Genomic DNA, 230,686 nt, shown 5'->3' with positions numbered 1-230,686 from the left:
GTTAGTTAGTGTACTTGGAATGGCGGATCTAATTAAGATAATTTTACAACCCGTTTTAATAGATAATTTCTCCAGATCACTATACATATTTTTATTAGCTGAATGAGTATGAGAAGTTTCTTTTAGGTCTAAGATCACATAATCTTGACTTTGTACTACTGTGTCTAACTCTTTTAGTATCAAATCAAAATACTCACTATAAATTCTAAATGTTTGATGATTATACTCAGATCTTAATATATTTGATTGCTTTATTAGGCTATTATGGATGTACGAATCATTAGGACTATACGATACTACAGGAATTATTTTATCTTTTTTAGCAATTAGACGGTGGTCTTTAAAGAGATCTATTCTAATATCAGGGTTTACCATTATTGGCGTTAGAAAAGAGAGAACACCAGGGTTAGTATTGTTTTGTAACTTAATATACATTGGGAAATCTAACATAATTTTTGTATTAATCACATCAATATCTTCTGATAATTGATCTATACAATCTTTTTTGCTGTTACTTCTAAGTTTATTCGAAATCACTTCTATTAAAGGAATTATTTTATTGGTAATAGGGGTCGATAATAACACTTTTCTTTCTTGAGCCCTATACCTAAATGCTGGAATATACTTCATTTCTATCATTATACTTCTTTCCCCCTCTATCTAAAGATACCCTTACTAGAATATTATTCCATAATAAATATTTTTTACAAGCATGTTAGACAAATTTCAAGAAATGATTATGGTTATAAAGGGTAAGTATAAATGAAAAATAACGATAAAATACTTTTAGCCAACGAAGATGTGTTACTCACAAAAATAACTTTATCAATAGAAGAGAGATTAAACACTAAATGGTTTAAGTCTTTCAGATGCAGCAAAATATATTGGCGTTCCCTACAACACCTTCATCAAAATTTCGAACTTGGATTAAAAGTTAGTGGAATAGAAGGTATCAAACGCTTTTCAAAAAAGAAATCGACCGCTTCCTAGAAGAACATAGCTACTAATACAATATCTCTGAGAGGATTTCCCCGCAGTATAATTATATATTATAACTGTGAGTCTCAATCCTCTCTTTTATATCTTGCCCCCGCAACTTTAATAGGAGGATCACTATGGCTAAAAACAATTCTACACCTATTAAAAATTATCAAAATAAAGATGGTAATTAAATATGTTTCGCGTATTTATAGGGACAGACGAACTTACTGGTAAAGCTAAAAATACAACGCGACGAGGGTTTAAAACAAAAAAAGAGACTGAGCTTGCTTTAGCACGTATTAAACTTCAAGTCTCTGAAGGAACTTACAAACAAAAAAGCGCGGAAACCTACCAGGAAGTGTTCGATCTCAGGATTACTCAACATGAATAGTTTTAGAAGAAAGTACGTTTGTTAAAACAGCTGGCTACTTCAAAAATCATATCTCACCTGCCATGGGCAATTATCGTATCGAAAAAATCACAATTGCTATTTGCCAAAAACACTACAATAAATGGGCTGCAAATGTTCAAAAGGCTCGTCCAATTAAATCCTACGCAAAAAATTTTTAGACTTCGCTATAGTGCATGGCTTTATTCAAACGAACCCTTTTACTCATGTTGAGACCAAAGTAAAGAAAGCCTTTACAGAAATTGTAGAAGAAGGCAGCGTAAACTTTTATATAAAAGAAGAGCTAATTACATTTCTCGCTAAGGCCAAAGAGCATCTTAATTTCAAAGCATTTGCTCTATTACGTTTAATTGCATTTACAGGAATGCGAAAAAGTGAAGCGTAGCTTTAACTTGGAATGATGTGAACCTTGTTGAAAGTGAACTTGCGATTAATAAAGCAATCGTGCGTGGCAAACATACAAAGCTTTATTTGAAAACAACTAAAACTGGCAAGCTATGTACACCAAAAGCAGCAATATATTCAACTAGGTATTAACACACTGAAGAAAAGTCAGTTGATGTTAGTAATACAAATATTGAATTTATCCAGCCAGTACAAGTTCAAAAGTGGATGTATAGCTTGCAAAATAAATATAAGTTAAAGCATATATCGCCACATGGCCTACGCCATACGCACTGCTCACTTCTATTCGAAGCTGGTGTAAGTATTAAAGAAGTTCAAGATCGACTTGGCCATACTGATGTAAAGACTACTTAGACATTTATACACATATCACGAAGAAAGTGAAAGAAGGCGCTATACAGAAGCTCGTGGATTATTTAGAAGGTTGAGTCATTGACTATTTTTAAATGACATTCAATGAAATCCATTGAAACTAAAAAAGTGTCAAAACCCTTAGTATCAAAGGATTTTGACACTCATTGAAATCATTTTATTTCTAAAAAATGGTTTCAGCTTAATTTTTTCAGAGATAACGATTAAATTTTAATCAAATTCAGCTGGTGGATTTAAATACAAATCAATAAGCTCTCTATGCTGATTATATAGATTAATATTATTTTGTTTAATATCTAGTACTTTAGAATCTAGTAATTCACTATTACCAACGATCTCTTTCATTTCCTCAACACCTAATTTCGCAATCTTTCTTGAAGAGTAATCACCATAACTCTGTACCCAACCATACTTTTTAAAAGTTGTTAAAAAACAAACAAATAGTTCATCTTCTTTAATTAACTTCTCTAGTGATTCATCCATCTCTTGCTGATTAATTCCAAATTGTCTATAGAGATATAACAATCTAGGGACCTCATATTCTAGTAATATGGATAAATTTTTAACTTTATCTAATATTAATTCACTATATCTTGACCTTAAAGTTGCTATTTGATCAGTTGTTATTAAATTTTCAAATTTCTGGTCTTTTGAGATCGTTTCAATAAACGAAACTACACCTAAAATCGTTTTACATTCATTTAGAGCTTTGATAAGTAGTTCACGAATTTGAGTATCATTAGTTTTTATTAAGTTAATAATAATCCTTTTTAATCCCCATTCAGCCCCAACATCAACCATACCGTTACTTGATAACGATGGCTTTCCTATTAAATTAAATAAAGATAATAATATATGCTCAAGGCTTACATGAGGGAATTTTTCTGTCTTACTATAAGGCTCCAATAACGAGATCAATGATTTTAATTTGTTCTTTTTATTGTATTCTTCAAAAAGTAACGATAAATCTTCACCCGATTTTATGGTCTCAAAAACATCCTCTAATTCATATTGGCTAATTTCAGAACTAGACCCCTTTGGTATATAAACAAAATAACTATCAAAATGAAGTGCTGTACATATTCTTAATTGTGAATTCCATTCAGCTATCCAATCAAATCCATAATGATTATTTTTTAAAACTCCCTTTATTGGAGGAAATAATTCAATGAGAAGCTCAATAACAGATTCTTTCTCATTATTCTCTATCAAGTCAAATGCACTTTCTAAATTTGATTTTCTTACAATATCGTTCTGTCTATTGTAAGAGCTAGATATTTGGGTAAATAATTCTTTATTTTCACTTATATATTTATAAAGTTTTGGTTCAAACAATCTAAAGGATTCAATAGCAATAAAATCTATAACGTTAATTTCCATAACTCCATTATTGTTGAGTTGAGAAATATTAAATTCTAAACTATTTAGAAATCTTTTTACATTTCTAATATCCTTAAAGAAAATTTTGATTCCAGAATTAAATATATTAGACCAATAGGATTGGAAATCAGTAAAATGCTGCTTCGATTGCTCAGGTAACTTATCTATCATTGAATTTAATCCGTCAAATAAATATTTATAAAAGTCCAAATTATTTGCTCTTGGAACATCAAATCTTACCTGAATAATTTTCTCTAAATACTCCTTACCATTTACATTTAAAGTATCTTCTAAAGCTGCAGAGACAACGTCTTGATCGAAGGATAAAAGATAAATAGTATTTTTAAAATCTGCGTTAATTTTTACTAATTTAAAGATATCATTAATTTCCCTTGACGTTAACCTATCAATATCATCGATCACAACTACTAGTTTAGTATTTCTTGCTCTTAAACTTTCGTTAATCTGCTCCTTTAAATAACGAGCAGTAACTTGTTCATTAGGTTTTATTCCCTTATATTTCGAATAAAATGATGTCCATAGTTGACTAAGTAAGAGTAAAAGACCACCTCCAAAAAGTAACCATTGAATATAAAATTTATACCCTTCTAATAAGTCTGTTATATCACTTAATGATATACCAATAAACCCAAGAATTATTAGAAAATAATTCATATTTTCTTTCAGTTCCTCTTTAGGAGGTATTAAATTTAACACTTCAATATATCTATTTAATTTATCAATAAGATTTATATCCTCTTCATATTGATTAGCTGCCTTTAAATTTGTTATTAACTCATTAAAAAATTCTTCTGTTAAATCATTCAAATTTGAATATATCCACGGATTGTATTGAACAACTAATGGTTTATTATCTTTGTGTTCTAATTGTTGTATTGCCATGTTAATAATTGATGATTTTCCCGAACCCCATTTACCAGTTAATGCAACTACTAAGCTTTCCTTTTGATGCCAATCCACCAAAGCATTTCCTAAATGTATGGCAAACTTTTTTCTATCTAAAACATCATCTTCAATGGTTTCAATCGGATTATCTGGCTTGAACAAATTAAACACCCCTCACATTTCTTAAACTACAAAAAACAATCTCCAGTACCTTTTGTGTAATTGAAAATTCCGAATACTTTTCGTCAAGCGAAATATATAAGTATGTAAAATAAATAGCGAATCTAGTACCTACTATTTCCCTTTAGAAACTAGCGCTAATAAAACAACCGCTGGATCTACATTATTTTCAGCTGAACAAATTCCTATATCAACCACAAAAAGTGGCTGTGCTTCATCAAATGGATTGTTATATTTTTTAATAATTGATTTCATCAGACCAGAGATAATTCTTTTTAGCTGGTGTAAACTTCTTATATTCTCTTATTATATTCTCTGTAGTCATAACACTTCCAGAAAGAACTATAAGTGCATTTATTACATTTATATTCATTGTTTTCACCTTATTTGTAGCTTTGCCATAGTAAGTATATCCATAGTTCCCATAAAAGTATTCTTTTAAATATTTTATCCTCTTAGCCCTTACTCCCTTTTCAGAGATATTTTCTATAACCTTCAATTTTTTTATTAAATTAATATCATTTAACGCTTAGTTACATCCAAATAAGAAATCTCTGCTGCATCGTTTTTATTGCTCTGGTATATAAAAAATAATCTTCATATGTTAGATTTTCTTTTAAATTAAACAAAGCTTTAATAATACGTCTTCATTTATAGTAATCCATTCATTAGTTGCAAACTCTATGTTACTTTCAAATAACAATTCATTTTTGTGTTTATTGCATAAAACTACACCCGAAAAATAATGAGATAAGCGCCAAAATGGAATGTTTTCTTCTAAGTCTCTTTATGTCCAATGAACTTTAAAAGAATTTATCACCTTGCCCTCTACCATAATAGACCGAGAGATTTTTGCTTCAGTCCAACCAGTTTGACGTTTTGGCATTTAATACATCACCTCTCAAAATGATTTATAATTTAAATATGGCGCAATGCGTTGAACAAATTCCCTCACAACACTTTCATTTTCCGGGAAAGTACTTTGCATGAATCTTAAAATTGAGGAAGTGAGTAAGCTTCTAGTAGCTACAAAGTTATATTCATCTTTATTTGAATTAAAAGACTTTCGAACTGAATTGATAGATAAACCTCCATCTTTTTCGAAAATAGAATTTAATGCCATATAACTATGGGCGTCTGTTGATAAAAAACTATATAAGTTCGCAACTAACTCTCGATCCGTTTCATCTTCCTCAACCAAAAATTTTGCCAAGCTATTAATACTTGTCGGCCCGTCATTAAGGGCATACCATTTTGGTATAAATCCTCGCCGATCTCGACTTTGTAGTTCATCATATGCTACTAAAACTTTTTGTAAATCGTCTTTTTCTATCTCACTAGTATGATGTTGAATTGCTAATTCAAAGTACTGCTTTTCACCATCATTTGAAGCTCTTTCTAAAGAATACTTACTAGCAGCAATCTGTTGTCTATGATATCCAACTTTATATGCTTTCGCTCTATCTTCTAACAAAGTTTCATCTTGAAGAATATACCTAAAAGCTAAATATGCCTCGATAAGTCCACGATAATTTAATAATGCTGGACCAGATAATCCGTTCGCACCCGAAACTCTAACGCCTTCACTCAATTCAATGATTTTTCGATATAAGGCTGTAATCACTATAGTTGGTATACTATCCAAGCTTTTTGTTGCTTTAAAATCTTCTAATTGCTTAGAAGCAAATTTAATTGATTCATTTAAAATTTCATAAGGTCTTATAAATACGTCAACTTCCTCCCTAAAACAGAAACATCCGTTCGCTTATTATAATTATAAGCGAACGGATATAAACTATCAAAATATTTTAAACATCTATAATATTTTTAAAAAAACTTTATTATTCAAACATATTCGAACCTGCGCGAATGTTCCTAAATACTTCTATCCTAACGCATATAATTATTATTATGTGCGGTTTAAGTTTTTTAGCCCGATCCCTGTGGTATCCCCAAATTTTTTCTATTTACATGCAGATGTTCCTTTTTAAATTCTCTAAACTCAATCGGCTCCATTATTTTAGATAATTTTATTTTCTTTAGCTTCTTTTCACCGTGTTTAGTCTTTAAAAACTGGTCAATCTCAGTCTTATTGACGTATGTAAATTTCGTTAAGATTCTAAATACCTTGTACCAATCATCTGATAAGCTATCTACATTCAATACACGCTTTATATTGTTTTTTAATGTTTTATGCGAAATATTATCAAAGAAGCTAGTGAAATCCATTGAAATAATTACAGCATGTTCTTGCTTAAATAAATGTTCAAATACTTCATGCGCAAAGTTCACACTATTCTTACCTTCTTTATTATTTCTATAAGCTACTGCTATTTCATCGATATTATTGTCTTTAGCAAATGTGTTATAAGAATTGTTCAATAAATCACCGTAATTTTATAGATATAGCTATCTTTATGTGCTGAATAGAAAATTTTTCTTACTTTCTTTTTCTTCTCTTTCCTTTTGCTCTTCTTCACATGATCATATAATTCTGGAATTGTTACGTACTTTTTAATAATTATTTCAAAGTGAATAGACGGTAAAAAAGCATATGAAGCTACCCTCTCACTATCTTGAAGTCTAGACTTCATATGCTCTATTTTAATACGTTGATCGAAATGTAAATAATTCTTTTGTTTATACTTTGACCAGTTGATATTAGAAGAGCTAGGAAGGTAATGTAATCGTCGTGGTCCCTTACTCCCTTTCATAACAGAACAACCTCCTAGCCTAATGTTGTGTCATTTATTCATAAGAATAAATGCTCTACTGATCACTATATTTCACTTTGTTATAAGCGAAAATCTTTAAAACACTCAATTATAATTACATTAAGGAGCTAATTACAACTGTGATAAGTTTGACTGACTTGCCAGACCTGCAATTACCGTTACTGTATCTAGAAATCATATGGCTGCTTGGTGAGGTTCTTAACGTTAAGAAACTTGCCAAGCCATGAAACCTATCTCTCTCATAACTATTTTTATAAGACTATTAAACTATACAATATTTAGTTATTCTAGTAAATTATATCCAAATAGTTTCGTTATATTAATTACACTTTTACAGAATCAAAGGTATAATGTTCAATATAAAAAATCTTTAGCATTTGCAGTAATGATTACTCAAATAACAATTCAATGAATTAATGATAAAAGGCGGTACTAATATGATTATTTACGAATCGACCACAACTGGTTTTTTAGCAGATGTTGAAAATGAAAAGATTGTCGATCGATTATACGATGTTTATCAAAAGAAAATAGGTAGAACCTCGCGCAGTGAGATTCGTTCTTGGGATCATTCTCTCCAACGCATGTCAAATGTTCTCCGAGACAGAGAGATTCCCCGTGATGCTACAGTAGCTATCGAGTTTAAAATACCGAATACCGGAAAACGCGTTGATTTTATAATTGCTGGGAACGATGGTAATAATGATCATGCAGTTATAGTGGAGCTTAAACAGTGGGAAACAGTTCAAAAAAATGAACGATTGGATGCTGTTGTTGTCGAAACTTTTGTAGGTGGTGGTACACGTCAGACCACCCATCCCTCCTACCAAGCGTGGAGCTATGCTTCCCTAATTGAAGATTTCAATCAAGACGTTCGAGAAATACCCATAAACCTAAAACCCTGTGCTTACTTACATAACTATTTAATACAGGAAAATGATCCACTTACCGACAACCATTATGCTGAGCATATAGAAAAAGCTCCTGTATTTCGTAAAGGTGAGATGGCCAAGCTCCGTTCCTATATCAAAAAGTATATTAAATATGGAGATAAGAATAATATCATTTTTAAAATTGATAATGGACGAATCAAGCCTTCTAAATCTCTTCAGGATAGTATGGCAAACATGCTCCAAGGCAATGAAGAGTTTGTAATGATTGACGATCAAAAGGTCGTATATGAGCAAATTTTGTATCATGCAAAGAGTTGTATTTCGGCAAATGAAAAGGGCGTATACATTGTGAAAGGTGGCCCTGGTACTGGAAAATCAGTCCTAGCGATCAACCTGCTAGTACAAATGATACAAGATGATTACTTTGCTATGTATGTAACCAAAAATAGCGCCCCCCGGGATGTATATGCAGCTAAGCTTAAAGGGACTATGAAGAAGAAAAGCATTGATAATTTATTTAAAGGATCTGGCAGCTTCCATGCATCAGATAAAAATGAATTTGATGTGTTAATTGTTGACGAGGCTCATCGTCTCAACGAAAAATCCGGTCTGTTTAGCAATCTTGGGGAGAATCAGGTCAAGGAGCTAATGAATAGCTCCAAATTTAGTGTCTTTTTTATAGATGAAGCACAAAAGGTGACGATGAAGGATATAGGTAGTATGGAGTTAATTAAGCAATTTGCAGATGAATTAGGAGTAAAGGTATTTGAAGGAGAGCTAGCCTCTCAATTTCGATGTGATGGTTCCGACGGGTATATTGCTTGGCTAGACGATGTCCTTGAAATTCGCGAAACAGCTAATGAAAATGATTTGGGTATGGATTACGACTTTCAAATCCTAGACTCTCCGAATAAATTGTTAGATTTAATAGTCGAAAAGAATAAAGTAAATAATAAAGCCCGCATAGTTGCTGGCTACTGCTGGGATTGGATCTCAGACGGTAAGAACAGTCAAGACGTCCACGATATTATAATTCCAAATAATAACTTCTCTATTAGTTGGAACCTTGGAAATGATATATGGGCCCTCAGTGATACTTCTGTTTATGAGGCAGGCTGTATTCATACATGCCAAGGTTTAGAATTTGACTATGTAGGAGTCATTATCGGCGACGATCTTCGCTATGAAAATGGACGAGTTATAACTGATTACACAAAACGAGCAAGAACTGACCAATCCATTAAAGGGATTAAGAAAAAAATGAAGGAACAACCAGAAATCGCTACTAAACAAGTTGACCAGATTATACGCAACACCTATCGTACTTTAATGACTAGAGGGCAAAAAGGTTGTTATGTGTATTGTACAGATGAGGGACTTACTGAATATTTAAGAGAACGTGTTCAACGGATATATAAGGAGCAAATGGCAGTTAGGCAGATGCTTGTGGCTGAAGACACAGAGGCTTACAAGTAATATTTATAAATAGAGTTAATTGTTGTATATGTGCGCTATCCTTTAGTAATATATCAACGTAAAAAGCATTTTAGTAGTCATTTTATTCCATTTTATAACATATTCCCCGTTATTATTTAATAAACCATATAAATAAATCTCCCTAAAACATTGAAATTATGTAATAATAGTCTTGTATAACTTTCTTCTCAGATAAGGGAGGGTCTATTTGCTTAATTTAAAGGAAATATTACAACGAGCAGATGAAATAACAATTCAAGAAATTTTAGGGACACAAACGGTAAAAATAATTAATCTAATGAGCAATGAGGGTTTTTATATTAGAGAGATTAAGAAAATAATTCTTGACCTCAATTCCGAGGAAGAGATGCTTTCAGATAGTAATTTTAGAAGTAAAATCTTCGATTTACTCAGGCCTGAAGAGGCAAAATCATTAGCAAGAGTATTGGGAGTTTTTACCCCTCTAGACAGTACCCCAATGATTTATAAAAAAATACAACAGATAAACTTCCGAAAAAACTCTGACATTACAAATACACTGTATTCAGCGTTTAATGTTCAGAAGAACTTCACCATTCTTTCTGATCAAGAACCAACACAGAAATTAATAAATACACAATATGGCCTATTTAATCATCAGCGTGTAGCAGCTACAAAAGTAAGAAATATTTTAAGTTCAGGAAGTGATCGTGTTTTATTACATATGCCAACAGGATCGGGCAAAACTAGAACTTCTATGAACATTATTGCCGATTACTTAAGAGTAAATGAAAACACAGTAGTTATTTGGTTAGCAAATACTGAGGAACTTTGTGAGCAAGCTGCACAAGAGTTTGAAAAGGCCTGGTCTTCATTAGGTAATAGAGATCTTACCGTATCTCGGTTATGGAGAAATCATGAAATCGATATAAATAATTTAGAAGAAGGATTATTAGTAACAGGTTTGCAAAAGTTAATTAATCAATCTAAAGGGGCAGATGGACGAAAGTTTATGGCTACGTTAGCTAATAAAGTCTCATTTTTAGTATTCGACGAAGCCCATCAAGCCGTAGCTCCAATCTATAATGATATGTTGAACATATTATTAAATGTTGGTCCTCCGAAGAAATTTTTAGGACTAAGTGCCACTCCAGGACGTAGCTTCGGTAATATTGAGGAAGACATGATACTAGCAAACTTCTTTCATCGTAAAAAAGTAAAGTTAGAAGTAAAAGGTTATGATAACCCAATTGATTATTTAACCGAAGCAGGTTATTTAGCAAAAGTGAATTTTATTTCGCTTAGCTATGAAAACAAAAGCCTATTAAATTTCAAAACTTCTTTAGATGATTTAAAATACAGAAAAGAATACCCCAAAGAAATTCTAAACAAACTGGCAGAGGATGAGCGACGGAATTTATTGTTAATTAATGAAGCAATTCGACTAACAAACCATCATAAAAGAATAATATTATTTGCACCCTCTGTAGAGTGTTCTAACGTTATTTCTTTTATTTTACAATCAAAAGGAATCCATTCACGATCTTTGACTAGCAAGACTGATAATACATTTAGGAAAAACATCATTAGTGACTTCAAGAATGATGATGAAATTCCAAAGATTCTTTGTAATTATGGAGTTCTAACAACCGGATTCGATGCACCAAAAACAAGTGCTGCAATTATTGGGCGACCAACAACATCATTAATACTTTATAGTCAGATGGTCGGGCGAGCAATTCGAGGGATAAACGCTGGAGGTAACCTCGAAGCAGAAATTATCACTGTAATTGATGAAGATTTACCTGGATTTAGATCTGTAGCAGAAGCTTTTATAAATTGGGAGGATGTATGGGAATGAAAAGTTCAATCACTGATAATCAATCATATGTACCTGCACACTTAGCTATTGAGGCTATGCGTGACAATGGTTATAAAAACACAGCATATGCCGTAGCAGAATTAATTGATAATTCTATTCAAGCAAATGCAAATTATGTACAAATTATTTGTAAAGAAAAAGAAGTTGCTGGTACTAACCGTACTTTATTGAAACTTAATCAATTAGCGGTATTGGATAATGGTGAAGGTATGTCATCAGATGTATTGCAGCTATGTTTACAATTTGGGAATGGTACCCGTTTAGAGCGTAATAAACGTACTGGTATCGGTCGTTTCGGAATGGGCCTACCGGCTTCATCTATTTCTCAATGTAAAAGAGTTGATGTATGGAGCTGGCAAGATGGTTTTGAGAATGCACTACACACTTATTTAGATATTGAAGAAGTAAAAAACAGACAAATCCAAGAAATGCCTGTACCTACAAAAAAAGAAATTCCTGCAATTTGGTTAGGACAAGGGGCATGTTTTGAAAAGACCGGAACCTTGGTTGTTTGGTCTGAACTTGATCGTTTCATGTGGTCAAAAGGTCAAACCTTAATCACGCATTCAGAATTAATCATCGGAAGAATGTATCGAAAATTTTTAAATAACAACAGTCTAAAAATTGACTTTACAACTATTAATTCAAATCGTTTATATGATGGTGCAACTCATCATTTTGCATTACCTAACGACCCTCTTTATTTAATGGAAGAGACAAGTTGTCCAGAGCCGTATAACAACAAAGCTATGTTTGAGCCTGCTTTTGGAATAGAAAATTACGAAAAAGAATTTAATATTTCATACAACGGTGAAACTCATCCAATTTATGTAAGATTTTCTCATGCGACTGACGAAGCGAGAAATGGAATAAATACAGGGGCTAAACCTCATGGGAAACACGCTAACTCAAATTTAGGTATATCAATTATTCGAGCTGGACGTGAACTTGATATGGATACAACATTAGTGAACAGCTATGATCCAGTTGAGCGTTGGTGGGGTATTGAAGTAGAGTTTCCGCCTGCACTAGATGAACTAATGGGTGTATCCAATAACAAACAATCCGCACGCAATTTTTCCGACGTATTAGCAATGATGGACAATTTAAAAAAGGAGCAAGAGAAAGGTACAACACTTCTTGAAATTATCGAACAATATAAAGAAGAAGGTGACCCACGAACTCCATTAATTGAGATTTGTGATTTTATTAATCGACAATTAGTTCTGATTAGAAAAATTATTAAGAATCAAAATCAAGGTAGTAGATCAACTGTTACGTCTGTAAAAAATGAAAAAGTTGAAAGACAAGCTACCGAAATCACCAATCAACGTAAAGAATTGGGCTATATAGGCAGCAGTGATGCCGATGAAATAAAGCCTGCCGAACAACGTAAAGAAGAAATTACAGAAACACTTATTGCAAGTGGTGTTGATAATACAAATGCTCAAATTGTTGCTGAACATTCAGTAACACATAATTCTAAATATAATTTTATTGAGAATGCTTTTGAAGGAAACGCCTTCTTTACAGTACGAACTAAGGGTGGTGCAATAAATGTTATTTTAAATAAAGACCATCCTGCATTCGAAAATTTATTGGAAGTATTAGATGAAGATTGTACTGATACCAGTGCATCCAGACTAAGAGAGCGCTTAGAAAAAGCCTCTTTAGGGATCAAGCTCCTATTGGCTGCTTGGGCAAGGTATGAAGATGAGACTCCAGATGGTATACGACGTGATCAAGTACAAGCCGTTCGTGAAGATTGGGGTAAATATGCTAAACATTTCTTAAGAGTTGAGTAATGACACAGAAAATCTTACATTCAAAAGAAATAATGCCTTTCCTCAAGGATGAACTTGGAAGAATCTCAAATCAACTTATTATTGTATCAGCGTATGTGAAAATTGAAGCTTTAAAAGAATTAGATAAATATTTAACGAATATCGAGAAAATTTTACTTGTTCGTTTCAGAAAAGGAGATATTCTCTCTAATAGTACAGATATAGAACTCTATGACTATTGCGTTAGCAATGGGTGGAAGATGTACTTCAATTTCGATATGCATTCAAAAATATACGTATTTGATAGACAAACATTTTTTATCGGAAGTGCAAATGCTACTTTATCTGGGTTAGGAATTAAAGAACATTCAAATATTGAAAGTGGAGTTACAGGTACTTGTGATGAATTAACCTATACGAAGATACTTGAGGTTTTTAATAATGCAATACAGATGACTCCCTCCCTCATGATCGAATTTCAAAATCAAATTATCGAACAACCTAGAAATAATACCTTCCAAGAATGGTTCTTAAATGATTTGAATCTAGCTAAGAGTAATTCAATAAAAAACTTATGGGTCTGTGATTTCATATCAAGTACAAACACGTTCGACATTAAAAGCAAAGATTTAAAATTGCTGGGCTTAACACGTGAAGAAAGTTATGATACTAAAAGGCTTAGAGATAACTTCAAAGCATTAAAATGTTATAATTGGCTAATTAATATAATTGAAGAGGAAATCTATTTCGGGGAATTATCGGCAACGTTGCATAATGCATTAATTGATGACCCCACCCCATATAGAAAAGAAGTTAAGGATTTATTGGCTATATTACTAATTTGGATACAAGAACTTGACATCGAAGAAATTATAATTGATCGACCAAAATATTCACAGCGAATAAAAAAAAATATTAAACTTTTTTAATACTAGTTACTTAATATTAATAAATTTAAAATAGAAAGGAGTCCGCTTTATTTATGTCTATAGATTCTATTAATAAAGCTAAAACTAAAAAGACAGGCAGTGGCTCTAATGCATTAAGTATTTTAAATGCAGGTATACTTGAAAACAACCATGAGCGTAAACCTGTACATGTAGCAATGTTTAGCGGGGGGGCCTCCTCTGCTTATGTTGCTTATCATATTGTTCAAAAATATGGGAAGGAAAACTGTGTGTTGTTCTTTACCGATACCCTTTGGGAAGATATTGATAACTATCGATTTATGGAGGAAGTTGCAGAATATATCGGCATGGAAATCACGTACCGTACAGATGGTCGTACTCCTGAAGAGGTATTTCATGATGTACGTTTTTTAGGCAATTCACGTATGGCAAAATGTTCCGAGGAATTAAAAGTACGTCAAACATTGATCTTTTTAGAAGAGCTGCGAGACGAACATAACTTAGAACCTATTCTTTATTTTGGTATTGGTCCACACGAGTCTCATCGTGCTATCAACCTACAAAATTTCTATGAGCATAACCCTATTGAACCGATTGCAACACGTTTTCCCATGATCGAAACGTTTACAGAAGACCTTGACACGAAAAAGATCATTCGTGATGAATGGAAAATAACATTGCCGCGGATGTATGGTTTAGGTTTTTCACACGCTAACTGTGCTGGTCGTTGCGTCCGTGGTGGTTTAGGTCACTACGCTCTTCTTTTTAAAGTATGGCCTGAACAATATACTGAACAGGAAGAAATGGAAGAACGGTTCCGTGAAAAATTTGATAAAGATGTTTCAATTCTTAAAAGAAATAGTAAAGCTTTTACATTACGTGAATACCGGGAAATGATGGAACGTGATGGTATAGAGAAATATTTAAGTGAAAAAGATGATACAATTCCTTGTGTTTGTTCTTTTTCATAAAATTTTCATCAGTATTGGTAATATTTGTGGATCTAGGTTAATGTCTAGAATTTGTTAGGAATTTGATTTTAATTGAAAAATAATCATGGTACTACTGTTACCTCTATTTTTATAAACCGCTCGTACTTTTCTTCTCCAACTTGACGATAAATTATACGACAATATCTTTCCTTAGGGATTACTTAAATGACTCTAAGAATTACTTAATAATCGCATCCAAAATAAATCAAATATAACCATTTTTTGTAAATGAAAAACCTAGAGAACTAATTAACTTGATTCTCTAGGTTTTTTTATTTTTATATTTCTTGCAAGATTTTATATAATATATACTTTACTTCCTCAGGATTCATCGTACGGCCACCTGCACTAACAATACGCTGCAACTGGTTATAAATTGTCTTCCCCTTCACCGATAACTCTATTTCTTGAATGGTTGTAACCACTTGGTTTCCATTAACTAATCGAATTTCTTCTGTAGTTGGAACAGTTAAATATTGATTGAGTGATGTGAAATAGGAGTCGTATGTTACATCTGACCAATCCTCTAGTCTGATGCCAACTACTTTAGAAATTACTGCGTTAATATCGTTCGTTGATTCGTATATAGAAATGATATCTAACAGCTGAGGTGAGTTCTGAATTATCTTTCTATGTTGCTCTCGAATTTTACCAATGTCCTCTACATCAAACGACAACAATGTCTCTTTATGAATTTGCAGTTTAAACTGACTAGAAAAGTTTTCTAATTCGGCTTTTATGGTTTCAAAATCGTCCTCTGGTAACTGCATAGCCACTACCTTTTTAATCGCTGTTAAAGGATCAGTTTCACTTGCACGAATGATTTTTTTAAACATAAGAATTTTATCACTTTGTTTATTTGTAATTTGTGTAAATCGTGGCAAACTTAATAGCCAACCGTTTAGCTTTTTAAATAACATGTTAGGATGAATTACGTTTTCATCATTAAAGAAAATCATGTTTATCGTTTTTAACACTTGTTTTTCTTCATCGGCAAGCAAATAAATTTCGTACTCATAAAACTCCGCTTGCTGTTCGATAATTTCATAAAGCATTTCTGCTGTTAACGATGTAAGACTAAAATCATTTGAATAGAACGCCATTTGACTCCATTTGTCTCTTATTAAAGCAATGACTAACAATGGGACAAGTGGTTCACGGATACCAAAAGGTTCCTCTAATGCAATTGAAAACAAGCTATATAAAGTACTTCTACTATTAGAATTTAAAAATTCTACTAATCGGATACGTAATTCATTTAGCTCAACGGTCGATTGCTCATCCAAATTTTCAAAGTTGAAATTCAAATTTTTAAATGTCGTTGCATAGATTAAATAATCAGGACCAAAACCTGAAACTTTAAAATCCCCTACAAATGTAGGATCCATAATTTGATTTAACAATTCAATTGCTGATTTGCGTTGAATTTTCATTACATTTCGTTTGTTGAAACTTTCGTTACGTACTTCTGGTGTTAATGGATATCGATTAAACATCCACTCATCTAGATACGATTCAAATTTATTAGTGTTTGAAATTATAACAACTTCATTGTTCATATAAAACGTAATATAATCTTGATTAAACATCTTTAAAGGTTGTAATTGTTTTTGGATATGATATGATGCTGCATCAAGTCGAATTAATATTTCTTTCTTTAAGTTGGCATCCTCATTTAAAAACTCTGGCATATCCAATATTTTATTTAGCAATACATATTGATTTACATGTTCTAGTAGCTTTTCCATTTGTAAGTCTACAATCCCAAATAAAATATCTCCAGAATTAAAGTTACTGATTAACTGTTTAACATGTTCTCTCTCTTGCTCACTTTTTGTAAAAATGTACAATAACGTGCCATCTGCTGATGTATCAACCCTCATATCTTGAGAAGCAAAAGCAAATTGGGTTTCAATATAACGAGTCATACTTTTCGCCGTATTATAACCTAACGGCAAATAATATTTTTCTCCAAAAATTTCTTGGATTGCCTCAACACGTAATTCATTGTTAATGACAACTTTACTTTCTACATTTTTATACAGTTCCTCAAATACAACTAATGAACCTTCATACAATTCATAAGCTTTTATATACGGATTAAAACGCAACAATTTAACACTTAAAAGTTCTTGCATGATGTTGTCTACTTCAATTGCATCAATTCCTAATGCAAACTGAATAAAGTCTTTTGATAATGTAAAACGATTGTTTATAAGGTTTAATAACGTCCCTAGCTTCACAAGTCGTAAGGCATTTTCTGATACCTTATAATTAATCGCTAAACGATAGTATTTCATTGAATTAAGAGTAAAAATTAATGAATCATCTGGATAAAAATAATCAAATAGCTGATCTGCGTAATACCAAGTACCTTCGTAATCTTTCCTTTTAAACTGATTTAAAAACAAATATAATGTACGGTCATTTTGTCCAAGTAAGTTAGACATACTTGGTAAGATTTGAATCGCCAATGGATGGATTGGCTGGCATCCTTCTAATATAAATCCAACTATTTCTTTCGTCGTCATTTCCGGAAACATACTATACTTTATAATGCTATATTTCAAATCTTCAAAATCTGTAGCTAAAAACATATCAGATTGTAAGGTCTGATTTAAAACTTTGTGTGCGGAACGGTAAAAAATAGCCGAGTCACTTTCTAAACGATGCTCAAAGAAACGCTTTTCAACACGTTCTAACTCATTTTTCGTTAACATAGTATTTTCGTTTGCATACTGTTGTAAGCCAGTATGAGTAATCATTAGTGCAAATGCATTCTTTTGTCTATTTACTAGCTCAGCTAAATCTTGAATTTGCTGCATTGTTTCGTAAATTTTAGCATTTGGAATAGTCTGTAAAAATCGACCGAACTCATCAAATACAATAAATATTCCAATTTTCTTTTTTGCTAACTCATCAAATAAAAATACAAGTTGCTCAACAAATTCAATTGTATTTGGATTATGATATGGCATCCCAAATGCCACCTCTGTATAAATATTCTTAAACATTAAAATAGTTTGTTCATTATTCTCTTTAATTTGTTTTACAAACTCATCCAGTATAAAATCGTGTCTATGTAATATTTGCTCTAGGTTACGAATTACTTCAGGATGCTCTGTTTTCCATAGTTGGATTAATTCATTGATGTAATATGCATCATTTTTCAATGTATAAGGTATATTTAATTCCTCTATTTTTTTTTTGATGCTATTTATAATTACTGATTCAAAACTACCGCTTTTTCCTGTAATTGTCACTGGAATCCACTTTAATTTGTTATCTATAAGCGCATTACGCATACTTAAATCTAATTCATGACTAACTTTATTTACACTTTCAAAAAAATATTTGTAAACTTTTTTATTAGTTTTTGGTTGAACAACTAATGTAGTCACCATAGCCCCTACAAGAGATTTGCCGGCACCATATGGTCCGACAATTAAATGGGCATGTTGTTCAGTTTGAACTACGTTTGTTAAAATCGTATTCATAATATTTAATTGATTAATATTTGGTACGTAATCCTCAAAGAGCTGTGCCTTTCCTACGTCATATGAAATATTAATACTTGGTTGGAAACTCATCATAATAAAACCTCATTTTCGTATACCGCTCTCACTTCATCAAGCCACTCGAATTTTTTTTCTATTCGAATTACATCTAAACGACTTGTTCGAGTAAATTTGACTGGATACTTCTCTTGAATTTCATCTATATAAGTTAAAATTGTATCCCTATTTAAATTATAAACACGTCCCCATAATTCTTCGCCATTTACTAGTTCACTCAAACTTATTTCATTTACATTATGCTTTTTAAAGTATTTAATTAACGTTATAAATAGGATTGAAGTACTTGGTTTATAAGTTGGTTGAGATTTCATATAGTTTTGACCCGTAGTCATTTGGATAAGTCCTAATGATTCAAACGGACTTCTAATAACGTCTTCAGGCGTATGATTATTATAATCTTTAGCTGAGTATAACTGAACTAAGCAATCAATATCCTTTTTTAGTGTGGATATGGAAACTTGCTTTTGAAATGATTCAGCTACCCACTTTGTTAATTGCTCTATAAGCATAACTTTAGTAAATACGCGTTCATTAAAAATATTAAAAAACCAGTACCATGTAGTCGCCTCATTACGTTCGGTTACTAGTAAATAGTGTAATAAACTCAATGAAAATTGATGCTTAATATATGGGTCATACATCGTTATAACTTCAGCTAAATCTGTCGGAACTACTTCTACTTGTGTAGTTCGAACTTCTTTTGTTAATTTCGTTGCACTCAACCAGTAGCGAATTGATTTCGCCATGTTTTTACCTACTCCTAGAACTTCAAAATGGTTATCCTCGTAGAAAAATCTTGGTTTATCTTTAATTTCTTTTAATCCTTTATTCAACCATTGCTGTCGTAAATAAAAAGTTTGATGTTGCCCAAAAGCCATCAGTTCCTGCCACCTTTATATAATAGTAAAAATGTACTTGATTATATTTTACCTCAAAATCGTTAACATTAGGGGATTATTATCTAAAGAAACTACTTTAATTATGTTATTTTTAAATATTTCCGAACTATAAAAAATAGTTACTCTTACGATTTTTGCTATGTGATATGCATGTTTTCAATCAGAGCATGGTGTCATAATATTTTCAGATTCCTAATAATTATTTATACTCTATCTATTTTATTAATTTTCTAAGTTCCATTTTATTTAGCCAAGGTCTTCTTCTATGAAGCATTTTATGACAGTTAGAACAAACTAACGCAATATCTTCTACTCTTGTACTTTGTCCCTCTTCAAGTTCTGATACTGGAATTATATGATGCCCCTCTATGAAGTCTTCTCCTAATTCTCCATACTTTTCAAAGAAATCAAAGTCGCACACCTCACAAAAGAGCCTTCCATATTGTTCTTTGAAACGTTCTTTTGCCAACTTGATAATTTTAGGATTTCTTTCTCTAACAAGATGTGTTCTTAATTTTCTTTTTCCCTCTTCAAAACTCACATCATCTTCGATTAAACTAACATTATTTTTTTTAGGAGTAAAATCTCTTAAGCCCCAATAACCTTTTCCTTTTCCTTCTATTGAAAAGAACAAGTCACTTGCGTCTCCAGAATTACCTCTAAAAATTTCACAATCACTTGAATGTAAATATATCTGTTTTCTTATTTGTGATTTCCAGTCTACATAGGCTAATAAATCAATATGATTTCTTTCTTTAATCGTTAAATATATATCTTCAAGTATCCCACTACCACCGAGTTCTTTTAATGATTCAGTAATTTCATATAACCATATATTATCTTTAATAGACATTACCTTTACTTCTGAAAACACTTCATTAATTAAATTTACTTCATTCTTTAATATATTTATCGTATACTCTTTCCGAGTCTTCCCATCTAAACGTTGGTCAATGTATTTTCTTAGAGAAGGGTTATCAGTTGGTCTAAACCATTTCTTAAGATGATTTACAGTGGCTCTGCCGTCTGTCCAGGCAATTGCATTTTTATCAATATACATATAACCTTTCATACCTTGATAACCAATAAATTTACTTGGCGCTAGTAATTGCTCATCATGTATATAATACCATTGTTGGAAACTAGAAATTTGCTTGTATAGGCTATCAAATTGTTCAATATCACCTTCAAACTGCTTCATGTTTACTTTTACATCGTTTAATGAAGTTACTAAAGAAAAACGTGTATTAATATTGTCTGGGTCTACAGGCACTCTGTTATACCATAACTGTCTCAAATAATCAGCGTGCTCTTCTGCTACTAGATAATTAGTATTTTGCTTCAAGTGAAGAATCTTTAGATTCGCTAAATTTTCATTCCCTTTTAACTCTAAACGATTAATTCCATTTAATACATCTACTTCAAGAACTTTAAGTTCGACAGCTAAGTAAGCATTATTACTTACATCTTCATACCAATATCGAGCAGACTCATCATCATTAATATAATCCTGTGGTAGAGTAACAACCTTTGTTCTTGCAATAATTCCCCCACTACCTTTCCTATCACCATCCGAACGCCAAATAAAGACTTCATCATCTATTTTAATATGTTTTGCTAAATGTTCCTGTCGTATTGACCACAAAATAGTTTCATTTTCTAATATATATTCATCAATATTGAACCTTGTTGGATTCCCTTGAAATATCCATGTACTCATATAAACCCTCTTCTCTATACAAAGTTAAAATAATCACTTTCAATTGTTTTAATTATACCTTTAACTATTTCATATATTAACTTTTTTAACAGTCCCTTTAAAAAAATCAATTACTTGAACATCACTAATTATACTAATATATGGAGACTCTCGTTCTTATCCTCTTTGCCGATAACAACATTAGGAGTAAACTTAATTAAACAATGTCTTCACTACTATCTTCTAAATGCTTTAATTCACTGGTATTTAATAATCTGGGTGATGAGAAACTTTAGAAATTTTAGTATTGTTCACTTGCAATGCTGTCATAAACAAATAATAGTGGCTTGTAGCGATAAAAAAGTAATGAAATATTTTTCATACTTTCCATAGATATTTAAATTTTTTTTTATCTTAAATCGTGTAATCATTAAAACAAAATTTTCCTTGCTTCATAACGGTATAATCATCTTTAGCCTTATGTTTCATTCCCATAGCGTGACCAAACTCATGTAATGCTAATTTATTATAAATTAAATGACCACTAATCTATTGAAATGCATAGTGGTCTCTTTTGGGTCAATCTGCATTTGTTTAAATACAACTTCCATTCCATAGCTTATTGGCTCCAACTTTTTTTATGTCTAATATTGGACATAAAAAAACCTCCTAATCCAAATTGGAATCAGAAGGTTTATAATCAAAGTTCGTATGTAATTTACCCTAGTAGCAAAATAGGGATATTCAATAAGAGTTCAACTCCTATCAAACATCCCTAAGATTGTTTAAACATTGATTTAACAGCGTTTCTACTGCTAAAACTAAATATGGAGACGGCGGGAGTCGAACCAACTTCACCTAAAAATGCTATAACACCAATGTTAATAATAGTTTATAGCAACGATTGAAAATGTTTGACTACGTATTTGACTACGTTTCATAAAAAAATATACTGCGAGGGCAAGGTATTTTATTTTTTTGTTACAATTCAATCATTTGTATTAAAGTATCTAAATTAGATATGGCTACCTTGTCATTTTTCCTGCATCATTCATATTTGCAATCACAATTCCATTTACAAAGTTTCCTTTATTATCTACCGAAGGATTTAATATTGGTCTAAGATTGCGACTATACAAATCCTTCATGAAATTATCAAAATCTAAATCTGTATATAAAATATTTATTTCAAAGTCTTCTAATTCAATTCCTGCATCTTTCCAATTAGCTATTAGATATTTTAAATCAAAAGGATTGCTTATCAATATTGGCATACCATGTATTTTAAAAATACTTTCATCTTCTAACATTGTGATAAAACACAAAGGTGCATAAAAGTTTTTGAAATCGTTATGCTGTTTCCCGATCTGGTCATTATATCTAACCATTTCCGCACTTAAACATTCTACAATTTCCTCGTCAATTCTTTTCATTTTAATAACATCATCATAGACACCATATATATTACTTTTAGTTGTATAGCACCAAGTCTTCTTTTGAAAACCTTCATTAAAAGTTTTAACTAACTTTTTAGCTTCACTCTTGTTTAAGCGGTCTACTTTACCTCTAATTTTAGTATACCTAAAATCACCATTTTTTAAATTCATTTTCACACAATAATTAAATGAATTATTAGGGTAATTATAAGGGTTCCACATAGCTACAAAATTTCTTGCATGATTTATTTGATTTATCCCACCAATAAATGCTTGTGATTCCTGTAATTCTAATAGCCATCCTTCATAATCAAAGTTAACAAGGAAGTCATATTCTTCGAAAAGTTCAGCTTCTATAATCCCTAGAATCCTATCAATAGGTCTTCTACATTCATCATGTATAAATCCAATAATAGGTTCATCATCTAAATCATCTATTTCTACTATATAGGAATGATTCTGCGAAACACCCCGACTACAATGTAAGCATTTTAATGACCTATTACTTTTTGCTAGATGGATACATTTCGTTCTATAAGCTTTGACATAATCATCTTGTTCAATAAATTCCGTTTCATTGGCTTCTATAATAACCATCTCTTTTTGTAATAGATCTGGATTCTCTTCTAAAAAACGGTTCATACCCACAACAGTAGAAGTCCTACAAATAACTTTTAGTTCCCAATCTGCGCCTAGAACTAATCTATCCTCATTAATATAATTCAGTTTTTTATTACCATTATCATCAAATCTATGCAACTCGATTATAAAAATGGTGTTTTCATAGTCCGTTCTTTCATTCTCCGATTTATCAGTATTAATTATTATACTTGGAATAGAATTTAAAGATTGAGCTAGAATTACGTCCCTTCCCATAGGAAACTGTCCTTTAGTTTCAAATTGCAGATATTCTTCCAGGATTGATTTCTCACTATCGGCTCCCTCTTTATTTTCTATCATAAACGGCTCCCAGATTTTTTGAATTGAGTCTTTTGTAACACTCATTCTTTGGGAAGCTAAACTTAAACAAGATTTTATTGCAAGTGCCCAAAATTCTTCTGGTGCTTTATGGTTGATTTTATTAAGTATAGTCAGTAAAATTGCTCTTTCAAACTGCATCCCATCTTCAATATCTAATACTTGAATATATATCTTTGTTATTAAACTTTGATATTCTGAATCACTTATTGATTTTCCTCTTACATTTAGAAAAATCTCTTCAATGAGATTTTTAAATTTAGTATATGATTCTAATTCCGATTTTGTTAAGGGATTTTCTATAAATGTAGTAGGATTTAGTCTTACACTATCTAAAATCTTTCTCAAAGATTCTTTGACGGGTTTACTTGTATGCGAACTTGTAACTAAAACGTATTTGCAATCTTCTGCACCATTTATTGCAAAATCTTTAACAAATTGAAATATAGCTTTATAAAAATCCGTATCTTTACCATTAGTTAGCGAGACTGTTCTTTTCATTTGAAAATAAATTTTTTCATTATTAGTTGTAGTAACAACTAAATCATCTATTATATCTTCACTTTCAAATTCTACTTTCTTTATGTATGTTTCACATCCTAATTTAAAAGATATATTCAAGTCCATTTCAATTAACATATTGATTGTAACCCATGCAGAAACGCGTTGTTGAAAATCTATTCCTACGTTAGTCGGTTGAGTTGCCATTTAAATCCCCCTATATTTCCCATATTATTATAGTATATCATACCCACCCAGTGCCTAGGCAATTTCATACATTAGCAAAGTTTTATGTAGACCTCATTATATCCTCACCAAATTTCACTAAAATATAAAGGCGTAAAATTTTTTTTTGAAACGTATGCCCCTTAGGGATGTAGGAAGGAATCCTACATTACTATGTCCCAAACTTTGATATTATAGCTAGGTACCTCCACATTTCAGTCAAATTTCTATACCTTCATTCTCTCACCTTGCCTATAAAATACCTTAGTTGTACGTCAAATAAAGATGACATTTACTGTTTTATAATAATTTGTATCATTGTACAATCCAATGTTAAGAGCCATGTTGTCCTTCTTATAATAAGTATGAACGAGGGTAAAACATTACAATTAGGAAGGATTGGACAAGATGGAAAAGGAATATTTGACTGTACGGACACTAGCAGGGTTACTAGATATGAGCGAACAAACTGTATATAAGCTATTACGGGAAGGAATCATTCCAGGGCGTGTAAAGGTAGGTAAGTCTGTTCGTTTTAACAAAGAAGTTGTCATGGATTGGTTACAGCGTGGAGGGGATACAGATGAATAACCTCTATAGTTTTTCGCAAGCTACTGAGATACTAGGAGTTAGTTCACAAAGGCTTTTCGAACTTATAGCTGCTCCTAGAGTAGAGAAAGTAAACCAAAATAACCGTATCTACCTTACGAAAGAGGGCATACGAAAACTAGTACTGAGAGGTTATGTTTAATGATAACAGTAGAAAGGGTGAGTCGAATTTTAAATCACTTTAACATAGCGTTTACTGAAGGTGCAGTTTTGGGGTACTTACAGCGTGAGGTACTACAGAAAGCCCCACGTATTGATAGTAGCTACCATTCTCGCCATACCAAGTACAACTATAGCGTAGATAGAGAGTCCTTAGTAAAGCTGTTACAAGATAGTGGAGCTGAAGAAAAAGAAGTCAACTCAATTTTACCTGCTTAGAGGTATGTTCACTTACAGTTGTTTAAATATGACCACTCTTTAGTTAATCTTACTTGGGAGTGGTCTTACATAGATAAATTTCATATTAGCTATATCAGTGGATAAAAGAAAACACTTTAAACTCTTCCTGGCTTTTATCGGTCTAGTGCCTGCCGTCAAAAGGTGGAAGTCATCCCCAGATCTAAAACCGTCGCAGTAGCCTTTTGGCTAGGTGGCATGACAGAGTTATGTTGAATATACGTGGTAAAGCTGCACCTGGGCACGTTGAATGTCATGATAGATACCTCAGGATTAGTCCTAATATCTCCCATCCCCTTTATAGGGGGGTGGTATGTTTCCTCGAATTAGCACCTCAAAATCATTAAAATAATCTCATAAACAAACTATAAAAAAGAAATAAAGGGGCGAGGAACGAAGCCCACGAAGTGAGCGAAAGCGAACGGAGAATACAAATATGTTATAAAGTTTTCTACAAGTATTTCCTATTAATTCTCTTATATCAATATTATCCTTCACTCTAACTTATGAACGAAATCTAGTAGAGTTTTGTTATTAAAATATATCGCAACTATCCCCCACCATGTTTCGACAACTAAATCATAAAACATGTATGGGGGTATTTCTAATGGATTTAGAAGTGTTAAACGATTTGCAAAATATGATATCAACTACGATACAAAAAACTATTAATAACTATCAACCAAAGGAATGGATGAGCTTAAAAGAGGGAGCTTCATATGCTGGGGTTAGTTATAACACGTTCATCAAATTTAGAGAAATGGGTTTAGATGTGACTGAAATTTACGGTATAAAGCGGGTTTCAAAATCAGCGATAGATTCGTTTTTCCATCAACATAGTTTCTAAAGGTTTCTAAATACAAATACGGGGCAATAAAAAAGGAAATAAAATAATTTATAATTAAGCTATGACGATGATACTATCATATCATGGCTTAATATTATAAAATAGACTGAATGCTACGTATTATTTACTTAGCATTTTTCCTCATATATCTTGCCCTCACAAGAACCAGGGGGAAAAATAATGGCAAAGAAAAAGGTATCACCTGTTAAAAGCTATGTGCTAAAAAATGGTGAGAAACGATATGAGTTTCCAGTGTATTTAGGTATTGATTCGCTAACTGGTAAACAGAAGCGCACAATGAAACGTGGCTTTAAAACAATCAGAGAAGCTGAATTAGCATTAGCTCGTATTAAGCTGGATGTTGCGAACGGTACGTACCAACAAGAACGTGCTGAGACGTACGTGGAAATTTACGACCTATGGGTAAAGCAATATGAAAAGACTGTGGAAGAAAGCACTTATGTAAAAACAACTGGCGTCTTTAAAAATCATATTTTACCTGCGATGGGTGCTTATAAAATTGAAAAGATACATGTGGATGTATGTCAGAAGCATGTGGATGAATGGGCTTCGAAGTTAAAGAAGTTCCGTATGGTAAAAGCATATGCTGCTAAGGTCCTGGACTTTGCGATTAAACGTGGCTATATACAAACAAATCCGTTTGCACATGTAGATTTGCCCGCTAACATTTCTAAGAAGGCTATAGGAGCAGATGAAGATGAAGCAGAGAATTTCTACACACGAGAGCAACTTATTGAGTTCCTATCATGCTTAGAGCGTGAAAGTAACCACAAAGCGTATGCCCTATTCCGTTTACTCGCTTTCAGTGGAATGCGTAAGGGTGAAGCACTTGCACTTACATGGAATGACCTTAACTTCACAACAAACGAAATTCGCATTAATAAGGCTATTGCGAGAGGTAAAGATAATAAGCTATATGTAAAGTCTACAAAAACAGGTACTATACGTACAATAAAAATGGACGATAAAACGATGGCAGTATTAAAAGATTGGAAGAAGAAGCAGAAGCAAGATTATCTCATGCTAGGCTTTAATACCATGCAACCTAAACAGCTTGTATTTAGCAATGAACAAAATGATTACCTGCAACCTACAAAAACACGTAAGTGGATTTTACATGTTCAAAACAAATATAAATTGGACACAATTACAACACATGGTTTACGTCATACGCATTGTTCTTTGCTATTTGAAGCAGGTGCTAATTTAAAAGAAGTTCAAGTTCGCTTAGGTCATTCTGATGTAAAAACAACAATGGACATTTACACACATGTTACACAGAAAGCAAAAGAAGAAGCAGTTTTAAAGTTCTCTAGCTATTTGAACATGTAATGTTTTTGACTACGTTTTTGACTACGTTCGATTGATACTCAGTGAAACTAGATGATATAGACAAAAAGAAAAAACCCTTGAATACCAAGGGTTTTGACACTGTATGAAATCATATGATTTCGTAATATGGAGACGGCGGGATTTGAACCCGCGTCCAGAAACTCTAACACTTAAGCTTCTACGCGTGTATCTTACCTATTTGAAGTTTCGCGTAGCATTATGCCGATAAGCGGGCGTCCTGTACGCTAACTTGGAAATCTCTTGCTGACAGCTCAAGTGGCACTGCCAACCGTATCCCACTAAGAGTGAGCTCTACCTAGCCACATGGGTGATGGATAGATAAAGCAGATCCGAGCTTACGCTGCGAATGCTAAGTTGTTGTTTGTTTTGCCTGTTATTATAAGGTCCGTTTTTACAGAGCCGAGCCTCTGACGCGCAACTCAAGCTTAGACTATCCCTGTCGAATCCATAACGTCCCCGTTTATGGAATAATGTAAGCTTCGTTACATAGATAACTATACATCAAATTAGGTCAAAATTCAAGTGGTACGTCCTTCCACTATCCGGATAAAGAGGAAGCTTGTTAGCGTTGGGCATCCTTGAATGCTCGCTCGATGTCGCGTTTTGCTTCTTTTTTCTTTAATGTGTCGCGCTTGTCGTAATCCTTTTTCCCTTTACCGATGCCGATTAGGACCTTCGCGTAGCCATTCTTTAAGTACATTTTGAGCGGTACAATCGTGAAGCCCTCACGCTTTGTTTCGCCGATTAGCGAGCTGATTTGCTTCTTGTGCAGCAATAGCTTGCGAGAACGCAGCGGATCGTGGTTGAAGCGGTTACCCTGCTCGTAGGGACTGATGTGCATGTTGGAGATCCATGCCTCGTTGTTACGAATGCGAACAAATGCATCCTTTAGCTGCACCTTCCCGTTACGAATGGATTTGATCTCGGTCCCTTGTAGGACGATACCTGCCTCGATTGTTTCCTCGATAAAATAGTCATGATTGGCCTTCTTGTTTTGTGCTAGTGGCTTGTCGTCATGCTTCTTTGCCATTCTATTCACCCCTGTCTAAAGCTAGGTGGAGCGACCTGGGCCGCTCCCTCTTTATTTTTTCTTTGGTCGCTTGCGTTTTTGAGATTTCTTCGCAACGCCCTCGTAGAATTTCTTTTTCTGATTTGGTCCTTTTTTCGGTCCTGGCTGTGATTTGTCTTTTCTATCCTTGCCAGAGCCTTTTTTCGATGCATGGATGACCTTAGGACTTTCCTTACGCGTGCTGCGGCCAAACGCTTTCTTCATGCCGACAACCTCGAAGTCGATGGCAGCCTCTTCTGGCTTAACACCGGAAACCTTAACCGTCACCTCGTCACCGATACGGAACTGCTTACCAGAGCGCTCCCCGATCATCATCATTTGACGGTCGTCAAAGCGGTAGTAGTCGTCTGTCATGTTTGTCACATGGACAAGACCCTCAATCGTGTTTGGAAGCTCGATGAACATACCGAAGTTCGTAACCGAGCTCACGATACCTTCAAATTCCTCACCAATTTTATCTGCCATATATTGTGCTTTTTTCAGTGCATCCGTGTCACGCTCTGCATCTACTGCACGGCGCTCGCGTTTTGACGTATGCTCTGCGATGTCGTCGATGATCGCACCCCAATGGTTAACCGTTGCGGATGATACATCTCCATTCACTAAATACGTACGGATCAGACGGTGTACGATCAAGTCAGGGTAACGACGGATTGGAGAGGTGAAATGCGTATAGAACTCGGTCGATAAACCAAAGTGACCGAGACATTCTCCGTAATATTTTGCCTGCTGTAAAGAACGAAGCAGCATCGTCGAGATAACTGGCTCCTCTGGCATTCCCTCGATGCTTTCAATGATTTCTTGAAGTGCTTTCGGGTGAATGTCATTGCCTGTTCCTTTTACAACTAAGCCGAAGTTTGTCAGGAATCCGAAGAAGCGTTGAAGCTTTTCAGGCTTAGGGTCTTCATGGATACGGTAAATGAATGGCACATCCATCCATTTAAAGTGCTCTGCTACGGTTTCATTGGCAGCTAGCATGAATTCCTCGATCAGCTTCTCTGCCACCGTACGCTCACGAATAGCGACCTCTGTTGGCCAGCCATCGTCATCTACTAGAATTTTAGCCTCTGGGAAGTCGAAATCGATTGCTCCGCGTTCCTCACGTTTCTTTCTAAGCACTGCCGCAAGCTCTGCCATGTTCTCGAACATTGGCACAAGGTCCTTATAGCGCTCGATTAAATCCTCATCTTTTTCTTCTAAAATTTTATAAACGTCTGAGTACGTCATACGCTCTGTTGTACGGATCACACTTTGGAAAATCTCATGGGATGTTACCATACCAGAGCCGTTGATGATCATTTCACATGATAGTGTTAAACGATCGACCTGTGGGTTCAATGAACAAATACCATTCGATAGACGGTGTGGAATCATCGGAATAACACGGTCTGTTAAATACACACTCGTTCCGCGGTCATATGCCTCACGGTCAAGCGCTGATCCTTCTGTTACATAGTGGCTTACGTCAGCTATATGTACGCCAAGCTTATATGTACCGTCAGGCAGCTTCGTTACAGTAACTGCATCATCCAAGTCCTTTGCATCTGCTCCGTCAATCGTCACGATGACTTCATCACGAAGATCCCTGCGTCCCTCTAAATCACCTTCTGCGATTTGGTCAGGCACAGCCTCTGCTTGGTCGATTACCTCTTTCGGGAAGTCGATCGTGATGCCATGCTTGTAGATGATCGATAGAATATCTACGCCTGGATCATTTTTGTGACCAAGAATTTTCGTAACGATACCTGTTGCAGACTTTCTTTCATTCGGCCAGTCCGTGATTTCTACCACTACCTTGTGACCGTCTACCGCACCTAATGTGTCGCCTTTTGCGACAAATACGTCCATTGGCACTTTTTTGTCGTCTGGTATCACGAAGCCGAAGCCTTTATTGTCCTGGAACGTTCCGACAACTTGGGACATCCCGCGCTGCGTGATTTTGATGATCGTACCTTCTCTGCGGTCTCCGGATGATTCCTTCGATACGCGTACAAGCACCTTATCACCGTTTACTGCTCCGTTAATTTCCGTAGGGGGAATAAAAATATCATCCATTCCACTTTCTTCCGGTGTCACAAATCCAAACCCTTTTGCGTGGCCGATGAAGCTCCCGACGATTAAATTCATGCGAGATGGGACACCATAACGATTAGATCGTGAGCGTACAACTGCTCCAGCGTCCTCCATGGACACTAGTGTTTTGACTAGCTCCTTGAAGTCATCGGCCTCGGTCATATTAAAATGGTCCTCTAGCTCCTTCGTGGTCATTGGTTTATATTCTTCTGAATTCATTAATTCTAATAATTGTTCTTTCATATTTTCCATCTAAACATCCCTCCCTTTTCAGCGTGTGCGGAAATGGCCTATTTTACACATTCCAATCCAGCGATTCTAAAAAGTTTAATATATCTTCATGTAGCGTTTCCTTTTCTGGTCCTAGCGTAATGACGTGGCCAGATTCCTCGTACCAGTTCAGCTTTTTCTCTAGTGATTCTGACTGCTCGTAAATATAGTTCGCAGAGTTTATATCAATCACCGAGTCCTTTTTGCCCTGTGTCACGAGAAGCGGAGCATATATATGATCCACATGATCGCGGACCTCGTAGACGAATTCTCGCAGCTCGCCCAATGTCTGCATCGGGTTTTGGCGAATCTTCTCTACTTCTTCTTCTATTTGCTCGTCGCTTTTACCTTCATATTTCTTGTATTCCTTGGCATATTTTATGACGCCCTCGAACATAACGTCCGTCGTTTTCATTGTCATGGGAGAGCACATCGTTACGATTCCCTTTACAGGCACTGTATACCCCAATTTCAACGAAAATACGCCTCCAAGCGATAATCCGGCTACCGCAATCTCGTCATAGCCAGCTGCCTTTAAGCGGTCGTATGCCTTCATGACATCCTTCCACCAGTCTTTCGGACCTGTTTCGAGCAGCTCCTCTGGTGGCACACCGTGTCCCTTATAGTGCGGCGCAAGTGAGGTGTAGCCATTCTTTTCTAAAAAACGTCCCAGCATCCGCACGTCGGACGAATTGCCAGTAAATCCATGTAGTAACAATACCGCTCGCTTTCCAGCCTCAAAGAAGAACGGTTTTGGTGTTGTGATGCGCATTCCAATAAAACCTCCTGTTTCCATCAACACTGCTATTTTACTAGTATATACCTTTCCCTTATTAATTTTATCTTATGTATGCCCAAATATAAAAGAAAACGCCTAACCATTTGAAAGTATGGTTAGGCGTATACATTCGTTTTTTAAAATTTAGTAACAGCTATCGTTAATACGAAGAATAATACAGCAAGCACGATAGTCGCTCTATGTAAGATCAAATCCATACCACGAGCTTTCTGTTTTCCAAAGAGTTGTTCAGCTCCCCCGGAGATGGCTCCTGATAGCCCAGCACTTTTCCCTGATTGTAATAAAACTACTACGATCAAAGCAAGCGAGACGATGATTAATAATGTCATTAATAATGTATTCATTGTTACACCTCCCGATTAGAACATCACAACAATATAATTTTACCAAATTTAAATAGAACTGACAACAGTCTATCAATTTTAAAGTAGTTATCTAAATAATATCATATATTTTCTCATAATCTAGCGTTAAAATGAAATAAGAAAGATTTAATGGTTTATATTGTCAAATACATAGAGAATGGGAAAGATTAATCGTGAATAAAAAATTATTTGCAATGACAAGCAGCATCCTGTTAGCGTTAATCGCTACCGTGTATTGGTTTACGCTAAAGGAAGAAACGAGACTACCATCGGACAATTGGAGCAGAACCTTTTCCGTGGAAACTCCTTCAAACAATTATTCCAATTTTCAAGTTTTGAACGAGGAAAATGGTTATGTGATCACGCTTCGAAACTTCAAGGAGCAGGCCATTCTCTCCTGTGATTTAGATTTAATGTGTCAGGAAGCTCGCAGCCTCGCATTATCTAGCTCAAGCACGAATGTATGGAGCAACGAGGCGGAATCTTATTTTATTAAAAATTATACGTTAACGCATTTCACAGAGAGCGGCACGACAGAAATCGCGAACGATGTACAGAACTTCGTGAAATCCGGAGACACGCTTGTCTATTGGACAAAGGACCAGCAGCTGACCGTTTTGGATAACGGACAGGAGAAGTCTTACGAAGTGGCCGAGCCTATCTACGATGTAAAAATTATCGGGGATAACATATTGGCCATTACAAAGGAAAGCCAAGGAGATCGGTTCGCCGTCTATCATCTAGCAAACGAGCCGATTCAGCTGTTCCAGCTAATGAGTACAGCCAGTCTAGTATCCTCTATTCAAATGATCGAGCAGTCCCCAGGAGAATTCCTACTGCTCATGGATACAACCATGGTTTCAGGTGGTGCGAAGACAAAGGTCATCCAACAAGCTGCCTTTGACCTGTCGCCAAACCAAGCCATCCAGCTGTCGAAGGTATCGTTCCAGCACGAGGAGGACGGTCGCACACTAGATGATATTACGCACGCCACGCTGTTCCAGCAGGACGGACAAACGCTAATAGCCTTTACCGCAACCCGCGCAGGCAATAAAAACCAAGTATTCCTTGGTGAGCTAACAGGTGGAAAAGTGCTTGCCACCTCCTTAACTAAGGCAGGTACAAGATACGAGCGTCCAGTGATTCTCAATAAAGACGAGGTCGCTTTTCTAGAGATGAACGGCTCTCAAAGGGAATTAGTTTATGCCTCCTCCGAACCTAGTAAAATAGAGGAAAGTAAACAAATCGTGAAAGAGGACTTCAAGCAGGCAGCCTACACCCAGTTCAGCAAATCCTTTAACGGCTTAATGCTCGTTCTATTCGGCTTTGCCTGGATCATCCTAGCCTTTGCGATCTCGTATATAAGCACAGCGGTTTTAAATCGTTTTAGATTTGAAAGCACGTATACGCTTGGATTTATCATTCATGTCGTATCTTTGCTGGTATTACAGATCTTCTTCCTATATCGCTTCACGAAGGTCGAGACAACGATTGCGAACATCCCATTCATCACAGAAAGCTGGCAGTTCGTTGTTTTATTGGTAGCAGGAAGCTTACTATCGACCGTTCCATTACTTCTGGCCCGCTATAAGCCGGAAGAAGATGATTACACGTATATGGTTATATACGCGACCTTTATGAATCTAGCCGTCCTGTTTTTCTTGGTCGGGCCGTATATCTTTTAAATAAGAAAGAGAGCAGGAGTGGGTTCCTGCTCTCTTTTACTGCGGATAGGCTACTATGACCTCTCCATCCTTTGAAAGAGCCTGATAGGAAAAGGAATTCCATGTACCCTTCACGTCTAATAAAACAAATCTCTTTCCTGCGAGTTCAATAAAAGAAATATTCTTATATTCCTTTCCATTAGCCGTTATCACTAAATCATCAATGTGAGGATCTTCTATGGACATGAGAAGAATGTACCCATTTTCATATCCGCTTGCTTGCCAAGGAATGAGGTCATCTGTTTCTGAAAGAATCTCACCCACACTTGCTATAACCCCTCTTTGCCCGGAGTAATTAATCATCTTCCATGTACCCATCCAATTTTGCTTTAGCCTAGCGACGACCGTGATAGAATGCGGAATCCTATAAAACGCTAACCACTCACCATCTTGCTGTATAATACCGTAAACCTCTTCCACGCTCGACGACCAATTTTTCGTGTTCCGCAAGACATCTTCCTCCGTGGGATCCTGGCTCCAATTGTAAATAACATAAACGAGAAAGAAGGCAAATAAGGTACTCGCAATGAGAAGCTTTTTTATAGCTGTCACTCTCCAATTTACAACTCTAATTTGTTAAATAATACTAAATTAGCGTATGGAAGTATAGAAGAGATTTTTATGAGGAAAGTGGGAGAGGGATTCACGCCGTATCGGGACGGAAATTAAGCTTTCCGCAAGGTTCTATGCTCTTTGTGCAAGGTTCTGCTCCGTCTCCGCAAGGTTTCACTTCATCTCTGCAAGGTTCCGCTCCATCTCCGCAAGGTTCTCCAAGTTGCCGATGCATCCTCCCGTTCGCGCAACTCTTTGTCCCTTTACTGCAACACTTCGCTCCATTCGCGCAACACTTCCCCTATTTCCCGCAACTCTTTTATTTCCCGCAATACTTCCTCCCGTTCGCGCAACTCTTTGCCCCATTACTGCAACACTTCGCTCCTTTAGCGCAACACTTCTCCTATTTCCCGCAACACCCACGTTTCTTCCAAGCTTCTCTCACCCCCCTCTCCCAAAAATTCCCCACAAAAAAACTACTTAGCACAAGGTGCTAAGTAGTTTTCTTTCTACTAATCATTATTTTTTCAAGTTATAGAATGTATCTTTTCCTAGGTATTGAGCTGTGTTGTACAGTTGGTCCTCGATACGTAGAAGTTGGTTGTATTTTGCTACGCGGTCGGAGCGGGATGGTGCTCCTGTTTTGATTTGGCCAGCGTTTGTTGCTACTGCTAGGTCTGCGATTGTTACGTCTTCAGACTCTCCTGAACGATGGGAGATTACTGCTGTGTAGCCAGCGCGTTTTGCCATTTCGATTGCGTCGAATGTTTCTGTAAGTGTACCGATTTGGTTTACTTTCACAAGGATGGAGTTGCCTACGCCTTGCTCGATCCCTTGTGCTAGTTTTTTCGTGTTTGTTACGAATAGATCGTCTCCAACTAGCTGAACTTTTTTGCCGATTCTATCTGTTAGAAGCTTGTGGCCAGCCCAGTCGTTTTCGTCTAATCCGTCTTCGATTGAGATGATTGGATATTTATTGCTAAGCTCTTCGTACCAATCTACCATTTCCTCTGAAGTTTTCACTACGCCTTCTCCAGTCAGGTGGTATTTGCCGTCTTCTTTGTTGAATAACTCAGAAGCTGCAACGTCCATTGCAAGAAGGACTTCTTCACCTGGTTTGTAGCCAGCTTTTTCGATGGCAGTCATGATTGTAGAAAGAGCTTCTTCGTTTGATTTTAAGTTTGGTGCGAATCCGCCTTCGTCTCCAACAGCTGTGTTTAAGCCAGCATCTTTTAATACTGATTTTAGGCTGTGGAAGATTTCAGCGCCCATGCGTAGTGCGTGACGGAATGATTCCGCTCCTACTGGCATGATCATGAATTCTTGGATGTCTACGTTGTTGTCAGCATGCTCGCCGCCGTTTACGATATTCATCATCGGAACTGGAAGTTGCTTTGCGTTAAACCCGCCTAGGTATTGATATAAAGGTACATCTAAATAGTCTGCTGCAGCGTGTGCTACTGCGATAGAAACTCCTAGAATAGCGTTAGCTCCTAGGTTACCTTTGTTTTCTGTACCGTCTAGCTCGATCATGGCATGGTCGATTTCTACTTGGTCTAACACTGAGAAATTTTCTTCTAATTCTGCCGCGATTACGTTGTTCACGTTTTCTACCGCTTTTAATACACCTTTTCCAAGGTATCTTGATTTGTCGCCATCGCGAAGTTCTACTGCTTCGTATTCACCAGTAGATGCACCAGATGGTACGATTGCGCGGCCATATGCTCCGCTTTCTGTGAATACTTCTACTTCAACTGTTGGGTTCCCGCGTGAATCTAATACCTCACGAGCTTGAATTTGTGTAATAATTGGCATTTTCAACTCTCCGTTTCGATTAATGTTTTACCTGTCATTTCAGGCGGTGCTTCTATACCTAATAAGTGTAACATGGTTGGAGCCAAATCGGCTAAAATTCCATCTGTTCGAAGTTTTGCTCCTTTTTCGGTCACGATCACTGGAACAGGGTTGGTTGTATGAGCAGTCATCGGATTCCCCTCGAGGGTCGTTACCTCATCGGAATTCCCATGGTCTGCTGTGATGATGGCCTGGCCACCTTTTGCTAAAATAGCATCTACCACTTTGCCAAGGCATGTGTCCACTGCCTCGATTGCTTTTATAGTGGGCTCTAGCATACCGCTATGGCCTACCATATCTGGGTTAGCAAAGTTTAAGATGATTGCGTCGAATTTATCTAATGCAATTTCACCTAATAAAGCATCGGTTAGCTCGTAAGCACTCATTTCAGGCTTCAAATCATAGGTTGCCACTTTAGGAGAATTAATAAGAACTCGCTGTTCTCCAGGGAATGTCTCCTCACGGCCACCACTCATAAAGAAGGTCACATGTGGATACTTCTCCGTTTCGGCAATGCGAAGCTGTGTTTTATCACGAGCTGCCAGTACCTCACCGATCGTGTTCGATAAATCGACTGTTTCAAATACTACATCCGCGACCACGTCATCACTATAATGCGTGAATGTCACGAATTTAAGATTTTTCGGATGCTTCTCACTTAGTGGGAAGCTATCGAACGAAGGCGTGTTTAAGGCCATCGATAATTGGATTGCACGGTCTGGTCGGAAATTAAAGAAGATGACCGCATCATTCGTATCAATTGTCGTAGCCGGCTGTCCATTTTCCTCGATGACAAATGGGACAACAAATTCATCCGCAATATCTTCCTCGTACGAATTAAGAATCCCTTGCGTCGCGCTTTCCGCCGTTTTACCGACTCCATCAACCATTGCCTGATAAGCAAGGATGACACGCTCCCAGCGACGGTCACGGTCCATTGCGTAGTAGCGTCCACTAATAGAAGCAAACTTACCGATTCCGATTTCCTTCATTTGCTTCTCTGTTTCCGCTACATAAGCGACAGATGTACGTGGACCAACGTCACGACCATCTAAAAAGCCATGTACAAATACATCGTCAAGTCCTTGCGCCTTAGCTAGCTTCAACAAAGCAAATAGATGAGAATAATGACTATGAACACCGCCATCTGATAGTAAGCCCATTAAATGCAGCTTGCCACCTGTTTGCTTTACATGCTCAATTGCCGCTAACAGCTTTTGCTCGTTAAAGAATTCTCCATCTCGAATCGATTTATGGATGCGAGTAAGGTTTTGATAGACAATTCTTCCGGCACCGATATTTAAATGACCAACCTCTGAGTTACCCATTTGTCCATCGGGTAGACCAACTGCCTCACCAGAAGCGATCAGGGTTGCATTCGGAAACTGGTTCCAGTAGCGATCGAAGTTTGGTTTTTTTGCATGAAATACGGCATTACCATACGTTTCGGGTCTTAGCCCGAAGCCGTCTAAAATAATGAGTGCAACTGGACTTTTAGGCATTTGCACCAGCCTCCAGTAATTTCACAAACGAATCTACCTGTAGGCTTGCCCCGCCAACTAGTGCACCATCGATATCTTCCTTAGAAAGCAATTCCACGATATTTTCAGGCTTCACGCTGCCACCGTATTGGATACGCACTGCACTTGATACTTCTTCTCCAAAGCCATCTAAAATAGTCTCACGGATTGCACGACATACATCGTTTGCATCGTCAGCCGTAGCTGTCTTACCAGTTCCAATAGCCCAGATTGGCTCGTAGGCGATAATCGTGTTTTTCACTTGTTCCTCTGTTAAGCCTTCTAGAGCTGCGGTTGTTTGAGCGGAAACGATGCTTTCTGTTTCGTTGCTCTCACGCTGCTCCAATGACTCTCCAACACAGATGATTGGCGTTAAGTTATATTCGAAGGCTGCCTTCGCTTTTTTATTGACGGATTCATCGGTTTCATTGAAATATTGACGTCTTTCCGAGTGTCCAATCACGACATAGCTTACGCCGATATCTTGTAATTGGTGGCCGCTCACCTCACCAGTGAACGCGCCTTCTTTTTCCTCATGCATGTTTTGTGCACCGATGGAAATGAAGGACCCCTTCGTCTCGTTCACTAAAGCCTCTAGAAATATAGACGGAGCGCAGATGACGGCTTCTACATTCGTAGTGTCGATCTGTTTTTCTTTTAATTCGTTAGCAAATTGCTTTGCCTCTGAAAGTGTTTTGTACATTTTCCAGTTTCCTGCGATTACTTGTTTACGCATAATAAAATCTCCTCCAATTACTTATCGTTTAGTGCCGATACGCCTGGTAAGTCCTTACCTTCCATAAACTCTAAGGAAGCTCCTCCACCAGTTGAGATATGGTCCATTTTATCTGCTACATCAAATTTTTCTACTGCAGCGGCTGAATCTCCTCCGCCAATGATCGTATAGCCAGCAGTTTCTGCCATTGCAGTCGCAACACCCTTCGTTCCGTTTGCAAAAGCGTCCATTTCAAACACACCCATCGGTCCATTCCATATAATTAGCTTGCTGTCTTTAATGACTTGATCGTACAGCTTTACTGTTTCTGGTCCGATGTCCAAGCCCATCCAGTCAGAAGGAATTTGGTCTACCGGCACGACCTTCGTGTTGGCATCCTTTGAAAACTCATCCGCAACGACTACATCGATCGGCAAATAGAAGTTCACACCTTTTTCCTTCGCCTTTTCAAGGAAGGACTTCGCTAGGTCGATTTTGTCTTCCTCTAAAAGAGAGGTTCCAATTTCATGGCCTTGCGCCTTCGTGAACGTGTAAGACAATCCACCACCGATTAGGATATTGTCTACCTTGTCCAATAAATGATCGATGACACCGATTTTATCCTTTACTTTCGCTCCACCAATGATCGCCGTGAAAGGTCGTTCAGGTGTGGATAAAGCCTTTCCTAGCACATCTAATTCCTTTTGCATCAAGAATCCAGATACTGCAGGTAAAAGCTTCGCAATACCTTCTGTTGTGGCATGCGCACGGTGAGCTGCACCGAATGCGTCATTGACATACACATCTGCTAACGAAGCAAAAGCTTTTGCTAGCTCTGGATCATTTTTCTCTTCTCCAGCGTGGAAGCGTACATTTTCTAATAAAACAATATCTCCCTCATTCATTGCTGAGATCGCTTGTTCTACTTGTTCTCCAATTGATTCATCTAATTTAGTTACAGGCTTATTCAATAGCTTAGCTAAATGCTCGCCAACCTTTGTCAAACGTAGCTCTTCCTTTACTTCCCCTTTTGGGCGACCCATATGGCTTGCAAGAATCACTTTCGCTCCTTGCTCGATTAAATATTGGATCGTAGGTAGTGCTGCACGAATACGAGTATCATCTGTAATGGCACCGTCTTCTACTGGTACATTGAAGTCTACACGACAAAAGACGCGTTTCCCCTTTAACGTTACATCGCTCATTGTTTGTTTTTCCTTCATGAAATAAGCCTCCTTATGTAATTGAATTGCCTACTAAAAAAAGAAGGAGCAAAAGGGGTAACCTTTGCTCCTTTACCCTCTTTTATTATAGAGGTTATTATACTTAAACGCTATCCAAACACTAATGTTTCTCGGTATCTAGCGAGAAATTATAACCCTTTTTCTGCCATTAATAATGCAAGGTCGATACAACGTGCAGAGTATCCTGATTCGTTGTCATACCATGCTAATACTTTAACAAGGTTATCTCCTAATACCATTGTAGATTGACCATCTACTGTAGAAGAAGCAGTGTTACCGTTGTAGTCGATTGATACTAATGGAAGCTCGTTATATTCAAGAATTCCTTTTAGCTCGTTTTCTGAAGCTTTACGAAGCACGCCGTTTAACTCTTCAACTGTTACTTCTTTATCTAGCTCGGCTACTAGGTCAACTAGTGAAACGTTTGGTGTTGGTACACGAACAGCCATGCCATCTAATTTGCCTTTTAGCTCTGGAAGAACCTTCGATACTGCAGCTGCTGCTCCAGTTGTTGTAGGGATCATAGACTCAGATGCTGCACGAGCACGACGGTAGTCGCTATGTGGCAAGTCTAAGATACGTTGGTCATTTGTGAATGAGTGAATTGTTGTCATCATTCCGCGTTTAATACCGAAGTTATCTTGCAATACTTTTGCTACTGGTGCCAAGCAGTTTGTTGTACAAGAAGCATTTGATACAACGTGATCTGTTTCTGGGTTGTATTTTTCTTCGTTTACACCCATAACGAATGTTGGCATATTGTCTTTTGCCGGAGCAGAAAGAATAACCTTTTTAGCTCCTGCTTCGATATGCTTGCCAGCTTTTTCAACTGTGCTGAATACGCCAGTAGATTCGATTACGATGTCTACTCCAAGGTCTTTCCAAGGAAGTACAGAAGGATCCTTTTCTGCAAATACTTGAATGTTTTTCCCGTTTACTACTAGGTATTCACCCTCTGAAGTGATGTCAGCATTTGAGATTCCGTGTACAGAATCATATTTTAATAAATGAGCAAGCATCGCTGCATCTGTTAAGTCATTGATTGCTACTACTTCTAAATCCTTTTGCTCTAATGCCTCTCTGAAAACTTTACGTCCGATACGTCCAAATCCGTTAATAGCTAATTTTACTGTCATAATAAAATTCCTCCTAAATGTTTTTTGGAATTACTTTCATCATTTCATTGGCCGCACCTTCATCTGTTACGAGAACAGTTTGCAATGGTGCCTGCTTGAAATAAGAAATAAGCGCGTTGGCTTTTTTTGCCCCGCCTGCGACTGCAAGCAGATGCTCTATATGCTGAAGCTGATTTAATTGAACACCGATTGTGCGAATATGGTGAACAGCTTCACCGTGATTGTTGAAATAATAGCCAAACGATTCACTGACTGCACCTCTACTTGTTAGAAGCTCAATCTCCTCGTCACTCGAATTTCTTCTCTTGGCCATCTCTAATGCATCGCCTATTCCATGAATAATGATGTTTGTCCTTTCATAAAGGTCCATCATTTCTTGGATAAAAGGCTCCTTCTTCATCGTCATATATGCCTCTTCGCTTAAGCGATCCGGTATATATAACGTCCGGTAGGTTCCATTCATCTTGCTAGCAAACAAAGACGCAATGGTATTTGCTTGTAGCCTGACATCCTTCCCTACCCCTCCTCTTGCTGCAATAAACAACAAATCCTTCCATCTGGACGATTCGGTCATGGCATGGGAGATGGATGCAATCGTTGATCCACCAGTAACTGCAACGATGTATTCATCCAGTAAAATACTCTCTAAATACTTTGCTGCCTCCTGGGATAAAAGCATAGATGTGTTAGTATCAGTATCTACATTTCCAGGAACAATAATCACATCTTTTATATTTAAATATTTCTTTAACATTAGCTCCATTTGTGATCGACCAGACCACATACGGACTACTTCTTTTAAATCTATTAAAACCTCATTGCCCTCTGCTGTAATAGCCGCTCCCTCACGAGAAACCTCTATTAAGCCTTGAGTCCTTAGAGCGTCCAATTCCTTACGAGTTTCACGCTCCGTTAAGTCTAGCTGTTCTCCAAGAACCCGTCGGCCAATACCTCTGGTCAGCTGGATAGTTTGGAGAATACGATACCTCTTCTGAAGCAGCTCACTCATCTCTGGCATTAGCTTTAGCTGTGCACTTAGAAAAGAATCCATTTGTCACATCCCACGCTAGTGGTGACATATTTGTCCCACATGTATTAAAAATGTCCCATCTACTTAAAAAAAATTTAATTTCTATAATCATAATACTTTAATATATTCCAAATAGCAATATATGTGTTTGGAAGCATTATTTTTCTAATGCTTCCAGCAGTGTCACATAGTCGAGATTCCCGTACTGTATGATTTCCCCTTGATATTCCACAACCGGAATCATGAGCATAAATTTTTCGTGCAGCTGATCATCTTCTTCTATATTATGCTCCACTATTTGAAATGGCACGTCCTCCTGCACCAGCTTCAGCGTCATTCTTCCGTCCTCACATAAATGACACCCTGGTCTTGTATAAAAATGGACAATCATTTTCTGTGCCCCCCATCATTTAGCTTCTCTCATTATAAACTTTTAACCTATTAAAAGCGTGCCGAATGTGTTGCATACAAAATATTCCTTAAAAGGTAAAATAGAAGAGGATGTATTTCATTATTAAAATACGAACTAATTAAAGAGAATAATGAAGTGTAAATGATGTTTTATGAGAATGTAGAGTTGATTTCCGCTCTAGGCGAACGCTTTCCGTGGGGTGAGCGATAAGCCATCACCCATCGCTTACGCGCGTGGTTGTTATGTCTTATCTGTCTCACTCATCCCTACTTGTGCCGTCGCCTGCCGCTTCAATCAATATAAAGAGATAAGATCGGTTGTGTTTAATTAGTAATAGGCTATTTTCATGAAAATAACTAAGTTAAAGTTTTATTACCACTAGGATTATATCGGAAAATTCACTTTCTAAAACGATACTTTTCATTTATTCGTTCGTCTATTGCATTAAGGGGGTCAGGAGATGGAAATGGAACAGCTATATAGAGATCACAGCGACCGGGTTTACGGCTATATTTATTTACTTGTCCGTCATAAAGAAAGTGCGGAGGACCTTACACAGGAAACCTTTTACAAAGCATTTAAGGGATATGCTTCTTTTGATAAGCAAGCTTCCACTTCTACGTGGATTCTAAAAATTGCTCGCAATGTTACTTATGATTATTTTAGAAGAAAACGAGTCGTTCAGTTTTTTTCATTTGAAAAGAATCATGATATAGAAACAAAGGAGCTTTCCCCAGAAGGTCACATGGAACGAAAAGAAAAGCTGACACGGATGTATGATTCCTTGCGCTTACTAAAGAAAGATTATCAAGAGGTGATCATCCTGCGAAAAATCCAGGAATGCTCCATCCAGGAAACTGCCTTCATTCTCGGATGGACCGAGGCAAAGGTCAAGATGAAAATGATGCGTGCACTCGAGGCGCTAAAAAAGGAATTTCATCAAAAAGGAGGTTATGTAAATGGAACCGTCAAAGGAATTTGATGAGCTTTTTGAGGAAATGAAGCAAGTCGAACGTTCTAATGAAGCAAGACGAAATACATGGCTAGCGATAAAGGAACGAACGGAACAGAAAAAACGAAGAAGATTTCCCGCCGTCCTTGTATTAGCAGCTATAGCCATCGCCTCCTATTTTCTTATTACAAATGTAATGGTCCCATCAGAAACCGAGCAAACAGCACAGCCCCTTACGAACGAGGAAGTAATTATGGCAGTCATTGAAAAAGAATATAATGGGCCGGATATGGAACTGGAACGGCTACTAAGGGCGTGGTTTGATTTGCAAAGTAAAACCCCTACTAAGAACCAGGAAGAGTACAATAAGCTGCAAGAATCGAAGGAAAGCACAGATTATATTAATTATTATTACAAGAGCTTTGGGGAATATTTCACGAAAGATATGATGGAACAGGCTATTAGCACTGTAAGGGTGTTCAAATATAATTCCCAATTAATAGACAGTAATTTAGACATGAACTTAGAAAAAGTACAAATTAAACAGGATAAGGATCATCCAACTATTTATCGTGCTACCGTGGAGGTGTCCTTGACAAACAACAAAGGGCAGAAAATCTTTCACACGTTAAAAGAAGAATATATCTTTTCTAAAACAGAGCCAGGGAAAATAGGAAGATATAACGGAATGGTATCTCCAGATGGCAAACATCTATATGATATCATCCTCAATTTTGATGCCTATTTTAATAACAGGAAGCCGTCTATCGACGTTTCATTTGATTCCATTTGCTTCAATGGGAGAACTGGCTCCAAACAAATAAACGGCTGTACTGCTGATTCCGATCAAATAAATGAAATAATGGATTCCATTAACGCTTTACCTATTCAAGAGGTTACCGAGGAGGAAAGCAACTGGAGAGCGGAATTACTCCCTCAAGTAGATAGCTTTCAAATCTATTTAACAAACGAGGCAGATCAAGGAAAGACATTATACACGGTGACTCTATACGATGATGGCAAACTAGTATACGCTCCAGGCATGGATATGGGGATTACTGGCGATATCACGATAGGTTCTCACCGGGATGTCTACAAAAAAGTTATACAGATGCTCCATACATTTAAAGAGGTAGAATAGCAGAGAAAAATGATGAATGATTGAAACGAGCTAGGTTATGACTAGCTCGTTTTATCTTTGTTTTTCTTCCTATAAAAATAACGCCACGTATAAAAGATAGCCCAAAATGCCAAAAGAACAAAAAACTGATAGTTTGTATCACTATAATTAATCATAAGGATTAATATAATAAACGTTGGTATAGCTAAATAACACCACATTCTTACTTCCTTGTTTTTAAAACTTAATTCAAACCGTTCACTCATAGACCCCACCCCATTTGCCGCTTACTTTCACCAGCTGGCTAGTTTACCTGAAATTCCTAGCGTTTTAATTTACGACAATCACTCCACGGATTACTACAATCACGGCCTAGTTTACGACAATGCACTCGTAGATTACTACAATCAAATTCCGTGTGCTCTCTCTGATGAATTTTTACGACAATCACTCCATGGATTACTACAATCACTGCTTAGTTTACGACAATACCCTCGTAGATTACTACAATCCAATTCCGTGGACTATCTCTGATTAATTTTTACGACAATCACTTCATGGATTACTACAATCATTGCCTAGTTTACGACAATGCACTCGTAGATTACTACAATCAAATTCCATGGAATCTCTCTGATGAATTTTTACGACAATCACTCCATGGATTACTACAATCCCTGCTTAGTTTACGACAATACCCTCGTAGATTACTACAATCAAATTCCACGAACTCTCTCTGATCAATTTTTACGACAATTACTCTATGGATTACTACAATCACGGCCTAGTTTACGACAATGCACTCGTAGATTACTACAATCAAATTCCGTGGACTCTCTGTGATGAATTTTTACGACAATCACTCCATGGATTACTACAATCACTGCTTAGTTTACGACAATGCCCTCGTAGATACTACAATCAAATTCCATATGCTCTCTCTGATGAATTTTTACGACAATCACTCCATGGATTACTACAATCACTGCTTAGTTTACGACAATGCCCTCGTAGATACTACAATCAAATTCCATATGCTCTCTCTGATGAATTTTTACGACAATCACTCCATGGATTACTACAATCACTGCCTAGTTTACGACAATGCACTCGTAGATTACTACAATCCAATTCCGTGGACTCTCTCTGATGAATTTTTACGACAATCACTCTATGGATTACTACAATCACAGCGTAGTTTACTACAATCCCTCATAACGAAAGACAATAGCCTTTATCTTCACTAAAAAAACAAATGAAGAAAACGATTCGTTTTCTTCATCTGTTTTTTATTTGATTACCTCTTAGGCTCTACATTTTTTTGCTTTGCTGAAGGATTTTTGATTCTCCTGTACGTTCCCATTCCTCTACTGTTTCATATGCTTTTTCAGGAGAATATCCCTTTCCAACAAGAACTCCCATTAAAATAAACTCTTGAAGGATATGTGTCATATTAATTCCTCTTTCAACGTCTTCAATGCCTTCTTTAACCAGAAATTCTGTGTGCTTAACCCACTCATCTGGAGTCTTCCCATAATATTTTGTATTTTCATTTCCATGTTCCATCTCCATTGCATCCGCTTTAGTTTTATGAACTGTACCAAATGGGTGGTTTGGCGGGGCATATATGGAATATAGTTTCAAAGGAACATTTCCGGTATTTGTGAGATTATGCCACGTTCCAGCGGGTATTACAATTGCTGTGTCATCGAATACACTCCATTGCAAATTTAGATTATCTTTACTATTACCCATTTGAACTATTCCTTGACCTTGTTCAACACGTAGGAATTGATCCACCTCAGGATGTATTTCCAAACCGATATCTTCCCCTACATTAAGGCTCATTAATGTGACTTGCAAACGACTTCCTGTCCATAGTGCAGTACGAAACGTCTGATTTACTTTGGTTGCCTCATTAATATTAATAACAAAAGGGTTTGCTCCATAGTCTTTTAACACGTTCTCATAATAAGAATGGTGTGAACCAAATGCCACCTCATTCGGAACTGCCCAATAACCATGCGTGTTTCCGTAGATACACTGTGGAGAATTTGCATAATAAGGATATTGATACATATAAGGTGCATAATACATTTTTATCAATCCCTTCACTTCATTTTATTAATAATCCATCTTATGTGTGGTGTCAGCAGGATATACTAAATGTTGCCATAAGAGAACAATTTGAGATTAAAAACGACGACAATTAATCAACGTTTTTTACTACAAACCCCTACCACTACCCCCAAAAGAGCAGCGAGTTAGTTAAACCAGCATGGCCAAAAACATGAGAAAAGAAAGTCATTCTCGCTGCTGAAATGCTCTTGATTAGAGAACGTCAAAATTTTGTTGAAGCTAGCTCTTCCATAAAGGTAAAAAGTGGAGTTTCGTTGAATATAATAAATTATCTATACAGAGGTTATATCAAGGTTAATTTAACGATTGTTGTTCGGTGGGGAAATATTCTTATGGATAAAAGAACTTTAAATGAATATTCGATGTCACACCCCCTCGCCCAAAGTTGCTAAAACTTTCATCGATATCTTAAAGGGAGGCAATTTTATGTTTCTAGGATGCCGTTTAACGATATCCTGTAAAATTACTTAAGACTGTACTCCTGGTTTAATACATTTTGAAGCTAATATATACCTTGTTTCTTTACTGTGTACAAAATTTCAAGACTAGGTGCAAAGGGGAAAAAAATGAAAACAAAATGGCTTTTGATTAGTAGTGCTGTAGTGATGGGTTTGTTGGGGTTGGCAGGAACCTTTATTCCCGAAGAAATTTCAAATGTATTAGGGATTGACCCTTCGCCCATTACTCTGATTCTTCTGCAAATCATCGGAGGACTATATTTAGGTTTTGCAATGTTGAACTGGTTTACACGTTCTTCCCTAATTGGCGGCATCTATAACAAACCTGTCGTATTGGGAAATCTGATACATTGCGTCGTTGTCTTTTTTGCCTTGCTCCGGCAGTTGATGGAGCAGTTTCATTTTATAATTGTTATTATGACACTAGTTTATCTTGGTTTTGCCATCTGGTTTATATTAGTCATGCGCTCGAATCCATTAAGAAATCAATCAAAAATATCCGTCTAACATATATTAAACGGGAATTTATATAGGGCGTCTCACTTTTTAAGTTCACCATGCGGAACTAGTCTTTTAAGCAATACAAAATATATTAAAACAATAAAAATTCCTACTTTATAAAAGAAGGAATTTTTATTGTTATTCTATTATGAGAACCTAAGTGGAAGATAATTATTAGCAGTGCAATTAGAAGAAGCAAATAAATTTATGTGCTGTTACTGTTTACCAATCGTATTGTTATTTTCTACTGATAATTGCTTAAACATTGATATAACACCAATACAAGTGGAAATTGTATCCCCATTCGCTTCGCTTTTTTACATACTCTCGCCGTGTACAGAGCCAGTTAATCTATTTCTCCCACCTTAATTTCTCTAAACCTTTAATACAAACTCTGCTTCGCCTTCGTTAATGTTACCCGTTTTCTGGAAGCCGAGGCTTTCATAGAGCTTGATGGCTTTTTCGTTGTCTGGCTCTGTGGATAAATAGATGGAATTGCAGCCGTCCAATTGCTTCATTTCATCCAGCACTAGCTCTACTGCTTTTCTGCCATAGCCTTTTCCTTGGCTTTTATGATCGATCATAAAGCGGCATATCCAGTAGTTTGCAGTTTCTTCATCAAACCCGTACATGGCAAAGCCGATGAGCTTGTCCTCTGCCTCGATACCTTTTATAGTCCATCCAGTTTCATAGACTGATTGGGTGATGGATAATGCGTTGGAGGCAACAAATTTTTCTACTACGGTTCCTTTGCCATCCTCGTTAGTTGTGAGAAGGACCGTTTTCAGCCAGTTATCCTTATTTATTTCTACTAGTTTCATTCCATTTCCCCGTTTCTTTTGTTAATCTCTCTGCTTTTTTCTTTTACCATTTACCATTCTAGATAGGAGGAAGATGACTAAAAGGATGATGATTATGGTTGGGATCGAGATACTGTCCTGTAGGCTGTTACTCGTATATGGTTGTGGCTTCGTTAGCCCCTCTGTAATACCGTAATGCTTGGAAACCTCATTGGACAAAGCCTGATAGGTGGAGATTACAGCCTCATCGATTAAACCTTGGTTTAAATAAGGCATCGTATACCGATCGATTATCTGGTCTATTTTGGCATCTGAAAGTGCTTTTTCCAAGTCACGGTCCACTGTAATCTCTACTGCCGGACCTCCCCCGTTAACCGGATCCGTCTCGATTAAAAATAGTAAGCCATTCTTATTTCGTACACTTCCTATTTGGTTCTCTCGTATGATATCCATGTTAAATTCACTTGCCGACTGGTCTCCTACATGCTCGATAATCATCGCAACCAGTTGAGCGGTCGTTCCTTTTTTTAATTTTTCTCCCATTATTTTTACTTCCTGCTTCGTTTCTTCTGTTAAAAAGTTCTCTTCATCTACTAAATAGGTATCCTTTGAAATATCCCCAGTAGCCCCTGTACTTAAAGGAGAGAACAACAAAATAAGGAAGGTTATAACTAGCAGATGTATTGTTTTTTTCAACAGTGCCATTCCCCTTTCAGCCTGCAGTCTCATCATTTTTATTTTATTCTGACAAGTTAATTATATTATACATGAATTATGACTATTAGAAGTCCCTTTTACGAGGTTAATATAGGAAAAGAGTGGTAATGATATAGATTAGACAGTAAATAAAGGAGGTAAACAAATGGACCAAGTACATAACGAGGATTTAACACCAAAAGAAGCCATTGATGCACTGGAGCAGATTCAAGGAAAATTCCCTGGAGCGAGGCGCGCACACGCTAAGGGGGATATGTATGAGGCAACATTTCTTCCAAATGGGAATGCTGTACCCTATACGGTTGCGCCCCATCTTCATAGAGAAGCAATTCCTGCTACTGCTCGTTTTTCCAATAGCCCCCCTAACCCTGCCTCCGTCGATTATCTTGTTCCCGCCAAAGGGCTCGCCGTTCAATTTCAGCTACCCGATGGAAGCTTCACCAATTTAGTGAGTTCTACCGTACTGATGTTCGTCACAAGCAGTCCTAGAGAATTTATCGATATGATTGAAATCTTTACGGATAAAAAAACAGGCATCAAGACAATCGACCGAGCCATCAATATGGTGGAGCTGGTTTCTAAAAAATATCCACATAGCGAGAAGGTTATTCAAATTATTAAGGAGCAGGCAAAGCAGCCGCCTACTAGTTACGCGGAGCTCCACTACTATCCTATCCACGCCTTTTATTTTGTTAATAAAGACGGCGAACGCCAAGCAATCAAATACGAATGGGTCCCTGTCGATGAAACAAAGGATCCTGCTCTAACAAGCAAATCGATTTCAGCCAACTATTTGACGGAAGAGCTCGACGACCGATTAAAACGGGGGCCAATCCAGTTTGATCTATTCATCCGCTTAGCAGAGGAAGGGGATAACCCAAACGATGCGACCGATATGTGGCCAGAGGATAGAAGAAAAGTGAATATAGGTCGTTTGGAAATTAGAAATAAAATACATCCTAAGGAAGACATTGTTTTCGACCCAACGATTGTTCCAAAGGGAATCGAGCTGACAGACGATCCCATACTACACTTTCGAAGTGGAGCATATGCTGAATCATATGAGAGGAGAAGTAAGAATGAATAAGAAAGCCCCAAACACATAGTTAAATGAGCATAAAAAAACACTCGAACGAATTCGAGTGTTTCTAACTGTTATAGACGCCCCTGGAGGGAATCGAACCCCCATCTCAAGAACCGGAATCTTACGTCATATCCATTAAACTACAGGGGCAAGCGACCTTTCTATTATACAAATGGTATAGGAATAATTCAAGTAAACATTTTAAAGCTTAATATTTGACCTTCCTTGACCATTCCATGTATGATAAAGTTACAACTGAGGCAGAATTTCTCAGTACACACTAAAAAAACACTAACAATTACCTTGAAGGAGGCAATCCAGGATGAATTTAATTCCTACAGTTATTGAACAAACAAATCGCGGCGAGCGTGCGTATGACATTTATTCTAGATTATTAAAAGACCGCATCATCATGCTTGGTAGCGCGATTGATGACAACGTATCAAACTCGATCGTTGCACAGCTTTTATTCCTAGAAGCAGAAGATCCAGAAAAAGATATCTCTATCTATATCAATAGCCCAGGCGGAAGTATCACAGCAGGTATGGCTATCTATGATACAATGCAATTCATTAAACCAGACGTACAAACTATTTGTATCGGTATGGCAGCATCAATGGGTGCTTTCTTACTTACAGCTGGAACAAAAGGCAAACGCTATGCACTTCCAAATGCTGAGGTTATGATTCACCAACCACTTGGTGGAGCTCAAGGGCAAGCAACGGAAATCGAGATTGCAGCAAAACGTATCTTATACCTACGCGACAAGTTAAACCAAATTATGGCTGAACGTACTGGTCAACCGATTGAAGTCGTTTCAAAAGACACAGATCGCGATAACTTCATGCCAGCAGAGCGTGCATTAGAATACGGTCTAATCGACCATATCATTTCACGTAGCGACATGAAAAAAGATTTAAAATAATATAAATCCAAGGCAGTGATTCACCGCCTTGGATTTTTTTATAAAATAGATGAAAGGTCGTGTTCAATTTGCTATATACAATAAGTTCTCTGTTAATCATATTGTCCTTAGTCATTTACATCGTAAGTCTACAAAGCAAAATAAAAAAATTAGAATCACAACAGGCCCTTCCGTTTAAAGGAGACAAAGCCCTAGAAAAACAAATCGTAGAGATGAATAATAATGACAGCAGCCAGGTTGAAATGGTCAAGCTTGTTCGAAATGAAACTGGCATGGGACTAGTTCCTGCCAAAAAATATGTAGATAAAGTTCTTAACCATATTTAATGTCATTCTACAAAAAAAAGCTGTTATCTAATCCATGCGGACTAGATAACAGCTCTCTTTATCTTATTCAGCATTAGAAATGAACTTAACTAATGATTCCACAGCTTCCTCTTCATCAGAGCCTTCAGCACTCAAAGTAACAGTAGCGCCCTTGCCAATCGCAAGGCTCATGATTCCCATGATACTTTTAGCGTTTACCTTTTTGTCATCTTTTTCAAGAAACACATCTGCTATAAAACGATTCGCTGCTTGTACAAATAAAGCTGCTTGTCTCGCTTGTAGTCCTGATTGTAATTTTACTTCGACCTGTTGTTCCGCCATAATCCTTAGCCCCATTTCTTTAAATTGATTCGCCTCTTCTTAAAGCATCTGCTATTTCATCCAGCTTACGCAAGCGATGGTTAACACCTGATTTACTTACAGTTCCAGTGGACACCATGTCGCCTAGCTCCTTTAGGGTTACATCCTGATACTCGACACGAAGACGGGCAATTTCTCGAAGCTTCTCAGGCAATTGGTCCAGCCCGATTGCATTATCGATAAAACGGATGTTATCCACTTGTCGGATAGCTGCACTGATGGTTTTGTTCAGATTGGCCGTTTCACAGTTGACCAAGCGATTGACACTGTTCCGCATGTCTCGGATGATCCGCACATCCTCAAATTTTAAGAGGGCACGATGTGCTCCAGCGATGCTTAAAAAGTCAGAAATTTTTTCTGCTTCCTTTAAATATGCCACAAAACCTTTTTTACGTTCAATGGTTTTTGCATTTAATTCATAAAAGTTCATTAAATCGACTAATGCGTCGCTATGTGTTTTATATAAGGAGTAAATTTCTAAGTGATAAGAGGAAGTTTCTGGATTATTGACAGAGCCTCCTGCTAAGAAAGCTCCACGTAGGTAAGCTCTTTTACAGCAGTTCTTTTTGACAAGCTCCTGTGAAATCGAATACTCAAATTCAAAGCCTTCCTTCAAGATCATTAAATCCTCTAGTAGCCTCTTGGATCCTTCTCTTACTCGGCAAATATAGACATTATTCTTTTTAAGACGCATCTTTTTACGAACAAGCACTTCTACGTTCAGCTGATATAACGATTTGATCAACGTGTAAAGCCTTCGGGCAATCGCCGCATTTTCGGTTTGGACATCCAAGCTAAGCATTTTGTTGCTAAAAGAAAGAGATCCATTCATACGGATGAGCGCTGAAAGCTCAGCCTTCGAACAGCAAGGCTCAGCCTCCTCCTGTGTCATCTCTTTTTTTGTTTCAGAAGCAAACGACATATAACGTTTCCCCCTTTCTTGCAGAGCCTCTCTATTGTTTAGATCCTTTTTGGCCTGCATATTCGTATAGCCATTCCGCTACTTTTATCGCATCATGACGGACAGCGCCATTATATACGATGGAAATGTCCTTTTTAACGATTTCTATGTCTAGTGTTTCTAATTTCTCTATATCAATTTTAACGGGAGAAGCCTTCTCCTGCTTATATAAATACTGAACATTTTCAGGAATTTCCTCATTACTTATCAACAAAGAGTCTATAAAGTTCTCGCCTACATGGTCGATCAATGCTTCTACATGATCATACGCAGTATAGTTATTCGTTTCCCCAGCTTGTGTCATCAGATTGCAAATGTACACTTTTTTAGCCTTCGAACGGATGACTGCCTTACGAATATCTTCGACTAAGAGATTAGGCAAAATACTAGTATAAAGGCTACCTGGTCCAATTGCTATAATATCCGCTTGGCGGATTAGGTTAATTGCCTCTGGCAGTGGCTTTACATCGTCAGGAGTAATAAATACCTTTTCTATCTTTTTCCCATAGTCCGGTATTTTAGATTCCCCTGTAACAATAGTTTTATCCTCAAATTGTGCATGGAGCGTCACTAGCTGATTGGCAGCAGGAAGCACTTTTCCATGAATATTTAAAACACGGCTCATTTCTGTGATTGCATGTGCGAAATCTCCTGTAATCGAGGTTAAAGCAGTAATCATTAGATTGCCTAAGGAATGTCCCTCGAGTTCGCTGGAATTAGTGAAGCGAAACTGAAACATTTCTTCTACGAGCGGCTCTACCTCTGATAAGGCTGCTAAGACGTTACGGATATCACCGGGTGGTGGAATATCATAATCATCTCTTAATCTACCGGAGCTTCCTCCGTCATCTGCAACTGTAACAATGGCAGTAATATCTAATGGAAGTTTTTTTAGTCCTCGAAGCAAGGTAGATAAGCCAGTACCGCCACCAATGATGACTATTTTTTTACGGTGTTTTGTACGACCCATTAAGTCATTCCTTCCTGATAGTAACATCTCTATGAGTTATTACTGTTTCATCTTCTTCCTTAAAAACCTTACCGAAATATTCTGCTAGTGTTACAGAACGGTGCTGACCGCCCGTACAGCCAAAGGCAATCACAAGCTGCGTCTTGCCTTCTCGCTTGTATTGCGGAATCATAAAGGCAAACAAGTCTTTTAGTTTCTCGATAAGTGTCTTCGTATCTGCCCATTTTAAAACGTAGCTAGAAACCTCTTCGTTTAGTCCTGATTTTAAGCGAAGCTCCTCGATATAATACGGATTTGGAAGGAAACGAACGTCAAAAACCAAATCTGCATCAATAGGAATTCCGTGCTTAAATCCAAAGGACATAACGTTCACCGTAAAGACCTGGCTCCCATTTGTAGAAAATTCCTCTTGAATTTTTTCACGAAGCTCGCGTGGCTTCATCTTGGATGTATTATAAATAAATTGTGCTCTGCCTTTTAAGTCAGAAAGTAGTTCTCTTTCCTTTTTTATACCTTCTAATGGCAATCCTGCATTTGCTAAAGGATGGGAGCGTCTTGTTTCCTTATATCTTCGGACAAGAACCTCATCCTGTGCATCCAAAAACAACACCTTAGGAGTTACAGAGGTTGCTTCTTGAAGCTGGTTAACAGAGTCTACGAGTGAATGAAACATTTTTCCTCCACGCAAATCCATTACCGCTGCTATATTTCGCGGTTGCTGATTAGACTCAATCATTAGCTTGATAAAAGTGCTTAGGAGCTCAGGAGGAAGATTGTCTATGCAATAATACCCTAGATCTTCAAAGCTTTGGATAGCTACTGTTTTGCCTGCTCCCGACATTCCAGTAATAATGACTACTTCTGTTTCTGGCTTCTGCTGAGTTTCCACTGTCTATTTATCCTCCCATGATTGTTGAATAGTTTCACTTATTAATGCGAAATCTGGCGTATATACAAAAGTACCGTATTGCATACCCTGTTCCTTTACAGCAAACAATAGATTTGTTCGATCTCCCTCTGCCATCGGAAGATGTGCCAAATCTTCAACCGGGTGCCATTCGAGCACACCTTCTTTAGTTTCTTTATATGGAGTTCCTTCTATATCTGTGCCGATAAAGGTAAATAACATCCATTCATCTAGACGTTTCCCATCCTCTTCAATGAGCATTGTATAGATTCCCTTTAAATGTGGATTGATCGGTACAGTGTTTGTTTCTTCCGTAAACTCACGAACCGCAGAAATAAGAATAGATTCTCCTTCTTCCATTTTTCCGCCAGGTGCAACATACCAATTTCTACGTGGTTTCTTTAATAACAAAACTTTGTCGTCTTTACAAATAAGTAAATTAGCGATTCTTTGCACGTATGGTCACTCCATTTGTCTGTAGTTACCTTATATTATACATGAATTTGCACAAAAAGAGGCTGCTTCACGATTTAAATCGCAAAACAGCCTGTTCAAATCTTGCATATATAAAAAGGGGGTCAATTTATATACTTTACTATACACTTAATATATTTCAGAACAGTTACAGTTAAATTAAGATAAAATTAAATTAAATATTTGATGTGTTTTTATCTTTTAAATGCTCAATATAGTGCTGAGCTGATAAAGCTGCTACACTACCATCACCTGTTGCTGTGACAATTTGACGAAGCATTTTATCACGAACGTCTCCTGCCCCAAAGATACCAGGTACTGCTGTTTCCATTTTCTCGTTTGTAACGATATAACCATTTTCATTTAAGATGCCAAGGCTATGAAATGGTTTTGTAAGTGGTAGCATTCCAACATATACGAATACGCCGTCTGTCGAAAATTCTTTTTCTGAGCCGTCCACTGTCGATACTAAGGTAACGCTAGAAACCTTACCGTCTGTCCCGTGTATTTCTTTTAATGTTGTATTCCAAATAAAATCAATTTTTTCATTAGCAAAAGCTCGATCTTGTAGAATTTTTTGAGCGCGAAGCTTATCTCTACGATGTATGATTGTTACTTTGTTCGCAAACTTAGTTAAGAAAGCACCCTCTTCAACTGCAGAGTCCCCGCCTCCTACTACTACTAGGTCTTTCCCTTTAAAGAAAGCACCATCACAAACTGCACAATAGCTTACGCCACGTCCACCAAGCTCTGTTTCGCCGGGAATACCCATTTTTTTGTACTCAGCTCCTGAAGAGATGATAACAGCTAAAGCTTTATATTCTTTACCACTTACTTTTACGGTTTTATAGTCTCCGTTATCGACTACTTCGGAAACGTCACCATATGCATATTCTGCACCAAATTTTTTCGCATGATCGAACATTTTAGTAGAAAGCTCAGGTCCTAAGATTGTTTCAAATCCTGGGTAGTTTTCTACCTCTTCTGTATTAGCCATTTGTCCGCCTGGAATTCCACGTTCAATCATTAAAGTGGAAAGGTTTGCACGGGAAGTATATACAGCTGCTGTCATACCTGCTGGGCCCGCTCCTATAATAATCACGTCATATATATTTTCAGTTGTCATCGATAATTCCTCCTACGTACTACATACCAACAATCTAACTAATTTTATACCCTTCATCAACTAATATGCTTAGGAGTCAGAAAAAGGTAAAAATTGGATTAGCTCGTTGACATATTTCGTGAGCGTTGCTGTAGTGATTCCGTATTGCTCCGCATATTGTTTTTTCGTCACGTTTTTCATTCGTGAGGATACGAACATATACTCAGTCGCCGCTGCCAAAGCACGCGGATTTTTAAAGCCATATCCTTTTTCTAGCGCACGCTCTACTAGCACAAACCACATTTGTAATAACAGTGTCTCTGACTGCTCCAGTGACTTGTTGTTGTCATAAAGTAAATCCGTAGCTGCAATGGCTCTCAAAAATGCTTTTTCTGCCGGAGATTTCTCATCGAATTTATGCCCAAGAGAATTAGCTAAAAACAATTTCTCCATTGTAGTCAGTTCCTCCACTACAATCCACTTAGGGTGTGCGATAATTTCCTGGCGATGACGAGACTTCCCTAATAGATAAAAACCAAAAATACGTTCACTAATATTTTTGTTTTCTAGCTTTTCTAAGATTAAATTCTTTTGTTCTTCGTTATTTGGCTCTACTAGCTCCTTCATTTGTGGAAGCCAAGGTTCGAAGCCTGCTTTTTCTGGATCCAGCTTTAAAAGCGCCTTCCACGCATTACGCGCCACTTCCTCATGCCCTGCAAAATAAGCAGAATGAGAAAGCCAAAAATAGAAGCCCGGATCTGCTTCAAATCCTTTTCGTTGAATGCTTCTCAACCATTTGAAGGCTTGTTCATATTTCCCTATTAACGCAAAAGTTGCACCCAATTTGTATCGATGCTCAATAAAATATGGATTTATTTTAGATAAGAGCGCTGTGATTTCTTCCAGATCCTCGTTATTTTTTTCATAGTAGTGAATAACGGCCAAATTACATAATGCATGGATATTCCCATGGTTCTCTCGTAATACCTGGTGCAGTAATGCTTTAGCCTGTTCTTCCTCTCCTAAATAAAAATAAGCAAGCGCTAGGTTATTGAACGCTGCCCAAAAATCCGGATGGTCTGCAATGATTGATTCCAGTAGCTCAACTGCCTCTACAAATTTACCCTGCTCCATAAAGCGTCGGGCTTTTTCTTGAAGGAAAAGCGCCTCACTAGAAGGGGTGTCCAGCTGAAGGTCCACAATATCCTCCTGCTCGGTGAAATCAATGATTTCCATTGCTTCCTCCATATATTCTCCATTAACTTCCTTTTCTAAATAGATTTTGGCAAAGCGATTTGCCTCTATAAAGTTTCCCAAATGGGCGTTTACCTCAGCTAAAAAGAAAATGATATCTCCTTCGTTTGGATCGAGTGAATACGCGCTTCTCAGTAGCTCATGCGCGTAATCGTAGTTATCGAACTCCATTTGTAGGATCGCATATTGCAGTAAGATCATTGGTTCGTCCGGACTTAAATCAGTTGCTCGTTTTAAATATTTTTGTGCTTTTTGTAACTCATCCTTTTGAAGCTCATCTAATGCTTTTTTATAGTAATATTCGCCAGTCGGCAAAAATGAAATTATATTTTCTTTATCTAGTTTCTTATGTTTTTTTTTATTCAAGATACTCCTCCGAAAAATAATAAGGAACGTTACGAAAACGTTCCTTATTAGTATATTTTCAGTATATCATAAAGTTTTATTTTTTATCTGCTTTCGCTTCATGTCTTTTTTGTAACACCTGTAATAAATCATAGTAGCTGACTTTTTGATTTTGCAACAATACAAGCAAGTGATAAATGAGGTCTGCCGCTTCCCATTTCAGTTCCTCTGCATCATTATTTTTGGAGGCAATGATCACCTCTGATGCTTCCTCTCCGACCTTCTTGCATATTTTGTCGACACCTTTTTCAAATAAGTAAGTAGTATAAGCACCTTCTGGCATTGTTTGTTGACGCTCTTCGATTGTTTTAATCAATTTAGTCATTACATTGTAGCCAGACGCCTCCTCGAATTTTTCTAGGCTCTTATGGAAGCATGTCTCTTCTCCCGTATGACAAGCAGGTCCGCTTGGCAACACCTCTAATACGAGGGCATCTGAGTCACAGTCCGTTTGAATCGATACGACCTTCTGGGTATTTCCGGAGGTTTCTCCCTTATGCCAAAGCTCTTGTCTGCTACGACTGAAGAACCATGCCTCTTTCGTCTCCACTGTTTTTTCATATGCCTCTTCATTCATATATGCAAGCGTTAAAACCTCTCTTGTAACGGCATGCTGTACAATTACTGGGATTAGTCCTTTATCGTCAAATGTTAATGTAGCCATGTTCTTACTCCCCTTCAAGGCTTGCTCAATCATTTATAGTTTGTAGCGCCTCTTTTAATGTAAAACGATTGTTGTATAACGCTTTTCCTGTGATTACTCCGCTAACGCTGGAGATTGTAGATAGCTCCGCTACTGCCTCGATGTCTTCTAAGGAGCTGATTCCTCCCGATACGATAATCGACAGTCCTGTTGCTTCTGCTAGCTCTTTGTTCGCTTTTAAGTTGGGACCTTGCAATGTTCCATCAGTCGCAATGTCTGTAAAAATAACGTGTTTCGCACCTTTAGAGGCAAAGTATTGCCCTACTTCAATGGCTGACTGGCTAGACGTTTCTATCCAGCCATGTGTTGCTACCATGCCATCCTTCGCATCTAACCCAATGACGATTCGATCACCGCCATACTCTTGAATCAGATCGGCAACAAGCTCTGGCTGTGAAATTGCAAGACTACCTATAATGACACGATTGACCCCGTGATCAAGATAGTAGCTCACATCCTCGCTGGATCGTATTCCTCCGCCTATTTGAACGTTAACCGGTAGTTCTTTCGCAATACGGATGACCTCCTTGGCATGAATCTTTTCGCCATCCTTTGCCCCGTCTAGATCAACCAAGTGAATCCAGGTAGCCCCGTCATCGACAAACTTTTTTGCCATATCAAATGGAGAGTCTCCATATATAGTTTCTTGTTCATAATCCCCTTGATACAGGCGTACACATTTACCGCCCTTCATATCGATTGCAGGATATACTTGTATTGAGCTCATGAAATTCCTCCTTATGTAAGTAGACCCTTTGTAGAAGGAACACCCTTCACTCGATCATCTATTGTAATGGCATCGTCGATAGCTCGAGCAAGTGCCTTGAAAATTGCTTCGATCATATGGTGCGTATTCGCTCCGTAATGAACAATGACATGGACGTTCATACGAGCCTCTAATGCAAATTTCCAAAGGAATTCGTGAACTAGCTCTGTATCAAAGTTCCCTACCTTTTGTGTCGGAAACTGTGCCCTAAACTCTAAATGAGGTCTGTTTGAAATATCAATTACAACCTGTGCTAATGCATCATCCATTGGAACAAAAGCATTTCCATAGCGTTTGATACTTTTTTTGTCTCCTAGCGCCTCTTTTACTGCCTGGCCAAGTACGATTCCAATATCTTCTGTCGTGTGGTGGTCATCGATATGCGTATCACCGTTTGCTTTGATCGTCGCATCGAACAGACCATGCTTCGTAAACAGATCCAGCATATGGTCCATAAAAGGAACCCCTGTCTCAATCTCTGCCTTTCCTTCTCCATCCAAATTGATATCTACGTAAACCTTTGTTTCATTTGTCATTCGTTCTATTTTAGCGATTCGTTTAGTTGTCATTTAAATTCCCCTTCTCCCAGCTTCTTGATTCGACAGATCGAGCGTGTCCCTCTAATTGCTCGAGTCTAGCCAAACGAGCGATTTTAGGATATTGCTCCTGCCACATTTCCTCCGAATAATAAACGACACTCGTTTTCTTTACAAAATCGTCTACATTTAAGCCACTTGAAAAACGAGCCGTACTGTTCGTTGGAAGCACATGGTTCGTACCGGCGAAATAGTCACCAACTGGCTCACTGCTATATCGACCGATGAATATAGCTCCAGCGTGCTTGATCTGCTCACTCAGCTCTTTTGCATTTTCCGTAATAATTTCTAAATGCTCAGGGGCCAGCTCATTAGTTGCCTTGACTGCCTCTTGAAGCGATTGTGCTAAATAGATACGACCATAGTTTTCTATAGAGGCCCGTGCAATTTCTTCACGAGGAAGCTGCTGTAGCTGTCTCTCTACTTCTATGGAAACCTGCTCGGCTAAACGCTCGCTAGTAGTGATTAATACAGAGCTTGCAAAGGCATCATGCTCCGCCTGTGCCAATAAATCGGCTGCCACCTCATCCGCATAGGCAGTATCATCCGCAATAATTGCTATTTCACTTGGCCCAGCAATCATATCGATTGCCACCTTGCCAAACACTTCTCGTTTCGCAAGTGCCACATAGCTATTACCTGGTCCAGTTATTTTATCCACAGGTCGAATGGATTCTGTTCCGTAAGCCAGCGCCGCAATCGCTTGAGCGCCACCTACCTTATAGATTTCTGTTATTCCAGCTATTTTTGCTGCGACTAGCACCGAAGCAGGAAGCCTGCCATCCTTAGAAGGTGGCGATACGATAACTACTCGAGTTACACCTGCGACAATGGCTGGAATAGCATTCATCAGTACGGACGATGGGTATGCCGCAGTCCCACCTGGCACATATAAACCGACCGCATCTAATGGTGAGATTCTATATTGAATAAATGAGTTTTTTTCTAAAGCCAATTCGATATTTTGTCTCGCCTGCTTCTCATGAAATGTACGAATATTATTTGCTGCTTCCTTTAAATCCTCTATGAGCTGAGGATCAAAGCCGATGAATGCCTCCTTCATCTCTTCCTCAGAAACTCTCAGGCTTGAAAGCTTAACTCCATCCCATTTTTCCGTATAGGCAAGTAGCGCTTGGTCCCCATTTGCTTGTACCTCTGAAATAACCTCTCGAACGGTTGTGAGGTGAGTCATATTAGCCTGCTCCACAGAGCGCTGTAATGTGATGCTATCTGTAAGCTTCTCTATTTTCATCATGGTATTCCCTACCTTTTTTGAAGTTCTTTATTTAGCTTGGCAACGAACTCTCGAATCCTCTCACTTTTTACACGATAGCTTACAGGATTCACGATTAATCGAGAGGATATATCCACAATCCTTTCATATTCCACTAAGCCGTTTTCTTTTAGCGTTTGCCCTGTAGACACGATATCCACGATACGGTCAGCTAGGCCGATCATTGGAGCCAGCTCTATGGAACCGTTAAGCTCAATGATTTCCACCTGCTCCCCTTTTTCCTTATAAAAATTAGTAGCTATTGTTGGATATTTGGTTGCAACACGAGGGGCGATTTCATTCATCACCGTATCCGGCAACCCTGCTGTTGCAATATAGCAATTACTAATATGTAAATCTAATAATTCATGCACATCTCGATGCTGCTCCAGTAAAACATCCTTGCCAGCTATCCCAATATCAGCAACTCCATGTTCCACGTAAACCGGGACATCCATTGGCTTCGCTAAGATGAACTGGATTCGCTCATCCGGCGCTTCTACGATCAGCTTGCGAGAATCGCTAATTTCAGCTGGTAAATTAAACCCTGCTTCGACAAATAGTTGATAGGCTTCCTCAAAAATGCGCCCTTTCGGCATCGCAATCGTTAATTCATTCACCTGCAAAACCACCTTCTACTACCTTAATTATTTCCTGAAAGCTATATTGATAGGCCTCTAAATCATGGACACTGCCCTCATATTGAAGCGTTACGCGCTCCCCAATACTACGCCTTGCCTCTGCTAGAACATTAGCTTTTAGGAAGGAGCCTTTATCAAATAAAATAAGTGTATGTTTTTCATCTTTCTCTTTTTTAGGGAGAACCTCTAGCAGCCGATCTACTCTTAATCCAAAGCCGGTTGCCCCTACATTTTGTTCAAATTGCTTAAATAGTTCATCATACCTTCCACCATTTCCAAGAGGAAAGCCACTTCCAGCAGCATGAATCTCAAACAGCATACCTGTGTAATAGCTCATATGGCTTGCTAACGAAAAGTCAAAGGAATAAATAGAGGGATCACTCAGCTGAAGCTCTAATAGCTGCTGAAGCTGTATAATCTGATCCACTAAATATTGCTGCTCATTTGTCAAAAGCTGTCTAAAATCTTCCACGGTCTTCGTTGCCATCGTATGATCCACCAGCATAGTCAAATTCTCTTGTTGAATACTTGATAGCCCTAAGTCATCCAGCATTTTCATAAACCCTACAAAATTCTTTTCTACTAGGAGCATTCTTAGCGTCTCCACCTGCTCCGACTTGTTTGTATTATTGGAAAGAATAGCTGTCAAAAGCCCAGCGTGACCAATCGTAATTTGAAAATGATCTACGCCTAACGCTTTAATGAGCTCCACAGCCGTATAAATAATTTCACTGTCTCCGTAAGGACTAAAATCACCAATCAGCTCTAAGCCTAGCTGTTCAAATTCCGCTGGTCTTCCACCCTCCCGTTGCTGCGCACGAAAGACATTGGCATAGTACGCAAGGCGAAGCGGATTCTTTTCTTTTAATAGCTTTGATGCTGCTATTCTAGCAATAGGCGTCGTCATATCAGGTCGTAAAACGAGCATCTCTCCTTGGTTATCCACCAATTTAAATAACGACGACTCGTCTATTGCCGACGCCTTTCCAATCGTCTCAAAATACTCGACCGATGGTGTTTTTATAAAATCATATCCTTTGGTGCGAATAAACTCTCTCGCGACGGATCTTATGTACTCTTTTTTCTCATTAACCTCTGGGAACGAATCTCGCATACCAAGCGGCTTCTCAAACATTTGAATTTTACTCATTGTCCCACCCCTAATTCACTTCACTGTAGTAGAGTGCTAATATAATAAATTAAATAAATTTTATACTATTTCAGACTATTCGTCAACTTCATAAGCTTATAGATTTCAGTGCTCTTTTAATTCAGTAAACCACTCCCCAGCAGGTTCAGTGCTTGGCACGCAGTTATCGGGTTTTCTGCAATACTTTCGAATTTCGCGCAACACTTAACTTGTTTTCCGCAACACTTTTGAATTTAACGCAACACTTCGGATTTTGGTGCAACACTTATACCCTTTTTCGCAACACTTTGAGTTTACGCAACACTTTCGTATTTCGCGCAACACTTTGCACGTTTGGCGCAATACTTTTGAATTTAGCGCAACACTTTGTACCGTTTCTGCAACACTTTCTATTTTGACGCAACACTTTGCCGCGTTCTCCATTAAAATTCATCTAAATTTGTAACCCAAACTATTCTTAACCGTATTAAAGTAAAGCTTAAGTTTAGTTTGTCTGATCTATATCCATTAAATACAGGGGGGAAAAATATGATAGGCGAAATCTTCATCGTAATTGTCTTAATGATACCGCTTTATGCCTTCTTCATTTGGACGTATAACTACCCTGAAGAAAGCTTTTTATGGGGAAAACGCTGGATGTACGAAGAAGAACCGGAAGTTTCTCCAAAAGTTGTCCTCTATATGAAGTTTGTTTCCATTTTGGCTATGATTGGCACACCTATTGTTTTTATAAGATATTTTTCAACACAGCCAGTTTTTAGTCTTTTACTAATAATTTTAATTGCTGTATTTTTAGCTGGTGCAATCATAATTTTTACAAGAGAATAGCTTAGAACGAACAAAAAAACAGTTCCAATGTAAAATTGGAACTGTTTTTTATTATGCGGCCGGCTTTCCCCTGCACCCTTATTTGTTTAAATATATCTTACTATTTGTTCAAGAGGAAGACGTGATGATCCATAAGCCGGTGCTGCTGCTTCACCAATAGCAATAAGTAAAATAGGGATTTCATTCTGCGGTAAATTAAATTTCTCCGCAAATTTCACTTTGTCAAAGCCACCCATTGGAACTGTGTCATAGCCCATGTCCTTAGCCAATAGCATGATCTGCATGGATATAAGTCCCGCATCGAAATGAACAATATTTTTCATGACTTCTTCAGGAAGATTACCGTATAAAGAAAGTGAGCTGTCTATCATGAAATTAGCTATTTCTCTACTCATATAGCCCTTTTCAAAATTAGTATTATAAATTTTTTCTGTATTTTTGTACATTTCTAGGTCACCGAGTACAGCGATAATAGCCGATGATGTCTCTACTTGTTCTTGATTATTAGCGATTGGTCGCAATTCCTTTTTAACCTGCTGGTCCTCAATAACTATAAAGCGCCATGGCTGCATATTACTTGAGGAAGGCGCTGTAATTGCTTTTTGTAACAAAGTTTGTAGATCCTCATGTGGAATAACGACGTTTTCTTTATATTTACGAACTGATTTTCTTTCATGGATCAATTGGTCGATTGTTGTATGTGTTTTTTGCATATAAAAAACCCCTTTTCAAATTTTAATGATTTTTTTAGTTCGTGTTATCAATCAATTTCTTGACTAGTGTCTGAAGCTGTTGAATCTCTTGATCGGTAAATCCATTAAATAATTCGTCTATGAATTCATTTTTACCTAAATCACAGTCTTCCAAAGTAGCTATACCAGTGTCCGTGATTTGTACTATTACTTCTCTATTATTTTGCTTATTACGATTGCGAACGACAAAGTTTTTCTCTTCTAGTATTTTTAAGTGTCTTGTGATCGCACCTTGATCTATTTTCAACGTTTGCTGTAGCTCTATTTGGGAAAGCTGTGCGCGTTCAAATATGGTGTTAAGCATTTCATATCTAGTTAGGCTAATACCTGTCTTCTTTTCAAAGTTTTGAGCTATGCGCCTATCAAGACTTTTAAGCATAAGTAATGTTTGTTTTATTTCTTTAAAGGACTTAGCCATCTTTCCACTCCTAACAGACTGAACTCTTGACCAGTCAACTGTTGATTCGTCAATTATAATTTATTAAAATAATTAATCAAGTATTTTGATTCGCACAAAAAAAAACTGACGACCATGTTAGTTAGTAGCTAACAAATAGTCGTACAGTTTTAGTTCATACTTATTTTGCGTTACGCTCTAGCATTTCTTCCTTTGTATAGATAATGCGCATCGGATTGCCTCCAACAAAGCAGCCCTCTGGTACGTCAGCATTTACTAATGTTGCCGCAGAAATAATGGCATCGTTACCGATTGTTACTCCAGGCAAAATAGTAGAATTTGCACCTATTAAAACACGGTCTCCGATAATAACATCACCAATTCGGTATTCATCGATTAAATATTCATGTGCTAAAATCGTTGTGTTATAGCCAATAATCGTATTGTCCCCCACTTTAATCCTTTCTGGGAACATCACGTCGACCATGACCATTAAAGCAAAGGAGGTTTCTTTGCCGACCTCCATACGTAGAAAGGTACGATAAAAAAAGTTTTTCCAGCTTAAGAAAGGTGAATATCTCGCAGCTTGAATAAAAATAAAGTTTTTAATGACCTTCCAAAACGGAACAGTATCGTATACATGCCAAAGGGAATTCGCACCTTTTACAGGAAATCTCTCGGTTTTCCTCATAGAAGCTGTCCTTTTTTAATAGAAAGTAAGTCATTTATATGATGGAGCATGTACGTTGGATTGTATGTTGACAAGAAATCCTCACCTTTTATAGACCAAGCGACCCCAGCAGTATCCACTCCAGCATTTTGTCCACCCACTATATCATGAAAATTATCTCCTATCATAAGGGCATCCTCTTTTGAGACATTCAAATGTTCTAAAGCAAGTAATATTGGTTCTGGATCTGGCTTTGTACGAGAAACATCTTCCAATCCAACAATCGTGTCAAATAATGACTGACACCCCATTAGCTGAAGTCCTCTAGCAATCATTTCTCTTCTTTTAGTCGAAACGATTGCTAGCTTATAGCCGTCATTCTTTAATTTATGAAGCGTTTCGACAACTCCATCGAATGGTGCAACCATTTGGTCATGATGCTCCAAGTTCCATTCTCTGTATGACAAAATGAGCGAATCAGTTTGCGTAGGATCGATCGCTTCACAGGTTTCCTGAAGGGACGGTCCTAAGAAAGGAATGACTGAGTCTCGATCATATTTCCCAGGAAATTTATCTCCTAAAATATGTAAATAACTTTCAATAATGAGCTCATTGGTATCTAATAACGTGCCATCAAAATCAAAAAGCAAAGCCTTGTATGTTACTTCGTTCATGTCGTAAGCACTTCCTTGGTTTTTTTCTGTTCTGATTTACGCCAAATATAAGCGACAATAATCGTCAAGACAAAAGCCGTGATTAATCGAATGAGCAAGAGCGGTAAAATTGGAATCCCTAAGGGAACAAAGATTAACGTATCCTCCACGACCGCATGACAGGCTACTAGGAAGATAAAGGCTAATGTTGCATCCTTCTTACTAACGCCGTCCTCCTGAACTGCCTGTATCATTACTCCAGCTCCATAAGCTAAACCAATAACAAGACCAGCAACTAGAGTCATAGATGCATTTGGCTGCACCCCAATTACTTTTGTGAATGGCGCCAGCTTCTCTGAAAACTTTTGTAAATAGTTTCGGTCTTTTAAGAATTGAATAATCACCATTAGTGGGATGACAATCAGCGCAAGCTGCAACACACCAAAGGTAGCCTTTTGAAGACCAAGTAATATGATCTCAAGCCAGCCATCTGGTACACTTTGCGTAGCTTTAACTACTCCATACTTAGCCACTTCGCCTCCGCCTTGCCACACTAGGTTAATAATAACGGCAGAAACGATAGCGAGCCCAAAACGGACGAGTAATACGACCCACAGCTTCACTCCAACCTTTAGTGCAACTCCTGTTTCAATGAAAATATTGTGGGAGAACGATAACATCGTTGCTAATATAAATACTTCTTTTACAGTTAACTCTAATGACAAAATTCCTGCTATACCTGCATACAAATTTAATGCATTCCCTAAAACAAGAGGAATAGCCGCTTCCCCTCGCAAGCCAATCAAGCCCATAAATGGTTCTATAAATTGTATAATCCACGGTAATACAGGTGTATATTGCAAAATAACAACGATTAATGTAATTGGAAAGATAACCTTGCTTAACGTCCATGTTGTCTTTAAACCAGCGGACAATCCCCTTTTAAGAGTTCCCATTTCCATACCCAATCCCATCTTTCTTACTTATCTTGATAACGCACAACTGGCTTAACCATTTTTCTTCTATAAATAAATATAATAATTGCGACTGCAATCGTCACAAGTGATACTACTTGTGCAGTACGCAAATCTCCTATTAAATAAAGACTATCCGTACGCATTCCCTCGATAAAGAAACGTCCCACCGAATACCACGTTAAATAGAAGAGGAACATCTCTCCACGGCGAAGGTTCACCTTACGAAGTAGCAATAGAATAATGACACCAATCAGGTTCCAAACGGACTCATAAAGGAACGTTGGGTGATAATATTTTCCGTCGATATACATTTGCTCTATGATCCAATTAGGAAGGAATAAATTTTCTAAGAAGGTTCTTGTTACCTCTCCTCCATGTGCCTCCTGGTTCATAAAGTTACCCCAACGACCGACTAGCTGGCCGATTAAAATACTTGGAGCTAATATGTCCGTGACCTTCCAAAATGAGCTCTTTCTTTTTTTCGTAAAGAAGTAAGCAGTTAAGAACGATCCGATTAACGCACCGTGGATCGCTATTCCACCCTCCCATATTTTAATAATATTCTCCGGGTGCTGACTATATATATCCCATTTAAAAATTACATAGTAAATACGCGCACTAATGATAGCAATCGGAACAGCCCAAAGTAGTAAATCAGTTAAATAATCTGGATGAAACCCTCTTTTCACCATTTCTCGCTGCCCGACTATAAAAGCAAGCACAATTCCAAACGCAATAATTATTCCGTACCATCTTACTTCTAGCGGCCCTAAGGAAAAAGCGACCGGGTCAATTGCTTGTAGAATATTCATAAAAGCTCCTTTCCACTATGTACATCATTTAAAATTCTCCATTTTGGCTTATTACATCATCTAACCGCTTTGCAAAATCCTCCGCTGCATTTACACCCATTCTTTTCAATCGGTGATTCATAGCAGCAACCTCGATGATAACTGCTAAGTTTCGTCCAGGACGGACTGGCACTGTGAGTTTAGTCACTGCGGTATTGATAATCTCCATCTTCTCTTCCTCGAGCCCTAGTCTGTCATAGCTTTTCTTTTCATCCCAGATTTCTAGCTCAATCACAAGAGTAATTCGCTTATAGCTGCGAATGGCACTAGCGCCAAACAACGTCATAATATCTATTATACCTAATCCACGAATTTCCAAAAGATGCTCTATTAATTTTGGAGCACTTCCTACTAAAGTGTCCTCGCCCTCTTGCCTAATTTCAACGCAATCATCTGCGACTAACCGGTGGCCCCTCTTCACTAATTCAAGTGCTGTTTCACTCTTACCTACACCACTTTTACCTGTTATTAATACGCCGACTCCGTAAATATCGACCAATACTCCATGGACGGCAGTAGTCGGAGCTAGCATACTCTCCAAATAATTTGTCAGCAAGCTAGAGAATCTGGTGGTCGGCATACTAGTAGTGAGAACAGGGACTGATTTCTCGTTAGATGCTATAATTAACTCATTAGGAACTTCCATGCCATGGGCAACAATAATAACTGGTGTGTCCTGTGCACAAAGCTTCGTCATCCGATCCGTTCTCTCTTTCGGCTTTAGTAATTCAAAAAAAGAAACCTCTGTTTTCCCCAATAGCTGAATTCGATCGGAAGGATAGTGCATAAAGTAACCAGCCATTTCTATACCAGGTCTTGAAATATCACTGATAGAAATGTGTCGTCCAATACCCTCTTGTCCGCTAACTAAGGACAAATTAAATTTCTCTTGTATATCTTTACTCGTCACATGAGACACATTTCCCACTCCTTTAACCTCTGATAAACTTAGTTCTTATTTTAGCATGAATAAACATTTAATTAGTATCCATTTATCTTTTCTCTACCTATTTATTAATTAAAAGGAGGAAGTTTAATGAAGATTATTTTAGATGCAGGTCATGGCCCTAACACCGCAGGAAAAAGAACGCCAGATGGAAAGATGAAGGAATATGAGTTTAACAGCACAGTCACGAGATTAATAAAGAAGGAGCTAGATCGCTTCGGAATAATAGTAATTTTTAGTCACTCTGACGAAAAAGATGTACCTCTACGAGAACGAACCGCCCTAGCAAACAAATTAAAAGTGCAAGCATTTATCTCTATCCATGCAAATGCATACGGCTCTAACTGGAACGATGCTAGCGGTATAGAAACCTTCACTTACACAAAGCCTTCTGCCGATTCTGTCATACTTGCCAAACATATTCAAGAATCTATCTGCACCTCTGCGGAAAGGAAAAACCGTGGGGTTAAAAAGAAGGATCTAGCTGTTTTACGGGATACGAACATGCCAGCTGTTCTAGTAGAATGTGGGTTCATGACCAACCAGGAGGAAGCAAGATTACTGCAAACGGATGATTACCGTCTAAAATGTGCCAGTGGAATTGCAACAGGCATAAAACTTTGGGTTAAAAAGTTTCAATTAGAAGAGGTATAGGGGGGTGCTCCCTATACCTCTTTTTTGTTCAGCCTAAGTGCCGATCAGAAATGCATATTTTGAAATTCTCCCTCTATTGTTAGGTGGTTTCTAACAATAGAGATTATCGATTTATCATATGGAAAATTTATCTATACATGGAACCTATATTTACTTAAGTCGTATATAATTAAAAGACAGAGGGAGTGAAAGGTTTGAAGAAACTATTTGTATTAGGATTTTTAGTCAGCTTGACTTTAGCTGCTTGTAGTTCATCCACATTGAGCTTTAGTGAAGTTGAAAGGGTTCCGGATCATGTGCAAGACAAAGTGGACTCCAGCTTAACCCTTCAATCCATCACCAATGATGCAGAGGGTAAATATATTGTTTTTCATTCAAGCGGAAATGTTGAGTCAGATTTAGATATACAAGGAAACATGGTCACTATACAGTTCAATGTCACTAATCTGGGGGATGTTGTTAAGCAGCATACCTATTATTTTACATCAGACCCGAAGCATGATGTGTTAGATGTAACAGTGAATGGTGAATCAATACCTTTTGATAATGTAACAATTGACTAAATCGAATATTTATTTTAGTTTTTCCATGCCATTTAGGGTATTCAGCTATTAATCCCTGTATTTTGAATTCCTATTATAGTAATCATTCTTACCAAAGGGGGGTTAGAAAAGTTGAATCAAGTAGTAGCAAAGATTATCTATTTTGTATTTACCATATTTATTTTCACCACACTTTGGAGACTTATGGGCTTATTTTGGAATGCTTTTGTGCCCTGGAATGTTCAAACCGATCTATTAACCATTTTTGTTGTAACTCCGGTACTAATAGCTATGTCGTTTATATTATCGAGTCTGTCCTTTAAGGTTATAAGAAGCTCTAAATAATATTGGGGTTCCTAAAGATATTATTGGACTAATGTCCCTTGATATAGAGCTTGCCAGTAGAAAATCTGTGCTTTGAAAGTTGTCTCATATCTTCGTGACTTTAACCCTAAAAGGATTAATTTCCTGTAGTTTAGTGAAAGAATATCTTTAGTTAATTTCCTTTAAGAGGTGAGGGTGTTGGCGAAAGCAGACCAATTAACCTTCTAAAAAACACACATTGTATAGGAGGTTAATTAAATGAAATTTAATATAATTGATAGAGAGAATTGGGAGAGAAAAGAATACTTTGATCATTTTATTAGTCAACAATGTACTTTTAGCATAACAACAAATATTAACATCACAGCATTACTAACACAGCTTCAGAATAAGGGATTTAAATTATATCCCGCATTTATTTACATAGTCACCCGTACAGTAAATTCGCATAAAGAATTTAGATTTAGCTTTAATGAGGAGGGAATCTTGGGATACTGGAATGAAATGATTCCAAGTTATACAATTTTCCATCAGGATAGCAAGACATTCTCAAGCATATGGACTGTGTTTTCTAATGAATTTAGTGCCTTTTATAAGAGCTGCCAAGAGGATATACAGCAATATACGAATGTTAAAAAACTGGAATCAAAAGATAATGTACCAACAAACAATTTTAATATATCAAGTATTCCATGGGTTTCTTTTACTGGTTTTAACCTTAATATGAATAATGACAACGACTATTTATTACCTATAATTACAGGTGGAAAATATTTTCACCAGAACGATCAAACATTGTTGCCTATTACCCTACAAATTCATCATGCAGTTTGCGATGGATACCACGCAAGTCTATTTTTTGAGGAGTTACAGAAATTAGCTAATAATTGTCATGATTGGCTGCCTTAAAGATTAATAGTAAAAATGAATCCAATAAGAAAGACCAAATCCTAATCGATTTGGTCTTTCTTTTTTATGCTTCTGTTGTATATCTTACTACTACGGATCCTGTTTTAGCGTCTCCATATATTCTTAACGGTTCTTTTTCAGAGTCAACAACCTTTGTGAAAGCAACACGTTTATTGAGCACTTGCTCTGACTGGTTTAATTGAGTTACATCTGTAAGCTGTACATCGATACGACCTAGCTGAGTAGTAGTCTCACCTTTTAAGGAAATATCTTTAGGCACATAGATTTCTACCGTGCCAGCTACAGCTGTCCCTTCAATTTTACGAGCTTCTTTGTCTTTCGTTGTTAAAATAACATGTCCACTAACGGATGAACCTTCAATTTCCTTCAGTTTACCATCTACATAAATGCGACCATTCATTGTTTCTACTTCTACTGTGTCACCTTCGACATGTTGAAGCTGAACAGAGCCATTTACTGTTTCTATATCTGCACGATGGAACTTACTGTTTTCTAATTCAACCTTACCATTTGTTGTTTTAATCTTGAATGTATTAGCCTCTAGATTTTGTGCTACAAAATCACCGTTAAACAAACGAGCAGAAATATGGTTATACTCTTTTTCTGGAACAAACAAAGCTACTTGTACGGAAATAGTTTTCATATCGCTATATACGCGTAGTTTGTTTCCTTCAGTAGTAAATATAAACTCTTCTTGGAATCTCTTTCTTGCCTCATCCTCTGTAGAATTTTTAAAGGATTTGACTTTCACCGTAGCATGAGCAAATGGCTCCTCCGATGGAAAGATGTTCACTTTACCATTTGTAAGGTTAATCGAGATATCGTCAAATTGCACATCTTGTTTTACAAACTTCTCTTCAAAAGTAACAGGATCATTGAATTTCATTTCAAACTCGAAATCCTTCATTTTATCTACAGTCCCCTGCATGAACTGCATGAAACGATCTCCTACCATCGTAAAATCACGTTTTAAGTCCTCGATAAAATCTGCGCTACCTTGTTTGACTTGCTCTGTTTTTTTCTCTTCTTCAAACTTTTGAGTATTTACTTGGGGAGTTACAATTGTTGCTTGCTTACCTAGCTCTTCTAAAAGTGCCAGTGCTTCCTGTGCAGTAATCGTGCCGTTTTCAACCATATCCAAAATACGTTTACGTTCTTCTTGCATAGTTAAAGGCCTCCTCATAAATTTAAAAGTATATTACAAATATCTTCCTACTAGTTATACGTTCTGTGAGTCAAAAGGTTTCACTTACGTTTTTTAGGCTTTAGCTTTTTGTTGTTGCTTTATTAATGCCTTCTTCCATTCTTTTACGATCTCGCTCTAAAATAGGCTTTAAATAGTTTCCAGTATAAGAGCCTTTTGCTTCTGCAATTTTCTCGGGTGTCCCTGTCGCTAAAATGGTTCCGCCCTTGTCTCCACCCTCAGGTCCCAAATCGATTAAGTGATCTGCCGTCTTAATCACATCTAGGTTATGCTCAATCACTAAAACTGTGTCTCCATTTTCAACTAAGCGTTGTAAAACGCCAAGCAGTCTCGCAATATCATCTACATGTAATCCAGTAGTTGGTTCGTCTAGAATATAAAATGACTTACCGTTAGAACGCTTATGCAGCTCTGATGCCAGCTTTACTCGTTGTGCTTCTCCACCTGAAAGAGTTGTAGCAGGCTGTCCCAGCTCCATATATCCAAGCCCAACGTCAAAGATAGTTTGGATCTTGCGACTTATTTTCGGATGATTTTCAAAGAATGCCAAAGCATCCTCAACAGTCATCTTCAAAATGTCTGCAATACTTTTTCCTTTATACAATACTTCAAGTGTTTCACGGTTGTATCGTTTTCCATGACAAACCTCACAAGGTACATAGACATCTGGTAAAAAGTGCATCTCTATTTTGATAATACCGTCTCCGCGACAGGCTTCACAACGGCCGCCTTTTATATTAAAGCTAAAGCGACCTTTTTTATATCCTCGAATTTTCGCCTCGTTTGTCGAGGCAAAAAGATCTCTTATATCGTCAAATACCCCTGTATAAGTTGCAGGATTCGAACGAGGAGTACGCCCAATAGGAGACTGATCGATTTCAATTACCTTATCAAGCATTTCAATTCCTTCTATTGTTTTATGTGCACCCGGCTTCGTTCTAGCCCGATTAATTTGGTGTGCCAATGATTTATAAAGAATCTCATTCACCAGTGTACTTTTTCCTGATCCGGATACCCCTGTGACCGCTGTAAATACTCCTAACGGGATATCGACACTCACATTCTTCAGGTTATTTTCAGTCGCTCCTTTAATCTTGATATAACGTCCATCTGGCTTTCTTCGTTCAATAGGTAGCGGAATATACTTTTTACCACTCAAGTATTGTCCAGTTAGTGAATTACTATCTTTCATTACTTCCTCTGGAGTTCCAGCTGCAACAATTTCCCCACCGTGGACACCAGCACCTGGTCCCACATCGATTAAATAGTCTGCTGCCATCATCGTGTCCTCATCGTGCTCAACTACGATTAACGTATTTCCTATATCTCGCATATCCTTAAGCGTTGCAACTAAGCGATCATTGTCCCTTTGGTGAAGACCAATAGAGGGCTCATCCAGAATATAAAGTACACCAGTAAGTCTTGATCCTATTTGAGTTGCTAATCGAATTCGTTGAGCCTCTCCCCCAGATAAAGTTCCAGATGCACGATTAAGCGTCAAATAATTTAACCCTACATTATCAAGGAAGCTCAGACGTTCATCAATTTCTCTTAGCACTAGTCGAGCTATTTGCATATCCTTCTCTGATAGCTTTAATTCCTTAAAGAACTTATATGCTTCTTCTATGGAAAACTCAGATACTTGACCGATATGCATAGAATCCACTTTTACTGCCATTGTTTCTTCTTTTAAACGATACCCCTTACAAGTAGGACAGTCATGCTCTGCCATATACTTTTCCATTTGTTCACGTGTGTAGTTGGAAGATGTATCTCTATAACGTCTTTCTATGTTTGCAAGCACGCCTTCAAATTGAATTTGATTATCTCGCATTTGGCCGTATTCATTTTGGTAACGGAAACGAATTTTGTCCTTACCCGAACCGTACATAATTTTGTTCCATTGATCAATTGGTAACTTTTCGACTGGTACATTCATTTTTATTTTGTAATGCTTGCACACTGCTTCTAGTAGCTTAGGATAGTATTGAGAACTTGTTGGCTGCCATGCAACAATTGCACCTTCTTCTAAAGTTAAGCTCTTATCTGGCACAACTAAATCTGGGTCAACCTCCAATTTAGCACCTAGTCCATCACAATCGCTACATGCACCAAAAGGGCTGTTAAATGAAAACATTCTTGGCTCTAACTCGCCAATAGAAAATCCACAAATGGGACATGCATGATGCTCGCTAAATAGTAGTTCCTCTTGCTCCATCACATCTATTAAAACTCGTCCATCTCCAAGTCTTAATGCAGATTCTAAGGAATCACTTATTCGAGCAGCAATCCCTTCCTTTATAACAATTCGGTCGATTACTACTTCAATATTATGCTTCTTATTTTTGTCTAAAGTTATATCGTCATCTAAGTCTATTAAATCTCCATTAATGCGAACACGTACGTATCCTTGCTTTTTCATGTCCTCTAGCAATTTCACATGAGTTCCCTTACGTCCTGAAACAATCGGGGCAAGAATTTGCATTTTTGTTCTTTCCGGATATTCAACGAGTCTATCAACCATTTGCTCAATTGTTTGTGAGGATATCTCTATTCCATGCTTCGGGCAAATCGGTTTACCAACCCGAGCGTATAGCAATCTCATGTAATCGTAAATTTCAGTAACTGTTGCTACCGTAGATCTTGGGTTCTTACTTGTTGTCTTTTGGTCAATCGAAATAGCAGGTGACAGGCCTTCTATAGAATCCACATCTGGCTTGTCCATTTGGCCTAGAAATTGTCTTGCATAGGCCGACAAGGATTCGACATAACGTCTTTGCCCTTCCGCATAGATCGTATCAAAAGCTAAAGAAGACTTACCAGAACCAGATAAACCTGTCATTACGACAAGCTTATCTCTTGGTATTTTAATACTTATATCTTTTAAATTATTTGTTCGAGCACCTTGAATATTAATTTCTTGGTTTTTCACCAATCATCATCCTTCCAGCTTGAGCTCTAGAATTGCGTCACGTAATTCTGCAGCTCGTTCAAAGTTAAGCGCTTTTGCAGCATCTTTCATCTCTTTTTCGAGTTTGTCTAATAGTTTACCCTTTTCTTCCTTCGTTAAGACTTTTCCGCTAGTTAATTGCTGTACATAGCTTTCTTCGTCTTCCGCCACTTGAGAGGCTCTTATTACTTCTCTAATTTTCTTCTCAATTGTTTTAGGTGTGATGCCATGCTTTTCGTTATATTCCATTTGAATGGTACGACGACGCTTCGTTTCACTAATGGCCTTTATCATAGAATCTGTCATTTTATCGGCATACATAATAACTTCACCGTTAGAGTTTCGGGCAGCTCGCCCAATAGTTTGTATTAATGAACGCTCTGAACGTAGGAAGCCTTCTTTATCCGCATCCAAAATAGCGACCAGTGAAACCTCTGGTAAGTCTAATCCTTCTCGCAATAGGTTAATACCTATCAGGACATCATACGTTCCTAAACGAAGCTCTCGAATAATCTCAATTCGCTCTAATGTTTTTATCTCTGAGTGCAGATATTGTACTTTTATACCAATTTCCTTTAAGTAATCAGTTAAATCCTCGGACATTTTCTTTGTTAAAGTTGTTATTAAGACTCGTTCATTCTTAGCAGATCGTTCATATATTTCATTAATCAAATCATCTATTTGTCCTTCAATCGGCTTCACTGTAATAATAGGATCTAATAATCCCGTAGGTCGGATAATCTGCTCGACCATTTCTGGTGTATGCTCTAATTCGTATGGTCCCGGAGTTGCGGATACAAAGATGGCCTGATTGATATGTCCCTCAAACTCTTGGAAAGTGAGCGGTCGGTTATCTAATGCAGAAGGTAATCGGAAACCGTGATTTACTAACACAGACTTTCGCGCCTGGTCTCCATTAAACATTCCTCTAACCTGTGGTAATGAAACGTGGCTTTCATCTACTACCAATAAGAAATCCTTCGGAAAATAGTCTAATAAAGTGTATGGGGTTGCTCCAGCTTCTCTTAACGTCAAGTGACGTGAATAGTTTTCGATGCCCGAACAGAAGCCCATTTCCTCCATCATTTCTAAATCATAATTCGTTCGCTGCTCCAGTCTTTGAGCTTCTAACAATTTATCCTCGCTGCGAAGAATAGTAAGCTGCTCCTCTAATTCCTGACGAATATTATTTATGGCTATTTTCATCTTTTCTTCTCGTGTTACGAAGTGGGAGGCTGGGAAAATAGCTACATGATCCCGTTCACCCAATATTTCTCCTGTTAACGCATCCACTTCTCGAATCCGATCTATTTCATCACCAAAAAATTCTACCCTTAGACATCTCTCATCACGAGAGGCAGGGAAAATTTCCACTACATCTCCACGGACTCGAAATGTTCCACGAGTAAAATTAATATCGTTTCGTTCATATTGCACATCCACTAATTTTCTTAACAGTTGGTTCCGATCGATTTCCATGCCAACTCTTAGTGACACGACCATTTCTTTATATTCTTCTGGATTTCCGAGTCCATAAATACAGGAAACAGAAGCAATAATAATGACATCCTTACGCTCAAATAATGAGGAAGTGGCTGAATGTCGCAATTTATCAATTTCTTCATTAATACTAGAATCTTTTTCAATATAAGTATCCGTTTGTGGCACATATGCCTCTGGTTGAAAATAGTCATAATAGCTGACAAAGTATTCTACTGCATTGTTAGGAAAGAATTCCTTGAACTCACTATAAAGCTGTCCTGCGAGTGTCTTGTTATGGGCCATGACAAGGGTTGGCTTATTAATTTGTTGGATTACGTTCGAAATAGTAAAGGTTTTACCAGTACCTGTGGCCCCTAGTAATGTTTGATGCTTTTTGCCCTCATTTACTCCTTTTACTAGCTCTTTTATTGCTTCTATTTGATCCCCTGCTGGCTCATACGGAGATTGTAAATCATAAATTTGTTCCATATGTATGCCTCCCGTGTGCTTATTAAATTTAGTTTAACATAATCATTTTTCTAACACTATTAAAACGAACATACGTTTTTAAAATAAATTTTCAGAGTAGGTTCAACCTTTGTCATATCAACGATTTAATGATAAATATCTCTTTCTATCTATTACTACCCTCTTTTACAGAAAAAGCTACATTTTATCTTGCATAAATATAAGAATGTTAGTTTTTTAATATGAAAAGAATAGACTTTTTATCAAAACTAAAAGCAGTTCAAATTTCACTCAGTGTAAAATTTGAACTGCTTTTTATATTTTCTTAATAGCCGTTGTTCTTCCTTTAGTTTGTAGCCTTCGCTCCGAACTATTGTTTTAGAAAGACATTTACCCAAATTAAATGCAAAAAGTGAAATTGCATGTCGCAATCTCACTTTTTGGGGGCACGAGATTAGATTATCCTAGCCCCATCCTAAACATATATTAACTATTAATTCCTCACGAATTCCCGGCCCATAAGCAACTTTAATTTTTCAGATGAAGTAACACGTTCGTGTACTCGTTAAATGCTTCTCTATCCTTGCGATCCAATGCCTCGTCAATTAAACCCATTAGCCGAAAACTTCTCTGCTCTCGGTGGACAACATTTAAAAACATATCAAGATAAATCTCGTTTAACAACTTTTCTGCAGAGCTTTCTTTCCCTGTTTGTCCCATTGCTTTCATAAAATCTGTATATGAATATTGTTTGTCCATTTCAATCACCCCGATGCCTTTTTTATATTATATAAAAGCTTAAGGCTAGTTGCAATCATTTTGAGAAAATTTAGATTATACAGTAAATAGAAGTATTTTTTGAATTTTAGATACATTAGCTTGATTTATTTCCAAAATTAACTATAATTTAAATTATAATATACTAAGGAGTGAAATCTTCTGACTAATAAAATTGAAAATAAATCCCATCTTATCTCCTTCGAAACCGCGTTACTTCAACCTTCTGTAGTAAATAACAAAGTTTACACGAAAGTTACTAATTTTTCTGGTGAAACCTCCATGGTAAGTAAAAAGCCATACGAAATCGTTCGTTATTCCTGCTCCTTCTACGGTTCTTCCTTTCAACACGCAGTAAACCTTTCCCGTGAAACGATTGGCAACTATTTTAAGCTACCAATCATACTAGCTCATGACTTTGGATCCCCTTGTATATGGATTCCTGTTCTTTCTCCAAAATCAGATTTAAATATATGGTTTTCCTATCAGGCCATCGAAACTTTTTACCCAAATAAAAAGGGATCTACCGTTGTCCTTTCTAATGGGGATACCATTGATGTTCCTGTTTCGCCTAACACTATGAATCGTCAAGTGGCGTATGCCAACATATTAAGCACCCAATTCCTGAAACGAATGAGCCATCTTTTAAACAACGGATATGCCACCTCTAGACAAGCATCTATGCGTAAAAACATTCGCAACTGATTAGGTAATGGTTAAGTACATAGAAAGCAGTTCTTCTACGCGGTTACGAAGACGGACGTTCAGATAACGACGGTGCTCCTCGTACCCTCCGTGAAAAAACACGTACTCTGTGAACATATCATCTCCTTCTCCTCTAATCACTTTCATACTATGCCTTCTCATATAGACATGTGTGTCTTTTAGCTCTTTTTGAACTTGCTTCGCTGCTCCTTCTACGAGAGTCAAATAAGGTCTGTTTAATTTGAATGGGGCTTTTTCAATAATGGTTCGATCCTTTTCCAAGATGGTAAATACCATGGGAAGATAAATCATTTTTTCGAAATATGGAATTGCCTCTTCTGGTATTAAGGGCATCTTCATTCACCTTTCTTTTAAAAGAACATTTGTTCTTATATTTTACAACTTTTAAAAGAAAATGCAATGGAAAGAAAAGAACTTCAATCAAAAAACTGCCAATCTAATGAATGGCAGTTAAATCATTGTGATACTATGTCAGTTGCCCACTTGCGAGCTTCCTTATAAAAATTATTAAGACTTGGAAAATCTATTTCTAGATTATTAGCTCCTTCGAGCATATCGTTCCAACGTACCTCATCATAGGCAATAGTTAAATCTAAGAAAGGCGTCATCTCAGTGTTGGACCCAACCAAAGTAGCCGCTACATCATCAGAAAGAGGTAACTCTTTGACTAGCTGATCCATCTTCTTATGTAAGATGGTGTCCATTAGAGAGAACATGCCTACTAATAAATATTCAGAGGAATTCGTCAGGTTTTTTTGTTTAGCAAGTAGCTCACAAAATTTCGCTCTAAATAAGGATGATTCTACAATAGCTAGTCCATCCCCTTTGTAGTTTTGATGTACCTCTCGCAGTAACAAGACATGAAGCCAATGATTGATTTCCTCCAGCCCTAACATTAAAACACCCTGTTTAATCGAGCGAACCTTGGAACGTGGTCGAGCAACTGGAGAATTGACCATTTTTAACACTTTAAAGGTCAAGGAAACGTCTCTCTCTATTTCTAACGCAATTTCATCCATAGAGGCTTCTTCCTTGCGTAAAAGATTGATCAGTCTAATGTATTGCACTACGTTAGCAGGTATAACTGTAGCCTTAATAATTTCAGGCTTAGCAAAGAAGTACCCTTGGAACAATTTATAGCCGGCAGATTTAGCTTCGTAAAAATCTGCTCGTGTTTCAACCTTTTCAGCTAGCAGTACAATGTTGGGATAGTTGGTTTGGACAATTTTCTCTATCGATTTCCTCTCTTCCACTGTAGTGGCAAGAAAGTCTATCTTAATAAAGCTAACTAAGCTAAACAGTTCATCGTAATAGTGAACATTTTGTTTTAAAACAAAATCATCCAATGCAAGAAGAAAGCCCATTGCTTTTATTTGTCTAATTTGTTTAATAAGACGGGGAGTTATCGTAATATTTTCTAATATCTCTACCACTATCCTGTTAGAGGGGAACTTTTTTAGTACCGCCTTATCCAGAAGGTTTTCAGTGAAATTAATAAAGCATAGCTTATCGCCTGCAATTTCATTTATCCCTATGGTCAAAAATGAATGTGTCAGCACATCAATTGTTGCCATATCCGCATCCACGTCAGGGAAAGAATTGTCTTCATTATTCCTATAAAGCAATTCATATCCATATAATGACTCGTTCATATTAAAAATTGGCTGCCTTGCAATAAAAATCTCCATTTAATTTCCTCATGTTCTTAAGAAATGTAATTGATACTATTGTATCAAAGATAAGGATGAAAAACGACCTATTTTTTCCTTTGATGACAGGATTATCATAAAATGATATGTTAATAGTGAAGAACTTTAGCGTATTAGGGGGAGATATAATGGAAACTATTACTTATGAACAACAGGGGAATATTGGAATTGTCACATTAAACCGACCTACAGCTTTGAACGCTTTCAACTATGAAATGTTATGTGAACTAGGAGAAATTGCAGAATCTATCCGTATCAATCCGGACATTAGAGTAGTAATCTTTACTGGATCTGGGGAAAAATCGTTTAGTGTCGGAGCAGATTTGAAAGAACGCAGAACGTTAACTGAACAAAGAGTCAAACGTAATATATATAAAATAGGTGAAGTATTCTCTTTAATCGAAAGCTTACCTCAGCCAACGATTGCCATGTTAAATGGATATGCATTTGGTGGTGGGACCGAGCTAGCGCTTGCATGTGATTTCCGTATTGCAGCAGACGATATACAATTAGGACTAACCGAAACAAGCCTCGCGATTATCCCGGGCGCTGGAGGAACACAACGTTTACCTCGCCTCATTGGGGAATCCAAAGCTTTAGAGTTAATCTTAACTGCTAAACGATTGACGGCACACGAAGCCTTTACGTATGGACTTTTAACTAAAATTGCGAGTCGAGAAACATTAAAACAAGAAACGGAAAGCTTCGCAGCACGTATGTTAGCGAACGGACCGATTGCACTTCAACAAGCGAAGTTTGCTGTCAAACAAGGGATGAATGTGGACTTGCAAACTGGTTTGCAAATTGAACGTAAGGCGTATGAAATTACGATTCCGACAGAGGATCGAGTAGAAGCATTAAATGCATTTAGTGAAAAAAGAAAACCTGTATTTAAAGGGAAATAATTTTAAAAGGAGGATGTTGTGAATAGTTCACGATCATCCTCCTTTTTAGTTTTGGCTATGTTAATGCAGACAGTGGAGTTAAAATACACATGAAAATGAGCTGGGATATTTTCTCCAAGCTCATTTACTTTGATATTATTTTGGGCTTACGTACTCTGTAGTGGTATTCCGCAATCGAGCGCTATTCCGAAAGCTCATTAAATAATTTTACTTGAAATGATGAAAGATTGCATTCTTTGGCATAAAATTTTTAATCATTATAATTTCTTTTTCAGTAGGATTTTCTATATTAATTTCAGAGCCCCAATGTGATGATTCAAAGAAACAATTACCATTATATTTCAAAAAAAGTGAAAACCATTTGATTTCTCCATTCTGACTTAAACTCTCTTGTAAAATGAAATTAATTAATTTTTTGTTTATATCCCCTTGAAAACAGACCATTTTCATAGGGTGCAAATCAATTTTTTCAAGATTAGTTTTCAAACTTAATTCTTCAATTGTTTCAACTTCTTCATTCCACACATGGAATTCTATAAAATTTGCAGATGTTATAAAATAATCAATTAAAGAAAACCAGTAATTATAACTTTGGAAATCAACATTACATTCTGTCAAATTAATGTTGATAAATAAATTATTCTTCATCCAATCAATCCCACCTCATTTACTAATGTCTACACAAGTAAAACATCTTTCTTCAACTATCCTGCGGTGCTACTATCCTGCTTTCTGATCCATCTAGAATTCTTTTTATATTTTGTCGATGAAGAATGATGATCGATACGCTTATTAATAGAGAAAGTCCTATGATAACTTTATCTTCAAATATTAGACTGTAAACAAATAAAGCTATACAAGCTAACATTGAACTTAATGATACATACTTTGTTAATAACAAAGTTAGCACAAACACAACAAAACCAACAAATACACCTAAAGGGGTCAAAAATAAAAAAACTCCAGTTGCTGTCGCAACAGCTTTTCCACCTTTAAAACTAGCAAACACAGAAAATACGTGACCTAATATAGCTAATAAGCCACATACAATTGGATTAATAGTAGAACTCAGTATTAGGGGAAGTAAACAAGCAAGTGTGCCTTTTAATATATCAGCAATTGCAACAATTACTCCTGCTTTAATGCCTAAAACTCTGTAAGCATTAGTTGCACCAAGATTACCGCTACCATAATCACGAATATCTTTCTTATATAATATTTTACCGACGATTAAAGCAAACGAAATTGAACCTATTAAATAACTTAAAATCAGAGTTAAAATGTTCAAAGTAGTGTTATCCCCCCACTCAGTTTGTTATTTTAAGTATTTCTCTTTGTTGTATCCTTTTTCCTTCAAACCTTCGGCTATGTTAATGCTAAAGGTGGACTAAAATACATATAAAAATGAGCTGGATATTTTCCAAGCTCATTTTTATTTGGTTCTTTTATCTTACTAAAGTCCATATTACGGAATATAGATAATTGCAAACAAATTAACTATTTTATGCCATTTAAAATATGTTCAGTTAATAATTTCACCCTTGTTCGTGGCTAAATTTTTGCGCCATTCACTTCGCTCCGTTGTTGTCAGTTTCGCCCACTCAGTTTCTTCGCCAATAATTCTTAAAGGTTCTTGAGAACGATAAGATCGTGTTAAGTTACCCGGGAACTTTTTGTCAGTAACATTTGGGTCGTTTTCAAATTGACCTGTTGGTTCTATTTTATAAACCCGTTCTCTTCCTTCTCCTTTTGCTAATGCTGCTGCAAGTCCTGCACCATTGGCATTAGCAGTGAAATAAATGTGGTTCATTTTAAGCCCAGGTTTGTAATTTGATTTTCCACCCGCTGTCAGCAAATCACCAACCCGTAAATCTGCCTTTGTCCCATGATAAAATGGTCCTTCATCAGAAGGTGTACCGTTATATGAGTTTGACAATTCATAATTTCTTTTTGCATTATCAAAATCACACAACTCCTCATAGCATTTGGCAATGTTTAAATATAACGTTGAATATGCACTCTTAACATTATCATCATTTATTTTTAGTGCACACTGTAAAGAGGTTTTCATCCATTTCAATTTCTCTGTGATACTCTTTTGTTTACGAGCCAAATGATATGCTGCAATAAATCTTTCATAGTCGTCTTTTGCTTCTAGCCATGCTTGATGAAACATGGTGATTGCACCTTCAACATTTCCCCCATCTTCCATGTTCATTCCATTCATACAAAGTTTAATAACGACGTTGTTTTGGTCAAATTTTATACTCATCTAATCTTACCTCCCAATTAATGAAATAACATTTTTGTAATACACTTCTCCAAAACTCTTATTTAAACGACCATATCTTCTCATTAAAAAACAACTTAATTTCCTTTGAATCTTTGTCTTGATTCGTCGCAACTTGATTTTTTTAATAACAAAATCAGCAACATTTTTCATTTTTTGTTTGCGTTCCCCATCGTTTTACCGATTCCTACTAGCAACTTGATTTAAGCAGATAGAAAGTTATTTTAATCTTACAACAACTGTAAGAATAATTTACAGTTTTTTTGTAGTAAGGTATTGCTAGGAATGAAAATGGGAGGCTATACAGATGAATGCTTCGAATAAATTACTTGAAGTGAAAGCAGTACGAAAAGTTTTTGGTGAGGGGCAAAATGAAACAATGGCATTAAAAGGCGTAACTTTTGATGTTTTACCAGGGGAATTTCTTGGCATTATGGGTGCGAGCGGTTCAGGCAAGACGACGCTACTAAATGTAATCGCCACAATGCAAAAGCCAACATCAGGGCAAATATTGCTAGACGGGCAAAATATTTCGTCGTTCAAAGGATCACAACTCGCAGCATATAGAGGCAATCAAATCGGATATTTATTTCAGCAATTTGAACTGATTGATAATTTAACGGCGAAAGAAAATATCATGTTGCCGTTAGCAATTCATGGAATTAATATAAAGGCACAAGAACAAGAGTTGCTGCAATTAGCAAAAATATTCGATATAGAAGAACTGCTAAATAAATTCCCGTCACAATTATCTGGAGGGCAAAAGCAACGGATTGCAGCAGCGAGAGCGCTAATTTCAAATCCTAGCATTGTGTTAGCGGATGAGCCGACTGGTGCGTTAGATACTAAAAACGCCAAGATTTTAATGAAGAAGCTGTCTGATCATAATCAAAAACAGGCATCTACTATTTTAATGGTGACGCATGATGCGAATGCGGCTAGCTACTGCTCAAGAATTTTGTTCATCCAAGACGGTGTCATTTTCCATGAACTACGTAGAAATGTACCGGGAGAATCTCAGGAGACATTTTATGAGCGAATCGTTATGGTGATGGCGCAACTTGCTGGAGGTAGTAGTAATGTTCTTTGAATTTGTGAAGCGTAATAGCCGCAAAATCCGGAAGGAAAACGGTGTGTATTTTGCATCGCTTGTCGTGTCAATTGTGGCGTTTTATGTGATTTTGTCATTAGGTGAGCAAGATGTCATGTTATATTTGAAGACAATTGAAAGCGATGCAGTCGAGCGATTGTTGTTATTAATTCCAGTGCTTTATGCAGTTTCATTATTGTTCGTATTCTTCCTCGTGTATTTTGCAAATCGCTACCAGCTTCAGCGTCGCAGTCATGAGTTCGGTTTGTATTTAATGATGGGGATGAAGCAAAGTAAGCTGTTTCTCATGATTACGGGCGAAACGATTTGGAACGGGATTGTGGCCCTGAGTATTGGTTTGCCGATTTCATTGTTTTTAACAGAGCTGATCAATTTAGCGACATCACGTTTAGTTGGCATGGGGATTATAGGTCATGCGTTCCGTATTTCATGGACAGGTATTGGCTTGACGATCTGTGGTTTCTTCCTTGTGCAACTGCTAGCGATGCTTATTTTAAGCTTTACAATGAGTCGAAAAGAGCCGATTGAATTACTTCATGAGGATAAGGAAAAGTCACAAACTACAATGACGCCTAAATGGGGAGCCGTGAGCTTACTATCTGGAGCGGCTTTATTATTCGGGACGATTTTTTTAAGCATCGCTTATGGTATGGCGATTTTATATTTACGAAATTTTGATTACCGCGTATTTGCATTGATTTTGTTTGTTGGTGTGTGTGGGACATTTATTTTATTCCGTGGCTTAGGAAGTATGATTGGTGTTTATGTGAAGCGAAAAGGAAGTTCTTCGACAGGTTTATCGATATTTTCGGCGAGACAGCTACAAGAAAATGTATTGCATCAATGGAGTTCACTCGCTATTTCATCCTTACTGATTCTAATGGCGATGGTCTGCTTTGCTTTTGGTACATCAACAGCGTTAATGAATAGCGCTGTAGCTAATCGAACTGTTGATTATACGTTTAATGGTAATGAAGATGAAATTAACCCTTTGATTAAATCCGATGAGCTAGTACCTTATGTTGATAGTTATTATGGGATGGAGTTACATAATTTCTACACACCTGCAGATGAATCAGTATTAAATTATTATTTTGCATGGACGGGCTTAATAGAAACAGTATCGAGTCAAGCTGATTCAGAGCCAAAAGAGATTTTATTAAACAACTTATCGATGCAGCACACGCCGTATTTTATTTCATTATCGAGCTATAACACGATGCTTGAGACAGCTGGAAAGAATCCAATTCAGTTAGCTGATAATGAAGTGGCCATGTATACAAGTGACGATACAGGAGCGCCATATGATATATTAAAAGACACATTGAAAAAAAATCCAACAGTTGAAATTGCGGAAAATGAATACACATTATTGCCGACGTTATATTCGGATCAAATTGTGGCAGATCGAGCTATTACGTTAATGTATTCGATGATTGTACCTGATGCATTATATGAGCAATATTTTGACGCTGAGGAAACTTGGCTTTGGAATATGACGTTAAAAGACGAGTTCATTGAAGAAAAAGGGCTTATGCAGGCGATGCTTGAAGTCGATCAAGTACTTAATTCGACAGGCTTGCAATATGAGAGCTATCTTGCGAGCATGGGTAGACAGTTATTTTATACGGTAGCAAGCAGTTATACAACGTTTTATTTAGGCGTGATGTTTTTAATTATTGCTAATACTGTACTAGGTCTAAACTTTTTAATGCAGCAAATAAGCACGCGTAGTCGCTATCAAACATTAGCAATGCTCGGTGCAGATGTGGAATCAATTTGTAAATCTGCTCGCAAGCAAATTTGGTTATACTTCATCTTAGCTATTTCGGTCGCGTTGGTTAGTGGAATTTTTGGCATTTGGTCTTTATTAAAAGCAATGCCGGCTACTATTTTCAGTCTTCAAAATGGAATTATTATTGGTTTAGTAGTGCTATTATTTATTGTAATTGAAGTTGGCTATATTCGAATGATTCAACGAAAAAGTGATGAGGAAATCAGGAAGTTAAAAGAAATTGAGTAGAGGTGATGGTATGGCGAATATTGTCATTGTAGAGGATGACATTTTCCTCCGCGAAGAATTACAAAATATTTTACAAAAGGAGGGGTACTTTGTAGTAAGTATCTCTTCTTTTAATACACCTGTTGAAGATATCATCGCTGCCAAACCGGGGTTAGTATTGTTAGATTTAAATTTACCTAACTTATCAGGTTTTCAAATTTGTCGTACTTTGAAAATGAAAGGAATTGGTCCGATTCTAATTTTAACTGCTCGCAATCAGATACGAGATGAGTTGCATGCATTAGAGTTAGGAGCCGATGACTTTTTAACGAAGCCATGTCATCCGAAACGTCTCATTGCAAGAGTACAAAAGTTACAACAACTTTATGCTAAAATGCCGATGCTTTTAAATTGGGGAAAATTCCAATTAGATGTGAAAACGAATGAATTATATATTGGTCACAATTCACTTTCATTATCTGAAAATGAAAGTGCCATTATGAAGCTTTTAATACAATATGCACCGGCTGTTGTGGAAAAGGAGCAACTTTTCCATGAATTGTGGGGAAGTAGTGAATTTGTGGACGAAAATATACTACAAGTAAACATGACCAGACTTCGTAAAACATTAGATAAAGTAGGCGTATCATCTCAGATTAAAACGGTCAGAGGCGTTGGCTATCAATTGATAGAGGGTGAGTCCCCATGAGGCAACTAAATTGGCTCCCTAGTTTACAGCAATCGCGGCAATGGATTTTGCTTCTATGTGTAAATAGCGGTTTTTTTATTTTTTTAGCATGGGTTGCATATCCAGAGTCATTTAAGTTATTAATATTGACGATGCTCATTTTTACTTTTGTAACCATTTTGATTGGTGTGCTTTTTACATGGAAAAAACAACGAAAGCAAAGAAACACATTTTATCAATTTTTAAGAGAGCCTTCCGCTGAGCATGAGGCTAAGTTGCTACAACTTTTAGGTGACATATATAAGGAACCACTGCATGGTTTGGCTAATCAATTACGTCATCTGTCTGATGACTTACAAGATGCAAAGTACCAGTCAAAAGAGTATGAAACCTTTATCGAAAGCTGGGTGCATGAAATTAAAACACCACTTTCGTTACTTCATTTTGTCTTACAAAATCGTCAAGATGAAATGTCCCCGTTGGTTTATCAACGGCTAAATCATGCAAATATAACTATTCACGATTACGTAGAACGCATATTATTTTATGCAAAGCTACAAGCTGTGCATGTTGACTATAGCTTGAAAAAGGTCTCTATTGTGGAATGCTTTGAAGATGTATTACTAGAGCTACAATCGTTATTGGAAGAGCAGCATGTAAACGTTCATACGGAGATAAAGGAGATAAACGTTGCATCTGATGAAAGAGTACTTCATTTTATTTTAATCCAATTACTTGTAAATGCAATTAAATATCGAAACGTAGATAGTGAAAGTTTCATTTGGATAGAAACAGGTTTTGATCATGCAAAAGACAGCTATTATGTTAAAGTAGCTGACAATGGACTAGGCGTCTTACAATCAGATTTACCATTTATATTTGATAAAGGATTTACAGGAGATGCTAGTAATCAAAAGCGGTCTACAGGGTTGGGATTGTTTTTAGTGAAAAAATTATGTGACGATTTGCAAGTTGAAATTGAGGTTAAGTCAGAACACAAACGTGGTTTTACCATTCAGCTGCTTTTTCCGAAGGTTTAAAGGTTTTTTTGAGATCTTAATAAATGGAAAAGCGATGTCACCAAACCCTAGTTTAGAAATCTTTTATAAAAGTTCTCTTAAAACAACCTTAATTAGCAATAATAAAAATAGCCAAGGAAGCTCATTCCTTGGCTGTTTCATAGAGCATTTTAACAAACTCATAGCTTCCACCATTAGTAGTCTGATTAAAAGTTTCTAGCTCTTTAAAGCCTACCTGTTTATACAACGCTATAGCTCGTTTGTTAAAGGTAGCTACGGATAAAGTAATCGCTGCCGGTTGGAACATACTTTGAGCAAACTGTAAGCCTGCCTTCAAGAAATTAATTCCTTTACCCTTACCCGTTAAATTTGGCTGCATTCCCAGTCCAATATCAATTACTTCAGGGGCTACCAAAGTAAAACTAAAAAACCCTATGAGATTCTCCTTCTCCATAACGACGTAATATTCGTTCTTACGACTTACCGGGTCTAGAAATTCCTCCAGGTCCTCCTCGTCTGCTTCCATATTATAAAAGGAATACGGTTCTTCATAGTGCCAGTTATAAGCAATGTCCTCGGCCTGCTCCTGAGTCATCGGTTGAAGTATGTAGCTCAAGCGCTTTCTCTCCTTTTCCCCAGTCTAAAAAATAAATAAGAAGATTTAATATACTCAACAGCGTAATAGCAAAAAACATATACATAGAAGCTGGGTCGCCCGATAAATTAAGCTCATCCACAATAATTCCTTCCAAAAATAAAAGTTGTGCACAAACTACAATAGATATAATAGAAACAACAGAAATGGTGAAGGCTGTTATCCATTTTTGAGTTCTAAAGAGCACCACCGCTATAAGTAAAATTAAAGCTAAAGCAAGAAACGTTATAAAGATCGGTCTCATTAATGTGAAAGTACTAAAAGCTTCAAAGCTGTTCAATTTACTCCCTCCAATAAAAAATTTGTGATTAAAAACATCAGAATGAAAATGATAACAGCACTCATTATTTTTTGATTGTCATAGTTTTTTCCATCCTTTAATTTCTGTGCTAACGTTACTAAATTTAATAATAAGGACACTCCAAGCAAAGGAATAATCAATAAAAGCCAAGCCATCCTCTACATTCCCCCATTGTTATTTTTATATATGAATCTCATTCTCTCCTGCTTCTGTCAATAACTTCCCCATAATGACATAGGGTTCATCCGTTGACGAGGGGAAGAAATTTTGTTTAATCATTTCCCATCCTGATTTTGCATATAAAGCTTGAGCTACTAAATTACTAGCCTTGGTTGTTAATACAGACGTCTTCATCGCGCAATTGTTCACTAATTTTTCTAATAATCTTTTACCTAATCCATTTCCTCGGTATGAGGAGTGAACTAATAGCTCTACAAATTCAAAGCAATCCGTTAACCATACTTCTGCTTCTTCCACCGTTAATTCCTGCTCTAGAAGACCTCGGTAGTACTGTCCATCCTCTGATTTGTAACCATACGCAAATCCAATGCACTCGTTTGTCTCGGTGTATGCTACAATTCCTAGAAAACCATCATAATTGGCATGCTTTTGTATTCTTTCGAAGAAGTCATCCTCTTCTTTTTTCCATACCGCTTGGTAAAGCATCGCCATTTCCTCTGTCATATGTACGCTATGATCAAATTGCTTAATAATAATCATTCACTTACCCCTCCTGTAAACTTTTCATTACACTGTCTCCAAAGGACCTTATGTCCGCAAGAAAGTCATGGTTCTCTGGTGATCCAAAGCTATTGACCATCCGAACTGCCACGATTTCGTGTTCTGGTATGACTAGTACGGCAACACCTGTGAATCCTAAAATTTGATACGAGCCACGTGGTACTAAATCTCCAAGCTCCGTTTTTCTTGCAGGTAAATCCTTTACAAACCAAAGAAAACCATGCTGAGGCAAATCCTTGTCAATTGTACTCGGACTTATAAGAGACGTAGATAGCTGAATAACTTCTTTTGGTATTACCTGCTTGTTATCTATGTATCCCCGCTTTAAATGAAGGTAACCCCAATAGGCTAAATCTCTTGCAGAAGTGAACATGTTCATTTGATCGCCCTTTGTACTGTTTGTTGGTATTTGTTTTGGTTGGCCGGACGGATCAATGACCTCTGCAAGCTTAGGTTGAATTTCTGTGTACCAGTCACTCTCATTCAAGCCGAGTGGTCGAAATACCTTTTCTTTTAGTAACTCTGCTACTGTTTGGCCTGTTGTAACCTTTACTATTTGTGTAAGCAGGTTTATATTAACTTGTCTATAGGCCCAGCTCTCCCCTGGTAAAAACTCTCGAATAATTTTACCTTCTAGCTCCGTTAGCCCATGCGTATGTGTCAATAAATGTCTAATTGTAGTTCCGTGAAAAACTTCTTCCTCCAAATCCGCAATATATTTTGTCACTTCATCATCTATCGATCCGATATACCCATGATGCACCGCATATGCGACAGCAAACCCTATATAGCTTTTCCGAACAGACGCCACGTAAAACTGGGTATCCTCCTGTACTTCTCTAGCTTCTGGTCTACTAGATTGAGTGCCCCAATATTGTTCAGTAACAATTTTATCTTTATGAATGACTATAACTGCCGCTCCAGTTGCATAGACAGCATCGTACGTATTTTTCACATGATTGATAACTGGATTGAATCTAGCTTGTAAATTTTTATTTAACTGCATATTACTAACCTCGTTTCCTTGGATGACGTAGCTAAAAGTGGCTGGCTGGTGCGCTACTTTATTTCTTATTCTTTATTACTAGTAGAAAGTCCTTTATGTTAATCTAATAAGGAGGTGAGATTATGAAAAATAAACCAATTTATGTAGAGACTAGTATCTCTAGCGATATGGAAAAGGTATGGGAGACATCTCAAAATCCCGAGCTACATGAACAATGGGATTTGCGTTTTTCTTCTATCACCTATTTACCCAAAAAAGAAGATGAACCACAGCTATTTGAATATAAAACGAATATAGGATTTGGATTTAGTATTTCGGGTTGGGGGAAAAGTGTCGGTACCTTTCATGCGAAGGACAACTCTAGAACATCCTCGCTGCATTTCGGTACTGCCCAAAAGATCTCTCCTATAAAAGAAGGTAAGGGATATTGGAAGTATGAGCAGGGGCAAGACGGCATCAAATTTTTTACCCAGTATGATTACGATGTTCGTTTCGGGACATTAGGGAAAATGATGGATCGACTATTATTTCGCCCGATGATGGGATGGGCAACTGCTCTTAGCTTTGATGTATTTAAGAGGTGGCTCGAAAAAGGTGACACTCCATCCAATCAGTATGTACGATTCTTCAGTCACTGGCTTATTACCATTCTGTTCTTTTTTGTTTGGGTGTATCACGGCCTCGTTCCAAAATTAATATTAATGCATCCAGAGGAAGTATCAATGACCCAGGGCATGCTTCCCTTAACAGTGAACGAAGCTCAAAATATCGTTTCAACGGCAGGTGCTATCGAAATAATATTCGGTCTCCTATGGCTACTATATAGCAATAAGCGAAGATTACTGAAAATCCAAGTCGTTGTTTTTCCATTACTTACACTCTCCACTTTAATAGGAGACGCCACCGTATTTGGTGATCCATTTAACCCCCTTACATTTAACTTAACGCTGTTTGTTCTATCCGTTATCGGATTGCTGGTTAGTAAAGACATTCCAACTTCCAAAAGCTGTAAGCGTTCAAGATAAGGAGTTTTTCATATGTCTATTTATAAAGAAATGCTTGGAGAACAATTCGAGCGACTGCAGCCAATGCTCAAGCGGCGGTATACTATTTCTTCTGAAAAGGCCTTCCAGGCAACAGGAGTCATGACAAAAATAACTAGTGGTCCGAAATGGTTGTCACCTTTCTTTCGTATAGCCACTCGTTGGAAGTTTTTATTTCCTGAGCAAGGAGAGAATGTACCATTTCAAATCGTTAATAAAGGGCAGCTAGGTCCAAACGGCGAACAACAGGTTCACTGGGAGAGAACGTTTTTCTTCCCAAACCAAACAAGATATTTTAATGCGCTAATGAGCTTAGATAAGAGTAAGCGTGTAGTAAGGGACTATCTTGGGGAGCCGAGCTTGTTCTATTCTGAACTCGTATTCATCGTCACAGAGGAAGGACATCTTCAAATTGAATCTAGTAAACAGCGTCTTGTATTAGGCAAGCTGGAAATCCCCTTACCAAGGCTTTTAAAAGGAAATGTTCTTGTTAAAGAGTGTTATGTAGAAAAGAGAGACGTATTTTCTATTCATGTTTTAATCACTAATCCTTTACTTGGGATACTATTCGAGTATAAAGGGGTGTTTCAAACAGATGACCTATAAAAGAATTGCAATCTCCCATACTATTTTATTTCTCATAGTTGCTGCTTTTAGCGTAGGTCCCTGGTATTTTCTTATGCTATCAGTAGCTCAGATTTTATTTGTTCCGCTCGTCTTAAAACTAGTTATGAAAGATAATCATCTGATTTATTACTTTGTCCTTCCTGCTGTAATAGCTGTTTCTATTTTACAGATTACAGAAGATTCTAGGCTCGATGCCTTGCTCGCACTTATCTACCTACTTTTTACTTTTATTGTGGCCATGTATGGATTTAAACGATTTATGAGTAGAGGATTTACCCACATAGAAGAGTTTGCGATTGATATGGGAATGATGTATTTATTTATCGGCGGGATTTGGTTTGTTGCTTCTGTTCTTGAAATAGATACAGGATTTACTCCTATTTTAACGTGGCTGACAGGAATTCACTTTCACTATTCTTCCTTTTTGTTACCAGTATTTATAGGCTTTTTAGGGCGAGTTTATAAACCTGCCAGCTACCCTTGGCTGACAGCTATCATTTTAATTTCTCCTTTAGTCGTTGCAATAGGAATCACTTTTTCTACACTTTTAGAATTTATATCCGTACTTTTATATATGATTGGAATATATGGTTTTATCGTTCTAGCTATTAAGGCAACATATAAAAACGGCTATCAGAAAAGCCTAGTCATTACATCCTTTGGGGCACTGGGTGTTACTATTCTGTTCTCCCTTTTGTATGCAACAGGGAATGCGTTTGGTGTCTTTGGGGTGACGATAGATTTCATGCTTAAGTTCCATGGATTCTTTAATTGCCTAATATTTGCGTTCGTCGGTATTGTCGGCTGGTCCATTTGGACACCACCGGCACGTTATAAAAAGTTGCAACTTCCTATTAGCAAGATCAAAGGTAAAGGAACTGTTGGTGAGAAAGTTTTAGATGACTATCACATAAATAAGACCTATACGGGCTTGGTCGATGATATGAGCATTTTTATAGATAAAGAGTCACTTCCTCCGATGATTAGCCATTTTTATGAACAAACAATGCACTATCGACTATTTTCCACTGTTTACTGGCATGTTTGGTTCAAGCCTTTTGCCGCATTATACGGTTTGTTTAGTTCAAGAATACAACAGCTAAATCTACCCTTCCCCTCTAAGGAAATGGAGATGACTGGAGATATAGTAGCTATCGAGGATGGACGTACCAATACAAGAGCTTGGGTTCGAAAAATTGAAACAAGCACCATCTTTGTTGCACTATATTCCATACATACTCGAGACGAGGAAACCTTTATGAATATCTCCCTCCCTTTACCATGGTCGTCGATGGTTGGCGTATTAGCATTAGAAGAGCAAGATGGAAAGCTTCTCTTAACTAGCAAAAGTGCCTTAGCGTCTGATGCTGGGATTTACTTGGCCTTTAGAGAAACCATCTTTAAGCTTCCTTTGGAGGAGCAATTTCTTTTAGAGGAGAAAAATGAAATTCTAACTGCCAAACATGAGATGCGTATTTTCTGTATTCCATTTTTGACGATTAATTATAGGGTTTTGTTGAAATAGTATGGAAAAAAAAGATTCCCAGAGATTACGATTCTTTTTATCTATTAAAATTAATTTCATAAGTCATATTTTTTCAATAAAAACAAGAACAATTAATAGAGAATAGTTAATTTTATATGCTTTTATAATTGTAAAGTAGAATTGATTTTCGCTCTAGTCGGACGCTTTCCGTGGGGTAAGCGATAAGCCATCACCCATCGCTTACGCGCGTGGTTGTGATGTCTTATCTGTCTCACTCATCCCACTGGAGTCGCCGCCTTCCGCTACAATCAATAAATTAGGAAATGTTCTTGTTTCATAGGTCTAGTTCTGTTTGATTAAATTGACTCCTATTAGGTGTTATTTACATTTAGATTCTCACACATCCTTAACACTTATGATTTTCCAAATAATTACAGTATTTAAATAATACTAATCTTTTTCATCTAAGGGGATATAAAATTGTACCAAATGATAAAAAAAGCACTTGAACCTTACTTATTAGGAAACGAAGTATTATTCATTGAAAAAGAATTACATAAAGGCAGCTGGAATAGTGACCTACATTACAAAATAGTTGCTGATGGAAAACCATTCTCCGCAAGATTCATTAAGAATAATCGTTCCCCAAACAATATATTTGGAGAAATCTCAAATGATACTTTACTTGAACAAACAAAGTTTTGTCGATTCCTTGTAAATAATAAAATTCCGTTTATACGTTTACTACCCACTTCAGAAGGTTTCCCGTTTACGACAATTACATGGGAATATGAAACCTATCGTTTTATACTTTTAGAATGGATTGAAGGCCAACATATAACTCATTGTGATGCGTACATTGCAGAGGAATTTGGCAAAATTGCAAGAAAGATTCACGATATTTCGAGTTTATATAAAAGTTCTGTCTTCCAGAAGCAATCTCAACTTGTTGGTTACTCCCGATTTGTTGAAAATCTTCGGAATAAAGTTAAAGAATCTTACATTTCAATAGACAATTTAAAAATGGTAGATGAATATCTTGAAATAACTGAATATCATATAGAAAATGCAACGACGAAGCATTTTGACTTTATAATACAATCAGATTTAAATCCACTTAATATTATCTGGGATAAACATGAAAAAATAAAAGGAATTGTCGACTTTGAATCAATTGGCTACAGCGATAGGATTGAGGGATTAGCATGGCTAATCAAATGGTATTCCCGAACAAATGGAATATCTTCGACTGAAATGTCTCCAATTGTCGCAAATGCTTTTATTAATGGTTACAAAATAAATGATGTGCTTTGTGAAAATGATATTAACCGTCTTCCCTCACTTATATGGTTATCTGGTTGCATAAATTGGAACTTCGTAAGAAATACAATTAAAATTTTAGAAACTAATAATGAAGAAATATTAAAACAACACTTAACCGCTTATAAACAACGTGGTGAAAAATTATTGAAATTAATTTCTAAACCTTAGGGTCCTTGTTCAACTAGCGGATACTTAGAAAAAATGTATATCTAATAAAATGAGCTTGGAGATACATTTCCCAGCTCAATTTTAATATTTTTTAAACATAGCTTTTATCTATTAGATAACTTTTCTACAGATATACACCATATTATCACTTTCAGAATCAAGCGGTGTGCCCTTCCAATCCTTATAAACATTTACAATTTCCAGGTTATGTTCTTTTAATAACCTCTCCATCTCTAAGGGATAGGTATATCGTAAGCTGATATTAGTTATCTTTTCATCAATTATTTTTGCACTATGATCTTTATATTTTCGAATGGTTGTGTAATGCTGAATTTGTTTTAATGCATCATAACTGCTGATCGTGTAGACATCTACCTCGTATTCTCCATCCATATAAGTTTTCCAATATTCCTCTGTAGCAGGTTGAAGCAGCTCATTAGCAGAGGGAAATCTTGTATCAAATATAAAAATACCATCTTCCTGAAGATGTTGTTTTATAGAGGATAAAAGTAGATCCTGTGCCTCATTTGTATGGAAATGCTGTATGGAATTACCCACCATATAAATAAACGGACTTCTAATTCCTGCTTGGAAATTTGTACAATCCTGCTGCAGCCACTGTATATCCAAGTTAAGCTTTCCGGCTTTTTTAGCTGCCTGCTCCAACATTCCTTCATGAATATCAATACCTATCAAACTGTGGCCTTCTTTGGCTAATGGTAAGGTCAGCCTCCCAGTTCCACAGGCTAAGTCTATAATTGGACCATTTACTTTCCCTGCCCGTTCTAGTAATAATGGAAGTTCCCCTACGTAATGATTATTTTCCTGATCATAGGCTGCTGGATCATCATATTCCTCTAAATTATCTAGTTGAATGCGATTCGTCATACCAGTTCTCCTTCAACTTGAAGTAGCCAATTCTCTACCCTCTCTAGGTAGTGAGGATTTTCCCATGCGATGATTGTTTCAAGTTCCCCATGCTTCTCCATTTCCTCTTGCACAAATAGTTCTCCAAGGAAATAGCCAAATCTACTGTAGCCGAAGGCATTTACTCCATTTATAGAAAACCAATCACGAGATAATTCATTTCCAGACATTTTTCGATAGTCTTCTATAAATGCCTTTTTTATTTCTTTAACATGCCGTTGAGCAAAATAGAGCCACTCCTCACCTTCATCATCGTAAGTAAAATAAACGGATTTCTTTAAATGAGGAATAATTCTTTCAGATAGGCACGTTGCAATTCCTTCCCTATATAACCAGTTGAATGGATGAGTCCATTGAGCAGTCGTCCAATCCATTCCGGCCCTGTCCGTTAAAATATTTTGCGCCGCATGACCAAACTCATGAGCAACGATTACCCTCAAATGGTTTGGATCCGGAGACAGCTTCTCTAACGCAAAGGTGATATTAGGAATTATTTGCTGGTACGTATATGCATTTGACCCAAAACCTCCGACAATCAAATTGACCTCTACCGGAAAAGAAACTTCGTATAATCGCTCATATTCGTGCACTACTTCTTGAATAATAGGTGTTATATTTTCATGCACTTGTTTGATTTTAAGCAAATTATCAGGGTATTTCTCAAGCGACTGGTTATGTCGTTCCTCGGTGTCTTTGCAATGACGAGGAAAATATTCTGTAAAAATAGCTGGATATTTTTCGTAATAGCCCCTTAAAAAGCTAATCGATGGAGTGTAATTGTTTAAAAAGAAAGGCACCGTATCTATAATCTTCAATTTTGCTTTCCCCCTTTAACTATTTACTACACTTAATAATTAGTGTTGTCGGTATAAGCTGTGCTTTTTCAAAGGAGTACCACCTATTCACATGGCGCTGTACATCTTCCTCCTCTAAGTAAACCTCTTCAATGACTTCCTCGATTTTAAAGCCTGCCTTCACAAGTCTATTAATATAAGTACTCACTTTAAATTGTTGCATGATTGCTTGGGTATCCCAAAAATCATGGTCGTACGGCCCTTCCTCTTGATAGGATTTGTTGAAGAGATACTTCCCATCCTCATGCTTCACTCTGCTATGTAGAGGATGCTCCCAGCTGAAGACAAAAATGCCTCCTGCTTTTAAGTAAGAATAGATATTGGATAATGTTTTGTCTAAATCAGTAGTCCATCCTAGTGCAAAAATCGAATAAACGATTTCAAAATAGTTTGATGGCAATCCAGGATTAGTTTCCATAGGAGATTGAAATAGTTTTACAGAAGATCCATAATCCTTCAATAACTCTTTTGCAGCAGATAGCTGATTGTCTGATAAGTCAATGCCCCAAAGCTCTCCTGCTCCTCTATTCGCCATATATTGTAGGGAATGCCCACTGCCAAAGCCGATATCTAGAACCTTCAAATCCTTTACTTCCCCTAGTAAATTTAAATGTTCTTCACGCGGAGCCATTGGTCCATATTCTGGAAGAGGATTTCTTCCATAAAAACGATTTGCTGACTTTTCCCAGCTTGTTTTGTTTATTTCTAATGTTTTGGTATTCATCTTGTTCCTCCAATTTACTCGTTCCACCACTTTCCGCGGATTTATATTTATATTCGATTATTTATTCTTAAACTCCTTCATAAAACAAAAAACCTGACGCACGTTTTAACGTTGCGTCAGGTTTTTGGATGCCCTACAAAATTATCTCTTCTTTTTCTTAGAAGTTTTTTTGTAATAATTTGTAGTAGAGTCTGTTGTAGAATTATTCGATGAAGCATTCGTTTGTGGATCTGCCACAATAATTTCCTCTTCTTCTGCAAATTCTGTTTCGTAGCTTAGATTTCTGTAATTTTGACTGTTACCATTGCTGGTAGAAGTACTTCTTTCTTCGTCTTCTTGAGCAAACAGTAGTGGTATACAAGCAATTCCGCTTAAACCAACGAGTGCATACACAACACGAGCAAACGCAGAAGTTTGTCCACCAAAAATAGATGCAACTAAGTCAAATTCAAAAAATCCGATTAAACCCCAGTTTAATGCACCAATGATAACTAATGCTAAAGCAATCCGAGATAGTACTGACACGGACCAACACCTCCTTCAATTTGTATAGGTGGAGCTAGGTAGTAAGAATGGAAGGAATTGTTCCTTCCACCCTGAATCTTTAGCGGCGATGTTCAACTAAATCGATTGCCCCCAACACAATATGCGCTAAGCCAAATCCGATAATCGAACTCGTGATTAATGGTGAAATGCTTCTATTGTTCCTAAGCGCTACTCCAGTTGTAGTTACGGCTGTCCCTAAAACTGTTGGTATTAACCCTTCGCGAATACTCTCCATTAAAAACACTCCTCTCATTAATTGCTGTGATTCCTTCATATCTTTTGCAATATCCATCTGTTTATACTGCTCAGTAAATAGTACCCGGGCATGAAAATATCCTTTCTTTTAACAACATTTATCAATAAATGAAATATTTATGTGATATAATCAAGCGAAATATTTTTTAGTCTACTGAAAATTAGTATTAACTGATTGAATCTTATCTTCAGTGGCATACTTTCCAATCTTTTATCAAATATATAAATCGTTGGATATTAAAAAAGAATTTTTAAAAAAAAGAAGGCGAATCATATGTATGGGATAATTGCGTTATTTGATGGTCAGTTAAATAAGCAGATTTTGAAGCTTTGGCAGGAGTTAAAGGATGAATCTATTTCTTCCTATGCGTTTGAGGTAAGTGATCGGAAGCCACATATTACTATTGCAAGTTACAGCAAATTAGATATTAAATCTTTTGTAGATAGCTTAGATAGCTATTTAGAAGATAAAAAAAGTATAGAAATCACGTTTCCTTCTATTGGATCGTTTACAGGATCTGGAACACTTTTTTATGCACCTGTTATTACAGAGGATCTTTTTCATTTCCACAACGACTTTCATACTTATTTTAAGAATTTTAATGACTCACTATCCTTGTATAATCCTGGACAATGGATTCCACACTGTACTATAGCAAATCGTTTATCCAACGAAAAATTAGTAGAAGCTTTCCTCTATTGCACTACTCAAGCTCAGAACATGAAGGGATTTATTAAAGAAATTGCTGTAATTACGTCTATCCCGACACAAGCTCCAGTAATTTTTTCTAAAAAACTTCAGAACATATAAATACCGCTGAGAATACACATCCCAGCGGTACTTATTATTCCTCTATGCTCTTTGTTTCATTCTGAATTAATTCGTTATCCACATAAACTTTTCGACTTTGAAGGGCTATAGAAACTCCTTCTCGTTCTAAAATTTCCATGATACCAAAGTTAATATCCTCTTTTACTTTTAAAAACTCGGCCCATACAGTTGTGTTCGTAAAGAAATACAAGAAGATGTCATAGCCATTTTCTTTAAATGCGTCAAATTTCACGAAAATTGTTTCTGGATGAACACCAGTATGCTTGCTCACTAGCTGTTCAATTTCTTTTACTACAAGCTCTAATTTATCCTTAGGCGTTTCTTGAGATACCCTTAGATTGAAGTTAATTTGTCTTTTCCCCATTTTACTCCAGTTAGTTATTGGCCCATTCGCAATCATGGCATTCGGAACAGTAACAATAGCTTGTGAAAATGTACGGATTTTTGTACTACGAAAAGTAATTTCTTCGACCGTCCCCTCGACATCCGGAGTCAAAATCCATTCACCAATTCTAAAAGGCTTTTCTGTAATAATAACAAAGCCACCTAATAGGTGAGAAAGTGCATCCTTTGCAGCAAATGCGATTGCTACCCCACCTAAGCCAAGCCCCGCTACAAAGCCACTAACATTATATCCAAATTCTTCTGCCACGACGCTAAAGCTAATGACAACAATAATAACTCGCAATGCCTTTGAAAGAAAAGGAATGAGTATATCATCAATATCCAAATTATATCTATTTCTCATTTTAATAAAGAAAGTAGAGGAATCAGAGGACATATTGTATAATCCCCAGCTGATCAGAATAATATAGGAGACTCTTATAAGCACCAGGAATAATTTATTTGTTTCATCAAAATGTGGAAAGAAGCTAGCCGCCACATAAATTCCGACTATGATAAACATCCATTGAATAGGCTTTTCGAAGGACCGAAAAAGGTGCGTCAATGCATCAGTCGGTGTTTTATCACTTAGCTTGATCAATAGGTTAAATACATATTTCGAGAAAATTTTTCTCAAAATAAGGAAAACTAACAGTATGGCAATGGAAATACCAAGGTTCTTCCAAAAGACATACGACATAAAGATAGACAAATCCATAAAAAATACCTCCTAGCAAAATCAACACATATCATACCACAGAATTTTACTATCCTTTAATGATTTGCTGTCGTGGTTGTACATTGTATAAAGGTTTGCCTTTTACTAAGAAAGTTAAACTTTGATATTTTGAAAGAAAATGAACTTGTAAAGGATAAGCTTAAGTCATGATTGTAGTACGACGCACATGTGGTTAAATTAAATTTTTTAAAAATTCAAATAATGTTATAATTTAGGTACAAATGGAGGTTTTAAATATGATAACCAAAATATTTGAATGGATTGGATTTATTATCGTCGGGGTTTCCATCTATGCTAATGCTATTATTCGTGCCGATGGTATTACGTCCGGAGCAGGTATCAATTTAAGTATCATCGGGATGATTACTGGTGTGATTCTTACTCTTACCTTTTTCTTAGTGAGGAAATTAAAGGTAACACAGAATATCTAATTACACGAGATGGGCAATCATTAAAGGGTCTGTATCTATGATACAGACCCTTATACTTTAGCAACATTCTTTTGTGCTGCTGCTTCTAATTAACTTGTGACAATATTGCTTTTGATGGCGTTTGATATTTCACATAGCCGCTAATGTTAGTTATAAAGAGGTCTCCACCCACACCATACTGCCCTCCATACTTGCTATCATATCTGTAGACTCGATATACTTCCCCTGGATTTAATATCCGTTGAAAGACGAGCTTGTCCCCTTCACGCTTCCAAAGGTTGATCTTTTTTGTAATTGTAACAAGTCCAATTTGCCCTTTCTTTAACTGCAAGCCTTTCCAAAAAACAGGTTTTTTAGGTATTATCTCTTCTTCCTTTATAGGTAAAATAGCTACAATACTTGCTTCCTTGCTTTTGTTTTTAGATTTATCCTCAGCAATGGCCGTAAATGTATCTCCTACACTTGGGGCTGAAATCGAGAGCTTGAAAATACCATTTTTATCTGCGAGAGTGTCTCCAATATTCCTAGACATTCGTTTGATTGTTACTTTTGCATGGGCTTCTGTTTTACCACTAATTTGCAATGACTCACTTGTCACATTGTCCAATATCGGCATTGCTGGTGGCGTTACATCTTGGACAGTCGTACTCAGATTAGTGCTCTCTCTTCCTTCTTCATTTTTGGAGTATATAATAATAGAAATACCCTCCTGAAGCTTCCCGGTGTAAACTTTAAAAGTCCCTTTGTCGCTGACTTTTTGGGTGAGTTCCTTAAATGATTCAGCTTCTCTTGAAGTAATATAGACAGTGGTATGAGGATCTGCAGTACCTGTAATGTATTCTGTTTGATCAGTAACACTTTCTATTTCGGGTAGGGTTGGCTTTTCTGTTTTATAAATTGGCATAGTAACTACATTGCTCTTTACTCCCAGTTTGGACTCTGACCAAACCTGTAATTCCTTCAGACCCTTAAGATTTGGAAGAGTAAACGTTAACCACCCCGAAGGTACAACCTCTGCAATTACCTTTCCATGACTAGCTATTACCACCTTATCTTCACCGTATGTATATACTTTCATCTTGTTTGTTTGCAGTGTAATATCCCCATCAATACTAGGGTCGTATGGTTTATAATGTTTGTTTAAAACAGTTAACAAAGTCGAATGGGTAAAATAAGGATCAGTTGCACCTTTAATAGAGTATGTAACGGTTGTAGTCCCTGCTTTTTTTGCTAAAATATTTCCCTTTTTCGTTAATTCTGCCACCTCAGGGTCTGAAAAAGTTACGGTCAAATTACTTGTCTTAATCTCATCTCGCCAATATTCATCACTAATCGAAACCTTTGATAAAATCGGCCCATCATATACATCGCCCATAGACATTTCTATTGGTTTTAGTTTACTTAACTCAAATTGAAAATATCCTATAAATTTTTTAGGATTTTGTTCATCAAAAACATCAATTAAATTATATCCCGAAAACAAGGATTGCAAAACTGGTAGCTTGGTCATTTCACTAATTGAATGAATATAGTTGGATTCCGCATAAATTGTCTCCAATGAAGGAAAAAGATTAGCATGCTCTCCTAGTATATTAATGTCAAAAATTATATTACCATCTATATCTAAATCTTTTAAGTATTGATAAGGTCGTTCTGTTTGTACTAGAGGTGATAAATCAGCAATCTCGTTTCCTCTAAGATTTAGTTTTTCAATCGAGGGAAATAGAACCGAAAGCTTCTCGGCCCCTTCAATCGAAGAAAGTTCATTTTGACTGATGTCTAAACTTTTTAGGTATACCATGGGTTCCTTGATCGCACTAAACAAGGAACTAGCATCCCTATTTGATATCTTTAACTCCTCTAATCGTGACATATTATTAAGATAATCATAATTGGCTTCAATATTAAATAATCGAAGTGTCTTAAGCTCTGTTAACTTTTTCAAGTCATCTCCATTAATGATTTTAGGTTCATCACGAAAAGCAACGAGAGTTAATACCTCTAAATTAGACAGAGACTGTAAGAAACGAGAGTCCCCATTAAAGTCCACAAATAATTTTTTCAACTGCGGTACATTTGTTAATGCCCCATAATCAGGAATTGAGACGTCATCTAAAGCCAATGACGTAAGCTGTTTCATCCTCTCAATTCCAGCCAGTGAAGTAACTTGACTTCCACTTAGTTGGAGCGTTTGTAGGTTTTTTAATAAAGAAATGGACTGTATCGGTTCATTATTAGTAGAGTTAATCACTAATTCCTTTAAGTTCGGCAGAGTTGCTAATGGAGAGAAATCATTTGAGTATGTACTATATAATTTTAAACTCTCTAGACTTTTGATATTGGCTAGTGGTGTAAGGTCAGCAATGCTTTGCCCACTTGCATGAGTGTTTTCAATATTTAACTGTTTAATATGTAAACCTTCCAGTCCCTCCAGACCTTTAAGAGTCCTGACCTCCCCAGCATATCCGTTCCCAAGTGTTAAGATTCCATTGTTGTTCTCTAAACACGTGGAAATACGATCGATGGTTGTATTCTCGTGAAATTGACTGTCACATAAGTTAACATAAGTAGCTAACTTTTCTTGTAGTAGAGGATCCTCTAGTTGTATAACTTTGTTTCCATTTAAATCAGAAGCATATACTGGTGAATGTAAACCCAGTAAAAATAATGCAAAAAAAGTGGTTAAGATAGTATGCTTCATGTTAGAGTTCCTCCAAAATTTTATATATTCTCCTTATTATCTTAGAATAATATAAAAATAGATATAGTTTAAATTAGTTCTAAAGCACTGAATTAAATTTTAAAATTTCATCAATCGCTCTATCTCCAATTTCTGAATTTTGTTACAATATTCTCATTCCAATGTTAATATTTATATAGGAGGAAGTTATACTTGATGGAGAAAAGTGAAAAAGAAATTCTATTGCTAAATAGCAACAAAGCCTTTGAATCTTTGCTTAAAATAATTGAATCTATACCGAGTAGAAAAAGGGGTACCTCTATTGAGACAAATGAAAGAGATAAGAACTTTCGTGATGTGTTAATGCATCTTTACGAATGGCATGTAATGCTGGAGAGATGGTATAGAGAAGGTATGGATGGAGACATTCCTTTCATGCCAGCACCCGGTTATAAATGGAATACTATCAAGCTACTAAATCTGCAAATTTGGGAAAACTATCAAGAAGTAACGTTAGCTCAGGCTATAAAAAAGGTGAGGTTAAGTCACAAAAGAATAATGGATTTAATTGAATCACATACCAATGAAGAAATTATGACGAAAAGATATTATAAATGGACGAAAACAAGTAACTTACACAGCTATTTTGCAGCAAATACTTCCAATCATTACAGCTGGGCAATTAAAAAATGTGAAACTATTGGAATGTCTATAGCCTGCTCATAAAGAAAGGGGAATTCCAATGAATTTAAAGCATTTTCTTTCTAGCGTTTCAATACCGTTTTCTATTATTCTATTTTTATTTATTGATGAATATATATACGACTTGCCTACTTTAATGGGAGCCTTATTGGGAGCCCTCTTTGTCGCTGTAGCTATTACAGTTATTCAATCTATATCTTTACTAGACAGAGAACTAAATAAATATACCTATGGAACTTTATGGATATTAACTTTGGTTTGTATACTAGGTTCATTTTATCTCTTTGATTTGTAATAATAGTTACTCAGTTTAGCGCAGTTATGTAAATTTTAGGTTTTGCATCCCCAAAATAAAAAAAGACGGCAGTGAAACTATCACTCCATCTTTTTTTATATTGCTTAATGATTAACTATCTCAAGTACCTCTTCATGTATATTCATTGCATAGTTGTATAAACGCTCATTGATCTGTTCTTCTAAATTTCTATATTCTTCATCTGCTCTCTCCACTACAATTAGGTACTCCGCTTCTAGTTTTTCAAAATAAGGATTCTCAAAACCACTATTTTCTAGGGTTAAGTATCTCTTCAACATTTCTTCTAAATAGGCCTTTTCGATTTTTGCATAATCCCCCGCACCAATCAGCTCCAGCATTTTAGTCAGTCGACTGACGTATTTTTGGATACCCATTTCTTGCATCGTTTCTGATAACCAAATGAGCAAGGCTTCATGGCCTCCACTTTCCATTTCACAAAAGTAACTAAATAAAATAAATATGTCATCCTTTTTTTCATTTTCGGTCGGAAAAGCATAGTTTCCATAAGCAGCAGATAAAACAGCATTCCAAATATCATCATTCGTTTGTAACTCACTTCGATTTACTTGCATTTCTCAATCCTCCTGACTGCCGTTTTAGTAATCTATACTTTTATATCGATTCTATCTATATTTCGGATAGCAAGATATGCAATAACTAAGCCGATTAATGCCAGTGACAAAGGTATAACAAATATATCATTCAATGAAAATCCACCATTATTACTGGTAACTAACACTACAATTAGAATAGATGTAATAATTGTAGAAGGTATGGAATATTTCTTCATACCAAAGTAAAGAGGAATTAGAGCCATACCAGAAGCTGCAACTGCATACATCACTACACTAACAATATGTTCTTGAAGAAGCGAAGCCGTTAGCGTATCAGGAATTAGCTGATAGTTTACACTAACGAAGCAATAGACTGATGTAATAAATAGATTTGAAATAATGATCCATGTAAAAGTAAATATAAATACAATAGCAAGCTTTGCCGTTATTATTTTTTTCCTACTAATTGGATACATAAATAACGTTGTAATGGTTTTATTTTTGAATTCTCCTATTATTAACTTCGCTATTAATGTTGCAGCGAAGATGATAAAGGTTCCCCTCACAAATGAATCTATAACCGTTAAGACCTCCTGGTAATTTACAAAGTCCTGGTCACCTTCTACTTTAGATATAAACGCTATTAGAAATATAAACCCGAGAATAACAAAATTAGCAATTACAGCGTTAACCGAATAAGAGCCCAGTTTAAACTTTTTCATCTCTAGCTTCATTAGCTTAAACATTTACTACACCCCCATTGACTAGCTTTAAGAAGTAGTCCTCTAATGTACTTGTCTTTTTACTAATAGCCTCTATTTCAATATCGTGTTCATACAAAACCTTGGAAATCATTTGTGGCGTGAGCGTTGAATCGTATATACGGATACAATGATCGTCTACTAATTTAAAGTTAACTAAATGTAACTTCTCACTTAACAGGAAGGAAGTTTTCTGTATGTCTTGAACAACCAGCTCAATATAGTCCGTTTGACTACGAGTTAATTGTTCTAGTGATATTTCTTGTATAAGTTTGCCATTGTTGATGACTCCAATTGTGTCTGCTAATTGTTCTATTTCTCCTAAAATATGGCTAGAAACAATAATGGTAATGCCATATTCCTTTGAAAGCATTCGAAACAATTCTCTCATATTCTTAATGCCCTGAGGGTCTAGTCCGTTTATTGGTTCATCTAGAATAAGCAATTCCGGCTTTGTGATAATTGCACGTGCAATACCAAGCCTTTGCTTCATCCCCAGAGAAAATTCTTTTACTCGCTTGTCTCCTGTGTTCACTAGACTAACCATATCTAATACTTGCTCTATTTCTTTTTGGTTATAATAACCCATGTAATCGCAATGAAGCTGAAGTGTTTCGCGTGCAGTCAGCTTATCATAAAAAATTGGATATTCAATTATTGATCCAATTCTTTTTAATACTTCGTATGATTGATCGGTTAGCCTTTCACCAAATATCTCTATTTCTCCATTCGTCGGTTTGATGAGATTGGTCATCATCTTCATGACGGTTGTCTTACCTGCTCCATTTGGACCTAAAAACCCGTAAATTTCTCCCTTTCGGACATTCATATTAACAGAAGAAACGACTTCCTTACCTTCGAATACTTTTGTCAGATGATTTGTTTTCAATATATATGACATTGAATCCTCTCCCTCTTCGTTCTATTCTTAGTATAGAAAACGAACCTCTCTTTTTTATTACTTCCATCTTACGAATTTCTTAAGTTATGCTTTAACGTTAAAAAGTAATTCGCTTCAACGTTGCAGTAAAAATCGTCTTTTCATGAGGGATGCTTGATAGATGAATAGAGCCTCCCATTATTTCAAGAAGCCGCTTGGTAATTGTTAAGCCTAATCCACTGCCTTGGAAATGTTTATTCCTAGAATCGTCCATCGTATATGTTCTTTCAAAAACCCGATCGATATGATACTCTTCGATTCCTTTTCCCTTATCCCAAATATCAATATAAATATAGGACTCATCGTATCTCAACGCTAACCCGATGTTTTTACCGTCTGCGCCATAGGTTAATGCATTGGATAATAGATTGTTTAGAACCCTATCTATTGCCTCCTCATTACCAAATGCATATAAATTGTTTTCTGGTATCTCAATTTCAACATGCATGTTCTTTGCTGTTATCAGATCATAGAAGGATAAAATGTTCTTACGACATATTTCATTTATGTTTACCTTAGACAATGGGTATTGTTGGTCTCCTGCCTCAATTTTCGCCAAGTCAAAAAAGGTATGGATAATTTTAAGTACTTCATTTGTTTTAGTATGTAGTTTAACAAGGAGCTGTTGGCGTTCTTCTTCCTGTAGGGAGGGTGCAATTTCTAGCATTTCAATATAGCCTAAAATGACAGTTAACGGCGTTTTCAAATCGTGTGAAACATTAGAAAGCATTTTTCGCATGGACTCTTCTAGCCTTGTATGAGTTGCAAGTATTTTTTGTTTTTCGTCTAATAACTCATTAATTGTATTCAATAGTTGCTGGAGCTCATCATGCTCGGTATGCACTAAAACTTTTTCTCCTGAATTCTCTTGGATGATGCTATGAAGCTTTTGGTGCGTATAGGCAATACTAGAGGTGAGATTTCTTTTTTCTTTGTACTGGAAACCAATGAAAGCCAACAACAAAATAATAGTGGAAGATAAAAGGAGTACCATATTAAAAACCTTCCAGCTTATAGCCAATTCCCCACAAGGTTTTTATATACCTCGGGTTTGATGGTTCTTCTTCTATCTTCTCTCTAAGCCTTCTCATATGCACATTAATGATATTCTCATCCCCGTAGTATTCATCATCCCAAACCAACTGATAAATCTGCTGTTTAGTAAATACACGGTTTTGATTGGAAGCAAATAGTTTTAAGATAGCAAACTCTTTCGCAGTGAGCTTTATTTGTTCCTTTCCCTTCGTAACCATAAAGTTAGTAACATCTATCTTCAAATCCCCTATTTCAATTACATCCTCGATTACTTGTTGTTCCCGTGAATATTGTGTTGCTCTTCTTATCGCAGCCTTTACTCTTGCAGATAGCTCTAGTAATGAAAAAGGCTTGGCAAGATAATCATCAGCCCCTAAGCCCAATCCTAATGCCTTATCCACATCGCTATCCTTTGCCGACATAATTAATATAGGCACAGCACTAGTTTCTCGAATGATCCTCAAAACTTCTAAGCCATCTAGCTTTGGCATCATAATATCTAAAATGATCAAGTCAAAGGCAGAGGATTGATTTTGCTTAACCGCTGCTTCTCCATTGTTCACAGTTGTAATGATAAAACCCTCACTTCTTAAATATTTTTCAACCATTTCACTAATAGATTCATCATCCTCGACCAATAAAATTCGTTTAGACATTTGTTCCACCTCATTCAGTTCATTTTCTTTTAATGATAGCTAATTTATGGAAGTAAATATATATAAAACTAATTTTTCTTACTGTTTATTTTAATAAGCTGAGCAAATTTCATTAATAGCATTTTACAGATTAAACACGAACATTAACTATGTATTGATTGTACTGACAGGTGTAGGCTGATCGCTCACCCTGCGGAAGGTGTCCAGCTAGATGTAAAATCAGTTTTAAAATATGTTCGTGTTAACTTAAAGCTAAATTCAAAATAAAGTAAAAAAATAATATAAATCGATCTATTGATTTGTTCCCTACTTTCTATATAATAAATTCTTGTGTTTCAAAAAAAGAAGAAAAGGATGGGGATAAATGAAAAGAACCCTTACAGCAGTTTTAGCATCCGCAATGCTATTATTATCTGCGTGCTCAGAGAACTCAGATTCACAAGCGGAGGTTAACAAGGAAGTAGACACAAAAGCGTCAGCCGAAACTACTGTGGCAGTTAAACCAACTATGATTAAAGGCGAAGACTATGATGAAAATGGCGGTGCTGATGCCTATGCAGAAGCTGGCGATAACAAAGAGTCTCGTTATTTTAAAACACCTGATTTTTACAACATAAAATCAGATGATCAATTACTACTAATCGAAAATTTCCAAACGATGCAGCAAACAACGGAATGGTCTTGTGGACCTGCAACCGCATTAATGGTTGCTAACCATTTTGGCTTCACAGACATGACAGAAATGGATATTGCTGAGCAAATGAAAGCAATGACCGACTTGGACACTCCAGAAGCTAAGCCTGGTTCTGCAAACAACTTCCCAGAATACGGGTCAGACGTTAGCCAGCTCCATAATTTCTTTACTAGTCTAGAAGGCTTTAAAGTGGTAGAGACAAGCTATAAAGTGAATTATGCAGCAGAAGATCTAATTCAAGAAGCAGATGGTGCAACCGGAAATAATGTAGGAAACCTTCCTGCTACTTTCGCATGGAACAGCTTATATGCTTCTGAAAATAGTGAAACGACTGAAGCATGGGTAACAGATGCTAAGGATAGCTACTTTGTTAAATGGTTAACTGGCCACCTTTCTAATGACCGACCAATTATGGTTGAGTGGGCAGATTGGGACGGACATTGGCAAGCCATCATTGGATATGATAATAATGGCACACCAGGTATTGGTGATGATATGCTTATCTTTACAGACCCGTATGATACATCTGACCATTGGCAGGACGGATATTACTTCTATCCGTTAGAAAGATGGTTCGGAATGTGGAACGATCGTAACATTGCACCGAAACCATTCCAATTACAGCCTTACATCGTTGTGGATTATACTAAATAGATTTAAAAGAGAGTTATGACATTGTCATAACTCTCTTTTTTTCGTTAATACTTCTAAAGTAACCACTGAACAGATCCCGAAAATCTGTCGATTGCTTTCATTTCTTCAATTTCATATGATAATAAGGCAACTAGCCAACACGTTGTTCAGTGTTTTATTAAAAAAGGAGAATGCTACGTGACTAAAAAATATATGTTTATGTTTGGTTCATTGATTATAGCTTTAGGATTGGTAATTGCGGCGCTAGTTACCAATGACGATATAGTTACATATCTCATTATATTCTTTGGGATTGGTTTAGCTCTTGCTTTGCTACGTATTTTCGTAAATAACTCTATCAAAAAAATGAAGGGGAAAAGTATCTGGACAAAGCTTCTCTTCTTCGCAGTTCTCTTAGGTTTTGGTCTACCATTCCAAAACTGGTTCCGTAAAGATGTGATTTTTGCGATGGATTCCGATTACATTGTTCGATGCATCATCATCACTGTAATGGGAATTATCTTTATGACGTTCCTTTTTGGGATGCTGTTCACTAAAAAACGTCAGATGCAGGTTGAAGTGGATAAATAAACAGTAAAAAGAGCAATCACTTTTTTAAAAAAATTTTTTACTGTGGTATAGCCTCTGTTAATTATTTGTATAGTAGAGTTGATCTCCGCTCTCGTCGGACGCTTTCCGCGGGGGGAGCGATAAGCCATCACCCAACGCTTGCGCGCGTGGTCGTGATGTCTTATCTGTCTCCCTCCTCCCGCTGGAGTCGCCGCCTGTCGCTACAATCAATACAAAGTAATTGTTCATGTTTAATTGGTAAATTGCTATTTATGAAATTGACTCAAGCAGTGAAAAAGCGTTTGCTGTTTTTTTAAGGAGATATTCTTATATAAAATCATTGCCTCTTTTTGAACAAGCATTGTCAAAAGGGTCTATTTTACTAGTGGTTCATTATAACAAGCAGTAGTTAGTAATACTTTCCCCCTCGCAAAATAATTCAATAACTCTCTATACTATGTAAAAACACGTCTAATAATAAAATCATTTTTTATTTGGCTATGTTTAAAAGTAGAGGTTTATTTAAGACAAAAAAATGAACTGGGAGATCTCCTCCAAGCTCATTTTAATTTGATTCCCTCTTTACTAAAGCTACCCGTTACCCGTTAGTTTAAGTACAATCATTCCCAATCTATCAACGATTTCAGTAATTTCTATAAAAATCTTTTTAAACCCTGAATTACTATATCAGGTCTATCGAGATGAATACCATGGTCACTTCGGTCTGCTATGATAAGTTTTCCTTTAGTAGATAATTGAGATAATCCTATTTGCAGTTCTCTCCAAACTTTTTCATATTTTACTGCCTCTTCTTTTGGAATATTGTATTGAACAAAGGCATTGACCGAAGCCTCTATGTCTCTTGCAATAACTGTTAGTGGAATGTTAGGGAATTCCCCAAGTTCTTTTATACTTTCACTACTTGATTCCCAGTTTTGGAACTCTTCTGCAACAGTTTTAAACATATCAGGACTGGTGATAAATTCCTCAAATCTAATCACTTCACTCTTGGTAAGTATGGCGTGACAATCATCAATTGACTGATTATAAAGATTTCTAAGTTCCTCTTTTGATTTAAATGAATTGTCCAAATTACTTTGTACCATTTGGTCTAACGATATAAGAGAATTCATTACTGGAATATCAAGATTATATAAACGATTAAAGTTTGGTGAAGTTGAATCCAATAAAATTAGTCCATTAACTTTGTCTGGGAAAAGCATTACATAATGTAACGCACATAGTCCTCCAAAAGAATGTCCCATTATAGTTACCTTGTCCTTTATACCTAATGATTCAATAAATTTGTTTAACTCGTAAGATATATTTTTAGTTGTCCTTGGATTTATCGAAATTCTACTACTACCGTAACCAGCCCTGTGATACAAAATTATAGTAAAGTCTTTCATTATGTTTTTAACAAAGGGAAACCAGTTGTAAATTGAACTTCCTATTCCTATTTCTAAAAGGAGAATCTTCTCCCCAGTACCAAAAACTTTATATTCTAAATCTAATTCAGAGTTTTCTAATTTTTCCAATTCTACACCTCTTTTTAACCATACTTTTTTCAATATCCTTCTTCAACTAACCTACCCCAGTTTAAGTTTAATATTTCACAAACTAAATCGCTTCATGAAAAAACAACCCTAGCCTTTTACATAGCCTTTTATAAAAAAAACGATATGGAATGAGTATCTCTAGAGGCACTTCTTATTTTCTTTTAGTTGCTTTAGTAAATAAATACATAGTGGGTTTATATAGTCAGCCTTATGAAAATCACTTAATAATAATCTATTAAGCCCTGTACTGTTAAATGGAATTGTTTCTACTCTTTTGAATTCTGGAAGTTCTCCTTTACTATATAATTCATTTTTATAATGTTTATGTATTGCTTTTACTTCTTCAGAAGTTAAATCAATGGTTACTCGATTTATTAAAACTAATGATTGGCCTCCACGTTTTATTAGCCATGGACTTAAAGGTGACAAACACCATATTTTAGTAAGGTTAATACCTAGCTCTTCTTCTATCTCTCTTATTATATTTTTGTGTATATTAATACGCCCTTCTTCTAAATCATTTTTGTCTAAGCCACCAGCAACTAATTGAATTCGATCCGGATTGGCTGTTCCTTCATTCATATGACCATAAACTAGATGTTTGTCCGAAGTAAGGACAAGTGTAGCAGGATAGACAACAGTGCAGTCGTACTCCGCTGATAACTTCATTTTCCTACTATAAAGGAAATGGGCATAATCCGTATGGATAAGGGAAATAATTAAATCATTTTCATCTTCTTGAATTTGATGAACAGTAAAGACCTCCCCTCTGCTAAAGGTGTTTTGTCTGTTGATCGTTTCCCAGTATTGATTTACTTTTGACTTAATTTCGTCTGGTAAGTTTATTTCCTTTTCTAAGACACTGATTTTTATATTGCTAGGTGACGTTTCTAAACTAATAGTATTGGAAAATGTCATATGTTCCCCCTGATCATAATATTATTTCGTTCATCCGTATATCTGAGCTTCTTGATATAAACCATTTTCATCAACATCTACCACTATCGTGTGACCCCAGAATAAGTCCCCATCGTCATAATACAATTCGGCGTTTCCCTCACAAAAAATTAAAATCCCTTGTATATTAATTCGTTTTTTAAATTCATCTTTACTGATTATTTCGCCTTCATTCCACACTTCATTATGTAGTTTTAATAAATCCCCTGCTATTTTTTCTTTATATGATTCATTCATTATTCTTATTTTCCTAAAGGTATTTTCGGCTAATTTAAATACTAGTTCTTTATCATATGACTCAGGAGAAATAGTCATATCTATAAAATAATCAGTCTCTATTTCAATTTTTCCTTGATAGTTTCCTGTGTCCTTGTCATAGGCCAGCACATCAAAATTCAATCCACTGTTCATATTTACACCCCTTTATAGTAAACCCTCATGAAATTGAGTATTGTTTGCTTTCACATTTCATCACCCTCTTTAATTCTACAAAGCTAGTAAAAATCCTTTCTTTATAACTATCCTTATTTAGTCTGGTTTGCTTTATCCAGACCAAAGGCTTTGTAAAAGTTAAAGAGTCAATATTTGTAAGATGCCAATGTATTTGAAGTTTTACACTTAAACTAATAGTTCAGTTTGTGAGTAAATTGCTCAGCATTAGAAGGGATGGATGGATCATTAATATAGATAATGATTCGCTTTTTTCAATTATAATTATTTGGGGACTACCAGCTTTTATAGTTTTTAGAGGTTATTTAAAAATGAATACGGATGATAGAAAATCTGCAATGAATGATTTTAAATCTTGCCGTTTTATAACAACCACTATTAACAACAAAAACAGCAAGCCAAAGTTTTGAGCTTGCTGTCATCATACTTCTTTTATTTTTAAACTCTTGAATAAATTTTATAAATAGCAATTTACCATTCTAATACGAACAATTTCTTTATATTGATTGTAGCGGGAGGAGGGAGACAGATAAGACATCACGACCACGCGCGTAAGCGATGGGTGATGGCTTATCGCTCCCCCGCGGAAAGTGTCCGACTAGAGCGGAAATCAATTCTCCTTTACTATTAAAAAAGCATTTAACCTTTATGATTATCTTTTAATTTGTTCGTGTTTTTCTTTAAAGGTAGGAATTATTAACTTAAATACAAATAGTCCTCCCCTTCTTACCCTTACAATTAACAACAAAAAAGCAAGCCCAATGTTTTGAGCTTGCTGTAGTCTGCTTTGCTTTTATTATTTCTTAAATCCTTATAAAACCTTTTCTAAAAACTCTTTTGCACGCTCTGACTTTGGAGAGCTAAAGAATTCGACAGGAGGGGTGTCTTCGACTAAAACTCCACCATCCAAAAATAAAATACGGTCTGCTACTTCTTTTGCGAAGTTCATCTCATGTGTCACGATGACCATTGTCATACCTGATTCTGCTAAGTCCTTCATAACAGCTAGAACCTCTTTTACCATCTCTGGGTCTAAGGCCGAAGTTGGCTCATCGAACAACATAACAGAAGGATTCATTGCTAACGCACGGGCAATTGCTACACGCTGCTTTTGACCGCCTGATAAACGATTTGGATATTCCGAACGCTTCTCAAAGAGTCCGACTTTATGTAAGAGGTCATCTGCAACAGCTATTGCCTCTTCCTTTGATTTTCCTTGAACATTCATTGGTGCATACGTTAGATTTTCTAAAACCGTTTTGTGAGGAAATAAATAAAAATGTTGAAATACCATTCCTACATTTTCACGTACCTTCATAATATTAGTTTTTTTATCTGTTACAACATCATTGCCTATACTAATCACACCACTAGTAGGCTCCTCCAGTAAATTCAAGCAACGTAAAAAGGTTGACTTCCCTGAACCAGAAGGACCTATTATAGCGATTACTTCCTGTTCCTTAATTTCAGTGGATATATTTTTTAAGACTTCATTTTTTCCAAATGATTTATATAATTTTTCTACTTTAATCACTTCTACTCATCCTCTTTTCTAGCTTTTTGCCAAGGAATGATAAAATAAGTGTAAGGATATAGTACATCACTCCGGCAATCATTAATGCCTCTAAGTAACGATAAGAAGATCCACCCACGACGTATGCACGGCGCATAATGTCTAGTGCACCAATTACTGTTACAATCGCTGATTCCTTCGTTAATGTGATAAATTCATTCATAAGGGAAGGCATGATATTTTTCATCGCTTGAGGAAGAATAATGTCCTTCATCATCTTCGCATAGGGTATACCCAAAGCTAAAGAAGCCTCTAACTGACCCTTGTCAACTGCATTAATCCCACCACGAATAATTTCAGAGATATAGGCACCTGAGTTTAATCCAAATGCTATAATTGCCGCTGGCATCGGATCTACCGTAATATCAAAAAGCTGAGGAATCGCATAGTAAATAATCATTAATTGTAATACAAGGGGAGTTCCTCTGAAAATAGATGTATAAAAATCTGCTAATAGACGTAATACAGTTATTTTCCCTATTTTACATAGAGCTAACAAAATCCCTAAAATTAAACCTAAAATCGTGGCTCCCACAACTATTTGAAGTGTAACACCTATTCCTTTTGCAATATAAGGAATAGAGGGAACGACTGCAGAAAAATCTAACATATCGTTACCCTCCTTTCTATTCAAACTATTATATTTTTATTTCTATTATTCTGCTTCTACTACAAACCATTTTTCTCTAAGCTCGTCAATTTTTCCTTCTTCAATTAACTCGGTAATTGCTTTATCAAACTTCTCTTTAAGCTCACTGCCTTCAGGGAAAACTGCTGCTTTAGTATCTATTTCTTCAACTACTATTGGGAAGAAAGTTAAATCTTTGTTACGCTGTGTATAATTTTCAGCTACTACATCTTCTATAACGGCTGCATCAAAACGCTTTGTCATTAGCTCTTGAATAACCTCTGGGATTAAGTTACGGCTCTCGACTTTCATGTCTACTGTTTCTGCTAATTCATTTGCTAGCTCTTCTTGAACAGATGAGATTTGAACTCCAACTGTTTTACCAGCTAAGTCTTCCACTGATTTAATGCCACTGTCTTTTTTAGTCACTACCATTTGTACTGTTTCGTTGTAAGGAACAGAAAAATCCACAACTTCATCGCGTTCTTCTGTTGGTGACATTCCTGCTAATACGAAGTCTAATTTACCTGCTTGTATCGCTGGGATTAATCCGTTGAAATCAATGTTTTCTACTTCAATCTTATATCCTAGCTTTTCAGCGATTAAATTGGATAGATCAATATCAAAGCCAATAATATCTTCGCTCTTTGTTGGATCGATAAATTCAAATGGTGGATAGTCAGCTGAAGTCCCCATTACTAATACTGGTAATTCCTCAGAAGGTGCAGAACCCGATCCTGCATCCTCTTTCGCATCGTCTTTAGTTCCACAAGCAGCTAGTAAAGCAATAATCATTGTAAGCATGATTAGAAATAACTTGTTTTTCATAATGTTTTACCCCTTTATCTATTTTATTTTTATTTCGTTTGTATATCGAATAATTGCTTTTTCAAGCATTTTTAAGCCATCATCAATTTGTTCCTTTGTTACCGTTAATGGAGGAATCATACGGATAACTTCTCCAACGTTTCCACAAAGATAGAAGAGCACGCCTTCCTCTAGTGCATAGTCAAGAATTTTCATAACAGCTTGTCCATCTGGCTCTCCAGTTTCTATATTAGAGATTTCGATACCGATCATTAAACCGACAGAACGGACATCGCTAATGATTGGATATTTCTCTCTTAGCACGTTTAGCTTTTCAGTTGCATATGCTCCTACAACTTTAGAGTTTTCTACTAGGTTCTCTTCATGGAAAATTTCTAGTGTAGTTAAGGCAACTGAACAAGCAATGGGATTTCCACCGAATGTTGTCCCATGCATTCCTAATGGCCACTTCTTCATTAATTCCTTAGAAGCAACGGTTGCACTTAAAGGTAAACCAGACGCAATTCCCTTTGCAATGGCCATAATATCGGGAGTAACTTCGAAATATTGTGCAGCAAACCATTCTCCTGTTCGTCCGAAACCAGTTTGAACCTCATCAAATATTAATAAGATTCCATGCTCATCGCAAATTTCTCGAATTCTCTTCACCCATGATTTAGGAGGGATAATGTAGCCACCCTCACCTAGTACTGGCTCTAAAATAACGCAAGCGACCTCTTCTGGAGTTACCTGGTGCTTAAAGAGTCTCTTAAAGTCTTTATCTAGCTGCTCTACACAATATACTTCTGGATCCATTCCCTCTGGACAGCTCTTCGCGTCTGCATAAGGAATCTGGTAGGATAAATGAGATGGCTGCAAAAATTTTCGATACTTACTTTTAGACGTTGTTACGCTTAATGCACCAAGTGAGCGACCGTGAAAGCAGCCCGTAAATGAAACAACATACGGTCTCTCTGTTACAAACTTGGCTAGCTTTAATGCTCCCTCGATAGCCTCTGTCCCACTATTGGCGAAAAAGAAACAGTCTAAATCTCCTGGTAACACTTCCCCAAGATTTTTGGAAAGCTGTAGAATCGATTCGTACATAATAACTCCTGAAGGCCCATGAACTAATTGATCCGCAGCATCTTTAATACTCTGAACTACTTTGGGATGACGGTGTCCAGTATTTGTAACGGCAATACCTGAAGTAAAGTCTAAATATTTCTTTCCATCCGCTCCAAAATAGTAGCAGCCTTCCTCTTTTACTATTGGAATATTAGGATGATCCTTTGCCATACTCGGTGCTAAAAAATCTCCCATATTATTATATAAATTTAGCCAGTTATCCATCTTATTCACCCTTACTTTTCATCCACTATCAGATAGCTATTAATTTTGTAATCTGTTTTATTCCTAGCTAATGGATTTTTCTAATATTTATATAATATATGCCTTTATGTATAATTATACAATAGGTAATTAAGGGAAATTAAAAGTTTAAATTTCTCGAATTTTCAATTTAATGAATTTGGCATCACTCTAAGAAAAAAAGATGAGGCGGATACATAATCAACCTAGTTTCAGGCACTTGAAATAGTACAGAGATTTACTTTATATAGAGGGAAACATTAGTGGTTCGCAGCTAATCTAGGGGACAGGCGCGTGGGAAAGACTACTGGCTCAGGCCACGTGCCCCAAGGAAAGTGTCAGACGTAGCGGAGAAACTACGGCTATGAAGTAGACAAAAAAGCCCCAAAAATTTTTCGGGGCTGCAAGCCTCATACCTTAAATATGCTCAGTAACTTCTCTGTTCAATAACCATTGCCCATTTCTCTCTTCCCAATCCTCTATTGTAAAGAATCGAGTCAACTCTTGTCCGTTCTTTTCAATAATCATTTCATAAAATACAACGAATCTGTTAGGATCACGTTGTCTAATAATACGATGCTCAAATCTTTTCTTTGCGCCCTGCAACGCTTCCACTGACTCTCTCATTCCCTGTATAGCCTCGGGACGGTCAAAGAATTCTGGTCTTTCCACATGACTATTAAAAAAAGTAACATAGTAATTATTAGTCATGATTTCAAGACCTGCAGTATCCCCTGAATACATCGCTACGTTCCATGCCTCAATGAAGTCATCGTGTGCTTTTGAAAATTGTTCAATTGACGTTTGAAATAGATCTGCCATCATATTCCCCCTATGATTTTGTATTCCATTCACGATTCAACATGCTGTAAAGAAGTGAATTTCTCCACCCATCGTCTAATAGGATATTCTCTCTTAGCAGTCCTTCTTTCTTCATACCTGCTTTCTTTAAGACCCTTTCAGACGCACTATTTCTTGCGTCACAGGTGGCATATATACGATTAAGTTTTAGTTCATTAAATCCATAATCAATTAAAATATTGGCAGCTTGAGTAGCTATACCCTTTCCCCAAAAATCTGGATGTATTATATAGCCTATTTCTCCACTTTTGTTAGATAGGTCTATATGAAATAGCTCACCTGCTCCTATCATTTTGCAGCTTTCTTTATCAATAACTGCAAACACGTACCTATTTCTTTTTTCCTTCTTGGCCTCTGCTAAAACTTCCTCTAAATAAACTTTAGTGTCCTCGAAACTATTTGGTCCCCATGGCTGGTATTTACAAGCCTCTTCTTTTGATGCATACGAATGAATATCTATCAGATAGTCATCTGTCATTTCAGTTAAGTATATGGTGCTATTTCCTAGTCCATTCTCCATTTTAGAAATCTCCTATTTCTATTACTCTTTCTTTATTTATTCTCTTTAACCTACTGTTTTCCCTTTAATCAACCTAGCAGATTAGTCTTTTTGTGCATATGATATTGTAACTAATTTAGGAGGTTGCTTCATGTCAAATAAATACCTAGATTTACTGTCTTATTTTGGGATTGGAAGTGCGCATCCAGGGGGATTTGGATTAACTCAATTTATATTAGGGAAAGAAAAAATTCAGGCAGCTCAGTCAGTATTAGATATAGGCTGCGGAACTGGAAAGACCTCCGCTTTCTTAGCTACAACATATGGTTGCAAGGTAACTGCTGTCGATAATCATCCGGTTATGATTGAGAAGGCGAGAGAAAGGTTTAAACCATTGGAGGCTGACATTCACCTAATCGAAGGAGATATTACGTGTCTACCATTAGAAAGCGACTCATTTGACATTATTATTTCTGAATCGGTCCTTGTATTTACGGATATTGCACTAGCTTTAAGTGAGGCTGCTCGTCTATTAAAAAAGGACGGAAAGCTACTGTTGATTGAAATGACGGGAGCTTCTAATGCTTCTGAGGAAGTAAAACATAAAGTGTTGGAGCTTTATGGGATTCAACAGCTGATTGATGAGGAAGAGTGGAAAGAAATTTTAAAAAAAGCTGGTTTTTCACATATAGAGATATTAGAAAACCCAGCCGATATGAACCCAGTAGAAATTGAAGACATGAATCCATCCAGTTATATTGACATGACACTATATGACGTCTGGGATGAGCATAATCAATTTTTAACTGATTTTGGAAACATGATAGGCTATAGAATTTTTAAATGTCAGTTATAAACAAAGATTAAGGCTTTGGAGCAAAATCAGATCCATCTATAATTTCCTTAGTTGGTTTGTGATATAATTCGCCCTTTGGAAACGGCCCATGATTTTTTACGTAAGTATCGACTATTTGATAGCCTATATTGTAGCCTATCCACTTTGGAAAATAGCTTCTAGGACGACCAAATAAAAATAGCTGATGATTTTTTACACCTTCTAACCCTAGGGATGGTACGAAACGGTGCTTCCATATCTCGGTAGCATCCGCGTAAGGATAAAGCGCTATCCATGGGGCTAGCAGCTTTTCCCCGCATTCCTCTTTTACAGCATACTCTCCCAAGCCTTCTATAATCAAAGAGTCTGCCAACATTGTTTGGGAAGGGGTAAGATCTAAGAAATTTAATCTGCATACGTGATTATATTCATGTACTAAGGTCGCCTTTATCTCTTCTTCTGAAAGGTCCTTCGATAAAAATAAAAATAACGCTTTTTTATAAGCAACACCATTTTTAACAGGTAAAGGCTCTCTTGTCTGACTTGATCCTTTTAATTTTATTGGGAATATATAAATCGGTACCTTTGGACCACCCCACCGCTTTCGTAACCGTTTGTATTCGTTGTTTACTAATTCCCAAACCTTCCTTTTTTCTAGCTCTCCTACAGTTTCTGATAAGCCTTCCCATTCATTTGGCTCAAATAATCCGTATTGTAAAAGCTCATAGTGTACAGCCTCTCTAGTTTCATTCGGGAAGACCTCCATTAGGGGTTCACATAGGATTTCCCCTTGCCGAAGATAGATTTCCTTCCCATCTTTCTTCTCGCATGCTTCTATAAATTGATATAACCATTTAGAGGTTCTAATGACAGCCAATATCTCATCCTTTTCTCTTTATTCTTTCGTATGTTCGATTTTCTAAAAAACTTATGTCTATAGTGCATAGACGATTGTCTACCGTGAAAATTTTCATACGGCATATGTTATAAAACATACTTGTATGTAATTTTTTGAGAGAGGGGGACAAAAAATGAGTCAAGCACAAGTTTATAATTTATGCTGTAAATATCATGGACAAAGAGTACGAATCACGGATAAACAAGGAAAAGTACATGTAGGAAGAATTACTAAAGTAGATCAAAACATGGTATGGATTCGTCCTGAGAAAAACCTTGGAGGATATGGATTTGGTTTCTGGGGCTTCGGACCAGGCTTTGGTGTTGGTATTGCATTAGGTGCGATAACTGGTATTGCGTTAGCTGGTGCCTTTTTCTGGTAATACTTCTCGTTTGCATTTCTAATGGGAATAGGCTCGGACCTATTCCTTTTTTCATTTTTGTCAGACTAGGATAGTTCTATGCTTACCTAACAAGCTCTCAACTACTTATATAAAAAGCACACCACAAAAGTGGTATGCCTTAATGTTATAGTATGCAATTGTCTAAATAAGTTACCTAGACAGCAGTAAATCCTCCATCAATTGGTACAACAGCACCATTTATATATTTTGCCTCACTCGTCAACAGGAACGCCACTAATTCTGCAACTTCCTCTGGTTGTCCTAAGCGACGTTGTGGAATACCCGCAGAGACCGTTTTAAACAGCTCAGGATTCGCATCTCTATATTGTTTCACCATAGGAGTTTCCGTTGATCCTGGTGCCACTGCGTTAATCTGAATACCTTGGTTTGCATATTCTGCTGCTATGGATTTCGTAATTCCAACGATACCATGCTTCGTTGCCGAGTAACTCACAACTCCATCCTGGCCTACTAATCCTGCTGTAGACGAAGTATTAACTATACTACCTCCACCATTCTTAATCATTTCAGGTAAAACATAGTATAATCCATATAAAGCCCCTCGAAGGTTTATATCTACGACGAGGTCGATCTGTTCAATCGAATTGTCCAAGAATTTTTTACCTGGCCCAGAGATACCTGCATTGTTAAAGAACATATCCACTGTTCCGAAGGTTTCCACTGTTTTTTCTACATACTTTTTAACCTCTTCAGCCTTCGTTACATCGGCTTTGATAAAGATGGCCTTAGCTCCTTTTTCTTCTACCAAACGAACCGTTTCATTTCCTTGCTCTTCCGAAACATCGATAATACTAATGTTGATGCCTGACTCAGCTAATTTTAATGCAGCCGCTCTTCCTAGGCCGCCACCTCCACCTGTAATAATTGCTGTTTTTGTTGTATTCATTTAAATTGCTCCTTTCTTCTACACCTGTCTATCTTTAATAATTCCCTTTGTTATTGGAATAAAACATTATTTCGCAGTAGAAAAAATTAGAATAAATACTTTTAAATTCCACACATTTGTTACATTCAACTCAACATTCATATATAGTTAATAGATGGAATATTTAGTTTTTTATTTAAATTTTAGGCGATTATTTAAAATCTTTATAAAAGACTTTTATGGGGGGTGGAAGTAGTTGGAAATATTGCTATGGATTCTTGGTTTAATCATTTTGTACGTAGTCATTTATACAGCAGTGAGGGATGCCATGGATAAATCAGAGGTCGGTAAAATTATCATTAAAAGGTTTGGAACAAAAGATGAGCTAGTACCATTAAGTGATCTAGAAATTGAAAAGGAATTAGAAAACGAAGAAAGAAAATAAAGCTACGATTCTAGAATAAAAGAAGTTTTACTGATTTTAAGGAGGGACACTAGATTTGAGTGACTCAGCTATTACTAGAACGCTAGAGATTGGTGGACTAACAAAATTTCAGCTTATTCAGAAACTCGAAAACCATTCTATTAGGCTGAATGAATACGCAGAAAAGCTACTATCTGCTGATAAATTCTCTCCTTCTAAAAATAAGTACAGTGTTACTACGGTTACACTAACCGTCAGAGAACTTGGTTTCCGAGAAGGAGCCACAATGCCTCAAATATTTAAACGAGCGAGCGAAGTAGGTTTAAATCTCTGTCCACTTGAGGTAGGTCCTTACCTAAGGTTAGAGTATCTAGACCAACCTGAAGGACATACAAAGATTCAAGTCCCGCAACAAGCTCCCTCTGGCTCTCTCACAGTAGCGTCAGAAATAGTCAGTGAAGACGATGATTTTCCTAAAGGCTTTTACCTTAGAAACATCGACGGAGTATTATGGTTACGCGGATACATCGCAGATGATTTACATGTTTGGAATAGTAAGGATCACCTTATCTTTTGTTACCAATAAAAAGAGACCCCCTAGTAGTAAAGGGGTCTCTAAAAATTTATTAAACAATCTGCATACTGAATGTGCTTTATCACCGTTCATACGGTTTTATCACCGTTCGTGGAGATTTATCACCGTTCGCCTGGTTTTATCACCGTTCACGAGGTTTTATCACCGGTAGATTGTTTTTTTTAGGATTGGATCACTTACCTCCTGCTTTTTCTAAGCCAGGGCTTGCTCTAAATCTTCTATTAAGTCCTCTACATCCTCGATGCCTACAGAAATGCGAACTAATCCATCGGTAATACCTAATTCTGCTCTTCGTTCACTCGGAATAGAGGCGTGAGTCATACGGGCAGGTACGGAGATTAAGCTTTCTACAGCTCCTAAGCTTTCCGCAAGAGTAAAGTATTTTAGCTTCGCCAACAGCTCATCTGCTTTTTCTGCACTTCCAACGTCAAAGGAGATCATTCCTCCAAATCCTGTAGCTTGTTTTTGCATCAGGTCATGGCCTGGATGAGAAGAGAGGCCTGGATAAAATACTTTTCCGACTGCATCGTGATCATTTAAAAACTCTGCTATTCGTTGGGCACTTTCATTATGCTCTTCCATACGTAAGCCTAGTGTTTTAATGCCTCGCATCAGCAGCCAGGAATCCTGAGGTCCGAGCACAGCACCGACGGAGTTTTGAACAAAATGCAGCTCACTCGCTAGCTTCTCGGAATTAACCACTGCAAGACCTGCTACTACGTCACTGTGGCCTCCTAAATACTTTGTGGCACTATGCACAACGATATCTGCACCAAGTGCGATTGGCTGCTGGAAATAAGGAGTCATAAATGTGTTATCCACAATAGTTAAGAGCCCTTTTCCCTTTGCATATTTTGCTATAGCTTCTATGTCTGTTACCTTCAATAAAGGATTTGTTGGAGTCTCCAAGAAAATAGCCTTTGTATTTTCTTGAATAGCTGCCTCGACATTAGAAAGATTCCCTGTATCGACAAATGTAGAATCGATTCCAAAGCGATTCAATACTTTAGAAATCACTCGGAACGTTCCACCATAAACATCGTCAGTTAATAGGACATGGTCCCCCTTACTGAAGAGCATCATGATTGAGCTTGTCGCAGCCATTCCTGAAGAAAAGGCAAAGCCTGCTACTCCACCCTCTAAATCACTGATTAAAACTTCTAATGCATGACGAGTCGGGTTACCCGTTCGTGAATATTCATAGCCTTTAAATTTACCAACGGCTTCTTGCTTATACGTACTCACCTGGTAAATCGGTGTTGATACGGCACCTGTTGCTTCATCTCCAACGATTCCTGCATGAATAAGCTTTGTTTTTGCGCGCATTTTTTTATTCCTCCTTGAATAATTCATATACCTTCTGGCTCAAATAGCGTTCACTAGAGTCCGGAAAGATGGTAACGATATGACTTCCCTCTAATGCGACCTCTGCTTCCTTCATTGCTGCGTAAAATGCAGCACCTGAGGAGCTTCCCACCAGTAAGCCTTCTTTTTCTGAGAGTCTACGCAACTCTGCAAAGGCTTTCTCATCACTAACGGTATGAATTGCATTGAAATAAGATGAGTCCATAAACTCTGGTAAAAATTCCATGCCTATTCCTTCGGTTGCATGAGAGCCAGCTTCTCCACCATTTAAAATGGAACCTACAGGCTCTACGATTACTGTTTTAATTTTTTTATTACGTTCCTTTAAAAAGGTGGACGTGCCCATAAAGGTTCCACCCGAGCCAGCTCCAGCTACAAACACGTCAATTTGTCCCTCTAAATCTCTCCATAGCTCTGGACCAAGTGTATGCTCATAAGTTTTCGGGTTAGCAGGGTTAGAAAATTGGGAGGGCGAAAAAGCACCTGGTGTGCCTTTCACTAGCTCCTGCGCTTTCTTGATAGCCCCTTGCATCCCTAATGCTGTGTCCGTATTTATGACCTCTGCACCCAGTGCTCGCATAAGGGTCTGCTTCTCGAGACTAAACTTTTGAGGAACTACAAACTTAACCTTATACCCCTTCCCAATTGCTGCGAGTGCAACACCAATTCCGGTATTCCCTGCTGTAGGCTCTATGATTGTCCCACCAGGAGTAAGCTTACCGGATTTCTCTGCATCCTCGATTAACGCTAGACCAAGACGATCCTTCACGCTACCACCTGGGTTTAAGTATTCAAGCTTTGCAAATATGCGGCAATTGTTAGGAATAGATATATTATTTATTTCTATTACGGGTGTATTTCCTATCAGTTCTTGCACGCTATTAAAAATATTCATTTATGCTTCCTCTTTATAAATTTGTCGCCATTCATCTTTTTTAGAAAGCATTTCAGAAGCAATTTCTTTTGCTCCCTCTAAACTATGGCTAGCTGCCCACCCGCACTGTACCTCATTACAAGCCGGTACCTCCGTTGCTTGCAGTACATCCTCTAACGTCTTTTCAAGAATGACAAGAATCTCATCATAATCCTCATGATTTATGACTGATAAGTAAAAACCAGTTTGGCAGCCCATTGGACTTAAATCTACGACTTGATCCGTATGGTTACGAATATTTTCAGCCATTAAGTGCTCCAGAGAGTGTAACCCTGGCATATCCATATGTTCTTTGTTTGGTTGTTTAAATCTAATATCATATTTGTATATTTCATCGCCATGTTTTCCTTCTTTTGTTCCTGCTAGGCGTATAAATGGTGCTGCTACTTTTGTGTGATCAAGGTTAAAGCTTTCTACGTTCATTTTTTTCATTATAAATCGCTCCTTATTTTTTCGTTGCGTCCATAATCCAGACATAATCATTCATCTTCGAGAAATGAGCTTGAAATCCTGCTTCCTCGAATAATTCCGTTAGAATTGGAATCGTTGTATAGTATTCTCTTTCTAAATCGTCTGCTACGTTGTGAAAGTTTCTAGCTCTTTCTTTTTTAATCTGATCTAGCTTTGCTTCCTCTGTGATAAATGCAGTATCCGCAAATACTATCTTGCCGTTATGTTCGAGAAGTTCGGAATACAGCTTTAGAGCCTTTCCTTTTTCCTCATCCGTTAGATGATGAAATACAAAGGAACTAACAATTGTATCTATTTTTCCCTCTCCAATTTCAAATTGAAGTAAATCACCGTCTAGAATTTCCTTATCCGGAAATCGTTTTGCCGTCATTTCTCTCATTTTTTCATTTGGCTCGAAGCCAATTACACTTAAATCTTTTTCCACTAACAGTGCTGTTAAATTACCCGTCCCTGTACCAAACTCTATTATAGAAGTACCGGAAACTCGATTAACTACTTCATTTAAAATAGAATCATAGCCTTCAAAAACATCACGATATTCTGGGTCTTTTCCTGACACAGATGCATCATATGACTCTGCCCATCCATCAAAAATATTTACAAATTCTCTACCCATTCGTCTAACCCCTTTTATGAAGTGTATTAAACCAAGTTGTTTACTTTGAATTAACACTTTTAGTTATATCATATTCAGCAGACTAATAAAAGGAAGATGTTACTATTTTTTTATTACCCTTTCTGGAAGGTAAAAAACAAAAAAGGAGCAAACCCTTTAAGGCTAGCTCCTGTTTATATCTCATTTGGTTTATATGGTTCTGTTTAATTTTAATTCAAATGAAGGATTAGTTACGTATTCCTGATACACTACTTTACCCTCAAATTCCAAATAGACTTGATATCTCTTCCTGATTGCATCAGCCGTGATCATGCTAAGTACATCATCCTTTGGTACCCATAGTACTTCAGAAGTCTCCTCAGAAGTACATAGCTCCCCACCAATCGGTTTACAAACAAAATCAAACATTACTTTAGTAGGGACGTCCGTAATGCCATCGTACCATTTATGCATACCGGTATTTGAATAAACCCCTATTAAATAGGATACCTCTACGTCAATCCCGCTTTCTTCTTTTATTTCTCGCGTTAAACCATCAATCAGATTTTCTCCCACCTCTATTTGACCCCCTGGGTAAACCCACCCGCCATGCTCTGTTTTCACTAAAAGAATTTTTCCCTCTTCATTTTCTACGATACCCCCTGCTGCAGCGATATGAGTTGGCATTTTCATATATCTTCCCCCTTTATTAACTTTATGAATATTTTACCATTTTTATAAAGGGAAGAATATTGGAATAACAATCATCATAACTGCAAACATAATAAGCTGTAATGGGATCCCTGCCTTTACGAAGTCGAAAAATTTATAGCCCCCAGCCGTCATAACTAATGCATTGGTCGGCGAGGCAACCGGAGTTGCAAAAGCCATTGATGACGATACCGCAATAGCGATTAAGAAAGTATATGGATTAGCTCCCATGCTAAGGGCAGCAGTCATGGCAATTGGTGCAAACAAAACTGCCGTAGCCGTGTTAGAGATAAATTGGCCGAATACCATGGTGATAAAATAGATTCCTGCCAAGACACCTAATGCCCCAAAGTCTCCTAGAAGATCGATAATGCCTTCCGATAAAATCACCATACCACCTGTCTTTTCTAATGCAGTGGCCATTGGGAGCATGGCGGCTATGAGTATGATACTTTCCCAGTTCATCTTTCCATAGGCATCATCCATGTTACGTAAGCATCCGGTCACAACCATTAACACCGCACCTATTAAAACAGAAATTACGGCAGGAAATATTTCGGAAATCATTAAAATAATCATTAATAACATAATAGCTCCAGCAATCGGCGCCTTACCACTAGCTGCCGCCATACTTGCGTGTTCCTTTGGTTGGCCAATAACCACTACATCATTGGTAGCCTTTGCGAGGAGCTCAATTTCCTCCCATGCCCCTTGTACTAGTAGGGCATCCCCAAAGCGTAGACGGACATCTGCCATTTCGCTTAATACATATTCCCCTTTGCGATTTACGCCAAGAATGTTTAAATTATATTTTTCACGGAACTTAATACTCGCTATCGTTTCATTAATTAATGTGGAATGGGGAGTCAATAACACCTCCGCAATTCCAAGCTGTTTGGAAACTAATAAGTCCGGCATCGAATCATCGTCGTCCACTTCTAACAAATAATCCTTTGCTAGCTCCTCTGTTCTCTTTAAGGAACCTTGAATATAAAGGACATCCTTTGCCTGGACTGTACTGAGAGGACCAGCCATCTCTTGGTACGTCATTGGTAACAGATTGATCCCCTCTGTGGATTTGCGGTCTATCTTCAAAATCGCTAGATGATACTTTGCCGGTAGCTTTAAATCGGTCAACTTCTTTCCAATCATTAACGAATGCTCAGGAACCTTCAAGCGATGAAGATTTCCCCCAAGCTCATAATCAATTGCTAGCTGTTTAGGCGATAGTTTATGACCCGCACCTACAGCATCTCTCTTTTTGCCATTTGGGAGAACTACATTTCTCGCGACAACAAAATATAAAATACCTACAATAATAGCAATTATACCAACCGGCGTAATTTCAAAAAATCCAAGCTTTTCATAGCCATTGTCTACTAGCACTTGACTGACAATAAGGTTGGCAGGCGTTGCTATTAAGGTCAATAAGCCGGATAAACTGCTGATATAAGACAGGGGGATTAAATATTTGGACGGGCTACTATTGATGCTAATTGCAATACTAATAACGATTGGGAGCATTAATGCAACCGTTCCTGTATTACTCATAAATGCACCAACACTACCCGTTATTATTAATAATAAAATAAATAGCTTTTGTTCACTTTTACCAGACCATTTAAGAAGGAGATTACCCGCACTTTGGGCAAGTCCAGTTCTTACTATGCCTGCTCCTACGACAAATAAACCTGCTATCATAATGACTACAGAGTTAGAAAACCCAACAAGCGCCTCGTTCGGCTCTAAAATGCCAGTAATAACAAAGGCTAAAAGTGCAAGCAGTGCCACTAAGTCGGCTCGTATTCGATTACTTATAAATAAAACAATACTAATTGCCAATATACTAAAGGTTATTGCTAACTGCATATCTAAGTGAACTCCTTCTTTTTTTGTCTCCTTTATTATATAAAAAGTTTGGAAGAAGTACTCGTCAAATGGTTAAAGGCTGTTACAAAGTCTTTGAGGATCATCAAGTATGTATGAGATCACAACCCTATCCCTTATTTACACTGTTGTAGCCTGCATGAATAGCATCCCAGTCATGCGGTCTAGCCATCCTCTTTTCTATGCTGTCTAACGGCTTAAATCCAAACTGTTCATATAATGAGTGCGCATCCTTGGTAGCCAAGTGAAAGTTTGTTCCCTTTAAGTTCGGATGCTCAACAATAACGCGCATAAGCCATTTACTTAAGCCCCTCCCCCTGTAATCAGGTAAAACAAATACATCTCCTAGCCATGAATGCCTCACTAAATCTGACACTACTCGAGCAAACCCTACCTGTCTGGCTGTACCAGATGTTGGGTCTCCCTCATATATGCCGTAGCACAATACAGAGTTATCTATGGAAGCCTCCACTAGTACTTTCGTTACTCCTTTTAACCAATAGGATTCGTTCGTTAAATAATTATAAATCACATCGATATCTAACAAATCCTTATCCGTACTAATATAAAACCCATTGTTTTCTAATAAAATATAATCACTCATAACCTAACCCCATTTTTCTATTTTTATTAAATATAACCTTTTTATGTATTAATTTAAATACTTGTCTAAATTCTCAAAAAGTTCTAGTTACGCTACTATTTTTCTTTTATAGTATGTATAAAGGAGTGGAAGTTAAATGACTTTATTAAACAGACTAAAAAAGGGAGATAAAATTGGAATTTATTCACCCTCCTCCCCAATTACCTATTCTTCCCCTACGCGTTTTGCACGCTCGAAGGCTTTTATTCAATCAAAGGGGTTTGAGATAGTAGAAGGAAGCTTGACAGGAAAACACGATCACTATAGATCAGGAAGTATAATGGCACGGGCAGAGGAATTAAATGAGCTGATCCGAAATCCTTATGTTCGATGCATCATGTCTACAATAGGTGGTACCAATTCCAATGCCATTCTCCCATATATCGACTATGAGGCGTTTAAGAAAGACCCTAAAATAGTAATTGGCTACTCAGATGCAACAGCTGTCCTGTTGGCCATCTACGCTAAAACGGGAATACCAACCTTTTACGGTCCAGCACTCGTCCCTTCCTTTGGAGAGTTTGAGCCATTCGTCGATTATACATATGACTATTTCAATCAAATGCTAATCGAAGTTCAGGATGCTCCCTATAGCATCCCTACTCCACCCTATTGGACAGATGAAATGATTAATTGGGAGGAGAAAACAAAGGAAAAAGAACAACGAAATAACCAGTGGGTTTGTATAAATGAAGGAATCGCAGAAGGAAGACTTATCGGCGGTAACCTGAATGCAATGTACGGTTTCTGGGGCAGTCCCTATATGCCGAGCATTAAAGATGGCGATATTCTCATGATTGAGGACACGATGAAATCTGCCTCTATCGTGGAGAAAAACTTTAACCTTTTGAAGGTCAACGGCATATTCGATCGAATTGGAGGTATAATCCTTGGCAAACACGAATTGTTCGATGACGAGGCAACCGGTAAACAACCTTACGAAATTCTACTAGAAACGGTCGGCGATTTGAATATCCCTATCCTTGCAGATTTCGACTGTTGCCACACGCATCCGATGTTAACCATGCCAATCGGCCGTCAAGTCAAACTGGACGCCACAAATAAAGAAGTTACGATAATGGAACAATGGATTAACTAGGAGTAATCCTCCTCGTGGAGAGGGCTCTTTTTGCTGAAGGTGCTTGTATGGGGGAAGTGTTGCAGATATTGAACGAAGTGTTGCGCTAATTCTGGAAGTGTTGCGGATAACCAATAAAGTGTTGCGTATATCGCAGTAAGTGTTGCGGGAATTATAAGTGTTGCACATATTGAGCGAAGTGTTGCGCTAAATGCTGAAAGTGTTGCGGATAACCAATAAAGTGTTGCGGATATCGCAGCAAGTGTTGCGGGAATTATAAGTGTTGCACATATTGGACGAAGTGTTGCGCTAAATGCTGAAAGTGTTGCGGATAACCAATAAAGTGTTGCGGATAACTCGAAAAGTGTTGCGCTAATCGGAGACAATCCGGAATCTTGCAGAGATGAAGGAAAATCTTGCGCTAATCCTCCTCAACCTTGCGGAGACGAGGTAGAACCTTGCACAAATCACCCCAAACCTTGCAGAGATGGCGCGGAACCTTGCACAAATGCATAAAGAAGGAATAGAAACTTTGGAGGTGATACTTTGAAGAAAATGATGATAGGATTATGTATAGTTGTATCGGGATTTATCTTCTTTTTCGTACAAGAAGAATTTGGCGGGAACAAGACTGAAGATGGTATTGATAAGCTATTTTCTGGTCAAATTTTTGATTATGCAAAAGAGGAGTTTACTGTCCATGCAATGGGTTTATCCGGAGAAAAAGTTTTTACAGTTAGAATTGCAGAAGCACAGTATAAAGAACAAACAAAGGAATACTTTAGAGATATTTTAAATTCTCATTATATGGAGAGTTATGGACTTGAGGTATTCGTTGATGATTTAACTTTAGAATAAAAAGTAAAAATAAATCAACATAAAAATGAGCTGGGAGAAAATATACCAGCTCATTTTTTGTTTTACATCGACCTTTCCCTTTAATTCATCAATGGTTGTAGTGCTTCTTTAAGTTTTGGAGAGGCTTTCAATACTCCATACACTTTTACGGATTTAATGGTTTTTAGTGCCAGCTCTGGATCTATATCATTAGCTAAGATGAGCATACCTATTGTTTTAATAGATAGGGTTTTATTCTGCTCCGAAAGTAGCTCTAATGTATGTTTGTCATAATAGCTTACCCCCATATTAAAGGCTTTCATTGTCACTGCTTGGTCGATTACTTGAGCGTGTGTGTTTAATTGGTTTCGAATAGAAGTTTTGATGAAATCAGTTCTATTCGAATAAAAGCCTTGCTCTATTAATAGATCTGCCTTACCTAAGTCCACCACGTTCATATTAATTGTTATTTTTTCAGTTTCAGCCATCTATATACCATCCCCTTACCATCTATTTTGGTTAATTGTAATGTTAATTTAATTTTCAGTCAATATAAAAAGCACTGAATATATCTTCAGTGCTTTTATCTGTAAGGCGGCATTGTTCACCTCAAGTAGAGGCTTCATTTTGTTCTTCCCATTCTTCTCGTAATAAGCCCATACGTATGGAATCATAGTAGACTCCATTATATAAACGGCATTTTCTCATGCGCGCTTCCATTTTCATACCTAACTTTTCACCAACCTTGATCATTCGTTCATTGCCTGACCACGTTGTAAAGCCAACCCGAACAAGCGGCAGTTCCTTAAACAAATGATTGATCCACATTTTAAGTGACTTTGTTCCAATTCCTGAATTCCATGATTTTGGTTCATATATAAGAATTCCCATCTCTAGCCAAAGTGAGGGCTCATGCTCCCAGTAATAACAAAGTGCTCCAACTAATTCATCTTTATAATAAATTCCCCAAAAATCATCTTGGTTTATAAAATAATCTTTTTTTAAAATAAATTGATCATACGTCATGGAAGTGTATGGCTCAAACGGGGCGTCCCACTTTTTCCATTCTGGAGCATCTTCTTTTAGGCTAAGCTCCCATAAACGGTATAATTCTTCTTCTTTAACAGGTCTTATTTTAATGTCATTCATTCTCATGCCCCCTAACTTCCATGCATATAATTTTATCATACTATTCTTTAGAAAGAATATTTCCTATATAGCTTCTATTGTGGTAAAGTGTTATTTGTGAAAATTACATATATAAAAGGAAGTGCTACTCTCGTGGGTGGAAATCAACAATTACAACGAGGCTTGGAACAACGGCACATCACCTTAATGTCGTTAGGCGCTGCAATTGGAGTCGGACTATTTTTAGGCTCCGCAACAGCCATTCAATTAGCCGGTCCAGCTATTCTGATCTCCTATATTATTGGAGGCCTAGCTATTTTCATTATCATGCGAGCGCTAGGGGAAATGGCTGTCCATAACCCTGTATCTGGATCTTTCAGTAGATATGCAAAGGATTATTTAGGACCGCTGGCAGGATATATAACTGGATGGAATTATTGGTTTTTATGGGTAGTCACCTGTATGGCCGAAATTACAGCGGTTGGAGTATACATGAAAATGTGGTTCCCTGAAACACCATCGTGGATTTGGGCGTTAGCTGCATTAGTTATTATGACTTTAATTAATTTGATTGCCGTAAAGGCTTACGGAGAATTTGAATTCTGGTTTGCTCTTATTAAAATAGTGGCAATCCTTGCAATGATATTCGTCGGACTTGGCGTTATTATTTTTGGTATAGGTAATGGCGGTGTAGCCGTTGGTATAAGCAATCTATGGACAAACGGTGGCTTTGCCCCGAATGGAATAACGGGTATATTCATGTCTCTACAAATGGTCATGTTTGCTTATTTAGGTGTTGAAATGATTGGAGTAACAGCTGGAGAAGCAAAGAATCCTAAAAAGGTTATTCCAAATGCCATCAACACGGTATTTTGGCGAATTTTATTGTTCTATGTGGGAGCTTTGTTCGTCATTATGTCGATTTATCCTTGGAATGAAGTCGGAAACAATGGTAGTCCTTTTGTTTTAATGTTTGAGCAAATTGGTATCGGACCAGCTGCTGGAATTATTAACTTTGTTGTTCTAACTGCTGCATTATCAAGCTGTAACAGCGGAATTTTCAGTACTGGGAGAATGCTCTTTAATCTAGCAGAGCAAAAACAAGCACCTGCTTCCTTTAAAAGAATCAGTGGTACTGGTGTTCCTTCAAAAGCTATTATTTTCTCAGCAACATTATTATTATTTGGTGTATTACTAAATTACTTAGTACCAGAAAAGGTATTTATTTGGGTAACAAGCATCTCGACCTTTGGTGCAGTATGGACATGGGGAATTATTCTAATGTCTCAATTAAAATTCCGAAAATCCTTAACTAAGGGAGAGGTTTCAAGACTTTCCTATAAGGCATTATTCTATCCCTACGGTTCGTATCTCGTGCTTGCCTTTTTAGTATTAGTGCTTGGTCTCATGGCTTATTTCCCTGATACTAGGGTTGCACTGATTGTCGGTCCAATCTGGATCCTTGGCTTAGTGTTTAGTTATTACAAGAATGGTTTTCATAAAAAGAAAAATCAGGTTTAAATAAACGCCCTTCATTCCAAAAAGGAAATGAAGGGCGTTTTTTATCATTAAATATACTTCTCAAACCATCCAGTAATTTGTTCGAGCCTTGTTTGGCGTAGATTTGGTAAGCCAACACGTGATAAATTGTGATCTGCTTGTGGAAAACGAACAAAGCCTGTTTCTTTCCCAAGCGCTTTTAACGTAATGTATAGCTGCTGACCTTGCTCAATTGGACAGCGATAGTCATTTTCACTGTGCAAAATAAGCAAAGGAGTTTCCACATTAGCAGCATACTTTAAAGGAGATGCGTCCCATAGCTTGTCTATATCAGTCATATCCCCTCCGATTTGCCATGGAGTGAAATAGTAACCTATATCGGACACACCATAAAAGCTGATCCAGTTCGAGATAGAGCGTTGGGTTACTGCAGCCTTAAAGCGATTTGTGTGCCCAACAATCCAGTTTGTCATAAAACCACCGTAGCTTCCCCCTGTTACTCCTAGACGATCATTATCAATCCAATCATTTTCCGACAACACATAGTCAACGCCTGCCATAATATCCTCATAATCTCCACCGCCATAGTCGCCTCTTACCGCATCTACAAATTCTTGGCTATAGGAATGACTACCTCTTGGGTTTACATATAACACGCCGTAGCCTTTAGCCGCTAATAGCTGAAGCTCATGAAAGAAGGTGTTCGCATACATGGTATGGGGACCACCATGTATCTCTACAATAAGCGGATATTTCTTTCCAGCCTCGAAACCAGCGGGCTTGATCAGCCATCCATGAACATCCCAGTCCTTAGCTCCCTTGTAAACAATCGGCTCTGGTTCGACAAGTTCTATTTCCTTCAGAAGTTGTTCATTGAATGAAGTAAGTGCTTTTCTCTCACCAGTCGTCAAATTAAGCTTAAATAATTCCCCGGGAAATACTGAATTACTGATTGCGGCAAGTGCAAATGTGCCATCTTTCGCAATATCATAGCCGTAAATATGTTCATTTTCAGGGGTTGCTGGGTATATTTCTCCCTCTAAGGAAGCTACATAGAGGCGGACGTCCCCCATAGTAGAGAGCTGAAAATATACATAGTTGTCTTTTGTCCAGGCTACACTTGGTGCACTAGCTCCTTGCTGTAAATCACCTCCGGAATAATCTCCGACTGGAGCATCAATTCCTTCTGTTAAAGCCTCTCTTACACCTGTTTGAACGTTATAAATATATACTTCATCGTGTGTTGCATTTTCATAAGTTCTATTTGATCCTACAAAAGCAACATAGTCATTTTCATGTGAAAAAGCAGCGCCTCCGAAATATCCCTCTTCATCTACTAATACGCTTTCTTCCTTCGATTCCACATCTACTAAATACAAAGGCTGCTTAAATGAAAAGTCTTGGTTTTCTTCTCTATTTACTCCCATTACTATTTTTTTGCCATCATGTGAAACTGCCTGCAGGCTATATTGGTGATTACCTTCTGTGAACTGTACAATCTCCTCTGTGTCCAGGCTAATTATCCCTATTTGTCTATAGATGTCTTGTGGTAATAATCCTACACCGTCAGAATGATATCTCATCTTATCGACAACGTATGCCTCGGGCTGCTTGTTTTCTTCTTTTTCAGGCTCGTCTGTCCAGCTTTTCCCCGCTTTTAAAGGCGCGACAAACCAGATTTTTTTACTGCAAGGAGACCAGTGGAAGCTTGAGATTCCTTTTTCAAAAGTGGTTAACTTCTTTGCTTCGCCACCCTTAGACGATAAAAGGAAGAGTTGGTTTTTGTCATCTCGAGTAGACATGAATGCTATGTATTTTCCATCATTGGACCAACGAGGTGATGATATACGCTCTTTTTGATGAGTCCACTGGGTTACCTCTTCATTCTCTAAATCTACGTGATATAAATATGAATAATATTTATTGTCTTTTTCATGCATTTCCGTTCGAATAAATACAGCATCCTTGTTAGACGGTGAAATTACTGGATTTGTTATGGATTGTAACTTAAATAGATCCTTTGCTTCTAACCTTCTTTTAGCCATTATTTTTCCTCGCTTTCTTGTTGTCTTTCCTTATTTCGACACTCTATATCATTTTCCTTTATTTCCCGAAAAAAAAAGAATGACAAATGAGTAGCTTCATAATTTGAATAAAATCAAATCCCGATTTCCGCTTCAGGTCACCGCTTTTTTAAGGAGTGAGCAATAAGCCACCTGCCGACACAATTACCCATCATCTCTCTCATTCTAGCTAGATTTACGACAATGACTTCATAATTTACTACAATCACTCAATACTTTACGACAATAAACCCATAGTTTACTACAATCACTCAGCAGCTCTCTCATTCTAGCCTAATGATTGCGTATCACACCTTATTTCCTATAAAAAAACTGTCCCCATTTAAGAAGACAGTCTAGTTTATTATTTTGTTTTGGTTGTTGGCTTCAATGTACGACGTAGTATTTTACCAGTCGTATTTTTTGGAAGCTCATCTAAAAATTCTATACTTTTTGGAATTTTATATTTTGCTAGTTTTTCAGCGCAATAATCATGAAGCTGCTCTTCCGTTAAGGATTCATCCTTTTTCACAACGAAGGCAAGTACTTCTTCTCCAAAGTTAGGGTCTGGAACGCCGATAACGGCTGCTTCCACGATGCCAGGGTGCGCAAATAATACTTCCTCAACCTCACGAGGGTAAACATTATAGCCCCCGACAATGATCATATCCTTTTTACGGTCAACGATATAAAAATAGCCTTCCTCGTCTTGGCGAGCTAGGTCACCTGTATAAAGCCAGCCACCACGAATTGCATTTTCCGTTTCTTCAGGCATCTTGTAATAGCCCTTCATGACGTTCGGTCCACGAACAATCAGTTCGCCAACTTCTCCTACCGGTACCTCTTCCCCGAGCTCATTTACCACTTTGTTTTCTACGTTAACTATAGAAGTTCCAATGGATCCTGCCTTGCGGTCGCGATCAATTGGGTTAAAGCAAGTTACTGGAGAAGCCTCTGATAAACCATAGCCCTCCGAAATACGCACTTTAAATTTGTCTTCAAAGTTGTGCAATAAAGCAACCGGTAAGGAGGATCCTCCAGAAATCGCTAAACGAATCGTAGAGAAATCTTCTACCTTTCCTTCTGGGAATTGATATAGGAAGTTGAACATCGTTGGTACACCAGCAAAGACAGTTGCCTCTTGCTCTTTAATCACATGGAACACTTCCTGTGGACTGAATCTAGGAACTAACAGAATAGTAGCCCCCATTAATAATGGTGCATTTACTACTACCGTCAATGCAAATACATGGAATACTGGAAGTGTCGCTATTACTCGGTCGTCTGTGCTGAAGTTTAAATACTCGGCAACGTCACGAGCGTTCGAGTAAATATTATTAAATGTCAGCATAGCACCCTTAGGATGTCCAGTAGTACCAGATGTGTATAGAATGACAGCTGTGTCATCTGAATCAATTTCCACTTGAGGTACTGCTTCCACTGCTGTAGAAATCAAATATGTAAACGATTTCACCTTAGACTTTAAGGTAGCTGGAAGAGCTGCAAGCTTTTCAGGTGTTGATGGATCTGTCTCACAGATAATATAGTTTTCTACTGTTGAAAAAACACCAGCTGCCTTTTCTACTAGTGGTATAAACGCATCTAAGGCAATAATAGCTTTAGCGTCACTGTTTTTCACGATGTAGCTAATTTCATCTGGTGTGTATATTGGATTAATCGGTACTGCGGTTGCACCTAAACGCATGGTTGCATAAAGAGAAATTAAGAAGTGTGGAGAATTTCCAAGTAGAAACCCTACATTATCCCCTTTTTCTACCCCTAATGAATGCAAAGCAGCCGCAAAACGCTCTACCGACTGATTGAATTCTGCGTAAGTAGTGTCTTTTCCCATAAAATGATAAGCAATTTTGTCTGGATTTTTTAAGGCCCTTTGTTGAACGTGTGTCACTAAACTCATTTTTTACAGCTCCCATCTTTCTTGAATGAACAGTCATTCATAATCCCCAACTTAATTATATAAGAAAAGTTTTGACAATTCAATATAAAATGAAGGTTTGCACCATTTACTTCCAAAGCAAAATGGGAGCAGAGTACTAGCCCTGCCCCATTCTTTCATGCATATTTTATTCTTGAATATGGGCAATATATCTCCATCTTATTAAATAGAAATAGGATAGCTGGATAATGGTAAATACTATTAAAACTATTAACATTTCTTTAGCTATGGAAACTGCAGCTAGATCCACCCAAAATGCTTGTAAAAATAAGAAGGAGAAGGTGCTATGAATCATTGCTAGCCCCCAAGGTAAAAAGAATTGCGGAATTAGCTGCCTATTAACGATTTTAACTAGTTCTCTATCTGTTACTCCCATTCTTCTGAGTACATCATATTGCTTCTTATCTCTCTCCAAATCTGTGTATAGCTTGAAGTAAACAAAGCTACCTGCAGCTAGGATTAGTACTGCAGCAACTAATAGCCCCGTGAATAGAAGTAATGAGAAGGTAGCGCGAATAATGGAATAGTTCAACCCTGGGTTTACGTAATAAAAAGGATTGGAATTTATACCAGTAGAACTTACAGTTTCACTCATTAATTCGTCTAAACTAGTACCAATTTCTTTCGTACGGAGCCATTCAGAAATATGGAAGGCATAAAAGGTCATTCTCGATTGCTGGTCCTCATACCCCGCCAATGGTTCTGTTATTAATGAAAAGTCCTCATCACTAATAATGATTGTACGATCTTTGATTGCTAAGGAAGGAAAAATTAACTTATTGTAAATATCCTGAATACGAAGAGGAATATTACTTTCCTCTAACACTGTCTGTTCATTTTCCACTCGGATACTTCCAAAGTCCTCTTCTGTATTGGGTACTAACAATGCCTGTCCCGGTAGCAAATCAACAAAAGGAATTTTGAGTGCAAGCGCAAGGCTATTGACTTCTGATTCTCTAATGACGTTGACCGTCTCTCCTGTACTAGAGGACGTCTGCTTCTTCAGATTAAATTTAACTAAATCATAAGAAAGCCCTTCATTTTGTAGCTCCTCGGTTAGCTTCGTCACATGCTCTTGTTCATAGGGATTATCCCAATCACTAGAGTAGAAAATACTTACAGGGTTTAACTCTCTAAACTGTGCGGTAAAGGAAGTAAACGAAGTAACGATTCCCACTGAAAGAAAGGCTATACACGATACAATTGTTACAACGAAAAACATTTTGGCATTCTCTCGAATTTTGATCGATGCATCCGCGAAAGCGATCAACCGAAAAGACCGCCAATAAAGTTTTCTTTTGTTACGAATGACCTGTAGCAGGTAGAGGATACTGTCCGTATAAAAGTAATACGTTCCCCAAAATGCTAATGTCACAATGACGAAGCTAAGTGCAATATGCATTTGAAATGCCGAGAATATAACAAGTCCGTAGGCAGATAAAATGAGGACAAACCCCAGTAATGCTCTCCATTTTTTATATGCAGTCGGTTCCTCGTCATTACTATATCCCCTTAGAAGCTGGATAATATCTTTCTTACGTATAAAAACGACACTGCTAAAAGAAATCACGACAAACATCGTAACAAAAACGATTATCGTTAATGCAAAGGGTTTCCAAGATACATATAAAGGAAGGCTATCGAGTAAAAAAAGCTCTCGGATCACCATAAAAAAGAACTTCGAAAATGAAAAGCCAAAGAATATGCCGACAGTAACAGAAATAAGTCCTAGTAGCATTGTTTCTATAAAAATCATGCGACCTAGCTGTTGCTTTTGCATCCCGAGATTCAGGAGGACGCCAAACTCATGCGACCTAGCCTGTATGAAGGCACTCATCGAATAAAATAAAAAAAACAATGTAAAAATGATTAATATAATCTCAGCAATCAGCATTCCACCAAATGCTATATCACGTAAAAACTGATCCTCAATCTTTGGATGAAACATTAACATCGTATAGACGAAGAACACCATAACAGAAAAGCTACTAGCTAGAAAAAAAGCTGCATAAATCCTGCTGTTCCTTATGACATTATGATAAGCAAATTGTTGAAAGGTCATTTTACATTTCCACCTAACTTTCATCTTTCGAAAATTATCAAGGCATTCGCAAAGAGTTTAAATCGTTCACATTTCCTCCTAAAAGAGAAAGGACGTTTAATATTCTCTGGAAGAAGGTTTGTCTTCGATCATCCTTATAAATTTCGTTAAAGTACTCCCCATCCTTGATAAATAACACTCGATCACAATAACTTGCTGCTATCGGATCGTGAGTTACCATAACAATGGTCGTATTACTCATCTGATTAACTTGAGTTAATATTTCTAATACATCACGTGCTGATTTAGAATCTAGATTTCCGGTTGGCTCGTCCGCAAGAATAATGGATGGCCCATGTATCAAAGCTCTTCCTATCGCAGTTCTTTGCGCCTGACCACCAGAGATCTCTGCTGGTCTCTTTTCTAGAATATTCATTAAATCCAATGATCCGGCTATTTCCATGACCTTTTCCCTCATCGTCCCTACAGGCTGCCCGTCTAAGGTTAAAGGGAGAATCATATTTTCCTCTACAGTAAGTGCTGGAAGAAGATTGAAATCCTGAAATACGAATCCAAGCTGCCTTCTTCTAAACAAAGACAAATCATCCTTTTTCAGCTCCAACGGGTTTAAGCCATCTATAAAGAAATCCCCAGAGGTAGGTCGATCGATTGTGGAAATTATATTCAGCAATGTAGTTTTACCACTGCCTGAAGGACCCATTACTGCAAGGAACTCTCCTTTTTCCACTTCAAAGCTAAGCTGATTAATGGCAAGATGAGCTATTTTTCCTTCATAAACCTTCGTTATATCATCAAGAACTAATATCGACATCCTTGTCATCCCTTTCCTTAGAATCTAACTTTTCAAATAGGATTGATATGGTCGTTCCTTCTCCAAGTATCGACTTGATACTCATCTTGTGACCTAAACGATTACAGATTTCCTGAGCTAAATATAATCCCATTCCAGTAGATTCCCCACTTTTACGTCCATTCTCTCCCGTAAAGAAGGCTTTGGTCACGCGTTTTATATCAGAGGCCGGGATACCAATCCCTTCATCCCTCACACTCAATACTACTTTTTCGTCCTCTAAAGTAGTTTCAAAAAATATCTTTTTATTTTCCTTCATCGTGTATTTAACAGCATTTGTTATAAATTGAGCAATAACAAAACGAATCCATTTAGCATCCGTTGCGATTAAACAATCCTCTTCCATTTCAATGACAGGATAAACCCGGTGACTAATAAACAATCGCTTATTCTTAGAAACTTCTTCTGTCACAACTTGCCTTAAATTCACTTGTTCTATGTGCATATCCTCTTCAAAGGTATCAAGCCTGGCATTCATAAGTACAGCTTCTAATCCTCGCTTCAATCGATCCGTTTCCTCGAGAACACTTTTAGAGTCCATTTGTTCCCCATTTTGTCCCATCATTTCTAAAACAGAAATTGGAGTTTTCATTTGGTGAACCCAGCTATTCATAAATTGCAGATGCCTGTTTTGAGTTGCATATAAAAGCTGTACCTCTTTTTGATATAAACGATAGATGTGCTGCAAATAGGTCTCCACTTGTCTTACTTCTGGGGAGTATCCTTCTTTTTGCAAGACTACTTCTATTTTGTTTGGAACAGATAGTATTTTTTTATAAAACGACATTTTTTTTATAAAAAGCGTTCCTAAAAAGGTAAGTGTTAGGATAGTGCTAATCACGATTGAGTATACGGCAGTATCAACGTTTCGAAAGCCATCCAGCCAATAAAGGAGCATGATAAATAACACAAGGAACATTTGAAATATGATAAAGATAGAATGTTCTTTTATAAATAAACGAAACATATCAGGATTCCTCCGAACTAAGGTTTAAGCGATAACCTGCTCCTCGTACCGTTTCAATGGTGGAGCTCACATGGTAATCCGCAAGCTTTTTACGGACTCTTGTCATGTTCACATTCAATGTGTTCTCATCAACAAAAGACTGGTCATCCCAGAGCTCTTCTAATAGTTGCTCCCGTGTCACTACTTTAGGATAGTTTCTTAAAAGTAATTCTAGTATGGTACACTCTTTCTTCTGAAGAGGAATTTCTTCCTTACCGATATGTAGCTCCATCCGCTCCAAGAATAGCTGAAGCTTTCCAGCACGGACAATTCTCTCCTCCTGCTTTGCTGCATACTCCCCATACGTCCTTCTTAAATGGCTTCGTATTTTAGCTAGGACGATTTCATAATGGAAAGGCTTCGTAATAAAATCGTCTCCCCCATTTTCTAAAGCAAAAATCTGATCCATTTCACCTGACCTTGCCGAAACAAAAATAATCGGACAAGTCGTAAGCTGTCTTAATTGTCTGCACCAATAATAGCCGTCATACGAAGGTAAATTCACATCAAGCAAAACAATGTGTGGATCAAAGGCTGTAAATTCCTCAATTATATGGTCAAAGTCTTCTATAGTATGTACTTCATAGTGATATTTTCTTAATGTATCTGCCAATAGTGCTGCAATTTTCTTATCGTCTTCCACTACTAGCACTCGGTGTGTGTCCACAGTAATCCCCCTTAAAAAGTTCTTCTCTTATCATATCAAATCTTTCTTTATTATTCTTCATACACCGAAAGAATTCATACCACAATAATACTTTTTTTAGCAGCTTCTATTGTGGTGGTAACTATTTTAAAAATTTATTTTTCAAAGGATATTGTATTTATTCTCAGAATAATCTATTGTTTTATTGTTCGATACATTTTCTTATAAAGGAGGGTAATTTTTACTTATTTGCAAGAACCTCCTGAGGATTGTATGGAATTATTGTAGGGGAGAATAACATGATTAATAAAGGAGAGCGTGATGGGAATGTTCAAGGACTGGACTTTATTTGAAAAAGTTTGGTTGGGTGTATTTACGTTAGTTAATATTTATTTGTTTTTTGCTTGGAAAGATTCATTATTAGGTCTGATAAGCTCACTAACAGGTATGCTTTGTGTGGTATTGGTAGCTAAGGGGAAAATTAGTAATTATTATTTTGGTATTGTGAACACGTCTACTTATGCCTACATCACCTATACGTATGGATTATATGGGGAGTCTATGCTGAATGGATTGTTCTATTTTCCAATACAGTTCATCGGGATCTATTTATGGAGAAAAAACTTAACCGAAGTTCAAGCTGTTGGCGAAGACGTGTCTGTGAAACGTTTAGATAAAAAAGGTTGGGCATACGTAATTGTTATCACTATTGTAGCTTCTATATCTTATGCCTACCTATTAAACGCTATTGGAGGTCAACAGGTACGATTAGATTCTGCAGCAGTTGTATTATCTGTACTAGCTCAAATACTGATGCTTAAACGTTATGCAGAGCAGTGGGTGCTTTGGATCGCTGTCAATGGATTAACCATTGCCCTATGGTTGATCACACTCACAAAAACTGGCGGTAATGATTGGTCAATGCTCGTAATGTGGTCGGCATTTTTAGTGAACTCCATTTATGGATATGTAAACTGGCTGAAAATGCACAGAGCGCAACATAATCTTGAAGGAGAAGCGTATGAACTACGGCCTTCAAATTAACGAGTATGATCCAAACTTAACATTTGGCTATTATGGAGGTAAGTTTCTACCTTTTCAAATGGGTCTCTTAATGAAATAGATAGCTAGATTCTCTATGTAAAGGAATGTCTCAATATATAGAGACATTCCTTTTTAAGTGATGAATTTAACTAAAGCCTCCATCTAAGAGTTAGTGAGTTAAACTTAAAACACCTTCCGCTGATATACAGATTGGCTAACCATCCAGGAAATTAGATAAATTATAATGCAGGTAGCTGCGCCACTAAGGTAAAGAGTTGTTGTCGACATGCTAGTTAGAAAATCTGTAATCGCAGTGAGATGTTTGGTCAGGAATTGAAAGACTGGCGGGATAACAACAGCTAAGAATAGAAATCCAACCATAACCACTGCACCTATATATCCGGGTTTTAAAATATAAAATAACGGAAAGGCTATTGCTGTGAAAATGAAGAATAATCCCATGGCGATAGATATATCCTTTATCAAAAAGTCATAACTAAATATATAAAAAATAATACTAGCTACTCCTATTGATACAATCATATATGCAATAGCGCCGATGTACTTTGCTGCCACAATCTCTTTTCTCGTATAAGGCAAAGAATTAAGAAGTATATTAGATTCTACTTGTTCATCGTAAATATATCCATTCAGTGGTATATACATGCTAGCCATCAGAAAAACAAAGGCTGGACTCATATGATCAGCAAATATTGCAAAGAACATAATAAACGGAATAAAAAGTAGTATCTGTGTTTTTTGAATAACTAAATCTTTTTTTATCAAATTATACATATTGCCCTATAGCTCCTTTCGTATAAAACATAATATCCTCCAAGGTAGCTTCTTCAATAACCACTTGAGCTCCTAATAATCTTTTTACTTCTTCTGCATTATTTGTTATTGCTTGAAATTCTGTAGAGGTACGTTCCATACTGATAAAACATTTTTCAATGTCTTGGTTGATTAGATTTGCACTTCCTTTTACTAATGCATAACGCTCCTGTATATTTCTTATCGACTCGTTGAAAAGAATCTTTCCTTTATGAATGAAAGTAATATTATCTGCGATTCTTTCTAAATCACTGGTTATATGGGTGGAGAAGAAGATAGTCCGCCTTCCATCTACCATCATATCTTTTAAAATATCCAGCAATTCTCTTCGAAAAACGGGATCTAAACCAGCTGTCGGCTCATCCATCATTATAAATTCAGCTTCATGAGATAGGGCTATCGCTAAAGAAGTTTTCATCAGCATTCCTTTGGAAAAGGTTTTAATAGCTTTGTTTAATGGGAGTTCAAACTTTCTAACATAATCATTAAATTGACTGTCACTCCAATTTTGATAAGCTGGGCCAATTATTTTACGGATATCTTTTAGATTCAAACTCTCGTAAAATACATTACTATCATAAACAAATCCTATGCGCTCTTTAATTTCCTTTTCATGATTGGCATAATCCTTACCAAATATGTTTATTTCACCTGTATCTGGTTGTAAAAGATTCATTATTAGCTTCATGGTGGATGATTTCCCTGCCCCGTTCGCCCCTACAAATCCTGTTATTTGCCCTTGTTTAACATGTAAATTCATATTCTCTAAGGAGAAATCTTTAAAATATTTGCTGACATTTTTAAACTCTACTAAATTTTCTATTTTCCTCACCCCTTATTAAAATTAAAATGCGTGCTATAAAACTTTTCTTTGACACGATTTTTATTGCTCATTAACTCATCCCCCTGGAGTCACCTCCTATCGCAATCATCAGATAGAAATGTACATGTTTAAATGTTAAAAAGCTATTTATGAAATTAACTGAGCTAGAACCCCCTCCTGACATAGATAAAGTAAAAGAGTATATGTGATATATACACACTATATACTATATTAACGGTATGCACAATATTAAAATCTGATTTTTATAAAAAAAAAGACCTTAATATATTATTAAAGTCTTTTAAAACGTTATTTATTTGAATCAATTTCATAATCTCTATGTTTACAAAAGAATACGAATGATAAATAGAAAATTATAGGCATTTTAGAAAATAAATTAGAATTGATTTGTGCTCATATCTCGAAGTCTTTTAGTGAGGGAGTGATCAGCCATCACCCATCTTTTACGCGCGTGGTAGTGATGTCTAACTGTTTTGCTCATCCAGTCAGACTCGCCGCTTGCTGCTTCAATCAATCCAGCGAAAAAGATGGTGGTAAATTGTTAAGTTGCTATTTATGAAATAGACTCATTTATAAATTGGCTATGTTAAAGGCTAGGGTTGTTTTTTCTTGAGGAGATTTAGTTTGTGAAATGTTACACTTAAACTAACGCGGCAGGTTAGTTGAACAAGAAATGATTTGAAACATATCCACTATCTTCACGTCTAACAATTTAAGGAGGCGACTTTTTGAAGAAATTACTTTTCACTTTTATATCACTGTTCCTATTATTAGCGGCTTGCCAAGCAAATGATTCCGATGCAATTACACTGGTTGGTCAAGACAACGAACATCCTATACTCGGTTCTGATAACACCTTACCCGAGGGTGAAGAATTAGCTGTAGACACGTCTGACATTGAACAAATGAATATAGGTTCCGAAATGCCCAAACTTTTATATGCCGATAACAACATTGCGATTATGCAAGGTACATTTGGAGTAGTCGTATATAATATGCAAGACTCTATAGTTACAAATCGAATTTCATATGAACAAATTAAGTCATATGACCTTACAATGATGTTGGCATCTGTATCACAAGATGGTACAACCATCTTTATTGGGAATGATGATATGTACAATGAATTTATTTATACCTATCAATACAATATTAGTTCGAGAGTAATCAAAAAAACAATACAACAGCCTTCAAGCTTATTTAGTCCTATAACTATCGAGACACCTGGTTACAACGAGGAGTACGATAAATATTTCGATTTAAATTATCTTACGGCTGACAAAATTGTAGAATTGGATAATACGTTTATCTATCTACGCTCTAAAGACTGGAATATGAAAAACCTACAAATCGTTATTTGCCAGTATGAAGATAGCGAAAACAAAGTTTTTGATGTATTCAAATAAGAATTAAAGTCATAGTCATTGTTCACCAATCGGGCACGATGAGGGAATAAACTGCTCTTTCTTCTTCAACTAAACCAGCCAATAGTTTGTCAATATTTATTAATGAAAAACCAAAATAGTTCATGCTATACTAAATTTGTGCATGCCAAATAACCTTTCAAAGTTCTACGTTTGGAAAGGTTTAGGATATTTTCATATATTTTTGAACTATGCTAGATCTTGGAAATCTGACTTGCTTTTTAATAGTGCATAAATCCAATGTAAAAGCTTATTTGCACATGCTATTACAGCCACTTTAAAGGGCTTTCCTTCTTCACGTTTCTTATCATAAAACTCACGTAACCTCTTATTTCGAGGAATGAGTTCATCTGTCGTTTTCTTCTTGCGACAATCACGAATGGCACTTTTTACGGCCATATATAAGGCGTGTCGTAGTCTACTAGAACCTCTTTTGGTAATCCGATTCAAAGTACCTTTGAATGTACCAGATTCAAAAACACTTGGATCAATTCCTGCAAAGGCAACTAATTTTTTAGGGTGATTAAACCGATCGATTTCCCCAATCTCAGAAATAATCGTTGCCGCGATTTTTTCGCCGATACCGGGGATAGATTGCAGAATCTTATATTCTTCCATGTTTTTCGCTAAAACATCTATCTCTTCTTCCAGATTGGATAGATGTTTTTTGTATTCCAGAAGCATTTTAATATACATATCCATGCTTAAAATAAGGCTGTAGTATAAGGTTTTCTGAAATGGATTACGATTTGCGGCTGTCTTCAATTTTTCTGACTTGCTGTTTGCCCATTGTTGCGAACGGCTTTTACAGAATTCTTTTATCTTTTTTGCGATTGTTTCTTCACTAGTAGCCAATACTTCCTCTGAAGTAGGGAATGATTGTAGCGAAAGTAAGGAAACGTCTGAATACAAATCTCCAAAAACACCACAGTATTCAGGAAATACTTGGTCTAAAACGGATTGGAATTGTAGTTTGGTTTGTACATACATACCAGTAATATTTTCATGTTGTCTTGTAAGGTTACGTAAATTTAAGAGCTGGATTCCTCGTTGTTTATAAGGCTCTAGATCCTCTTTATAAAACATCTCGCAGAGATGACGAGCGTCTATGATATCCGTCTTTACTTTACGTAAACTTGAACTCTTTGCTCGATACGAAACGAGTGGATTAACCATGATTAATAAATATCCTCTCTCTTCGAAAAATTGGACAACTGGTGTATGATAATGGCCTGTAGATTCCAAAACAATCGAGGGCCTTTCTCCAGAAGCCTCTTCTATTTCTCTAATAAACTCTAAAAGAATTGTAAGCCCTTCAAGTGTATGAGCCACTTTAAAACTCTTTTTGTACGGTTGCTTTTTCTCCAAGAATGCTTGAACCTGACTTTCGCCTTTTGCCACATCCAGACCAATTACTGGATTCATCATTATTTTCCTCCTTGTCATACAATTAACCGGTAACCCCTATTCCTCCATGTAGTATCATAGCTTCGCTTGTTATACGAGATCAGAGTCCCAACCAGCCTCAATCATGTTTCTACAAGTAGGGGGCGAACTGTTTAATTGACGGGATCATTAGCCCCACGGGTGCTTACGTTCTACCCCGGCTACCGCAATCATATATCGATATAAAAAAAGGTCAACCAGAAATATCTGGCTAACCTTATAATACGAACGAGGTGCTTTAGTAAAAAGCAATATCAAAGTAAAATGAGCCAGGAAAATATCCTAGCTCATTTTTTACGTGTATTTAAATCAACCTTTACCTTTAACATAGCCTATAAATTTAACTATTTACCTTGCTTCTTTGGGCAGATTTCATATAATACATTATTTCATCTAAAGAGGCTTTCTCTATCACGACATGATCCTCAAAGACTTTCTGTACTTCTTCTGCATCTTTTGACAAAGCTTGAAATACCCCTTGAGAACGTTCTATGTCAATGAAATGTGCTTCTGTATCTCGGTCTAGTAAATCCGTGCTTCCTTTTACAACGACATATCGTTCCTGTAACTCATCTATACGTTGGTTAAGAAGAATTTTCCCTTTATCAACTAATACAATATAATCAGCAAAACGTTCTAAATCGCTTGTCGTATGCGTTGAAAAAAATATACTCCTTCCCTCATTTACCATAATTTCTTGAAAAATGTCTAACAACTCTCTGCGAAACGTAGGATCTAATCCTGATGTCGGCTCATCCATAATAATTAGTTCTGCATGATGAGATAAGGCAATAGCTATAGAAGCTTTCATTTTCATACCTTTAGAAAAATTTTTAAGAGATTTATTTAGAGGTAACTCAAATTGATTAACATACTGATTAAATTGTTGATCATCCCATGCTTTATAAGCGGGAGCAACTATTTTACTAATTTCTTTTAAATTCAGGGATTGATAAAATATATTGCTGTCGTATACGAAGCCTATACGGTTTTTAATTTCTTTCTCATGGCTGGCATAATTTTTTCCAAATACACTTACCTTTCCCTTATCCGGCTGTAAAAGATTCATCATTAACTTGATCATCGTCGATTTACCAGATCCATTCGGGCCAATAAATCCTGTTGTGTATCCTTCTTTTATCTGTAAATCTACATTGTCGATAGTTAATGTCTCAAATTTTTTAGAAACCCCCTGGAACTCTATTACATTTCCCATTCCTCTCACTCCTCGTACAGCAGCTTTAATAAATCTTGTAATTCTTCATAAGATAACCCTGATTCTTTACTGTTAGAGATAACCGCACTTAATTGTTCTTCAATTACACGCAATTTTTTCTCTCGAATAACATCTAAATTTTGTTCCGCTACAAATGAACCTTTTCCAACAATTAAATATATGAAGCCTGCCTTTTCTAATTCTTCATATGCTCGTTTTGTAGTAATCACACTAACTCTTAAATCTTTGGCCAATTGTCTAATGGAAGGTAAAGCGGTTCCTTCTTTTAACTCACCTGACAAGATTTTAGTCTGAATTTGTTTGAAAATCTGTTCATAAATCGGTTCCTTTGAACTGTTAGAAATAATAATTTGCATGCAGATACCTCCTTTACATCCATGTGTGTATCTATCGTAAATCCCTCGAAAATATTTTCGAAATATAGTTAAAATAAATTTTTATCTTTGCAATTAACTTAATATATACATCCGTCTATACCTCTTTATATATTATATATATTCACTATATACTATTCAACTAACGATTGCTTTAGCCCAGTTATCTCAACGTCTAGAATTTTAGGCTATGTTAAAGGGTAGGGTTGATTTATGATGCAAAGAAATCTTTAATCAGAGAGTAGAATTGATTTCTGCCCGAGCCTGACGCTTTCCGCGTGGTACTGCTTCAACCTCTTCGTCTCTTTGTTCCTGCCTGGACTTTTGCGTTCGCTTGTTGCCCCTAGGAGTCGCCACTTCCTCTTCAAACAACTAAAGTATAAAGTTTTTTCTACAGGATACGGGCCGGTCTTATAATAAAGAAAACGTGAAATCGAGTTTTCCGATTTCACGTTTTTACTTGAGAGACTAGTTATGTCCGAGTCTCTTCATTTATTTCTATTTATTAGATCTTCTAATAAAGCACTGATTTCTTCACGTCTATCTAATGTTTCTTCTTTTAAAACTTCCATTTGATATCCTTCATCAGTTGTTGTGATATTAACAATATCGCCTTCTTCTAGTTCAAGATCAAAAGTAGATGTTGGTAGGATCAGTTGGTTCATTTCTTCTGGTGCTTCCAAAAAAACATACATACCTTCTTCAATGCGGTCTAGTGTATATTTTTTACTTGAGCTCACTTACCTTCACTCCCTATGTTTTAATAGTGTGACGCGTCTCCTGTGCCGAAGATATTTTTACTGACTAACTGAATAACTTGTACCGTTGGTCTTAACTGTTATTGTACCTGATAAAGTATGATAAATACTTGATTTAAATAAATTTAGACGATCCACCACTGCTTTATGAGGGTGACCATATTGATTATTTTTGCCATAAGAAAGTATCGTAACTTCTGGCTTAACTGCTTTTAAGAAGGCTTCGGAACTACTTGTATCTGATCCGTGATGACCAGCTTTTAAAATAGTAGATTTTACATTATATTTGCTCATTATTTCTGATTCTTTTCCTGTATCTGCATCACCTGTCAAAAGAAATGAAATATTATTATAAGCTAGCTTTAGTACGATAGATGCGTCGTTATTATCACTATTAGTTGTTCCCACATTTAGCACTTGCAGATTTAAATTATCAAATGTAATTTTTTCACCTTTAGTTGGTATTTTAAAGTTTATATTTTTATTACGAATTAATGTTAGCATGTCCTTATACGTATTTGAAGTATGCACTTTACCGCTATCCATAAATGTACCAATTTTAATGTTAGATTCCAAAACTTTTATTAGTCCCCCGATATGGTCTGCATCAGGGTGTGTAGCAACCACAAAATCTAACTTTGTAATCCCTTGGGATTTGATGAATTTGACTACTGTATCACCTTTTGACTTTGTCCCACCGTCAATCAGCATACTTTTCCCGTTTGGTGACTGGATTAATATTGAATCTCCTTGACCGACATCAATAAAATGTACTTTCATTTCTTTTAAAGATAGAGCTTCTAATTGGGCAAGCTTCGATTTAGATGGGGTCTCATACTTAACTTTTGAGCTTTTTTGTACAAAGCTCCCACCACCAACTCCATATAATCCACCTTGATCACTCTTATATGTATAGACACGGAATTCTTCGCCTTTTTTTAGATTACGTACGGTTGATAGAGAACCATTTTCAAATTTCACTAATTTCGTGTCATCTATGATAGTAGCCTTACCGATTTGACCTTTTTTTAGCTCTGTCTTGCCCCACATTACTTTTGTTGCATTGCTTGGTGAAGTTGTTTGCTGTTCTAATAAAGCAAGCTTACTCTTTGATGGTGTTTCATACTTAACTGTTGCTGTATTTTTTTGTATAAAGCTTCCGCCACCTACACCATAAAGGCCACCCTGTTCGCTTTTATAACTATAGACACGGAATTCTTCACCTTTTGTTAATGTTCGAACTTCTTTTAAAGAATTATTTTCTATTTTTACGAGTTTCGTCTCTTTTAATATAGTAACCTTACCTATTTGTCCTAGCTTAAGCTCTGTTTTCCCCCACATAACTGGAGCGGCCTCAGCAGTTAATTGATTAGAAAAACCTAGACCTACAAATAAAAGTAATACTATAAATATTTTCATAAACTTATTAAACAAAATCATCAACTTCCTTCCATATATTATTATCCTACAAAAATAATAAAAATATGTCGATGGAAGTTTATTGAAACATGAAAAGCGAGGAGGCAGTTCCTCAGCCACCGGAGCTTTTATCCATTTGATCCCGAGGGGCAAGGCGGTGGAGCTAGACATGAATTTATCCACAGGTTTTAGAATTTTATAATTCTAAACAACAAAAAAATGGTATTCCCTTAGGAAACACCATTAAATTTAGTACTCATATTATCTTTCACATGCCCAGTTATCCTTATCTCTGTCATGCTTTGACGCATAAGCAGGATGCCCTTTTTTTACTCCTTGTGGATATACCTTGTTTAACTCCTTACAGTTTTGAAATTTTGTAGGAGCACCAGGTACAACCTCTATACCATTACCGTTTTCTGATTTCGTAAGTTTTGTCGAGACAGAAGTCTTCGGCGGATTCTCTAAAAGAGCTAATTTTGATTTGGAAGGAGTTTCGTATAGGACATTATTGTTTTTTTGAATATAAGCTCCCCCACCAACCCCATATAATCCATTATGTGTACTTTTATAGCTATATACACGATATTCATCGCCTTTATTCAGCTTTCTTATTGTTTGAAGGGATCCGTCCTCCCCTATCTTCACTAAAGTAGAATCTTTTACTATAGTCGCTTTACCAATTTGACCTAGCTTCAGTTCTGTTTTCCCCCACATGACTATACTTGCAGCTTCCATGCTTGTCCCATTCACAAAAACAAAACTAAACATTAATATCATTGCTATTAACAGCTTCACTGACTTCTTTTTCATTTCCTCACTCCTACTACAATTACTTTTCTTATATATTTTACCACTTTATGTTTAATAAATGGTAAAAACGGGTAAAAGTTTCATTAGCAAAAAGATTTCATCAAAATGACAGTTATTAGCCCTTGTACAATACAAACGTCACTTTGAAAACTTATATGTTATTCAGCAAAATTAAGATCCTCTTTATTTACATAAAAAAGATCAATCATGTAGTTATACCATAATATTAGTAGTACCGATTTGCCGAAGTTATGAAAATACGTGACTTATACAGGGGCTTTTTGTTTTGAAATCATTTTGCTAATAAATTAGTAGAAAGGATTGAATTTTATTAGAACATATAGCTGAATTAGGGGAGTCAAGATTGATGTAAATGAAAACCTCGGATTTTATTTGTAGAGGTTAAAAGTAACACCACCATATCGCTATCTTAAAATACCAAATGACAAGGAGTCTAACAATGAAAAAATTAATAGGGTTTATTACGTTTGTAGTTTTAGCTGTTTTTCTAACAGCATGTGGTGAAAGTGAAACAACTAGAACATTTGAGGCTGAGCAGAATGGCATTGCAACGACGTTAGAGTACACGGCTAAAGGTGATAAAGTAACAAAGCAAACAACAGAAAATGTTATCGAGTATGAACTAGCTGGTATTGAATCGAAAGAACAGGCGAAAGAACTTTTTGAGCCTATGACCGAACAATTCCAAAACATTGATGGAATAACACATAAACTAGAATATGATGATTCCAAGGCAATTGAATCCTTAGTTATAGACTATGAGGCGGTCGATTTTGATGAAATCATGGGTCTGCCAGGTATGAATTTTAGTGAAGACCCTAAAAATAATGGGATAAGTATGGAAAAATCAGCAGAAATGTTAGAGAGTCAAGGCTTTAAGGAAGTAAAATAATGAATGATGAACGCATTTGAATCCTCCAGGTGCGTTTTTTTATCGTACTTATTTCAGATATAAAAAAGGTAAAAGGCATCATCCAAGTTCTCCCTAATCGGGTCTTTGATGTGCCTTTTTATTGCCTAACTTAAATTCTGAAATTATTTTGGTTCTTAAGAAGTTCATAGATTTTAATTAACAAAGTAATAATTATACTTAACATAGCTATAATTAGAATCGTACCAATTAGAATAGCATCAAGCGTTACCTGTGCAAACGCTAAAAGCCCATAGCCTAACATTAAACTACCAAAAAAAATTAAAATGCCCATTGAAATATAGCGTGACATAAGAACCCCCCTTTTCAATACTTCTGTTGTCAGTTTTACTCCATTTAACTTTAACATAATTATCCAAAACTGTTCCAAGTACTACAAAATTATTTATTTCAAAAGAAAAAACAGCCCATTTAGATATGGACTGTTTACCCGGCACTATTCGAACAATTAGTCAGTACATTAACTGAATCAATTCCTCTTTCGTTATACCACCAAAATACTTTGGAACGTCTACTGATTCTAATGCTTGTTCTATGGCCTCTTTGCTGTAATTTTTACCAACTAGTAAAACCTCTACCTCTTCCACTTCTCCTACTCCAAAGAAGTCTCCGAAAAATTTAACCTCTTCAATAACCCCTTTGTTCACCTCTAGACGAACGTCTACACTGCCCGTAGGAAATCGGTGGGAATGCTGGATATTAGACTTAGGAGATTTTCCATAGTTCCACTCCCATTTCTGATAACGCTCTTCAGATAGCTTGTGGATATTAGCCCAGTCCTCCTCCGTTAGTTCCCAATATTGAACCTTGTCTTCCCCTCCAAAAATAGAAGAAAGTATCGCTAAGCGGAATTCCTCTATCGTCATCGGCTTGTCCAGTAGATCTACTATATTTGTAACACGACTACGAATGGATTTAATTCCTTTTGACTCAATTTTGTCTTTTTTAACTTTTAATGCAGAAACAACGGCATCGATTTCAGTATCGAACATTAGTGTACCGTGACTGAACATTCTTCCACGAGTGGAGAACTGAGCATTACCAGAGATTTTTTTTCCTCCAGCTAATATATCATTTCTTCCAGAAAGCTCTGCTTCTACACCCATTTGCTTCAATGCATCTACAACTGGCTGCGTAAACTTTTTAAAGTTACGGAAGCTATCTCCATCGTCCTTCGTTAAGAAGCTGAAATTTAAATTACCAAGATCGTGATAAACTGCTCCTCCACCAGAAAGACGGCGTACTGGGATAATACCGTTTTGCTCTACAAAATCTGTATTAATTTCTTCAATTGTATTTTGATTTCTCCCTATAATGATTGATGGCTGATTTATGTAAAACAGAAGAAATGAATCCTTCTCTACATCCATAGTATTGAGAGCATATTCTTCAATAGCTAAGTTAATGCGTGGATCAGTAATTCCTTTATTATCAATAAAAAACATGGGTATCACTCCTTTATTCCTATTTTAGCAAAAATCTATAGAAAGTGTTGACAAAACATTCTGTGTTATATTACAATGAATTCAATCGAAACAGTTATATAACAGATGGAGGTGGAATATATATGTTAGAAAACGTATTAGAATTTTTCCGTAACCTGCCCAAAAAGAAATGCGTAACATGCGGCGAGCCAATTGAAGAGCAACATGAATGCTATGGGAACCACTGTGATAAATGCAACAACCTATAATTCTTTAAAATTACCAGCTAGAAGCTCCCCTTCCTAGCTGGTTTTTTTTGCGTATATTGATGAATGAGTTTAACTATAAAGGATTTATTGTTAATAACCAAGCATTATGATAGGATTAGTAATAATAATTTTCAGAATTAATAAAATTAAAGGGGAGGATAAATAATGAAGTATGGATTTTGGTTGCCTGTTTTCGGCGGGTGGTTACGAAATATAACAGATGAGGATATGCCTGCAACATTTGAATATGTAAAAGAGCTAGCACAAAATGCGGAAGACTGGGGTTACGATTTAACCTTAATAGCGGAATTAAATCTTAATGATATTAAAGGAGTGGAGAGTCCCTCTTTAGATGCATGGTCAACTACTGCGGCTATCGCAGCCGTCACGAAACGCATAGAAATTTTAACTGCGATTCGACCTGGCTTCCATAATCCTGCGTTAACGGCAAAAGCAGCAGCAAATATAGATCACATCAGCAACGGGCGTTTTTCTCTCAATGTTGTATCTGCATGGTGGGAAGGGGAAGCAAGACAATATGGAGGTATCTTCACAGCACATGATGAACGCTATGCACGGACAGAGGAGTTTATCCACATCTTAAAAGGGTTATGGAAAGAAACACCTTTTACTTATACTGGCCAGTTTTATCAATATGAAAACACATACTTGTCTCCGAAGCCAATGAACCAGCATATCCCCCTATATGCTGGTGGAGAAAGTGAAGCTGGGAAGCAAACAATTGCTAAAACTTGTGACTCCTATGTTATGCATGGTGGCACAGTCGAGGAAATTGCTGAAAAAATTAATGATATGAAAAATAGACGCCAGTCTCTTGGGGAAAAACCATTAGAAACGTTTGGGATGTCTGCCTATATCATTTGTCGAGATACCGAAGAGGAAGTACAACAAGAACTTGCTCGCATTACGGAAGTAAAAGAAGGTTCTCCTGGTTATGAGGGTTACAAGGATTTTGTTAGCAAATCTCATCTTAACGTAGAGGTGCAGCTTAAGGATTATTCCGTGTCCAACCGAGGATTACGGCCAGACTTAATAGGCACACCTGAACAACTTGCTAAAAAAATTATTGCGTTTGAGGAAGCTGGAGTAAATCTGTTAATTCTTCAGTTTTCCCCGCAGCACACGGAAATGAAACGGTTTGCAGACCAAGTGATGCCTCTAGTAGAAAAATTGAAAAAAGAAAAACAGGAAGTCTAATGTTCCCAAGTGGTGGGTGAAACAAAATTTAATGTACAAAATAAAGCTCCTCACATTTTACTTTTCGTAAGATGCGAGGAGCTTTATTAATTTTATGTTACGCTTCTTTTGTTTGTTTAGAATAGCGTTTTGTAAACAAAAGCATAAAGTATCCGAATGTTATTACTAAGCACACTACCATCACGCCAAGTAAGAAGCTATTATTAAACCAGAAATGACTTAAATCACCTGTAGAAATAGATGCTTTAAAGCTTTGGACTGAGTAAGTCATCGGTAACAATTTATTAAAGAATTGCAACGGTGCTGGTATAAGTTCTAATGGGAATGTACCCGCACTTGTTGTGAGCTGCAGAATTAGGACAATAATTGCAACAAATCTTCCTGGATCACCTAAAATCGAAACAAGCAACTGTACTAATGCTAAGTATGTGAAGCTTGTAATGACTGCAGAAAGGATGAACAGTCCTACACTTTGAGTTTCAAGCTTTAAGACAAATAGTGCAACCGCAACTACAAACAGCGATTGGATAATTCCTACTACACTTAAAACAGTTATTTTACTAGCAAACCATTTCGCCCCACTTGTTGGAGCAATCGCTGGTTGAACAAATGGGAAGACAATTGATATTAACAATGCACCGACAAATAACCCAAGTGATAAGAAATAAGGTGTGAATCCTGTTCCATAGTTAGGTACCTCATTGACCCCTACCACATTAACATCTACTGGAGAAGCGACCATTTCGTAAGTCGATTCAGAAGGTGCTACTTCGCCTGCCTGCTCACTTGCTTCTTTTAAGCTAGATTGCAATGTTTCCGTTCCATCTGCCAGTAATTGTGTACCTTCTACTAGTTTAGTAGAACCATCTGCTAATTCCCCTGATTTCGTAGCAAGTGTACCAGTACCCTCTTTTAATTGGGATGAGCCGTTAGCTAGTTCGTTTAATCCATTCACAAGGCTAGAGGATCCAGCATACGCCTGACTGATTCCAGCGTTGAATTCGTTCATTTTTTCATTTAGGGTAGTCGTACCACCAGCAAGATTAGATGAACCTTCTACTAATGCTGCTGAAGATGATGCTAATTGAGAAACACCCTGCTTTGCTTGTGAGTAACCTCCACTCAGCTGTTCTGCTCCACTTACTATTTGAGAAGTACCCGTAGTTAAATCCTGAGTTCCACCAGCTAATTGTTCTAAGCCTGTGGAAACTGAGGTACTACCAGCTTCTAGTTGCTTTAATGTCTCTGTAATAGCAGCCGACTGTTCTGGAGGTAAAGCAGCTGTTAACTGACCTAATTGTTGAGATAAGGCTTGGATACCAGCTGTTACATTAGCAGAGCCTTGAGCCAGTTGGTTTGTGCTGTCATTCAATTTGGAGCTACTCGCTTGAAGCTTAGCCAAGGAATCTAGCAGGCCTTTTTCCTTTTCGCTAAGTAATTGATAGCTTTCATTTAGTTTATCTACACCAGCTGTGTACTCTTTAATACCACTATTTAAAGCTGCGGCCCCTTCAGCCGTTTGACTAACGCCATTTGTAAGCTGAGAAGAACCATCCGCAAGTGTTCCCAGACCTTCATTTAAATCCTTAGATCCCGTAGCAGCTGTATTAATACCATCAACTACCTTATTAGTACCATCACTCAGCTCAATCGTGCTACTAGCTAATTGTTCTAAGTAGCCTTTTAGGTTAGAGGCACCATTATTAACTTCAGCTACGCCGTCTTTTAGCTGCCCTGCCCCATCAGAGGCTTCCGCAAATCCGTCACCTAGCTTCGTAATCGAATCAAAAAGCTGTTCTGCATAAGTTGCTGATACTTGCTCATTCACTTCTGCACGAATACGATCCATTGCTGTTTCACCTATTTGCGATGATAAGAAATTAAATCCTTCATTTGCTTTATAAGTGATGACCATTTTTTCTGGCTTCTCATCTAATAAAGTCGTTGCATGTTCAGAGAAGTTTTCTGGAATCTCAATTAATAAATAATAATCTTGGTTTAATAAACCGGCATCTGCCTCTTTTTCAGATACAGATACAAATTTAAATTGGCCACTTTCTCGTAGCTTATCTGTTAACTCCTTACCTAGGGAGAGCTCCGTTCCGTTGTACTCTGCTCCTTCGTCGGAGTTAACAACTGCTACAGGTAGATCACTTAAATTAGCATACGGATCCCAGAAAGCCCATAAGAACATCCCAGCATACATCACTGGAATAAATAAAACTGCAATTATTGAAATCAATAATTTTTTGTTTTTAAAAATACCTTTCCATTCCGATTTTATCATGTCGATTCCTCCTAATACTATATGACCGATATGTTCATTTAGTCACTTTTGACTAAAAAAATGAGTCTCAAATTGCGAGACTGCGAAAAATTGTATCCTGAAAGAAGTTAGCAATATCTTCTTCAGATAATGAATCATCGTGGGTTAAGTTCCAATCATTTACGAATGCAACATAAGCCTTTAATAATAAATATGCTACAAGCTCTGCATTTACCTGTCGGATTTCTCCCTTTTTAACATATTTATTGATTTTCTCACATATGAACGAAACAATAGCTTGCTCGACTTGGCCAATGACATGCTTTACTGCAGGAGTTTTCCATTGTTTTTCCTCATCAATTATTTTTGCATACAATTGATGTGTTTCACGGAACTCTAGCATCTTCATAAGCGCTGCATGAGCATTTTGCTGAAATGGAGCATCTTCTATAATGACATTAACAGCTTCCAGTTTCATTTCTTCAATCATATGAAGGACAATTTCTTGGAACAAGACTTCTTTGTTTTCAAAGAAATTATATATAGTTCCTTTTCCTACATTTGCAATCTTGGCTATTTGCTCCATAGTTGTTGCTTTATATCCGAAAAGAGAAAAGGATTTATTGGCAGCCATTAAAATTTCCTGTTTGCGGTCCATTTGGTTATCCCTCCTCATAAAAAAATGACCAGAAAACCATTTCGGTCAACTAGTCATTATAATACTCTCTATTGTTTATTTACGCAAGTAAAATTTAATGTTTTTCACTCATATGATCCATCGAGTTATCACTATCATCAGGTAACACTTTACTCATATCTGGTGTACCTACTGTAAGCTCTTGTTTAGGCATTACGTGCATATCTCTTGCGGTTGTATGAGCAAACATATAATAAACTCCGTCATGTTCAAAAGTAAAATCAGCTTCATACACACCATCTTCTGTAAGCTTACCCTCTACCATATGTCCTTCGTCACGAAGTCCTGATTCCCATACCTCGAACTCTACAGAATTTGCATCATTTACTGCTTCCCCATTTTGAGTAACTTTAGCGGAAAGCTTGATATCTTCGTTAATAGGTAACTCTTTAGGTGTTTGAATCTCTACCATAACCTCTTCTAATGTTCCTTGATGACTAGTACTTGAATGTGTTTCTTCCTTTTCACCACAGCCTACCAATGTTAAAGCTACAAGTAGTGCTAGTGAGATAATGACTTTTTTCATTCGAAAAATCCTCCCAGAATGGTAATGTAAAACTCCATATGCTTACTAAAAATACTCTAAAAGCCAATAACTTTTAGAGCATTTTATTAATCAGTTTGTTAAGCTTTTAAATGCTTCATCACTACGTCCGCCATAGCATCAATAAATTGAGGCTGGTCGTTTGGCATAGCAGGACGCACATAAGTAGCACCGATTTCATCACAAACCACTTTACATTCGTAATCGTTATCGTAAAGAACTTCTAAATGCTCTGAAACAAATCCTACTGGAGTATAAACGAATGTTGTGTAGCCTTTTTCTTTGTGTAAATCATGAGTCAAGTCTTGTACATCTGGTCCAATCCATGGTTCAGGAGTTTGACCAGCACTTTGCCAGCCTACTGCATAATTTTTTACACCAGCAGCCTCAGCGATTAAATCTGCTGTTTCTTTTAGTTGATCCTCATATGGATCTCCCAAAGTTTTAATTTTTTCAGGTAAAGAGTGAGCAGAAACGATTAAGCAGGCTTTTTCACGTTGCTCTTCTGACATTGCTGAAAATGCTTCACTTACTTTATTACTCCAATACTGGATGAACTTAGGCTCTGTATACCAGCTTTCTACAGAAGTTATTTTAAGGTTGCCTAGTTTATCAGCCTCTTCTTTGATACGTCCATTATATGATTTAATCGAGAATGTTGAGAAATGTGGAGCCAATACGATGGAAACGGCTTCCGTGATTCCATCCTTATGCATTTCTGCCACTGCATCCTCTAAGAAAGGTTCGATATGCTTTAAGCCAATATATAACTTAAATTCAATATCATCTTGTACTTCATTTAAACGTTCGCAAAGACCTTTTGCTTGGTTTTCTGTGATTTTAGCTAGCGGAGAAATTCCTCCAATTGCTTTATAGCGACCAGTTAAATCCTCTAATTGTTCTTCGCTTGGTTTACGACCATGACGAATATGCGTATAGTAACGTTCAATATCCGCTTCTTCATATGGAGTTCCATATGCCATTACTAATAATCCCATTGTTTTCTTCATTTTTGTCACCTCAAAAGTTATTTTAGTTAGATTTCGCTGCAATAAGTTCTCTACTATAATCATGGATAAACGAAGTTAAGCGTTTCAAAACATCCGGATCAACTTCTGGGAACACGCCGTGACCTAGATTGAAAATATGACTAGGGTGAGCTACACCTTGTTCAATAATCAATTTTGCACGTTTCTCAATTTCTGCCCAATCCCCAATTAAATAAGATGGATCCAAGTTACCCATTAGTGGTTTAGTTAACCCTTTTGCACGAGCTTCCTCGATAGACAGACGCCAATCGATCCCCACAACATCAACAGGTAGGTCATGCCATTCCATTGCTAGGTGGCTGGCACCTACACCAAATGTAATTAACGGAACACCTGTCTCACGTATTTCTGAGAAAATACGAGTCATAATTGGTTTGATGAAGATACGATAATCTTCTACATTTAATGCCCCAACCCAAGAGTCAAAAATTTGGATGGCCTTAGCTCCAGCTTTAACTTGTGCTTTTATGTAAATAATAATCATATCAGCAAGCTTGTCCATTAAAGCAAACCATGCTTGTGGCTCAGATACCATAAATGATTTCGTTTTGTTATAGCTTCTAGATGGTCCACCCTCAATCATGTAGCTTGCTAATGTGAATGGAGCACCTGCAAAACCAATTAGTGGGACATTTAATTGTTCTGTCGTTAATAATTTTATAGTATCTAAAACAAATGGTACGTGGTCTTCTGGAGAGAATTCTCCTAGTTTTTCCACATCTTGTACGGTACGTATTGGATTTGAAATGACTGGTCCAACACCAGATTTTATTTTTACGTCTACTCCGATTCCTACAAGTGGAGTTACAATGTCTTTATAAAGAATAGCCGCATCTACATTGTAGTTTTCTACTGGTAGACGTGTCACATACGCACAAAGCTCTGGCTCGTGGGTAATTTGTTCTAAAGAATATTTTTCTTTAATTTTTCTATATTCTGGTTGCGATCTTCCCGCTTGCCTCATATACCATACAGGTGTATGTTCCACTTTCTCACCGCGCGCTGCACGTAAAAGTGTGTCGTTAAAAGTAGTCATTTCATTTCCTGCCCTTCTTGATAACATGTTATTTTATACCTAAATACATTACATGATAATACTTTACTACAATGCCTGAAGAAAATCTTTTGAATTGCCTTTGATAACGATTACATTCCGTTTCCAATATACGCTTCAACTATAGACGTTTCTTGAATTAATGTATAGTTATAAACGGGAATTGTCATAAATTTGTCCTGATTTCAAACCATCCTGAAAAAAGGTTGTTTTTAAATTTGCAAATTAGGGGAAAATATAAATACAAAATATAAATTATACTGGAGGAAGTTTAATGAAATTATATATGACGTCCGGAACACCTGAGTTTATGCAGTCCATAAAAGATAAACATCCCAATGAAAATATATACATTTTACATGGAACAGGAAATTCAGTTCTCATTCATGAAACGACTGGTAAATCCGTCTTTCAAGTCCCTCGTATTTATGAAATTTTAGAATCTCGCGGCAGTTTTAATGAAAATGGATATTTTGTCCTTCACCACATCCCCGTATCCGATGAAGGTAAACCAATATTTGAACATCAATATACAAACCTGTCTCCAACTGTTGAATCTGAACCAGGCTTCATAGCTTTACGCGTTTTAAAACCTTTAAAATCAGATACTTATATTATCTTATCAGAATGGAACGGACCTAATAGCTATGAAATCTGGGAAAAGTCTGTTGCGCTAGACTTCACCAGTGTCGCAGATAAGCAACAGCTATTTACAAGTGCACCTTATATATCGACCTATCGTTCGAAAACAAAAGAGGAATAAGAATAGAGATTAATTAACAAACGCTAAAACGCTCATAATCTGAGCGTTTTCTTATTTTTAATATGTACAAAAAATAAATTAATGATTCCTATTTTTGTAATACACAAGTGTCACAAAGAAGATAATGCCATTTGCTAATTCAAGTTTTATGTTGGATTAATGGGACACTTCCGAGCTGCTTATGGGCGTTTCCCACATTTACGGGCGCTTTTCTTTGATTTATGGGACACTTCTTACCTGTTTATGGGCTCTTTCCATACTCTATATGGGACACTTTCCGCTTGCTTATGGGCGGTTCCTAACTTTATGGGCGCTTTTCTTTGATTTATGGGTTACTTCCCCCCTACTTATGGGCTTTTTCCTACTCTTTATGGGACACTTTCCGCCTGCTTATGGGCGATTCCCACCTTTACGGGCGCTTTTCTTTGATTTATGGGACAATTCTAACCTGCAAATGGGCTCTTTCCTACTCTTTATGGGGCACTTTCCGCTTGCTTATGGGCGATTCACACCTTTATGGGCTCTTTCCTACACTTTATGGGACACTTTCCGCCTGCTTATGGGCGGTTCCTAACTTTATGGGCGCTATTCTTTGATTTATGGGACACTTCGAACCTATTTACGGGCGCTTTTCTATTCTTTATGGGGCACTCCAACCTACTTACTCCATACTTTTTTTTCAAATTAAAAAACTGCAAACTACTCAATTTACTTGAGTGTATTTGCAGTTTTTTATTTCAACAATTAGATTTTACTCATTCGCAAAGTTAGTTCTGACACTACTAGCACTGCTACTGGTACTAAGAATGTGATAGGAGAATTTCCACCTTGGATTAGAACTCCTATCAAAACAGCCGCTGCTTGAATGAACTGAAGAATCCTAATTAAACTCGCAACTGATTGCTTTCTTGCGTCCTTTTCAATAGGAAACAAAAGATCCATTCTAAATTCATATCCTGATAATAGTGCATGCTTAATCTGAATAACTGTAGCAAAGGAAAGAGCAGCGGCAAATATTATGGATACGATTGGGAACGGAATGAATACAGCTCCGATGATTGCAAGTCCAGTTAAACGCAGCCACAAATAGAAAAAGTCATTAGTTCGGATGAAAGTCCTCATAACTAAGTAAAGCTGGGTATTTTTTTGTCCATATCTCGCAAGCTTATAAAATACATCCAACCATTTTCTTCTTTTGGTTGCTCCACGAATGTGTGGAACGTCGGTAAAGTAATTAGCAAATCGATAAAATCTCATCATACGAGATTGCTCAACTATAATAAAGTGTTCAAATGGAAATGGAACTTCTTTTTTCTTTTTCACCCATGCCATTGTATAAATAAATTGTACAATAGCTACTAAGATCACAAATAAATAGCTTCCATTCAATAGGAAATACAGTGCCACTAATACAAGTAGAAAGCGTAGAAAACGGTCTCCCCATACGCCTCTTCCATTAGCAGCCCATCGGAAGTTGAACTCCGTATGGATGCTCCAATACTTTAATACTAATAAAAATATCAATAGAGCAATAATTTCTTCTCTTGTACTACCAGCTACTCTTGTAAGTAAAGGAATTGCCACAACATATGCAGCCAAGGTGACTACTATTGAAGAGAAATAGGTCCAACGAAGTGCAAGTCGTAGATATTCCCCTAGCTTTGTTTCTAACGGCAAAAAATACACACTGTCTGCATTTTTTAACAGAGTAACAGGTGTGCTCAATGTAACTAAGATACTTAAGATAAACGCAACTACCAAATATGCGGGAAAATCCTTAGGAGCTGTGTTTAGCCATCCACTATACGTATAGCCTAGCGCGCCAATCGCAAATACGATAACAATAGCCAAATGACCAGAAACAATAAATTTCATATATTTCTGGAGCTCATTTATATAGAAGACAAATCGCTTACTCCATACTTCACGCAAATTATTCATCTTGTTGTTCCTTTGTCATTTCGATGTAAAGATCATCTAATGTAGCATATGGCATGTTAAATGCTGCTCGTAAGTCCGTCATCGTTCCTTGTGCACGAATTTTCCCATTATGCAAAAGAAGTATGCGATCACAATATCGTTCAGCTGTTGATAGAATATGTGTCGACATGAGGACAGAAGCCCCCTCATCCTTTCTTGCTTTCATCTGATCCAGTAGTGATTGAATCCCTAAAGGGTCTAGACCTACAAACGGTTCATCAATAATGTATAGGGATGGACTCACTAAAAATGCACACATAATCATCACTTTTTGACGCATTCCCTTAGAAAAATGAGTTGGAAACCAGTTTAATCGTTTTTCCATACGAAACTCTTTTAATAGGGAAGTTTTTCTTGCCTCAAATACATCCTTGTCCAAATTGTAGGCCATAGCCGTAAGCTCTAAATGTTCATTTAACGTTAACTCGTCATATAATACCGGCGTTTCTGGTATATAAGAAAAAGAAGAGCGATATATTGCTGGGTCGTCCTTTAACGTCTTTCCGTTTAGTAGAATTTCCCCGTTTGCGGCATTCATTGTTCCAATAATATGCTTGATCGTTGTACTTTTCCCAGCACCATTCAGCCCGATTAAACCCACAAGCTCTCCTTTACCAATAGAAAAGTCCAAATCATGCAATACAGGCTTTCTTGTATATCCACCTGTTACATTTTTTACTTCTAATACAGTCATTTCTACACCTCACTTCTTCTTAATTATAATTTTACCAAAGCCTGCCTTAAAAATCTTCTGTCATTTCATTTCTATCTCTCAAATTGTTAAAAAGAAAAACAAACTTGTCCTATTATATGTTAAACTCATCCTAATAATGAATAGGAGGTTTTTTCATGAGTAACTGTATTTTTTGTAAAATAATCGATGGCTCTATCCCTAGTGCTAAAATTTATGAGGATGAACATGTGTATGCTTTTATGGATATTATGCCTCTGACAAAGGGACATACTTTAATCATTCCTAAATCCCACAAGGAAAATGTATATGACTTAAGCGAAGAAGAGGCTAGCAATTTATTTAAGGTAGTTCCCAAAATTGCGTCTGCATTAAAAGATACGTTTGGACCTGTTGGGATGAACCTATTAAATAATAACGGTGCCCCTGCTGGACAAAGCGTTTTCCATTTCCATTTGCATTTTATTCCACGCTACGATCAAACCGATGGACTGAAGCTCACTTGGAATACAAAGGAAAAAACCTATTCATCCGACATGATTCAGGAATTGGCAAAAGAACTGTCAAATAAATTATCTGCCAACTAATTGCTTTTAAAAGGAAAAAGATTTACAATCTATAATAAGTTTCTTGCTAACGATCATGAGGATACGTTAGGAGAACTAAACAGCCTGAGAAAAGTTGAGGAGAGATGAGAAATGAATACGAAAAATCTTGTACTAATGTCTTTACTAGTTGGTGTAGGAGCAGTGCTTTACATTATTATTCCCGGCATTAACGGGGGTATGAAGCCAGATTTTATGTTGACCATGATGTTTATTGGAATACTATTATTTCCTGAGGTCAAAAGTGTATTTTTACTAGGATTATCCACAGGAATAATTTCAGGATTATTTTCGACCTTCCCTGGTGGCTTTGTTCCAAATATAATTGATAAAACAATTACTGCATTTGTTTTCTTTGGACTAGTTATTGTGTTAAATAAATTAGCTAACAAATTGGCCGTAGCAGTCGTTTTAACTTGCGTTGGCACTCTAATATCAGGAACTGTTTTCCTATCCACCGCTATTTTCATATTTAATGCAGGCGCTGTATTTACAGAACTCTTCCTAATAGTCGTTTTACCAGCAATACTTATAAATGGCATAGCATTTTTTATCATTTATCCAATTGTCGTAAAACTTGTGAAACGCTCTAATTTTAATACAGCACTTACCATTTAACACAAGAAAAGCGCAAGCGCCTGTGTCTGCCCCGACAGGCAAATGAGGAAAGGCGAGGAGGCAGTTCCTCAGCCACCGCAAACGCTCTTGTTTGCGACGAGCTTGCGCAGGAGCAGTATTTTCCCATTTGACCCCGAGGGGCAAGGCGGTGGAGCTTGCCATTAATTTATCCACAGGTCTATATTTTTATAATTCCTAAACAATGAAAAAGCTTTCCTTTTATGAGGAAAGCTTTTTTTGTATTGAATATTATGTTTTAATAATGGAAAGGAAAGGAATAATATATACATATAAGGAGTGATTTGCATGAAAGTATCACAATTATTAATTGGTGTAGCTCTTGGAGCGTTAACAGGTGCGACTACTGTACTTTTATCCACCCCTAAAAGTGGTCCAGAAGTTAGGGAAAATATTAAAGCGGTATCTGCTGACTACAAAGACAAGCTTTCCGATATCAACGATCAGCTACGAAAAGTGAAGGTATCGATACAAAGCTTAAAGGCAGAATCACAGGTTATGATTCCACGAACAGTCAAAGACTTGAAAGAAAGCGTTGAAAAGTGGCAAAGCGACACAGCCCCTCTCCAACAACAATTACAAAATGAGATTTCATCCATCCAAACAGCTATTGATGAGCTTGAACAAGCACTTCCTAAGAAAAAAGAAGTTATAGTTACTAACTAACCAAAAGTATGCGTTTAGTCTTTTAGATTAAAGGCATACTTTTTTTAAACCTACATATTTTTGAATGTTTCAATTATTCTAAAATATATCTATATGAATAGCTTGCTAGACTAACTATAGGTGTCTATACTTATCGTTATAGGAAATTATGTCTAACTGGACTAATCTTGAAATAAAATAAATTATTATAAAATTAATAATATTTTCAAATATTTTATTTCAATTTTCTTACTTTATTGCTATAATGTGTTAAGATTATATACCAGAAAGAAGGCATACGAGATGACTGATCAATTTTATACGATGAAGGAAGCAATGCTATATAGTCAGCGAATCGCTCAACTTTCAAAGGCTCTTTGGAAGGCAGTAGAAAAAGATTGGCAAACGTGGATTAAGCCCTATGACCTTAATATTAATGAACACCATATTTTATGGATATCCTATCATTTAAAAGGTGCTACCATTTCAGATGTAGCCAAATTTGGAGTTATGCATGTTTCTACAGCCTTTAATTTCTCTAAGAAACTCGAGGAGCGTGGATTGCTTTCTTTCTCTAAACGAGACACAGACAAGCGCAACACTTATGTAGACGTTACGGAAAAAGGTCAATTACTTTTAGAGGAAATGTATGAGAATTACCACCAAACTCCCCATTCTGTTATTGAAGGGTCTCGTCCAATGAAAGATTTGTACGGCAGGTTTCCAGAATTCATGGATGTTATGGCAGTTATTCGCAATATTTATGGTGACGACTTCATGGAAATATTCGAACGTTCTATTCAAAACATTGATGAGTCTTTTACAAAGGCAGAATAGCGTCATATCAGCAATGTAAGCGTTCTATAAATCTTTACAATTAATAAGCTTGTATTTTATATAGAAACATCGTATTGTATGTATCTGAAATATATTTTACTATATAGGAGATGCATCAATCTTGCATTGTTGGAAAACTATTAATGTCAAAAAACAATATGGTATGGAACGGCTATTTTTCCTATCTTCCATACTAGTTATGTCCGTTTTTTCAATTGTCTATGCTTTACAAGGAACTATTAATGACTCACATAAATCTGATGACTTCTTTTGGCTATTTGCGATTGGTATGATAATGGTATATCCACTTCACAAGTTGTTTCATTTTCTTCCGTTATTTACGATTCGTAAACATATAAAAGTAACTCTCAACAGACGTTATGGTTTTCTTCCGATAGTTTCCATAAAAGTCTGTGAACCAATAAATAAATATCAGTTTATATTTTCGTTGCTTTCACCTTTTATTTTTATTAACGCTGCTATTCTAATAGGTGCTCTTGTGGCGCCACATTTTGCTCATTACTTCATTATGCTCTTAGCCTATCATTGCGGTATGTGCTTGATAGACCTGATCTATGTAAAGAATTTAAGTAAGTCACCTAGAAGTGCTTTTGTCGAAGAAACAGACGCTGGTTATCAAATTTTAATCGTCGCTTCCCATCATTAGCAATATGTTACACTTGTAACTAATACCCCTAATTTGATATGCTTAGTGTACATGAAGGGAGTTTAGACATGATCATATTTACTTTAGTTCTATTCTCAGCATTTTACTTGCTACAAATTAATCGAATGACATATGCACTTGTAATGTCAAAAGAAATCCCAGAAGAAAAACATCCTAAGATTTTTAGAACCATTAATATATTAATTACGATTCTTCTTGTATCTTTCTATGTTGAGTTAGTTTACGCAGTTTAATAGAAAAAATAGACCCAAATCATTTAAATGATTGGGTCATTTCTTTTTTAGACTTAGAGTGACTAAGAGCACCTGAGTGATCTTAGTCGTTGATTACGTTAGTAGATGAAAGCAGCGCCAACGATAATCAAAAGAATAAACAGAACTACCAATAAAGCGAAGCCAGAACCAGCTCCAGTGCCTCCGCCGTAGTTATATTGTCCACCCATTTAGAACACCTCCTCTTTCTAATTTATCTTATGCGGTGGTTTCCAAATATGGTGGGCAGATGAACGGGAACCATTTTTGTTTTTATTTCGTTTATGGTATAGTTACACTTGCAGCACGATGAAGTTAGGAGAGATTTGTATGAAAAAAACAGTTTTATCATTAACGTTAGCAGCATCAGTTCTTGCATTAGGGGCTTGTAGTGACGATTCAGCGGATAGCAGCAAAGTAATTGCATCCTCTAAAGTAGGCGACATCACACAAAATGATTTATATGAAGAAATGAAGGCTTCTATTGGAGATCAAGCTTTTCAACTTCTTATGATTGAAAAAGTTTTAGACTCTAAGTACGATGTTACCGACAAACAAGTAGATGCTCAGCTAAAAGCAGATAAAGAACAACTTGGGGAAAACTTTGAAACATTGCTTGCACAACAAGGATACACAGAAGAATCCTACAAAAAGTATTTACGTCTTAACCTTCTACAAGAAGCTGCTCTTATTGAAGATGTAGAAGTTTCAGAAGATGAAATTAAGGCTGAATATGAAAATACGAAAAATGAAATTAATGCACGCCACGTGCTTGTAGAGGATGAAGAAACGGCTAAGAAAGTTAAAGCTGAATTAGAATCCGGAAAAGATTTTGCAGAAGTGGCAAAAGCTTATTCCACAGAACCAGCTGCACAAGAAAGTGGTGGAGAATTAGGTTGGTTTGGTAAAGGTGCAATGGCTGCAGAATTTGAAGAAGCGGCATTCGCCTTAGAGCCTAACGTAATCAGTGAGCCAGTTCAATCTAGCTTTGGATTCCACGTTATCGAAGTTACGGACAAGCGTGAAGTTAAAGAGTCGTATGATGACAAAAAAGCAGAGTTAGAGAAAAACTTAAAACTTGAAAAAGCAGATCAAGCTGCATTACTACCTAAAATTTCTAAATTGTTGAAAGATGCAAAAGTTGACATCAAAGATAAAGATTTAGAAAAAGCACTTGATGAATTTTTAGCTGCAGGAGACGCTGCAGGTTCTACAGAGCAACCAGTAACTGAAGAAGATGCAACGACTGAAGAAACTGAAAAATAATTAGATATCGTTTTGACTAAAGAGACCGTAACTATATTGCGGTCTCTTTTTATCTTTTAGCTGGCCATATAAAAAAACGTAAAGGTCTATTTGACCTTTACGTTTTTTCTAGCTATTCAAAAGTAGGTTTATAGAAGGAACGATTTTCTAAAGCGAAAAGACGCTCAGTAAACTCACCCGGGTTAGTTTTAGCTAATGCTCGATTAAGCATATTCATCTTCGCATCAATATTATCGATATAATGAAGGATTTCAGCTTCTTTTAACATCGGTCGCTTAGGACTACCCCATTCCTCTTTTCCATGATGAGAAAGCACCATATGTTGAAGAAGCATTATTTCCTCTCCTTCAATTTGAAGCTCTTCTGCTGCTTTAGATATCTCATTCACCATGATGGTGATATGTCCTAAAAGGTTACCTTCAATTGTATACGTTGTAGCAACAGGACCTGAAAGTTCTACTACTTTACCAATATCATGTAAGATAATTCCGGCATATAGAAGATCTTTATTGATAGTCGGATAAAGCTCACTAATGGATTTCCCTAGCTTCAGCATGGAAACAACATGATCTATTAAACCAGAAGCATAGTCATGATGATTTTTAGTAGCAGCTGGATATGTCATAAATGCGGTTTGATGCTTTTTCATTAAATGACGTGTTACTCGTTGTATCACTGGGTTTTTCATCTCGAAGAAAAATTGCAGTAATTCCTCCATCAATTCTTCTTTAGGCTTTTCTGCTGATGGGACTAAATCATTGATACTTATCGTCTCGTCTGCTTTCACAGGTCGGATACTTTTTACGCGTAGCTGAAATTTGCCACGATAGTCTTGTATTTCTCCTCCGACACGCACTATTTGACTAGCAGCATACTGTTTTTCATGTTCCTCGTTTGTATCCCAAAGCTTTGCCTCGATATCTCCACTTTTATCTTGCAATATAAGAGACATGAATGGTTTTCCAACTGTAGTGATACCTTTAGTTGATTGTTTTATCAGTAAGAAATGATCGACAGGATCTCCTACTCGTAGCTGTGTAATTCCCTTCATCTCAAAACCCCTCCACTTCCAACTTGTATTGTAGCTACGTCTATTATATGAGCCTCATTCAAACTAAGACGCATATGCTCATGACACGTAAAATATAGTAATTGATGTTCATTTTGTAGCTCTTCCATTAATTGTACCACTTGTGTTAACCGGTTTCGATCGAAATGTACAAATGGATCATCTAGAATAATAGGAAAGGATAACCGATTCTTTAAAGAAACCGCTAAAGCTATTCTTAATGCAATATACGCTTGCTCCTTCGTAGCCTGACTTAGCTCTGCTATTCGAAATCGTTCTCCACTAGGTTTAACCGCTTCGAATAAGCCCTCGGGTGTAAACTCTAACAGCTCGTAGGATTTGTTCGTTAAGATCCTAAAATAGCTTTTGGCTTTATCAAGTACGTCTGGCAGTCGTTCCTCTTTTAACTGCAACACTGTCTGCTTGATTGCTTCTGTTACCGTTTTATAAGCAGCCCATTTTTTTACTAACTCATACAGCTCTGATTTTTTCTCTTCTAATTGCTGTAATTTTTGACTTTGTTCCTCATTCTCGAGTAAGCGACTCGTTTCATAAAGTAAGGTTGCTTTTTCTTCTAAAAGAATATGACTTTTTTCTTTCATCGCCTCTAGAGTTTCTCTTACTGTTCTTTCAAAGCCTTCTTCAAAATCATTTATGTTTACTTGCCGATCGCCTAATTGCATTCTCACGTGCTCTAATTCTTTTTCTAGTGCCGCTCTAGCTTGAGAAACTACATGTGCTTGGTAAAAATCACTTTCTGTTGAAACTCCCGCTTCCTTAAACAGCATAGTAATCTGCTGTTCCTGAGCGTTTAATAACAATTCTAGTTCATTTAACTTTTCTTGTAGCTTTGTTATTTTACTAAGAGTACTCTGCTCTTCTTCAAGCCTTTTCTTTTCTTTCAAATAAATTTCTCTGAGCTGATGAAATAAAATATCATTTACTAACTGGGATTTCACTAAGGACTGTGCTCTGCGTTCCAAGTCCCTTAAATTTTTACTGACTTCCTCGAGCTTACCTTCCATCTGGTCAAGTTGGATTTGTTGATTTTGAATAAGCCTTAACCGGGTAAATAACTCAGGCAGTAAGCTTGGGGATAATTCCTCATCAATATGATAAGTTCTTAAAAAGTCATAAATTTTATGCTTACATTCCTTCTTTTGGTGTTCAATTTCTAAGACAACACCCTCTAGACGCATAATTTGATCCTTAAGACTTCTTAATTCGTCCTCTAATAGGTCTGTATATTGATGAGCCTCATTATCTTTTTGAAGACCTTTGATGAGCAAGGTAAACCCGCTATATATCCCAGCACTTATAATTACTGTAAGGAGCGCAATTAGCCAATTGGATGCAAGAACACTAAAGATTAACCCAACCATCAGTACAAATCCTACTAATGAAAATATAATACCTTTTGTGTTACTCTGACCCTTAGATGAATTACGTGAACGTTTAGATTCACGTAGCCGTTTTTCTAGCTGCTCGACATCCTGCATTTTCAGGTTTAGCAAACGTTCTTCTTGTTGAAATTGCTGATTAAGCTGCTCTTGTTGGTTAAGCATCGTCACCAGCCGGTCCTCCTGCTGGATTGATACATCAGCTGTCACTATATCATTTAAGCTACTTTCCCAATCAATTCCAACTAGGCTAAGCTCTTGCATTTGCTGCTGGAGAATTTTACTATGCTCCTCTTCTAACTGGACTCGTTTTGCACGTAATTGATGCCATTGGGATTCCTGGCTTAAAAAACCTTGGATTTCCTCTAGATTTTCTGGAGTTATTGCTTCACTACTATGAACAATTGACTGCAGCTCATGCTTAAATTGTTCTACCGCTATTTGAGTATTGGTCTGCTTGTCCTTAACAGCCTCATATCGTCGAAGACCTTCCGGAGGAAATGAATGACTTGGTAGCTTATCCAATTTCTCTAAAAGCTCATTTTCCGCTATTTTTAACGGTTTTAATTGCTTCCAATGGGAATAACTCTGAAGTTGGTCCGCTAGCTCTTTCTCACGTTCTACCGATTCTTTTAAGATACTTTCAATCTCATTTAAACGCTTGATGGAGGGTTCGTACTTTTCCACTTGGTCCATTTGTGCCTTCCAAGCGGTCTCAAGCTGTCGTATCTCCTCCATTTTTTGATTGATGAAGGGCTTTCGTCCAGTAGGCTTATATAGCTCTCCCATTTCTTTTGCAAACTGCATTTCAACACTAGATAACGTGTCCATTCCTGTAGTCCCAGAAGAAAGTAAAGTACGTGTCAGCTCTTCCTCCGTCATTTTTTCAAATCCTTGTAGCTGAAGTAAAGAAAATGAAAAGATTGCCTCATAGTCAGCTCGACTATAAGCATTCAATATTGTCCCAAGCTCCTTTTCTCCTCCACGAGTCCCATCCTCAAAATATAAGGTAACATCTCCACTTGCCTTCCCTTTTACTCTCTCGATGAAAACTCTACTGCCATCGTCCGTTAGAATTTGTATTTTACCTCCATAGGTGGCATTACTTCTAGGCTCATATCTTAACAGCTGTGAATTTCGTTGTGGGAAGCCAAAAAGGATGTGAAGTATAAATTGTTGAATCGTGGACTTCCCTGCTTCATTTTCTCCATAGAATACGTTAATCCCACCATGTACATTAACTTCTAGATTTTCATGTTTTCCAAAGCCATATATGTGGAGCTTTTCTATTTTCATACCCTCTACACTCCCCTCGATACAGCCTTGTTCAGCAATTGTTTTGATTCTTCTTTGACCTCTTCAATGAAATGCTCGTCAATGCTTGGTAGATATCGACTACCTTTTGGATGCTGATATAATTCTTTTACGGCAAGCTTCCATTCGGCGGAATCCCACCCTTCCCATATTTCCGAAAGTATAAGTGCTTCGTTTAACTGACTAGCTGGTAGGTTAATAGTTAAATCCTTAAGGAGAATAAATGGATTATGCTTGTCTAGAGATTCCTGAAAAATAGCAAGCCACTCCTCCCTCGATGAGGCATCCAGCATTTCAAAAGTCTCTTCTGAGATATCGGAAAGCGTAAGCTCTACTATAGCGTTTCCGTTTTGTTCCACATAATCCTTTAGCCCCTGCTCCACAAGGGTTATCAATTCATTGGCATGGATAATATTCTTACAAGAAACCTCTAACTGATCGTATATAAACATACTACATGGAACAAATTGTAGGTCCGTTTTATCTTTGGAGAGAGTTACCTCATAAAACCCTTTCTTACCTCTTTCATTGCGATGGCGGCTTTGAATATTACCTGGATAAACAATAGCAGGGTCCATATGTAACACCTGTCGCTTGTGAATATGTCCAAGCGCCCAGTAATCATACCCCTTACCGATTAAATCACTTTGACGAAACGGAGCATACACATCATGCTCTTTGTCTCCCTCTACGCTTCCATGTAGCATTCCGATATGGTAGTCTTGACCACTCGCATTCGGATAATAGGAATGCATCGCCTCTCGAATATGGCGTTCCTTATAGCTAAAGCCAGAAATATGGACTTGATTTCCTTGGACAGCAATTGTTTTAGTCTCTACGTCTTGGCCAAACACCTGTACATTTTCAGGTAACTGGAAACGCACCCAGCTCCCACTTAAATGATCATGATTCCCATGGCAAATAAAAACCGGTATCCCGACTTCTCGAAGAGCTTCCATTCCCCTTTGAAATAAATGCTGGGCTCTCAAGCTCCGATTTTCACCATCGTATATATCTCCTGCTATTAGGACAAAGTCTGGCTTAGCCGTAACTGCATACTGAATAATATTTTCAAAGGCATGGAACGTGCTTTCTCTGATTTCCTGCCACCTATTTTTAGGGATAGATGAAAGACCTTTAAAGGGACTGTCCAAATGTAAATCTGCCACATGTAAAAAACGAATAGCTGCCATCCTACTACACCTCACTAAAAATAGAATATTTGTTCTTATTTTATCATATAGAAAAGGCTATACACAAATAAATGTGTGATAGCCCTACTTTTATTGCTTTTCCAATTGTATTTGTACAAGAGATGTCACTAAACCAGTTATTCCTGCTGTCAACCCCGCTGGTAGACTAAAGAGGAAGTAATACCACTGTCCTGTATATATTGAAATTCCTAAGAAAATTAATGGCATTCCTATTAAAGCAAATAGGGATGCAACTAGTGCCCATTTAGCCTTGGTCATGATTTATTCCTCCTTTTAGTTATTTTTATCTGCTACTGCAGCCCCTACCCCATAAGAGACTATGTGTATAACCCAAAGACCGGTCATTATGAAGAATGCAAGTCCTGGTCCCTCCACAATGATAATAATCATCCATGCTATTAATATTGCAGCAGTTGTGACTTTCCAGGAATAAGATCTTGCTGTTGTATGAACTTGAATATATCGTTCATCAAATAGTCTTTTTTTCTTACCAATCTTGCGAGAAATAAAATAAGTAATCGCGGAAATTGCTATTCCCGTTGGCAACCCAATTAAAAACGTGAACCAATCAAATTCTGCATTCATTTAATCGTCCCCTTCGTAAATGAAAATGTCCTCTATATAACATTTGAATAACCTGGAAAGCTTAAAAGCCAATTGAATAGATGGATTATACTTTCCTTTTTCTAAAGAAATGATAGTCTGCCGAGACACCTCCAGCTTTTCTGATAATTCATCCTGCGTCAATCCTAGTTCCATTCGCTTATCTCGAACATAATTTTTCACCGGTACCCTCCCTTTTGTAAAGCTAACTTTACGTAAAGTATACTTTACTTTATGAAATGATGTCAAGCTGGCTTTACTTTTATTTTTTAATTTTTGTTGTATAATGAATTTTAAGAATACATAAGGGGTGTATGATAGATGAAAGCCTATAAATTCACAGCATTTGAACCAACAGGGGAACTGATCATTGAGGAAACATGGAATTACGAAAACGACGAAGCAGCAAAAAAACAAGGTGAAGAAGCAATTAACGAAAAGGGCTATGGTAATAAAACACATCGCCTTGTAAATAGCTCCGGCAAGCTAATATTGTTTCATGTGTAATATAAAAAGGGACTTAGCACTGCTATAATTAACGGGCTAAGTCCCTTTTTTATTGTTCAATCCAATTCCATGGTTTGATCTCTCCAAGTTTTGCGTTGTGAATACCATCTACCTCTTTAAGCTTCAGTAATTGTTTCACTGGACCTGTCACGACTGCTCCGTATACTTGAAATCCTTCTTTTTGAAGATAGTCATATCGTTGTTGAAGATAGTCTGTTCCTAGTAACGTTTCTGCAAGGTTTTTATTTTCCCGTAGCATTATAGACATGTTTTTAAGCATGATTTCTTGGCTTTCTTTGACTGTTTCAGTGTTTAAATTAGTGGTCGAATATGTAATGTTAAAGTCTTCATCTACATGTTTAAATCCAGCTAACCCCCAAGGTTTTGCTAATGTTATATCGTTTTCACTGCCACTCCAGCCACCTTCAGTGAAGTTGTTTAACTCCCCCATATAAACCGGCATCCAAAGAACATCTACTTGATATGAAGAAACTAAATCTAATAGTTCTTCTGGTGAGGAGTAATCGTTAATGGAAAAAGCTAGCTGAGCAACATTTCCTTCATGTATGTGCTCTAATTGGTTCCAAACATCCTCCGTCTCCGTTTCGTCTAGTTTTTCATTCGTTACAGGATTATAGGGTAAAGAAAAAGTAAATTCCTTGTGACTACTATAGGGAAAATACTCATTAACAGTAGTGGTGCTATAAGCGTCTATAAGTGGTTTATTTAAGCTAACCTTTGTTATCGCAAACTCCTCTTTACCTATTATTTTTATTAAAGGAAATTCAATCTTTTGGGTTAAAAATGGGTTAATTTCATTCGTGCTACCGACTGAAATACTGGAGGTATAACCTGGATAGCTCCAATCAACAGCTAGCTTCTGATAAAATTCATTACGCTTACCTACATTGGTAGCATCATAAATAATTGAAACGCTTATCATATAAACGGCATATATAAGAAAAATCCCTAATAGCACACGAATGACATTGAAAGATAATTTCCATGAAAAACGTTTTTTATGTTTTTGTACAATTGCTTTTGCTTTATCATCATTCCATTCCATCTTTTCCACTCCTATCAAAATCCTTACCAAGTCGCTCTGCCAATTGTTTAAATCGTTGTCGTGCCCTATGTATCGTTACTTTAACTTGGTCTAACGTAATTTCTAGCGTATCTGCAATCTCCTCATAGGAAAATTCCTCAAATTCTCTTAAATACAAAATGGTTCGGTAATTTTCTGGGAGCAGCAGGGATACATCCTTGATCTCATGGGAACTCTCCTGATTTAATAAATCATCCTCCGGTATCCCATAAGGGCTTACATATTCCTCTGAATTGGAGAGATAGTCATAAAGGGGAACCCACCTCCACCTCTTTCGCTTTCGCCATTCATCCATATATGTATTTCTAGCTACCTTGTATAGCCAGCTTTTCACCTGACCCCCATCATAAATATCCAGGGAGAGTGTTGCTCTATAAAAGGTCTCCTGTACAAGTTCTTCTGCGATAGTATCTGAACCGGTTAGTTTAAGTAAATAAAAGTAGAGAGGCTTCGCATACGCCAAATAGACTGTTTCTAAATCATCTTGCCTTTGCTTCTTCACTACCCTGCCTCCCTTCTAACCTAAAACGTTTGGATCTCTATATTGTTACAGTCTAAATTAAATTTTCGGGAAAATATATAGGAGGAGTAATAGGGGGAGCCACCTTTGTGGTGGTGTCTGTTGGTTTATGGGCGTTTTTCTTGTTGGTTATGGGACACTTTGCATGATGTTATGGGCGCTTGCGGGGTTTATGGGCGGGTTCTATTGATTTACGGGCACTTCCCTGTGGGTTATGGGACACTTTGCATGATGTTATGGGCGCTTTTTCAGGTTTTATGGGCGCAAGCCAAGCTTACGGGCGCTTTTGATTAATTTATGGGCTATTTTCTGGTGCTTATGGGGCACTTTGCATGATTTTATGGGCGCTTTCGGGGTTTATGGGCGCTTTCTATTGATTTACGGGCGTTTCCCGGTTGGTTATGGGACACTTCCCATGATTTTACGGGCGCTTTTCCGGGGTTTATGGGTTTTATCAATGTCTTGAAGTGGGATTCACTTTTACACTCCACAAATCTTTATTTAACCACAAAAAAAGAGCCGACACATACACTGCCTCGGCTCTTCCCACTATAATTACTCCCCTTTAAATGCAGGCTTTCGCTTTTCTACGAACGCTTGAATACCTTCTTTATGATCCGCTGTTTTACGCATTGCTGTTTGACCTTTTGCTTCGCCTCTTAAAATGGCTTGAAGTTCATTAATCTTAGATAAATGTAGAATTTCCTTAGAGGTGATAATGGCTGCGACTGGTGATTCGATTAGCTTTTGAGCATATGCTGCAGCTGTTGCATGACCTGCTCCGTCTGGTGCTACCTCGTCTACTAGTCCTAATTTTTGCGCTTCCTTGCCGTTAAACAGTTGTCCACTCCACATCAGCTGCTTTGCCTTAGGGATCCCGACTCTTTCTTTTAAGAAGAAGTGACCCCCTCCATCAGGTATCAAGCCAATTCCGATGAAGTTCATGGCTAGCTTACTATTTTCTTCAGCGATAATAATATCACAGCCTAATACCATGCTAAAGCCAAGGCCAGCTGCCGCTCCATGTACGGAGGCAATCGTAATTTGAGGTAATGTATACAAGTTGGTTGCGATACGAGTTAAATAGTCCATGGCAGTTTCTATATCGAGTGGCTTTTCATCGCTGAGCATTGCTTTAATATCTCCACCAGCTGAAAATGCACGGCCTTCTCCTTTAATGATTAAAACCTGAACAGATTTATTTTCTCTTAGCTCATCAAGAATATCTGCTAATTCCTCCATCATCGTTTCATCCATAGCGTTCATTGAATTTGGTCTGTTTAAAGTTAGTGTGGCGATACGACCCTCTTGTTCAAATAGTAAAGTTTTGTACATAATAAAATCCCCTTTGTGAATAGTCATTCATTTTTATAATTCGTCATTAATTACTTTAATCCTTCTTTTTAGCCAATAAAAAAAGCTCTAAGCAAGAAGCCTAGAGCTTTAAATACATCTTAAATTCCTTCATACAATTCTTGAACTGGTTTTAGCAACACACGATTGATCTCTTCAATCATTTGGCTAAGTGCCATTTCAGATTGTAGCATGTGAAAGATTTTCTCGTTTGTTTGTGCAAGTTGTGCCGTTTTTTGTGCGTATTCAATCTCTTCCCCAGAGATTTCCTCGCCCTTCATTTGCTTTTCTTGTAAGGTAAGCTGAATTTTGCGGAAGCTTTGGAATAATGCAAGCGCCTCTTGATCTGATTTTACTGATTCTACTGCTGCTTTCACGTTTGCGAATTCATCTGTTTGGCGTAGTGACGCCTCTAGTTTGTTAATATCGTCATAAATGTTAATCATGTTTTGTATGCTCCTTTTTTTAGGCATCGAACATGCCTTTTTTAGCTAGTTAGGAATACGATTAGACCTTGTATAATTCCTATAAGTCCCCCTAATACACCACCGAGAACAGTAATCATTTTGAATTCTCTTTTAGAGATTCCAAGTACGATATCCTCTAATCGTGCTACTGGGAATGAGTCAACCTGCTCTTTCACCATTTCCTCTAGCTTCATTTTACGCAATACTTCCTCTAATTTAGACTCTGCCTCAACAAAAGCAAAATTAGTTATTTTCGGTACCATTTGGGTCTCGACCCATTCAGAGGCACCAGGGAAGTAATGGTTTAAACTATAATTTAATCTATCTTCAATTGCAAGCTGCTCTCTTAAATATGCCTTCACATTGACTACTAGTGGATCAAAATCAAAGCCCTCCATCATCTCAGCCAATGGTCGATCCTTAAGCTTTTCCCACTCGTTTTGGACAATGTTTTCGAGCATCACTCTTGTTCCAGGTGCCCGTAGAAACTTTAAAATTTCAGGCTGTACCTTGCCCACAAGTGAGTTGGAATCTCCCATAAACATTTGAATCATATTACCAAGTGTTCCTTTAGTAGAAAGGAAATCATCAATCAGCTTCTTAACTGTGCTTTTACCTTCTTCTGATTGGAAAAATTCCTCACCCTTTTGAAGAATATAAGAAACAATATCCCCAACCTTGCTATTGGCCTTTTCTTGCCAATCTAGTGGAGCAATTTGACGAATTGTTTCATTCTCTAACTTTGTTAATATACGATTAAACTGTATATCAACCTGTTCATCTATTTTTGCATTCACAAGAGATGGCACAGATTCTATTCCTGCAAGCTTCAACCAATCATGTACTGTTTTATCTGATTGTAATATATTTTTATTTAGCTGCTTTACCACAAAGTCATTAGCCTTACTCTTCATCGCATCATTAAAGTACTTCTTTTTAAAAATATCCGGGGTCAATAAATGCTTGATAACAGTTATTCCTAATTGTTTGGCAAGCTCATCCCGACGCTTAGGTATTAAACCTGGAGTAAACGGCACTCTCCATGACCCTATATACTTTGCTTCATGAGGTCTAAATAGCATTTTAATGGCGAGGTGATTTGTAACCGCTCCAATTGCTGCTCCGACGACTGCCATGAATATGATTGTCCATAAAAAACCCATCGTTCTCACCTTTTTCCTCTAGCTTCTAGATTATTATAGCAGAGGAGAGAGAAACACAAAAACAATTAGAGTGCATTGTACATCATCGAAAATCGAATGGCATGCTCGGTTTCATCATGCATCGCACAAAAAAGAGGTGCATATGCTTGTTGAATCGGTATTTGGAGCAGCATTTCCTTATATACTTCTGCAGTTTCCAATTCATCCTTGACTGACTGCTTGACACAGGATTTTAAATCTTCACACGGGGGAACTTTTTGTAAGTTTTGAACAAAACTTCCTGTAAGCATATAATAGAGTTGTTGAAACATTTCATAATGGCTTTTTTCATCCTCGTACACGTGCTCGATGAATTCTTGCCAGTATGGGTCGTCCGTCAGCTTATACATATCCATATAATGATGGTAATCGGCGTACTCATTTTTAATTGCTTGTTCCAGCTTTTCAATAAACAATTAGATGCTCCTTCGCTAGTCATTTATACTAGTATATGCGAGCAAATTCACTCACATGAAAGGTATGATTATATGCTACAACATTTCAGCTTCAAGTCACTCTATGACAACAAACAGCTACCTGGCTGGTCAGTTTCTTTCTTTTATAAACAAAAAAGATACGCAGCAGAATACGAGCCTGATGGGACGATTAAGTGGATCGGGGAGACTCCTCCAGACGAAGAAACAGTCAAAAAAATGATTCATGAGCTTATGCTCTTCCATGTATACGACTAAACAAGAAAGGTGAACGCTTAGTTTATGAATAAAAAATATATAATACCAATAGTCACATTAGTGCTAGCAGCTTTATTAGCTGCTTGTGAAGAATCACCAGAAACTAGTACTGAGCTGGACAACCAGTCCCAAAATAGTGAAGTATCTCAAGACAAAAAATCAGTCTTGGATGAAAACAAAAGTACATCAAATGACACTCAAGAAAATCCAGTGCCTAAAGATTCTACCTTAAAAGAAGAGTACTTGATAAAATTAAACAACACTAAATTAGAGGCAGAAAATTTGAAGGCAACTGATTCTTCGACTTATGCGTTAAAAAAAGTGGAAGATGATAGATGGGTATTGTGGGATGAGTTGTTGAATGAAATATATGGCGCTTTGAAGGAGCAACTGTCTCCAGAAGAAATGGACCAATTAAGAGAAAATCAACGACAATGGTTAAAAGATAGAGATGAACAAGCATTAGAAGCTTCTCTAAAGTTCAAAGGTGGTACGCAGGAACATTTAGAATATGTAGCTGTTCTAGCTAATCTTACTGAGAAAAGATGCTATGAGTTAGTTGATAGTTATATGAAATAAATTAAGATTATTGTTTATGAGAAACTGTTAAGTATAACTCAATGTGGGTGGGAATATCACTGACACAGATTAATGTTTAGTATAAATAGAAAAAGAGCTTGAAATGTTACTCCAAGCTCTTTTCCCTATGCCTTGCCATCAATTTTCTAGCTGTTCAAAAACAGTCCCAATAAACATTTTACCAATATCCTTTATTGCTCGTTCGTCGATGTCGAATTTAGGATGATGATGTGGGTAGGTAGCTTTTAGTTCCTCGTTCCCTCCACCAATGATAAAATAAGCTCCCGGAATCTCGCGTTGATAATACGCATAGTCCTCGCTTCCGTTCATCGGTTTCCCTGGGATAATGTTATCAGCCCCTAGAACTTGACTAGCCACCTTCTCTACACGCTTTGTTTCAATAGGGTCGTTAAAGATAGATGGACAGTCCTTCACATATTTTAACTCGAACGTAGCGTCAGCAGCTTCGCAAGTGCTTTTAACTACTTGTTCTAGCTTCTGCTCGATTAGTGTGCGCACGTCCTCGTCATAGGTTCTGACTGTCCCTTTAATATAGGCAGTGTCAGGTATCACATTAGTAGTGCTTCCGCTTTGAAAAGAACCAACCGTAATTACTGCAGCCTTTAGTGGATCTACTCTTCTGCTAACAATTTGCTGTAAGTTTAATACAACCTGACTTCCCGTCACTAAAGCATCAATCGTTTCATGAGGAGATGCCCCGTGACCCCCTTTACCATGGATTGTTATATAAAAATCATCCTGTGCAGAGGAAGCATAGCCTTCTATCACACTAAATGTCCCATAGGGCTGAAGAGACATCACATGTGAACCATAGATAACGTCCACACCATCTAAGCAACCGTCCTTAATCATATATTCGGCACCACCTGGAGTGGTCTCCTCGGCGAATTGATGGATGAACACTACAGTTCCTGGTACCTCGTCCTTGTGCTCACTTAATACCTTTGCCACCCCTAAAAGTGCAGACGTATGTAAATCGTGCCCACATGCATGCATAACTCCTGGAACTTTTGATTTGTATGCTACTTCCTTCTCATCCTGAATAGGAAGTGCATCAAAGTCTGCTCGAAGTGCGATGGTTTTCCCTGGTTTCCCACCCTTTAGGTAACCTAAAACACCTCTCCCTCCAACTTCCGTTCGAACCTCTAATCCTAAGTTCCTTAAGTAAGCAGCAATTTTTTTAGGCGTCTCCACCTCGTGATGAGAAAGCTCGGGATACATATGCAAATCTCTTCGGAAATCGACTAACTCGGGGTAAATCTCTTCTAATCTATTAAATAACTTTTCCATTGTAATCCTCCTAAATAACACAACTGTATCATGCTGGCCAAAAGAATAGATGAGCAATCGTCACAAAAACTGCTCCCATTATAAATTGTATCAAAATTAATGGCCACAACCAACGAACCCATTTTCCATAAGAGATTTTAGCCATAGCAAGAGCTGCTAATATTAGCCCACTTGTTGGTGCGATAATATTGGTGATTCCGTCTCCCATTTGATAAGCCAATACTGCCGTTTGTCTGCTTACTCCTAACAAATCAGATAAAGGAGCCATAATAGGCATAGTTAAAGCTGCCTGACCACTGCCTGATGTAACAATAAGATTAAGCAATGTTTGCATAACATACATACCGATTGCCGTTAAGCTAGAAGGAAACTTCTCAACTAAATTAGTGATTCCATACAGTATGGTGTCGATTGTATTACTATCGTTTAAAATAACTAATGCCCCATAGGCAAAGCCAACTACTAATGCCCCTACAACTATTTCTTCACAGCCTCGAACAAAGGATTTTGTAATCTCATTAAATTTCAGTCGATTAACCAACCCAATAACGATTGCCATGATTAAAAACAAGGCAGATATCTCCGTGATAAACCATCCAAATTTCAATACCCCAAATGCCATTCCAACCATTGTGACTACTAGAATTGCAATAATAACTCCTTGAGTTTTTGTGATAGTGTCCTGTTTCATCGCTTCGATATCAATATTTCTATTTTTATCTTCCTCATACATAATACTTTTGGTTGGGTCTTTCCTTATTTTATTGGCATAAATCATTACATATGCAATAGATATTGCCATGAAAGCAATCCAAAAGCCGATGCGTGGACCCATGCCTGAAAAAATCGGAACCTCCGCGATTCCTTGGGCGACTCCAATGGTAAATGGATTCATAAAGGCTGCTGTAAATCCAGCTGAAACCCCAACAATAACCATGGCGGCCCCTACGATTGAATCAAATCCCATAACTATGGCAATCGGCACTAAAATCATGATGAAAGGTAGTGCTTCTTCAAACATTCCTACTGCTGCTCCAGCCACTCCAAAAAACATCATTACTACTGGAATAATGAGCATTTCTTTTCCTTTCATCTTAGTGGATAAGGAACCAAATGCACCTTCTATCGCCTTTGACTCTCTAAATAGATTGAATGAACCGGCTACCATAAAAATAAAGAAAATAATTGGAGCAGCTTCGACCATTCCTTTATGTATAGCATTAAATATATCTAAGAAACCCGCAGGACTAGAATCGATAGTTTGATAGGAGCCGTCTACTACGATTGTACGACCATCTGCATTCTCTATACGATCATATTGTCCAGCTGGAATAATATAAGTTAATACAGCCATGATTATAACAACGGTAAATAAAATAACGAATGGATGTGGCGCTTCTCTAATCTTTTTCTTTTTTGTGGATACTTCTTTCAAGGCTGTTGTCATTCTAGCTTTCTCCTTTGCTATTATAAAATTGAGTTCCTTCATTTATTCCCCTACGTAGTTTCCCCTTTTCACCCCCTTCTCTATTAATCACCATTAAAGTTATAGACAATTGAGAATATATAGTCTAATACTTTTAACAAACTTTACTACAAACAAAATTAACATTCAATACAGAATTGAAAAAATATTATATTTATATATCTTTTAGCAAAACAATTTCATAAAATTGTTTTTCGAATATTCTAATTATGATAAAATTGAGATTAGTAGGAGGTGCTCTTCTTCATGGGTATTCGAAATTTTAAGTACAACCTGTAAAAATAAAATTACAGGAGGAAAAGATGCAATCCAATTGGCATAAGAAATTTTATGAAAAACAATTTGATTTTATATATGATAATAACTACAATGATTCTTTATTTTATCAACAGGAAGCAGAAGCTATTCAGGAACAAGCTGGGAAACCGTTTAAAGCAGTTTTAGAATTAGGAGCAGGCTATGGGAAATTAGCAAATGCAATTGCAGCGTTAGGCAAAAATGTTACTACGATTGAGTTAGCTGACAAAATAGTCAAGTATGCGCTTCAAAACGCACACCCTAGCGTAGAAGCAATCTGTGCTGATTTTTATACTGTAAGGTTGAAAAAGAAATTTGATATTGTGCTCTATATAGATGGCTTTGGTGTTGGATCTGATCAAGACCAAGTCCACATACTCAAACGTATATATGACTGGTTGAATATCGATGGAATTGCTTTAATAGATATTTATCAGCCTTTATATTGGAAGAATGTAAATGGAATAGAAATCCAGCCCACAAGTGATCCAACAGTTCGACGGCAATACGGGTATATCAAGGAGACTCCATCTATGACTGACACATGGTGGAGTGTAGAGGACGCAGAAGAAAAGTTCACACAAATACTAGCATGTTATGCACCCGCACAAATAGATGAGTTGTGTCATCAAGCAGGCTTACAAATAGTAGGCTACTTCCCTGGAGGGGCAATGGACTACGATACATGGACCTATCAGCAGGTTGCTAGCTTAGAAAACTGCTTATCTTATCGAATAAAAGTAAAAAAGAAATGATATTTAAAGCAACCTTTGTTTAATCACAAAGGTTGCTTTTATGCTACACACTGTCTAGCTTTTTCCTACCAAAGACCAAAAAGAAATACGTAGAGGCAATCAAGTACAATACTCCCGTAATCGTAAATGTATACGCATAGCCCCAATAGAATCCAAAGGTCATCACAAGACCTGTAGATATAGTTCCGGTACTTGCCCATCCAACATTGAATACCATCTGATTGACCGAATTCGCAAGCCCTTTATATTTATCCTGAACTAATTCCATAGCTATGGCACTTTGAATTGGATTACCCGCATTCATCAGCGCCTGGCGCATTAGGAAGGCAACGGATGCAATTACAAGAGAGTTCGTATAGCCAGTTATAAAAAGGAACGGGATAGATAACAGCTGAAAAATAACGAGCGCCCTCACCTTTCCTACTCGCTTAACTAAAGCAGGCCCTAATAACATCGCCACCGCTGTCATAGCCGATCCAAGTGATAAAATAAGTCCTACATATGAATTTGAAGCATCAAATCTATTAGAAAAATATAAGTTCAAATAAGGAATTACTAGCCCAGAGCCAGTACCTATTAATAAATTTGCAAAGCCAAATAAAATGATAATCTTCACATTTTTTCTGAAGCTGCTTGGCTCAGGTGTTCTTTGGTCATCTTGATTATCCTTTGATGTAGCTCTAGTCCCTACCGGATTTAACTTAGTAAGCGGCAGGAGACCTAGAGTAAATATCGTAGCTCCAATTATTAACACATATTTGATGGCATCCTCTACAGATAGACCACCTAATGCATGCAGTAAATCAGCTAAGACCCCACCCCCTAGGCTCCCTACTACCCCGGCTAGAGTCATAAGTGAAAAATGAATACTAAATAGATGCATCCGTTCACTGGCGGTTGAATTCTCAGCTAAAAAAGGTATCCCTGATACTTGAACAAGCGCCATAAAGAGGCCCGTAAAAAAAGCAGCATACACTAAAGACTGCTCGCTAACCATCAAACTTCTATAAAATAATGTACCTGCTGCGACAACTGCCCCTATCATAATAATTTTCTTTCTTCCAAAACGGTCACTAAGAAACCCGGCAGGCACTAACATGATTGCAGAAGCCAGGGAGGTCATCGCGATTATTTTACCGTTTAACGTTTCCGGAAATCCAAGCTCCTTAATGTATAAATTGTACATTACAGAAAAAACACCCATGCCTATTTGAATAAGAACATTGGCCAGCATAAACATACGAATATTACGATTAAAGGAAACTACTTTCTTTTTCCACTCTACAAACCAAGGAATCATATACAACCTCTTCCATTTACTTCGTTACACTAAATATACGATTTCCGTCAGAAAATTACAATCGCTTAAATTAAATTTTTCGAATTTTTTATAGAAGAAAGAATTTACAAAAGAACTCTTTCTTGTTTTTTAACATTAGCTATGTTTAAAGCTCAAGGTTGTTTTAAGACACAAAAAATGAGCTAGGATTTTTCTTCCAGGCTCATTTAAATTTGATTTCCTTTTTATTTAAGCTCCCCTTAGTTGAACAAGAAAAGGTATTTAAAAAACCAATTTCTAACTGTGCAAAACTATTACCCGCAAAAATCATCAATATTTGAGTGAACATAATATCCAGACACTAAGGCTGTCCCACCGCTAAAAAAATGGAAAGATTCTGTCTCTCCATCACTGTTTTCCAGTGTACCTCGATGTTCAATTGAGAACTCCATCTCTTGTGTGCCTTCTCTTCTTGATTGGTTGATTTCCTTAAGTACTTTATTGATGGTTTTTTGTTCCTCAACCTCAATCGTCATACCATTCATACATTCAATTGTGAGTTTAACCATTTTCCCCTCTATTAAGGGTTCACTGTAATGGTTACAAGCACCCAAGAAAATAATACAAACACAATATAGTAATCTTCTTTTCATTATTTCACCGCCTATTGTTAACTTTCCAGCTTATTGAACTAACCTGCTGCTATAGTTCAATAAAAAAATATGAAATAAATTATTCTAAAAGAAGCCACTCTTTGAAAAACTCAGTATGATCTTCTTGATGGTACTCATTGAAGAATTCTACAAAGGTCTCAGTATCCACATATTGATATTTAAATTCATTAAAATAAGCGGATAAAAATTTAATTGTTTCTTCGTGCCCGCCTCGCTCTTTAAAGAAATCTCGTAAAATTGCAGGAATTTTCCCATATAGTAACGGACCATGGTCCGTACCAAACTCCGTAACTGGAAGATTAGCAATTTCCGACAGAGTTTTTCTTTCAGCAAAAATATTTATTTCATTAAATCCTAATTGTTCGCCCAATTCACTGGAATCATATCTTAATGTACGGTATGTTCCCTCCAATAGTGCCGTTAAACTCTCATCTAACCAAGATTCTTCATAAGGGTCACTGGAAACCATGAAATAAAACCATTGATGAGCAATTTCATGAATTAATACTCTTTCATGTCTCCCTGGTTCAACCCATACTTCTACAATATTTGGGTACTCCATTCCTGAATTATTTGCAACAACATCTAACTCTTTAGTCGGATTATCCCCAATATTTTTTTCCATAAATAAAAACGCTTTTTGAGCGTCCATTATCATTTGATGTAAAGTGTCTGGAAAATCATAAGGAAAAAAATATCTGATCGTTGTATCATTTGCTTGCAGTGTCTCACTGATCCATTCTTCTGGATCTAAAAATGCTATATAAAAATCTTTAATATTTGCTCCTTGTGTCTTTCCACTAATGGTAGGCTTGGGTTCACCATCTTCTCCTGAGCTGGCAACCAAGTATTCTCTAGCTAACTCATAAGTAATCTCATAGTCTCCATACCCTGTATCATAGAATTCACCCATATGGTAATAAGGATGTAGATCCCATTTGTTTGTATACCTACCTAGCATTGGATACCATAATGCTAAATAGATATTGTTGCCTATTCTCGACAGTCGTTGCCCTTTAAATGGCGGCTTTAATAAATATTCTACTGTTAATATTGTTTTTTCACCTGGTTGAACATCAGATTTTGGAGTAACATATAGCATGGTATCATTCAATTTATATGATAATTCTTCGCCATCTTTGCTTCTAATAGAAGTAATCTCTGCTTCTCCTATAGAAGAAAGCATATAGTATTTGTTCTCTAGCGTCGTAACATTCGGGATAAAATAAAAACCGATATCCTCCCATACACTTTTAGATTCATTCGTAACTTCAATCTCCGCAGATATGTGGAAACGTAAATCCTCCGCCTGGCGGATGTCTATTTTGTAATTCCCACTAGAACCTGGAAGTTCTGAAACAGATACCTCTTTTACTTTTTTAGCAGGTGGTTTTTCTTCTGCTTTAACTTCTGGTTCTACTATATCTATTTTAGATTCTTTCTCTAATATAAAATAACTTCCAACCCCTAAAAGGATTGCAGCCGTAAAAATAGCAATGAATACTTTTATTTTCACTATCTCATCTCCTTTCCTCTAAATTCTACCTATTCCAAAAATATCCTTCCTTTATTTTGTAAATTAGTTGAGTCTGTTAACAGATGTGTGGAGAAAAATGCACACACCAACTCGTTTTTCAAGAAAATTATCTATCTTTTATCTCTAGAAAAGGGAAAATCCCCTTATGCTTATGCATTAGGGGATACTCCGGCTTGTAGCTTATACATTTGTTCGTAGCGACCTTGTAACTGCAGTAACTCGTCATGTGTTCCGCTTTCTACAATCTCACCGCGGTCTAATACTAGAATACGGTCTGCATTTTTAATAGTTGAAAGTCTATGTGCAATGATGAAGGTTGTTCTACCTTTCTTTAATACATCCATCGCATGTTGGATAATTTCTTCTGTTTCGGTATCTATATTAGATGTCGCTTCATCCAATATAAGAATAGCCGGGTCGAAGGCAAGCGCTCTTGCAAAGGATACTAGCTGTCTTTGACCAGAAGAAAGGGTACTTCCCTTTTCAATTACTGGTTCATCTAATCCTTTTTCAAGATTTTTTAGTACACGTTCTCCACCTACCGCTTCTAATGCGGACTCTACTTTTTCTCGTGAAATTTTAGGATCATTTAAACTAACATTTGTTTCAATGGTTCCAGAGAAAAGATATGGATCCTGCAATACAATTCCCATATGATTGCGAATGGTTTGCCTTGGGAGGGAGGTGATATCTATTCCATCTATTAAAATCTTCCCCTTCGTTGGGTCATAGAATCGGAATAACAAGTTCATAATGGAACTCTTCCCAGAGCCTGTATGACCTACTAAAGCAACCGTTTCACCTTTGTTTGCAACAAAGTTCAGGTTCTTTAAGACAAAGTCATCACCTTTATAGGCAAACGACACGTCTTTAAACTCCACGTTTCCTTCGTATCTTTCCATTCGTTTGTCTTCTACCTTTTCACCTTTTTCATTCAACAATTCAAATACTCTGCTTCCAGCTACCAATGAGCGTTCTAGCTGAGAGAACTGATTAACTATCCCCGTAATTGGATTGAACAATCTCGTCGTATAATCCACAAAGGCATAAAGCAAACCAGCAGAGACGATAGCTCCCGGTTCCATGGACTGACTACCAAAAACTAAAATAAATAGAGCAAACATGATAGACCTTAGCACCTGTACTAAGTTAAAGGAGGTGGCAGAATCTAGCTTTAAAAGCTTACGTTGATAACTGTAATGCTCTTCATTCATCTCCTCAAACTCTTGGTCCATTTGTTTTTCCCGTTTAAACGCTTGAATGATCGACATTCCTTGAATTGATTCGTTTAACATGGCGTTCATATCCGCAATCTTTGTTCGCACAATATGATTATATTGAGATGCATATTTTCGGTAAGCTAGCATCCATATATATACGATCGGAATGACGAATAAAGCGATTGCTGCCATTTTAACGTCTAAAATAAACATTGCGATATAAACTCCAGTAATAGAAATGATACTGGTTGCAAACTGTGAAAGTACTTGAACATATAGATTACGGATAGCTTCCGTATCATTTGTCACACGAGCAACTACCTTACCGGCAGGCAAGTTGTCAAAATATTGTATAGGCAAAGTTTGAATATGCTGAAAAACATCATTTCGGAGCTTCTGAACAACACGATTTGCTCCAACCTGTAGGTTTATGAACATAAAATATCTAAAAACCGCTGTAACAATACTTAGGCCAAAGAATACTGCAAGGAGCATTAATATCGGCTCCAGATCAATCGCACCATCTGTAATGTGTTCATCAAGAATTTGTTTTGCGATAAATGGTCCTGTCAAATCGGCAATTACAGCAATCGTTAAAAAGATTAAACCAAGAATAATTGGCTTTTTATAAAATAACGCATAATGGTAGAGTCGTTTTCCAGTACTCATGACGACACCCCCTCAAGCTGTTGACGATCATATTGTTCCTTGTACCAGCCATTTTGCTTTAGAAGTTCCTCATGCGTACCTTGTTCTACAATGATTCCTTCATCTAAAACGATGATTTGGTCGGCATGCTGAATGCCTGACAAGCGATGCGTCGTAATAATTGTTGTCTTCCCACTGCGTTCGTTTTGTATATTTTCGATAATTTTTGCCTCTGTTTTAGCATCTACTGCAGAAAGAGAATCATCTAAAAGAAGAATTTCTGGATTTTTGATAAGCGCTCTAGCAATCGATACCCTTTGCTTCTGACCCCCAGATAGGGAAACCCCTTTCTCCCCTACTAACGTTTCTAATCCCATTGGTAAATTCATTAAATCCTGTTGAAAATGTGCTAAACGAAGTGCTTCCTCTAATTCCTCTTCTGTTGCATTTTCTTTTCCTAGAAGAATATTTTGGCGTATGGTTCTAGAAAACAACACATGATCCTGAGGCACATACCCAATCCATTCTAATACTTGATCCTTTGTTTGCTCTGATATTGGGATATCTCCAATCGTCAGTTGACCTGCTCCAATTGGATACTCCTTTAACAGCTGCTTTATAAAGGTCGTTTTTCCAGACCCGGTTTTGCCTACAATGCCAAGCGTCTGCCCTTTTTGTAGATTTACTCGGATATTTTCTAAATTTTTCACCTGTGATAAAGGATATTGAAATCCAACATCATCAAAACCGATGGACATTACATCCTTCAAATTCACTGGAGCAGTCGGGTCCTTCACATCTGCATCGTACTCTAACGTTTCCTGTACACGGTCAAGTGAAGCATTCCCGCGTTGCATAACGTTGATCAGTTCCCCAATAGCGAACATTGGCCAAATAGCCATACCAAGATAAACGTTAAATGTAATTAGGTTTCCTACCGTCATCTCACCCTTAGAAACTAGGTAAGCTCCATAACCAAGTGCAACAACATAACTTATACCTGTTCCTATTTTGGTGATAGGACCAAACAAGGCGTCAATTCGTTCTACAACCATATTTTTTTGATAAACCTCTTCACTCATGTCTGCAAAGTTCTTCTCATCAGCACGTTCCTGAACGTACGCACGAATTACTCTTACACCGGCTATAGATTCTAAAACACGATCATTTAAATCCCCAAATGCATCTTGAGCCACCATATACTTTTCATGAATGATTTTACCTAAATACTGCATTATAATTGCAAGAACTGGTATAGGTAACAGTGCAAAAAAAGTAAGCTTCCATGAAATAAGAAAACCCATTGCCAAAATTAAGGCTAACATATACATAGTCGAATCTATTAGAGTCATGATTCCAAAGCCAGCAGTAGTTGCAACTGCATTCAAATCATTTGTCGCACGAGCCATTAAGTCACCAGTACGATTTTTCTCGTAAAAAGTCGGTGTCATACTTAAAAATTTACGATTCAGCTTCGTGCGTAAAATACGCTCAATAGTAATAGACCCACCGAATAATTGATATTGCCAAATAAAATTTAAAATATATCCCACTATAATAATTCCTACAAAATATAATACATACTCCATTAATAGGTCGCTATTCATATTTCCTAGCGTAATTGTATCGATTGCCCTTCCTACTAGCCATGGAGGAAAGATCTCAAATGCACTTGCAATAATTAATACACCAACTGCAACAGTGTACCTTTTCCAATGATCTTTAAAAAACCACTTTAACTTAAATAATACTGAAAACATTTCATTGTCCCTCTTTTCTTTCCTTTACATTTACCAACTATCCGCCTTCAAGAGATTCCTTTATTAAAATTTGCTTAGCTTGTTGAATAATCATACCCAACTCTCCTCCTTTGTTTTTTCACCAAAATTTGGAAATAATAGAACACAAAAAAGCGCATTACCCATGATACGGTAATGCACTTTAAAATAGACATAGTAATTCTTATGCTATTAAACAGTCATTTAGCGTCTAACGGTAGGTATGAACGAGCTATTAAATTATTTGCGATAACTTTTAAACGAATCATTATTCATACCTCCATTTCTAAATTATTTAGTGTCACTTAATATTATCTCAATAAAAGTTTAGTTGTCAATACATTTTGAAGAAATAGATAATTAAATTATTCAAAAAATTCGTACTTTTACATTTAAGGACGAACAGTTAGCAGATGGAAATGAAGTTTAGATACTCTTTTAAGTGTAAAGTAGTATTGATTTTCACTCTAGTCGGACGCTTTTTCGCGGGGTGAGTGATAAGCCATCACCCGTCGCTTACGCGCGCGGTTGTGACGTCTTATCTGTCTCACTTATCCTGCTGAAGTCGCCTCCTGTCGCTACAATCAATAACCTGTAGCTTTTCCAATTTAAAACGTACATTTTAAACTTAAATTAACTGAAAAAGGTATCCTAATACTGCACTTAACAGTACAACCTTGTAAGGAGCCCATTTAAAAACAAATAATACGGTAAAGGTAACTAACACGATGATGAAATCCGATGATTCTTTAACTGAACTCGTAAAAACTGGATCATATAACGCGGCTAAAAGGATTCCTACTACACCTGCATTAACTCCCTTTAAGGCATTCTGAATTCCTTTTTTCGATCGTATAGCTGACCAAAATGGTAGTATTCCAATTACCATTAGAAAAGAGGGCAAAAATATGGCAAAGGTAGCTACCAAGGCTCCTGGAATACCAGCTGTTGCATGACCCAAGAAACTAGCTAACGTAAACAATGGACCTGGGACCGCTTGAGCAGCACCATACCCAGCTAAAAATACATCAGGGGAAAGGGCTACCTCTCGCTGAAGCATGGGCAGTACAACATGTCCTCCTCCAAAAACTAGAGAACCGACACGATAATATATATCAAAAATTAAGTAGTATGCTGAATTGATAAATGGCTTAAAAATGGGCAAAAATATAAGCAGTCCAGAAAACAAAAGCAAAGCAGCCATACTCGTTTTTTTCCCATAAGGAATTTTAATATCTGGGGCCGGCTCATTGCTATCTGAACGGAAATACATATATCCAAACAATCCCGCTGCCAGTAATATACCGAATTGACCTACTATTGTTGGAATAAGCAATGTTAAAATGGCACAAGCTATTGCAATAGAAATTCGTATACGATCTGGTGCAAGTGTCTTTTGCATCCCCAATAAAGCATGAGCAACAATGGCCACTGCAACGATTTTCAATCCTTGTAGCCACCCACTGTCAAATGAGTTGGTAGATATCAAAAATGCTGAAAACAATACAAGCAGTATAATGGAAGGAAGGGTAAACCCTAAAAATGATATGACCCCTCCAATTATTCCTCCTCTTAGTATGCCGATGGCAATGCCCACTTGAGATGAGGCTGGCCCCGGTAGGAATTGACAAATAGCCACAATGTCAGCATATAACTTTTCGTCTAGCCATTTTCTTTTCTGCACATACTCTTCTCGGAAATAAGCCAAATGAGCAGCCGGTCCACCAAAAGATGTTAATCCTAATTTCGTTGAAGCACTTGCTATTTCAATATATTTTTTCACTATTTTTCCATACCCCCTAGTTCATTAAAATTATCTAACAAATAGGAAAACTATATCTCAAGATTACAGGGGGAAATATGAAGTCGCAACCTAAAGAATAAAGATTTGTAATTTCTTTTTATATATTTTATTATTAAACCTAGAAACTATTTTTTTAGAAAACAGGAGGTGTACACTTTGTTCTACCCCCCATTTGGGTTAGGGACAAAGTAATTATTTGGACATAGCCATACGGTTGACAGCTTTTGCTGTCTTAATCGCTTTCACTGCATTTTTTGTTGCAAGTGAATTTGCAATAGTAAAAGTTAGAACAACAAGAATCGATCAGCTTTTAGCTGAAGGAAACAAAAAAGCTATTAATGCTAAGAAGGTTGTTTCCAATTTGGACGAATATCTATCTGCCTGTCAGTTAGGTATTACAATCACTGCTTTAGGGTTAGGGTGGTTGGGAGAACCAACTATAGAAAGAATCTTACATCCAGCATTTGAGTATTTTGAGCTTCCAGAAAGTGTTTCTTCTTTACTTTCTTTTATCATTGCGTTCTCATTAGTAACATATATACATGTAGTAGTTGGAGAATTAACCCCTAAAACATTTGCTATTCAACGATCTGAACAGATTACATTGGCAGTTGCTAAGCCGCTAGTCATATTTGATAAAATTATGTATCCGGTAATCCATGGTATGAATGGATCGGCACGTTTCTTAGCGACCAAGGTGTTTGGATTAGAGCCTGTTTCAGAATCAGAAGTAGCCCATTCCGAGGAAGAATTACGAATGATTCTATCGGACAGTTTTAAGGGTGGAGAAATCAATCAAGCAGAGTATAAGTATGTAAACAAAATTTTCGAATTTGATGATCGTATCGCAAAAGAAATTATGGTTCCTAGAACTGAAATCACTTCCATCGATAAGGATTTAACCCTTAGTGAGGTTTTTGAAGTCGTAGGTGTCGAACAGTTTACAAGATATCCTGTAACTGATGGAGATAAAGACCATATTATCGGACTTGTTAATATGAAAAATCTTTTAACAGCCTTTATACGAGATCCTGCAAACGCCACTACTCCGGTAGCTGACTACATGCAGCCAATTATTCGAGTAATTGAAAACATGCCTATCGCTGATTTATTACTTAAAATTCAACGTGAACGTATTCACATGGCCATCTTAATGGATGAATACGGAGGAACTTCTGGTCTTGTCACGATTGAAGATATCATCGAGGAAATCGTAGGCGATATCCGCGACGAGTTTGACACAGATGAGCTGCCTGAGGTTCAAAAGGTTGCTGAAAACCATTATATTATTGACGCTAAGATGTTAATCGAAAGCTTAAATGACTTATTAAATATTAATATTGATGAAGAAGATATTGATACTATTGGTGGGTGGTTTATGACAAAAAGCTACGATGTGGTCAGTGGTGAAAAGCTCCTAGAACAAGGTTACGAATTTACTGTCAAAGAAATCGACGGTCATCACATTCAATATCTAGAAGTTGTCAAAGTTCCCGAAGACCAAGAGGATGGGGAACTAGAAGAATCCATAGATGAATAATTAATACATCATACTTAAATATAATTGATATAGAAAACGACTCTCTTTTTAGAGAGTCGTTTTCTTTTGCCATTCGTTCAATTCCTCTGAAACAATATCCTCCCAATCTTCTCTTTCAAACCTGATTATGTTAAGCCCTCCAAAGAATATTGAATTTTCAATCAAAAGTATTAGAGTGACGCATTATTTATAGTGATACAATTCAATTACAAGATATACCAGAACACACAAACTAAAATGAATTTTAGAGGAAGAGTGATTATTTTGGATAGATTTATTTGTAAGACATGCGGAGTTCAGTATGAAAATTCTTTTGGAAAACAAAAGGAATGTATAATTTGCGGTGAAGAAAGACAATTTATTAGTTCTAATGGGCAAAATTGGACCACATTAGAATCTATGATTAAAGAAGGCAAATACAAAAATACTATTAATATCGAAGATGAAGGACTATACAGCATAAACACTAGTCCCAGTTTTGGAATTGGTCAAACAGCCTATTACATACAAGACAAGGATTTTAATTTATTGTGGGATTGTATTTCTTATATTGATGAGCAAACGATTAAAGAAATTAAAGATTTAGGTGGAATTGATGCAATAGCTTTATCTCACCCACACTACTACTCTAGTCAAGTAGAATGGGCTGAAGCCTTTAACGCTCCAATTTACATTCATGAAGATGATAAAGAATGGGTTATGAGACCAAGTGAGCGAATAGTTTTTTGGTCTGGTGAGTCCCTTGAATTAAAAGAAGGAATCATTCTACATAGAATTGGTGGCCATTTTAAAGGTGGAACAGTTTTAGAATGGAAAAACGGAGACAACCAAAGCGGGGTTTTAATGACTGGAGATATTATTCGTGTCGTAGCAGACCGTTCATGGGTAAGCTTTATGTACAGTTATCCAAATTTTATTCCACTTCCAGCTGCTACTGTAGAAAGGATTTCAATTAGGATAAAAGAATTGAAATTTGCGCGTTTATATGATGCCTTTCATCGTGTCATTAAAGAAGAGGCCAAGCAAAGCGTCCAAAAGTCTGCCACCCGTTATATGGAAGCACTAAAGGGAACCTTATTTAATACATAGTGAACTGAAATGATACGTTCTTGCATGGTGCAAAACGTTTTTATATCGGGCTATTGTATCGTAAGGAGGAGAAAATATCATGAAACATGCTTTAGTAGTCGGTGGAACAGGAATGTTATCAAGAGTCTCCCTCTGGTTATTAGATCAAGGGTATCACGTTTCAATTATCGCAAGGAATTCTAATCGTATGAAAAAACTAATAGAACAGACAGACTTAAATTATGAAATAACACCACTTATTCTTGATTATAATAATAATGCTGAATTACAAGAGAAGGTGCGTACAACAATTGATGAAAATGGTGGGATTGATATGGTGGTAGCTTGGATACACTCGACTGCTCCAGAAGCACTTAAAGTTATTTTAGCAGAGGTTTCAATTAGAAAAGACAGATGGGATTTGTTCCATATTTTAGGGAGTAGTTCGGATTTAAAAAGAGTTAAACGAGAAGCTATATTGCCTAAGAATTGTTCCTATCATCAAGTTCAATTGGGATTTTTAATAGAAGGGAGCCGCCCAAGGTGGTTAACACAGAAGGAAATTTCGGATGGAGTAATCGAAGCTATCAAGAAAAGAAAAAAAATACTAACCATTGGTCAAATAGAATCTCAGGAAAAGCACCTATAAAACATAAAAGTAGGAGCCTAGAAAGAAATGTACTAGGTTATCGTTTTTTAAATTAAATTTATTGCTACTTTAAAAAGGAGTACTAAAATGACAGTACTCCTTCTTCTATTTTTTTAAATTGTTATTGGATATCTATTGACCACTCGATTCGGTTAAACCATGCTTTACTGCGTATAGTGCAGCTTGAGTTCGATCCTGGACATGTAGCTTACCGAATATATTCGAAATATGAGTTTTTACGGTCTTTTCTGTGACAAATAAAGACGATGCTATCTCTCTGTTACTTTTGCCTTTTGTAAGCTCTGCCAGTACATCCTGTTCCCTAGGGGTTAATGGATATTCCTCATGTGGAAGCACTTCTTTCGGCTCGTTTTCTCTTTCCATCTGACTAGTTGCCTCAGGATGGATAGTGTTTTCACCACGCATAATTTTTCTTATACAGTCCGCTAAGTCGTCCGGCTCGATATCCTTTAGCTGATACCCTGCTGCTCCTGCCTTTAAAGCTGGGATGACATGATCCCGATCTGAGAAGCTTGTTAGCATCAGAATTTGAATATCAGGATATTCTGCTTTTATCCTTTTGGTTGCTTGTATTCCATCCATCTCTGGCATAACTAAATCCATTAAAATAATGTCTGGCTTTAAAGCCTCGGTCAGTTCTACAGCTTCTTTTCCATTAGTTGCCTCGCCAACGATATCCATATCCTTCTGTGTTTTCAAAAAAAACATTAACCCCCTACGTACTACGTGGTGATCATCAGCTATTAATACTCTTATCATTTCAATCCCCCCCTAGTAAGGTAATCTTACTAATATCTCTGTCCCTTTGTTGACTTCTGTCACCCAATCCACTGTACCACCAATCGAGTTTGCTCGATCCTTCATGCTTTGTAGACCTATTGAAGGAAGTGATTTTAGATCCTTCATGTGAAAACCACAGCCCTCATCTTTTACAACTAAAAGCACATCGGTTGTTGTGACTGTCATATAAATTTCTGCCTTAACCACTCCAGAATGTTTGCGTATATTGTTTAGTGCCTCTTGCGTTATGCGGAACAAAGTCTCTTCTACCTTTGCCGGAAGTTGGATAACTCCCTTTACCTTTATGCTTAGGGATAATCCAAGAATATCACCGTATCCCTTTAATCCTTCTATAATTCCGGTTTCTAGACCCTTAGGGCGCAGTTGCCAAATAAGTGCTCTCATCTCGGTTAGTGCTTCCTGAGTTAAATATTGAATCTCTTTAAAGGTATCCTTTACTTCGACTTGGTCTGTCATTTCAACGCCGCCTCGAGCAGTCAAGGTAACTGAAAAAAGCAACTGATTTACAGAGTCATGCAAATCGCGAGCAAGTCTATTCCTCTCTTGAACAAGCGCCACCTGCTGCTCTTGCTTAGTCAATAATATTCTTTTAATCGCTGATCCAATTTGAAATGCAACAGATTCTAATAAGGCTAACTCACCTTCCTCAAAACGGACAGTATTCGCTGTAGCTACATTTAACAAACCAAAGCGTTCCTGCCCAGATTGTAAAGGTACTGTAGCATGATGTGTGATTCCCTCTTCATTTACATCTTTTTTATGAGCATTTTCTATTCGCTGACATTCTATTATGTTAGAAGCCTTTTGTAATTCTCCATTTCTATATCGAGACACGCACCAACAGCCACCCTTTTGCAGGTGTCGGCAATCATTCTTTTCAAGTGACTTTGGAAGGTTTTCATGGGCAATTAGCTCCTGCTTCCCTTTTTCATTAATGAAAAAAATCCATCCAGTCTCAAAAATAGTTCCCTCTAAAAGCTTACGAAGTGCTCCCTGTAGCATTTGTTCCATATCTGTTTCTTCGTTAATTAGCTCTGCTATTTCTTTCAATAGCTCTATATTGGAAAGTTCCTTCGATTGCATTATAACTCCTCCATCTAACCTACCTGTTACATTCATCTTATCATGTATAAGGTCTACATATAAATAACAGAAGCATCATACTTTTGACTGACAGTATAAAATTCAAACCCTACTTGTACTAAATTAAGGGTATGTTAAAGGCTATGATTGGTTTTTGTTTGTGAAATGTTACACTTAAACTAATGGGGAATTTAGTTTAAGAATCGTCTTTATGTCTTATTCAACAATTGGGCCACATTGTGGAACAACGCTTTTAAAGAAAGCTGGTTAGGGTGAAAAGATTTGTATATTTCCACTTAAACTCCATCAGTGGTGTGTAGCAAGACAAAAAAATAAAGCTTAGGACATACGATGACGTCCTAAGCTCTTACATAAAGTTATAATGTTTTAACTTGCTCAATTTTTAATCCGAAAATTTGAGGTGGTTCAATTTTGTTCACTTGTAAATATGTAGAGATTTGCCCGCGATGATGGATTTCATGTTCTGGGATTGCCATAAGTATTCTCCACGCACTAACTTCATGACCATGAAGTGTTAAAACCTTTTTGGTCAACACACTGTTTCCAACTTTTAATAGACCCTCTGTTAGTTTAATCTGGCATTCCTCTAAATAATTTGAAATATCCTCAAGTGAATGCCCCTTACCAGTATCATGTCCTGTGTATGTCCACGAACCATGTTCAAACAGGCCAAGAAACATCAATCGAGATGATGCTATATGTCGCAATAAATCACCTGTAGAAAATTTATCTTCAGAAGGCTTCCAATCTAAGAGTTCATTAGGTATTAATTTTACATATTGCATCATTCGTTTATGAATGCCATCTAAATATATTACATATTCCTTTATATCATGAATCATGTTACCACTCTCCATCTTTTCTGACTTTTATTATTTATATTCTTAATTCTTTGTTAATAAACCTTTAAATTGTAGAACTAAATATAGAAAAAAGGTTGCCAATTAAGCTATAGGTACAATTATTTGAACAGCAGGGTTACCAAAGCCAGTTGGTTGTTTGTTTCACAATCGGGCGATTGTAAAATAATCTTAAGTAGCTTTCTTTTTAAACTAACGGGTAGCTTTAGCATAATATGGCCATTATTTCGATGGTCTATTTTTATTTCAAAAATATTTAATTTGATTAATAATTTTTAATATTCAAATATACAAATTGGTTAAACATGGTAATATATAATGGGAGAATTAAAAGGGGGATTAGTTATGAATTTTACGGTTACTGGCCACGAAATGAATCAATATCAAGATATGAAGAAGTTAGACATAGTAATAATACAAGCAATGTTAAATGAACTACAAAAGGAAAAAGAGAAGAAAAGAAAAATTATCATAGTAACTTCAAGTTCTTACATAGTTACTGAAAAGATTAATACAGAGGAACCTGATAAAAAGAAATTACCATTATTAGAACGTGCAGTACTCGAATCTGAAGAAGTAACATTTAGAATGGAAAATCAAAAGTTTATTAATATGACTGGAATGATTGTATTAAATGATGTAGAAATCATTCCATTTACTCACCCAGACAAGGTTATGAAAAAAGAAAGTTTTATACTCTTCACTGATCATATATTGGGAATAACTCTTTCAGAGGATTAAATAAAAATACCAACGAAAGTTATTGCTCTTTTATTAAACTAACTGGTAGCTTTAGTTATACAAGTGGCTTCTTGTAAGGGTACCTTTTCTTACTGAACTTACGCAGCAGGTTAGTCCAATATCATGTAATAATACAAATAAGGAGTACAAGAATGAAATATAATATAGAAATTTTATTGGAGAACGATGAAGAGTTTTCAGCATTTTTAAAAACAATGATAAAGGAGTTTAATAATAAGCACTCATTCCACCATAAAGAAGCAAGGAACAAAACTTCAGTGCAACCCATAAATATTATTGTTGCAGATGATAATAAAAAATGGATAGGTGGTATAACCGCAGATGTTTATTGGGACTGGGTTGAAATCAATGATTTTTGGTTTCGTGAAGATTTTAGAGGTAAAGGTTTAGGTGGGGATTTGCTTGATAAAACGGAAAAGTTAGCTAAAGAGAAAGGTGCAAAGAAGGCACTATTAACTACTTTTGATTTTCAAGCACGTTCATTTTATGAAATAAAAGGATATAAAGTTGTCGGTGAAATACAAGATTATCCCCCTGGTAGTAGTTATTTTACAATGGTCAAAACTTTATTATAGAATTTCTTATTCAACTAACGCGTGCGTTTGTAAAAATCTTGGATTTGTCTGTAAGGTTGACTCTTATAAACTAAAATAGTGAAATCCAAAGGAGAAACGCTTTAGCAAGATCTTAGGCTTGCTTGTGCAACTTTTTTTTCTTCTTGAACTAAAGTACGCAGGTATTTCAACTACAAGGTGTTAAAGTTTAATTTTGAAACAACTTATAATTGAAACGGATGAAGGGATTTGGTTTCTAACATGGGCTGAAAATAATTGGTATAATAAGGAGTAAAATTAAAACGGAATTGTAGGAAAGAGTAAGCTAAAATGCAAGGAGGATTGGTTGTATGAGGAGGAATATTATTTTTGCATAGCAAAGGCTATTGCATAAAAATATAAGAAAATAGCCTTTGCTATTCCTAAAACAAATATTAAAATTTAGGAGTGCAAAAATGAGCTATAAAAAAGCAAAGGATATTCTGCCAGCTGAGTTAGTAAAATTAATACAAAAATATGTTGATGGTGAACATATTTATATCCCACGAAGAGAAGATAATAAAAAGTATTGGGGATCCAATACTGCTACTAAAAGAGAATTGGATTTAAGAAATTCTAATATTTATAACGATTATCTATCTGGAATGGATATGACTATTTTGCGTGGGAAATATTATTTGTCATCAAAGAGTATTCAAAGAATTGTACTAAATGAAAAAAGAAAAAGAACAAACTTTTGAATTAAGCCAATGTGTATTTGTAACACATTGGCTTATTTTCTTTTATGAAATAAGTTTGAGGTATTTTGAAGTAATATAAGTCAGATATAATCTAATCACCTCTAATAAATGATGAGTAGTGGAAATAACTTTATGAATAAAGGAGACAAGTATGAAACAATCAAAATACAAACTAAACCAAATAACAGATTATATTAATGAACTTATTAATAATCATCAGAGAGTTGGGTTGAGCGTTGCAATTGTTAAAGACTCAGAAATTATCTATTCTAAAGGCTTTGGATACTCTCAGCTTCAACCGGTAAACCGACCTATTGATGGTGATACATTGATGAGCATTCAAAGTATTTCAAAGAATTTTATGGCACTTTCGATAATGCAACTTGTTGAAAAGAACCTGATTTCATTGGATGATTCTATTGTAAAATATTTACCATACTTCAGAACAAATAATAAACAACAAAGTGATACAATCACGATACGGCATCTCTTATCTCATACTGCTGGTTTTCCGTCTAATTTAGGAATTGCAAATATGATAGCTCCGAATGTAAGGGAAATTTTTTCTGAAACACCTACTGAGTTTCAAGAAGCATTAGACTATTACAATCTTACAGATGATGAGATTAGAAGTGTACAAAGTAGAGAGGATGTAACGAAATGGTTCCAGAAAGTCGAATTGGAGTATCCAGCGGGAGAGGGATGGAATTATTGTACAGATTCGTATGTAATACTGGCAGATTTGTTCGAAAAAGTGACAGGTTCCAATTGGGAAAACCATCTTAGAAATGAAATCCTTACTCCCTTAAATATGGAACGGACAACTAGCGATTCAGATAAAGTTGAAAGAGATCTAAACAGTGCAAGATATTACTTGGGCGAAAATAAAATAGAAACACCTTTTCCAAAAAACTCAATTTCTGCTCCAATTGGTTATTTGTATTCATCCGCAAATGATTTAGGGAAATATTTAGCATTTCACTTAAATAAAGTGCCGAATATTTTACGTACAGATTTAGTCGAAGAAATGCAGAAACCTATTCATCCTGTCAGTGAGGAATGGCGGTTCGGAAGTGAAATCAGAAGCTACGGAATTGCATGGTTTACTGACGTGTATAGAGGGTTCAAAGTTGTAGAACATGGAGGTGGTCAAATGGCTGTAAGGTCTCTGATAGCAATGGTTCCTGAGCTTAACTTGGGGGTAGTTGTCTTACTCAATTTTGACGGAACCGCTCATCATGATATTTGTGACAAGATTATAGACGTATTCATTGATTCCTAACATAAGAATTATTTTAATAATTTATACTCAACTGAATCAAATCAGCTTTGACCGTTTTCTTTCAATTAAACCAGCTAAGAAAAGCTGGTTCTTCTTCACCTAAAGAATAGCTTTAGCAAAAAATAATAAATTAACATGAGCCGAGAGAAAATATCTTAGCTCATTTTTCATGTGTATTTAAAATCGACCTTTGATTTTCCTTGAATACTTTTAAGTTTTTATCATATTTAACAGAAAATAATGCTTATACCTTTGTCGCCTTTTAATGGTCTGCATTTCTAAGTGCCCCATATTATCAAGTTAAATGTAAAGAAGTGAAGTTAACATTTAAACAACACAATAATATTTAATTGTCACTTTAAATTACTGATTCTAATATAACCTGAAATGGAACTAGAAATACTCCATAGACCATGCTCTTTTTAAATCCTTCTTTATAATATGAAAGACGCTGAAAAAATTTCAGCGCCTCGCCTCTTCTCTATCCTAAATATTGATTTAAGTTTCCGGTAAAGGATTCTTTTATCGCTTCCAGCTTTTTCTGGCTTTCTTCTGCTGAATCACTTGTTACTCCAAAATAGTATTTGATTTTTGGCTCTGTTCCACTTGGTCGTACACATACCCAGGAACCGTCTGCCAAGAAGTATTTTAATACATTAGAAGAAGGCAACAATATCTTCTCTTGATCTCTGCCATCCGTAAATGTTCGTATAGATGATAAATAATCTTCCTGAGAAAGCACTTCGATACCTGCAACTTCTGTTATAGGATTCACTCTGATTTGCTCCAACAGGTTAGCAATCGCCTTTGCTCCACTAACGCCTTTTTTCGTAACGGACACTAAGCCTTCTAGATAATAGCCATGTCTTTCATATAGACTGTTCAAGACATCTACTAATGTCAGCCCCTTCTGTTTATAGTAGGCAGCTGCTTCGACTAATGCCAAGACACTTTGAATTGCATCCTTATCTCTTGCAAAGTCCTTTACTAAATAGCCATAGCTTTCTTCATAACCAAAAAGAAACTCATATTCATTTGTTTCCTCGTAGTGTTTAATCTTCTCACCGATAAATTTAAAACCTGTTAGCACGTCCTCCGTACTTGCGCCGTGGTATTCTGCTATTACTCTGCCTAAATCAGACGTGACAATTGTTTTAAACACTCGGCCTTTTGCTGGCATCGTCCCTTTTTCCTTACGCATCATTAATAAGTACTCTATTAAAATAGCCCCGGTTTGATTGCCAGTCAGGAGTTTATAGCCACTTTTTGTCTTAACTGCTGCTCCTACACGGTCACCATCTGGATCTACAGCTATTAAAATATCAGCTTCATGCTGCTCACCATATCGGATAGCATATTCAAAGGCACTTTCCTCTTCTGGGTTAGGAGACACAACCGTTGGAAACTCTCCATTTGGCTCCATTTGCTCGTCCACGTAAAAGATATGCTGATAGCCTGCTTCGGCCAAAATACGCTTTGTAGTTTTACCTGAAGCTCCATGTAATGGGGTAAATACTACTTTTAGATCTGTTTTTAATGCTAGTTCGGGATTTTCTTGAACTGTTTTTAACGCATCTATATATGAGGAATCCATGCTCTCATCTAAATAATCGATTAGATCCTCATCAATTTCATTATTTTTAATAGATATTGCGTCTCCCGCTTTTTTAACATATTCAATAACAGTATCTGCATCCTGTAAATTTAACTGGGCGCCGTCTTGCCCGTATACTTTATAACCATTGTATTCAGGTGGGTTATGACTAGCAGTAATAACAATCCCCATATATGCATTAAGCTTTCTCACTGAAAAAGAAAGCTGTGGAGTTGTTCTAGGCTCACGATAAATATAAGCCTTAATACCAGCAGCAGCTAGCGTATTCGCTGCCTCTTGTGCAAACTCTGGAGAAAATCTTCGACTATCATAAGCAATAACTACACCACGATTCATCGCGTCCTTACCAGCAGCTTTGATATATTCTGCTAGACCAGTCGTTGCTTTGCGAACCGTATAATTGTTTATACGGTTCGTGCCAGCTCCTATTTCTCCTCGCATACCACCAGTTCCAAATTCCAAATCTCTGTAAAAGGCATCCTCTTGTCTTTTTTCATCGGCGGCTAAAAGCTTAAGGTCGTCTTTCCATACAGCTTCCATATCATTTACGCTATTCCATTGTTCGAAGAGTTTTTTATAGGACATATATCTCTACTCCATCCATCATTTTTTATAATCTATACTGTATACATCATGTCGACGGTCTTTTAAATGCTTAACAGTACCATCTTGACGCTGTCTTCTTAAAATTTCTAAATCCACATCTCCGATTAATACCATTTCCACGTTAGGCTCTGTTTCTCCAACGATTCCGTCACGAGCAAATTCAAAATCAGAAGGGGCAAAGATTGCTGATTGAGCATACTGGATATCCATATTCTCAGTTTGAGGTAAATTCCCTACAGTCCCAGAGATTACCGTATAGATTTGATTTTCGACAGCGCGAGCCTGAGCACAATATCGAACTCTTAAATAGCCTTGGCGATCTTCGGTACAAAATGGAGTGAAAATAATATTTGCTCCCATATCTGTTGCAATTCTTGCAAGCTCTGGAAATTCGATGTCATAGCATATTTGGATGGCAATTTTCCCACAGTCTGTATCAAAAACTTTAACGGAATCTCCTGCACTGATCCCCCACCATTTTCTTTCATTAGGAGTTATATGAATTTTATATTGCTTATCAATAGATCCATCACGATGGAACAAGTAAGCAATATTATATATTTCCTCATTTTCTTCCTCTACGAAATGGGAACCCGCAATAATGTTAATATTATATCGAACGGCTAGATCAGAGAATAGCTCCATATATTGAGGAGTGTACTCTGTTAGCTTACGTACAGCCTGGCTTGGAGATTGTTCATCTAAAAATGACATAAGCTGTGTTGTAAAAATTTCTGGGAATACCACAAAGTCTGATTGAGCGTCTGAAGCAACGTCTACAAAGTACTCGCATTGGTTAGCGAATTCCTCAAAAGAATTAATCTTTCGCATCATATATTGAACTGCACAAATTCGTACCGGGTAGCTTGTTTTAAAGTGTCGCTTGGATAATGGAATATAATCGACGTTATTCCATTCCATTAATGTTGCATATTTTGCAGAGGCAACGTCATCTGGTAAATAATTTGGATTAATACGCATTAGCGTAAAGCCATTCATAAGCTGGAATGTTAGAACTGGATCATATATTTTATGTCGAGATACTGCAGTTACGTATTCACGTGGTGACATTTCATCGGCATGCTTGTGATAATTTGGTACACGTCCACCAATAATGATTGATTTTAAATTGAATTGGCGTGCAATGTCCTTTCTACCTTCGTAAAGTCTTTGTCCAACTTTCATTCGGCGATATTTAGGATGTACCATCACTTCAATCCCATATAGATTATATCCATCAGGATTATGATTGGTGATATACCCTTTATCAGTTACGTCAGACCAAGAATGGCGATCATCGTACTCATCAAAGTTAATAATAAGACTTGAACAGGAGCCAATTACCTTGCCGTCTAATTCGGCAACCAATTGTCCCTCTGGAAATATGGTCAAGTGACTTTTTAATTGTTCAACCTTCCAAGGATCCATACCTGGGAAACATAAACGTGAAATTTCTAAAATCGAATCTATATCTGAGAAAGTCATTTCTCTAATAATCATACTTTTTTCAAACTGTGATAAATCAAATTCTTCCGACATTTTACCGCTCCTCTTTTTAGTACTAACTTTCATTATATAACTCTTTTGTTCACATATAAAATATTTTACATGCCCCCTTTTAACGCTTATAATTCTATTTGAGTTCAAAGCATTTTAAAGGAGCATAACTATGACTAAGAAAATCGAAAATATTATGTTATTCATGTGGTCCGTTGCATTTGCAGCGACTCTGGGTTCCTTGTATTTCTCTGAGATACGGCAATACGAGCCCTGCGAGTTATGCTGGTATCAGCGCATTCTCATGTATCCTCTTGTGATCATACTTGGGATAGCTATAGCACAAAAAAATGCAAAGATAGCTGTTACTACCCTCATATTTTCCACAATAGGACTATGCTTCTCTATTTATCATTATAGTCTACAAAAGCTGGCTTTTTTACAGGACGTAGCCCCTGCTTGCGGTAGAGTTCCTTGTACTGGTGAATATATAAATGTATTCGGATTTATCACTATCCCATTCTTAGCTTTAATAGCGTTTCTTTTAATCGCAATTAGTAGCTTAGTTATTTTGAAGAGTCTCAAGGAGGACAAGTAACATGAAGAAAGTTGCCATTATCGGCGGAGTAATAATATTAGTTTTTGTATTAATTTTTGTATTAAACAGTCAAAAAAATAAAAATGCTTTAGAGAATAATCCTTATGATACAGATAATCTAAAGCAATCCACTATTGACTTACTTGATGATCCAAATTACCAAAATATTATTTTACCAAAGGATCTAGATAATAAAATTAAAAAAGGGGAAACCTTTACAGTTTATTTCTTCAGTCCTGAATGCTCACATTGTAAGGAAATGACACCAAGATTGACGCCACTTGCCGAGGAAAACAATGTAGAGATTTTAAAATATAATGTTTTAGAGTATGAACAAGGATGGGATGATTTCCAAATCGAAGGTACACCTACCTTAATTCATTTTGAAAATGGTAAAGAAGTGGCTCGTATGCCTAATGCACAGCCAAATGAAAATATTCAAGCATTTTTTGATCAAGTTGTATTAAAATAAAGAAAAAGGTCATGTCTCATTGACATGACTTTTTTTAAAGGAGAGAGATTATGCAACATAAACTTACTTATACGGTTCAAGAGGATGATCTAACAATCGACCAGCTGCTCCAAACTAAATGGAAGCTCGGCAAGAAACTTATACATGAGCTCCGAATGCAAAAAGCTGTGACAGATCAAGATGGGGAACTATTACAATGGAAATTACCACAGCAGAAGGGCAACATTTTGACTTTCAAATGGGAAGGGGAATCCTCCAGCTATTTACCATCTGACCGAATTCCTTTATATATTGCCTATGAGGACGAGTATTTACTCATTGCCTCTAAGCCGCGAGGAGTAGCGACTCACCCTAACGAACAAGGTCAAAACCATACATTGATGAATACAGTTACCCATTACTTGCAGAGCAAGGGACATTCCTACGGCGAGCATATTCACCGCATAGACGAAGGCACAAAAGGGCTGGTAGTAGTAGCGAAGAATCCAATTGTTAAAGGTATGCTAGATCGAATGATCGAGCAAAAAGAAATTGTCCGTACGTATGAAGCGATTGTAGAAGGCCATATGAAGAGTAATCATGGTACGGTTCGTGCTGCTATTGGTAGCGACCGACACCATCCTACTAGAAGACGTGTATCACCATCTGGACAGTTGGCAATTACCCATTATGAGGTAGTCGGCCGACATGAACAATTTACAAAGGTTCATGCTATTTTAGAAACGGGTCGTACGCATCAAATTCGAGTACATTTAGCACATCTAGGTCACCCAATTGTTGGAGATGATTTATATGGAGCAAAAAGATCACCTACTAAAACATATGAATTACATGCGTTCAAGGTTCAATTCAAGCATCCAATTACTGGAGAAGTAATTATTGCTGAGGATAAGCGATGAACGATTGTCCTTTTTGTCACCTCGACTTAATTGATAATCAAAAGGTTGTTCTTGAAAATGAAAATTGTATGTTTATTCAAGTACCACAGGAAATCCTTATAGGCTCTGGACTTATAATTCCACGGGCACATCGGGAAACAGTTTTTGAATTAACCGAACAGGAATGGACTGCAACGAAATATCTACTTAAAGAAGCAAAAGACTATATAGACAAGCTATACAATCCTGATGGCTATAACATTGGTTGGAATTGCAACTCAATTGGTGGTCAACATATTATGCACGCTCATTTACATATCATCCCTCGTTATGTAGATGAGCCATATGCTGGAAAAGGTATCCGCCATTGGCTAAAGAGTCCTGAAAATAAAAGAGCTCAAACTAAAAACATCGATTAAATCGATGTTTTTTTTGTCATAGAAAAGTAAGATAAACTGTTGCCATATAAATCGGAGTAAAAACTTCATTTTAGTGCAGTAATTACTGGCTCATATTTTGAAACGATGTCTACTCTATGTTCGATACAAGATAACGAATAATGAGTAATTGTTCCATTTGGAAAATACGAACCTAAAGATGTGTCCTCTTGTAAGAAACGAAAGAAATTAGATTTTTTATAAATTCCAAAGGATTCCCCCTCGTACTCTTCTTCATCATTCCATTTAGTATAATCATCATAAATAACGTAATAGGATATATAGTTTTTAAAATCAATCTGTAACCTTGTAACATTACTATCTGGGTGGGGATAAATAAGTAAATCAGTTGGATTGGCACTTTTATTTACTATTATTCTAAGCTGAATTCCATCTATTCGAGGTTCTGAAATACTTTCAAATGAAATATGATATCCTTTTTCTTTTGTTAGCTCCTCAAACGACATAACACATCTCCCCTTTAAAAACATTATAAAATCAATTTATACTCCAATAGATTCTGGTACTTTCATCGCAATAAAAACCATCTAGATTACAGGATGTAACTATTTCATTTATTGTATTTTTATCTGAACATAGCATTGAAAAATGACTATCCCAATGGGTGGTTAACAATATACTATGATCATGAGTAAAGAGGTTTATAGGATGGATAGGAAAAGTGTCGCAATTGGTAACTAAATCGTCAACATACTCTAATTTTCGTTCTGTACCAAATTCATCTCCATACCAAATCCAATCATGTCCCTGTTTTTTTATACTCTCCAATACACCTGATATTAACGTTTCTGGGAAACATCCCTCTGCTGGAGCAATAATTTCTTCTTGCTCACATACATCTAGAATAGCCTTAGCTATTTTTTCATTTTTATAGGTTTGGTTTAGCCCTGAAATAGAAGTTCTTAATCCAATATCTAATTGTTGATAGTTATCAATACTAGAAAGCTTTAAAAACTGGCTCCATGTAAGGATCTCACAATGTTTCATAATGTCGGTTATACTTGGATATGTATCTGGCTCAAAGAGTTCATATTTAATTGTTTTTGGTTTAATAAAAGGATGAAAAAAGAGAAAAACTTCTTCAAATATTCCCTTATAAAATTCCTTAATAGGTATACCATCAGGGGAACAAACAGCATACCTATCTGGCTTCGGTAAAATTCTCTCTTTTGTCATAAAAAATCCCTCCTTCGGTCGCAGAATCATTTCCATTAAAAGCACCATACATACCTTCTATAAATAATTAAGATTCCCTTCAAAATTAAGATTAAAAATTTTGGAAAATTAGTTATATTTAGTGTAATATTACACTAAATATATTATTCTCTAAATTAACTAAGGAGGCATGAGTTTTGAAAAAATGGTACTTTCTTTTGTGGGTATTAATAATAATTGCAACCCTGTTAGGCTTATTTGGACAAGCTTTAGCATATTATGTAGATGAAATTATGGCTAATAACGTCCCACCGGTATATTACTTGACCATCATAACGGTGATTAGTATCATCCTATACTTAGCTACACCTTTATTAGTATATTTGTTAGTTAAGGTTAAAAAAATAGATAAACAGTTTAATGATGTATACATTTTAGGTGTTGCCATGATTGGCCTCATCGTATCCTTGTGGTCAGTATTTGTTTGTTTAATGTGGTGGGGCTAAAGGAAGGCTGTTTGCTTCGAAGAAAGTAAATATATTCGTTATACCTTTTGAGTTATCCTATATGAAACTTTCCTTTAATTAATAAACTTTAACAAGCAGTTTCCATGAATTTTTTGAATAAAATAATGTCTAATGGGTAATATTAGAATAAACCCCCTTTATTGACGCTGTATCCCTTTTACTTCCTATTCTTTCACTGGGAAAAATTCATACATGTTATAACAGCGAATAAAAAATGGTCGTTACTGAAATCCCCTCAGTAACGACCATTTTTTTCTATTTATTAAAAGCTAAAATTATCTGGATCTGCTCCAGTTCGCTCATTTAAATTGAGTGCATCAATATTTTTCACATCTTCGAATGATAATTCAAAGTCAAACACATCGAAATTTCCATGGATTCTTTCCGGAGTAATAGACTTTGGAATAACAATTAAGTCATGCTGTAAATGCCAGCGGATAATCACCTGCGCGGTAGATTTCCCATACTTAGCACTGATGCGAGCCAACGTAGGCTCCTCTAATAATCTACCTCTAGCTAGCGGTGACCAAGACGTAACTGCAATGTCCTCGGAGGCACAGTACTCTCGAAGATCATACTGTGTCAGTCTAGGATGGCACTCTATCTGATTGACCATAGGCTTTATATTAGCTTTAGCAGCAATTGCCTCTAAATGGTGCTGATTATGATTAGATACGCCTGTTGCTCGAATAAGCTTCTCCTCGTAAAGACGTTCAATTGCACGATATGTATCTATATAACTCTCAGCAACTGGCCAATGAGTTAAGTATAGATCTACATAATCCATACCTAATAGCTCTAAAGACTTTTCAAAGGCTCTTAACGTCTGATCATAGCCTTGATCAGTATTCCAAACCTTAGTAGTTACAAAAATCTCTTTGCGTGAGATTCCAGAAGCACGAACAGCTTCCCCCACTTCTTTTTCATTTGCATATAAGGAAGCAGTATCAATATGACGATAACCTGATTCTAAAGCATGCGTAATTGCCTTACGAGCAACCTCCGGCTCTGTCATCTTATATACCCCTAATCCAATACGTGGCATCTCAACTCCATTAGCCAATCTCTTTGTTGAATTCTCAAGTAATTCCATTAAACTCATCCTTCCCTTTTATAGAAATGCGCAGGCGCCTATCACTGACCCGACAGGCAAATGGAAAAAAGCGAGGAGGCAGTTCTCCAGCCACCGCAAACGCTTTTGTTTGCGACGAGCTTGCGCAGGAGCAGTATTTTTCCATTTGACCCCGAGGGGCAAGGCGCAGGAGCTAGACATCAAGAAATGCGCAGGCGCCTATCACTGCCCAGACAGGCAAACTCAAAAAAAACGACTGAAGAATCAGTCGTCTTTCCGCTTCTTCATAATTGTAGCACTATCTGATTGAGCAGGGTCTGATACACGGTTATCTTCTTCTAGCTCTTGGTTATCTCTCATGCGTTCCATTTGCTTGCCTAATGTTTTTACCTCGTCCATATTTGTTGCCATTGAGCCGTTCTCTGGACCATTTTTCAAATTATCCATTTAAAAAATCACTCCTTTTTATCTATCCTAGTAGAATCACACGTTACATGCAACTTTGACACTTTCTATTTCAGACATAATTTCGTTTTATTGTATCGTTTCATTTTTTTACAAATTAGGTTATACTAAGATTTAGAATATATAGAGGAGGCGCTTAAGTATGAAACTAATCCTTATTCTTGGCGTTTGTGTTGCGTTTCTTACTGCAATTTTCACTGCAGGATACGACGACAAACCAGGTGCATCTGAGAAATAATAATTATTCAACATAAAAACGGACGAGTCTGAATAAGACTTCGTCCGTTTTTTTAATGTAAGTTTGGATAATCCTGTTGACGCAAAGCCTCATAAATAAGAATTGCTGCAGTGTTCGAGAGATTCAATGAACGAATATTGTCATTCATCGGTATTCTAAGCGCGCGGTCTGGATGTGCGTCGATAAATTCACGAGGAAGTCCCTTCGTCTCACGTCCAAATATAAAGAAATGATTCTTCTCTGAATCACTAAAATCAAATGTAGTATGTGGCTTCGCACCAAATTTAGTGATCAGGTAATATTCAGCTCCAGGGTGAGCTGCGAAAAATTCATCTAACCCATCATAATAGGTGATGTCCACATGCTCCCAATAATCTAATCCTGCACGCTTTAGCATTTTATCGTCTGTAGAAAAGCCTAATGGTCGGATAAGATGAAGCTTAGCGCCTGTACCTGCACACGTTCTAGCAATATTTCCTGTGTTTGCAGGAATTTCTGGTTGATATAACACGACATTAATACTCAATGATTCCACTTCCTAATTTTCAATTGTATAAAACGCAAGACCCTTGCGAATCTCTTCTAAAACCTGTTCTTCTTGCTCTGTTTTTTCTGCTTCCTTTAATGCAAGCAAGCCTTCCTCTGTATTAATTTTGCCTAATGCCCATGCTGCTGTTCCTCTTATTACAGGTCTTGCATCGTGTAGCATTAGTTCGATCAGCGTGGGAACTGCTGCCACTTCTTTAAAATGTGCCAATGCAATGATTGCATTCCGTTGAATTGGATTTTTTCCTCTCCATGAACCAGACATATGTCCATACGTTTCTTTAAAGGTCCGATTAGTCATTCCTAGTAACGGTAACAATAACGGCTTCACTAATTCGGGATCTGGCTTGAATGATTCCTGATGAAGATTAGCCTTGCCTTTATTTTTTGGACAGACGGTTTGGCATGTATCACAGCCATATATCCGATTCCCTATCTTCGCTCGGAACTCATCAGGCACCATCGTTTTAGTTTGGGTGATAAAGGCGATACATCGTTGTGCATTCAGCTGACCACCTTCTATTAAAGCACCAGTAGGGCAGACGTCTAAGCAAAGCCTACAATTCCCACACTGATCCTCCATTTGTTCACTTGGGGCAAAAGGAATAGAGGTAATCATTTCTCCCAAGTAAACATAAGATCCAAATTCCGGGGTGATGATTGAACAATTTTTTGCACTCCAGCCAATCCCAGAACGTTCGGCAACTGCACGGTCTGAAAGCTCACCAGTATCGACCATTGAACGCAGCCTAGCGTCTGGTATGTGCGTTAAAATATATAATTCTAGCTGAGCGAGCTTTTCTCTTAAAACTGTATGGTAATCCATTCCCCAGGATGCTCTAGCAAATATTCCTCGTCTAGCTCCCTTTACACTTTGGGGTGCATCCTTCATCTTAGAGGGATAAGCAATAGCTATCGAGATAATGCTCTGTGCCTCCTCCAGTAAAAGCTGAGGATTTGTTCTTTTATCAAGATCCGGCTCTTCAAATCCGGAAGCATACCCTAACTCCTGCTGACGAATTAATCGATTCTTCAATTCATGAAATGGAGAAACAGTGGTAAAACCAATTTTATCAATTCCAATGGATGCAGCGTATTCTATGAGGTTCTGTTGATGCTGGTTTATATTCACTAGAGTTCTCCTTTCTGTATGGTACAATGAAGAAAATATATACAAGGATGGTTTAAAATGTTTGTAAAATTAGATACTTCTCTATTACAAATAGAGCCTACTTTTAAAATTGGCCTTATTTATTATAACAAAATTATTGTATCATCTTCCCCTCAAATGCTTAAGGGACGCCTCCAATTATTTCAAGAACAGCTTTTTTTCGAATTAGAGGAAAAAGCAGTTAATGATTTTGATGGGATAAAGGAATGGCGAGGTCTTTGGAAAAAGCTTGGAGCAGAACCTAACCGTTATCGCCCTTCTATGGAAGCAATGTACAGAAGGATTGCAAAACAAAATTATATCACACCTATGCATTCTGCTGTAGATTTAAATAACTTCTTCTCTATGCGCTATGAGATTCCTATTGGAATATATAATTTGGATGAGATTAAAGAGGATATCTTTATCACCGTAGGCAATGCAGAAACAAATTATCTTGGATTGAATGGTAGAGAAAATAATTTACACGGGATTTTAACACTTCAAGATGAAGTAGGTGCATTCGGAAGTCCATTCGTCGATTCTAAACGGACGGCAGTTACTGAAAGTACAACGAGTGCTATACAAGTAGTATATCTACGACCTTCTATGAGTCAGGAAGAAGCGGTAAAATTATTAGAATCCATGGGACAAATGTTCACGCAAGTACACGGCGGAGACGCCGCAAGTGTTGTATTAGACAGTAACCAAATAGAATGGAGGATATAAATTATGGCACCAATACTTCTTGCAGAGGCAGTAAAGCTTAAGAGTATTTTATTGAAGAGAGTTCAAGAGTTGGAGATAGAAATGATGCGTGTCGGTTTCACTGTTATCGAGAAAGGGACTACTCCTGCTCCCCCTATACGAACTGTGAGCGCAATCGATTTAGAAATGAATGATATTCGCTCGGATATTAGAAAACTTGATCGACTTATATACGAGGCTAACTTAAACAATACAGTTACATATAAAGAAGCTGACCTCACCATTGTGGAAGCAATTGAACTAGCTACTCAGCTACGTGCCCAGGCAAGAGTATATAAACAGTTAGGAAGCCATGAAAAGCAAAGAATCCAGTTTAGCGGATACGGCGAAGTAACAACTTATGTAGAGGTTGCCTTATATGAGCCAGAGGAGTATCGAAAAAAAGCATTAGACTTTGAAAAGGATGCCAATAAATTATCTGGGCTGATTAACGCGAAAAACTACGTCGTTACTATTGCCTTTGATGATGAAAAATATGCTTAACATTATCCTTGGTAAGGTGAGACTCCTTGCCAAGGCATAGTAGGAGGTCATTACAATTTAACTGGTGGCAAACCAATGACCATTGACCATTTACTTTGTGACTAATAACTAATGACTAACCATTGCAACTGCAATCGACCTACAATTAGTGTACGACCGGACTTCCTACTATGAAAAACGCTCCTCTCCATTTTTGGAGGGAGCGTTTTTGCTTAGTTAATTTTCAAAGACCTGTGTTTGTTCTCCGTCTATTTCAAGGTACCAGGAACCTTCTTTAGGAAATTTGATTTCTCCCTCGTAATGGAATAATCTTTGTCCGTTAGCTGCGTCAATCACAGGGTTTTGGTCATTTTGAAAGCTACTCTTCTGTACAATTTCATCTCCATTTGAATTTACTAAAAGAACCTCTATACTTTCCTTTTCCCCAATAGAGCTTTCTATAATTACATTAGTAGTTTCGCCAATTTGAATCTCCTTAGGTGAATCTAGCAGCACGTAATGTTCGGACTTTGGAAAAGGTGGAAGAACCTCTATCCTAAATTCCTCAAACAATTCTTCCTCCACGTAAAAGGAAACTTGCCACTCTCCCTCTGTAGTAAAGGCTGGGAAGCTTGTTAAAATATGAGCATCCTCACTATATAAACCGGCGGCTAATACCCCCTCTGACAATAAAAGCTTCTCTCCATAACTGTTTATCGCCTCTACCTTATATTCCTTCCCAACTAAAGATTCAGGATCACTCCAATAGTAGAGCATAAGTTTTGCTCCTCGACGAGTATCCTCTGCAACGAAATTGTCAGGCCCTAGTATTCCAATTTTCCCTTCTATCCCTATTACATTTTGTGGCGAATCTTGTAAAGGAAATGAAGTAGCGAAAGGTGCGTCTAATGTAACGGATTTTGGTGACTCATTATTTAAATCATATGTTTTTCCCTTATAAGCCACCGAAAAATTGATATCTTTGCTTGCCTCTAATAATTTTTGTAGTTCCGCTTCGGAATAATTTGCATATAAAGATTCAAATGTAATTGTGTAATCATATCTATCCTTATTCGGATTTGAATTATAGCTTGCCCTATTTCCAATACCGTAACTATCCTTTAAGAAAAGATATTTATTTTCCGCTCGAAACTCCATAGAATGCCAAACATCTATTGGTATAAGCTCTTTAGACGTTAAAGATAACTCCGTCCTAACTGCATGGAGCTTATCCCCTGATGCATTCATTGTAATCTCCGTGTTTTTAATGTCTTCTATTTGCAGATCAAGACTTTTTATATATTCCTGCTCCGTCAACGAGCCCATGCCTACTTCTGTTTCTTTCGTTAAATCTGGGTTGTACATGGGGCTTGCTAAATAAGCAACCATTAAAAGGCAGGCCGTTGCTATAACTACAGATAGAGGTTTTAGAAACCTTAATCGGTTTGATTTTGGAGCATTTCGAATGCTGTAAATCACTTTTCTCTTTTCTTCTTTATCAAGAGAATGCTTCGGAAGATTTCGCAACTGTTCCTCCAGATCATCGTGTTCTCGCTTCATACTCAAATCCCTCCTTTTCCAAAATGCTCTTCAGTTTCTTTAGCGAACGGTGATAAAGAACATTCACATGGTTTTCATTGGATTCTAGGATTTCTGCTACTTGTTTAGAGGTCAATTCAAGTATCGACTTTAAAATAATTACCTCTTTGTTTTTCGCTGGCAATTTATTTATAGCTAGGTATAATTCTTGATTCATCTCACCAAGTAAAACAGTATGATCTAATCCCTCTATCTGTTTTTCATCTCGCAAAACGTATTTTATTCGATTCCAAATATTATTCTTTCTAGCCCGATCAACCACTATATTCTTTGCGATGGTTATTAACCATGTTTTTGGATGTGCCCCTTCGTTAAAGTAGGCAACCTTCTTCAATCCACGAAGAAAAGTTTCCTGCACCAGGTCCTGAACATCCATAGAGCCCGTATAGTAAATGAGGAAGCTGGTCACATCCCGCTCATATAACTCAAACCACTCCTCGATTAGCTGCCTTTCCAAGTGATCCCCCCTATCTCCCTACTACTTCATTAGACGTTTTACTTTCCTTAATCTTACAAGACTTTGGAAAATAAAAAAATCAGCCATTGTAGAAACAATGACTGATTTATGTGTTCCATATTTAATTAGTATGATCTTGCAAACCACACCGTGTGTTTCGATTCTTTTCCACAATTAATACAAGTTGATTTTTCAGCTGGTGGATTGAATGGAATATTACGTGTTGTGAATTTTGTTTCTTCTTTTACGTGCTCCTCACAAGCATCGTCTCCACACCATCCAGCAAGGATCCATCCAGGGATTTCTCCTTTTTCCGTAGAGTCCTCTAAATGCTGTTTTAGCTGATCCATGGAATCGACATGAGTATGAGAGTTTGCATCACGGAATGCGCGCGCTTTTTCTAATAAACGAGTTTGCATTGTGTTTAACTCTTCTTCCACACGCTCCACAATAACATTTATATCAACTGATTCTTTTTCATCTAAATCGCGAGCTTTCATAAGCACTTGATTGTTTTCTAAATCACGTGGTCCTAGCTCAACGCGAACTGGCACACCTTTAAGCTCCCACTCATTAAATTTATAGCCAGGTGATTGATCAGAATCGTCTAAACGAACTCGTATACCTTTTGCTTTTAATGCAGCAAAGATTTCATCTAGTTTTTCCATTATTGCTGGGTTCTTTTTCCATGGCCCAACTGGTATTAAAACTACTTGTGTCGGTGCAATACGTGGTGGCAATACAAGACCTTGCTCATCACCATGGACCATGATCACAGAGCCGATTAATCGAGTAGAAGTTCCCCAAGAAGTCGTATGCACATGCTGGTGCTTGTTTTCTTTATTCAAATATTTAATATCGAATGCTTCAGCGAATTTAGTTCCAAGGTAATGAGAAGTTCCAGCTTGAACCGCTTTTCCATCCTTCATCATAGCTTCGATAGAATACGTATCTACTGCCCCTGCAAAGCGTTCAGATGGAGTTTTTTGACCATCATATACAGGAATAGCTAAAAGTCCCTCTACTACCTCTTTATAAATATTTAGCATTTGCATTGTTTCTTGACGTGCTTCCTCTTCATCCACATGAGCTGTATGTCCCTCTTGCCATAAAAATTCAGAGGTACGAATGAAAGGAAGTGTCTTCTTTTCCCAACGGAATACGTTAGCCCATTGGTTGATCAGTACAGGTAGGTCACGATAGCTTTTGATCCAATCTGAATACAGATGGCCAATCATTGTTTCAGAGGTTGGACGAAGTGCTAAACGCTCCTCTAGTTTTTCACCTGCAGCCTCTGTAACCCATGGAAGCTCTGGAGAGAAACCTTCAATATGATCCTTTTCCTTTTGGAAAAATGATTCTGGAATTAACATTGGAAAATAAGCGTTACGGTGTCCTGTCTCTTTAAAGCGTTGGTTCATCTCTGCTTGGATATGCTCCCAGATTTCGTAGCCGTCCGGTTTAAATGCGATACATCCACGTACTGGTGTATAATCCATTAAATCTGCTTTTTGAATCGTGTCGATATACCATTTAGTAAAATCGTTTTGCTGTTGATTAGTCATTACTTTTCCTCCTTAAAATATAAAAAGCACAAGTCTGTCCTTGTAAAAGGACGTCCTTGTGCTTGAATAGACGTGGTACCACCTTAGTTTAGCTTAAAATAGTTTAAGCCCTCTAAAACGTTTGATAACGATAACGAATCGGTTATGTTTGCATAACATCTCCGTGGTAGGTTTCAACAAGAAGTGGTGATATAGCTCTCAGCAAACGCTATATTTTCTGTTTCACAATTCTCATTTACTTGATCACATCGTAGATTGTATATTACTAATAATATACCAAAAGTAACGTATTAATACAACGTACTTCTTTTATACCAATTAATTTAAACAATCAGAATAAAAATACATTATACTTACAGTATGGTAAAGACAAAACAAGATAGGGGAAGATTACATGAATGATTTAAAAAGTTCCTTTAACGAATGTACATATTATTTATCCGGTCATAGGAATCGAGATATCTCCGTCTTAAAGGATGCATTGAAGGATGTTTCTGAGGACCAATTCAGCGATATCTATGGTAACGGGTCTATTATAGAAGACTTTCAGAAGAAAATGGCTAAACTTTTAGGTAAGGGAACGTCTGCATTTTTCCCTAGCGGTACAATGGCTCAGCAAATCGCCTTACGTATTTGGTGCGATGAGAAGCAGCTTAACCAGGTTGCCTATCACCCTTTATGTCATTTAGAAATACACGAGATGGATGGTTTAAAGGAATTACACCAGATTAAAACGATCCTGCTGGCAGACAAGAATCGAGTAATTGAGCTAGAGGACGTAAAAAACCTTAAAGAAGACATAGCATGTCTTTTATTGGAGCTACCTCAAAGAGAAATTGGTGGCCAGCTTCCTAGCTTTGAAACATTAGAACAGATTTCAGCCTATTGTCGTGAAAATGGTATAAAGCTTCATTTAGACGGAGCCCGACTTTTAGAAGTATTACCGTACTATAATAAAACAGCCTCTGAGGTTTGCGACCTATTTGACAGTGTTTATATGTCTTTTTATAAAGGAATTGGTGGTATTGCGGGAGCTATTCTAGCCGGTGACGAGGATTTCATAGAGAAATCTAAAATTTGGAGAAAGCGTTATGGTGGAACACTTATAAGCTTGTATCCTTATATTCTATCAGCAGATTATTATTTTGATAAGCGAGCACACAAAATGAAGCAATACTATCAAAAATCTGTAGAGCTAGCACAGCTATTTAATAACTGTAAGGATATTTACACCGTACCAGAAGTACCTGTTTCCAATATGTTTCACGTCTATTTTAATCGTTCACAAGAGGAAATGGCAGCTGTTATAAGCAAAGTCCAGCTTGATAATCGCATAGGGATATCCAGCTATTTAAGTGAGCTGGATGGGGAGAAATGCCAAATTGAAATAAGTATTGGAGATTCTTATCTAGAAATTCCAAAAGAACAACTAGAACAATTATTTTTGAATTTAAATGAAGAAATGAAATAAAATAAAAGACTCTTAACGTCTCGTTGAGAGTCTTTTATTGCTGTTGCTGATACTGTTCACTTTTAAGTTCTTCATATATATGGTTTGCCTTGCTTTGCGCTTCTGCTTTAGAAGTTGCGTGTACCTCGATAATTTTTCCTTCGATAATAAAGTTATATGTTTTAACCATTTTAAATTCCTCGCTTTTCTTATTTTTGATTCTAATTATGTTATTCCCTATTGTAGAAAAATAAAACTTCTTAATAATGGAAATTACAAATATTTATTGGGACAGTAAAAAGTCCATAATTACTGTGCTTACATAAAAAAAGGTGGCTCCCATTTATGAGCCACCCAACAACCCTATTACCCACTCCTTCACATCCACGAGTCGGTTGGATGGTGGTCTTTCTGTCTCACCCGAAACGATTAGGGGAAAAACGGAATCTACCCGATGGAGAGAGCCATGTGCACCCCCACCAGCATGATCATGACTATGTTTTTCAATAAATTCGTAAGAAGGCTTTGCATCTACTATGATAACTTTTCCGGTTTGGGAGTGGAGTGCTCCGTACAGCCGAGCTAGTCCATCAGGATATGTGTGATAACGTAAAGTTCCTTGCTCATCTTTTATATCTAAAAGAGACAAATCTCCATCTAATTGCCACGACTGCTTATATTCATCCATATAAGGACCATTTGGAGAGAAGGTGAGTTCTTTATCGTCTGAGCTTACAACATGATTTATTTGTTGTTCATCGCTCCATGCAATAAAACCTATTCGTTCATCCTTTTTTAAGCTTTCTACTATATCAGAAAAAGGAATTTCTTCATCATTTAAATAGATGTAGGCCATTCGTTCATTCACTGCGATGGCTAGTTGTGTATTTTCTTTTCCTTTTTCTAAGAAGGTGTACCGCTTTAACAATTCATTCAAATCAATTAAAGCCGTTTCCTTTTCTTCCTTAACTGCAGATTGACCACTATCACCAAGGACTATCCATGTAACCTCTTCTACTGCCTTTTCCCAAGAGCCAAAATTATTTAACAGCTCTTGCAGTGCTTGGTCAGCCTTCTCAATCCCAGATTCATCACCAGGACCGTTTCTATGTATGGACGCATCCGCATCAGGGAGATAGGCTAGTGTAAAGGTAGGTAGGTTCCCTTGTTCAATTAGATAAGTCAGTTCATTAGATGTAAACTCATTATTTACTCCCATCCTCTTCCAAACGTATTTATATCGATCGTTCTCTGGATTGTATTGAGATAAGCCACCGAGCGACAAAAGCAATGGCCCATTCACCTTTATTTCTTTTGGCAATAGATCTGTAATAGAAAGAAGCTTAGGTACTTGTAAATCCTGCTTAAAGCTTCCCCGGTATAATAGACCATTAATAGAAGCTGTGTGTATTTGAGCACTTGCCAATTGTTCATGAATCGTTAGAACTTCTTTACTTAAATGGGTTTCATTCAGATGAATAACACTATCAGCCACTACATTTTTAACCCCATTGTCCCATATCTCCGCGATTCCACTTCCATAACTGACCATGCGTGCCTCATCTTTATTAAACCAAATCAACCCGGGGATTTTATGCTGATTTGCATATGTTCCAGTCAACAAGGTGCTATCAATTGTAACGGACATTGTTGGATAAGAACTAATAAATTCTGGATAAAAATCCCCATTATTTATTAAAAATGAAAATGCAGGTGCCTCTCCCTCTTTTATCGTCTTTTGCAATGGTTCTGCCATTAAAGAATCGACAACAATAAGAACGATCGGCTTTTTAGTAGCTTCGATCTTTACATCATTAAACTTTTTAGTTGGAGACATCGAAATAGCTAATATAAGTCCTCCACATACAACAACCAATATAGCTAATATGATTAGTATTGTTTTCTTCACTTTTAGTCACCTATCTTCCATTCATAGTGTTAGTATGGTGATTTCCAAATGATTACATGCTTATTTAATGATAAAAACTCATGGCTTTCGACTAAATGTGTACAAAGATATTCTTGGACCAGCCATTTATATAAAAATGATATCCTCACCAGTTGGACTACCTTTATAGAAAAGATGCATCAATTACCTGTTTGCCCATCATTGTCACTGCCTTGCTCATCTTCATTTTCATTTTTTGCACCGTCTCCACTGCTACCTTCTTTTTCATCCAAAGCTCTTATAAAAAATGCCGTTGGTAACAAAAGACCAATTGCTGCTTGTATTAGTGCAAAGAACCGTGCCTTTCCCACAGGCACCAAGTCACCATAGCCTACTGATAAAATGGTTACTCCACTGAAATAGAGATAATCTAAAAAATTCTCTCCTCCATCCTTCCCCTCTTCAGTGCTGACTCTTACTACATCTCCTTCCATAGACAATAAGTAATAAAGAACAGCAAATCCAAAAGTAATGCCAAGCATAGCGAAAAATAGCTTTTGGAATAAAGTTGACTGAAAATAGCTTTTCTTATATTTATGACCTGAAAAGAAATAGTATAAGGTTGTTACCATAAATAAGATCGTCAATCCCATTAGTATCGTAGAAAACATGCGTCTATTCCTCTCTGTCTCTCGAGTCCATCCAGTTTGAGTTGTATGAAGTTTTATTAATGTCGATATGACTATCTTGTCAATCGAATGTAAAAATATACAAAGTAACTAATATGAAAACGGAAATATAGATACGCATTCAATTCTTGAAAAAGTGAATGTACAGGTATTGAGACATTGAAAAGATTTTCAAGAGCTATTCTAACAATTTAAGTGATTTTCATTTTAAGCAAATATAACTTTTTTGATATAACTATTACTTCTTCCGAGACATTCAATTACTCCTATGCACGGGATTTTAGCTTATTTCAGTCCTCTTATTGAAACAACAAAAAAGACCTCTAACAAGTAGTTAGAAGTCTTGATATGTATGACTTTATGTCATGAATATGATACCGGTGGTCGGGGTCGAACCGACACATCCGAAGATACGGGATTTTGAGTCCCGCGCGTCTGCCAATTCCGCCACACCGGCATATTAAAGGCAGTAAATACTTTTTTAAAAATTGGAGGCGGCAACCGGATTTGAACCGGTGATAAAGGTGTTGCAGACCTGTGCCTTACCACTTGGCTATGCCGCCTTAATTTGGAGCGGAAGACGAGGTTCGAACTCGCGACCCCCACCTTGGCAAGGTGGTGTTCTACCACTGAACTACTTCCGCAAATAACTGGGGTACCTGGATTCGAACCAGGGCATGACGGAATCAAAATCCGTTGCCTTACCGCTTGGCTATACCCCAATGGGGCGACCGATGGGAATTGAACCCACGAATGCCGGAATCACAATCCGGTGCGTTAACCACTTCGCCACGACCGCCACAGAATAAAAAAAAGAGCTAACCAGATAGAATATGGGGCGACTGATGGGAATTGAACCCACGAATGCCGGAATCACAATCCGGTGCGTTAACCACTTCGCCACAACCGCCATTATTCAAAGTTAACTTATTATTTGGCAGGGGCAGTAGGAATCGAACCCACATCAAAGGTTTTGGAGACCTCTATTCTACCGTTAAACTATGCCCCTATAAAAACTGGTGGAGGGGGACGGATTCGAACCGCCGAACCCTAAGGAGCGGATTTACAGTCCGCCGCGTTTAGCCACTTCGCTACCCCTCCACTAGACAGTGGTGCCGGAAAGAGGACTTGAACCCCCAACCTACTGATTACAAGTCAGTTGCTCTACCAATTGAGCTATTCCGGCGTAATGGTGGCTCAGGACGGAATCGAACCGCCGACACAAGGATTTTCAGTCCTTTGCTCTACCGACTGAGCTACTGAGCCTCTTCGATTTACGCTAAGCTGTACAACTCTTTGTCAGCTTCACTCACTCATTCAGTCACGTACTTTAGTACGCTCCTTCTTTCGTTCGATTGCTTCCTCGATTTGCTTGCTTATCCTAAATCTCTAACATATTGAATAATAAATGGCGGTCCCGACCGGGATCGAACCGGCGATCTCCTGCGTGACAGGCAGGCATGTTAACCGCTACACCACGGGACCATTTGGTTGCGGGGACAGGATTTGAACCTGTGACCTTCGGGTTATGAGCCCGACGAGCTACCGAACTGCTCCACCCCGCGACAATAATATTAGATGAAATTTAAACCATCCTACGCATTTAGTGAGTTTTACGTCTTCCACGCTTCGCTTGCGTCGACGTTAATCGCTTTCTTCGTGAAGCGATTTACTCCACCCCGCGATAATAATACTTGCTAAATTAATAATGGTGGAGGATGACGGGCTCGAACCGCCGACCCTCTGCTTGTAAGGCAGATGCTCTCCCAGCTGAGCTAATCCTCCGTAATGCTGGTTTAAAATTAAATGGTGACCCCTACGGGATTCGAACCCGTGTTACCGCCGTGAAAGGGCGGTGTCTTAACCGCTTGACCAAGGGGCCATTATGTATTAGAGAAATCTATCTGGCGGAGAGCAAGGGATTTGAACCCTTGAGACAGTGTTACCCGCCTACACGATTTCCAATCGTGCTCCTTCGGCCACTCGGACAGCTCTCCTAGAAATGGCTCCGAAGGTAGGACTCGAACCTACGACCGATCGGTTAACAGCCGATTGCTCTACCACTGAGCTACTTCGGAATAATATCCGCCTAGCGACGTCCTACTCTTGCAGGGGGAGACCCCCAACTACCATCGGCGCTGAAGAGCTTAACTTCCGTGTTCGGTATGGGAACGGGTGTGACCTCTTCGCCATCATCACTAGACTTGAATAATTACTGAAAGACATTTTCTATTATATCAACTATGTAGATTATTACAAGTGTTTTTTTAATAAAAAATTATTCTTTCAAAACTGAATAAACTGACATCTTAGAAACAAACATTTTGGTTAAGTCCTCGATCGATTAGTATTCGTCAGCTGCACGTGTCGCCACGCTTCCACCCCGAACCTATCTACCTCATCGTCTTTGAGGGATCTTACTTACTTGCGTAATGGGAAATCTCATCTTGAGGGGGGCTTCGTGCTTAGATGCTTTCAGCACTTATCCCGTCCACACATAGCTACCCAGCGATGCCCTTGGCAGAACAACTGGTACACCAGCGGTGTGTCCATCCCGGTCCTCTCGTACTAAGGACAGCTCCTCTCAAATTTCCTACGCCCACGACGGATAGGGACCGAACTGTCTCACGACGTTCTGAACCCAGCTCGCGTACCGCTTTAATGGGCGAACAGCCCAACCCTTGGGACCGACTACAGCCCCAGGATGCGATGAGCCGACATCGAGGTGCCAAACCTCCCCGTCGATGTGGACTCTTGGGGGAGATAAGCCTGTTATCCCCGGGGTAGCTTTTATCCGTTGAGCGATGGCCCTTCCATGCGGAACCACCGGATCACTAAGCCCGTCTTTCGACCCTGCTCGACTTGTAGGTCTCGCAGTCAAGCTCCCTTCTGCCTTTACACTCTTCGAATGATTTCCAACCATTCTGAGGGAACCTTTGGGCGCCTCCGTTACACTTTAGGAGGCGACCGCCCCAGTCAAACTGCCCGCCTGACACTGTCTCCTACCCGGGTTACGGGTATGGGTTAGAATTTCAATACAACCAGGGTAGTATCCCACCGACGCCTCCTCCGAAGCTGGCGCTCCGGGCTCTAAGGCTCCTACCTATCCTGTACAAGTTGCACCAAAATTCAATATCAAGCTACAGTAAAGCTCCACGGGGTCTTTCCGTCCTGTCGCGGGTAACCTGCATCTTCACAGGTACTATAATTTCACCGAGTCTCTCGTTGAGACAGTGCCCAGATCGTTACGCCTTTCGTGCGGGTCGGAACTTACCCGACAAGGAATTTCGCTACCTTAGGACCGTTATAGTTACGGCCGCCGTTTACTGGGGCTTCAATTCGCACCTTCGCTTGCGCTAAGCACTCCTCTTAACCTTCCAGCACCGGGCAGGCGTCAGCCCCTATACTTCACCTTACGGTTTTGCAGAGACCTGTGTTTTTGCTAAACAGTCGCCTGGGCCTATTCACTGCGGCTCTTCTAGGCTATTCACCCAAAAGAGCACCCCTTCTCCCGAAGTTACGGGGTCATTTTGCCGAGTTCCTTAACGAGAGTTCTCTCGCTCACCTTAGGATTCTCTCCTCGACTACCTGTGTCGGTTTGCGGTACGGGCACCTCCCACCTCGTTAGAGGCTTTTCTTGGCAGTGTGAAATCAGGAACTCCGGACATACGTCCTTGCCATCACAGCTCAATGTTACAGAGTGCGGATTTGCCTACACTCACACCTCACTGCTTGGACGTGCATAACCAACAGCACGCTTACCCTATCCTACTGCGTCCCCCCATCACTCAAACGGTGGGGTGGTGGTACAGGAATATCAACCTGTTGTCCATCGTCTACGCCTATCGGCCTCGACTTAGGTCCCGACTAACCCTGAGCGGACGAGCCTTCCTCAGGAAACCTTAGTCATACGGTGGATGGGATTCTCACCCATCTTTCGCTACTCATACCGGCATTCTCACTTCTAAGCGCTCCACCAGTCCTTCCGGTCTGACTTCAACGCCCTTAGAACGCTCTCCTACCACTGATACCAAAGGTATCAATCCACAGCTTCGGTGATTTGTTTAGCCCCGATACATTTTCGGCGCAGCGTCACTCGACCAGTGAGCTATTACGCACTCTTTAAATGATGGCTGCTTCTAAGCCAACATCCTGGTTGTCTAAGCAACGCCACATCCTTTTCCACTTAACAAATACTTTGGGACCTTAGCTGGTGG

The 230,686-nt window shown here is 37.1% G+C and carries 234 protein-coding genes, 17 tRNA genes, 2 rRNA genes, 1 other RNA gene, 1 pseudogene and 1 other annotated feature (2 of these 256 only partly in view); of the genes and pseudogenes, 82 read left to right on the top strand and 173 right to left on the bottom strand.

The window, feature by feature from the left end:
• Nucleotides 1-639: the 5' portion of a beta family protein gene (locus tag MKX96_RS05910; RefSeq protein ID WP_340882749.1), read on the bottom strand. 411 nt of this gene lie to the left of the window's left edge; the window shows 639 of its 1,050 coding nt (coding positions 1-639); its start codon is at nt 637-639; the stop codon falls past the left edge of the window.
• A gap of 123 nt (nt 640-762) precedes the next feature.
• Here MKX96_RS05910 and MKX96_RS05905 point away from each other — a divergent pair, with 123 nt between their 5' ends.
• The 4 genes from MKX96_RS05905 (at nt 763) to MKX96_RS05895 (ending at nt 2,149) form a co-directional block, all read left to right on the top strand.
• Nucleotides 763-990: a hypothetical protein gene (locus MKX96_RS05905; RefSeq protein ID WP_340882748.1), complete on the top strand. Its 228-nt coding sequence runs from the start codon at nt 763-765 to the stop codon at nt 988-990.
• Between the two features lie 184 nt (nt 991-1,174).
• Nucleotides 1,175-1,372, top strand: a complete 198-nt coding sequence (locus MKX96_RS05900; RefSeq protein ID WP_340882747.1) for an Arm DNA-binding domain-containing protein — start codon at nt 1,175-1,177, stop codon at nt 1,370-1,372.
• On the top strand, nt 1,369-1,551 hold the full coding sequence (locus MKX96_RS19580) for a hypothetical protein (RefSeq protein ID WP_445678212.1): 183 nt from the start codon (nt 1,369-1,371) through the stop codon (nt 1,549-1,551). Before MKX96_RS05900 ends, MKX96_RS19580 begins: the two co-directional genes overlap by 4 nt.
• A 460-nt stretch (nt 1,552-2,011) precedes the next feature.
• Entirely contained in the window at nt 2,012-2,149 is a 138-nt protein-coding gene (locus MKX96_RS05895) for a tyrosine-type recombinase/integrase (protein WP_340882745.1), read from the top strand.
• 228 nt (nt 2,150-2,377) lie between these two features.
• On the opposite strand, the gene MKX96_RS05890 is transcribed toward MKX96_RS05895, so the two are convergent.
• The 5 genes from MKX96_RS05890 to MKX96_RS05870 all read right to left on the bottom strand — a co-directional run bounded on the left by MKX96_RS05890 (nt 2,378) and on the right by MKX96_RS05870 (nt 7,347).
• Nucleotides 2,378-4,615, bottom strand: a complete 2,238-nt coding sequence (locus tag MKX96_RS05890) for a KAP family P-loop NTPase fold protein (RefSeq protein ID WP_340882743.1) — start codon at nt 4,613-4,615, stop codon at nt 2,378-2,380.
• A 132-nt stretch (nt 4,616-4,747) separates the two neighbouring features.
• A complete protein-coding gene (locus MKX96_RS05885; RefSeq protein WP_340882742.1) occupies nt 4,748-4,888 on the bottom strand; it encodes a hypothetical protein in 141 nt (46 codons plus the stop codon).
• Nucleotides 4,889-5,534: 646 nt separating this feature from the next.
• A complete protein-coding gene (locus tag MKX96_RS05880; protein WP_340882741.1) occupies nt 5,535-6,278 on the bottom strand; it encodes a DUF5677 domain-containing protein in 744 nt (247 codons plus the stop codon).
• A gap of 284 nt (nt 6,279-6,562) precedes the next feature.
• Nucleotides 6,563-7,015 carry a hypothetical protein gene (locus MKX96_RS05875; RefSeq protein ID WP_340882740.1) on the bottom strand — a complete coding sequence of 151 codons (453 nt, stop codon included), beginning with the start codon at nt 7,013-7,015 and terminating at the stop codon, nt 6,563-6,565.
• Nucleotides 7,012-7,347 carry a hypothetical protein gene (locus MKX96_RS05870; protein WP_340882738.1) on the bottom strand — a complete coding sequence of 112 codons (336 nt, stop codon included), beginning with the start codon at nt 7,345-7,347 and terminating at the stop codon, nt 7,012-7,014. Before MKX96_RS05870 ends, MKX96_RS05875 begins: the two co-directional genes overlap by 4 nt.
• Before the next feature lie 458 nt (nt 7,348-7,805).
• On the opposite strand from MKX96_RS05870, the gene MKX96_RS05865 reads away from it, so the two are divergent.
• The 5 genes from MKX96_RS05865 to MKX96_RS05845 all read left to right on the top strand — a co-directional run bounded on the left by MKX96_RS05865 (nt 7,806) and on the right by MKX96_RS05845 (nt 15,261).
• Nucleotides 7,806-9,737 carry a DUF2075 domain-containing protein gene (locus MKX96_RS05865; protein ID WP_340882737.1) on the top strand — a complete coding sequence of 644 codons (1,932 nt, stop codon included), beginning with the start codon at nt 7,806-7,808 and terminating at the stop codon, nt 9,735-9,737.
• A gap of 208 nt (nt 9,738-9,945) precedes the next feature.
• A complete protein-coding gene (locus MKX96_RS05860) occupies nt 9,946-11,577 on the top strand; it encodes a DEAD/DEAH box helicase (protein ID WP_340882736.1) in 1,632 nt (543 codons plus the stop codon).
• Nucleotides 11,574-13,403: an ATP-binding protein gene (locus MKX96_RS05855; RefSeq protein WP_340882735.1), complete on the top strand. Its 1,830-nt coding sequence runs from the start codon at nt 11,574-11,576 to the stop codon at nt 13,401-13,403. Before MKX96_RS05860 ends, MKX96_RS05855 begins: the two co-directional genes overlap by 4 nt.
• Nucleotides 13,403-14,311, top strand: coding sequence for a phospholipase D-like domain-containing protein (locus MKX96_RS05850; protein WP_340882734.1), 909 nt, complete (start codon nt 13,403-13,405; stop codon nt 14,309-14,311). The genes MKX96_RS05855 and MKX96_RS05850 overlap by 1 nt, the downstream gene beginning before the upstream one ends.
• Nucleotides 14,312-14,364: 53 nt before the next feature.
• A complete protein-coding gene (locus MKX96_RS05845) occupies nt 14,365-15,261 on the top strand; it encodes a phosphoadenosine phosphosulfate reductase domain-containing protein (protein WP_340882732.1) in 897 nt (298 codons plus the stop codon).
• Between the two features lie 299 nt (nt 15,262-15,560).
• Here MKX96_RS05845 and MKX96_RS05840 read toward each other — a convergent pair whose 3' ends face one another.
• From MKX96_RS05840 to MKX96_RS05825, 5 genes and pseudogenes are all read right to left on the bottom strand, one after another.
• Nucleotides 15,561-18,875 (bottom strand): hypothetical protein, encoded by a 3,315-nt coding sequence (locus tag MKX96_RS05840; RefSeq protein ID WP_340882731.1) that lies wholly within the window; start codon nt 18,873-18,875, stop codon nt 15,561-15,563.
• Nucleotides 18,872-19,738: a DUF4007 family protein gene (locus tag MKX96_RS05835; RefSeq protein WP_340882729.1), complete on the bottom strand. Its 867-nt coding sequence runs from the start codon at nt 19,736-19,738 to the stop codon at nt 18,872-18,874. The genes MKX96_RS05840 and MKX96_RS05835 overlap by 4 nt, the downstream gene beginning before the upstream one ends.
• Nucleotides 19,739-19,973: 235 nt before the next feature.
• Nucleotides 19,974-20,612: an HNH endonuclease gene (locus tag MKX96_RS19575; RefSeq protein WP_445678211.1), complete on the bottom strand. Its 639-nt coding sequence runs from the start codon at nt 20,610-20,612 to the stop codon at nt 19,974-19,976.
• A 447-nt stretch (nt 20,613-21,059) separates the two neighbouring features.
• Nucleotides 21,060-21,479 (bottom strand): annotated as a pseudogene (locus MKX96_RS19570) (EVE domain-containing protein); the annotation flags it as partial.
• A gap of 1,004 nt (nt 21,480-22,483) precedes the next feature.
• On the bottom strand, nt 22,484-24,580 hold the full coding sequence (locus MKX96_RS05825; protein WP_340882726.1) for a hypothetical protein: 2,097 nt from the start codon (nt 24,578-24,580) through the stop codon (nt 22,484-22,486).
• 426 nt (nt 24,581-25,006) lie between these two features.
• Between MKX96_RS05825 and MKX96_RS05820 the strand changes: the two genes are divergently transcribed.
• The 5 genes from MKX96_RS05820 to MKX96_RS05800 all read left to right on the top strand — a co-directional run bounded on the left by MKX96_RS05820 (nt 25,007) and on the right by MKX96_RS05800 (nt 27,803).
• Entirely contained in the window at nt 25,007-25,189 is a 183-nt protein-coding gene (locus MKX96_RS05820; RefSeq protein WP_340882725.1) for a helix-turn-helix transcriptional regulator, read from the top strand.
• Nucleotides 25,182-25,349, top strand: coding sequence for a hypothetical protein (locus MKX96_RS05815; protein WP_340882723.1), 168 nt, complete (start codon nt 25,182-25,184; stop codon nt 25,347-25,349). The genes MKX96_RS05820 and MKX96_RS05815 overlap by 8 nt, the downstream gene beginning before the upstream one ends.
• Entirely contained in the window at nt 25,349-25,585 is a 237-nt protein-coding gene (locus tag MKX96_RS05810) for a hypothetical protein (protein WP_340882722.1), read from the top strand. Before MKX96_RS05815 ends, MKX96_RS05810 begins: the two co-directional genes overlap by 1 nt.
• A gap of 625 nt (nt 25,586-26,210) precedes the next feature.
• A complete protein-coding gene (locus tag MKX96_RS05805) occupies nt 26,211-26,450 on the top strand; it encodes a DNA-binding protein (RefSeq protein WP_340882721.1) in 240 nt (79 codons plus the stop codon).
• Between the two features lie 180 nt (nt 26,451-26,630).
• Complete coding sequence (locus MKX96_RS05800) at nt 26,631-27,803, top strand: site-specific integrase (RefSeq protein ID WP_340882720.1); 1,173 nt, start codon at nt 26,631-26,633, stop codon at nt 27,801-27,803.
• Between the two features lie 124 nt (nt 27,804-27,927).
• On the opposite strand, the gene ssrA is transcribed toward MKX96_RS05800, so the two are convergent.
• The 5 genes from ssrA to secG all read right to left on the bottom strand — a co-directional run bounded on the left by ssrA (nt 27,928) and on the right by secG (nt 32,379).
• Nucleotides 27,928-28,282: a transfer-messenger RNA gene (gene ssrA / locus MKX96_RS05795) on the bottom strand.
• Between the two features lie 104 nt (nt 28,283-28,386).
• Complete coding sequence (gene smpB / locus MKX96_RS05790) at nt 28,387-28,854, bottom strand: SsrA-binding protein SmpB (protein WP_169359955.1); 468 nt, start codon at nt 28,852-28,854, stop codon at nt 28,387-28,389.
• 51 nt (nt 28,855-28,905) lie between these two features.
• On the bottom strand, nt 28,906-31,218 hold the full coding sequence (rnr, locus tag MKX96_RS05785) for a ribonuclease R (RefSeq protein ID WP_340882717.1): 2,313 nt from the start codon (nt 31,216-31,218) through the stop codon (nt 28,906-28,908).
• Nucleotides 31,219-31,261: 43 nt separating this feature from the next.
• Nucleotides 31,262-32,008: an alpha/beta hydrolase gene (locus MKX96_RS05780; protein ID WP_298469003.1), complete on the bottom strand. Its 747-nt coding sequence runs from the start codon at nt 32,006-32,008 to the stop codon at nt 31,262-31,264.
• Between the two features lie 143 nt (nt 32,009-32,151).
• Nucleotides 32,152-32,379 (bottom strand): preprotein translocase subunit SecG, encoded by a 228-nt coding sequence (gene secG / locus MKX96_RS05775; protein WP_169359958.1) that lies wholly within the window; start codon nt 32,377-32,379, stop codon nt 32,152-32,154.
• A gap of 194 nt (nt 32,380-32,573) precedes the next feature.
• Between secG and MKX96_RS05770 the strand changes: the two genes are divergently transcribed.
• A complete protein-coding gene (locus MKX96_RS05770; RefSeq protein ID WP_340882714.1) occupies nt 32,574-34,085 on the top strand; it encodes a hypothetical protein in 1,512 nt (503 codons plus the stop codon).
• A gap of 36 nt (nt 34,086-34,121) precedes the next feature.
• Here the strand turns inward: MKX96_RS05770 and MKX96_RS05765 are convergent, their stop codons facing one another.
• The 8 genes from MKX96_RS05765 to MKX96_RS05730 all read right to left on the bottom strand — a co-directional run bounded on the left by MKX96_RS05765 (nt 34,122) and on the right by MKX96_RS05730 (nt 42,566).
• Entirely contained in the window at nt 34,122-34,574 is a 453-nt protein-coding gene (locus tag MKX96_RS05765; RefSeq protein ID WP_340882713.1) for a hypothetical protein, read from the bottom strand.
• Between the two features lie 621 nt (nt 34,575-35,195).
• Nucleotides 35,196-36,491 (bottom strand): phosphopyruvate hydratase, encoded by a 1,296-nt coding sequence (eno, locus tag MKX96_RS05760; protein ID WP_169359692.1) that lies wholly within the window; start codon nt 36,489-36,491, stop codon nt 35,196-35,198.
• Between the two features lie 2 nt (nt 36,492-36,493).
• Nucleotides 36,494-38,032 carry a 2,3-bisphosphoglycerate-independent phosphoglycerate mutase gene (gene gpmI, locus MKX96_RS05755; RefSeq protein WP_340882712.1) on the bottom strand — a complete coding sequence of 513 codons (1,539 nt, stop codon included), beginning with the start codon at nt 38,030-38,032 and terminating at the stop codon, nt 36,494-36,496.
• Entirely contained in the window at nt 38,025-38,786 is a 762-nt protein-coding gene (tpiA, locus tag MKX96_RS05750) for a triose-phosphate isomerase (protein WP_298469018.1), read from the bottom strand. The genes gpmI and tpiA overlap by 8 nt, the downstream gene beginning before the upstream one ends.
• Nucleotides 38,787-38,803: 17 nt before the next feature.
• Entirely contained in the window at nt 38,804-39,970 is a 1,167-nt protein-coding gene (locus tag MKX96_RS05745) for a phosphoglycerate kinase (protein WP_445678210.1), read from the bottom strand.
• 167 nt (nt 39,971-40,137) lie between these two features.
• Entirely contained in the window at nt 40,138-41,145 is a 1,008-nt protein-coding gene (gene gap / locus MKX96_RS05740) for a type I glyceraldehyde-3-phosphate dehydrogenase (RefSeq protein WP_340882709.1), read from the bottom strand.
• Between the two features lie 13 nt (nt 41,146-41,158).
• Nucleotides 41,159-42,196 carry a sugar-binding transcriptional regulator gene (locus tag MKX96_RS05735; protein WP_169359697.1) on the bottom strand — a complete coding sequence of 346 codons (1,038 nt, stop codon included), beginning with the start codon at nt 42,194-42,196 and terminating at the stop codon, nt 41,159-41,161.
• Nucleotides 42,197-42,332: 136 nt separating this feature from the next.
• Nucleotides 42,333-42,566 carry a glutaredoxin family protein gene (locus tag MKX96_RS05730; protein ID WP_340882704.1) on the bottom strand — a complete coding sequence of 78 codons (234 nt, stop codon included), beginning with the start codon at nt 42,564-42,566 and terminating at the stop codon, nt 42,333-42,335.
• A 481-nt stretch (nt 42,567-43,047) separates the two neighbouring features.
• Between MKX96_RS05730 and MKX96_RS05725 the strand changes: the two genes are divergently transcribed.
• From MKX96_RS05725 to MKX96_RS05715, 3 genes are all read left to right on the top strand, one after another.
• Complete coding sequence (locus tag MKX96_RS05725) at nt 43,048-43,569, top strand: RNA polymerase sigma factor (RefSeq protein WP_340882701.1); 522 nt, start codon at nt 43,048-43,050, stop codon at nt 43,567-43,569.
• Nucleotides 43,547-44,680, top strand: coding sequence for a hypothetical protein (locus MKX96_RS05720; RefSeq protein WP_340882697.1), 1,134 nt, complete (start codon nt 43,547-43,549; stop codon nt 44,678-44,680). The genes MKX96_RS05725 and MKX96_RS05720 overlap by 23 nt, the downstream gene beginning before the upstream one ends.
• A gap of 821 nt (nt 44,681-45,501) precedes the next feature.
• Entirely contained in the window at nt 45,502-45,906 is a 405-nt protein-coding gene (locus MKX96_RS05715; protein ID WP_340882693.1) for a hypothetical protein, read from the top strand.
• A gap of 64 nt (nt 45,907-45,970) precedes the next feature.
• Here MKX96_RS05715 and MKX96_RS05710 read toward each other — a convergent pair whose 3' ends face one another.
• The gene (locus tag MKX96_RS05710) at nt 45,971-46,756 is read right to left on the bottom strand and encodes a cupin domain-containing protein (protein WP_340885886.1); all 786 of its coding nucleotides are present in this window, start codon (nt 46,754-46,756) and stop codon (nt 45,971-45,973) included.
• A gap of 608 nt (nt 46,757-47,364) precedes the next feature.
• Between MKX96_RS05710 and MKX96_RS05705 the strand changes: the two genes are divergently transcribed.
• Nucleotides 47,365-47,763 carry a multidrug DMT transporter permease gene (locus MKX96_RS05705; RefSeq protein WP_340882691.1) on the top strand — a complete coding sequence of 133 codons (399 nt, stop codon included), beginning with the start codon at nt 47,365-47,367 and terminating at the stop codon, nt 47,761-47,763.
• Between the two features lie 368 nt (nt 47,764-48,131).
• Here MKX96_RS05705 and MKX96_RS05700 read toward each other — a convergent pair whose 3' ends face one another.
• Nucleotides 48,132-48,578 carry a GNAT family N-acetyltransferase gene (locus tag MKX96_RS05700; RefSeq protein ID WP_340882688.1) on the bottom strand — a complete coding sequence of 149 codons (447 nt, stop codon included), beginning with the start codon at nt 48,576-48,578 and terminating at the stop codon, nt 48,132-48,134.
• Nucleotides 48,579-48,599: 21 nt separating this feature from the next.
• Nucleotides 48,600-49,253 carry a TPM domain-containing protein gene (locus tag MKX96_RS05695; RefSeq protein ID WP_340882686.1) on the bottom strand — a complete coding sequence of 218 codons (654 nt, stop codon included), beginning with the start codon at nt 49,251-49,253 and terminating at the stop codon, nt 48,600-48,602.
• A gap of 166 nt (nt 49,254-49,419) precedes the next feature.
• Here MKX96_RS05695 and MKX96_RS05690 point away from each other — a divergent pair, with 166 nt between their 5' ends.
• On the top strand, nt 49,420-50,361 hold the full coding sequence (locus tag MKX96_RS05690) for a catalase family peroxidase (protein WP_340882684.1): 942 nt from the start codon (nt 49,420-49,422) through the stop codon (nt 50,359-50,361).
• A gap of 75 nt (nt 50,362-50,436) precedes the next feature.
• Here the strand turns inward: MKX96_RS05690 and MKX96_RS05685 are convergent.
• A tRNA-Arg gene (locus MKX96_RS05685) sits at nt 50,437-50,508 on the bottom strand.
• A 172-nt stretch (nt 50,509-50,680) separates the two neighbouring features.
• Here MKX96_RS05685 and clpP point away from each other — a divergent pair.
• Nucleotides 50,681-51,283, top strand: coding sequence for an ATP-dependent Clp endopeptidase proteolytic subunit ClpP (clpP, locus tag MKX96_RS05680; protein WP_251555768.1), 603 nt, complete (start codon nt 50,681-50,683; stop codon nt 51,281-51,283).
• 68 nt (nt 51,284-51,351) lie between these two features.
• Nucleotides 51,352-51,609 (top strand): hypothetical protein, encoded by a 258-nt coding sequence (locus MKX96_RS05675; RefSeq protein ID WP_340882682.1) that lies wholly within the window; start codon nt 51,352-51,354, stop codon nt 51,607-51,609.
• A 63-nt stretch (nt 51,610-51,672) separates the two neighbouring features.
• On the opposite strand, the gene MKX96_RS05670 is transcribed toward MKX96_RS05675, so the two are convergent.
• The 13 genes from MKX96_RS05670 to MKX96_RS05610 all read right to left on the bottom strand — a co-directional run bounded on the left by MKX96_RS05670 (nt 51,673) and on the right by MKX96_RS05610 (nt 63,174).
• Nucleotides 51,673-51,930 carry an HPr family phosphocarrier protein gene (locus MKX96_RS05670; RefSeq protein WP_169359707.1) on the bottom strand — a complete coding sequence of 86 codons (258 nt, stop codon included), beginning with the start codon at nt 51,928-51,930 and terminating at the stop codon, nt 51,673-51,675.
• 19 nt (nt 51,931-51,949) lie between these two features.
• Complete coding sequence (gene whiA, locus MKX96_RS05665) at nt 51,950-52,891, bottom strand: DNA-binding protein WhiA (RefSeq protein ID WP_169359708.1); 942 nt, start codon at nt 52,889-52,891, stop codon at nt 51,950-51,952.
• A gap of 31 nt (nt 52,892-52,922) precedes the next feature.
• A complete protein-coding gene (locus tag MKX96_RS05660) occupies nt 52,923-53,900 on the bottom strand; it encodes a gluconeogenesis factor YvcK family protein (protein ID WP_340882677.1) in 978 nt (325 codons plus the stop codon).
• A 4-nt stretch (nt 53,901-53,904) separates the two neighbouring features.
• On the bottom strand, nt 53,905-54,789 hold the full coding sequence (gene rapZ, locus MKX96_RS05655) for an RNase adapter RapZ (RefSeq protein ID WP_340882675.1): 885 nt from the start codon (nt 54,787-54,789) through the stop codon (nt 53,905-53,907).
• A 3-nt stretch (nt 54,790-54,792) separates the two neighbouring features.
• Nucleotides 54,793-55,263, bottom strand: a complete 471-nt coding sequence (locus MKX96_RS05650) for an 8-oxo-dGTP diphosphatase (protein ID WP_340882672.1) — start codon at nt 55,261-55,263, stop codon at nt 54,793-54,795.
• A 193-nt stretch (nt 55,264-55,456) separates the two neighbouring features.
• The gene (gene trxB, locus MKX96_RS05645; protein WP_340882670.1) at nt 55,457-56,407 is read right to left on the bottom strand and encodes a thioredoxin-disulfide reductase; all 951 of its coding nucleotides are present in this window, start codon (nt 56,405-56,407) and stop codon (nt 55,457-55,459) included.
• 69 nt (nt 56,408-56,476) lie between these two features.
• Nucleotides 56,477-58,006 (bottom strand): tetratricopeptide repeat protein, encoded by a 1,530-nt coding sequence (locus tag MKX96_RS05640; RefSeq protein ID WP_340882668.1) that lies wholly within the window; start codon nt 58,004-58,006, stop codon nt 56,477-56,479.
• A gap of 76 nt (nt 58,007-58,082) precedes the next feature.
• Complete coding sequence (hisIE, locus tag MKX96_RS05635) at nt 58,083-58,709, bottom strand: bifunctional phosphoribosyl-AMP cyclohydrolase/phosphoribosyl-ATP diphosphatase HisIE (RefSeq protein ID WP_340882666.1); 627 nt, start codon at nt 58,707-58,709, stop codon at nt 58,083-58,085.
• 25 nt (nt 58,710-58,734) lie between these two features.
• Nucleotides 58,735-59,475 (bottom strand): 1-(5-phosphoribosyl)-5-[(5-phosphoribosylamino)methylideneamino]imidazole-4-carboxamide isomerase, encoded by a 741-nt coding sequence (hisA, locus tag MKX96_RS05630; protein ID WP_340882665.1) that lies wholly within the window; start codon nt 59,473-59,475, stop codon nt 58,735-58,737.
• Nucleotides 59,476-59,486: 11 nt separating this feature from the next.
• Nucleotides 59,487-60,083: an imidazoleglycerol-phosphate dehydratase HisB gene (gene hisB, locus MKX96_RS05625; RefSeq protein ID WP_340882664.1), complete on the bottom strand. Its 597-nt coding sequence runs from the start codon at nt 60,081-60,083 to the stop codon at nt 59,487-59,489.
• Complete coding sequence (gene hisD, locus MKX96_RS05620; protein WP_340885884.1) at nt 60,073-61,362, bottom strand: histidinol dehydrogenase; 1,290 nt, start codon at nt 61,360-61,362, stop codon at nt 60,073-60,075. Before hisD ends, hisB begins: the two co-directional genes overlap by 11 nt.
• An 11-nt stretch (nt 61,363-61,373) precedes the next feature.
• Complete coding sequence (gene hisG / locus MKX96_RS05615) at nt 61,374-62,003, bottom strand: ATP phosphoribosyltransferase (protein WP_340882663.1); 630 nt, start codon at nt 62,001-62,003, stop codon at nt 61,374-61,376.
• Nucleotides 61,996-63,174, bottom strand: coding sequence for an ATP phosphoribosyltransferase regulatory subunit (locus MKX96_RS05610; protein WP_340882661.1), 1,179 nt, complete (start codon nt 63,172-63,174; stop codon nt 61,996-61,998). Before MKX96_RS05610 ends, hisG begins: the two co-directional genes overlap by 8 nt.
• A 528-nt stretch (nt 63,175-63,702) precedes the next feature.
• Here MKX96_RS05610 and MKX96_RS05605 point away from each other — a divergent pair.
• Entirely contained in the window at nt 63,703-64,002 is a 300-nt protein-coding gene (locus MKX96_RS05605) for a hypothetical protein (RefSeq protein ID WP_340882660.1), read from the top strand.
• 86 nt (nt 64,003-64,088) lie between these two features.
• Here MKX96_RS05605 and MKX96_RS05600 read toward each other — a convergent pair whose 3' ends face one another.
• The 7 genes from MKX96_RS05600 to hprK form a co-directional block, all read right to left on the bottom strand.
• Nucleotides 64,089-64,715, bottom strand: a complete 627-nt coding sequence (locus MKX96_RS05600) for a nitroreductase family protein (RefSeq protein WP_340882658.1) — start codon at nt 64,713-64,715, stop codon at nt 64,089-64,091.
• 34 nt (nt 64,716-64,749) lie between these two features.
• A complete protein-coding gene (locus tag MKX96_RS05595) occupies nt 64,750-65,172 on the bottom strand; it encodes a MarR family winged helix-turn-helix transcriptional regulator (RefSeq protein ID WP_340882657.1) in 423 nt (140 codons plus the stop codon).
• 160 nt (nt 65,173-65,332) lie between these two features.
• Nucleotides 65,333-65,842 (bottom strand): acyltransferase, encoded by a 510-nt coding sequence (locus MKX96_RS05590; RefSeq protein WP_340882655.1) that lies wholly within the window; start codon nt 65,840-65,842, stop codon nt 65,333-65,335.
• Nucleotides 65,839-66,495 carry a pyrophosphatase PpaX gene (gene ppaX, locus MKX96_RS05585; RefSeq protein WP_340882653.1) on the bottom strand — a complete coding sequence of 219 codons (657 nt, stop codon included), beginning with the start codon at nt 66,493-66,495 and terminating at the stop codon, nt 65,839-65,841. The genes MKX96_RS05590 and ppaX overlap by 4 nt, the downstream gene beginning before the upstream one ends.
• Nucleotides 66,492-67,430, bottom strand: a complete 939-nt coding sequence (locus MKX96_RS05580) for a nucleoside recognition domain-containing protein (protein WP_340885881.1) — start codon at nt 67,428-67,430, stop codon at nt 66,492-66,494. The genes ppaX and MKX96_RS05580 overlap by 4 nt, the downstream gene beginning before the upstream one ends.
• A gap of 23 nt (nt 67,431-67,453) precedes the next feature.
• Nucleotides 67,454-68,263, bottom strand: a complete 810-nt coding sequence (gene lgt, locus MKX96_RS05575; RefSeq protein WP_340882650.1) for a prolipoprotein diacylglyceryl transferase — start codon at nt 68,261-68,263, stop codon at nt 67,454-67,456.
• Between the two features lie 28 nt (nt 68,264-68,291).
• Nucleotides 68,292-69,221: an HPr(Ser) kinase/phosphatase gene (hprK, locus tag MKX96_RS05570; protein WP_169359723.1), complete on the bottom strand. Its 930-nt coding sequence runs from the start codon at nt 69,219-69,221 to the stop codon at nt 68,292-68,294.
• A gap of 117 nt (nt 69,222-69,338) precedes the next feature.
• Between hprK and MKX96_RS05565 the strand changes: the two genes are divergently transcribed.
• From MKX96_RS05565 to catA, 4 genes are all read left to right on the top strand, one after another.
• The gene (locus MKX96_RS05565; protein ID WP_340882648.1) at nt 69,339-69,902 is read left to right on the top strand and encodes an N-acetylmuramoyl-L-alanine amidase; all 564 of its coding nucleotides are present in this window, start codon (nt 69,339-69,341) and stop codon (nt 69,900-69,902) included.
• Nucleotides 69,903-70,096: 194 nt separating this feature from the next.
• Nucleotides 70,097-70,465, top strand: a complete 369-nt coding sequence (locus MKX96_RS05560; protein ID WP_340882645.1) for a peptidylprolyl isomerase — start codon at nt 70,097-70,099, stop codon at nt 70,463-70,465.
• A 111-nt stretch (nt 70,466-70,576) separates the two neighbouring features.
• Nucleotides 70,577-70,789, top strand: a complete 213-nt coding sequence (locus tag MKX96_RS05555) for a hypothetical protein (RefSeq protein ID WP_340882642.1) — start codon at nt 70,577-70,579, stop codon at nt 70,787-70,789.
• A 237-nt stretch (nt 70,790-71,026) separates the two neighbouring features.
• Nucleotides 71,027-71,677, top strand: coding sequence for a type A chloramphenicol O-acetyltransferase (gene catA / locus MKX96_RS05550; protein ID WP_340882640.1), 651 nt, complete (start codon nt 71,027-71,029; stop codon nt 71,675-71,677).
• 64 nt (nt 71,678-71,741) lie between these two features.
• On the opposite strand, the gene MKX96_RS05545 is transcribed toward catA, so the two are convergent.
• The 4 genes from MKX96_RS05545 to MKX96_RS05530 form a co-directional block, all read right to left on the bottom strand.
• A complete protein-coding gene (locus tag MKX96_RS05545) occupies nt 71,742-72,863 on the bottom strand; it encodes a DUF4097 family beta strand repeat-containing protein (protein ID WP_340882639.1) in 1,122 nt (373 codons plus the stop codon).
• Nucleotides 72,864-72,963: 100 nt separating this feature from the next.
• Nucleotides 72,964-75,834 (bottom strand): excinuclease ABC subunit UvrA, encoded by a 2,871-nt coding sequence (gene uvrA / locus MKX96_RS05540; protein WP_340882637.1) that lies wholly within the window; start codon nt 75,832-75,834, stop codon nt 72,964-72,966.
• A gap of 6 nt (nt 75,835-75,840) precedes the next feature.
• Nucleotides 75,841-77,823, bottom strand: a complete 1,983-nt coding sequence (gene uvrB, locus MKX96_RS05535; protein ID WP_340882635.1) for an excinuclease ABC subunit UvrB — start codon at nt 77,821-77,823, stop codon at nt 75,841-75,843.
• 507 nt (nt 77,824-78,330) lie between these two features.
• On the bottom strand, nt 78,331-78,561 hold the full coding sequence (locus MKX96_RS05530; protein ID WP_340882634.1) for an IDEAL domain-containing protein: 231 nt from the start codon (nt 78,559-78,561) through the stop codon (nt 78,331-78,333).
• A 180-nt stretch (nt 78,562-78,741) separates the two neighbouring features.
• Here MKX96_RS05530 and MKX96_RS05525 point away from each other — a divergent pair, with 180 nt between their 5' ends.
• The gene (locus MKX96_RS05525) at nt 78,742-79,284 is read left to right on the top strand and encodes a competence protein ComK (RefSeq protein WP_169359769.1); all 543 of its coding nucleotides are present in this window, start codon (nt 78,742-78,744) and stop codon (nt 79,282-79,284) included.
• Here the strand turns inward: MKX96_RS05525 and MKX96_RS05520 are convergent, their stop codons facing one another.
• Nucleotides 79,285-79,638, bottom strand: a complete 354-nt coding sequence (locus MKX96_RS05520) for a hypothetical protein (RefSeq protein ID WP_169359731.1) — start codon at nt 79,636-79,638, stop codon at nt 79,285-79,287.
• Nucleotides 79,639-79,760: 122 nt separating this feature from the next.
• Nucleotides 79,761-80,993 carry an EAL and HDOD domain-containing protein gene (locus MKX96_RS05515; RefSeq protein WP_340882631.1) on the bottom strand — a complete coding sequence of 411 codons (1,233 nt, stop codon included), beginning with the start codon at nt 80,991-80,993 and terminating at the stop codon, nt 79,761-79,763.
• A gap of 149 nt (nt 80,994-81,142) precedes the next feature.
• Between MKX96_RS05515 and MKX96_RS05510 the strand changes: the two genes are divergently transcribed.
• Nucleotides 81,143-81,919, top strand: a complete 777-nt coding sequence (locus MKX96_RS05510) for an enoyl-CoA hydratase-related protein (RefSeq protein ID WP_340882629.1) — start codon at nt 81,143-81,145, stop codon at nt 81,917-81,919.
• Between the two features lie 207 nt (nt 81,920-82,126).
• Here the strand turns inward: MKX96_RS05510 and MKX96_RS05505 are convergent, their stop codons facing one another.
• From MKX96_RS05505 to arr, 3 genes are all read right to left on the bottom strand, one after another.
• On the bottom strand, nt 82,127-82,567 hold the full coding sequence (locus MKX96_RS05505) for a hypothetical protein (RefSeq protein WP_340882627.1): 441 nt from the start codon (nt 82,565-82,567) through the stop codon (nt 82,127-82,129).
• Nucleotides 82,568-82,619: 52 nt separating this feature from the next.
• Nucleotides 82,620-83,207 (bottom strand): glycerol-3-phosphate 1-O-acyltransferase PlsY, encoded by a 588-nt coding sequence (gene plsY, locus MKX96_RS05500; protein ID WP_340882625.1) that lies wholly within the window; start codon nt 83,205-83,207, stop codon nt 82,620-82,622.
• 234 nt (nt 83,208-83,441) lie between these two features.
• Nucleotides 83,442-84,191: an NAD(+)--rifampin ADP-ribosyltransferase gene (gene arr, locus MKX96_RS05495; protein ID WP_340882624.1), complete on the bottom strand. Its 750-nt coding sequence runs from the start codon at nt 84,189-84,191 to the stop codon at nt 83,442-83,444.
• Nucleotides 84,192-84,516: 325 nt separating this feature from the next.
• On the opposite strand from arr, the gene MKX96_RS05490 reads away from it, so the two are divergent.
• Genes MKX96_RS05490 through MKX96_RS05475 form a run of 4 tightly spaced genes read left to right on the top strand, consistent with a single transcriptional unit; the run spans nt 84,517 to nt 89,050 of the window.
• The gene (locus MKX96_RS05490; protein WP_298469109.1) at nt 84,517-85,299 is read left to right on the top strand and encodes an ABC transporter ATP-binding protein; all 783 of its coding nucleotides are present in this window, start codon (nt 84,517-84,519) and stop codon (nt 85,297-85,299) included.
• A complete protein-coding gene (locus MKX96_RS05485) occupies nt 85,289-87,343 on the top strand; it encodes an ABC transporter permease (protein ID WP_340882621.1) in 2,055 nt (684 codons plus the stop codon). Before MKX96_RS05490 ends, MKX96_RS05485 begins: the two co-directional genes overlap by 11 nt.
• Nucleotides 87,336-88,031 carry a response regulator transcription factor gene (locus tag MKX96_RS05480; protein WP_340882619.1) on the top strand — a complete coding sequence of 232 codons (696 nt, stop codon included), beginning with the start codon at nt 87,336-87,338 and terminating at the stop codon, nt 88,029-88,031. Before MKX96_RS05485 ends, MKX96_RS05480 begins: the two co-directional genes overlap by 8 nt.
• Nucleotides 88,028-89,050 carry a sensor histidine kinase gene (locus tag MKX96_RS05475; protein WP_340882618.1) on the top strand — a complete coding sequence of 341 codons (1,023 nt, stop codon included), beginning with the start codon at nt 88,028-88,030 and terminating at the stop codon, nt 89,048-89,050. Before MKX96_RS05480 ends, MKX96_RS05475 begins: the two co-directional genes overlap by 4 nt.
• Before the next feature lie 121 nt (nt 89,051-89,171).
• Here MKX96_RS05475 and MKX96_RS05470 read toward each other — a convergent pair whose 3' ends face one another.
• Genes MKX96_RS05470 through MKX96_RS05450 form a run of 5 tightly spaced genes read right to left on the bottom strand, consistent with a single transcriptional unit; the run spans nt 89,172 to nt 91,732 of the window.
• Entirely contained in the window at nt 89,172-89,645 is a 474-nt protein-coding gene (locus tag MKX96_RS05470) for a GNAT family N-acetyltransferase (RefSeq protein ID WP_340882616.1), read from the bottom strand.
• Nucleotides 89,590-89,964, bottom strand: a complete 375-nt coding sequence (locus MKX96_RS05465) for a hypothetical protein (RefSeq protein WP_340882615.1) — start codon at nt 89,962-89,964, stop codon at nt 89,590-89,592. Before MKX96_RS05465 ends, MKX96_RS05470 begins: the two co-directional genes overlap by 56 nt.
• Nucleotides 89,961-90,140: a hypothetical protein gene (locus tag MKX96_RS05460; RefSeq protein WP_340882614.1), complete on the bottom strand. Its 180-nt coding sequence runs from the start codon at nt 90,138-90,140 to the stop codon at nt 89,961-89,963. Before MKX96_RS05460 ends, MKX96_RS05465 begins: the two co-directional genes overlap by 4 nt.
• 25 nt (nt 90,141-90,165) lie before the next feature.
• Nucleotides 90,166-90,705, bottom strand: a complete 540-nt coding sequence (locus MKX96_RS05455) for a GNAT family N-acetyltransferase (RefSeq protein ID WP_340882612.1) — start codon at nt 90,703-90,705, stop codon at nt 90,166-90,168.
• A gap of 4 nt (nt 90,706-90,709) precedes the next feature.
• Complete coding sequence (locus tag MKX96_RS05450; RefSeq protein WP_340882611.1) at nt 90,710-91,732, bottom strand: serine hydrolase domain-containing protein; 1,023 nt, start codon at nt 91,730-91,732, stop codon at nt 90,710-90,712.
• A 122-nt stretch (nt 91,733-91,854) separates the two neighbouring features.
• Between MKX96_RS05450 and MKX96_RS05445 the strand changes: the two genes are divergently transcribed.
• The 4 genes from MKX96_RS05445 to MKX96_RS05430 all read left to right on the top strand — a co-directional run bounded on the left by MKX96_RS05445 (nt 91,855) and on the right by MKX96_RS05430 (nt 96,379).
• Nucleotides 91,855-92,757, top strand: a complete 903-nt coding sequence (locus tag MKX96_RS05445) for a DoxX-like family protein (protein WP_340882610.1) — start codon at nt 91,855-91,857, stop codon at nt 92,755-92,757.
• A gap of 12 nt (nt 92,758-92,769) precedes the next feature.
• On the top strand, nt 92,770-93,381 hold the full coding sequence (locus MKX96_RS05440) for a DUF4166 domain-containing protein (RefSeq protein WP_340882609.1): 612 nt from the start codon (nt 92,770-92,772) through the stop codon (nt 93,379-93,381).
• The gene (locus tag MKX96_RS05435) at nt 93,371-94,927 is read left to right on the top strand and encodes a YndJ family protein (protein ID WP_340882608.1); all 1,557 of its coding nucleotides are present in this window, start codon (nt 93,371-93,373) and stop codon (nt 94,925-94,927) included. Before MKX96_RS05440 ends, MKX96_RS05435 begins: the two co-directional genes overlap by 11 nt.
• Nucleotides 94,928-95,377: 450 nt before the next feature.
• Entirely contained in the window at nt 95,378-96,379 is a 1,002-nt protein-coding gene (locus MKX96_RS05430) for a phosphotransferase enzyme family protein (RefSeq protein ID WP_340885878.1), read from the top strand.
• Between the two features lie 111 nt (nt 96,380-96,490).
• On the opposite strand, the gene MKX96_RS05425 is transcribed toward MKX96_RS05430, so the two are convergent.
• The 5 genes from MKX96_RS05425 to MKX96_RS05405 all read right to left on the bottom strand — a co-directional run bounded on the left by MKX96_RS05425 (nt 96,491) and on the right by MKX96_RS05405 (nt 99,665).
• Nucleotides 96,491-97,267, bottom strand: a complete 777-nt coding sequence (locus tag MKX96_RS05425) for a class I SAM-dependent methyltransferase (RefSeq protein WP_340882607.1) — start codon at nt 97,265-97,267, stop codon at nt 96,491-96,493.
• Nucleotides 97,264-98,121: a hypothetical protein gene (locus MKX96_RS05420; protein WP_340882605.1), complete on the bottom strand. Its 858-nt coding sequence runs from the start codon at nt 98,119-98,121 to the stop codon at nt 97,264-97,266. Before MKX96_RS05420 ends, MKX96_RS05425 begins: the two co-directional genes overlap by 4 nt.
• Nucleotides 98,122-98,140: 19 nt before the next feature.
• Complete coding sequence (locus MKX96_RS05415; RefSeq protein ID WP_340882604.1) at nt 98,141-98,884, bottom strand: class I SAM-dependent methyltransferase; 744 nt, start codon at nt 98,882-98,884, stop codon at nt 98,141-98,143.
• 141 nt (nt 98,885-99,025) lie between these two features.
• Nucleotides 99,026-99,409 (bottom strand): DUF378 domain-containing protein, encoded by a 384-nt coding sequence (locus tag MKX96_RS05410; protein ID WP_340882601.1) that lies wholly within the window; start codon nt 99,407-99,409, stop codon nt 99,026-99,028.
• A 79-nt stretch (nt 99,410-99,488) separates the two neighbouring features.
• A complete protein-coding gene (locus tag MKX96_RS05405; protein WP_144539033.1) occupies nt 99,489-99,665 on the bottom strand; it encodes an asparagine synthase in 177 nt (58 codons plus the stop codon).
• A 294-nt stretch (nt 99,666-99,959) separates the two neighbouring features.
• Here MKX96_RS05405 and MKX96_RS05400 point away from each other — a divergent pair, with 294 nt between their 5' ends.
• Complete coding sequence (locus MKX96_RS05400) at nt 99,960-100,496, top strand: 2'-5' RNA ligase family protein (RefSeq protein WP_340882598.1); 537 nt, start codon at nt 99,960-99,962, stop codon at nt 100,494-100,496.
• A 34-nt stretch (nt 100,497-100,530) separates the two neighbouring features.
• Here the strand turns inward: MKX96_RS05400 and MKX96_RS05395 are convergent, their stop codons facing one another.
• A complete protein-coding gene (locus MKX96_RS05395) occupies nt 100,531-101,619 on the bottom strand; it encodes a mechanosensitive ion channel family protein (RefSeq protein ID WP_340882596.1) in 1,089 nt (362 codons plus the stop codon).
• A gap of 257 nt (nt 101,620-101,876) precedes the next feature.
• On the opposite strand from MKX96_RS05395, the gene MKX96_RS05390 reads away from it, so the two are divergent.
• A complete protein-coding gene (locus tag MKX96_RS05390) occupies nt 101,877-102,071 on the top strand; it encodes a hypothetical protein (RefSeq protein ID WP_251555842.1) in 195 nt (64 codons plus the stop codon).
• Nucleotides 102,072-102,156: 85 nt separating this feature from the next.
• On the opposite strand, the gene MKX96_RS05385 is transcribed toward MKX96_RS05390, so the two are convergent.
• Nucleotides 102,157-104,772, bottom strand: a complete 2,616-nt coding sequence (locus MKX96_RS05385; protein ID WP_340882592.1) for an Ig-like domain-containing protein — start codon at nt 104,770-104,772, stop codon at nt 102,157-102,159.
• Nucleotides 104,773-104,967: 195 nt separating this feature from the next.
• On the opposite strand from MKX96_RS05385, the gene MKX96_RS05380 reads away from it, so the two are divergent.
• Both MKX96_RS05380 and MKX96_RS05375 read left to right on the top strand, forming a co-directional pair.
• Nucleotides 104,968-105,477: a ClbS/DfsB family four-helix bundle protein gene (locus MKX96_RS05380; RefSeq protein ID WP_445678209.1), complete on the top strand. Its 510-nt coding sequence runs from the start codon at nt 104,968-104,970 to the stop codon at nt 105,475-105,477.
• A gap of 16 nt (nt 105,478-105,493) precedes the next feature.
• Nucleotides 105,494-105,748 (top strand): hypothetical protein, encoded by a 255-nt coding sequence (locus tag MKX96_RS05375; protein ID WP_340882588.1) that lies wholly within the window; start codon nt 105,494-105,496, stop codon nt 105,746-105,748.
• A gap of 104 nt (nt 105,749-105,852) precedes the next feature.
• Here MKX96_RS05375 and MKX96_RS05370 read toward each other — a convergent pair whose 3' ends face one another.
• The 5 genes from MKX96_RS05370 to MKX96_RS05350 form a co-directional block, all read right to left on the bottom strand.
• Nucleotides 105,853-106,341 carry a DMP19 family protein gene (locus MKX96_RS05370; RefSeq protein WP_340882585.1) on the bottom strand — a complete coding sequence of 163 codons (489 nt, stop codon included), beginning with the start codon at nt 106,339-106,341 and terminating at the stop codon, nt 105,853-105,855.
• 32 nt (nt 106,342-106,373) lie between these two features.
• The gene (locus tag MKX96_RS05365) at nt 106,374-107,069 is read right to left on the bottom strand and encodes an ABC transporter permease (protein WP_340882582.1); all 696 of its coding nucleotides are present in this window, start codon (nt 107,067-107,069) and stop codon (nt 106,374-106,376) included.
• A complete protein-coding gene (locus MKX96_RS05360) occupies nt 107,062-107,985 on the bottom strand; it encodes an ABC transporter ATP-binding protein (RefSeq protein ID WP_340882579.1) in 924 nt (307 codons plus the stop codon). Before MKX96_RS05360 ends, MKX96_RS05365 begins: the two co-directional genes overlap by 8 nt.
• A gap of 97 nt (nt 107,986-108,082) precedes the next feature.
• The gene (locus MKX96_RS05355; RefSeq protein ID WP_340882576.1) at nt 108,083-109,018 is read right to left on the bottom strand and encodes a sensor histidine kinase; all 936 of its coding nucleotides are present in this window, start codon (nt 109,016-109,018) and stop codon (nt 108,083-108,085) included.
• 1 nt (nt 109,019) lies between these two features.
• Entirely contained in the window at nt 109,020-109,715 is a 696-nt protein-coding gene (locus MKX96_RS05350; protein ID WP_340882573.1) for a response regulator transcription factor, read from the bottom strand.
• Between the two features lie 364 nt (nt 109,716-110,079).
• Between MKX96_RS05350 and MKX96_RS05345 the strand changes: the two genes are divergently transcribed.
• A complete protein-coding gene (locus MKX96_RS05345; RefSeq protein WP_340882571.1) occupies nt 110,080-111,063 on the top strand; it encodes a papain-like cysteine protease family protein in 984 nt (327 codons plus the stop codon).
• Nucleotides 111,064-111,240: 177 nt separating this feature from the next.
• Nucleotides 111,241-111,633 (top strand): MFS transporter permease, encoded by a 393-nt coding sequence (locus MKX96_RS05340; protein WP_340882568.1) that lies wholly within the window; start codon nt 111,241-111,243, stop codon nt 111,631-111,633.
• A 632-nt stretch (nt 111,634-112,265) separates the two neighbouring features.
• Here MKX96_RS05340 and MKX96_RS05335 read toward each other — a convergent pair.
• The 9 genes from MKX96_RS05335 to MKX96_RS05295 all read right to left on the bottom strand — a co-directional run bounded on the left by MKX96_RS05335 (nt 112,266) and on the right by MKX96_RS05295 (nt 120,338).
• The gene (locus MKX96_RS05335; protein WP_340882566.1) at nt 112,266-113,150 is read right to left on the bottom strand and encodes an alpha/beta fold hydrolase; all 885 of its coding nucleotides are present in this window, start codon (nt 113,148-113,150) and stop codon (nt 112,266-112,268) included.
• A 159-nt stretch (nt 113,151-113,309) separates the two neighbouring features.
• The gene (locus MKX96_RS05330) at nt 113,310-114,089 is read right to left on the bottom strand and encodes a hypothetical protein (RefSeq protein ID WP_340882563.1); all 780 of its coding nucleotides are present in this window, start codon (nt 114,087-114,089) and stop codon (nt 113,310-113,312) included.
• A 30-nt stretch (nt 114,090-114,119) separates the two neighbouring features.
• Nucleotides 114,120-114,539 (bottom strand): DUF2262 domain-containing protein, encoded by a 420-nt coding sequence (locus tag MKX96_RS05325; RefSeq protein WP_340882561.1) that lies wholly within the window; start codon nt 114,537-114,539, stop codon nt 114,120-114,122.
• A gap of 850 nt (nt 114,540-115,389) precedes the next feature.
• Nucleotides 115,390-116,112 (bottom strand): amino acid ABC transporter ATP-binding protein, encoded by a 723-nt coding sequence (locus MKX96_RS05320; protein WP_169360232.1) that lies wholly within the window; start codon nt 116,110-116,112, stop codon nt 115,390-115,392.
• Entirely contained in the window at nt 116,105-116,761 is a 657-nt protein-coding gene (locus MKX96_RS05315) for an amino acid ABC transporter permease (RefSeq protein ID WP_340882558.1), read from the bottom strand. The genes MKX96_RS05320 and MKX96_RS05315 overlap by 8 nt, the downstream gene beginning before the upstream one ends.
• Nucleotides 116,762-116,806: 45 nt before the next feature.
• A complete protein-coding gene (locus MKX96_RS05310; RefSeq protein ID WP_340882556.1) occupies nt 116,807-117,607 on the bottom strand; it encodes a transporter substrate-binding domain-containing protein in 801 nt (266 codons plus the stop codon).
• 18 nt (nt 117,608-117,625) lie between these two features.
• Nucleotides 117,626-118,939, bottom strand: a complete 1,314-nt coding sequence (locus MKX96_RS05305; protein ID WP_340882553.1) for an aspartate aminotransferase family protein — start codon at nt 118,937-118,939, stop codon at nt 117,626-117,628.
• 435 nt (nt 118,940-119,374) lie between these two features.
• Entirely contained in the window at nt 119,375-119,779 is a 405-nt protein-coding gene (locus MKX96_RS05300) for a hypothetical protein (protein WP_169360236.1), read from the bottom strand.
• A 10-nt stretch (nt 119,780-119,789) separates the two neighbouring features.
• On the bottom strand, nt 119,790-120,338 hold the full coding sequence (locus tag MKX96_RS05295) for a GNAT family N-acetyltransferase (protein ID WP_340882549.1): 549 nt from the start codon (nt 120,336-120,338) through the stop codon (nt 119,790-119,792).
• Between the two features lie 130 nt (nt 120,339-120,468).
• On the opposite strand from MKX96_RS05295, the gene MKX96_RS05290 reads away from it, so the two are divergent.
• Nucleotides 120,469-121,173: a class I SAM-dependent methyltransferase gene (locus MKX96_RS05290; protein ID WP_340882547.1), complete on the top strand. Its 705-nt coding sequence runs from the start codon at nt 120,469-120,471 to the stop codon at nt 121,171-121,173.
• A gap of 7 nt (nt 121,174-121,180) precedes the next feature.
• Here the strand turns inward: MKX96_RS05290 and MKX96_RS05285 are convergent, their stop codons facing one another.
• A complete protein-coding gene (locus MKX96_RS05285; protein ID WP_340882541.1) occupies nt 121,181-122,029 on the bottom strand; it encodes a DUF2268 domain-containing protein in 849 nt (282 codons plus the stop codon).
• 154 nt (nt 122,030-122,183) lie between these two features.
• On the opposite strand from MKX96_RS05285, the gene MKX96_RS05280 reads away from it, so the two are divergent.
• Nucleotides 122,184-122,432, top strand: coding sequence for a hypothetical protein (locus MKX96_RS05280; RefSeq protein WP_340882539.1), 249 nt, complete (start codon nt 122,184-122,186; stop codon nt 122,430-122,432).
• A gap of 175 nt (nt 122,433-122,607) precedes the next feature.
• On the opposite strand, the gene MKX96_RS05275 is transcribed toward MKX96_RS05280, so the two are convergent.
• Nucleotides 122,608-123,360, bottom strand: a complete 753-nt coding sequence (locus MKX96_RS05275; RefSeq protein WP_340882537.1) for an SDR family NAD(P)-dependent oxidoreductase — start codon at nt 123,358-123,360, stop codon at nt 122,608-122,610.
• Between the two features lie 235 nt (nt 123,361-123,595).
• Here MKX96_RS05275 and MKX96_RS05270 point away from each other — a divergent pair, with 235 nt between their 5' ends.
• Nucleotides 123,596-123,784 (top strand): hypothetical protein, encoded by a 189-nt coding sequence (locus MKX96_RS05270; protein WP_340882535.1) that lies wholly within the window; start codon nt 123,596-123,598, stop codon nt 123,782-123,784.
• A 55-nt stretch (nt 123,785-123,839) separates the two neighbouring features.
• Entirely contained in the window at nt 123,840-124,349 is a 510-nt protein-coding gene (locus MKX96_RS05265; protein WP_340882534.1) for a helicase, read from the top strand.
• Nucleotides 124,350-124,550: 201 nt separating this feature from the next.
• Here MKX96_RS05265 and MKX96_RS05260 read toward each other — a convergent pair whose 3' ends face one another.
• From MKX96_RS05260 to MKX96_RS05230, 7 genes are all read right to left on the bottom strand, one after another.
• On the bottom strand, nt 124,551-125,684 hold the full coding sequence (locus tag MKX96_RS05260; RefSeq protein ID WP_340882533.1) for a bifunctional cystathionine gamma-lyase/homocysteine desulfhydrase: 1,134 nt from the start codon (nt 125,682-125,684) through the stop codon (nt 124,551-124,553).
• 4 nt (nt 125,685-125,688) lie between these two features.
• Nucleotides 125,689-126,618 (bottom strand): PLP-dependent cysteine synthase family protein, encoded by a 930-nt coding sequence (locus MKX96_RS05255; protein WP_340882532.1) that lies wholly within the window; start codon nt 126,616-126,618, stop codon nt 125,689-125,691.
• Nucleotides 126,619-127,089, bottom strand: coding sequence for an S-ribosylhomocysteine lyase (locus MKX96_RS05250; protein WP_340882531.1), 471 nt, complete (start codon nt 127,087-127,089; stop codon nt 126,619-126,621).
• A gap of 13 nt (nt 127,090-127,102) precedes the next feature.
• Nucleotides 127,103-127,744, bottom strand: a complete 642-nt coding sequence (locus MKX96_RS05245; protein WP_340882530.1) for a class I SAM-dependent methyltransferase — start codon at nt 127,742-127,744, stop codon at nt 127,103-127,105.
• Nucleotides 127,745-127,933: 189 nt separating this feature from the next.
• Entirely contained in the window at nt 127,934-128,416 is a 483-nt protein-coding gene (locus MKX96_RS05240) for an NUDIX hydrolase (RefSeq protein WP_340882528.1), read from the bottom strand.
• Nucleotides 128,417-128,458: 42 nt separating this feature from the next.
• Complete coding sequence (locus tag MKX96_RS05235; RefSeq protein ID WP_340882527.1) at nt 128,459-130,303, bottom strand: SLC13 family permease; 1,845 nt, start codon at nt 130,301-130,303, stop codon at nt 128,459-128,461.
• 127 nt (nt 130,304-130,430) lie between these two features.
• The gene (locus MKX96_RS05230; RefSeq protein ID WP_340882525.1) at nt 130,431-130,925 is read right to left on the bottom strand and encodes a GNAT family N-acetyltransferase; all 495 of its coding nucleotides are present in this window, start codon (nt 130,923-130,925) and stop codon (nt 130,431-130,433) included.
• Between the two features lie 136 nt (nt 130,926-131,061).
• Between MKX96_RS05230 and MKX96_RS05225 the strand changes: the two genes are divergently transcribed.
• Together MKX96_RS05225 and MKX96_RS05220 are read left to right on the top strand one after the other, a co-directional pair.
• The gene (locus tag MKX96_RS05225; RefSeq protein ID WP_340882524.1) at nt 131,062-132,063 is read left to right on the top strand and encodes a S66 family peptidase; all 1,002 of its coding nucleotides are present in this window, start codon (nt 131,062-131,064) and stop codon (nt 132,061-132,063) included.
• A 525-nt stretch (nt 132,064-132,588) separates the two neighbouring features.
• Nucleotides 132,589-132,900: a hypothetical protein gene (locus MKX96_RS05220; protein ID WP_340882522.1), complete on the top strand. Its 312-nt coding sequence runs from the start codon at nt 132,589-132,591 to the stop codon at nt 132,898-132,900.
• Nucleotides 132,901-132,980: 80 nt separating this feature from the next.
• Here the strand turns inward: MKX96_RS05220 and MKX96_RS05215 are convergent, their stop codons facing one another.
• Nucleotides 132,981-133,367 (bottom strand): CopG family transcriptional regulator, encoded by a 387-nt coding sequence (locus MKX96_RS05215; protein ID WP_340882520.1) that lies wholly within the window; start codon nt 133,365-133,367, stop codon nt 132,981-132,983.
• Between the two features lie 121 nt (nt 133,368-133,488).
• Entirely contained in the window at nt 133,489-134,028 is a 540-nt protein-coding gene (locus MKX96_RS05210) for a GNAT family N-acetyltransferase (protein ID WP_445678179.1), read from the bottom strand.
• Nucleotides 134,029-134,160: 132 nt separating this feature from the next.
• Here MKX96_RS05210 and MKX96_RS05205 point away from each other — a divergent pair, with 132 nt between their 5' ends.
• Nucleotides 134,161-135,528 carry an amino acid permease gene (locus tag MKX96_RS05205; protein ID WP_340882516.1) on the top strand — a complete coding sequence of 456 codons (1,368 nt, stop codon included), beginning with the start codon at nt 134,161-134,163 and terminating at the stop codon, nt 135,526-135,528.
• A 47-nt stretch (nt 135,529-135,575) separates the two neighbouring features.
• Here MKX96_RS05205 and MKX96_RS05200 read toward each other — a convergent pair whose 3' ends face one another.
• The 6 genes from MKX96_RS05200 to MKX96_RS05175 all read right to left on the bottom strand — a co-directional run bounded on the left by MKX96_RS05200 (nt 135,576) and on the right by MKX96_RS05175 (nt 144,112).
• Complete coding sequence (locus MKX96_RS05200) at nt 135,576-137,552, bottom strand: S9 family peptidase (RefSeq protein ID WP_340882514.1); 1,977 nt, start codon at nt 137,550-137,552, stop codon at nt 135,576-135,578.
• Nucleotides 137,553-137,934: 382 nt separating this feature from the next.
• Entirely contained in the window at nt 137,935-139,488 is a 1,554-nt protein-coding gene (locus tag MKX96_RS05195; RefSeq protein WP_340882513.1) for a fatty acid--CoA ligase family protein, read from the bottom strand.
• A gap of 166 nt (nt 139,489-139,654) precedes the next feature.
• Nucleotides 139,655-141,589 (bottom strand): ABC transporter permease, encoded by a 1,935-nt coding sequence (locus MKX96_RS05190; RefSeq protein ID WP_340882512.1) that lies wholly within the window; start codon nt 141,587-141,589, stop codon nt 139,655-139,657.
• A 37-nt stretch (nt 141,590-141,626) separates the two neighbouring features.
• Complete coding sequence (locus MKX96_RS05185; protein ID WP_340882511.1) at nt 141,627-142,400, bottom strand: ABC transporter ATP-binding protein; 774 nt, start codon at nt 142,398-142,400, stop codon at nt 141,627-141,629.
• Nucleotides 142,381-143,406, bottom strand: a complete 1,026-nt coding sequence (locus MKX96_RS05180; protein ID WP_340882509.1) for a sensor histidine kinase — start codon at nt 143,404-143,406, stop codon at nt 142,381-142,383. The genes MKX96_RS05185 and MKX96_RS05180 overlap by 20 nt, the downstream gene beginning before the upstream one ends.
• Before the next feature lies 1 nt (nt 143,407).
• On the bottom strand, nt 143,408-144,112 hold the full coding sequence (locus MKX96_RS05175; RefSeq protein WP_169360256.1) for a response regulator transcription factor: 705 nt from the start codon (nt 144,110-144,112) through the stop codon (nt 143,408-143,410).
• Between the two features lie 300 nt (nt 144,113-144,412).
• Here MKX96_RS05175 and pnuC point away from each other — a divergent pair, with 300 nt between their 5' ends.
• Nucleotides 144,413-145,135, top strand: a complete 723-nt coding sequence (gene pnuC / locus MKX96_RS05170; protein ID WP_340882507.1) for a nicotinamide riboside transporter PnuC — start codon at nt 144,413-144,415, stop codon at nt 145,133-145,135.
• A 183-nt stretch (nt 145,136-145,318) separates the two neighbouring features.
• Here pnuC and MKX96_RS05165 read toward each other — a convergent pair whose 3' ends face one another.
• Both MKX96_RS05165 and MKX96_RS05160 read right to left on the bottom strand, forming a co-directional pair.
• A complete protein-coding gene (locus tag MKX96_RS05165) occupies nt 145,319-145,930 on the bottom strand; it encodes an ABC-2 transporter permease (protein WP_340882505.1) in 612 nt (203 codons plus the stop codon).
• On the bottom strand, nt 145,923-146,792 hold the full coding sequence (locus MKX96_RS05160; RefSeq protein WP_169360278.1) for an ATP-binding cassette domain-containing protein: 870 nt from the start codon (nt 146,790-146,792) through the stop codon (nt 145,923-145,925). Before MKX96_RS05160 ends, MKX96_RS05165 begins: the two co-directional genes overlap by 8 nt.
• A 749-nt stretch (nt 146,793-147,541) precedes the next feature.
• On the opposite strand from MKX96_RS05160, the gene MKX96_RS05155 reads away from it, so the two are divergent.
• Nucleotides 147,542-148,219 (top strand): hypothetical protein, encoded by a 678-nt coding sequence (locus MKX96_RS05155; protein WP_340882503.1) that lies wholly within the window; start codon nt 147,542-147,544, stop codon nt 148,217-148,219.
• A gap of 207 nt (nt 148,220-148,426) precedes the next feature.
• On the opposite strand, the gene MKX96_RS05150 is transcribed toward MKX96_RS05155, so the two are convergent.
• The 6 genes from MKX96_RS05150 to MKX96_RS05125 form a co-directional block, all read right to left on the bottom strand.
• On the bottom strand, nt 148,427-149,662 hold the full coding sequence (locus MKX96_RS05150; protein WP_340885875.1) for an IS110 family transposase: 1,236 nt from the start codon (nt 149,660-149,662) through the stop codon (nt 148,427-148,429).
• A 361-nt stretch (nt 149,663-150,023) separates the two neighbouring features.
• Nucleotides 150,024-150,899, bottom strand: a complete 876-nt coding sequence (locus MKX96_RS05145; protein WP_340882501.1) for an ABC transporter ATP-binding protein — start codon at nt 150,897-150,899, stop codon at nt 150,024-150,026.
• Between the two features lie 5 nt (nt 150,900-150,904).
• Nucleotides 150,905-151,276 (bottom strand): GntR family transcriptional regulator, encoded by a 372-nt coding sequence (locus MKX96_RS05140; RefSeq protein ID WP_340882499.1) that lies wholly within the window; start codon nt 151,274-151,276, stop codon nt 150,905-150,907.
• Nucleotides 151,277-151,782: 506 nt separating this feature from the next.
• Nucleotides 151,783-152,034 (bottom strand): DUF3006 domain-containing protein, encoded by a 252-nt coding sequence (locus MKX96_RS05135; protein WP_340882497.1) that lies wholly within the window; start codon nt 152,032-152,034, stop codon nt 151,783-151,785.
• Between the two features lie 57 nt (nt 152,035-152,091).
• A complete protein-coding gene (locus MKX96_RS05130) occupies nt 152,092-153,492 on the bottom strand; it encodes a ComEC/Rec2 family competence protein (protein WP_340882496.1) in 1,401 nt (466 codons plus the stop codon).
• Nucleotides 153,493-153,732: 240 nt separating this feature from the next.
• The gene (locus MKX96_RS05125; protein ID WP_340882494.1) at nt 153,733-154,284 is read right to left on the bottom strand and encodes an excalibur calcium-binding domain-containing protein; all 552 of its coding nucleotides are present in this window, start codon (nt 154,282-154,284) and stop codon (nt 153,733-153,735) included.
• Nucleotides 154,285-154,744: 460 nt separating this feature from the next.
• On the opposite strand from MKX96_RS05125, the gene MKX96_RS05120 reads away from it, so the two are divergent.
• Entirely contained in the window at nt 154,745-155,197 is a 453-nt protein-coding gene (locus MKX96_RS05120; protein WP_340882492.1) for a YehR family lipoprotein, read from the top strand.
• A 130-nt stretch (nt 155,198-155,327) separates the two neighbouring features.
• Here MKX96_RS05120 and MKX96_RS05115 read toward each other — a convergent pair whose 3' ends face one another.
• Nucleotides 155,328-155,528 carry a hypothetical protein gene (locus MKX96_RS05115; RefSeq protein WP_340882489.1) on the bottom strand — a complete coding sequence of 67 codons (201 nt, stop codon included), beginning with the start codon at nt 155,526-155,528 and terminating at the stop codon, nt 155,328-155,330.
• A gap of 160 nt (nt 155,529-155,688) precedes the next feature.
• Nucleotides 155,689-156,681 carry a lipoate--protein ligase gene (locus MKX96_RS05110; RefSeq protein WP_340882487.1) on the bottom strand — a complete coding sequence of 331 codons (993 nt, stop codon included), beginning with the start codon at nt 156,679-156,681 and terminating at the stop codon, nt 155,689-155,691.
• Nucleotides 156,682-156,803: 122 nt separating this feature from the next.
• Here MKX96_RS05110 and yhfH point away from each other — a divergent pair, with 122 nt between their 5' ends.
• Both yhfH and MKX96_RS05100 read left to right on the top strand, forming a co-directional pair.
• The gene (gene yhfH, locus MKX96_RS05105) at nt 156,804-156,929 is read left to right on the top strand and encodes a protein YhfH (protein ID WP_169360268.1); all 126 of its coding nucleotides are present in this window, start codon (nt 156,804-156,806) and stop codon (nt 156,927-156,929) included.
• Nucleotides 156,930-157,094: 165 nt separating this feature from the next.
• The gene (locus MKX96_RS05100) at nt 157,095-158,147 is read left to right on the top strand and encodes an LLM class flavin-dependent oxidoreductase (protein WP_340882483.1); all 1,053 of its coding nucleotides are present in this window, start codon (nt 157,095-157,097) and stop codon (nt 158,145-158,147) included.
• 97 nt (nt 158,148-158,244) lie between these two features.
• On the opposite strand, the gene MKX96_RS05095 is transcribed toward MKX96_RS05100, so the two are convergent.
• From MKX96_RS05095 to hemE, 5 genes are all read right to left on the bottom strand, one after another.
• A complete protein-coding gene (locus tag MKX96_RS05095) occupies nt 158,245-160,434 on the bottom strand; it encodes a YhgE/Pip domain-containing protein (protein ID WP_340882481.1) in 2,190 nt (729 codons plus the stop codon).
• 67 nt (nt 160,435-160,501) lie between these two features.
• Complete coding sequence (locus MKX96_RS05090; RefSeq protein ID WP_298467175.1) at nt 160,502-161,071, bottom strand: TetR/AcrR family transcriptional regulator; 570 nt, start codon at nt 161,069-161,071, stop codon at nt 160,502-160,504.
• Nucleotides 161,072-161,165: 94 nt separating this feature from the next.
• Entirely contained in the window at nt 161,166-161,636 is a 471-nt protein-coding gene (locus MKX96_RS05085; protein WP_340882477.1) for a FixH family protein, read from the bottom strand.
• A 98-nt stretch (nt 161,637-161,734) separates the two neighbouring features.
• A complete protein-coding gene (hemH, locus tag MKX96_RS05080; protein ID WP_340882475.1) occupies nt 161,735-162,664 on the bottom strand; it encodes a ferrochelatase in 930 nt (309 codons plus the stop codon).
• Nucleotides 162,665-162,686: 22 nt separating this feature from the next.
• Nucleotides 162,687-163,739, bottom strand: coding sequence for a uroporphyrinogen decarboxylase (gene hemE / locus MKX96_RS05075; RefSeq protein WP_340882473.1), 1,053 nt, complete (start codon nt 163,737-163,739; stop codon nt 162,687-162,689).
• A 292-nt stretch (nt 163,740-164,031) separates the two neighbouring features.
• On the opposite strand from hemE, the gene MKX96_RS05070 reads away from it, so the two are divergent.
• Nucleotides 164,032-164,520: an antibiotic biosynthesis monooxygenase family protein gene (locus tag MKX96_RS05070; protein WP_169360274.1), complete on the top strand. Its 489-nt coding sequence runs from the start codon at nt 164,032-164,034 to the stop codon at nt 164,518-164,520.
• Nucleotides 164,521-165,264: 744 nt separating this feature from the next.
• On the opposite strand, the gene MKX96_RS05065 is transcribed toward MKX96_RS05070, so the two are convergent.
• Complete coding sequence (locus MKX96_RS05065) at nt 165,265-166,461, bottom strand: ABC transporter permease (protein WP_340882471.1); 1,197 nt, start codon at nt 166,459-166,461, stop codon at nt 165,265-165,267.
• Nucleotides 166,454-167,194 carry an ABC transporter ATP-binding protein gene (locus MKX96_RS05060; protein ID WP_340882469.1) on the bottom strand — a complete coding sequence of 247 codons (741 nt, stop codon included), beginning with the start codon at nt 167,192-167,194 and terminating at the stop codon, nt 166,454-166,456. Before MKX96_RS05060 ends, MKX96_RS05065 begins: the two co-directional genes overlap by 8 nt.
• Before the next feature lie 155 nt (nt 167,195-167,349).
• Here MKX96_RS05060 and MKX96_RS05055 point away from each other — a divergent pair, with 155 nt between their 5' ends.
• From MKX96_RS05055 to MKX96_RS05030, 6 genes are all read left to right on the top strand, one after another.
• Nucleotides 167,350-167,778, top strand: a complete 429-nt coding sequence (locus MKX96_RS05055; protein ID WP_340882468.1) for an HIT family protein — start codon at nt 167,350-167,352, stop codon at nt 167,776-167,778.
• Between the two features lie 111 nt (nt 167,779-167,889).
• A complete protein-coding gene (locus MKX96_RS05050) occupies nt 167,890-168,414 on the top strand; it encodes a tryptophan transporter (protein WP_340882467.1) in 525 nt (174 codons plus the stop codon).
• Nucleotides 168,415-168,720: 306 nt separating this feature from the next.
• Nucleotides 168,721-169,098, top strand: coding sequence for a YtxH domain-containing protein (locus MKX96_RS05045; protein ID WP_340882466.1), 378 nt, complete (start codon nt 168,721-168,723; stop codon nt 169,096-169,098).
• Nucleotides 169,099-169,380: 282 nt separating this feature from the next.
• Nucleotides 169,381-169,914 carry an HTH-type transcriptional regulator Hpr gene (locus MKX96_RS05040; RefSeq protein ID WP_340882464.1) on the top strand — a complete coding sequence of 178 codons (534 nt, stop codon included), beginning with the start codon at nt 169,381-169,383 and terminating at the stop codon, nt 169,912-169,914.
• Between the two features lie 121 nt (nt 169,915-170,035).
• The gene (locus tag MKX96_RS05035; protein WP_340882462.1) at nt 170,036-170,581 is read left to right on the top strand and encodes a DUF3267 domain-containing protein; all 546 of its coding nucleotides are present in this window, start codon (nt 170,036-170,038) and stop codon (nt 170,579-170,581) included.
• 68 nt (nt 170,582-170,649) lie between these two features.
• On the top strand, nt 170,650-170,835 hold the full coding sequence (locus tag MKX96_RS05030) for a hypothetical protein (RefSeq protein ID WP_090570160.1): 186 nt from the start codon (nt 170,650-170,652) through the stop codon (nt 170,833-170,835).
• Nucleotides 170,836-170,933: 98 nt separating this feature from the next.
• Here MKX96_RS05030 and MKX96_RS05025 read toward each other — a convergent pair whose 3' ends face one another.
• Nucleotides 170,934-171,044 (bottom strand): YjcZ family sporulation protein, encoded by a 111-nt coding sequence (locus MKX96_RS05025; RefSeq protein WP_340882460.1) that lies wholly within the window; start codon nt 171,042-171,044, stop codon nt 170,934-170,936.
• 139 nt (nt 171,045-171,183) lie between these two features.
• On the opposite strand from MKX96_RS05025, the gene MKX96_RS05020 reads away from it, so the two are divergent.
• A complete protein-coding gene (locus tag MKX96_RS05020; protein ID WP_340882458.1) occupies nt 171,184-172,119 on the top strand; it encodes a peptidylprolyl isomerase in 936 nt (311 codons plus the stop codon).
• Between the two features lie 112 nt (nt 172,120-172,231).
• Here MKX96_RS05020 and yhaM read toward each other — a convergent pair whose 3' ends face one another.
• From yhaM to MKX96_RS04990, 6 genes are all read right to left on the bottom strand, one after another.
• Entirely contained in the window at nt 172,232-173,170 is a 939-nt protein-coding gene (gene yhaM, locus MKX96_RS05015) for a 3'-5' exoribonuclease YhaM (protein ID WP_340882455.1), read from the bottom strand.
• Nucleotides 173,167-175,884, bottom strand: a complete 2,718-nt coding sequence (locus MKX96_RS05010; RefSeq protein ID WP_340882453.1) for an ATP-binding protein — start codon at nt 175,882-175,884, stop codon at nt 173,167-173,169. The genes yhaM and MKX96_RS05010 overlap by 4 nt, the downstream gene beginning before the upstream one ends.
• Nucleotides 175,885-175,889: 5 nt before the next feature.
• Complete coding sequence (locus MKX96_RS05005; RefSeq protein ID WP_340882451.1) at nt 175,890-177,095, bottom strand: metallophosphoesterase family protein; 1,206 nt, start codon at nt 177,093-177,095, stop codon at nt 175,890-175,892.
• A 90-nt stretch (nt 177,096-177,185) separates the two neighbouring features.
• On the bottom strand, nt 177,186-177,374 hold the full coding sequence (locus MKX96_RS05000) for a hypothetical protein (RefSeq protein ID WP_340882449.1): 189 nt from the start codon (nt 177,372-177,374) through the stop codon (nt 177,186-177,188).
• Between the two features lie 15 nt (nt 177,375-177,389).
• The gene (locus tag MKX96_RS04995) at nt 177,390-177,701 is read right to left on the bottom strand and encodes a DUF3796 domain-containing protein (RefSeq protein ID WP_340882446.1); all 312 of its coding nucleotides are present in this window, start codon (nt 177,699-177,701) and stop codon (nt 177,390-177,392) included.
• On the bottom strand, nt 177,702-177,902 hold the full coding sequence (locus MKX96_RS04990) for a helix-turn-helix transcriptional regulator (protein WP_169361391.1): 201 nt from the start codon (nt 177,900-177,902) through the stop codon (nt 177,702-177,704).
• Between the two features lie 138 nt (nt 177,903-178,040).
• Here MKX96_RS04990 and MKX96_RS04985 point away from each other — a divergent pair, with 138 nt between their 5' ends.
• On the top strand, nt 178,041-178,226 hold the full coding sequence (locus MKX96_RS04985; protein ID WP_251556665.1) for a YhzD family protein: 186 nt from the start codon (nt 178,041-178,043) through the stop codon (nt 178,224-178,226).
• A gap of 49 nt (nt 178,227-178,275) precedes the next feature.
• Here MKX96_RS04985 and MKX96_RS04980 read toward each other — a convergent pair whose 3' ends face one another.
• From MKX96_RS04980 to MKX96_RS04955, 6 genes are all read right to left on the bottom strand, one after another.
• A complete protein-coding gene (locus MKX96_RS04980) occupies nt 178,276-179,292 on the bottom strand; it encodes an anti-sigma factor (RefSeq protein WP_340882443.1) in 1,017 nt (338 codons plus the stop codon).
• Nucleotides 179,279-179,833: a sigma-70 family RNA polymerase sigma factor gene (locus MKX96_RS04975; protein WP_340882441.1), complete on the bottom strand. Its 555-nt coding sequence runs from the start codon at nt 179,831-179,833 to the stop codon at nt 179,279-179,281. The genes MKX96_RS04980 and MKX96_RS04975 overlap by 14 nt, the downstream gene beginning before the upstream one ends.
• Nucleotides 179,834-180,406: 573 nt before the next feature.
• Nucleotides 180,407-181,186 (bottom strand): enoyl-CoA hydratase, encoded by a 780-nt coding sequence (locus MKX96_RS04970; protein WP_340882439.1) that lies wholly within the window; start codon nt 181,184-181,186, stop codon nt 180,407-180,409.
• 119 nt (nt 181,187-181,305) lie between these two features.
• On the bottom strand, nt 181,306-181,650 hold the full coding sequence (locus MKX96_RS04965; protein ID WP_340882438.1) for a YlbF family regulator: 345 nt from the start codon (nt 181,648-181,650) through the stop codon (nt 181,306-181,308).
• A 41-nt stretch (nt 181,651-181,691) separates the two neighbouring features.
• Entirely contained in the window at nt 181,692-182,834 is a 1,143-nt protein-coding gene (locus MKX96_RS04960) for a DUF445 domain-containing protein (RefSeq protein ID WP_340882436.1), read from the bottom strand.
• Nucleotides 182,835-182,899: 65 nt separating this feature from the next.
• Nucleotides 182,900-183,289, bottom strand: a complete 390-nt coding sequence (locus tag MKX96_RS04955; protein WP_169360625.1) for a ferritin-like domain-containing protein — start codon at nt 183,287-183,289, stop codon at nt 182,900-182,902.
• Nucleotides 183,290-183,361: 72 nt separating this feature from the next.
• Here MKX96_RS04955 and MKX96_RS04950 point away from each other — a divergent pair, with 72 nt between their 5' ends.
• Both MKX96_RS04950 and MKX96_RS04945 read left to right on the top strand, forming a co-directional pair.
• Entirely contained in the window at nt 183,362-183,565 is a 204-nt protein-coding gene (locus MKX96_RS04950; protein ID WP_340882435.1) for a YheE family protein, read from the top strand.
• A 24-nt stretch (nt 183,566-183,589) separates the two neighbouring features.
• On the top strand, nt 183,590-184,144 hold the full coding sequence (locus MKX96_RS04945) for a lysozyme inhibitor LprI family protein (RefSeq protein ID WP_340882433.1): 555 nt from the start codon (nt 183,590-183,592) through the stop codon (nt 184,142-184,144).
• A 138-nt stretch (nt 184,145-184,282) separates the two neighbouring features.
• On the opposite strand, the gene MKX96_RS04940 is transcribed toward MKX96_RS04945, so the two are convergent.
• Together MKX96_RS04940 and MKX96_RS04935 are read right to left on the bottom strand one after the other, a co-directional pair.
• The gene (locus MKX96_RS04940) at nt 184,283-185,455 is read right to left on the bottom strand and encodes a M20 metallopeptidase family protein (RefSeq protein ID WP_298473885.1); all 1,173 of its coding nucleotides are present in this window, start codon (nt 185,453-185,455) and stop codon (nt 184,283-184,285) included.
• Nucleotides 185,456-185,483: 28 nt separating this feature from the next.
• Nucleotides 185,484-186,902: a YfcC family protein gene (locus tag MKX96_RS04935; protein WP_340882430.1), complete on the bottom strand. Its 1,419-nt coding sequence runs from the start codon at nt 186,900-186,902 to the stop codon at nt 185,484-185,486.
• Nucleotides 186,903-187,243: 341 nt separating this feature from the next.
• Here MKX96_RS04935 and MKX96_RS04930 point away from each other — a divergent pair, with 341 nt between their 5' ends.
• Nucleotides 187,244-187,993 (top strand): class I SAM-dependent methyltransferase, encoded by a 750-nt coding sequence (locus tag MKX96_RS04930; protein WP_340882428.1) that lies wholly within the window; start codon nt 187,244-187,246, stop codon nt 187,991-187,993.
• Nucleotides 187,994-188,036: 43 nt separating this feature from the next.
• Here the strand turns inward: MKX96_RS04930 and MKX96_RS04925 are convergent, their stop codons facing one another.
• The 6 genes from MKX96_RS04925 to chrA form a co-directional block, all read right to left on the bottom strand.
• On the bottom strand, nt 188,037-189,293 hold the full coding sequence (locus tag MKX96_RS04925) for an MFS transporter (RefSeq protein ID WP_340882427.1): 1,257 nt from the start codon (nt 189,291-189,293) through the stop codon (nt 188,037-188,039).
• Nucleotides 189,294-189,586: 293 nt separating this feature from the next.
• Entirely contained in the window at nt 189,587-189,925 is a 339-nt protein-coding gene (locus MKX96_RS04920; protein WP_340882426.1) for a hypothetical protein, read from the bottom strand.
• A gap of 79 nt (nt 189,926-190,004) precedes the next feature.
• Entirely contained in the window at nt 190,005-191,462 is a 1,458-nt protein-coding gene (locus MKX96_RS04915; RefSeq protein WP_340882423.1) for a M1 family aminopeptidase, read from the bottom strand.
• A 170-nt stretch (nt 191,463-191,632) separates the two neighbouring features.
• The gene (locus MKX96_RS04910) at nt 191,633-193,372 is read right to left on the bottom strand and encodes an ABC transporter ATP-binding protein (protein ID WP_340882421.1); all 1,740 of its coding nucleotides are present in this window, start codon (nt 193,370-193,372) and stop codon (nt 191,633-191,635) included.
• A complete protein-coding gene (locus MKX96_RS04905; RefSeq protein ID WP_340882419.1) occupies nt 193,369-195,111 on the bottom strand; it encodes an ABC transporter ATP-binding protein in 1,743 nt (580 codons plus the stop codon). Before MKX96_RS04905 ends, MKX96_RS04910 begins: the two co-directional genes overlap by 4 nt.
• A 646-nt stretch (nt 195,112-195,757) precedes the next feature.
• Nucleotides 195,758-196,915: a chromate efflux transporter gene (gene chrA / locus MKX96_RS04900; protein WP_340885873.1), complete on the bottom strand. Its 1,158-nt coding sequence runs from the start codon at nt 196,913-196,915 to the stop codon at nt 195,758-195,760.
• A 214-nt stretch (nt 196,916-197,129) separates the two neighbouring features.
• Between chrA and MKX96_RS04895 the strand changes: the two genes are divergently transcribed.
• The 3 genes from MKX96_RS04895 to MKX96_RS04885 all read left to right on the top strand — a co-directional run bounded on the left by MKX96_RS04895 (nt 197,130) and on the right by MKX96_RS04885 (nt 200,190).
• Nucleotides 197,130-198,473, top strand: a complete 1,344-nt coding sequence (locus tag MKX96_RS04895; protein WP_340882417.1) for a hemolysin family protein — start codon at nt 197,130-197,132, stop codon at nt 198,471-198,473.
• A 264-nt stretch (nt 198,474-198,737) separates the two neighbouring features.
• Complete coding sequence (locus MKX96_RS04890; RefSeq protein WP_340882414.1) at nt 198,738-199,562, top strand: MBL fold metallo-hydrolase; 825 nt, start codon at nt 198,738-198,740, stop codon at nt 199,560-199,562.
• A gap of 79 nt (nt 199,563-199,641) precedes the next feature.
• Complete coding sequence (locus tag MKX96_RS04885) at nt 199,642-200,190, top strand: short-chain dehydrogenase (RefSeq protein ID WP_340882412.1); 549 nt, start codon at nt 199,642-199,644, stop codon at nt 200,188-200,190.
• 132 nt (nt 200,191-200,322) lie between these two features.
• Here MKX96_RS04885 and MKX96_RS04880 read toward each other — a convergent pair whose 3' ends face one another.
• From MKX96_RS04880 to MKX96_RS04870, 3 genes are all read right to left on the bottom strand, one after another.
• Nucleotides 200,323-200,970 carry a response regulator transcription factor gene (locus tag MKX96_RS04880; protein WP_340882410.1) on the bottom strand — a complete coding sequence of 216 codons (648 nt, stop codon included), beginning with the start codon at nt 200,968-200,970 and terminating at the stop codon, nt 200,323-200,325.
• 12 nt (nt 200,971-200,982) lie between these two features.
• Nucleotides 200,983-202,095 carry a GAF domain-containing sensor histidine kinase gene (locus MKX96_RS04875; protein ID WP_251556689.1) on the bottom strand — a complete coding sequence of 371 codons (1,113 nt, stop codon included), beginning with the start codon at nt 202,093-202,095 and terminating at the stop codon, nt 200,983-200,985.
• A gap of 377 nt (nt 202,096-202,472) precedes the next feature.
• Nucleotides 202,473-202,958, bottom strand: a complete 486-nt coding sequence (locus MKX96_RS04870; RefSeq protein WP_340882407.1) for a DinB family protein — start codon at nt 202,956-202,958, stop codon at nt 202,473-202,475.
• Nucleotides 202,959-203,321: 363 nt separating this feature from the next.
• On the opposite strand from MKX96_RS04870, the gene MKX96_RS04865 reads away from it, so the two are divergent.
• The 4 genes from MKX96_RS04865 (at nt 203,322) to MKX96_RS04850 (ending at nt 206,314) form a co-directional block, all read left to right on the top strand.
• The gene (locus MKX96_RS04865) at nt 203,322-203,717 is read left to right on the top strand and encodes a hypothetical protein (RefSeq protein ID WP_340882405.1); all 396 of its coding nucleotides are present in this window, start codon (nt 203,322-203,324) and stop codon (nt 203,715-203,717) included.
• A gap of 152 nt (nt 203,718-203,869) precedes the next feature.
• Nucleotides 203,870-204,313, top strand: coding sequence for a GNAT family N-acetyltransferase (locus MKX96_RS04860; RefSeq protein ID WP_340882403.1), 444 nt, complete (start codon nt 203,870-203,872; stop codon nt 204,311-204,313).
• Between the two features lie 434 nt (nt 204,314-204,747).
• On the top strand, nt 204,748-205,032 hold the full coding sequence (locus MKX96_RS04855; RefSeq protein ID WP_340882401.1) for a CD3324 family protein: 285 nt from the start codon (nt 204,748-204,750) through the stop codon (nt 205,030-205,032).
• A gap of 151 nt (nt 205,033-205,183) precedes the next feature.
• A complete protein-coding gene (locus tag MKX96_RS04850; RefSeq protein ID WP_340882399.1) occupies nt 205,184-206,314 on the top strand; it encodes a serine hydrolase domain-containing protein in 1,131 nt (376 codons plus the stop codon).
• 481 nt (nt 206,315-206,795) lie between these two features.
• Here MKX96_RS04850 and MKX96_RS04845 read toward each other — a convergent pair whose 3' ends face one another.
• On the bottom strand, nt 206,796-208,514 hold the full coding sequence (locus MKX96_RS04845) for a phospho-sugar mutase (protein WP_340882398.1): 1,719 nt from the start codon (nt 208,512-208,514) through the stop codon (nt 206,796-206,798).
• Between the two features lie 18 nt (nt 208,515-208,532).
• A complete protein-coding gene (locus tag MKX96_RS04840) occupies nt 208,533-210,074 on the bottom strand; it encodes a carbon-nitrogen hydrolase family protein (protein ID WP_169360642.1) in 1,542 nt (513 codons plus the stop codon).
• Between the two features lie 130 nt (nt 210,075-210,204).
• Between MKX96_RS04840 and MKX96_RS04835 the strand changes: the two genes are divergently transcribed.
• The 4 genes from MKX96_RS04835 to MKX96_RS04820 are packed head-to-tail and all read left to right on the top strand — an operon-like array spanning nt 210,205 to nt 212,399.
• Nucleotides 210,205-210,630, top strand: coding sequence for a disulfide oxidoreductase (locus MKX96_RS04835; protein ID WP_169360643.1), 426 nt, complete (start codon nt 210,205-210,207; stop codon nt 210,628-210,630).
• 1 nt (nt 210,631) lies between these two features.
• Nucleotides 210,632-211,102, top strand: a complete 471-nt coding sequence (locus MKX96_RS04830; protein WP_251556696.1) for a thioredoxin family protein — start codon at nt 210,632-210,634, stop codon at nt 211,100-211,102.
• Between the two features lie 50 nt (nt 211,103-211,152).
• Entirely contained in the window at nt 211,153-212,001 is an 849-nt protein-coding gene (locus tag MKX96_RS04825; RefSeq protein ID WP_340882391.1) for an RluA family pseudouridine synthase, read from the top strand.
• Complete coding sequence (locus MKX96_RS04820; protein WP_169360646.1) at nt 211,998-212,399, top strand: HIT family protein; 402 nt, start codon at nt 211,998-212,000, stop codon at nt 212,397-212,399. The genes MKX96_RS04825 and MKX96_RS04820 overlap by 4 nt, the downstream gene beginning before the upstream one ends.
• A gap of 65 nt (nt 212,400-212,464) precedes the next feature.
• Here the strand turns inward: MKX96_RS04820 and MKX96_RS04815 are convergent, their stop codons facing one another.
• Together MKX96_RS04815 and MKX96_RS04810 are read right to left on the bottom strand one after the other, a co-directional pair.
• Nucleotides 212,465-212,884, bottom strand: coding sequence for a hypothetical protein (locus MKX96_RS04815; protein WP_169360647.1), 420 nt, complete (start codon nt 212,882-212,884; stop codon nt 212,465-212,467).
• A 31-nt stretch (nt 212,885-212,915) separates the two neighbouring features.
• On the bottom strand, nt 212,916-213,614 hold the full coding sequence (locus tag MKX96_RS04810) for a DUF2711 family protein (protein ID WP_340882386.1): 699 nt from the start codon (nt 213,612-213,614) through the stop codon (nt 212,916-212,918).
• A 176-nt stretch (nt 213,615-213,790) separates the two neighbouring features.
• Between MKX96_RS04810 and MKX96_RS04805 the strand changes: the two genes are divergently transcribed.
• Complete coding sequence (locus tag MKX96_RS04805; RefSeq protein ID WP_340882384.1) at nt 213,791-214,099, top strand: hypothetical protein; 309 nt, start codon at nt 213,791-213,793, stop codon at nt 214,097-214,099.
• Between the two features lie 283 nt (nt 214,100-214,382).
• Here the strand turns inward: MKX96_RS04805 and MKX96_RS04800 are convergent, their stop codons facing one another.
• From MKX96_RS04800 to queG, 4 genes are all read right to left on the bottom strand, one after another.
• Nucleotides 214,383-215,213, bottom strand: a complete 831-nt coding sequence (locus tag MKX96_RS04800; RefSeq protein WP_340882383.1) for an aldo/keto reductase — start codon at nt 215,211-215,213, stop codon at nt 214,383-214,385.
• Nucleotides 215,214-215,456: 243 nt separating this feature from the next.
• A complete protein-coding gene (locus MKX96_RS04795; protein WP_144541921.1) occupies nt 215,457-215,639 on the bottom strand; it encodes a hypothetical protein in 183 nt (60 codons plus the stop codon).
• 308 nt (nt 215,640-215,947) lie between these two features.
• Entirely contained in the window at nt 215,948-216,421 is a 474-nt protein-coding gene (gene trmL / locus MKX96_RS04790) for a tRNA (uridine(34)/cytosine(34)/5-carboxymethylaminomethyluridine(34)-2'-O)-methyltransferase TrmL (protein ID WP_169360651.1), read from the bottom strand.
• A gap of 12 nt (nt 216,422-216,433) precedes the next feature.
• The gene (gene queG, locus MKX96_RS04785) at nt 216,434-217,573 is read right to left on the bottom strand and encodes a tRNA epoxyqueuosine(34) reductase QueG (RefSeq protein ID WP_340882380.1); all 1,140 of its coding nucleotides are present in this window, start codon (nt 217,571-217,573) and stop codon (nt 216,434-216,436) included.
• Between the two features lie 57 nt (nt 217,574-217,630).
• Between queG and MKX96_RS04780 the strand changes: the two genes are divergently transcribed.
• Together MKX96_RS04780 and MKX96_RS04775 are read left to right on the top strand one after the other, a co-directional pair.
• Complete coding sequence (locus MKX96_RS04780) at nt 217,631-218,320, top strand: B3/B4 domain-containing protein (protein ID WP_340882378.1); 690 nt, start codon at nt 217,631-217,633, stop codon at nt 218,318-218,320.
• A 3-nt stretch (nt 218,321-218,323) separates the two neighbouring features.
• Nucleotides 218,324-218,842: a hypothetical protein gene (locus tag MKX96_RS04775; RefSeq protein WP_340882377.1), complete on the top strand. Its 519-nt coding sequence runs from the start codon at nt 218,324-218,326 to the stop codon at nt 218,840-218,842.
• 216 nt (nt 218,843-219,058) lie between these two features.
• Here the strand turns inward: MKX96_RS04775 and MKX96_RS04770 are convergent, their stop codons facing one another.
• The 3 genes from MKX96_RS04770 to proS all read right to left on the bottom strand — a co-directional run bounded on the left by MKX96_RS04770 (nt 219,059) and on the right by proS (nt 222,442).
• On the bottom strand, nt 219,059-220,381 hold the full coding sequence (locus MKX96_RS04770; protein ID WP_340882375.1) for a hypothetical protein: 1,323 nt from the start codon (nt 220,379-220,381) through the stop codon (nt 219,059-219,061).
• Nucleotides 220,362-220,877, bottom strand: coding sequence for an RNA polymerase sigma factor (locus MKX96_RS04765; RefSeq protein WP_340882373.1), 516 nt, complete (start codon nt 220,875-220,877; stop codon nt 220,362-220,364). Before MKX96_RS04765 ends, MKX96_RS04770 begins: the two co-directional genes overlap by 20 nt.
• 125 nt (nt 220,878-221,002) lie before the next feature.
• Nucleotides 221,003-222,442, bottom strand: coding sequence for a proline--tRNA ligase (gene proS / locus MKX96_RS04760; RefSeq protein WP_340882371.1), 1,440 nt, complete (start codon nt 222,440-222,442; stop codon nt 221,003-221,005).
• Between the two features lie 43 nt (nt 222,443-222,485).
• Nucleotides 222,486-222,703, bottom strand: a binding site (T-box leader).
• A 133-nt stretch (nt 222,704-222,836) separates the two neighbouring features.
• Between proS and MKX96_RS04755 the strand changes: the two genes are divergently transcribed.
• Complete coding sequence (locus MKX96_RS04755) at nt 222,837-223,913, top strand: threonine aldolase family protein (protein ID WP_340882370.1); 1,077 nt, start codon at nt 222,837-222,839, stop codon at nt 223,911-223,913.
• 34 nt (nt 223,914-223,947) lie between these two features.
• On the opposite strand, the gene MKX96_RS04750 is transcribed toward MKX96_RS04755, so the two are convergent.
• From MKX96_RS04750 to MKX96_RS04650, 21 genes are all read right to left on the bottom strand, one after another.
• Complete coding sequence (locus tag MKX96_RS04750) at nt 223,948-224,082, bottom strand: hypothetical protein (RefSeq protein ID WP_340882367.1); 135 nt, start codon at nt 224,080-224,082, stop codon at nt 223,948-223,950.
• A 153-nt stretch (nt 224,083-224,235) separates the two neighbouring features.
• A complete protein-coding gene (locus MKX96_RS04745; protein WP_340882364.1) occupies nt 224,236-225,801 on the bottom strand; it encodes an alkaline phosphatase family protein in 1,566 nt (521 codons plus the stop codon).
• Nucleotides 225,802-225,980: 179 nt separating this feature from the next.
• Entirely contained in the window at nt 225,981-226,451 is a 471-nt protein-coding gene (locus tag MKX96_RS04740) for a potassium channel family protein (RefSeq protein WP_340882363.1), read from the bottom strand.
• Nucleotides 226,452-226,844: 393 nt separating this feature from the next.
• Nucleotides 226,845-226,926, bottom strand: a tRNA-Leu gene (locus MKX96_RS04735).
• A gap of 32 nt (nt 226,927-226,958) precedes the next feature.
• A tRNA-Cys gene (locus MKX96_RS04730) sits at nt 226,959-227,032 on the bottom strand.
• A gap of 6 nt (nt 227,033-227,038) precedes the next feature.
• A tRNA-Gly gene (locus tag MKX96_RS04725) sits at nt 227,039-227,113 on the bottom strand.
• A 6-nt stretch (nt 227,114-227,119) separates the two neighbouring features.
• Nucleotides 227,120-227,191, bottom strand: a tRNA-Gln gene (locus tag MKX96_RS04720).
• Nucleotide 227,192: 1 nt separating this feature from the next.
• Nucleotides 227,193-227,268: transfer RNA gene (locus MKX96_RS04715), tRNA-His, on the bottom strand.
• 35 nt (nt 227,269-227,303) lie between these two features.
• Nucleotides 227,304-227,379: transfer RNA gene (locus MKX96_RS04710), tRNA-His, on the bottom strand.
• Between the two features lie 25 nt (nt 227,380-227,404).
• Nucleotides 227,405-227,478: transfer RNA gene (locus MKX96_RS04705), tRNA-Trp, on the bottom strand.
• 8 nt (nt 227,479-227,486) lie between these two features.
• Nucleotides 227,487-227,570: transfer RNA gene (locus tag MKX96_RS04700), tRNA-Tyr, on the bottom strand.
• Nucleotides 227,571-227,579: 9 nt separating this feature from the next.
• Nucleotides 227,580-227,655: transfer RNA gene (locus MKX96_RS04695), tRNA-Thr, on the bottom strand.
• Nucleotides 227,656-227,659: 4 nt separating this feature from the next.
• Nucleotides 227,660-227,735 (bottom strand) — tRNA-Phe (locus tag MKX96_RS04690).
• A gap of 143 nt (nt 227,736-227,878) precedes the next feature.
• Nucleotides 227,879-227,954: transfer RNA gene (locus MKX96_RS04685), tRNA-Asp, on the bottom strand.
• Between the two features lie 3 nt (nt 227,955-227,957).
• Nucleotides 227,958-228,034: transfer RNA gene (locus tag MKX96_RS04680), tRNA-Met, on the bottom strand.
• 144 nt (nt 228,035-228,178) lie between these two features.
• Nucleotides 228,179-228,254: transfer RNA gene (locus MKX96_RS04675), tRNA-Val, on the bottom strand.
• Between the two features lie 22 nt (nt 228,255-228,276).
• Nucleotides 228,277-228,351: transfer RNA gene (locus MKX96_RS04670), tRNA-Glu, on the bottom strand.
• A gap of 23 nt (nt 228,352-228,374) precedes the next feature.
• A tRNA-Ser gene (locus MKX96_RS04665) sits at nt 228,375-228,466 on the bottom strand.
• Nucleotides 228,467-228,472: 6 nt separating this feature from the next.
• Nucleotides 228,473-228,547, bottom strand: a tRNA-Asn gene (locus MKX96_RS04660).
• 9 nt (nt 228,548-228,556) lie between these two features.
• Nucleotides 228,557-228,672 (bottom strand): 5S ribosomal RNA (gene rrf, locus MKX96_RS04655).
• Nucleotides 228,673-228,793: 121 nt separating this feature from the next.
• Nucleotides 228,794-230,686: ribosomal RNA gene (locus MKX96_RS04650) — 23S ribosomal RNA — on the bottom strand (it continues 1,036 nt past the right edge of the window).

Source organism: Psychrobacillus sp. FSL W7-1493, assembly GCF_038004905.1.
Classification (GTDB): Bacteria; Bacillota; Bacilli; order Bacillales_A; family Planococcaceae; genus Psychrobacillus.
The sequence above is the reverse complement of the archived record's forward strand: the minus strand, read 5'-3'. Positions and strand labels throughout refer to the sequence as shown.

Bases quoted from the DNA above. Each gene is read 5' to 3' on its own strand.
- MKX96_RS05905 (WP_340882748.1), top strand. From the start codon at position 763: ATGAAAAATAACGATAAAATACTTTTAGCCAACGAAGATGTGTTACTC.
- MKX96_RS05900 (WP_340882747.1), top strand. From the start codon at position 1,175: ATGTTTCGCGTATTTATAGGGACAGACGAACTTACTGGTAAAGCTAAA.
- MKX96_RS05885 (WP_340882742.1), bottom strand. From the start codon at position 4,888: ATGAAATCAATTATTAAAAAATATAACAATCCATTTGATGAAGCACAG.
- MKX96_RS05870 (WP_340882738.1), bottom strand. From the start codon at position 7,347: ATGAAAGGGAGTAAGGGACCACGACGATTACATTACCTTCCTAGCTCT.
- MKX96_RS05865 (WP_340882737.1), top strand. From the start codon at position 7,806: ATGATTATTTACGAATCGACCACAACTGGTTTTTTAGCAGATGTTGAA.
- MKX96_RS05855 (WP_340882735.1), top strand. From the start codon at position 11,574: ATGAAAAGTTCAATCACTGATAATCAATCATATGTACCTGCACACTTA.
- MKX96_RS05850 (WP_340882734.1), top strand. From the start codon at position 13,403: ATGACACAGAAAATCTTACATTCAAAAGAAATAATGCCTTTCCTCAAG.
- MKX96_RS05845 (WP_340882732.1), top strand. From the start codon at position 14,365: ATGTCTATAGATTCTATTAATAAAGCTAAAACTAAAAAGACAGGCAGT.
- MKX96_RS05840 (WP_340882731.1), bottom strand. From the start codon at position 18,875: ATGATGAGTTTCCAACCAAGTATTAATATTTCATATGACGTAGGAAAG.
- MKX96_RS05835 (WP_340882729.1), bottom strand. From the start codon at position 19,738: ATGGCTTTTGGGCAACATCAAACTTTTTATTTACGACAGCAATGGTTG.
- MKX96_RS19575 (WP_445678211.1), bottom strand. From the start codon at position 20,612: ATGTCTATTAAAGATAATATATGGTTATATGAAATTACTGAATCATTA.
- MKX96_RS05825 (WP_340882726.1), bottom strand. From the start codon at position 24,580: ATGGCAACTCAACCGACTAACGTAGGAATAGATTTTCAACAACGCGTT.
- MKX96_RS05820 (WP_340882725.1), top strand. From the start codon at position 25,007: ATGGAAAAGGAATATTTGACTGTACGGACACTAGCAGGGTTACTAGAT.
- MKX96_RS05815 (WP_340882723.1), top strand. From the start codon at position 25,182: ATGAATAACCTCTATAGTTTTTCGCAAGCTACTGAGATACTAGGAGTT.
- MKX96_RS05810 (WP_340882722.1), top strand. From the start codon at position 25,349: ATGATAACAGTAGAAAGGGTGAGTCGAATTTTAAATCACTTTAACATA.
- MKX96_RS05805 (WP_340882721.1), top strand. From the start codon at position 26,211: ATGGATTTAGAAGTGTTAAACGATTTGCAAAATATGATATCAACTACG.
- MKX96_RS05800 (WP_340882720.1), top strand. From the start codon at position 26,631: ATGGCAAAGAAAAAGGTATCACCTGTTAAAAGCTATGTGCTAAAAAAT.
- smpB (WP_169359955.1), bottom strand. From the start codon at position 28,854: ATGGCAAAGAAGCATGACGACAAGCCACTAGCACAAAACAAGAAGGCC.
- rnr (WP_340882717.1), bottom strand. From the start codon at position 31,218: ATGGAAAATATGAAAGAACAATTATTAGAATTAATGAATTCAGAAGAA.
- MKX96_RS05780 (WP_298469003.1), bottom strand. From the start codon at position 32,008: ATGCGCATCACAACACCAAAACCGTTCTTCTTTGAGGCTGGAAAGCGA.
- secG (WP_169359958.1), bottom strand. From the start codon at position 32,379: ATGAATACATTATTAATGACATTATTAATCATCGTCTCGCTTGCTTTG.
- eno (WP_169359692.1), bottom strand. From the start codon at position 36,491: ATGCCAATTATTACACAAATTCAAGCTCGTGAGGTATTAGATTCACGC.
- gpmI (WP_340882712.1), bottom strand. From the start codon at position 38,032: ATGCCTAAAAGTCCAGTTGCACTCATTATTTTAGACGGCTTCGGGCTA.
- tpiA (WP_298469018.1), bottom strand. From the start codon at position 38,786: ATGCGTAAACAAGTAATCGCAGGAAACTGGAAAATGTACAAAACACTT.
- MKX96_RS05745 (WP_445678210.1), bottom strand. From the start codon at position 39,970: ATGAGCGATGTAACGTTAAAGGGGAAACGCGTCTTTTGTCGTGTAGAC.
- gap (WP_340882709.1), bottom strand. From the start codon at position 41,145: ATGACAGTAAAATTAGCTATTAACGGATTTGGACGTATCGGACGTAAA.
- MKX96_RS05735 (WP_169359697.1), bottom strand. From the start codon at position 42,196: ATGGATTCTTTTCTAAGTGCACAGCTAAAGCTAATGCCAGAGATGAGT.
- MKX96_RS05730 (WP_340882704.1), bottom strand. From the start codon at position 42,566: ATGATTGTCCATTTTTATACAAGACCAGGGTGTCATTTATGTGAGGAC.
- MKX96_RS05725 (WP_340882701.1), top strand. From the start codon at position 43,048: ATGGAAATGGAACAGCTATATAGAGATCACAGCGACCGGGTTTACGGC.
- MKX96_RS05720 (WP_340882697.1), top strand. From the start codon at position 43,547: ATGGAACCGTCAAAGGAATTTGATGAGCTTTTTGAGGAAATGAAGCAA.
- MKX96_RS05715 (WP_340882693.1), top strand. From the start codon at position 45,502: ATGAATTTTTACGACAATCACTCCATGGATTACTACAATCACTGCTTA.
- MKX96_RS05710 (WP_340885886.1), bottom strand. From the start codon at position 46,756: ATGTATTATGCACCTTATATGTATCAATATCCTTATTATGCAAATTCT.
- MKX96_RS05705 (WP_340882691.1), top strand. From the start codon at position 47,365: ATGAAAACAAAATGGCTTTTGATTAGTAGTGCTGTAGTGATGGGTTTG.
- MKX96_RS05700 (WP_340882688.1), bottom strand. From the start codon at position 48,578: ATGAAACTAGTAGAAATAAATAAGGATAACTGGCTGAAAACGGTCCTT.
- MKX96_RS05690 (WP_340882684.1), top strand. From the start codon at position 49,420: ATGGACCAAGTACATAACGAGGATTTAACACCAAAAGAAGCCATTGAT.
- clpP (WP_251555768.1), top strand. From the start codon at position 50,681: ATGAATTTAATTCCTACAGTTATTGAACAAACAAATCGCGGCGAGCGT.
- MKX96_RS05670 (WP_169359707.1), bottom strand. From the start codon at position 51,930: ATGGCGGAACAACAGGTCGAAGTAAAATTACAATCAGGACTACAAGCG.
- whiA (WP_169359708.1), bottom strand. From the start codon at position 52,891: ATGTCGTTTGCTTCTGAAACAAAAAAAGAGATGACACAGGAGGAGGCT.
- MKX96_RS05660 (WP_340882677.1), bottom strand. From the start codon at position 53,900: ATGGGTCGTACAAAACACCGTAAAAAAATAGTCATCATTGGTGGCGGT.
- trxB (WP_340882670.1), bottom strand. From the start codon at position 56,407: ATGACAACTGAAAATATATATGACGTGATTATTATAGGAGCGGGCCCA.
- hisIE (WP_340882666.1), bottom strand. From the start codon at position 58,709: ATGGCTACATTAACATTTGACGATAAAGGACTAATCCCAGTAATTGTA.
- hisA (WP_340882665.1), bottom strand. From the start codon at position 59,475: ATGAGCTCAATACAAGTATATCCTGCAATCGATATGAAGGGCGGTAAA.
- hisB (WP_340882664.1), bottom strand. From the start codon at position 60,083: ATGACAACTAAACGAATCGCTAAAATAGAACGAATGACAAATGAAACA.
- hisD (WP_340885884.1), bottom strand. From the start codon at position 61,362: ATGAAAATAGAGAAGCTTACAGATAGCATCACATTACAGCGCTCTGTG.
- MKX96_RS05610 (WP_340882661.1), bottom strand. From the start codon at position 63,174: ATGAGTAAAATTCAAATGTTTGAGAAGCCGCTTGGTATGCGAGATTCG.
- MKX96_RS05605 (WP_340882660.1), top strand. From the start codon at position 63,703: ATGATAGGCGAAATCTTCATCGTAATTGTCTTAATGATACCGCTTTAT.
- MKX96_RS05600 (WP_340882658.1), bottom strand. From the start codon at position 64,715: ATGCAAAAAACACATACAACAATCGACCAATTGATCCATGAAAGAAAA.
- MKX96_RS05595 (WP_340882657.1), bottom strand. From the start codon at position 65,172: ATGGCTAAGTCCTTTAAAGAAATAAAACAAACATTACTTATGCTTAAA.
- MKX96_RS05590 (WP_340882655.1), bottom strand. From the start codon at position 65,842: ATGAGGAAAACCGAGAGATTTCCTGTAAAAGGTGCGAATTCCCTTTGG.
- ppaX (WP_340882653.1), bottom strand. From the start codon at position 66,495: ATGAACGAAGTAACATACAAGGCTTTGCTTTTTGATTTTGATGGCACG.
- MKX96_RS05580 (WP_340885881.1), bottom strand. From the start codon at position 67,430: ATGGGAACTCTTAAAAGGGGATTGTCCGCTGGTTTAAAGACAACATGG.
- lgt (WP_340882650.1), bottom strand. From the start codon at position 68,263: ATGAATATTCTACAAGCAATTGACCCGGTCGCTTTTTCCTTAGGGCCG.
- MKX96_RS05565 (WP_340882648.1), top strand. From the start codon at position 69,339: ATGAAGATTATTTTAGATGCAGGTCATGGCCCTAACACCGCAGGAAAA.
- catA (WP_340882640.1), top strand. From the start codon at position 71,027: ATGAAATTTAATATAATTGATAGAGAGAATTGGGAGAGAAAAGAATAC.
- MKX96_RS05545 (WP_340882639.1), bottom strand. From the start codon at position 72,863: ATGCAAGAAGAACGTAAACGTATTTTGGATATGGTTGAAAACGGCACG.
- uvrB (WP_340882635.1), bottom strand. From the start codon at position 77,823: ATGGAACAAATTTATGATTTACAATCTCCGTATGAGCCAGCAGGGGAT.
- MKX96_RS05530 (WP_340882634.1), bottom strand. From the start codon at position 78,561: ATGGACAAACAATATTCATATACAGATTTTATGAAAGCAATGGGACAA.
- MKX96_RS05520 (WP_169359731.1), bottom strand. From the start codon at position 79,638: ATGCCCTTAATACCAGAAGAGGCAATTCCATATTTCGAAAAAATGATT.
- MKX96_RS05515 (WP_340882631.1), bottom strand. From the start codon at position 80,993: ATGGAGATTTTTATTGCAAGGCAGCCAATTTTTAATATGAACGAGTCA.
- MKX96_RS05510 (WP_340882629.1), top strand. From the start codon at position 81,143: ATGGAAACTATTACTTATGAACAACAGGGGAATATTGGAATTGTCACA.
- MKX96_RS05505 (WP_340882627.1), bottom strand. From the start codon at position 82,567: ATGAAGAATAATTTATTTATCAACATTAATTTGACAGAATGTAATGTT.
- arr (WP_340882624.1), bottom strand. From the start codon at position 84,191: ATGAGTATAAAATTTGACCAAAACAACGTCGTTATTAAACTTTGTATG.
- MKX96_RS05490 (WP_298469109.1), top strand. From the start codon at position 84,517: ATGAATGCTTCGAATAAATTACTTGAAGTGAAAGCAGTACGAAAAGTT.
- MKX96_RS05485 (WP_340882621.1), top strand. From the start codon at position 85,289: ATGTTCTTTGAATTTGTGAAGCGTAATAGCCGCAAAATCCGGAAGGAA.
- MKX96_RS05475 (WP_340882618.1), top strand. From the start codon at position 88,028: ATGAGGCAACTAAATTGGCTCCCTAGTTTACAGCAATCGCGGCAATGG.
- MKX96_RS05460 (WP_340882614.1), bottom strand. From the start codon at position 90,140: ATGGCTTGGCTTTTATTGATTATTCCTTTGCTTGGAGTGTCCTTATTA.
- MKX96_RS05455 (WP_340882612.1), bottom strand. From the start codon at position 90,705: ATGATTATTATTAAGCAATTTGATCATAGCGTACATATGACAGAGGAA.
- MKX96_RS05450 (WP_340882611.1), bottom strand. From the start codon at position 91,732: ATGCAGTTAAATAAAAATTTACAAGCTAGATTCAATCCAGTTATCAAT.
- MKX96_RS05445 (WP_340882610.1), top strand. From the start codon at position 91,855: ATGAAAAATAAACCAATTTATGTAGAGACTAGTATCTCTAGCGATATG.
- MKX96_RS05440 (WP_340882609.1), top strand. From the start codon at position 92,770: ATGTCTATTTATAAAGAAATGCTTGGAGAACAATTCGAGCGACTGCAG.
- MKX96_RS05435 (WP_340882608.1), top strand. From the start codon at position 93,371: ATGACCTATAAAAGAATTGCAATCTCCCATACTATTTTATTTCTCATA.
- MKX96_RS05430 (WP_340885878.1), top strand. From the start codon at position 95,378: ATGATAAAAAAAGCACTTGAACCTTACTTATTAGGAAACGAAGTATTA.
- MKX96_RS05425 (WP_340882607.1), bottom strand. From the start codon at position 97,267: ATGACGAATCGCATTCAACTAGATAATTTAGAGGAATATGATGATCCA.
- MKX96_RS05415 (WP_340882604.1), bottom strand. From the start codon at position 98,884: ATGAATACCAAAACATTAGAAATAAACAAAACAAGCTGGGAAAAGTCA.
- MKX96_RS05405 (WP_144539033.1), bottom strand. From the start codon at position 99,665: ATGGAGAGTATTCGCGAAGGGTTAATACCAACAGTTTTAGGGACAGCC.
- MKX96_RS05400 (WP_340882598.1), top strand. From the start codon at position 99,960: ATGTATGGGATAATTGCGTTATTTGATGGTCAGTTAAATAAGCAGATT.
- MKX96_RS05395 (WP_340882596.1), bottom strand. From the start codon at position 101,619: ATGGATTTGTCTATCTTTATGTCGTATGTCTTTTGGAAGAACCTTGGT.
- MKX96_RS05390 (WP_251555842.1), top strand. From the start codon at position 101,877: ATGATAACCAAAATATTTGAATGGATTGGATTTATTATCGTCGGGGTT.
- MKX96_RS05385 (WP_340882592.1), bottom strand. From the start codon at position 104,772: ATGAAGCATACTATCTTAACCACTTTTTTTGCATTATTTTTACTGGGT.
- MKX96_RS05380 (WP_445678209.1), top strand. From the start codon at position 104,968: ATGGAGAAAAGTGAAAAAGAAATTCTATTGCTAAATAGCAACAAAGCC.
- MKX96_RS05375 (WP_340882588.1), top strand. From the start codon at position 105,494: ATGAATTTAAAGCATTTTCTTTCTAGCGTTTCAATACCGTTTTCTATT.
- MKX96_RS05370 (WP_340882585.1), bottom strand. From the start codon at position 106,341: ATGCAAGTAAATCGAAGTGAGTTACAAACGAATGATGATATTTGGAAT.
- MKX96_RS05365 (WP_340882582.1), bottom strand. From the start codon at position 107,069: ATGTTTAAGCTAATGAAGCTAGAGATGAAAAAGTTTAAACTGGGCTCT.
- MKX96_RS05360 (WP_340882579.1), bottom strand. From the start codon at position 107,985: ATGTCATATATATTGAAAACAAATCATCTGACAAAAGTATTCGAAGGT.
- MKX96_RS05355 (WP_340882576.1), bottom strand. From the start codon at position 109,018: ATGGTACTCCTTTTATCTTCCACTATTATTTTGTTGTTGGCTTTCATT.
- MKX96_RS05350 (WP_340882573.1), bottom strand. From the start codon at position 109,715: ATGTCTAAACGAATTTTATTGGTCGAGGATGATGAATCTATTAGTGAA.
- MKX96_RS05345 (WP_340882571.1), top strand. From the start codon at position 110,080: ATGAAAAGAACCCTTACAGCAGTTTTAGCATCCGCAATGCTATTATTA.
- MKX96_RS05330 (WP_340882563.1), bottom strand. From the start codon at position 114,089: ATGACATTTTCCAATACTATTAGTTTAGAAACGTCACCTAGCAATATA.
- MKX96_RS05325 (WP_340882561.1), bottom strand. From the start codon at position 114,539: ATGAACAGTGGATTGAATTTTGATGTGCTGGCCTATGACAAGGACACA.
- MKX96_RS05315 (WP_340882558.1), bottom strand. From the start codon at position 116,761: ATGTTAGATTTTTCTGCAGTCGTTCCCTCTATTCCTTATATTGCAAAA.
- MKX96_RS05310 (WP_340882556.1), bottom strand. From the start codon at position 117,607: ATGAAAAACAAGTTATTTCTAATCATGCTTACAATGATTATTGCTTTA.
- MKX96_RS05305 (WP_340882553.1), bottom strand. From the start codon at position 118,939: ATGGATAACTGGCTAAATTTATATAATAATATGGGAGATTTTTTAGCA.
- MKX96_RS05300 (WP_169360236.1), bottom strand. From the start codon at position 119,779: ATGGCAGATCTATTTCAAACGTCAATTGAACAATTTTCAAAAGCACAC.
- MKX96_RS05295 (WP_340882549.1), bottom strand. From the start codon at position 120,338: ATGGAGAATGGACTAGGAAATAGCACCATATACTTAACTGAAATGACA.
- MKX96_RS05290 (WP_340882547.1), top strand. From the start codon at position 120,469: ATGTCAAATAAATACCTAGATTTACTGTCTTATTTTGGGATTGGAAGT.
- MKX96_RS05280 (WP_340882539.1), top strand. From the start codon at position 122,184: ATGAGTCAAGCACAAGTTTATAATTTATGCTGTAAATATCATGGACAA.
- MKX96_RS05275 (WP_340882537.1), bottom strand. From the start codon at position 123,360: ATGAATACAACAAAAACAGCAATTATTACAGGTGGAGGTGGCGGCCTA.
- MKX96_RS05260 (WP_340882533.1), bottom strand. From the start codon at position 125,684: ATGCGCGCAAAAACAAAGCTTATTCATGCAGGAATCGTTGGAGATGAA.
- MKX96_RS05255 (WP_340882532.1), bottom strand. From the start codon at position 126,618: ATGAATATTTTTAATAGCGTGCAAGAACTGATAGGAAATACACCCGTA.
- MKX96_RS05250 (WP_340882531.1), bottom strand. From the start codon at position 127,089: ATGAAAAAAATGAACGTAGAAAGCTTTAACCTTGATCACACAAAAGTA.
- MKX96_RS05245 (WP_340882530.1), bottom strand. From the start codon at position 127,744: ATGGGTAGAGAATTTGTAAATATTTTTGATGGATGGGCAGAGTCATAT.
- MKX96_RS05240 (WP_340882528.1), bottom strand. From the start codon at position 128,416: ATGAAAATGCCAACTCATATCGCTGCAGCAGGGGGTATCGTAGAAAAT.
- MKX96_RS05235 (WP_340882527.1), bottom strand. From the start codon at position 130,303: ATGCAGTTAGCAATAACCTTTAGTATATTGGCAATTAGTATTGTTTTA.
- MKX96_RS05230 (WP_340882525.1), bottom strand. From the start codon at position 130,925: ATGAGTGATTATATTTTATTAGAAAACAATGGGTTTTATATTAGTACG.
- MKX96_RS05225 (WP_340882524.1), top strand. From the start codon at position 131,062: ATGACTTTATTAAACAGACTAAAAAAGGGAGATAAAATTGGAATTTAT.
- MKX96_RS05215 (WP_340882520.1), bottom strand. From the start codon at position 133,367: ATGGCTGAAACTGAAAAAATAACAATTAATATGAACGTGGTGGACTTA.
- MKX96_RS05210 (WP_445678179.1), bottom strand. From the start codon at position 134,028: ATGAATGACATTAAAATAAGACCTGTTAAAGAAGAAGAATTATACCGT.
- MKX96_RS05200 (WP_340882514.1), bottom strand. From the start codon at position 137,552: ATGGCTAAAAGAAGGTTAGAAGCAAAGGATCTATTTAAGTTACAATCC.
- MKX96_RS05195 (WP_340882513.1), bottom strand. From the start codon at position 139,488: ATGAGTTTAGTGACACACGTTCAACAAAGGGCCTTAAAAAATCCAGAC.
- MKX96_RS05190 (WP_340882512.1), bottom strand. From the start codon at position 141,589: ATGACCTTTCAACAATTTGCTTATCATAATGTCATAAGGAACAGCAGG.
- MKX96_RS05185 (WP_340882511.1), bottom strand. From the start codon at position 142,400: ATGTCGATATTAGTTCTTGATGATATAACGAAGGTTTATGAAGGAAAA.
- MKX96_RS05180 (WP_340882509.1), bottom strand. From the start codon at position 143,406: ATGTTTCGTTTATTTATAAAAGAACATTCTATCTTTATCATATTTCAA.
- pnuC (WP_340882507.1), top strand. From the start codon at position 144,413: ATGGGAATGTTCAAGGACTGGACTTTATTTGAAAAAGTTTGGTTGGGT.
- MKX96_RS05165 (WP_340882505.1), bottom strand. From the start codon at position 145,930: ATGTATAATTTGATAAAAAAAGATTTAGTTATTCAAAAAACACAGATA.
- MKX96_RS05150 (WP_340885875.1), bottom strand. From the start codon at position 149,662: ATGAATCCAGTAATTGGTCTGGATGTGGCAAAAGGCGAAAGTCAGGTT.
- MKX96_RS05145 (WP_340882501.1), bottom strand. From the start codon at position 150,899: ATGGGAAATGTAATAGAGTTCCAGGGGGTTTCTAAAAAATTTGAGACA.
- MKX96_RS05140 (WP_340882499.1), bottom strand. From the start codon at position 151,276: ATGCAAATTATTATTTCTAACAGTTCAAAGGAACCGATTTATGAACAG.
- MKX96_RS05130 (WP_340882496.1), bottom strand. From the start codon at position 153,492: ATGATTTTGTTTAATAAGTTTATGAAAATATTTATAGTATTACTTTTA.
- MKX96_RS05125 (WP_340882494.1), bottom strand. From the start codon at position 154,284: ATGAAAAAGAAGTCAGTGAAGCTGTTAATAGCAATGATATTAATGTTT.
- MKX96_RS05120 (WP_340882492.1), top strand. From the start codon at position 154,745: ATGAAAAAATTAATAGGGTTTATTACGTTTGTAGTTTTAGCTGTTTTT.
- MKX96_RS05115 (WP_340882489.1), bottom strand. From the start codon at position 155,528: ATGTCACGCTATATTTCAATGGGCATTTTAATTTTTTTTGGTAGTTTA.
- MKX96_RS05110 (WP_340882487.1), bottom strand. From the start codon at position 156,681: ATGTTTTTTATTGATAATAAAGGAATTACTGATCCACGCATTAACTTA.
- yhfH (WP_169360268.1), top strand. From the start codon at position 156,804: ATGTTAGAAAACGTATTAGAATTTTTCCGTAACCTGCCCAAAAAGAAA.
- MKX96_RS05100 (WP_340882483.1), top strand. From the start codon at position 157,095: ATGAAGTATGGATTTTGGTTGCCTGTTTTCGGCGGGTGGTTACGAAAT.
- MKX96_RS05095 (WP_340882481.1), bottom strand. From the start codon at position 160,434: ATGATAAAATCGGAATGGAAAGGTATTTTTAAAAACAAAAAATTATTG.
- MKX96_RS05090 (WP_298467175.1), bottom strand. From the start codon at position 161,071: ATGGACCGCAAACAGGAAATTTTAATGGCTGCCAATAAATCCTTTTCT.
- MKX96_RS05085 (WP_340882477.1), bottom strand. From the start codon at position 161,636: ATGAAAAAAGTCATTATCTCACTAGCACTACTTGTAGCTTTAACATTG.
- hemH (WP_340882475.1), bottom strand. From the start codon at position 162,664: ATGAAGAAAACAATGGGATTATTAGTAATGGCATATGGAACTCCATAT.
- hemE (WP_340882473.1), bottom strand. From the start codon at position 163,739: ATGACTACTTTTAACGACACACTTTTACGTGCAGCGCGCGGTGAGAAA.
- MKX96_RS05070 (WP_169360274.1), top strand. From the start codon at position 164,032: ATGAAATTATATATGACGTCCGGAACACCTGAGTTTATGCAGTCCATA.
- MKX96_RS05065 (WP_340882471.1), bottom strand. From the start codon at position 166,461: ATGAATAATTTGCGTGAAGTATGGAGTAAGCGATTTGTCTTCTATATA.
- MKX96_RS05060 (WP_340882469.1), bottom strand. From the start codon at position 167,194: ATGACTGTATTAGAAGTAAAAAATGTAACAGGTGGATATACAAGAAAG.
- MKX96_RS05055 (WP_340882468.1), top strand. From the start codon at position 167,350: ATGAGTAACTGTATTTTTTGTAAAATAATCGATGGCTCTATCCCTAGT.
- MKX96_RS05050 (WP_340882467.1), top strand. From the start codon at position 167,890: ATGAATACGAAAAATCTTGTACTAATGTCTTTACTAGTTGGTGTAGGA.
- MKX96_RS05045 (WP_340882466.1), top strand. From the start codon at position 168,721: ATGAAAGTATCACAATTATTAATTGGTGTAGCTCTTGGAGCGTTAACA.
- MKX96_RS05040 (WP_340882464.1), top strand. From the start codon at position 169,381: ATGACTGATCAATTTTATACGATGAAGGAAGCAATGCTATATAGTCAG.
- MKX96_RS05030 (WP_090570160.1), top strand. From the start codon at position 170,650: ATGATCATATTTACTTTAGTTCTATTCTCAGCATTTTACTTGCTACAA.
- MKX96_RS05025 (WP_340882460.1), bottom strand. From the start codon at position 171,044: ATGGGTGGACAATATAACTACGGCGGAGGCACTGGAGCTGGTTCTGGC.
- MKX96_RS05020 (WP_340882458.1), top strand. From the start codon at position 171,184: ATGAAAAAAACAGTTTTATCATTAACGTTAGCAGCATCAGTTCTTGCA.
- yhaM (WP_340882455.1), bottom strand. From the start codon at position 173,170: ATGAAGGGAATTACACAGCTACGAGTAGGAGATCCTGTCGATCATTTC.
- MKX96_RS05010 (WP_340882453.1), bottom strand. From the start codon at position 175,884: ATGAAAATAGAAAAGCTCCACATATATGGCTTTGGAAAACATGAAAAT.
- MKX96_RS05005 (WP_340882451.1), bottom strand. From the start codon at position 177,095: ATGGCAGCTATTCGTTTTTTACATGTGGCAGATTTACATTTGGACAGT.
- MKX96_RS05000 (WP_340882449.1), bottom strand. From the start codon at position 177,374: ATGACCAAGGCTAAATGGGCACTAGTTGCATCCCTATTTGCTTTAATA.
- MKX96_RS04995 (WP_340882446.1), bottom strand. From the start codon at position 177,701: ATGAATGCAGAATTTGATTGGTTCACGTTTTTAATTGGGTTGCCAACG.
- MKX96_RS04985 (WP_251556665.1), top strand. From the start codon at position 178,041: ATGAAAGCCTATAAATTCACAGCATTTGAACCAACAGGGGAACTGATC.
- MKX96_RS04980 (WP_340882443.1), bottom strand. From the start codon at position 179,292: ATGGAATGGAATGATGATAAAGCAAAAGCAATTGTACAAAAACATAAA.
- MKX96_RS04970 (WP_340882439.1), bottom strand. From the start codon at position 181,186: ATGTACAAAACTTTACTATTTGAACAAGAGGGTCGTATCGCCACACTA.
- MKX96_RS04965 (WP_340882438.1), bottom strand. From the start codon at position 181,650: ATGATTAACATTTATGACGATATTAACAAACTAGAGGCGTCACTACGC.
- MKX96_RS04960 (WP_340882436.1), bottom strand. From the start codon at position 182,834: ATGGGTTTTTTATGGACAATCATATTCATGGCAGTCGTCGGAGCAGCA.
- MKX96_RS04950 (WP_340882435.1), top strand. From the start codon at position 183,362: ATGCTACAACATTTCAGCTTCAAGTCACTCTATGACAACAAACAGCTA.
- MKX96_RS04945 (WP_340882433.1), top strand. From the start codon at position 183,590: ATGAATAAAAAATATATAATACCAATAGTCACATTAGTGCTAGCAGCT.
- MKX96_RS04940 (WP_298473885.1), bottom strand. From the start codon at position 185,455: ATGGAAAAGTTATTTAATAGATTAGAAGAGATTTACCCCGAGTTAGTC.
- MKX96_RS04935 (WP_340882430.1), bottom strand. From the start codon at position 186,902: ATGACAACAGCCTTGAAAGAAGTATCCACAAAAAAGAAAAAGATTAGA.
- MKX96_RS04930 (WP_340882428.1), top strand. From the start codon at position 187,244: ATGCAATCCAATTGGCATAAGAAATTTTATGAAAAACAATTTGATTTT.
- MKX96_RS04925 (WP_340882427.1), bottom strand. From the start codon at position 189,293: ATGATTCCTTGGTTTGTAGAGTGGAAAAAGAAAGTAGTTTCCTTTAAT.
- MKX96_RS04920 (WP_340882426.1), bottom strand. From the start codon at position 189,925: ATGAAAAGAAGATTACTATATTGTGTTTGTATTATTTTCTTGGGTGCT.
- MKX96_RS04910 (WP_340882421.1), bottom strand. From the start codon at position 193,372: ATGAGTACTGGAAAACGACTCTACCATTATGCGTTATTTTATAAAAAG.
- MKX96_RS04905 (WP_340882419.1), bottom strand. From the start codon at position 195,111: ATGTTTTCAGTATTATTTAAGTTAAAGTGGTTTTTTAAAGATCATTGG.
- MKX96_RS04885 (WP_340882412.1), top strand. From the start codon at position 199,642: ATGAAACATGCTTTAGTAGTCGGTGGAACAGGAATGTTATCAAGAGTC.
- MKX96_RS04880 (WP_340882410.1), bottom strand. From the start codon at position 200,970: ATGATAAGAGTATTAATAGCTGATGATCACCACGTAGTACGTAGGGGG.
- MKX96_RS04875 (WP_251556689.1), bottom strand. From the start codon at position 202,095: ATGCAATCGAAGGAACTTTCCAATATAGAGCTATTGAAAGAAATAGCA.
- MKX96_RS04870 (WP_340882407.1), bottom strand. From the start codon at position 202,958: ATGATTCATGATATAAAGGAATATGTAATATATTTAGATGGCATTCAT.
- MKX96_RS04865 (WP_340882405.1), top strand. From the start codon at position 203,322: ATGAATTTTACGGTTACTGGCCACGAAATGAATCAATATCAAGATATG.
- MKX96_RS04860 (WP_340882403.1), top strand. From the start codon at position 203,870: ATGAAATATAATATAGAAATTTTATTGGAGAACGATGAAGAGTTTTCA.
- MKX96_RS04855 (WP_340882401.1), top strand. From the start codon at position 204,748: ATGAGCTATAAAAAAGCAAAGGATATTCTGCCAGCTGAGTTAGTAAAA.
- MKX96_RS04850 (WP_340882399.1), top strand. From the start codon at position 205,184: ATGAAACAATCAAAATACAAACTAAACCAAATAACAGATTATATTAAT.
- MKX96_RS04845 (WP_340882398.1), bottom strand. From the start codon at position 208,514: ATGTCCTATAAAAAACTCTTCGAACAATGGAATAGCGTAAATGATATG.
- MKX96_RS04840 (WP_169360642.1), bottom strand. From the start codon at position 210,074: ATGTCGGAAGAATTTGATTTATCACAGTTTGAAAAAAGTATGATTATT.
- MKX96_RS04835 (WP_169360643.1), top strand. From the start codon at position 210,205: ATGACTAAGAAAATCGAAAATATTATGTTATTCATGTGGTCCGTTGCA.
- MKX96_RS04830 (WP_251556696.1), top strand. From the start codon at position 210,632: ATGAAGAAAGTTGCCATTATCGGCGGAGTAATAATATTAGTTTTTGTA.
- MKX96_RS04825 (WP_340882391.1), top strand. From the start codon at position 211,153: ATGCAACATAAACTTACTTATACGGTTCAAGAGGATGATCTAACAATC.
- MKX96_RS04820 (WP_169360646.1), top strand. From the start codon at position 211,998: ATGAACGATTGTCCTTTTTGTCACCTCGACTTAATTGATAATCAAAAG.
- MKX96_RS04815 (WP_169360647.1), bottom strand. From the start codon at position 212,884: ATGTCGTTTGAGGAGCTAACAAAAGAAAAAGGATATCATATTTCATTT.
- MKX96_RS04810 (WP_340882386.1), bottom strand. From the start codon at position 213,614: ATGACAAAAGAGAGAATTTTACCGAAGCCAGATAGGTATGCTGTTTGT.
- MKX96_RS04800 (WP_340882383.1), bottom strand. From the start codon at position 215,213: ATGGAATTACTTGAGAATTCAACAAAGAGATTGGCTAATGGAGTTGAG.
- MKX96_RS04795 (WP_144541921.1), bottom strand. From the start codon at position 215,639: ATGGATAATTTGAAAAATGGTCCAGAGAACGGCTCAATGGCAACAAAT.
- MKX96_RS04780 (WP_340882378.1), top strand. From the start codon at position 217,631: ATGTTTGTAAAATTAGATACTTCTCTATTACAAATAGAGCCTACTTTT.
- MKX96_RS04775 (WP_340882377.1), top strand. From the start codon at position 218,324: ATGGCACCAATACTTCTTGCAGAGGCAGTAAAGCTTAAGAGTATTTTA.
- MKX96_RS04770 (WP_340882375.1), bottom strand. From the start codon at position 220,381: ATGAAGCGAGAACACGATGATCTGGAGGAACAGTTGCGAAATCTTCCG.
- proS (WP_340882371.1), bottom strand. From the start codon at position 222,442: ATGACTAATCAACAGCAAAACGATTTTACTAAATGGTATATCGACACG.
- MKX96_RS04755 (WP_340882370.1), top strand. From the start codon at position 222,837: ATGAATGATTTAAAAAGTTCCTTTAACGAATGTACATATTATTTATCC.
- MKX96_RS04750 (WP_340882367.1), bottom strand. From the start codon at position 224,082: ATGGTTAAAACATATAACTTTATTATCGAAGGAAAAATTATCGAGGTA.
- MKX96_RS04740 (WP_340882363.1), bottom strand. From the start codon at position 226,451: ATGTTTTCTACGATACTAATGGGATTGACGATCTTATTTATGGTAACA.